The following is a 230,686-nucleotide window of genomic DNA, read 5'->3' as shown; positions in this document are numbered from 1 at the left end:
ATGTCCACGGCGAGGAGAGAAATTATCGTGCTCTTGTCAACGAATTGAAAACGAAGAACTATGATCTGGTGATCGATAACGGAGATTTCTTTTACGGCAGTCCGGAGGCGTTCTATTATGAAGAGAACGCCATTTGGCCACCGATTTTAGAATGTGCGAATGAGGTCGTGACAGTCGCCATTCCTGGCAATCATGACTTTACGCATTCGCTTGATGTGTTTGAGAAAGCACGTCGTGTTGCAAAGTTCGATTGGATCTGTGCGAACGTGGCCGGGTTCAAGCCCTATTTAGTGCATGTCGTCTCTGGTGTGAAGATTGCCATCCTCGGTCTCACGACTCCTATGGTACGAGAATGGGATGAGACCGGACGGCTTAATGACCTTGAGATTTCAAGTACATTAGACGCACTACAGAAATGGATGCCTATCATTCGCGAGCAGGAGCAACCCGACATCCTAATCGTCAGTTACCACGGCGGGTTCTCAAAGGACCCGGACACGGAAGTGCCGTTTCACGGGACCCCTACTGAGAACGAAGCGCATGCGATTGCCGAAGCGTTTCCAGACATCGATTTGTTAATCACGGGGCACCAGCACCTGCGAATGAACGGCGCGATAAACGGCGTGCGGGTCATCCAGCCAGGTTCTCATGCGACTGGATATATGGACGTGACAATCGAACCGTCGAGTGAAGGTTACAAAGTCGCAGCTGAGTTCGTCTCGCTATCTACTCAGCGTACCACAGAAACGACGCTTGCAGACACGTGGCTTGATGAAGTGATAGCAGAAGTTGCAGTCGATACCCGGTTTTCTGGGATGCTCGATGCACGTCTTCAGAAGCAGCCGTTTCATGCGCTCATTCATGACGTGTTTGTACAAGCGACAGGAGCCGAGCTCACGGTGTTTGAGATGCCGTACCTTGAGAACGGGGGCTTTTTCGGACCCGTGACACGCCGAGACGTGCTGCGGCATACGCCTCACAAAGCGCCGTTCCATGTCATTGAACTGACAGGACGTGACGTCCGGTCCCTCCTCGAACAAGGAGCGGCTGTTTTTGCGAAGCACTCCAAGACGGGAGCGGTCTGTTTTGCGACCGAGATTCCAGAACTGGCACCAGCACCTTATGTTTATGACATATGGGGCGGCGTCGACTACGAATTCGACTTCGGCCAGCCTGTGGGCAATCGATTGGTTTCGTGCCAAGTGAACGGCGTCGAGATTCAGCAAGGCCAGGTGTTCCGAGTCGCCGTCAATCGCTACCGGTTGACGGGGTATGATTTCCCTCTCTACAAAACAGCGAAGGTGCTCTCTGTGACAGAGCGCACCATCCCGCAAATCTTGCTTGATGCCTTAAGTGGCGTCTCCGTTACTTGAACAGCTCTGGATACACGGTCTTCGCCGCAAGCTCCACCGCTTCGCCGATACGCGTTGCAGGGCGGCTCATGATGTCGCTGTCGACTTGGAAGATCGCGTCTTCTTTAACCGCTGTGATGCTGTCGAATGCAGGACGCGATTTGATTTCACCGATTGGGTCTTCGACGTAGTTCACTGTCGTCAAGATGACTTCGGGGTTCTTCTCGATGATGCTTTCGGCAGAGACGTTGAACCAGCCTTGTTGGTCAGCAAACACGTTGTCGATACCAGCCGCTTTCAAGATCTCTTGTTGGAACGAGCCTTCACCAGCAGACCAGATGTCTGGAGCAGGGGAGATTTCAAAGTACGTAAGTTTCTTCGTTTCGAGTGACGCGACTTTTTCTGTCACCGCATCGATTTGTGCTTTGATCTCTTCGACGAGCTCGTCACCGCGGTCTTCTTCGCCAACGACTGTTGCGATTTGTTCGATGTCGCCGTAAACGTCTTCGAACGTAGCCGCTGTCTCGATGACAAATACCGGAATACCTGCTTCTTCAAGTGGGGCGATCTGGAGGTCTTCTCCGATCGTGTAGGCGATGACGACATCTGGGTCTAGCTCGATGATGCGCTCTGCATTGATGGTCATAGAGTCTGAGATGCGCTCGATATCCGCAGCTTCTGCTGGGTATGTATCAAATTCCGTAACGCCGACTACTTTGTCGCCGACACCTAAATCGAATAGGATTTCTGTGTTGCTAGGCTGCAAGGAGACGATTGTCTCCGGTACGTCCGGTAACGTCACGTCTTCGCCGCGGTCATCAGTCACCGTATATTCGGTCGATTCCGGTTGTTCTACTGCTTGTGAAGATTCTTGTTGTTGGCAGCCTGCTAAAAGTAGAGTGAGGGCAGCTGCTGCTGTGAGCCATTTTTTCATGAGTGAGTCATCCTTTTCCGTATGATTTTGAGTGAAAGACAATTTCTTCAGTACCTTGGTTGTCGTTGACGGCAACTGCGAGGACAAAGAACACGTTCGCAAGCAAGCCGAGGAAGGAGAACAGGATCTCGTCTATTTCGCGTTCAGTCGAGACGTGATGTAGCGCCCGGTATGATTTCTTCGCTTCGCTGCGGCAGACGTGTAGAAGTGTAGCACCTTTTGTACCTTGCGGCAGGTAAAAGTTCTTCCAGTCATCCCGGCGTGCGATGTAGCGATCATAGACATCATCGAGCCAGTCAAGGTCTTGCTGGGTGATCGCCATGCGACCGCGCACTGAGCCGTTCACGTGATAAGCAAGAGGCTGCAAATGCTCGAGGATGGCGACTTCTTCGTGCTGCTGTTCGTATCGCAGTACAGCAAGCGCTTCGCCAATCCGCGTCGTCAACGAATCTGTGCGAATCTCGTAATCGACGAGGCAACTCTTCTCGCGCATGAACGGGTAACATGTAAAGCGCGCCTTCGATTTCGTTTTTGTCATAAAGCTCCTTTCCATCTTGTGTCCACGTTTCTCAACAAAAAAAGCTGCCTCCGAAGAGACAGCTTGGAAATGGAAACGGTTCATCACAACGAAATGAAGAAAGTCTCCATTCCCTAATCCCCGAAGAAACGTAACAAACGGTTTTGCTCGGCAGGTCTTCTGGCTAGCGTCATCCTTGAGCTCCCTTCCCATGCGGCCTGCACAGTGGTTATCGAGCCTTCGTCAGCGTCACAGTTGCGGGGACAGCGTTAGATTCTCACTAACTTCCCTTTTAAACTACATGTTGTAGTACCTAAACAAAACATCCACAAAATATTGAATTCATAAAATCGAGATAAGTATAGCATTGTTGGATTATGTGGGGCAATGGGGATTTTCTTTTTCATGTACCTGTGCGTCGCTCTATTCACTACAATTCTATAAATATCCAGGCGACCTTGAATCATCAAGGTCATCTTCGAATATCCATGCAATTGTCGTTCATAATCAGAATAGTGTAGCGCACAGTGCACGCAAATGGAAACACCATCCATTTGTGTGCATTTGTAAACCTTCCCAATTCCAACTATAATGAAGGGATGCTAATTGCACGTAGAGGTAGACTAGCTGAATGAGGAGAGATAACGATGACTGAAAACCATACAGAACAAACGGTAACAGAACTGATCGGCAAAGCCCGCGACCGTTCGAGCTGGGAAACACGCCTGCAGGCTATCAAGGAGCTAGAGAACTACGACACTCCGAAAACGCGTGACGTCTTGATTAGCTTAGCGACGCATGACCGCGTGTATGCAGTGAAGGAAGAAGCGGCGAGTATCGCCAACCGCATGAACTATACGACGAACGAAGGCAAGAAAATCGTCGTGACGAAGAAAGACACGAAGTACAAGAACAGCGACTTCACGAAATTATTTCACCAAGTTAAACGCGAGCTTGAGATGGAAGAGTTCGACTTAGAAGCGTTCAAAGAAAAATTCAGTACGACGAATCCGGAGATGTACGATGTGATGCAGTACGAACACAAAGACAAGTTCGATCAGTGGATTGAAAACCGCTACATGAACTTGCCTAAGAAATAAATAGTATTTTTCTGACCGGCCTTTTTCACAGGTCGGTTTTTTTGTGGGAGAAGAATGGTTCCCACGTGTTTATCGCTAGTGATTAGTTCGTTGTCGGTTTTCTAAGGAGTAGCAGATACTTGAGGAACTGCAGCCGATAATTCGTGATTTTAGACCGATACTCGACCAGCTGCGGCAGATACTCAGCAATGTAGCAGATACTTGAAGAACTGCAGCCGATACTTCGTAATCTGAGACCGATACTCGACTAACTGAGGCGGATACTCCTTAACTTCCCATAGACAATGGATTGTCTTTCTCTATTTCTTGTGAAAGAAAGAAAGCCATAACCTGTCTCGACGATTCGGAGCAATCTGCAGACGAAAAACGACCATCTGCCGATGTAGAACAATCAACTGCCGACGATAATGCCGCATCGAAATCTGTCTCGACGATTCGGAGCAATCTGCCGACGTAAAACGACCATCTGCCGACGTAAAACAATCAACTGCCGCCGATAATCCCGCATCGAAATCTGTCACGACGATTCGAGACGAGCTGCCGACGTAAAACAATCAACTGCCGCCGATACTTTCAAAAAAATCATTTGCGCTGGCGCTTACAAAAAAACCTCTATATCTAAAGCCGTATTCTAACTTCCACCTCAAGTTCATGTTTCTTCGACGGATGAAATCTGTCCTACAGTCATAAAAGAATTATAGATGACAAAAAGCTTTCAAAACTCTCTAATTTATCTATACAATCCATCCTATTCCAGGTACACTATTCTAAGATAATAGAGGAAGGAGGAGTTTAGATGAGCTGGTTTATTCATGTTATGAAAAATACGTTCAACTTTAATGGCCGTGCACGACGTAAAGAGTATTGGATGTTTGCACTAATGACTTTTGTAATTTCATTCGTTCTGACTATGATTGATATTTTCGCGGGTCTTGAATTCGCACCAGAAGTAGGAATTTTAAGCACGATCTTCGGACTTATTATTTTAATCCCAAGTTTAGCTGTAACCGTTCGCCGTCTTCATGATACAGGACGCAGTGGCGCATGGATTCTAATCGGATTGATTCCATTGATTGGATGGATTGTTATGCTTGTATTCATGGTTCTCGATAGCCAACCAGAAACAAATCGCTTCGGTCCAAATCCAAAAGCGGCTAGCACGCAGTATAATTACAGCGTATAGTTCAATCTAAATAGTTTGCACCCAGTCTAAGAGGACTGGGTGTTTTTACGTTCAATCATTGATGATCTCCCCGCAATAATGCACACACATTTCCCGTAGCCGGTCCTCGTCATCCGAAACAAAATACCAGTTGTCGTCAATCTTCTTATAGCCGTAATAATACGAATTGAACTTCTTTGGTGACGGAAACTCGCCTGTCGACGAATAAACAAAGCCTTCTTCGAGTCCATCGAATTTAAACACCGGAACATCTGCAGACTGGAAGAAGACATAAAGTTCTTCATCTGAATGCTTGGCAGCTCGAATGGTGGCGGAACGCACCGCCGTTTCGTATCCTTCTGGTGTACGGTAATTGAAGAAGCCTTTATTGCCGTAGATGTCTGGCTCTTTTTGAATAGTATCGTTCTTGAGCATCTCCACGATTTCTTCGCGCTTTTCTTTATGCATATAAAAGTTCACGTCCGCTTGAAGGTGATCGGGGATGGCGGCCACAAGAAACAGCGCTGCGATATGAACGACGATCCCAATCCATTTTTTCTTGAACAAGAAATAGATTGAGGCGATGAACGTCACCGGAAAGAAGTAGTTCGAAAACAATCGAATCAGCTGGGACCCCTTATCGATAAAATCTAAACCATGATCTAGTAGATAGAAGCCGCTGCTAAATAGGGCAAGTAAAAGAATGTTTTTCTGCATGATGGCTCATCCTCAAATTGTATTTTTAGTCGTTTATAATGATGTCTCCGCAAAGGAACAGACAATTTTCTTCTAAATCGCTCGAGTAATCCGAGACATAGTACCAATTCGCATCGATCTGTTTGTATTCGTAGAAATACAGAGCGCTGTCGGTTGTGGGAAACTCCCCATTCGAAGAATACAAAAACCCTTCAAACGCTCCATTCGGATTGAAGATGGGCTCATCCACCCAAAATTTGACGTAAAATTCGTTTTCAGAATGGCTGACTACAGGGAGTTGATTCGAACCAACTGCGCGTTTATAGGCATCTGGCGTGAGATAGCTGACACTAGAACCATCATCAGAAGTCTTCTCGAGCTCCCCATTCTCAAGCATTTCGATAAGCTGCTCTCGATCATCTAAGAAATGATAGTAGTTCACTTCGATCTGAAAGAGAAGAGGGATGCTTACTGCGAAGACCAGGACACTGATTTGAATAGCGAAGGGTCTCCAGTTTTGCGAGATCAGAACATATAATGAAAGGAGCAAGGACAGTCCGAAACTTACAAAAACAACGACTGCGAACGGAAAAGTGCTGGCCTCTACAAGCTCTAAAATCATGTAAAGTAGTAACAATCCGCTATTGAAAAGAGCTAAGGGGACACTATATTTTTTCATATTTGAAATTCCTTCAACCGTAGTAGTACGAGCTTTTCCTATAAAACGAATAGTTGTGTTAAAAAGTTCCAATGATTCTCTGGTAAACTAAAATAAAGTTTTGTATCTTGTGGAGGCGCCTATGCAGACCTATATTCCACATCATTTTTATAGCTTGTTGTTGCGACAGTTACCTAGGGTTTCTAAAGATTCTGCGATTCTGGATGTCGGTTGTGGCGAAGGATGGATGACTCGGGAGTTTGCTAGTCGCTATCCAGAGGCATCTATTCTTGGAGTCGACAAACATTTCAAGGCCATCCAGAGGTGTCGCTATCTCGCATCGGTTGAAAATCTGTCAATCGACTATCACATTGCGAATATTGAGCACTACAAGTTTTCGAGTGATGAGAAATTCGATTTGATCACTTGCCACAATGTATTGGCTCACTGCGACCGGCCTCGACTTGTGTTGCAGAGATTAGTTGAGCAGCTGAGGCCGGGTGGTCAGCTTTCACTAGTTGTGGAAAACCCTGCTGCGAAAGCGATCGAGCAGTCGTTTCGCACGGAAGGGGTTGAGTGGTCCCGTTTTGCTGATGATCCGGAGCGGTTACTCGAACTGTTTGAGCCGTTTGACTCGCTCATAGGGCAAACTATAAAGAAGCAGGTGGATGACCGTGTTCTCCATCCTTTGACTGAAATTGAGTCATGGTTACGTGATGTGGAGATTCAGGTGCGGGGACTCAGCGTGTTTATGGATTACTGCGAAGGCGTTTCCGGAGAGGAAGGTCTTCAGATCCAATTGGAAGAAACCCTTTCTAGAAAAACCGAGTTTAAAAAGTTTGCGTATTTTTATCACGTACAGATTAAAGGATAGGGGGATTATAAATGTTTTGAATAACAACTAAATATTAAAAATGCTCCTGTAAAAAAATGAAGTATAGATAATAAAATTTTTATAATCATGATGTTATTTAACTCATTGTCCGTTTTGGATGTATTAATAATCTTGATTACAATAACCTATGAAGTTTAGTGAGAATATACTTTTAAAATAATTATTAGGAAGTCAATAGAAAAGATTATAAATCGTGTATATTATATTTGTATGGATAAGTTTACCTAAAAAGAAATTAGGAGTGACTACATGATAAAATCTGTAAAAATAAATAATTTCAAAGGTCTTCAAAACTTTGCTCTGAAAGATGTTGGTAGAATAAATTTATTAGGAGGTAAAAATAACGCTGGGAAAACTTCTATTCTAGAAGCTATTTTTCTTTTTTATGATAGATTAAATCCAAATATGATTATGAGGCAATATAGTTGGAGAGGTGTAGGAGAATTAGCATTAAAACCTGAAACTGTATTTGCACCAATATTTAAAGATTATACCTTAAGTAATGAAATTACTATTGAAGTACTAGATCAGAAAAGTTTCACAGAGACTATGTATATTAATTATAAAGATGAGGTTAATAAAGTAATATCTGTAAAAAGTAATGATGGTCAAATTAGGACAGACGATAATGTAAGCGCATCACATTCTTTAAATATCAAAATAAAAAGTAGCAACTTGAAAGAGCAAAAAATAGTTCTTAGATTAAATAATGCTGGGATTGAACTTGAAGCTATTGAAGCTCGTCCGTCTGATATCAGTGCGAATTTTTTAGCAGCAAAAGCTCATCCACACCCAAGTGAAAATGCAGTAAGGTTTGGAGAATTAGATATTAAAGGACAATCTGATGTGATAATAGACTTTTTAAAGATAATTGAACCTAGATTAAAATCTCTTTCGTCAATTACCTTATCAAACAATATCTCAATGATTTATGGTGATATAGGTATCGGGACTAAAATCCCACTTTCTTATATGGGGGATGGGATATCCAGACTTCTAACAATTCTTCTTGCAATCGTATCAAATAAAAATGGAGTAGTACTTATTGATGAAATTGAAAATGGAATACATTACTCAATACTAGATAAATTATGGGAAGTTATTAGTACAGCGGCAAAAGAATATAATTGCCAAATTTTTGCCACTACACATAGTTATGAGTGCTTGAGTGCTTCTATAAAAGGAATTAGTGATTCTGAATGCAAGCATGATTTTAGATATCATAGAGTGGAGAGAACAAAACAAGCTAGTGAAATTGTTTCTAATACTTTTAATTATGAAGAGCTTGAGTCAGCAATTGACAGTGGCTGGGAGGTAAGATGATGCCCCAAAAACTACCAGATAATCAAGGGGAAATTTTAAAAAGCAAACTGATTTTGGTTGAAGGTAACGATGAAGTTAATTTTTTTGAAGCGTTAATTAAATCTAAAGGAATTTCCGATGATTTACAGATTATTAATATTGAAGGTATTTCAAATTTAAAAACGAAATTGGCTGCACTAGTTAAAGTGACAGGCTTTTCGGAAAATGTAGAATCAGTGGCTATAGTAAGGGATGCTGATGAAAATTTTGATTCTGCATTTCAAAGTGTTTGTGGTATCTTGAAGTCTATTGATTTACCATATCCTACAATGCCCAATAATTACTCTATTGATGGAGATATCAAAGTAGGAGTATTCATAATGCCTGGTGACCCAAATTTTGGTGCAATGCTGGAAGATTTATGTATTGTTACTCAACAAGATAATGTTGTCATGGAGTGTGTAGATAATTTTTTCAGCTGTTTAGAAACCAAAAGTATTGAAACACCAAAAAACATTTCTAAAGCCAGATGTCAAGTCTATCTTGGTGCAATGCCAAATATAGTAAGTAGTGTTGGGGTTGGAGCAAAGAAGGGATACTGGAATTTTGAGCATCCTGCTATGGATATTCTTACAAATTTCATTTCTGATTTATAATAAATTATTGAGTTAGTAGACTTATAACCGTTCATACTTATGTGAAATTTACGAGACCTGGATAAAGTAGGTCTCTTTTTTTAAAAGAAAGAAAAATTTTTAGATGTGATATCCACCCACCCCAAATTGTTAGAAAAATCTCTATAATTTTACAGCCGTCCGTCGTATGATAGAAAGAAACCATTTAAAACACACGAACGGAGACCACGAATGACAACATCGACAGTAGAAAAAGCCCTCATCCAGACGGTAGAACGACTATGGGAGAAGAAATCCCTAACTCAACTTAAACAATTCCTCGGAACGCTACATACAGAAGACGACTTCAACGAGTTGATTCAACAAGCCTATGAAAACCATATGGCGCAGTACGCCGATTTCCTGAAACGCCAAGCCCATAAAAAGTTCAATTCACTACTGACGACATTGTGGCAAGCGGGAGTCGAAGCGAACTTTGGACGCTTTTTCAAAGCAGAAGAGCTGATCGTGAATCGCGTGTTCGTCGAAAGTCTCGACGGACCAATCCCTCACGAGCTTCAAGTGCAGGCGACGCAAATCCTTGCGCGTATTTATGGAGCACTCATGCGCTACGAAGAAGTGGAAGAGCAGCACCGCTTGCTTGAAAAACTTGGCAGTCTAACGCCGCTCTATAAAGCGCACTTCTTGATGGACAAGATGGAGCGCGAAGAAGCCATCGTTCTAATCGAATCGCTAGCAGAAGAAGAACGCGCGCAGAAGCAGCACCGTCTCGATTTAATGCTTGCGGACTTGTATCTGCAAGAAGGCCAGCCGGAGAAATCGCTCTACTACTTAACGACTCTTGTCGAACAGAATCCGGATTCGTTCGTTCTGAGAGCTGAACGCGTGTCACCACTTTATCTTGCTGGCCAGCTCGAGCAAGCTTTAGAAGAGCTTCGCCTAGTCAACGCCAATAATCCGTATCATCATTTGAAACATTCATTTGTCACGATTGAAGCACACATTCTCTACAAATTGGATTGTCTGGAAGAACTCGTTTCGCACGTAAAGAAATACCCAGATTATTTCAAAGGGCATCCTTATAAAGACGTCACTGCAGACGCAGAAGGGAAACGCGTGTTACTGGATCTCAAGCAACCAGTCCAGAAAGTGAACTACTGCGTTCCCGCATCGCTAGCCGTCATTCTGCAGGCGTTTGGTCAGAACGAAGAGCAAGAAGTCATCGCCCGTGCCGTGAAAGAAGACCAAGGGACACAGCTACATCACGCGCGTGAGTATATGGAGTCGATTGGATACGAGAGCCTGTTCTTCAAAGGAACCGTGGAGCTTTATAAGAAGCTTCTCGATGCCGGAGTTCCTGTCATGCTCAGCACGCTCGTCGAGATGAACGCACATGTTCAGGTCGTCGTTGGTTATGATGACCGATTGCAGACGCTAAAGATCCAAGATCCGAACGAAGTCCATCCGTTCAACTTGCGCTATGACCGTTTGAAAACGGCCTATCAACTGCGAGACAATCTGAGCCTCGTCTTCTTCCCGAAAGACAAAGCGTTTGTCCGGGATTGGGTTAATCTTGAAGAGCACGAGACGCTAGCCGAACTTCATAGTAATACGTCAGAAGACGAGGCGCAGTGCACACATATCGTGACCTATTTTGAGAAGCACCCGACAGACGTAGCGGCTGCCGTCATGGGGATCTTATCGCACTCGAACGATGTGCCAGATGAGATTTCAGAAAAGTGGTTGGCATTAGTAGAAGAAAGATTTGGAGCGGAGCACGTAAACGTCAAATTGCTGAAAGGCCACTACTACTACTGGAAAGATGAGTTCGATAAAGCCCTAGAAATGCTGAAGTTTAAAGGCCTTGGAGACAATTCAAATGCGCTGTTTATGAAAGCCGTCAGTCACTTGAAGCTCGGTGAGTTGAGCTACGCGGAGAAGGCCCTTTATAAATCGATAGAATCGAGTCCGTATCAGCCGATTGCCTACAGCTATCTCGCTCGAATCGATATGCAGTTGGATTCAGGAATGCGTGCTTACCGCCGGACGGACGTCGCTATGCGTATGGCGCCAAAAGATATGTTCGTTCGCGCAACAGAAGCACTGGTCTACTTCGACAACGGTGCGTATGAAGAAGCGTACAAACGCTTTGAATCGATTGCCAAGGAAGATGAGACCGATGCCTATGCAGTCTACGAAATGGCACGAGCTCGCCAGTTCCAGGAACGCACGGAGGAGGCCGAGAAGCTCTATCGCAAGTCGCTTGAACTCGATCCGAATGAACCGTTTGCGTATATTCGCATGGCCGAAATCTATTCGAGCGATTCAGACCGTAGCCGCAACGTGCTTCAAGAAGGAATTAAGAGCCTTCCTAAAGCCATTGCTCTCTATACAGTGCTTGCTGATCTAGAGGCGGAACAGGAGAATTATGAACTTGCGCTCGACCTGTACCGAAAGGCAAGCGAGCTGCAATCGGATGATGTCGACATTCAGTTGTCCATCGCTCGCATTCTACTCCTTCAGGAAGATACAGTAGCTGCAGTTGCAGTAGTAGAGGCTTGTTTAGCGAAAGAGGGTCGGTCGAACCTCTTCGAAGTGGCGCAGTTTGTCCATCAAAATCTTCATGATCTGGACATTAAACGTAGTGTCATGAGTCGACTGGAGCAGTTAATGGAGCAAGCGACTGGGGATGAGCTAGAAGACCTAGCGATTCATTACGTGGACTTCTCCAACGAACCGGCTCTATTCGCACGGACGCTTGATACGTTTGTTGCGATACGGTCTCGTGAGACGACACCAGAACTCCTGGCACTCGAGGGGCAGATTCATGAACAGATGGGAACACGCGATGTTGCGAGAGCGTTGTATGAACAGGCAGGAAACCACGTCGCGTTGAACCAACTCGCTAAAATGGTGGATCTGAACGAAGAGAATGAAGACGAGCTGCTGGCGCGACTGAAACGTTTGTTGCTTGTGATGCCGCATCACGAAGAAGGAATTCAGGCTCTCATCCAGTTGTTCATGGTACGTGAAGATTACGAAGCAGTTCTGCAGATCGGCTACTTCGGCTATCAAGACAGCTATCAACTGTTTAGACACGATGCGATCGTCATCGCGGCATTTGAGGAGAATAAAATCGAAGAATTTTCTCACTACATCGATTCGCTTAGAAACAAAGTGAATCCGGAGTGGTGGTATGTCGTGAAGGCAGCTCTTGCTCATGCGGCAGACGATGTCGAAGCGGCAGAAGAATTTTTGCTGAAAGCTCGCAACGAACCAGGAGCCTATGCTTCGCAGTTCGAATATGTACAGTTCCTGTTTGCTACGGGTCGTGCAAAACTGGCGCTAAACTACATCAGAGATTTGATGAAGAAAAACCCGGAAAATCCAGAGTATGCGGAGCATTTTGTAGAGGCCTTGAAGCAATCCAAAAAGATGATGTTCCTCGAGCATTATATGAGAAAGTTCCCAAGAGCCCAGTTAAATCACCATCTTCCGCACGTTGCCAAGGAACTGAGTGAGCATTTCCTTGCGATGATGGAAGAGGAAGAGACCGGCCTTGCTGCACTAAAACTGAGAGCCAAGATGTTCTTCTATAGTGGGCATGCCTTCGCGTTCTATGATACGGCCCTCAAGCGCAATCCAAAGAATGTCGCATTGGCTCTTCAGCTCGCGGAGTTCCACATGAACACGCACATGCCGGACGAAGCTGAAATCGTGTTGCTGCCTTATTCGAACGGGGAGAATCTAGATGTCGAGCGCATGCTGACATTTGCTTACGGCGAGAAAATCAAAGAGAAAGCGAAACCAAAAGATATCGCGGAATTTGAGAAACGCATCGTCTCGTTGGTCGAGCGCACGCCGGACGACCTCCCACTTTACGATATCTGGGCAGAATACTTGGCAGGACACGAAGACTTTAAAGGTGCCATCGAAGTGTTGGAGCGCGGACTGGCTGTGAATCCATATTATGTCGAATTCTACTCGATGATCTGGAAATCTCTCCAGTTTTGGCACGAAGAAAAATCAGGACCACATTTAAAAGCATTCACAGACCGCATGCCAGCCCTTGTCCTAGAACACGAAGACTTCCGCATTGAGCGCGCTGTTGCATTCGTCGATTTAGGAGACACCGATGCAGCAATTGCATTGCTTGATTCGTTTGGGCCGGATTCCAATCAATACGACGCGTCTCGTTTCGAACGAGCTCGAGTCGAAGTGCTACTTGGTAACAAGAACACTGCACGTAAGTTGCTCCGAAGCGTTTTGGCTAAGGATCACGACGGAATGTTTGAAGCGCTGGCGGAAGAGGATGAACTGTTGGTGGGGTTGTTGTAAGTTAATAGAAAGAGGAAGAACCTTGCTGCGGCAAGGTTCTTTTTTGTCTCTGAGGTATTTTTAGGAGGAGGAGCGAGGTTGTCGCGAATGATTGATGTTGGCACGATACATCCCGATGCTGGCACGATCCAATCCACCACCCCAGAATCCAACCCCTAATTCCACACCCCCCTTTCTAACGAAACCACACAAACGAAAAAATAAAAATTGTGAAAAAACTCTTGTAATTTGAAAGGGCTTTCATTTATACTGGCTACTAAGGAGTTACTAAACCGGTTTACTAAATCGGTACAGGAAGAAGCGGAGGACGGCAAGATGAAAAAAATTACCATGATGGATGTAGCAAATGAAGCTGGAGTTTCCAAAAGTACAGTTTCTCAGTACATCAATAACCGGTATGAATACATGTCCTTAGAGACAAAGAAAAAAATCGAACTTGCCATCAAAGAATTGAACTACCGACCAAATACCATTGCTAGATCTCTGAAACAAAAAACGACTTTTACGATAGGCGTAATTGTTTCGAACATACTTCATAATTTTTCGACGCAAGTCATTCGAGCCATTGAAGACGTGTGTCATGAACAAGATTTTCATGTCATCGTATGTAACGCGGATGATATGCCGGAAAAAGAAATGAAGTACATTCAGATGCTTCGAGACAAACAAGTGGACGGCCTTATCGTCTTCCCAACTGGAGGAAACCTAGATCTTTATAAAGAACTTGAGTCTACAGAGTTTCCCGTGGTCTTTCTAGATCGGCTTTTACCTGAAGTGACCATGCCGGCACTACTACTTGATAACAAAAAGGCTGTGCAACTCGCTGTAGATCATCTACGAGAGAGAGGCTATGAATCCGTACTTCTAGTCACAAATGCTATCAACCAAGTCTATCCTCGTAAAGTCCGAGTCGATGCTTTTGTTGACTATACCAAAGAGATTGGGATGGACGGTTCCCAGGTGCATGTGCTGAGCAGGCCATTAGAAGAAATTCAACTTGAGTTGAAATCACTTCTTCAACAACAAAAGATAGATGCCATTATTGCTGGGAATGATCTGGCGTTATTTGAAATTTTCCACGTCATTCAAAATGAACAGCTGATGATTCCGACTGACATTGCATTGATTAGTATTGATGATACAACGTTCAGCACGTTTATCAAACCTGAGCTTACCGCTATCGCGCAACCTGCTTTTCAAATGGGAACGCAAGCTGCAACAACGTTACTCGATTTGATCCATCAAAAAGAAGTGAAAAATGAAGTCATTTATTATGAGCCTCAATTGATTATTCGGGGAACGACCTAAGGGAGGGGATTCGATGACAAAAATACAGCTCGCATTAGACCGACTCACGAAAGCCCAATGTCACGAACTGGTCGAACAGACACGAGAGTGGATTGACATGGTGGAGATTGGAAGCGGTGTCATCAAGCAATACGGTATGGAGTTTGTGAAAGAGATGAAAGAAAGTTATCCCGGACTTTCAGTACTTGCAGACATGAAGACATGTGATGCGGGGAAGGCTGAAGCGGAGCAAGTGTTTGAGGCGGGAGCAGACTGGACGACAGTCATGAGTTTTGCATCGAATACGACCATAAAGGACGTAATCGATGTTTCTCGGCATTTTACTAAATCGGTTTACCTCGACATGATGAATTGTCACGATTCAAATAGAATTCAAGAATTATACGGATTAGGAGTTCGCTACTTTAACATTCACATTCCCATCGATCAACAGAAAGAAAGTCGTTGGTCAGATGAATTGTTCGCACCTTATCAGGATTTAAAAGACATTCATCTCGTTCTTTCAGGTGGGATTTCTAAAGAAGACATCTCAAGTCTAAGTCACTATCAACCTGCAATCATTATTGTAGGGAGTGCCATTACAAAGTCCGAACATCCAGCAGTAGCAGCACAAGAAATCCGAGAGGAAGTGAAGCGGCATGCCAAATGAATCTTTGGTAGTGATTGAAGAAATTCGTCAGGTGATCGAGTCAACAGACTGGTCAGCCTTTACTCAGATGGAGTCTTACATACAGAAGCAGCGGAGACTGTTCTTATACGGAGAGGGACGCTCGGGTCTGATGGTCAAGGCGTTTGGAATGCGTTTGATGCACGCTGGCTACACTGTCTTCATCGTAGGAGAGACGACAACGCCAAGTATAAGTAGGGACGACGTCTTACTCGTGTTATCAGGCTCAGGAGAATCCGTTGCTTCAAAGCATATTGTCGAGACGGCGAATGCTCTAGGGGCAATAAGCTTGCTCGTCACTGCGAATCCGGAGTTTCAAACAAATGAGCGCTATCGACATGTGGCGCTGATACCGGCTGCGACTAAAAAACGTCTTGCACATGAACCAACGACGATTCAGCCACTCGGGAATCAGTTTGATCAATCAGCACATCTGTTACTTGATAGCTTAGTCATTTACTTAAATCGTGAAAATAAAGAGTTCACTAATGAAGCACTGAAACAACAACATACAAACATCTAACTTACTGGGGAGGAAATACTAATGAAGACAATTACTTTTGGGAAGTTCGCTTTAACTGCATCTCTTGTTCTAACAATGGCCGCTTGTGGAAATGGAGCGGATGGCGACTCATCGGGTTCAGATACAAAAATCAAGCTATTAGTAGCTCACAATCAAACATCTCCTGACAACCCGTATCAAACAGGTCTTCTCAAATTTGAAGAAGAGCTTGAAAGTGCAAGTGAAGATTTTGATGTAGAAGTACATGCTGGAACGCTTGGAACTGAAGAGTCCGAGCTAGTAGAAAAGTTGAAACTCGGAGCTGCAGATGCAGTGGTTGTATCGCCAGGATTTATGACTCAAACGGGTGTAAAAGAAGTAGATTTGTTGGCACTTCCTTATCTGTTTGAAGATTATGAGCACTGGGAAGCAGTCGTAGACGGCGAAGTGGGTGAGCAACTAGCGGCTTTGATCAACGAGAAATCAAACAATGATTTTAAAGTAGTTGGTTACTGGTCAGCTGGAGTTCGCCATTACTACGGAAAACAACCATTGAACTCAATTGAGGACGCGAAGGGTCTAACAATTCGTACACAAACTTCTGGAGTTGTTTCAGACTTCTGGACACAAGTAGGTGCTATTCCGACTTCTGTTGCATGGGGCGAATTATACCAAGCCTTGCAACAAAATGTAGTGGATTCTTCTGAAAATGCATATCCGTACTATGTACAACAAAATCATCACAAAACAGACAACGGGAAGTTTACAACAGAAACGGCTCACGATTATACGACTCGATTGCTTCTAGTGAACGGCAACAAGTTTGATGAAATGACTGCGGAACAACAAGACGCCCTACTTGCTGCAGCTACTGCTGCTACAGAAGCAGAAAGAGAAGCTTTATATGCTCAAGAAGAGGAATACAAAGAGATTCTGCTTAATGACGGTGGAGAAGTTAATGAAATTGATACAACACCATTTAAAGAAATCGCAGTGCCGATTCAAGATGAGTTTGCAGCAAGTATTGGCGCTGAGAGTATTTTAGAATCAATTCGCGGTCTTGCGAAATAGGAGTGGGTTGCTTTGGTACAAAAGCTTGAAAAATTTCAGATGGCGCTTGGCGTCATCTTTCTTTCCATTTTCTTCATTGCTATCCTCGTGCAGATTGTCACGCGCTATATAGGAGTTTCTGTGATCTGGACGGAAGAGGTGGCCAACTATTCGTTCATCTGGGCTATCTTCATGGGAGCGGCTGTCATGGTGAATCGCAGAGAGCATTTTAGCTTTGATTTTTTGACGCAGAAGCTAAAAGGGAAAAAGCGTGCGAGCTTATTAACAGTGATTGATGCAATCGTTGCAATCTTTGCCTTCTTCATCACGCTCTATGGCTATGAAGCCGTGACAACGTTTTGGAATTACAACTGGCTCAGTCTCCCTGAACTGAAAATGGGCTACATCTGGATTGCAATCCCGGTAATGGGAGTGACAATGTTGATCTATTCACTAAATCACATTGTCAGTCATATTAAAGTGTTACTCAATAAGGAGGCTGTGTGATGGGAATTCTATTAGTCGCCTTGTTTTTGATCTTGATGCTAATCGGTGTGCCTATTGCTTTTGTAATTGGAATTATCGCATTGGTTGGAATTATGTCAGTACCGAATATTCCCGAAGTGACGATGCCGATGAAGATGCTGAATGGTATCGATTCCTTTGTACTTCTTGCAGTACCGCTGTTCATTTTGGCGGCTAACCTTATGAATCACGGGAAAATCTCTCAAAAGCTAATTGACCTTGCGATGACTATGGTCGGGCATATCCGAGGTGGTCTGGCTCAGTCGAACATTTTGGTCTCCATGATGTTTGCAGGTGTGTCGGGTGCTGCACAAGCGGATACGGCTGGTGTAGGGAAAATCCTCATCCCGAATATGAAGCAAAAGGGGTATGATGCAGAAACGGCTGTTGCTGTAACTGCTGCATCGTCTACAATCGGTGTCATTATCCCACCAAGTATTCCGATGATCATCTTTGCAGGAATGGCCAACGTTTCTGTAGGTGCACTGTTTCTAGCAGGTATCATACCAGGAATTCTAGTCGGTGTTGGAATGATGATCTTTGTTTACTTTTTAGCTAGAAAACGTAATTTTGAGAAGTCGGAGCGAGCTAAATTCTCTACTTTCTTAAAGCTCGCTTTTGAATCCTTGCCAGCCTTATTCACTCCAGTCATTATCATCGGAGGAATCATCACAGGCTTCTTTACTGCTACGGAAGCAGCGGCAGTGGCATCTCTATACACATTAATTATCGGTCTTTTCGTATACAAAACAATCAAGGTCAAAGATCTACCAGCAATCTTAAAGGACACGTTGGCGCTCTCTTCTCTGTCGTTGTTCGCTTTAGCAGCAGCAAGTGCTCTTGGGGAATTGCTCAGCTACTTCCGAGTTTCTGTCATGGCGCAACAGTTCTTTACAGACTACATAGGTAGTGAATGGATGTTCTTGTTGATCGTCATTTTATTCTTCTTATTTATCGGAACGTTCATGGATGCGATTCCTGCCATGATTCTATTTGTTCCAATTATTTTACCTTCTGCAATGATCTTTAATGTGGATCCAGTTCACTTAGGTTTAGTAGTAGTTATCACACTAGCAATCGGTTTAATCACGCCACCTTACGGACTATGTTTACTACTTGCCGCAAAGATTGGAAACTTGAGTATTGAACGGTCAGTCGTGGCTGTGCTTCCGTATTTGGCTATCGTATTGATTGTCCTTCTACTTGTGGCTTACATTCCATCGATTGCGCTATGGATTCCTAGTTTAGCTGGACAATAAAAAAACGAGGTGAACAACTTGCAACGAGAATTACTACAAGACGAAACGAATATGCAACTAGTGCGAGTCCAACTCCCAAAAGGTTTTAAAGGAGATGAGGATTGCCATGTTGCGGAACAAGTCACCTATATTGAATCAGGAGAAGCTCTGTTTCGTGTAGGGGAGACAGTCCACCATCTACATGCAGGCCACTCTGTTTATATGGGAAGCAATGTGCCACATCAAATAGAAGTACTAGAAGACACCATTTTACTAGATGTATTTACACCAAGAAAGTAGGGAAATCCATGGATATCGTAACAATAGGCGATGGAATGATTACATTTGATCCATCACATAGAGGGCCGATGCGTTTTGTATCTACTTTCGAACGAAAAATTGGAGGGGCTGAGCTGAATGTGATGCTTGGTTGTGCACGTTTAGGACTGCGCCCCGGTTGGATCAGTAAGCTAGGTAATGATGAATTCGGTCGCCACATTTTAAACACGGTCCGTGGGGAAGGCGTGGACGTCAGCGAAGTGCAACTAGAAGCAGATTATGCGACTTCATTAAACTTTAAAGAAATCCGGGAAGACGGCAGCAGTCGAACGTTTTACTACCGTCACCCATCGCCGACAGAGAAGTTTACAGTGGCGACGTTACCGTATGACTATGTCAAACAAGCCAAAGTACTTCATGTAACTGGAGTTTTCCCGGCTATCGTGCAGAAGAATCGTCAGTTGGTTGAAGAATTACTGAACTTTGCAAAAGCACAAGGCGTTACAATCTCATTCGATCCAAACATTCGCTTGCGCCTCTGGTCTGAAGAAGAGGCCAGAGCCACGCTAATGACCTACCTTCCATACGTGGATCACCTTTTAACTTCAAAAGAAGAATTAGAAATTCTATTTGAATCAAAAGATGACACTGTGATTCGACAGGCATTGCACCAGTACTCGTTCCAAACGGTCGTTATGAAAGATGGTAGCAATGGCTCGTACTACTTGGAACAAGGGGATTGGGTTCATGTGCCTGCCATTCCTGCCGAAAAAGTTGTAGATACGGTTGGAGCGGGTGACGGCTTTGATAGTGGATATCTATATGGATTATTACAGGGCTGGACAGTTCCAGAAAGACTACATTTTGCAAACGCTGTAGGGTCTATGGTGGTGCAAGTCCATGGAGACAATGAGGGATTGCCTTACTTAGACGAAGTGGAAGTTTTCCTTGGCAAACGCCAAGTGATTGAAAGGTAGTGAAACGATGATCGACCAACTAAAAAAATCACCACTCATACCTGTTTTGCGGAAACTTCCAGAGGAAAGTTTTCTCTCCATAGCAGGAGCGTTGATTGACGGCGGAGTAAAGTACCTCGAAATTACAATGGATGCGGAAGAGGCTCCTCGCCTTATCCGTTTGGCTAAACAACACTTTGGAGAACAAGCATCTATCGGGGCCGGTACAGTGATGTCCGTTGAGCAAGCTAGAGAAGCGATTGAAGCAGGAGCCGAGTATCTCATTTCTCCAGCTCTTGTAGATGAGGTATTACTGTATGCTGTGGAACAAGGCATTCCGATGATCCCTGGAGTTTACACACCATCTGAAATGGCTCACGCTTACTCCTTAGGCGCTGTTGGAGTCAAACTGTTCCCAGCGGCATCCCTAGGAAGTGGCTTCGTTAAAGACGTGCGAGGTCCACTCGGCCACATCCCGATCATCGTAACGGGCGGAATTACTGAAACTACAGCTCGAGATTACTTGGATGCAGGGGCCATTGGAGTGGGAGCAGGATCTGCTCTACTAGATAAAGACCTTATTGCCAAGCAAGATTGGTCGGGACTAACAGAACTGACGAAATCATGGATAGCGCGATTAAACTAGATTACAAGAGAGCGAGAAGACTCCGTAAGTGGAGTCTTTTTTGCTTTTAGAAGAAGTTAGGGAGGGACGTGAATCGCCCCGAGGTTGACGCGAATCGGATGGAGGTTGACGCGAATCGGATGGAGGTTGAGGTCTCCTTACATCTGTTATCCCCTTCATACTACGTAAAGCCCGTCGAGAAAACTAGACATATCTACGTACGAAAACCATATATTCACATCAAGGGTTCCTTGCTATACTAGGTGTAATTGGCAAAAAAGACAGTTTTACGGGGGACGATTCCGGCGGGGAGTAAGGGGGGAGCGAACAGCATGTATAACGTGAGACTGAATACTAGCAATATTGAAACACTGGATGACAAGTTTGATCAGAGAGCTAAGGCTGTAAAAGAGAATTGGAACATGGTTACGAAAAACTTTTTAGAAAAGGGGTTTCAAGTCCTATTCAAGTTTTGGGACGAAGATTCTGATTCCAGCATCCAACAAGTATTAGCTAAAGCAAAATCGCCGCGCTTTGAAACAGCTAGTGATGGACTGCAAGTAGTGACAATAGAATTGACTCCGAAAATAAAAGAAATGCTAGTACAGATAGTGCCCGAAGAATCTCAGTCAATCACACCATTCTTTCACTTCGATATTCTCGATGCGAAAGGTGAGTCGCTATTCTCTTCTCAGGATCATGGAGATAATACATTGTTCTATTTGAGTGAGGAAGAGAGAGCCGCACTAGTGCAGAGGGGCTTGGTCTACGAAGATTTAGAAAAAGCGCAATGGTTAGAATAGAATAGAATAAAATAAAAATGGCCCTGAATGCTCAGTGGCCATTTTTTAGTAGAGTTCATTTGATTTCGATGGATTTCTAGACTTTTTAAATCGTAGGCTATCTCGGATAACCAGAACCAAAATAATCACCCAAAAGACCAGGAAGCCGTAAAAATAATACGGGAAATTAATCAGCATGTAGTCCCATTGAAAGATCAAAATCGCAGATGCATACAGAAAAAGAATTAGAGTGTTCAGCAAATGAAAAAGCTCTTTTTTCTCGCGAAAAATCAATGATAAAATCAAAAGTGCGATTAGAATGCCCAACATAACGCTAGCAATGGTTAAATGAAATGTCGCAAATTCAAAATCAGAATTCATACTTCATCCCCTCCATGACACTTCTATATTACAAGAATATTCCAAAAATGTATATAGCGAAAACAAAAAGAGATTATTTCACCTTGATAGAGGCTTAACAATTTGAGGTATTCTTCAATTCACTTGAAAAACCCTATCAAATAGGTGAGTTGTATATAACAAAATGTCAGGACGTACTAATGAAAACTTACACAATTAAAGAATTGACAAGACCTTCGTTGAATTAGATAACTTTTTGAGTCTATGGAAAAACTACGGATTAGATATAGAACAAAGTGAAATCGTAATTTTATTAATTGCATATAGTAAAAATGAACAAGATAATTTGTCCGCTGCTGAGAAAGCACAGCTTAAAGTCTTGGTCGACCAATTGAAGCAACGTTATGGGAAGGATATAAATGGATAAATCACTTTTTGACTCATTAAAAACTAGTTTAAATAAGGCTCTTGAACATACGGAGGGGCAGCGAGAAGTAAGGTCTCGTAAACTATCTATAAAACCCATTCCGAAATATACTTCAGAAGATATAAAAGAAATTCGAAAAAGTAGAGCTTACACAACTTTTATTTGCACAAATGCTAGGTGTTTCAAAGAAAACTGTAGAAGCATGGGAAGCTGGCAGCAATGTCCCGAACGGCTCTGCTATGCGACTCTTACAATTACTCGAAGATAAACCTCAAGTAGTGAAAGAAGAATTTTATATGGAAGATAAACAGGAATATGTTCAGTCCTCTTAATTTTCTATCAAATTGATGGTACTTTAACGCCCCCACCAGGGCGTTTTTCTTATGTCCACGAATCTTCCCATTTGCTAAACTGGAAGGATTAAACTTTGGCAAGTTTTCATTGGGTCCTCCTAGATGTGCCGTGCTTCTAGCGAATCACGGATTGCTAGGAGGAGCCCAAGATTTACCGAATGCTTTTGCGGTTGCTGAAGAAATCGAGTTTTGCTGTGAGATTTACTGGCGAGCGAAGGCTGTCGGGAGAACCTGTGATTTTAGACGACGCTGAGATGGATTTGATGGCGGAGAAGTTTAAAAGTTACGGACAGAAGAAATAAAGTAGAAAAGAGAGAGACCTCTGCGACTGCAGAGGTCTCTTTTTGACATTATTATTAGTGGTTGTCGCGAATCCCAACCACCCTTCATTACTCCTGTAAAACACTACGCCCTGCAAAAGCAGAATTGTCTAGTTGCTCGCTATGAGAATAGAAGTGATACCCATTCTTGCCATTCTCCTTAACCCAATAGAGTGCCGCGTCTACATTTCGTACCAGTGTCTCAGCATCGTCGCCGTCACCAGAATACATGCTGATTCCAATGGATGGAGACACGGAGTGCTTTACTCCTTCGATGACGAAGGGGTCATCGAAGCAGCTTATGAGCCATTCGGCAAATTGAGAGGTCTGGATGTCATCTGTGTCCGTTAGCAAAAATAAGAACTCATCGCCTCCGATGCGAGACAACGTATCGTAGAAGCCAAGTTTTTTGTAAATACGCATGCTCACTTCTATCAGTAGTTTATCTCCTATGAAGTGTCCATAGGTATCATTCACCGATTTAAAATTATCAAGATCTAAGTAAAGAATTGCAAACTGAATCTCTCGTTCCTTCGCACGAACTAGCATAGATTGTAGGCGTTGAGAAAATAGGCGCCGGTTCGGTAACCCTGTCAGATCATCGAGATAAATCAAATCTTTCATCTGCGCTTCTTGCTGCTTCCGGTCGGTGATATCTCGCGCTATAAAGCTGATAAAGTGCTCATCTGCAATAGTCCACGAACCTATACTGACTTCAATAGGAATTTCAGATTTGTCTTGAGCGATTCCAGTTGTCTCCTTCATTCTCTGAAAATTGGAAGTGTCCTCTGATTGCAAGAATTCCGCCACATTTACTTGATAGCTAGCGTGAGTCTTCTTAGGCACTACTTTAAAAATAGAATCTCCCAAGATCTCTTTTTTCGAATAACCGAAAAGGCGCTCGGCTCCATTGTTCCACTGGACGATTTTCCCATCAGTAGTACAAACGATAATAGCGTCATGTGCAGACTCGATTAGAGCTTGAAATTTTAATTCGGATTCAATGGACTGAACTAATAACTTACGATCCATAGAGACACTTTTATACATGATGCTTAGTAGATAAAATGCGGCCAAGGATACGCCGTAACCCAGATAAGTGGAATTCACTACAGCGCCTGTAGTATGAGAATGTGTAGGATCCGAAACGAACATCGCGGCCGCCATACCTATATAATGAATGAGCACAACTCCGATTCCCATAATGACAGCACTACCTATTTTAGTTAACCGGTTTTTTGAAATCCTTTCAGAGTTCGCAAGGAGCGAGAGACCAATATAAGATGTTCCGTATCCCACGACAGCAGCGATTGTAAGCATCCACCAGCTATACTCAAGAAAAGCGGGCATTTCCATAGCTTCCATTCCCAGCAAATGCATGGCAAAGATACCCGCAGAAAAGATGAGCGCTCCTACAGGGATTCGCCATATTGGAGCATCGGGTAAACTGATTAAATAAAGCGTGATACCGCCTGCTACAAAAGCAGGAAATACAGAAATCAACACAAGTGGAACATTGTAAGAGACTTCAAGGGGAAGTTGTAAAGCGAGCATCCCGATAAAATGCATGGACCAAATACCGACGCCTAGCAAAATAGCTCCTGTCAGAATGAGTCTTCGCCTTCCGACTGAAGTTGTAATAGACAGCAGTCTTCCGAGGTCTAATGCAACCATAGCTGCAAAAATAGCTACCAGAATAGAAAGTAATACTAAACTCCAATTGTACTCATATGTTAAAAATTCCATTCGAGCCCCTCATTTCGCCAGAAAGTAGCCGCCTAAAATTTGTTTTTATTGGAAGCTAATTAGTTATATTTCTAATTACCTATGTCTAAAGAATTATACAATATAACTTGAGGTTAGGACAATTTAATTCTAAAAACAATTCCTCATTTGGAAATTTCTATTCATTCTCGTGATTTTAAAATCATATAGTCTAATTGCCACTAAATCGATTAGAAAGGATTTTTACATTCCGACTTTCAAAATTTTAGTTACAGGAGGCCTTGGCTTCATCGGATCTCAGACTGCCGTTGCACTTATTGCTGCAGGTCATGATGTTGTCATTGTCGACAATTTGTCCAATTCGAACTTAGGTGTACTCGATAAGTTGAAAACCATAACAGCGCATGCCTACATTCCATTCGAAATGATAGATGTTACCGACTTTGATGCTATGGATAGGCTATTTGCGAAGCACAATTTCGATGGGGTGATTCATTCGGTTGATGGCATGGGAGTGCGAGACTTTATTCATGTTATGGACCTGGCAGAAGGGCACGTCGCTGCATTCGAAAATCCGCAGAAGGGCATTTACACTTATATTCTAGGGAACGGGAAAAGAACTTCTGTGCTCGAATTGATTCAGAATTTTGAGCAAGTGAATCAAGTCGTAATCCCTTACGAAATTGTGGATCGCCGTCCTGGCGATTGCGCGGAGAGTGTTGCGGACGTCAGCAAGGCAGAAAGTGAGTTGGGATGGAAGTCGACTCGCTCTTTGGAGGACATGTGCCGGGATTCTTGGGGGTATATGGAGAAATCAAGGGATTATTCCTAGGTATTTCGCAATAAATAGGAGTTTGGAGATTGTGGAAGATAGGTGTGCATACTTATTAGGTCTGTAATTCAGCTGATTAGACCTCTATGGAATTTCATTCGACATCCGAAATTTCATTAGGCCTCAAATTAAGATGATTCGACCTAAACCTAGCATGATTAGGTCTTAAATCGATTTCATTAGACCAGCGAAATTTCAGTTAAGACTATTATTGAATACAAACTAAAAGGAAGTTTCTCGTATTTGGGGAAACTTCCTTTTTGTCTGTTGTTCATTCAATTTTTAGGCTTATTACGTTAAGAAAAATCAGTTGCTACTGGCTATTCGGACTACCTCTAAAATCTCCTCACCAAACTCCTCAAGCTTCCGAGGACCGATACCATTGATCTCTAGAAGTTCATCGATAGTTGTCGGTCTCTTTTTCGCAATCTCCGACATCGTTTGATTCGTGAAGACATGAAAAGCAGGACGTTCGATTTGTTTAGACGTTTCGTATCTATAAGCTCTTAAGGCTGCAAGTAGGAGTTCAGTTTGTAAATCTAGGGGCTGGTCTGGCATAGAGGGCGCTGTTGGAGTCCACTCAAATGTGATTCCCGTAATTCCAGAGTCTTCGTACTGTTTGAGAATGCTAAGAATTTCTTCACCGATCAGTTCAGCACGGTCGACGCCGATGCCTTTCATGCGAATCAGTTCGAAAATGGTTTTGGGACGCTTTTCAATTAAAGTTTCGATGAGTTTAATGGTTAGGACGTTGGCAGGATGGCGACCAGATTGTTTTGCGAATTGCGAACGGTAGGTGAGCAAGACAGTGCGGAGTTCTTGTGATTCGTGTGAAGTGAGAGATGCTTCAGTGGTTGATGACATCAAATTCCTTCCTTCTAGTGGAGTTTGGTTGGGGATAGGTGAATAACTTTTGGGGGAGATTGAAAGCTAATCAGTTATTCCGTTTTAGTGTAACTTAGTAAGAAGTAGTTTACAAATTTTAGGTTGAAAAGTGGTCGGGTAGATAAATTAACTATAAACTTCATCTGACCACCTAATTTAATTCAATACTGATACTTTTTACGATGTCAGATTCTATTAAACTAGTAAGTAGAAAACGAAATGGAGGCTGACATCATGAGTAATCAGATTACAGGAACAGATCGTGTCAAACGAGGAATGGCAGAAATGCAAAAGGGTGGCGTCATCATGGATGTCGTGAATGCAGAACAGGCGCGGATTGCAGAAGCAGCAGGAGCAGTGGCGGTTATGGCACTAGAACGCGTGCCATCGGATATCCGGGCAGCAGGTGGAGTGGCTCGCATGGCGGACCCACGTATCACAGAAGAAGTTCTCGCTTCAGTGACGATTCCAGTAATGGCGAAGGCTCGAATTGGGCACATCACGGAAGCACGAATGCTAGAGGCTATGGGAGTCGATTATATTGACGAATCGGAAGTACTGACGCCAGCTGATGAAGAGTTCCATCTGTTGAAGCACCAGTTCACAGTGCCTTTCGTTTGTGGGAACAAGGATCTTGGAGAAGCCGCACGTCGTATCGGTGAGGGAGCATCAATGCTTCGCACAAAAGGAGAGCCTGGAACAGGAAACATCGTAGAAGCCGTTCGTCACTTACGAAAATTGAATGCTCAAGTACGAAATGTGATTCATATGAGCGAAGATGAGTTGATGACAGAAGCGAAGAATCTTGGTGCACCGTACCATGTGCTACTTGAAATCAAAAATCTCGGCAGACTACCCGTGGTAAACTTTGCGGCGGGAGGCATTGCAACACCGGCGGATGCAGCGTTAATGATGGAGCTTGGTGCAGATGGGGTGTTTGTGGGATCCGGAATCTTCAAGTCGGACAACCCTGAAAAATTCGCACGTGCAATCGTCGAAGCGACAACTCATTACCGCGATTACAAATTGCTTGTTGAGATTTCGAAAGATTTAGGTGTGCCTATGAAAGGAATTGAAATCTCTCGACTCGAAGCAGCAGAACGCATGCAGGACCGAGTGCTGTAATGAAACGGATTGGTGTACTTGCCTTACAAGGAGCGGTTCGTGAACACATACTTGCGATTGAAGCGAGTGGCGCTGAAGGAGTACCTGTTAAAACAGTTGCAGAGCTTGAAGGCTTAGACGGGCTAGTGTTGCCAGGCGGCGAGAGCACGACGATGCGTCGCTTGTTAGATAGCTACGAATTGCTGGAACCGATTCGCAAGAAAGCACTCGATGGTCTTCCGGTGTTCGGCACTTGCGCAGGTTTGATTTTGCTAGCAGGTACTATCGTGGGTTACGAGGAGCCTCATCTTGGACTTATGGACATCACTGTCGAACGCAACTCATTCGGTCGACAGGTCGACAGTTTTGAAGTACCACTTGCAATTGAGGGAGTGGGAGTGGGAGTGGATTTTCCAGCAGTCTTTATTCGAGCGCCTCATATAGTGAGTGTTGGCCCGGATGTAGAAGTACTGGCAACGCATGGAGATCGAATCGTTTTGGCTCGTCAAGGAAGATTCCTAGGGTGTTCGTTTCATCCAGAGCTAACAGATGATCACCGAGTGATGCAGTATTTTATCGATATTTGTGTACATTCAAAGGAAAGTTCGGAAGTAGGAAGCGTCTGAGGAGACGCTTCGTTTTTATTTTCTTCCAGAACCATTAGAAGCTTCCGCGGACTTCAAAGGATCTCTCTAGTCCAAAATCACATTTTTCCCCTCATCCTTGAGCTTTTGCAAACCAGCTAGCATATTCTCAATTTGCTCGTCCGTATGGCGTTCCCAAGAACCTACCTCTGCTACAACTTTGAGAGGAGCAGTCGAGCGATAAGACCTAGTAGGGTTTCCTGGAAATCGTTTGTCAGTAAGATTCGGATCGTTTTCAAATTCGCCAGTAGGTTCTACGATATAAATCCGCTCTTGTTGATCAGAACGAGCTAGTTCAGCTCCCCATTTTGCAGCATCCAGTGTTGCCGTGAAGTAGATGTAATTGGATTGTTTGTCTTGATAGTTAGAGTTGAAATTCGGTTCTAGAAAGTCCCCAATTTGCAACTTTGCTTTCGTCCCATGGAAGAATGGACCTGCATCAAGTGGTAGCTTTAAATCTGACATTTACGACACTCCTTCTAAGCTTAGTATCGTTATTATAAGGCGGAAATTGGAGGAAATGTAGTCTGTTTGTGAGGAAGTAGCTATGATAAAATTAAAGTAGAGAGATGTCTGTGCCTTCACATTTGTGGGGGCACTTTTTGTTTTCTCAAAATTTAGGAGACAACATTTGCACGTGAATGGTAAAATTAACTAACTATAGTAGGGGCCAAGTAGAGAGGAAGAATTTAATGAATCGAGTCTTAAAGATTGCAGGGTGGGTGTTTCTAGGTCTTATAGGTCTTTATTTTCTAATTATTTTAGCCCCGGTATTCTTCATGATTGCATTAATAGCAAGTCTAATAGCTTATCGCGTCAAATATCCAGAATTCAAAGGAATGATGGGGGAGAGACAAGTCAATCATACTCTAACTGCTCTCAATGAAGATTACAAAGTATACCATGACCTGTATGTACCCGACGAAAAAGGTGGTACCGTACAAGTGGATCACGTCGTAACTTCACCTTATGGTATTTTTGTCATCGAAACTAAAAATTATAAAGGCTGGATTTTTGGCGAAGAAGACCGCAGATATTGGACACAAGTAATTTACAAGCGAAAGGAAAAACTCTACAATCCAATTTGGCAGAACCAAGGTCATGTTAAAGCTGTAAGAGACTATTTGTCGCACGGAGAGCCGAGTGATTTTCATTCGATTGTAGTATTCTCACCTCAATCATCGTTAAAATTTACTGATAACTTTAGAACGGCAAGAGTTATTCAAACTCCACAGTTAACAAAAGTAATTCGTGAACAGAGGTATTCAGTCTTATCTTATGAGCAACTTGCTTCTATCAATCGTTTGCTTGATCAGTTGGTTGTAACGGATAAGAAGGAGAAAAAAGCGGTTAAGAAAAGGCATGTAGAAGAACTCAAAGCTAAACTGAATGTACCAAAGGAGCAGCCTGTGTCACAAAAATCACAGCAAATCTGTCCTTCTTGTGGAAGTGCACTTTCATTAAAACGAGGGAAGTATGGAGATTTTTTTGGTTGTAGTAGTTTTCCTAAATGTAAGTTCACGAAAAAGGCATCTTGATTTACTAATATGAAGAACACAATCGAGATGGAAGCTGCCCCTTGTTTGGTGGCTTTTTTCTTTTGTAACGGTAAATTATTAAAAATACAGATAGTATTAGGCCTATAATTTAATTCATTAGGTCTCTAATTAAGATGATTGCACCTCTATCGGAGATGATTCGACATCCGAAATTTCACTTTGGCACTCACTCCATTTTTTTACTCATACCCACATTTTAGTGCTGAATAAATCCCGCGAATCAAAAAAACTCGATTCCATTTCTGGAATCGAGCCTTCAAATACGTGCTTAACGCACGCCACGCATAAACTTCTCAATGATCGGTGCTGTAAAGAACAACAAGAATCCTAAAGCAATCGAGATTCCGCCGATGACACCAAAGTAAATAATCTCATTTTCAGGTGAATACAATTTCACGACTTGCGCATTGATCGCTTGTGCCGATGCATTCGTTAAGAACCAGAGACTCATCGTCTGTGCAGCGAAGGCAGCCGGAGCTAGTTTCGTTGTTGCAGACAAGCCGACTGGAGATAAGAACAATTCCCCAAGTACAACTAGGAAGAAGCTAAGTACTAACCACCAAGGGCTTACTAGGCTTTCTGTTCCGCTCATGTAAGCAGGGATGATCATCACTAAGAACGATAGACCCGCAAACAAGAGACCCATTGAAAACTTCACTGGAGTCGATGGTTGGCGGTCTCCAAGCTTGATCCACATCCAAGCAAACACTGGTGCGAATGCAATGATGAATAATGGATTCAGTGATTGGAACCACGCTGGTGAAATATCGATGCTACCAAGTGCTAGATTCGTACGTTGGTCCGCATATTGAGCCAAGATGATAGAACCTTGCTCCTGGATAGCCCAGAACATCATTGCAGCGACGAACAATGGAATGTAAGCAAGCACACGAGACTTTTCGTCTGCGTTTGTCTTGTTGCTGCGGTACATCACGATGAAGTAAATCGTTGGAATTACGATACCTAAGATAGACACGATCATCGTGAAGACGTCGATGGTCATGATTCCCGCTGTGATCAAGATGTAACCAGCCACAGCGACGACTATAATTCCAATTCCGATTGTTGTAAAAATTTTCTTACGCTCTTCTTTAGTCAGCGGGTTCGGTACATAAGAACCGGCAAGTCCAAGATACTTCTTTTTCGTTGCCCAGAACACGACAAGACCTAAAGCCATACCGATAGCAGCTAGTCCAAATCCTAAGTGGAAGTTGTACTGAAGTCCAACTGTTCCGACAATTAAAGGCGCAATCAGGGCACCCATGTTGATTCCCATGTAGAAGATACTAAATCCAGAGTCGCGACGGTTGTCGTTCTCAGCATACAGGTCACCAACGATACTAGAGATGTTTGGTTTCAATAATCCCGTACCAATGACGATTAATGCCATCGAAGCGAACAGAGTCGTCAATCCGCCAGGTAAGGCTAAGACGATGTGACCGAGCATGATTAGTACGCCACCATATAATACCGTGCGAGTTGTACCGAGCAAGCGGTCGGCAATCCATCCACCGATGATTCCGGACATATAAACCAGTGAGCCGTAAACGGCCATGATGGAGTTCGCTGTCGATTGATCTAAGCCAAGTCCACCTTTATTTAATTCGTAGTACATGTAGTACAGCAATATAGCGCGCATTCCGTAGTAGGAAAAGCGTTCCCAAAACTCTGTGAAGAATAGGGATAGGAGTCCTTTTGGTTGGCCGAAAAAGCCTTTCTGAGGGACTGAGTTAACAATGTCTTGTTTTGTTACCATGGTCTTTCCTTCTTTCTCTTTTCAATTGTGAAAAAAATTAGACTTTTACAGTGTAACTATCCCTTTTTTTGATGTCAAAAAACAAATTGTTCTGAAAAGATAGTAATTTTTTGCGAGCCTTGCTCCCCATGGGATTTAACGTCACTACTCTATTTACCAATCATCAGAACTTTCTAAAACATAAGTTTCTACTTATTGAAATACTGATAGGTTTTTGTTATGAGGAATCATTAAAAGTATTAAATTTATTTATCAAGATAAGGGGCGTATAGTGAAGGCAAGAGAGGTGAGCGAGATGGAGTACATCATCATGTTTCTCATAGGAGTTTGTGCAACAACACTCGGCACACTAGCTGGAGGGGGAGGCTTGATCAGTTTACCTGCAATGTTGTTACTCGGAGTACCGGTTCATTCCGCCATCGGAGCGAACAAGGTATCAAACACAGTCAGTTCATTTTCAAGTTTTTACTACTTGATCAAAAAGAAAACCATCACTTTGAAAGAGTCCGTTTGGCTCGTTCCGGTCAGTTTAACAGGAGGAATCACAGGCGGATTGATCGCCTCGGCGATTCCTGAGGAGCAGATGTACTTAGTAGTCAGCGTACTCTTACTGTTCGCATTTGTGACATCATTCATTGGAAAGCAAGGATTCACAGGACAAGAACCTCTGCGAATCTCCAAAAAAAGTGTGGCAGGACTCTACAGCATCGGTATCTATGACGGGATGTTTGGTCCGGGACAGGGCACGTTAATGCTCTATCTATTCAGTTATCTCAACATTTCTTATATACGTGCGATTGGATTCGTGCGACTTGCCACGTTTTCAAGCTGCTTTGGTGCTGCTGCAACTTACATCCTTTCGGGAGACATCATTTGGCCACTAACCATTGCGCTCCTGCTCGGATCCGTGACAGGTGCGCAGACTGGAGTTCGGATCGCGGAGAAACTAAATCCGAAGTATGTAAAACCTATATTGCGAGGCGTGACCGTGTTGCTTCTTGTACAGATTTTGTGGAATCGATTCTTCAGTTAATCAAAAAATGCCGTTCCTGTAGGGACGGCATTTTTTCATAGTATAGAGAGTGGCTTTCAGGACTTCAGGCAGTGTTCCGCGGACTTCACAAGATGTTCCGAAGACTTCAAAGGGCCTTTCTAGGACTTCAGCGCTCTTGGTTTTCTTCTAGGGACTCCAGGCAGTGTTCCGCGGACTTCAGAACGTTTTCACAGGACTTCATTTCCTTCTCCGCGGACAACCCAACTCAACACCTCATCCCTAAGACTCCCGCTTATTCCGAGTCTTCTCAAGCACCGACGTGATCGACGTCGCGCCAGCCGAATCCACTGCCACCTCAGACCGCTTAAAGCGATGCTTCAAACGTCTCCACGACGGCAAGCCGAAGCGGCGAATCGTGATGTCGATGAAGAACAGCAACATGGCGAGCCAGACGAATGGCATGACAAAGCTCTGCTGATTCCAACTCGATGATTCAATAGCGCGCATAGCGTCTGCACCAGACTCAATTACTTTTCCGCCTGTCGTATTTGCTAAGGAAGTCAGCAATTCTTTGTTTGTACCGAGCTTCGAGTATTCTTGTGAATACGGAATTGATACGCCCGCGCGGAACGATTGTTGTTGCTCGTTTTGTACAGTGAAGAACACGATCCCAGGATCCGTGTCCAGCTTCACTCGGACTTTCCCAGGCTCAATCGGCTCAGTCTCAATAGTCAGTTCTTCGCCGCTATTTGATGTTGCGACGACATCGAAGAACTGCGAATTGCCACTAGGATCCGATAATACATAGACACCGTCTTCTTGACGTTCGACGTGGAATGGTTCCGTTTCAATCGAAGGCAAAAGACGCGTAATCGCTGTATTCCAGAATGTCGGCCATTTTTCGTAGCGAGCGAAGTCACCACTCCATGCACCGCGAGAATCAGATGTGTACGCAATCGTGCGACCGAGACCGTACATCCACTCAGCGAGTACCGGATCTTCTTTCGTGCTCTCCGCAACTAGTGTCGCCTGTGGTTTCAAGGTCGTCGCGATATACGCATTCAACTGTGGCACCCCGTCAGCAAACACCGCATCCCAGTCCTGTGCTTGATACACTGTTGGATAGAACGGTTCATCTTCGATGTAAGTCTTGGTAGTCATCGCGGTCTCACGTGACAAGATGGACGGAATCGAGTTTTCGTCTTCAACGTCATAGAAACGGCCAGTTCCGTATTGCGCGAGTTCCTCAAGAAGTGCTTTGTCGGCGTCTTGACCAATCGAAACGGTGGATAGTGTCACGTTCTTAGAGAGGGCATCCGTAATCAGCGATTCATAGTCATTCGAAGTCGACGACTGACCATCCGTCAGCAAGATGATATGTTTACGCTGCACGTTGACGTCTTCTAATTGAGTATAAGCCTCTTCAAGACTGCTATAGATTTCCGTTCCTCCACCCGGTGCTATGGAGAGGATGTCATTGACAGTTTCTTCAACGTCTTTGATAGGCCCCACAGGAATGATTTCCCACGGACGGTCATCAAAAGCAATCAAGCCGAACTGGTCGTCCGGACGGAGCATCTCGACAGAACGAGCCGCTGCTTCTTTGGCAAGCTCCATCTTCAGACCGCTCATACTGCCCGAGCGGTCGACAACGATCATCAAACCAAGTGACGGCAGTTGGTGCTTGCCTTTCACGTCCATCTCAACAGGGAGCATGCGCTCGACAGGAGACTGGAAGTAGCCCCCGAGTCCGAAGCTCATCTCGCCACCGACCATCATGAAGCCGGTCCCGAACTGCTTGACGGCCTGCTCAATGACGGTCATCTTTGCTTCGCCGACCTGATGACCTGGGACGTTATCAAAGATGATGGCGTTGTAGGTCGCGTAGGAAGCGAGGTCTGTTGGAAGTGAAGCCGAATCGATCGAGTCGACCGTCAGCCCTGAGGCGTCGACAAACGACGGAATCGGTGAATCGCCTTCAGGAGACACGATCAACACATGTGGTGAATCTTCGACCATCGTCAAGCTCGCGAGTTCATTGTTCTGGATGACCGCATCGTTTTCTCGCTGGATGGTCGCTTTGTAGACGAGAGGTCCTTTGGCATCCGTTTTGTTGGAGAAGGTGAAGACGTTCTCGCCTTGAGTCAATGTGACTGGTTCCGAGAGCACTTGCTGGTCGTTCAGTTGAATCGCAAGTGTGGCATCCGTCTCAATGGCCGACTGGACATGCACTTGAAGGGTATGCGATTCGCCTTCAAAAGCAGTCGTCGGTGTTTGGAAATCGATGAGCGCCACATCTTCGTCGTCTTGGCCAGACATCAACAGCGTATCGACTTCAATACCACGTTCTTTTAAATCCATCTCAAACGATTTAATGGAGCCGTTCGTCTCGTTGCCGTCGGACAACAACACGACGCGAGTCGCAAGTTCAGGGTCCGCTAGACCCAGTGCGAGCTTCATCGCATTTTCCATGTCGGTGTGCTCGACGTCAGCAAGTGGCGTCATCTCTGCGAGTTTGTCGACAGTAGGAGAGAGCTTCTGGTCGGTCTGGAAGCCGTCTGAAAACGAATAGATACCAACCGCTTGATGGCCTTTCTTCGCCTTGATAGCGTCTTGCAAAACATCTTGCTGCGCTGCCCATTCGTTCTTCATCGAAGCCGATTGGTCGACGAGGAAGAGGATCTGCTCGTCTTTTACTGGCCACACAAACTGGGGCGAGACGAGCGCGATGATCAGGGACGTAATCGCAGCGACACGTAAGATAAAAGCGGTACGACCAGCTTTAGTAGCTGGCATCCCTTTTCGAGCTGACCACAAAAAGTAGGCGAGTGGCAGGAGGGCTAATAGGAGCCACAGTGGGTTCTCAAGTTGTAAATCCACGACGTCGTTGCACCTCCCATTCCAGTAGTAACAGGACGAAGATGATCAACAGTCCAATTGGAAGCATGGATTGTTGAACTTCTTTTTCTCCGCCAGCTTGATACGAGCCGATTTCAAAGCTTTTTTCAGTTGGTAGTTGTTTTTCATGTTGTTCAAGGGAGACGGCAAAGACTTTGCTCGTCTCGCCATCGGTCACTTGGTAGAACCCAGGACGCGTAGGAACCGTCATCGAACCGTCTGGCGTGATGTCTCCGATAAACGATTCGTCGGCACTGTAGATGCTCCATTCGTTGTAGCGGCTCGCCAGTGTGACACGGTCATTCGGGAAGTAGCTGCCGATTGTCTCGGCATCTTCTGAGAATTGCTCCATCGCAGCCCACAAGAAGAGGGGGTACGACGGGTGGAGCGGCCAGTCTGTCTGATCGATATCTGCAAGCACCACCATATTGCCATTTGCGAGCTGCTGGATGAACGGCTTATCATCGATTGCTGCAATTGTCGTGGCTCCTTCAATGGAAGGGTAGACAGATTGCACATAGACATCCGACAGATCCACATAATTTGAGAAGTTCGCTTTTTGTGCAATCGAACCCGTGACGTCTTGGAGCTCTTTATCTTCGCGACCAATTAACAATACGGGATGGTCAGCGTCTTCTAGCAAACTCTCATCACTTGTCACCAAGAGTTCTCCTACGGGACGAAGGGTCAAATCTTCTGTCGGAACGGTCACGACGTCTGCGCCAATAGCGAGTAACGCCTTCTGAATCGTTGGGTGTACCGCGTCATCTACGGCAACTTGCATGACCGGTCGGTACAAGATGGCGGTCATCTCATTGTCGGTCTCGTAATCGTCCTTTTCCTTGAGTTTCGCTTTAAAAAACGAATCGTCTGAAGGAAGCACGGTCGACACGATCCCTCGCTCATTCGCTGCGACTTCGTAGTCAATCGTAGCCAAGACATCATCTTTCAGTGTGACAAAGTCGATGGAACCAGTGGCCACTTCGTCTGTATCGTTTTGAATCTCGACGATGGCGTTTGTCCCGTCTTCAGAAGGGGAGACGCCGAACTGCTTGATAGCGATATTTTGTGGTGTCTCTTTCCGGTTCTCAACACGCCACGACACATTTTCTTGATCGAACGTGACAAGATCTTTAGATGCAGCGTCAGTCAACACATAGACAGATGCACCTTCTTTAGGAAGTCCCGCTTTCACAAAATCAAACGTCTTCTTCAGCTGTTCTGCTTCATAGGTCACATCAAGCGAATCGATGGCGGAAGTGAGTTGCTGGCGGTTCGTCTCGTTTTGTACGACAAATGCCGGGGTCTCTCCGGTCGTCACAATCGTAAATGTTGCACCTTCATTCGAGTTCACGATGACTTGCATGCGCGCTTTCTGCTCTTCAAACCATGTCGTGTCACCACTCTTCGTCTCCATAGAAGCAGACGTGTCGATGACGAGCCAGATGTCTTCGTTTGAAGAAGAACTTGACGGGAAATACGGCTTCATCAATAGGAATACAAAAAGAAGTAGGGCTAAAAGCTGAAGCAGTAACAGCAAGTTCTTTTGTAGCTTTTCAAAATACGGTGACGCCTTCGTCTCGTTCATGAACGACTCCCAGAACAAGGTTGAAGAAATCGTCTTCGGTGTGTAGCGCTTGCGGAAGAAATAGTAGAGCAGCACGGCTACAGGGAAGATGAGCGTCCAAATGTTAGCAAATTGTAAAAAGTTCATGATGTCACCTCATCGTATCCACTGAAAACGAACAAATTGCTGTAGCGCTGCCGTCAGAAAATCAGGCTGGCTCGGCAAGAACAGGATATGGTGCCCGTAGCGATTTGCAAGCTGTTCCATTTGTTCAAAATGGCTCTTTCGTTTGGTTTCGTAGCGCTTGATCATATCGGGTGTCACGGTCACATTAAGGCTCGACGTGGACTCTTTGTCGACGAGTAGATAGTCGCCGTAATACTCCGGGTCTTGCTCTTCTTGAGACGACACCACGACAAAGCGAATGTCTTTCGGTCGGCGTGTCAATTGTTGGCACGTCTTTTCAAACTGTTCTATCGGCTCGAGGCCATCTGTGATGATGAATACACTTCCGGCATCTTTCGGGAGCTGTTGCACCAGGTCCTCTAGAAACGGTTCGTTTCTTGTAACCGGTGTGAGCTCCTCAACTTTCTGCTGGAACAGATGGCGGTACATCGAGCCTTTTTTGCGAAATGACTGGAGACGCTCATCTTGTTTTGCTGAAAACGACAATGCGTCGTCATGGGAAAGTACGAGGTAGCCGAACAGTGCCGCGACTTGGCGAGCATGGAGCCATTTGTCTTCTTCACCCATTGAAGGAGTCGTATCCAGAACGATATGAACACGCATCTCTTCTTCATCTAAAAACCGTTTGATAAATAATTTATCCGTGCGTGCATAAACGTTCCAGTCAATCTGGCGGACATCGTCTCCGGCTTCATAGACTCGGAAGTCCGAGAAGTCGAGGGAGGAACCGTAGCGTTTGGAAGCATGGGTCCCGCGACGGCCGCTGACGTGGCGTTTGCCGTTTACGAGTCGGTAATTTGCGAGCTTGTTCATGCTCGAGCTAGTCAACAGTGGGGACATCAGCTTTCCTCCTTACGACTTCGCGAGTTCATCGAGCATTTGATCGAGTACGAGGTCTGGTGTCAGCCCAGTTGCCTCTGCTTCGTAGTTTAAGCGGATGCGGTGACGCAGAACAGGTTTTACAGACTGTTTGATATCCGCAATCGAGACATGGACGCGTCCAGCTAAAAAGGCACGGGCTTTCGCAATTCGGATCAGGCTCTGCAAGCCACGTGGTCCGCTTCCGAACTGCACGTAGCGTTTGATTGATTCGACCGAAGACGTCTCTGGGTGAGTCGCTGTGATGACATCGATGGCGTAATCCATCAAGTCGTCTGCAAGTAGCACATGTTTCACCATCTGCTGCGCTGCGCGGATTTCAAAGGTCGTCAGGACTTGTTGCAGTTCTGTCTTCTCAGCACCTGTTGTGCGCATCATGATCTCTTTTAACTCTTGTTTTGAAGGGTACGGCAATACGACTTTACATAAGAATCGGTCAACTTGAGCTTCAGGAAGAGGGTATGTTCCTTCCATTTCAATCGGGTTCTGCGTCGCAAGGACGAAGAACGGATCTTCCATAGGACGTGTCTCACCAAGCACTGTCACCGTGTGCTCACCCATAGCTTCAAGAAGCGCACTTTGAGTTTTAGGAGTCGCCCGGTTGATCTCATCGGCGAGGACCAGTTGATGGAAAAGAGGCCCTTTTTTGAAGACGAAATCGGTCTTTCCGTCGTCGCTGCGTTCAATCATGCTTGTTCCGGTGATATCAGCAGGCATCAAGTCCGGTGTGAACTGGATACGGGAGAACGACAGGTCACAGACTTGACCAATTGTACGGATCAGCATCGTTTTCCCGAGACCCGGTAGACCTTCAAGTAATGTGTGACCACCTGCGACCATTGCTAAAACCGTATAATCGATGGCTTCAGACTGCCCGACGATGAACTTGCTGATCTCGTCTTTTGCTTGTGCAAACTTGTTGCTCATATCTTCGAATTGTTCTGGTGTGTATGTCATAGTTCCTCCATTAATCACTTGTTTGAATTGACGTAAAGTACGATTGCACATAGTTTTGCAGGTCCGCAGGGAGCTGCAGGCGTTCTGTTGATTGGCGGTAGTAAGGTGCGTAATCGCCTACAACTTCTTGATACGGACGGATCGAACCTTTCGTGACAGGGGACGGACCTTGTTGTTCGCCGACTGCTTGTCCGGCCCCTAGTTTTCCACCGTCTGTCGTTGTCTCGCCCGGTTGGCCAATACGTTTGGGAACAGCGACAAGAGAGCGGTCGCCTTGTCCAGTGCCGGCACCCTGCCCTTGACCAGAGCCTTGGCCTTGTCCAGAACCAGAACCTTGCCCTGAACCGGATCCAGAGCCAGAACCAGAACCAGAACCAGACCCTTGACCCTGACCCTGTCCTTGTCCTTGTCCAGAACCTTGCCCCTGCCCTTGACCTTCTCCTTCACCCTGACCTTCGCCCTCGCCTTCACCTTGCCCTTGACCCTCGCCAGGTTGACCTTCACCAGATTCAGTTGGTGTCTGGTTCTGTCCTTGCTGTTGCTCACCTGACTGGCTCGTCGTAGCGAGTTGACTAGGGGTAGAGAGGGGCTGACCGATCTTAGCCATCGCACTTTGAGCGGAATTCATCTCTTTAGCGAGTGCATCGATAGAAGCCGTCAGTTCTTCTAATTGTTTTTGTTCTTCTGCAGTCAGACTGTCACTGGATTTTCCGTCAGCTGCGTCTTGCTGTTTTTTCACAAGCTGCGCTTTCTTCAGCTCCAGCTCTTTTTTCGTTTTCGTGACTTTCTCCCAAGCGGCTTTGGCGGTCTCCGCTTTTTTCAGGTCTTTCTCGAGCTCCGCGACTTTTTTCTTGATCTCAGGAGTCGTCACTTTTTTATCGAGTTTTTCGGCTTCTTTCTCGAGCTTCTCGACAACCGTTTTCTCGACTTCTAAGTCTTTCGCAGCAAGCTGATCGTCAGAAGGAAGTAGCAGACTGACAAACCCTACTGCAAGGAAAAAGAAGGCCAGTAGCAAGTGACGTGGTTTCACAGTGTAACGGACCGCTTGTCTAAAGCGCTCTGTAGCAGTCGGTAGCTGCTTGTTCACGTGCGCTTCAATATGTTCAACTAGCGGACCGTCTTCTGTCGTCTGTGCGACCGTGATAAACTCGTTGTCTGAAAAACTCGCATCAAACGCGCGAAGCGACTCGAGTTTAGAAGGGCGACCGCGCATCAAGTAAGCGAAATACCCGCCACCGACAAGTAGTGCTGCTAGAATAGCAATCCATTCAAAATAGACAAGTACGAAGAAGCGCGACAACAGAAGAACCGTACACCACGTAATGGCTGCAGCGATAAGAGCCGATTGAACCTGTTCGAGCGCAAACACACGGACAAGACGCCCGTGTGCTTTTCGGATGAACGGTTCCCATTTTGGATTTGTCATGAGTCGACCTCTCCTTTAGCGCATTTTCCCCATGTTGACACGCAATTTTTTGATAGCAATGAATAGTGATACAAAGATGATCAGTAAATAGAACCCGACGTAAATGATCCAGCCAGGGAAGTTCACTTGTGTGATCTGCGTCAAGAATTGACTGCCTTCAGGGCTGACGAATGAGAAAATCATCATCGGCGGGTTAATGCTCGCCCAGAAATGAGCGAACAGGGATGGTGACTGTACAGCACTTGTAAATCCAGACTGAATAGCTAGAACGAAGAAGAACGCTGTGACACCAGTCAAGAAAAGCATCGAACCGTATGTCGCAATCATCGACACAATCGTCTTTTTCGTCACAGTGGAATACATGATTCCAAGACTTCCGATTGCGAGTACTGTTAACAAGAAGAACAAGAAAATCACTGCGAGCTGTCCTGGCGAGACGCCACCAAACAAGAACACCAAGCTATAGATCGGAAGTCCAGACACCAGCATCAGTAGTAAGAATGCGATAGATGCTGCAAGTTTACCGATGATGATTTGCCACGAACGTTGTGAGGTCGTAAGTAAAATCGTCAGCGTCTGTTTCTCTCGCTCCGTACTGATCGTGCCTGCAGTAAGTCCTGGTGTGATAAATAAAATCAGAGCGAGCTGAATGTATGTCAGCACGATGAACATAAAGTAACTCTCGTCCGGGCGGAAGAATCCAGAACCGGTCATATTTGTGGCTAAGAAAATCATCCCGAACACGAAGATACTCATGGCGAGTAGATAAAACGTCAGGCCGAGCGAGCTTTTGACGCTGCGAAAACGGAGCTTCAGCTCTTTGATGAGGACGGGATTGTAAAGTAGTTCCCTCATTTCATTTCCACTCCTTTCGTGATTTCCATGAAGACATCTTCAAGGTCCGTCTCTGCTTGAGAGAACGTGATGATCGGTAAGTCTTTTAATATTGCTGTTCTAAGAAGTGCCATCTGTTCTTCGTCAGAGCCTCGGTACGAGAACTTCACAAGCGAACGGCTCTCGTCAACAGTTACACCCGAAACGAATGGCTGCTCTTCGATAAAGGAGACAAAGCCAGACACGTCCCCAAGAAGATGCACAGAGACTGGTCGTTCGTTTTGGAGCTGTTCATGAATTTCCGCAACGCTTCCGTGCGCGACAAGTTGCCCTCCGTCAATGACACCAATCTCGTCACACATCTCCGCAAGTTCAGGAAGGATGTGAGAGGAAATCAAAATCGTCTTGCCCATACTTTTCAACTGCTTCAAAATGTCTCGCATCTCGACGCGAGCTCGAGGATCAAGACCCGAAGCTGGTTCATCGAGAATCAATACAGAAGGGTTGTGAATCAATGCGCGTGCTAGACACAAGCGCTGCTTCATCCCACGTGACAATAAGTCGACGTATTCATAGCGCTTATGCGTCAAGTTCACGAGTTCTAAAAGCTCCGGAATCAGCTTTTCGCGCTCTTTCGCCGGAATCCCGTAGCTTGCGCCGTAAAAGTCGAGGTATTCGTCAGCTTTCAGTTGGTCATAGACACCGAAAAAGTCCGGCATGTAGCCGATTTGTTTGCGCACTTCATGTGGCTCGTTGCGAACGCTCTTGCCGTTGATTAGCGCATCGCCTTTTGTAGGCTGCAGAAGTGTTGCTAGAATCGAGAACGTCGTCGATTTTCCCGCACCGTTGGCTCCAACAAACCCGAACACAACGCCTTCTTTAATGGAGAGGTTCAAGTCATTCAAGGCATAGAAATTGCCGTATTTTCTAGTCAGTCCTGTGATTTCAATCATGGTGCCACCTCGCCAATCAATTCGATAGTAGGAAGTTTCATCATATCGTTCATTGCGTTGCTTTGTTTAATTAGACGTAGCTTAATCATTCCCGTTTCATCAATATAATCCGCTACGTTTTCTTTGACGACTGTTGACGTCTCCGTCAATTCCGTGTACTCTTTCGTCTTTTGATTGTAGAGCTCTAGAGTCAGGACTGTACGGTTCTGATTGCGAATCTTCAGTTCTTTCCACGAGATGTCGCCTTCAACGATCTTTTCAGGTAGCGTCACGTCAAAATCAAACTCACCGTTTTCGATGTACCACATGTTGTTCATCGGGTCATCAAGACTTGCGTAAGCAGAATCTGAATAGAGCGAAACATCTAGCATTGCAGAAGGAAGTGTAAACGTACCCTGTACGAGAGTTTCGGATTCGAATGGTTGAATAATCAAGTTGATAGCGTCCATTTCAGCACGCTCATCTTGAATCTGAATCGGCACGATAGGCTCATTCGCTGTCGCCACAACAAGTGGCGTATTCTTTTCGTTCAAAGACATCATGTTGCTGTAGGCAGCTACTAAGGCTTTATGACGTTCTTCCGGAAGCTGAGCTGCTGACTGAACAGGACCACCGTAGCCGTACCCACCGCCATAGTTCTGACTTCCTTTGGCAGGGAGCATAATGCCACCTTTAAATTTCGCGTTGACGTCCATCGTCGCACCTGCATCGATGTCCCCAAGGTCAATTTTTTGTGCACCTGTCCAAATCTGCACATTTTTTAGAGCGAACGGGAAGGTGTTCTCGATTGTCCCGGAGATCGTGTCGGAGTTGTTCTCAATTTTAATATTGAGTTTTCCGAGTGAAGGGATCTTGGATTCTCCAACTACAGTCGAAGTCGACCAGTACCCGACATTACGCAAAGTTAGTGCTGGTTTGTCTGCTTCGTTTTCTAAAATAGATTCAGTACGTGTATTCGTTGAGATGCCGCTAAAGCTTGAGTTTTTCCAAGTCGACATCGTCGTGCCTTGATCCGCTTCGAGTGTGAACTCACCGCTACGGTTTGATAATAGCGTTTCAACGTAATAGCCGCTCATCGACCCGTCGTCCGCGACTTCGTAAAAGCTCAGTTGCTGCACCTGTGGTTTCAATAGACGGTCCCGTGCACCATATGCGAAGATCGCAATCGATGTGACAATCGCAATAGTTGGGATGATCCACCACGCATGTTCGCGTTTGTCTTTCCGTTTTAATAGGAAGTAAAGAAGTGGTCCCACTAATAAGAAATAGACAAAGATGATGAGTGCGATGCCGCCAGTAGAGACTTGGAACGACGGGAACAGTTCATTCATATAGACCGTATCGTACCCAAGTGTTTCGTATCCCGGGTTGCCATAATAGACATTCGTTGGCATGGAGACAAGTTTGGATTGATTGAATAGTACAGATAGAAGTTCGTCGTAACCTTTTTCAGAAGCAAGTGGCTGATCTCCGAGCGAGAACGCCGTCTGGATGATAGCTCCTTCGTTTACGCGCTTCATAGCGACAACTGGTGTTGATTCGACGTTCCAGACACTTGTAGAACCTTCTTGAATAGTGGCTTTTTGAATAGTGATAGGTTTTGTTAAATCTTCTGTCTTGGCAAAGCTTTTTGCAGCATCAACAGAAACGGTTGTTGTTTCGTTTGATACTTCGAGCGGTAAGAATTCACTCAGTGCCCCGAATTCCGCGACTCCTTTATCCGTAGCACCAGCGATGACAATCCCGCCATCTTTCACCCAGTCGAGAAGGGCTTGTTGCTGAGCTTCAGGCCAATCTGCAATCGAATATTCATCGATGAGTAGGACGTTCGCCATTTCCCAGTCTTCTTTTGTAGAAGGCAGCGGTTGATTGTTCTTCAGTTGGTTTAAAGCAATGATTTCATTGTTCATGCCTTGTTGGAGTTTGACACTGCGAAGCGAACCGAGGCGGTCAGCAGACTCTGTCAACGTGAACATAAAAAAGCTGTCATCGGCAAAGTAGCTTGGACGTAGTGTCTTGTCGCCTTTGAATGCGATTTCTTTACCGTCTTTCCAGCCGTCTTCATATAAGAAAAATAATTGCGTGTTTGTTCCGGTGTACATAAAGTCTTCAGCCAGTGAACTAAGGCTCAGATGAATCGTTTTCGTCTCGCCGGCTGCGAGAGTGATCGGTAGAGCCCGCGCTGTGCCTACTTCGTACGATTCTGGTGTATCAATGACCAGGTCACCTGTAAAATCGTCTCCTTGGTTTTCAAGGGTCAAAGTGATCGGTACACCTTTACCGTATTTAATTTTGTTGTCGTATCCGGCAGTTGCTTTGATTGTGATTTGAGCATCAGCAAATGCAATGGATGGACCGAGGAAGAGGCTCATCAATAAGACGAAGATGAGACCGAGTCCGGCCAGTGGTTTTCTCATGTAAATAGTCCCCCTTGGTATCTTTTTCTATGTCTATCTTAGTACATAACGATTTAGGAAGAATATAGTTTCAAGAAATTTCAATTTTTTTTGGTAATGGGGGCGGGGGTATTACGGCATGGATGGAGTCGGTAAAGTCCTAAAAAGGTCATTTGAAGTCTTCGGAAAGGTCGTTGAAGTCTTGGGAAGAGCCAGTGAAGTCCGATAAAAAGACAAAAAAGTGGCACCAAAATTTATGAGCCACTTCTTACATAAAGGTGCCTATCCCAAACACAATTCCAATATTCGTGGCTATTCAACAAATATACAAAACGACGCCGTATTGCTGTGTATGTTTGTAATTAAAAATAAATTGTGTCTGTCTATTTTATGGGACACCTTTTGGAAATGGGTGGGAAATATGAAAAAGGCCTCCCTAAGTGGATAGGGGGGCGATATTTGTAGAGTTATTATGGTTGGGCAAATAAAACGTCTTATTGAGTTGTCATTTTTCGAAAGAATAGATTACTGATTTTCATAAAATGTTTCCTTCCCATGAAGCAGGTCAAGTAAGGTCTGCCCGAACTCCTCAATCTTCTTAGGTCCGAGGCCCGGAACCTCCAGTAGCTGATCTGTGTCACGGGGCTGCATCTCTAAAAGTGAATCAAGCGTTTGATTATTGAAGATATGATAGGCTTTTCGATTGGTTTGTCTCGAGTAATGTAAGCGAAATGCAGTTAGGCTTGTCCTTTGATCCTCTCGAGACTTCAACTGGACTGGTTCTTGTTGTTGAGGTGCCACATCTTGAAGTCTGTAAACAGTAGGATCAAACACATGTGACTTTCGGTATTCCAAAATCTTGTCGGCAATCATGTAAATCTTTTGATCCGGCAAATTGACGGGAGAATTTAAAGAAAGCTTGGCTTTCAAATACTGTTTGATTTGATCATGGCGAATTACGTTTTGTTGAATGTCAGCAGGTGCTTTTTTTGCAATATCAATGATGGTCTTTGGATTTGCGAATGTTACAGCGTGATAGATTGGAGTACTTTGAATCAACTCTGTTTCCTTTAAAAGTTTCTCGAGAATGGCAACATGCCGTTCCACTTGGTTAATAGGGCTGTACATTCCTTCTTTAGAGATGATGCGATTGTTTCTCGTGATGACTCGCTGAAATTCTCCTTTATCAGTAATATGAATATTACCGAATAACTTTTTGACTTCGAGAACGAGAATGAATTTCCGAGTTAAAATAACGAAATCAAGTTGTGCTTTGAGTCCTTTGTATGCAATCGGGACGTCGTGAAGAATCACTAGTGGCAGAAGGGAATGTTCAAGCTCAAACAATACAGATTTTTCTCCAGAATCCCCAATTGTAAAAAGTTTTCGATGCTCTTCGACTTTTTTCTGATCTATAGAGGGATCATCTGAGGAAGCTAATTGAGTAAGTTCGGCAAGAAGAGAAGGCGTGTCTTTAGAAGCAAAATAAAGCTTTGGTTCTTTCAGTTCCCACTTGTCGGTTAAAGCCAAGTAGGCATTCTTAAAAAACGACATAATACTCCCACTTTCTGTAATTACTAGTTTGAGTATACCAGTTTGCATATGGTTGTCACATAAAGATTTCATGAAAAAGCCTCCCTAAGTGGATAGGGAGGCATTAATGGTTCATTTACTTGTATGGTTAGAGTTGTTTTACCTACTGCGAAGACAATAAAGTATGTTGCGCGGACCACGCATGGTTTTCCTCGGACTATACTATCTTTTCCACGGACAATCAGCTTACTGAGCCGTCAACCCACCATCAATCACAAACTCAGAGCCTGTCGAGTAGGTTGATTCATCAGACGCAAGGAAGAGCACCATGTTTGAAACTTCCTCAGGCTGAGCTACACGTTTCATTGGAATATGTTTCGCAAATTCTTCGACTGCCGCTTTCGTATCTTCTTGGACGACCATTGGAGTCGCAATGACACCTGGGTGAACAGAATTCACTCGGATTCCAAGTGGCGCCAGGTTAATTGCCGCTGCTTTTGTCATACCGCGAACTGCGAATTTCGTATCTGTATAGCCGATTGCTCCAGCTACAAGACCGTTCATAGATGAGATGTTGACGATAGAACCGCCGCCTGCTTTGATCATAGAAGGAGCAACAGCTTTCATTCCGATGAACACAGAAACTTGGTTGATGTCGACAATCCGCTTGTATTCTTCGACCGTGACGTCCAGCATGTTTTTAGCCATTGTGATACCGGCATTATTGACGAGAACTTGGATGGGACCAAAGGTAGCCTCGGTCTCTTCAACGACTCGCGTCCAGTCCACTTCATTTGTTACATTGTGAGAGATGAAATGAGCATTCTCTCCAAGCTCTTTCGCAAGAGCCTGTCCCTTTTCTTCGTTCAGATCGGTCATAACAACCTTTGCACCGTGTTCGATGAAAAGACGGGCGTGAGCCGCTCCCATACCTTGTGCTGCTCCGGTAATTAGTGCTACTTTCCCATTTAATCGATTCATTTCTAATTCGCTCCTTAAAACAGTGATTAGTGATAACTAGAGTATAGCTCAAAGTATTTTAATGTTAAACTATTTAGCTCTAAATGGTGTTTTGCCTAACCTCATCTAGTGAGATACACTGAAAAAAATACATAAGAGAAGTAAAGGAGTAGAGTAGATGGAGAAGTTTAGTCTGTTTGGAAAGTTTACAGTAGAGACGTCCAACCAAGAAAAATTAGCTGCAATTTTATTAGAAGCAGCTGAGTCAATGAAAGCCGTTGAAGGGTGCACCATTTATATAGTAAGCGTATCGCCTGAAGAACCAGATGCCGTATATGTTTATGAAGTTTGGGACGATGAAACAGCTCATAAGAACTCACTTACACTTGAAGTAACACAAACATTAATTTCGAAAGCACGACCTCTGATCAACGGCATGGAACGCATTAGAACACTGGAGGCATTAGGAGGAAAAGGCTTGTGAGTAATGTGGTTTTACGCGGACAACAAACGCACTTCCGCGCACCAGAAAAACCCTTCCAAGGACAACAATAAATACCCACAAGAAAAGCCCGCTCATCAAGAGCCGGCCTTTTCTATTTCTTAAACAAAAACTTTAAAATCTTCGATGTGAACTCATCATAAGAATTATGAGCCCCGTACTGGTTGTACCATTTCCGCACCGTCTCCACAATCCAAAAGGGTACCGAGCTGCCGTCAATTAAATGGTAGTACTGTTCATAGCCTCGCTTCAAATCTTCCCAGCGGTAGTCATTGCCTGGGAGCACATATTCCGAAACGTCGATAATCTTAGCACGCCCGTCTTGAAGTAAGACGTTTTTTAAATGAATGTCACGCGGATTAAGGCCTTTACTTCGAACGTAGTCACGAGCAGCTTCGACGTCTTCGACAGCTTGCTTTGGAATATGGACTCCTTGCAAAATGCAATCGAATAGCGTGGTGCCACCTTCATGACTCAGCACGAGCACATCTTCATGTGCTGCAAAACAAGTCGGAAAGAAGGGAGAGTCCCCGATTTGTGAGTAAACGTATGCTTCTATCTGGACTTTTTCAGTCTTACCTACTGCATATTTCTTGAAAGCAAATTGAGGAGTCTGGGCAGATTGAAAGACAGCTGCATCCGTACCTACACCAATGCATGTTAAAGTGTCGGTATCTCCACTGATTGTGACGGGTTCATTGTTTGGATGGGCCTCGACATGAATGTGTTTTAATGCTTCCAAGGCAGGTTGCCAAGCGTCAGTCATCGAGAACGCCTCCTTTAATTCGAATTTATGGATTAACTGTATCACAGAGTGCCACTTGTAAGGCGATAGATGACTTATAAGGGCCCAAGCCAAATACGAAGTATGGAATACACTAAACTTATGAACGAAGAAAGGATTTGATTCATGTATTATCTTCCGGTAGTCGCCCCTTGTCCGCATTGCATGGCTTCTCAACACCATCAGACGCAGGCAAGCCACCAAACATTCCATCCGTTCTCTTGGCCACCTGTTCATCACCAGCATCGCATGGTGCTTCGAGATCACGGTCCGAATCCTTACGTGGTCAATATTGAGGAAGCGACACTTCAAAACGAGACTTTTCGGACAGTTTTGTGGACAGGAGAGCATCTTCAATTAACTTTGATGAGCATTCCGGTCGGGGAGAGCATAGGACTGGAAGTACATCCAGAAGTTGATCCGTTCATTCGAATTGAACAAGGGCAGGGTGTAACGGAAATGGGACCTTGCGAAGACCAGGTCACGTTCCGAAGACGTGTTTATGATGATGACGATGCCATCTTTGTACCGGCAGGGTATTGGCACAATTTAATAAATACAGGAAACGTTCCATTAAAACTGTATTCCATTTATGCGCCACCTAATCATCCTTTTGGTACGGTTCATGTGACAAAAGAAGATGCAATGGAATCGTCTTGACTCTCTAAGTCTTATAAGTTTTCTATGCGACCTTGAAACTTCAAGGGCGTTTTTTGTATGCTTGGAAAATGAAGAGAACATGAGGAGAGGATGGAAATGAAGATTAACTATGAACTGTCAGGCGTAGGTTGGATGACCTGCGGCTTTGAGGCAGATGGAATATCGGTTGAGTTTACTGCAAGTTACCTGACAGATGTCCTTGCTGATTTCTTGAAGGCAATTGGGGACTTGAGAGATTTGTTTGGAGAAGGCGCCATTCCTACAAAAGGCACTGCCTGTACTTGGGAGGGAGAGCCAGAGCAGCTGCATTGGAATTTTAGATTAAAAGATGATGACCTTCTTTCTATTCAAGTGGACTATCAAGAGGATGAGGGGCTAGAAAACAGTAAAAAGTGTTTGGTAATTACAGAGGTTCCTTATGATGAATTCGTTGAACTCGTTATCAATGCGCTGGATAAGCTAATCAAACAACACGGTCTTACGGGATATGTGGAGATGTGGCATGAACATCAGTTTCCCCTAAGTTCATTTTTAAAGTTGAAGCACTATGTGCTCCACGAATGTCCATACCCTATTAAAGAAGGTCGAAGCACATTAGCCTGTGATTTGAGCTTGTTGATGAAAGAAATGGAATGAAGTTGAGAATTAAGAATGATTTTTTTGTTTATTCATCCTTACTAGATGAAAAGCGAAAAGACTTAAAAAGGATACACCATATAAACTCAGAAACATCATTACCAAAAACATAGTCTTTTCGAATGAAGTGAAACCTAGTGTATCTGATGTGAAGAAGTCCGTAAACTGATATGCACCAAGAGTGAGTGCAGCAGCAGCCACTATAGGGACGATAAGGAGTTGCTTTAAGGCTTCGGATTTCAATGAAAAAACCTCGCTTTCAATACCTTTTATTACCACTATACCATTAAGCAAATCATTTCTCCCTCACGACTCACTAGAGGTACACTCAAAGGGTAGTGATTTCGGATGAAGGAGGAAGAACAATGAGCAAAGTAGCGATCATCACAGGTGCAGGTAGTGGAATCGGGCAGGCAACAGTGTTTCGCTTGGCCAAAGAAGGCGTGAATATTTCGGTAGTGGATATCAACGAAGAACATGGGAACGCAACCGTCGAGAAGCTGAAAGAACACGGTGTAGACGCGATTTTTGTGAAAGCCGATGTGTCTAAAGTAGAAGACGTCAAAAACTACGTAGACAAAACGGTTGAGCATTTTGGTCAAATTGATTATTTCTACAACAATGCAGGAATCTCAGGGAGCGGGAAGTATTTTTTAGATACGGATATCAGTGAAATCGAACAAATTGTAGGCATCAACTTACTTGGTGCGTTATACGGCATTCGCTATGTGGCGGAAGTCATGGTGAAAAATGGCGGCGGTTCCATCGTCAACACGTCATCCAGTGCAGGTGTCATCGGGCAGAACACGGTTGTGACTTACTCAGCGACGAAACACGCTATCGTAGGAATCACGAAAAGTTTGGTGGCAGAGTATGGTGAGAAAGGGCTTCGCGTCAATGCGGTAGCACCAGGACCAACTGAAACACCAATGGTGAAAGCCTATTTTGATGCGAATCCAGCCATGAAAGAAGCAGCATCAAAAGGGATTCCACAACAGCGTCTTGGAACTTCTGAAGAAGTGGCAGAGCTTGTGACCTTCTTGCTGACATCCCCAGCACAATATGTGAACGGTGAAGTTATCGCAATTGATGGTGGCTTTACTAATACGAAGTTTTAAATTGTACTGATAATTGTCGACCTTACGAACTTTCGTGAGGTCTTTTTTGTATAGGAAAGATTTCTCCAGAGACTATACAAAAAATTTCCAGAAGGGTAGACTAGGGGAAAGCGAGTTAGGGGGAGAATTAGGCATGAAAACCGCAGTCATACAGATCAATTCTAAACAAGACAAGCAGCACAACTTACAAGTGATTGAATCCTATATACGAGAAGCAGCAGGTAAAGGAGCTGAGTTGATTGCGCTCCCAGAAAACTGCAACTTTTTAGGAACTAGTGAAGACAACATTCAGTTAGCTGAAGAAATTCCTGGTGGAGAAACGTCAACGCTGTTTTCGAATTTGGCGAAAGAACTAGGAGTCTATATTCATTCTGGAAGTATTGCGGAACGCTTTTCAGAAGATAAGTCTTATAATACGAGCTTTGTGGTGAATCCAGAAGGGGAAATCATCAGTACATACCGTAAGATTCATTTATTTGATATAGGTATTGAAGGACAGTCGACTTATAATGAGTCAGAATCAATTGAAGCTGGAAACAAGGGAGCTCTAGTCGATCTACCTTTTGGTAAGGCAGGGATGAGCATATGTTATGATCTACGCTTCCCGGAACTTTATCGTGACTATGCACTAAAAGGTGCAAAAGTATTGTTTGTACCTGCTGCATTTACTCGGTATACTGGCATGCTGCACTGGGAAGTCCTTCTCCGAGCTCGAGCCATTGAAAACCAGTGTTATGTGATTGCCGCAGGTCAATTTGGAACGTATTTACCAGGCAAAGAGTGTTACGGGAACAGTATGATCATCGATCCGTGGGGAACTGTGGTAGCGAGGGCTTCTGAAGGTACCGGAATTGCGTTGGCAGAGCTGGATATGAAGCTAGTGGAGAGCGCACGGTCGAGTATTCCTTGTTTGCAGCATCGTCGGGAGGACGTGTACGGTGGGTGAGCGGGAGTTCTTCTGCATGACGCGGGATTTCTTCTCCATCAAAGCTCGTTTCATCTGCATAAGACCTTACTAGAAAAATAGACCCTTGTCGCAATCGCGGCAAGGGTCTTTTAAGTATCAAGAATTTTGAGAAATCCGGTTCTGTATCGTATCATAGACGAACTTCATCGGATAAAATATGAAAATGACTGCTCCAAATTGAAGGGCAGTGCGTCCCCAACCTTATATATGTAAGACGTCGTTTATAAGATATCCCGCAAACTGTAAGCCTATTACGATCACGGCTACACAAAAAATAAAATTTCCTGCGATTAGAAGTACTCGTGTTAAGGAGGATTTTGAGACCATTGGAAACCCTTCTTTCTATATAGTGATACTTTACACGACAGAACAGCAAAAAAGATTCAAGGTCTATTAATTTCTTGATAGAACATATACTCTTAAAGAAACTATTCTAAAAACTAGGCGTCTTGACTACAAATGGAAATTAAAGGAGCTACGTTTATGAAAACATTCGCCTACTCGTCTTTAACTATCCTCCATCTCGTATATTTGCTAACCATCTTTGTTTGGTATGCAACGATAGGGAATGGCGTGGTTCAAGAACTTCTGGTATTTGATTTTAGAGGGTTCTGGGAGCAGTTCCAGGACTCAGGTATTAATACAACTCTGGTAATTCTTGCTGGAATTTATCCATTTTACGTTATCCCCTTGATGATAGCGGGTTGGTGGTTTATCGATAAACATCCTAAGAGTGTCCTATGGTTGACTGCTGTCCCGCTCTTTTTCGTACTTTTAGTACTAGGTGTTGTATTCTATTTTCTTATTTCCCTGTCGCAGATTTTTTAAGGAGGTCTTTTTGTGAAACGCCCATTTGCAATTTCGATTGCGATCTTTCAAGCAGTCTATTTGTCTTCAATTTATATTTGGTTCGTAGCTTTTAATGTGAAAGAAAAAGGCTATCCATTTGAGTTCTATTCACTGAGTTCAGGATCTGATTTACTTTTGAACTTATACACACATTATCCAGTCCTTCTAATTCTGTTCTGTGGATTCGTCTGGTATCTACTTCCACGTTTCCCGTTGACTGCATTCATAGTGAATTCATTACCCATCTTGATTGGGATCGGCTACGGACTTGTATTTTTATTTATGCTACTAACGTTTCCTGATATGTCTTGATACTTCGAGAGCACCCGCTGTGGTGCTCTTTTTATGTCAACTTACTAAACCGTCTAGTTTCTCCGGTCCATTCCACTTTAAACACTTCTGGATTTCGCATGGACTTCCAATCTTTAAACCCAAATTCGTTGGAAATATGTCCTAATAGCAATGCAATCAAATTTCCGTGCGAAACGATAGCGATACAGTCTCAGGTCCAGTAGCAAGTTCATTGAATACGACAACGATTCGAGACGTCGCCGCATCTCCAGACTCCCCGCCTTCAAAGGATATCTGGGAATCTTGAAAACTCATTTCAAGCTTTTCCATCCAATCAGGTAAATTCTCGGAACTCAGCACACGTTCCATCAACCGATTGTCTTGTTCTACTTTGATTTGTTGGTTTTGTGCGAAAGGAGTGATTGTTTCCATCGCACGCGTGTAGGGACTTGAAACGATGCGAGTGATCGGAAATTCCTTTAAAGTTTCAGCTAATTTGATGGCTTGCGATTCACCTGCGGGAGTGAGAGGGGCAGAAGGTTCTTGACCTGTAGCTGAACAGTGACGAATGAGTAAAAAAGTAGTCATAAAATCGATCCTTTCTATAAGTAGCTACTCTTTAGTATAGAGGAAGAAGTTGCAGATTTTATATTCTCCTAATATTTTCTCTCTTGACATCATGGTGTGAGGCATTTATTCTATGTGTAACCGGTTACACATAACTGATTTATGCTTAAGTGGACTTTAAAGAGAGTTCTGCGGACCACGAGACGTCTTACGAAGACCACACAAAACCACTAGAGGAGGCAATCGAATGGCGACCATACGAGATGTAGCAAAACACGCAGGCGTATCCGTCGCCACAGTTTCCCGTTACTTGAACGGCAAAGGATACGTTGGAGCAGACACTGCACAAGCTGTGCAGCGTGCTATCAACGACCTAAATTACGAGATGAATTCCGTTGCACGCAGTTTGACGACGAAGCAGTCCAACTTAATTGGACTCATCTTGCCTGACATCACGAACCCCTTCTTCCCGGAACTCGCACGAGCGGTTGAAGACGTGGCGCTTACTTATGGCTACACCGTCGTACTCTGTAATTCGGACGAAAATCCAGAAAAAGAGAAAAACTATATCGAAACACTTCAAAAGAAATACGTCGCTGGTTTTATCGTGACCTCAAGTCAACAGAACCGAGACGTCTACATGGAACTGAAAAAGCCGATGGTCGCACTTGACCGACCGATTGATGTGTCCATCCCATGTGTCATTTCAAGCAACCGTCAAGGTGTGAAAGACAGCACTTGTAGCTTGATCGAGTCAGGTTGCAAAGAATTGTTGTTCGTGGAAGGACCGAATCACATTCAGTCAGCTAGCGAGCGGAAGCAAGGTTTTGAAGAAGCGATGGCGGAAGTGACCAACGTGAATGAACACCATATTCAAGCCAACTTCCATTTTGATGAATCCTACGAAAAAGTGAAAGCGTATGTAACGGCTCATCCTGAAGTGGACGGTATAGTCACAAGCAGTGATGTGGCAGCGCTTGGTGCGATTCGAGCTTGTACGGAACTTGGACTTGTGATTCCACAAGACATCCAAATCATAGGTTTTGATGGAATTCAGTTAGGTGAGATGCTGTCACCGCCATTATCGACTGTGCGCCAGGATATCTATAAACTCGGAGCCATGGCAGCCCGTATCTTAATTAAACAAATCGAGAAAGAACCACTCGAGTCATTGTATTACGAAGTGCCCGTGGAACTTGTACACCGCGGCACAACAAGGAGTTGACCACATGATTACAGTCATCGGAAGTATTAATATGGATCTGGTCGTTCGTACGGATCATTTCCCGAAACAAGGAGAGACGCGTCTCGGCAACTTATTTGCGACCATCCCAGGTGGCAAAGGTGCGAACCAAGCAGTCGCTGCAGCGCGACTTGGTGCTGACGTCAAGTTGCTTGGAGTTGTAGGCAATGACGCTTTCGGTCACGAACTGACGCAGACATTGAAAAACGAAGGTATTCATACACAGGCAATCCAACAAGTCGAAGAACCAACAGGAATTGCAAATATCCTAGTCTCCAACAAAGACAATCGCATTATTGTCGTGCCCGGTGCCAATCACAAATGGGACGCACAAATGATTCAAGCAATGGAAGCTATTATTCCAAAGAGCAAAGTAGTCGTATTTCAGCTAGAGATTCCCGTCGATATGGTGAGAAGAGGGCTTGCGCTATGTAAAGAGCATGGTGTCCAAGCGATTTTAAATCCAGCACCAACGGATGCATTTACAGAAGAATTACTAGAATACGGTGCATTACTTACACCGAACGAATCCGAAGCGGAAACGATTTGGGGAGCAGATTGGAAGAACGCGATTGGCGAGTTTCCTAATCAAGTCGTAGTGACGCTCGGTGAGGATGGGGCCATGTATCCAGGAACGACTGATGCTGTATATGTAACCGGTTACCCAGTCGAAGTCGTAGACACGACGGGGGCAGGGGACACATTCAATGGGGCACTTGCATACGGCTTATCCCAAGACTGGGAGCTGTCAAAAGCTATCGAATTCGCCAACGCAGCTGCTTCATTATCTGTAGAAGCGCTTGGAGCACAAACGGGTATGCCAGCACTACAAGCTGTAATGGAAAGGATGACACGATGAAGAAACAAGGCATCTTGAATAGAGAGCTTGCAGGAATCCTTGCAAAGATGGGCCACACCGATCAGCTTGTTATCGCAGATTGTGGGTTACCGATTCCAGACGGAGTACGTTGCATCGACTTATCATACACACTTGGAAAGCCAACTTTTCTCGATATCGTGGAAGCGGTCACAACAGACTTCCAAGTTGAGAAAGCTATTGTTGCAACCGAGTTACCTAAACATAATCATTCCGTTCATCAAGAGCTTGATGACAAGTTTGAACTCACCTATATTTCGCACGAAGAATTAAAAGAAGTGTCTAAACAAGCCAAGGTCATTATTCGCACAGGAGAAGCAACACCTTACGCAAACATCGTGTTGCAATCAGGAGTCATTTTTTAAACGGAGGTGAAACGCATGTTACAGATGAAAGGGATCACCAAAGCATTCAGCGGCAACGTCGTCCTTCGAGACGTCCAATTTGACCTCGAACCGGGAGAAATCCACGCGCTAATGGGTGAGAACGGAGCCGGAAAGTCGACGATGATGAAAGTGTTGACTGGAATCCACCCAAAGGATGGCGGGACGATTCACTGGAAAGGTAAAGAGGTCACTTTCAAGTCGCCTCAACAAGCAGAAGAGGCTGGCATCGCTGTTATCCACCAAGAACTTAACATATTGCCGTACTTATCGATTGCGGAAAATTTGTTCCTTGGAAAAGAAGAAACGCTTGGCAAGACCGGAATCTTGAAGACGAAAAAGATGGAAACGGAAGCGAAAGAACGTCTCGCGGCACTTGGACTTCATGTTGATCCTGCAGCAGAGGCTGCAACTTTGTCAGTCGGGCAACAGCAAATCGTAGAGATTGCGAGAGCACTATCATCAAATGCAGAAGTCATTATTATGGATGAGCCGACTGCAGCGCTAACAGACCGTGAGATTGAACAACTCTTCAAAACGGTACGATCGCTGAAAGATCAAGGCGTAGCGTTCATTTACATTTCGCACCGTATGGAAGAAATCTTCGCCATCTGTGACCGAATCACCGTACTGCGTGACGGCGAATGGGTTGGCGTGAAACGCATAGCGGACACAAACTTCGATGAAATCGTTCAGATGATGGTAGGCCGCGCACTTGGAGACCGCTTCCCGAATCGCACTTGTGAAGTCGGTGAGACCGTTCTTGAAGTGACAGGACTCGCACGTGAACCTTATTTCCGAGACATCTCGTTCGATGTGAAAAAAGGTGAGATCGTTGCTTTAGCTGGTCTGATGGGAGCAGGTCGTACGGAAATCGTTCAGTCGCTCTTTGGATACCGCAAAGCATCAGCTGGTGAAGTGAAGATTAACGGGAAGGTCGTCAAGATTAGCTCGCCTTATGATGCTATTGGCCACGGATTAGGCTATGTTACGGAAGATCGTAAGAGTGAAGGGTTAATCCTCGACTTTAGCGTTGAAGAAAACATCAGCCTCACGAATTTTAAAGATCTTTCTGCTAACGGCTTGATGTCAGCAAAGAAAGAACGTGCGCTATTTGACCGCATGAAAGAGAGACTTGGCATTCGTACTTCGAGTCCAGAGCTGCCAGTGAAATCCCTCAGTGGAGGGAATCAGCAAAAAGTTGTCCTCTCGAAATGGCTCGGTACAAACCCGTCGATTCTGATTCTCGATGAACCGACTCGCGGTGTCGATGTCGGAGCGAAAAAAGAGATTTATTCCATCATGAACGAACTCGCTGAAAAAGGTGTCGCGATTGTCATGATTTCTTCAGAACTTCCGGAAGTACTCGGTATGGCGGATCGTGTTCTCGTCATGCATGAAGGAAAACTAACGGCGAACTTAGACAATCAAGACTTAACGCAAGAACAGATTATGCATTATGCCACAGGAGGTGGAGCGCGTGTCTAGTACAACAGCGAAATCAAAACAAGGTGTGCTTCAAAAGTTAGTGCCGTTCTTAGGCCTGTTTTTAATCATCACTATCATTACGATTCTAAATCCCGATTTCTTATCGGTGAACAACTTATTGAATGTCCTTCGACAAGTATCCATCAATGCCATCATCGCATTTGGAATGACTTTCGTTATTTTGACGGGTGGAATTGATCTATCTGTTGGTTCCATCTTGGCTCTTACAGGAGCAGTCACTGCCGGAATGATGGCAGGGGGCACAGACCCGATTCTTGCGATGTTACTTGGCTTGATTCTTGGAGCCCTACTTGGAGCCGTAAACGGTGTCTTGATTGCTAAAGGAAACGTGGCACCATTTATTGCGACACTAGCTACGATGACCATCTACCGCGGGTTAACTCTCGTTTATACAGAAGGCCGCCCGATTTCAGGACTTGGTGATTCCTTGACATTCCAGATGCTCGGGAAAGGGTATTTCTTCGGAATCCCAGTACCTGTTGTCACGATGCTCGTAAGCTTTGGTATTTTATACTTTATCTTGAAGAAGACGACGTTTGGCCGCCGCGTCTATGCGGTAGGTGGGAACGAAGAAGCTTCGAAGTTATCCGGTATTAAAACAGGTCGCATAAAGATTTATGTTTACGCATTAACAGGTTTCTTATCAGCACTCGCTGCCTTGATTTTAACGTCTCGTCTCAACTCGGCTCAACCGACAGCAGGTCAGATGTTCGAACTCGACGCTATCGCAGCAGTAGTTCTTGGTGGTACAAGTTTGACTGGCGGTCGTGGTTGGATCGTCGGAACGTTGATCGGTGCATTGATCATTGGAGTTCTTAACAATGGGTTAAATCTTATTGGGGTTTCGTCCTTTTTCCAGCAAGTTGTTAAAGGGCTTGTCATATTATTCGCGGTTCTAATCGACCGTAAAAAATTGATTTAAGGGGAGAGAGTCACATGAAAAAACTTTGGTTACTAGTTAGTCTTGCAGCAGTTTTGTTCCTAGCCGCTTGTTCTTTGGATTCACCTACATCAAATGAATCAGAAGGAACAGGTTCTGAAGGATCTTCTGAAGGAACACCAACAATCGGGTTCTCTGTTTCAACATTGAACAACCCATTCTTCGTAACGTTAACAGACGGAGCGAAAGCAAAAGCTGAAGAACTTGGCGCTGAACTTTCAGTAGTAGACGCACAAGATGACGCAGCGAAACAAGCCTCTGACGTAGAAGACTTGATTCAACAAGGCGTTGATTTCATTCTAATTAACCCAGTGGACTCTGCAGCAGTAGCAGCAGCAGTCGAATCTGCAAATGCAGCAGATATTCCGGTAATCACTTTAGATCGTTCTGCTGAAGGTGGCGAAGTCGTTGCACACGTCGCTTCTGATAACGTGGCAGGCGGGAAGATGGCTGGAGAATACTTAGTATCTCTTATCGGTGAAGGCGCACAAGTTGCTGAGCTTGAAGGAGTACCAGGTTCATCTGCAGCTCGCGAACGTGGCGAAGGCTTCAACTCTGTAGCGACAGAACAATTAGATGTAGTGGCGAAACAGACAGCTAACTTCAACCGTGCAGAAGGTCTTTCTGTAATGGAAAACATCCTTCAGTCGAACCCAGACATCAAAGGGGTATTTGCTCACAATGATGAAATGGCTCTAGGAGCTCTTGAAGCAATCGAAGCAGCTGGCAAAGATATCGTAGTTGTCGGATTCGATGCAACGGATGACGCAGTAGCTTCTGTAGAAGATGGTCGCTTAGCGGGAACTATCGCTCAGCAACCAGCGATGATCGGTGAAATCGGCATTGAAACAGCAATGAAAGTTCTTGCTGGCGAAGAAGTAGAAGCTAGTATTCCAGTTGAACTGGAGTTAGTAGGACAAGAATAATAGTTAGAGGAAGCGTCTGCTGCGGCAGGCGTTTTTTATTTTGACTGAGCTGAATTAAATTCATAAAAATATTCTATAAAACTGTTTAATCATGCTAAACTATTCAAAGAATTGTCCGATAACTTCTATGAATCAGTCTATCTATCAGGAGGAGCGTATGAACGTGTTCAAGATACGGGATGAAATCGAAGTTGAAAAGATTGCCGCTCCTCGTTATGGTGTGGCAGTAATTGACGCTGTGTTGTCCATGGCTGACCGCAAAGAATTGCTGACGTTTTTGTTGGTACTCTTTTCGCCGGTAGTATTTTGGATGGAACATACGGTCATACCCAACCATATCGGACCGGATCTCTATTATGTGTTGATTTTTGGGTATAGTTTATTGTTTGACCGAAGGATTTATATCTTCTTGTTGTCATTAATTTTTGTAGGATTGCGCTATTATACATACTCAGCCGCCTTCACATCCCATGATTGGTTGATGCTTGCGCTCTTTTTTATACTCTATACAGGCATTGGTATCTTTTCCGTATCTGCACTTAAGATTTTACAAGAGGCACGCAGTACGGAGATGAAAAGTATTTATTCACTTCTACAAACCATTCAAATGCGCGATCATTACACAGCGCAGCATTCACGTAATGTAGCTGAAAAGTCAGTTTGGATAGCACAGCAAATGAATCTTCATTCCGAGTTCCAGCAAAATCTCTACATAGCCGGACTGCTTCACGATATCGGGAAGATAGCGATACCGGATTCAATCTTAATTAAGCCCGATTCGCTGACGGTCCAAGAATATATTGAAATTAAAAAACATCCGCAGCTTGGGATGGATCTTTTGCAACATGCTCCTGTCATGCGCAATCAAATCATTCGAGATGCGATTCTTTATCACCACGAACGCTATGACGGCAATGGCTATCCTGTAGGACTTATCGGGGAGCAGATTCCACTATCGGCTCGTATCATGGCTATTGCGGATACATATGATGCGATGACCACAAACCGCGTCTATCAACGAAAACGTTCGCCGGAAGAAGCGATTCGCATTATCAAAGAAAACGCAGGAACTCAGTTCGACCCAAAAATCGTGGATGCGTTTACTGTTATGATGAAAAACAAATTACCTGAGATGCGCAAAGTCGTGTCCTTGTAAGCAAGGAGGCACTTCATGAATACAACATTTCAGCTGCCAGAAGGATTATTAGGATTTGAGGATATTCAGGAATTGACGCTCACCCCTGTCGACGTTCCATTTGATGCGACATTTTATGAGCTTCAATCGTCCGAAGTAGGAATCGGTTTTATAGCTGTTGATCCGTTCAAGATTGAATCAAGTTATAAGGTTGCCTTAGACGAAGATACGTTAGAGAAGTTAGAAGTTGAGGCTTCTGAAGATGTGATTGTGTTGTCGCTTGTCACACTGAAGAAATCGCTCGATACGTCTACCACTAATTTAAAAGCACCTTTAATATTTAATCTTCGCACGAAGAAAGCAATCCAGTGGGTCCACACTTCAACAGATTTTTCCGTGAAGCACCCGTTGAAGGGGGACGCTTAGATGTTAGTGCTTGGACGCAAAGTAGGCGAGACCATTCACATTGGGCAAGATATCGAAGTGACAATCACTGCCATCGAAGGCGATGTGGTGAAGCTTGGGATACGAGCTTCCAAAAGTGTCCCGGTTCATAGGCAAGAAGTCTTCGAAGAAATTCGTAAAGAAAATCAAGCTGCAAGTGCTTCTTTAGAACAATTGAAAAAGTTTACAAAATAATTTTTAAAAAACACTAAACTCTTTTTTCTACTCTCCGATATAAAGTATGTAGGGCATCAAGACACGGATGTCGCGCCCTAACATTACATCTACATGGAGGTAGAAATCATGATTATCAATAACAACTTAGCAGCACTAAACACGCACCGCCAAATGGGCCAAGTATCTGGCGCAGCACAAAACTCAATGGAGAAATTATCTTCTGGTCAACGCATCAACAAAGGTGCAGATGACGCAGCTGGTCTTTCGATCTCTGAGAAAATGCGTAACCAAATCCGTGGTCTTGAGCAAGCACAACGTAATGCGCAAGATGGCGTATCTTTGATCCAAACGGCCGACGGTGCTCTTGGTCAAGTTCACGATATCCTTCAACGTGTTCGTGAGTTAGTGGTTCAAGCTGGTAATGGAACAAATAACACAGAAGAGCTAGATGCAATTAACGGTGAAATCGGTGAGTTGATTGATGAAACAGACAGCATCACTTCTCGTACAAAATTCAATGGGATCAGCATTTTAACAACTTCTGATGGAACAGTAGCTGGTTCTACAGCAGCTATTACACTACAAGTTGGTGCAAACGGATCAGAATCTTTAGACTTAGCAGCAATTGATATGTCTACACATGGCCTAGGTTTAAAAACTGCAGGGGTATCAGATATTGATGTGACAGATTTTGCAACTACCGACTTTGATACTCAACTTCAAACTGTTGACGATGCAATTGCTGCAGTTTCTAAGCAACGTTCTTCATTCGGCGCTACTCAAAATCGTTTGGAGTTCACTACAAACAACTTGGCTTCAACTTCTGAGAACTTAACAGCAGCTGAATCACGTGTACGTGACGTGGACATGGCGAAAGAAATGATGGAGTTCACTAAGAACAACATCTTAACTCAAGCTTCTCAAGCGATGCTTGCACAAGCAAACCAACAGCCACAAGCAGTACTTCAATTACTTCGATAATTTTTACAACTAAGTCTCCTTCGGGGGGCTTTTTTTATTGGGAAAGTCAAAAAGTCCTCGCAACGATGAGCTAGATTCCGTATGATAAAAGAAACAATACGTGAAAGGAGTCTCCTATGACGTCGCTCATTGATTCCAACTGGTTCTATTTAAAGACCATGCAAACTTTATCTCAGCCGCAACTGTCACCTAATCAGTCCCAAACGGATTCAGCGAAATCTATGTTGTTTTCTAACATGCTCGAATCCGTGATGAGCGGCTCTTCCACCATGCACTGGGTACCGACTTCTCAAGTTACTCCGTCTCAAACGAGTCCAGTCTATTGGAGTTCAGTAGGTCCAGAAACCTCTCAAATCCAAACAGTGGTTCAGCAAGCAGTCACTAATACTGGTACAATTGATCAACTGTCGTTTCGTCCAGTCGGTCTTTTAGAAATGGAGAAGCATTTAAGTGGGAAGTTATCTGGTACTGCTAAAGATTTCATCACAGCAGGGCAAAAATACAATCTCAATCCGCTTTTTTTAGCCGCTATCGCGCAGCATGAAACAGGAAATGGTTCCTCTCGTGCCATCCTCGAAAAGAATAATGTCGCTGGAATGATGGGGCGCAATGGGCTTCGTACCTATTCGACACTGCAAGAAAGCATAGATGGCATGGCGAGTAACCTTCGTCGAAATTACTTGAATCAAGGATTGACAACCATTTCTCAAATTGGAGCAAAATATGCACCGGTTGGAGCATCTAACGACCCAACAGGTCTTAACAATCACTGGGTGACCGGTGTTACTAAAAAACTGAATGCTTTCGCTTAAACACTTGCCGATGCAAGTGTTTTTATTTTTTATCCGATCGTCTAACTAAACTCGCTCCCAGGAAAGATTTCAACAAAAAGACTTAACTTGTTTTATTGAAATCTTCCTTAGGAGCATCTTTTCTAGATTTCGTCTAAAGTTTCCTCAAAAGCTACCGATATAACATATAACGAGCGACGAAGGAGCGATATATGCCATGGACATCCAATCACTGACCTTTCCAGAACCAGCAAAAGTTGGGGAAGACGTAAAAATTGAGCCTACTATAAAGTTGAGTTTTAAGAAGCTACCAGATAAAAATCAAGAACCGCTTTCAAAACATGACGTCGAGGAAAGAATCAACCAGATGAATGACTGGATGGCTCCACATGCGACCGAAATTCGCTTTCAACTTCATGAAAAATTAAACGATTACTTCGTACAAGTGATTGATCCGCAAACTGAAGAAGTGCTGCGTGAGATTCCGAGTAGAAAAGTATTGGATTATTATGCGTCCGTTGCGCAGAAGCTAGGATTACTGGTCGACGAACGCTATTAAATGAGGTGATAAGATGAGAATCACAGGATTAGGGTCCGGAATGGACATTGATTATATGGTAAAAGAAATGATGACAGCAGAGCGAATTCCTTTAGACAAGCTCAGTCAAAAAAAGACTTGGACCGAGTGGCAAAAAGATGCCTACCGCTCCACAAATTTAGCATTAACTAGCTTCCGTTCGGCATTTGAAGGATTGCGTTTCAGCAGTGCTTTCAATGCTTATACAGCTTCGACTTCTGGTACTGCTGCGTCAGCTCGTGCAACAGGTGCTACGGTTCCGGGAAGCTATGAAATTACTGTTCAGTCGCTCGCTCAAGGTGCAAAAGTCCACTCTGCAACAGAAATCAAAGAGACCGATGGCACAAAGACAAAAGGCACTTCAGCAGTGGGGACGGCTGGAACCATTACTATTAAAGATGCTAGTGGCGCAGTTGTGGGTGCGGCAGTTGATATCACAGATACGATGACGATGGCAGAAGTGGCATCAAAGATTCAAACAGCCACTGCGGGTCAAACTACGGAGCTTCGAGCAGGCTTTGACGATACGACGTCTCGCTTTTTCTTCTCAACTAAGAACATGGGAGACAACCAAAACTTTACGATTGAGTTCAGTACGCCGGAGCTCGGAGAACGTGTGCTAGGAGAGCCTGGGATTCAGCAACTTTCCACTGCTACAGCAGGAACTACAAACGTCACGGCAGCAGCAAATGGCAGCTTTTTATACGACGGCATTCCCGTTACAGGTCTTACTACAAATACGGCAACTGTAAACGGATTGACAGTCGATCTCAAAGCAGTCGGCACCTCAACGGTGACCGTGTCATCCAACACCGATGCGCCGTTTGAATCCATCAAAAAAGCTATCACGGCTTATAACGAAATGATTGAGAAGTTCGAGAAGCAGGTGACGGAGACTCGCTACAGAGACTTCCCTCCACTTACTGACGAGCAACGGAAGGAAATGAGCGAGAGCGAAGTCAAATTGTGGGAAGAAAAAGCGAAGAGCGGCTTACTCCGTTCCGACCCCATTCTTCGTGACACATTAACAAGTCTCCGCCGGGCGTTCTCAGACTCAGTAGAAGGGTTACCTGCGGGTGCTCTGAACACGTTATCAGCGATTGGTATTTCAACAGGGAATTTCCGTGAAGGCGGAAAGCTCAATATTGACGAGACGAAGCTACGCCAAGCACTTGCTGAAAAACCAGATGAAGTGATGCAGTTATTCACGGCTAAAACAGGAGCAACAGGAGTTGCAGAGCGTGTGTACAAAGAAGTGAATGAGTCGGTACGAAAACTTTCTGCTCGAGCAGGAGCTCCCAATTCACTAACTGATAACAGTGCGCTTACACAACGACTCAAATCTATGGATCAACAAATCCGTACGTGGCAAGATCGTTTAGTAGGTATTGAAGACCGTTACTGGAAACAGTTTTCGGCTATGGAGAGCGCAATGAACCAAATGAACCAGCAAAGTTCTTGGATTCAGCAAAATATGATGGGTGGATTCTAAAATGGCAGCGACTGAACATCCATTAGTCACAGTGACATCACAATTGAACGCCATCTGTGACCAGACTTTAGCTAATTTAAACGCGGATTCATTAGACGTGGGAATCGAAAATCTACAACAAGTTCTACTACAACGTCAAGCACTGCTAGACAATTGGAATAGAGAGCCTATAAAAGGCTTTGTAGAACTAAATCAACAAGTTCAAAAGAAGATGGAACGTATTTTTGCCCATACTGCCGAGCAAGTTCGCTCGGTTCGAGAGAAGCAGGTAGCCTCAAAGGCATATCGGCAACAAGCAGATGTCCAAGGCTCATTTTTTGATTCAAGAGAGTAAAGGAGGATAAGCAACGTGCATAGTGCGTACCAAACATATCAGACTACAGCCGTCCAAACAGCTACGCCTCAAGAGCTTTCTTTGATGCTCTATAATGGTTGCTTGAAGTTTATCAAGCTTGCCAACAAGGCACTCGAAGAAGGGAAAATTGAACAGAAACATACTAATTTACTGAAAGCACAAGCTATCATTTCCCAATTCAGAATTACTTTAGATATGGACGTGCCGATTTCAGAAAATCTAGATGCACTCTATGAATTTATTAACCAGCAGTTAGTTGAAGCAAATACAACAAATGATCAAGCGAAGCTCGCAGTTGCGGAAGAACTTGTGACAGAACTTCGGGATACATGGAAGACGATGATGAAAACCGCTGCAAGCGTATAGGGAAGAGGTGTCAGCAATGGATCGTACATCATGGATAGGGTTTATATTTGCCTTTGTTGTGCTTGTCGGTGGTTTGATTTTGAAAGGTTCAAGTCCAACCGTTTTACTTAACGGAGCGGCACTTGTAATTATATTTGCGGGAACGCTTGCTTGTATTTTGATTGCGTTTCCGATGGAAGAATTCAAAAAGATTCCGAAACTATTTGGAATCATCTTTAAAGACTCTAAAAGCTACACAGTTCGTGATTTAATTCCGTTATTCTCTGCTTGGACTGTTCTTGCACGTCGTGAAGGGTTGCTTGCATTAGAAGATGCAAGTGAGCAGACCGATGATGAGTTTTTGCGACGTGGTCTGCGCATGGTAGTAGATGGGGAGTCTAAGGATATGATCCGAGATCTACTTGAAGAGGATATTGCGGCAATGGAAGAACGGCATGCAGTTGGAGCGAAGATTTTTACTCAAGCGGGTACCTATGCTCCTACACTAGGAGTACTAGGCGCGGTAATTGGTCTTGTAGCGGCACTAAGTCACTTAGAAGACGTAGCCCTTTTAGGGAAGTCCATTTCAGCTGCGTTCATCGCCACCTTGTTTGGGATTTTCTCCGGCTATGTCATGTGGCATCCATTTGCAAATAAATTGAAGCAAAAGACAGCTAATGAAGTGCAAATCAAGCAAATCATGATTGAAGGAATCTTGGCCGTGCAAGAAGGCTTACCGGCTCGAGTCGTGGAGGAGAAGTTGAAGACCTACTTGCCTTCAAAAGAACGTGATTTGACAGTACCTGTTGGTAAGAAAGGCACTGATAAAGTAGGTGACGAAGTTGAAGCGTAAAAAGAAACATGATGAACATATTGACGAGTCTTGGCTCATTCCCTACGCGGATATATTAACTTTACTTCTTGCCCTGTTCATCGTGTTGTTTGCTTCAAGTCAGATTGATCAAAAAAAGTTTGAGGCGGTTGCGGAATCTTTTGCCAGTGAACTGGATGGCGGAACCGGGATATTAGATTCCAACTCTCCAACAGACATGGAAGATGACGGGACGTCGAGTCAGATTCCATCCATCATTGATCAAGAAGTGGAGAAAGATGATACGGAAACAGAACCGGGTGCTGGAGGAGACTCTGATGTTGAAATCGATGCAACGGAGCTTTACACAGCCGCACAAGATCAAAAAGAGCTTGAACAGATGCAGCAAGCATTCCAAGAATTTGCAGAAGAGAATGGAATCGAAGCACGTGTCACTACGGAACTTGATAACAGAGGTCTAGTGGTCAAGCTACGAGAAGGTGTCTTATACGAGTCAGGTAGTGCTGACTTGAATGGAGATGCTGCTAAACTTGCCAGAGAAATCTCACAAATGTTCGAATCTGAAGTACCTCGGACGATTTATATTGAAGGACATACCGATAACGTCCCAACGAATCAGTCAGAATATCCTACGAACTGGGAACTCAGCTCTGCTCGAGCCATCAACTTTATGAAAATCATCTTGGAAAATTCCGAACTTGATCCAAGAAAGTTCAGTGCGACCGGTTACGGAGAATACCGCCCGATTGCTAGTAATGACACAGCACAGGGTAAAGCTGAGAATCGGCGCGTGGAAATTGTCATTTCGCGCTTTATAGAACAAGAGTTAGAGGAGTGAGCACCATGAAGCGCATACTGATCATTGTAGTCATAGCTTTGGCAATTCCTATTGGAGGGTACTTTGGCTACGGATATTACCAAGATAAAGCAGCTGCTGCAGAAGAAGCAAAAAAAATTGAAGAGATTGCGTTGAAGCGGTTCATGACCGACACCATTACTACAAATTTAGCTACTAACGAATTTTCTATCGTCCAGTTCGCAGTAGAGATGGAAGAAGTCGAGGGGCGAGAGCAACTTGATCATTACAGTCCAGAAGTACGAGCTGCAGTTATTTCAACGATGACGAGTCTAACTCGAGAAGACGTTCAAGGGCCAAAGGGACTTGAAACGCTCGAGACCATGATGCAGACGGCAGTACAAGACATCGTCCCGGATCACAAAGTAGTTCGTGTCATGGTGACGGAATTTAAAGTACAATAGGGACTAAACAAATAGGAAATTGATCCGATACTATAAGTAACAAGGTGGTGACAGAAATGAATGTGGATAAAACCGGGAACTCTCCCCATGTTCACACGTATCCGAAGACGGTGAAAGTCCAGCAAGTCAAACCCGCAACACCAGGTTCGAGTGAAGACCATGTTCAAATCTCAAACCAAGCACAGGAACTTTACAATAAATCGGCAAAAGATGCTATTCGACAAGAGAAAGTTCAAGCATTGAAGCAACAAATAGAGATGGGAACTTTCCAAGTGGATAGCAAACGAATTGCACAAGACCTCACCGATTTCTGGTTAGGAAAACAAGGAGACAACCAATGAGTGAACAAGGAACGACCATGCTACACTATATGAGCGAGCTACTAGATGTTGCTCAAAAGAAGCAGCAAGCCATCGTGAACCGTGAAGTCACTGAACTGGATCTATTAAACAAACAAGAAATTACGCTTCTGAAACAGCTTTCCCAATTTGAAAGACAAAGCTTAACTGAAGTATCTGAAGATGTGGGAAGCGAACTGGTTCGCTATCAACTTGCCCTCAGAGAGCAGCTCAAAGTGAATGAGGAATTGCTTCGAGATGCTTTGCAATTCACCCAACATATGTTGAGCCAGTTAACGGAACAGAACGATTCACCAGGCTATCAACCACGCCAAGCGCAGGTTCAGAGCCGCCCAATGGCATTCGATCATAAAGCATAACAGGAGGACTTTAGATGTCGACATTTCAAGGACTTGAAGTAGGGAAACGCGGAATTTCAACAGCCCAGACTCAACTGAATACTACTGGTCACAATATGACAAATGCCGCGACACCTGGGTACTCAAGACAAAATGTCCAGTCTTCTGCGACATCACCTAACAGGGTGTTTACTTCACAAAGTCCGAATGGACAGCTCGGCTCGGGTGTTCTGACGGACGCCATTGTCCGACTTCGTGATCAGTTCTTAGATACGAAGTTCTGGGGACAAGCTAGCAATGCTTCGGATTTGTCCGTTCAAGCTGATGCGTTAGGAGAGCTTGAGAAACTAGCGCAAGGCACAGAAGACGGAAACTTACAGCAAGCCATGCAAGACGTATGGAAGGCCTGGGAGACGGTCCAGATAAATCCAAACGATGAAGCTGCGAAGGCTGTTTTAAACGAACGAATGACGACCTTTACGACTACTTCACAAAATTTGAACCGAGAGATCGCGGGCATTACGAGTCGCTTAGAAACCCAACAGACAATGGAACGCAATCAGGCAAATGAGTTGCTGACGGCTATTGCGGGTCTGAACGATTTAATCTACCGCTCTGGTGGTCGCGACAACGATGCTATGGACCAACGAGATAGCTTGATTGATCAGTTGTCTGGTCTTGCGGGCATACAAGTGACGGCAACGGAAAAAGGCATGGTGAGCATTCGTCTTCAAGATGGGACGTCACTAGTTGCTGGCCGTGCCGTGGAATCTGCTTTGACGGACCAGTCAAATGTGACATCTGGATCCCTATCGGGTATTAAAAAAGCTTTAGGGGCCCTAGAGGATTTCCAATCGAAACTTCAGTCGGTAACTACCAATTTCGAACAAGAGCCCTCTTCAATTGATACACATTTAGCGTCATGGCAAAAGCTAGTCGGTGAGCTTGGGACAAAAGCTGAAGGCATCAATCGTGCAACAGAGACGGCCATACTTGCAAAGAATGGAACGGAGCGAGATCGCCAGTCAGTCATGGGTGTTTCACTCGATGAAGAGATGTCCAACTTGATTAAATACCAACATGCTTACAACGCAGCAGCTCGTCTTGTTTCGACGACAGATGGACTGCTCGATACGATTATCAATCGCATGGGTGTGTAAAAGGAGAGACCTACATGAGAATTAGTCACCAGATGTTACATAATCAATCGACTCAGCGGCTTCAACAGAGTTCGGTTAAAATGTCTGACACGTTTGAACAAGCCTCAAGTGGCAAAAAATTGTTACGTCCTTCCGATTCACCCCATGGCGCAGTTCATGCAATGAAGCTGAAACAGCAACTGGGAGAGATGGAACAGTATAAGGCCAATCAATCGCAAAGTGCCTTGTTCTTAGACGAAGTGGACAATAAGCTACAAAACATGTCACGCATCTTGCAACGTGTGCAAGAGCTTGGTGTCCAGTCGAATAACGATGTAATGTTCTCAGGTGAACGCGACATTATTCAAAATGAGTTAACGGAACTAACTAAAGAACTTCAAAGCCTTTCGTCATCAGAAATTAACGGAGAACTATTATTTCCGCAGGATGGAACTGAAAAACAGATTGTGGTAGGTAAAGGAACTGTGGTCTCCGTAACTCTTTCTGCTGAACTACCATTTGGAGGAGATGACGGGTTGTTTTCGACTCTTCAAGAAATGTCTAGTCGATTAGAAGCTAACGAACATGTGGATCTCGAAGCACTCCAAACGTCATATGACCGAGTAGCCGATGCAATGTCTGTTGTTGGAGCTCGAAAAAACCGTTTGGATTCGATTCAAGGTCGAATGGAAGACAGCAAGCTTGAGCATACGAAGATGCTCTCCAAGATTGAAGATGTGGATTATGCAGAGATTTTAACGAAATTGAAAAGTGAAGAAGCTGTTTATCAAGCGGGATTGTCGGCGACTAGCAAACTCTTTACCGCGTCACTTGTAGATTATTTGCGCTAAAGTAGCCTCAAAAATAGGAAGGACCGAATCGCTAGTTATGCGACTCGGTCCTTTTACTGTTACTTATTAATCGTATTAATTAAACCACGCATATCATCCGCAAAGGAAATCGCGCGACTTGTCGACTGAATCAACCGTTGCGTCGCAATCATTTCCGTTGTCTCCGTAGTAAGATCCACATTCGAAAGCTCAAGTGCGCCTTGTTGAACGAGTCCCGTGCGAGCCGTCCCGTTCAACCGTTCGAAGCTTCCATCTGCTATCATCTGCTGAACATTTCCAGTGAAAGCAAAACGACTTCCACCAGATTCGGTCAAAGTGCTTGGTCGATCAATTCGAGTCAAATCCAAATTAAAAACAGTGGCGGGTTTCGCTAAGTTTTTGTAGCGTCCAATAATTTGACCTTGATCAGTAATTTGAATGGAATCTAAATCCGTATCAAACCGAATTGGTTGTCCACTAGCATCAAGGACCCTATCTCCGTTGCTGGTTAGTAAATAATTTTGATCATCTGCTTGATTATATACAACGTCTAGACTTCCACTTCTTGTATAATACGTCTCCCCACCAGAAGCTACTGAGAAATACACCCCTTTTTGCATGAGTGCCATATCGTATTGGCGATTGGTGGTCTTCAAGCTGCCCTGTTCCGAAAGGGACGTAGTTCCCATATGGACCGCCCCGTTCCCGATTCGAATTCCGTTAGGAGTGACGCGTCCTGCTTCATAACGGCCGGCCTGCATAGTCATTGCATTGTTCAAAGCATCGGTGAAAAGGGCATCTTGCCTTTTATAAGCAGTCGTATCAAGGTTGGACATGTTGTGAGCAATGGTATCCATTTTCTGCGTCAATTGTTTCAGGGAAGAAGTTGCCGTATATAACTGTATCATCTTGTTTTCTCCTCCTAAATGCGTCCGATTTCAGTTACGGCTTTCTGCATACTTTGATCATAGGCTTGTAATACCTTTTGGTTGGATTCAAATCCACGATATGTGCGGAGCATATCCGTCATAACTCGTGTCATGTCGACGTTCGATTGTTCTAGATATCCCTGCGCCACTAAAGGTTCTTCACTCTCTGCAGCAGCGGGAGCATTGTCTCCTTCATAGCGAAGAAGTCCCGATCCTTCTTTTACAAGAGATAACGGATCCTCTGCTTCACCAATAAACAATTGCCCAGCGGCTTGTCCTTCTACTGTAATACGTCCCTGTGGGTCTACTTGAAAATCCATGGATGCTAGTTTTATCGGTTGACCCGCACTGTTCATTACTTCATCTCCTGCTGCAGTACGTAACACACCTTGTTGGTCCACAATAAACTGGCCATTTTGGGTATACCGGATCTCATCATTTGCAGTCCGTACTTGAAATACAAGTGTAGGGGATTGCAAAGCAAAATCTGTAGGATTTGAAGTTGCTTTCATCATTCCTTGTGTAAATTGTGGAATCGCTTCTTGAGCATATGTACCAAGACTAAGAGTTCCAGCTTGAGTAGCCAGAGAAGAAGGGCCTCCCATTTTTTCGATTAGTTGTTGTGGAAAAGATCGAAAAGCCGTAATGTCGTTTTTATAACCTGGTGTGATAGCATTCGACAAATTATTTGTTAACACTTGTTGTTGTCGGTTATAGGCCATCATTCCTGATGTAGCTGCATATAGACCTCTAAACATACTCTAATACCCTCCAAATCGTTCAAATCACTACCTCATATTAATAAAAAGAATAGCACATTCCCATGAAAAAATAGGATTTTTTTCACAATTTTAAAAATTTCACATCCATAGTCCTACACAAAATTACTTTTATTTATGGTACTATTCATTTTGCAATGTTACATAAAGATTAAATCTAAATGACGAAAAATTACGAAACGTGACATATGTTATGATTTTTAGGCGGAAGGATTGAAGGGAATGAATCTTTTTTCACCAGTTATCAGCCAATTGGAACATGGTTTACAGGCATCTGCTCTAAAACAAAAAACCTACGCGGCTAACATTGCCAATGTCGATACACCTAATTACAAAGCACAACGTGTATCGTTTCAATCAGTTTTAGAGAATCAACTTTCATCTGGATCTCTACCAACACATCGTACCGATCCACGACATATTTCGTTTTCCAAAAGTTCTGCTTCTGGAATCAAATTGGAAACCCTACATACAACGCAACGCCAACCAAATGGTAATAACGTAGATATCGACCTTGAGATGGCGGAGCTCGCAAAAAATCAGCTTTGGTACAATGCTATGACAGAAAGAATTAGTGGGAAGTTCTCAACTCTACGTTCTGTCATTAACGAAGGGAAGTAGTAGTAATGAGCTTATTTGGGGGAATGAATGCAAGTGCCTCGGGGCTAACAGTTAACCGGTTACGCATGGATGTCGTCTCGTCAAACATCGCAAATGCCGAGACGACTAGAGGAAGTTTAGTAGACGGAGAATGGGTTCCGTATCGCAGAAAAATTGTAGAGCTTGAAAGCTTTGAACAACGTTTACATACAGCTATGGGCACTCGGAGTGTAACTACTGGTGTTACTATAGACCGAATCAAAGGAGATGATACTCCTTTTCAACAAGTATTTGATCCTGAACATCCAGATGCAAATGAAGCAGGCTATGTGCTGATGCCGAACGTTGATCCTTTAAAAGAAATGGTGGATTTAATGTCTGCAACTCGTTCGTACGAAGCAAATGTAACGGCATTTAATGCTTCTAAAGGAATGTTTATGAAAGCTTTGGAAATTGGAAAGTAAGGAGACAACAACATGAATCCGATTCAAGGGATGGATCCATCATTTTTGCAACCAAATTTTATTAAACCACCTGATGTAAAAGTAGCCGGCACCGGCTTTCAGAATTTATTAACGCAATCGATTCAACAAGTGGACCAGGCTCAAAAATTATCCGACCAGATGACAGCTGGATTGGTTAACGGAAACGTAGAAAATGTTCATGACGTGATGATAGCCGCTCAAAAAGCGAGCCTATCTCTTGAACTGACCATGCAAGTAAGGAACAAGATGGTAGAAGCCTACCAAGAAGTAATGAGAATGCAAGTCTAGGTGAAGGTAGGTAGTGACAGCCATATGAAAGAGCAGATGCAACAACTTCTAACAAAATTTAAAAGTGCCTGGAGTGGCATTCCACCTAAAACTCGAAACATCGGCTTGATTGCTTTCTTTGGATCGTTACTCATCTTGTCGATTCTTTTATTTTTCATGACTCGTACACCGATGACTGTTTTGTATAACAATTTGACGCCTGCCGAAGCGGGAGAAGTGAAAGCGGCTATCGAAGAACGGGGCATTCCGGTAGATGTGGCAGCCGACGGAACATCCCTTAGTGTCCCTAAAGAACAAGTGAATGAATTGAAACTAGCTCTAGCGGCTGAAGGTATTCCGAGAAATGGTAGTGTCAGCTACAGCATCTTCAGTGAAAACATGGGGATGGGGATGACCGATAGGCACTTTGACGTCGTAGAACGAGACGCAATGCAGACAGAAATTTCGAATTTGATTCGTCAAATCGAAGGAGTCCAGGATGCGAATGTCATGATCACCCTTCCTAAAGAGTCCATTTGGATCAGTGAAGAGACTAAGACGGCAAGTGCATCCATTGTCCTTCGAAGTGACCCAGGCTTTTATCTCGAGCAAGGTCAAGTAAATGGTCTGTACCACTTGATTAGCAAGAGCGTCCCGAATCTGCCTCCTGAAGAAATCGTTATTATGGATCAGAACGGACAAGTTTACGAAGTGCAAAACGAAGGCGAAGCCAATACGACTTTATCGATTTACCAACAGCAACGAGAAGTTCGACAAGGGATTGAAACGGATATCCAGCGTGAAATTCAACAAATGCTGGGCATGCTATTAGGACAAGACAAAGTAATCGTGTCTGTGACAGCAAGTGTTGATTTTACGACCGAAAAGCGAGAAGAGAATTTAGTAGAAGCACCGATTGAAGAGACGAACGAAGGTCTTGATATCAGTGTCGAGAGAATCGTGGAGTCGTATAGCGGTGAAAGTGCTGCTGCAGAGGACGCAACAGGCACAGGCGAAGGAGAAATACCGAACTTCCCTGGTGTGGACGGCGCAGAAACAAGTGACTCAGAACGAACAGAAGAACGAATTAATCGTGAAATTAATCGAATCCAGCGTCAAATTGAAAAAAATCCATATATCATTGATGATTTGACCGTCAATATTGGAATTGAACCGCCTGTAGCGACAGACCCCACAAGTCTTTCTCCTGAACTGATAGGAGAGGTGAGAAGTCTGGTATCTAATATCGTAGCGGCTTCTTTAAGCTTAAATGATATTCCACAAGAAGAATTGAATGTAGATGATCGAGTTACTGTATTTGCTACAGAGTTTTTAGGGAAACAAGAAACCGTGCCGGATGAAAATCCATTTACAACTGCTAAGCTTTTACAAAATCCTTATGTATACATCGTCGGTGGCGTGCTTTTACTTATTCTGGTAATCATAGCCTTTATTGTAATTGGCCGGATCCGAAAACGGAAAGAAGAGGAATTCTTCGAAGAGATGGAGCAAGAAGCCATTCAACAGCTTGAGACCAAAGTGGCAGAAGAACTGGCAATCGAAGCACGGGCAAATCCTAAACGAGACACTATCGAGCGTTTGGCTAAAAATCAACCAGATGACTTTGCGAAATTATTACGTGCTTGGATGACGGATAAGTAAAAGGAGTGACATGATGGGAGCAGCAACTAGTGGAACGCAACAACTGAAGGGGATTCAGAAAGCCGCTATTTTGATGGTCGGCCTTGGTCCTGATTCATCCGCTGAAATTTTTAAGCATTTGAGTGAATCAGAAATTGATTTGTTGTCTATGGAGATTGCTAAAGTACGGCATCTAAAGAGCAGTCAGACTCGCTACGTCATTGATGAGTTTTATGACATCATGGTCGCTGAAGAGTACATCGATGAAGGTGGAATAGACTACGCACATGAAGTGCTTGAAAAAGCACTTGGAACTGACAAGGCGAAGGAAGTCATCACCCGAATTACAACGAAAGCAAAACCAAAGCCTTTCCAGTTTGCACGTTCAGTGGATACCCATAGTCTTTATTTATCTGTACGAGACGAGCATCCCCAAACAATTGCAGTGGTGTTGTCGCAGTTAGAGAGTCTGAAAGCCTCTGCAATTCTCTCACTTCTTGAACCGGCAAAACGTGTAGATGTTGCCAAGCGTATCGCAAAACTAACGCCGCCATCGTATGAAATCATGGGAGAAATTGAGAGAGTTATTGAAGCGAAGCTGTCGACTTCTAGTTCAGGCAAGATTCGTGATTATGACGGACTTGACTCTATTGTGACTTTATTGAATCAAGTGGATCGCTCTACGGAACGCTCTATTTTAGAAAGTCTGGAGCAACAAGATCCGTTACTTGTAACCAAGATCCGACAAAAGATGTTTGTGTTTGAAAATCTACCGTTACTAGATGCACGTTCGCTGCAACGTGTGATGCAGGAAGTGAATGACGAAGACCTTGTGAAGGCTCTCAAAGTGACTGATGAAGAGCTTCGTACATTGTTGTTGAAATCCATTTCAACTAGACGAGCGGAAACTGTGTTAGAAGAACTTGAGATGACAGGACCATTGAAACTGAAAGAAGTTGAAGAAGCTCAAGCTGCCATTGTATCCATCGTAAGACAGCTGGAGCAGCAAGGGGATATCGTCATTGCACGTCCAGATGCTGAAGGAGAGGATGTCATTGCGTAATGTCGTCCGTATCCATAATACACCTTTGGAAACAAAAGAGATTCCTATCGTCTGGTCTGGCGGGCAGCAAGCTTTGGATGTGGCTCATGCAGAAACTTTCAAATCACCTGAACAACTAAGAGATGAGCTCCTCCGAGAGATTGATCAGCTCCGCATGCAGCTTGTTGAGGATCGCGAGCAGGCACTTCAACAGACAGAAAGAGAAACACAAGAGCTTGCTGAAAAATTAAAGGATGCGGCTTGGGAACAAGGTTTTGCAAACGGGAAAGAACAAGCTGAACAGCAAGCACAAGCTATTTTAAGCGCTCAACTGACTCAAGTTCATAATGCTATGCAACAGCTGGTAGAAGAACGGAAGCGTTATGTCCTTCAAGCGGAACACCAGTTGATTGAGATGTCTACTGCTCTTGCACGAAAGCTAGTTGGAAAAGCCTTGCAAGTAGAGCCACACCTTGTAAAAGAACTTGTTAAAAAACACTTAAAACTAGTGGAAGATGCGCAAGAAGTCACGCTTCATGTGTCTCTCGAAGACTTTGAGTGGATCAAAGAACAACGAGAAGAATTAGAGAGTCTGCTGCCTGCCTTCACACCATTTGTCTTGTTGCCTGTGAAGGAACTGAACAGGGGAGACGTCATGATTCATACCCAGGCAAGTCGCTATGACGCTCGAATAGATAGTCAACTAAGTGAAATCAAAACGATTTTCATGACACTCGCCGAGGAGAATGTTGATGCCTACTTGGAATCCAACACCCTATCTTGATACGTTGCCAACAGTCCAGTCTGTGGCCAAACAGGGAAAAGTGATGCAAGTCATTGGACTGACAGTTGAATCGTTAGGGCCACATGCGACCATTGGAGAAATCTGTTTGATCTACCCAAATGACTTTTCTACACCTGTTGAAGCAGAAGTCGTAGGCTTTAGGGAAAATCGGTTGATGCTGATGCCATTTGGCGACTTATCTCAAATTGGGCCAGGGTCTCTTGTTGTTGCAACCCATCGTTCCTTAGAAATCCCAGTCGGCCAAGGATTGCTAGGGTCCATTGTAGACGGATTTGGTAGACCGCTTGATAGTACAAAGCTAGTTGCTGGCTTAGTTCCTGTGAAAACAGATCGTTCGCCTCCACCGCCTCTATCACGGCCAAGGATTCATGAACCTTTAGAACTCGGTGTCAAAGCAATCGATGGCTTGTTGACTGTCGGCAAGGGGCAACGAATTGGCCTTTTCGCAGGGAGTGGTGTCGGAAAGAGTACACTCCTTGGTATGATTGCGCGACAAACGGAAGCGGACATCGTAGTCATAGGTTTGATTGGAGAGCGAGGACGTGAGGTTCGAGAATTCATCGAGCGAGATTTGAGTCCCGAAATGCGTCAGAAATCGGTCGTTGTTGCAGTCACATCAGACCAGTCACCACTTCAACGCATCAAGGGGGCATCTACCGCCACTACCATTGCTGAGTATTTTAGAGATCAAGGTCACCAAGTGCTGTTGTTGATGGACAGCGTCACTCGATTTGCGATGGCTCAACGAGAACTTGGTTTAGCAATTGGTGAGCCTCCTACAACGAAAGGCTACACACCAAGCGTCTTTACCAAGTTGCCACAGCTACTGGAGCGTTCGGGAACAGCAAGTAAAGGAGCTATCACAGCCATCTATACAGTTCTAGTGGACGGTGATGACTTCAATGAACCTATTGCTGATGCTGTTCGAGGCATCTTAGATGGGCATATCGTGTTGAGTCGTCAAATCGCTCAAAAAGGATTGTTTCCTGCCATTGACGTCAGTGCTAGTGTCAGTCGTTTGATGGATGAACTGGTATTACCCGCTCATCGTCATAGCGCACGTCGCTTAAAGCGTTTGCTAGCTACTTATCAACAAGCGGAAGATTTACTCGCAATTGGTGCTTATAGGCCAGGAGGACAGCCGGAGCTGGATGAAGCGGTCCAACTCTACCCAGCCATCCGACAATTCCTAGTTCAAGAAAGAGATGCTCCAGCACCGTTTGATGAGACACGTGAAACTTTGATTCGAGAGTTTGGAGGAAATGCATCATGACATTTCACTACAAATACCAACGCATCTTAGATGTTCGAGAAGTTCAAAAGAAAGCCGTCGAAGGCGAATTGTCGACCATTCGAAAACGAGCGGACGAAGTCGATCACGAAACAAATCAGATTGATCTAACGCTACAAGAGTTAGAGTTGCAAAAACAGCAACAAGTGCAACAAGGGATTCGAGTCCAACAGTTGCAGCAGTACTATCAACACGAACTTTACATGTATCAGCAGCTCCAGCTTGCTAGATTCCAACAAGATCAGATGAATCAGCAAGTTACTCTTGCCGAACAAAAGGTACTTGAAGCATCAAGTGAGACAAAGAAATGGGACCGTTTAAAAGAAAAAGCGCAGCAGCTCTTTCATACCGAAAGGACTCAAGCAGAACAAAAAATTGCGGATGAGATGACCCTTCTCCGTTTAGGAGCTGACCGATGAAACTATCCAATTTAGATTTTTTATGTAGTGTGCCTCTAAAACATGCCACTTCAGCAAAGAGCTCCGATACGCTTGAAGGGACTTCTCTTTTTCAAGCATTATTTACGGAATTACAAGTACCAGCGTTCACAGAGAACGAGGTCAGCTCTGAGAATACGGAAGAGGCATTAGTGGATGAAGCGGTCGTAGAAGAAACTTCTGATGTGAAGCAGGAAGACATTCCAGTCGAACACTCTTTTTCCGACTTTGTAAAAACCGCGGAACCGGAACTTGATTTAAAACTAGTACCTAAACCTTTGCCACTACCACTTCCTGAATTCTTTGTTGAGTTGCCAAGACGTCCCGTCACAGTGGTGGACTTGCCGGAACCTACTGTTCCACTTCCTTCTGCACCTTTATTCGTTCGTTCCGAGCGATTTGAGGGGGAAGATTTAAAAAAAATAGAAAGCAATTTGATTCTTACCGAACAAGGGAAGCAGGCTGAAAAGATTTCCTCACAGAAAATTTACATAGAAGAGCACAAACTGGAATCTAATTCACCGCTCCGCACTTTACAACCCGAGCCAGTACAAGCACCACTAGTTATTCAGCAGAGCGAGCAAGTCAGTGAACCACAGGCTTTGCCTGTAATTGAACTGCGTCTCCCAGAAGAGGTACCGGATCTTCAGCAACAGCTCAGACAAGAAGTGCCTAGGGTTATTTTGACTCCTATCAAAGATGTAGCAGCTGCTTCAGGAGGGACATTCCGTATTCAAATCTTTCCTGAACATTTAGGACATATTGACTTAATGGTATCCGTTGAAGAAGGTCAAGTTACGGCCAAGATGATTACTTCATCACACCTTGCAAAAGATGTACTAGAGCTTCAGTTGCCTCAACTTCGTCAACAACTCCTAGACCAAGGAGTTGCCATAGAAGCATTTGAGATAGAATGGCGAGAAGAAAAAGAGGCCCCTCAACAACAGGCTCGAGAACAACAAGCAGAGGCTCGGAAACAGCACCCTAGAAACCATGGTTCGCTTGAACAGGATGAAACCGAAAGAGAACCTTTATCTGAAGAAGGCATTGATTACAGTGTGTAAGGAGGATGCAGATGAACATCACAACGGTTAATGGAGTGACAAGTTACCAAACTGGAGATACGAAGTCCGCAGGTTCTCAGGGACTTGGACAAGACGCTTTCATGAAGATTTTAATTGCGCAGCTTCGGAATCAAAACCCATTAGAGCCCATGAAAGACGCTGAGTTTATTGCACAGATGGCACAGTTTACGAGTCTCGAACAGCTCACATCTCTAAACCGGACGATGACTGCTTATACAGAGGCAATGGGCGGCAAATCGATGGCAGACTTTGCGGAGATGATTGGAAAAGAAATCTCTTGGAAGAATGAAGACACGGATGCCAATGAAAGTGGAATTGTCCAGTCCATCATTCATGAAGACGGAAAATTTTATGCACAACTTGCTGGAAGTGATCAGCGAATTGATTTATCAACCGTTACTTTATTACAAGCTGCGCCTGTCACGGACACTACAAAATAAAGGGGAAATGATTCATGATTCGTTCTATGTATTCAGGAGTTTCAGGTATGAAAGGCTTTCAAACAAAATTAGATGTTATCGGGAATAACATTGCCAACGTAAATACGGTTGGATTTAAAAAGAGCTCTGTTGTATTCCAAGATATGCTAAGCCAAACGGTTTCTAGCGTAGGAGTCAACCCAGCACAGGTCGGACTTGGTTCATCTGCTGCAAGTATTCAACAAAATCACAATCCAGGTTCTGGAATGATGACAGGAGTCGGAACAGACTTAGCCATTATGGGCGAAGGGTTCTTTATCGTTGGAGATCCAGCTACAGATGAAAATGGTGAGGCTACAGTAAACCCCCAAAGATATTTGACTCGTACAGGAAACTTTGTTGTGGATGAGGGGGGAAATCTCCGTACTTCACAAGGTCACTATTTACTCAATAAGAATCAAGAGAAAATTACAATCGACCCAGAAACTTATAGTTCTTTTGCAATTAAAGATAATGGCCAGGTATATGCTATGAGAATTTCTGATGGTAATGAAGAAGCTATTCCTGATCAAGTGATAGCTTTATTTGCTCCACCAAACCCAGCAGGACTTCGTAAAGTTGGGGGATCTTTATACGAGATGACAACTGCTGCTGGACCGGGCGGAATTATTGATTTTGGTGAAGCTGAGGAAGTAAATATCTCTAAAATTCAATCAGGAATGCTCGAGATGTCCAATGTAGAACTTACAGAAGAATTTACAGAGATGATTATTGCTCAACGCGGATTCCAAGCAAACTCGAAAATGATCACTACTTCTGATGAAATCTTGCAAGAACTGGTTAACTTAAAACGATAAGTAGGGTGAGAAATCAATGATTGAAGTCACCAAATTAAATCGCACACCACTTACGATCAACGCACTCCTCATTGAGCGAGTAGAAGAAACGCCGGATACGTACATAACATTCACAACCGGCAAAACCCTACATGTGCTTGAGTCGAAGGAACAAGTAGTGGAGAAAATCACTGCTTATTATCAACAAATTGGCCTATTTGCGGTCCATCATAAAGGGAGGGCATGAACATGCAGCGACAGCAACCTGTCAGCTATGATTTTAAACGTGCCAATAAGCTGTCGCACCTTCATATGCGTTCGTTACTGCGTATCAGTGAAAAAGTGTCACGGCAGCTTGGCAATCAGCTTACACAAAAGCTGGATACATACACGAATGGCTCACCAGGCACCATTCAACTCAAAACGTATGAAGATATCAGCCAACAACTTTGTCCGCTCGCTGTGGTCATCATCTGTTCCTTTCCGCCGCTCAAAGGCGAGTTCCAGTTAGTAGTCTCCAATTTATTAGTGCAAGGCTGCACGGAACGACTTCTTGGAGGAGATGAAATTCCTATAGAGGAAAAAGAGCTTACTGAGATTGACAAAGTATTGATTCGACAGCTAGCAGAAGAGTGGCTTGCTCTCTACGCAGATGCAATTGCCTTGATTACTCCATTAAAAGCCCAGTTTCAGGAAATCAATTTAGCACATGATTACAACTTTCCTGTTCACCAGCGAGAACGTGTCATGTTAGTTGAGACAAAAATTCAATTGGGTCAGATTGAAGGCTCTATGGAACTTGTCGTCCCATCAAGCGCAATCGAAGAGCTAGTGCCATTTTTGACAGCGCCAGAACAACAGCGACCTCAAACAGATGCCGATGCACGTGCTCGACAGCTGCTCGAGACGGGGATCTATGAAACTGATTTGACTGTTCAAGCGGTACTTGGCAGATGCGAACTGGATGTCCGAGATCTGCTTGCTCTGCAACAAGGGGATGTGTTGAGATTGTCGACTGCTATAGATGAACTGATTCCTGTATATGTTGACCAGAAACTTTTATATAAAGGACAGGTCGGCTTGCACCGCGGAAAACGAGCCGTCCAGGTCGTCGAACAGGAGGACCGCCGATGAAAGAGTTTGATGGACTTACGAAAGCGGAACTTACCCAACTATTAGAGTTGGTTCCAGATCAACCATTATTAGAGCGTTTCGAGCAACAACTTGTTACAGATCTGGCAGAGATGGAAGAGCAGATTCAAAGCAGTGGGATGAATATGTCTCTGCAACTAGTAGATCTATTCTATGTAAGCGAAGACAATCTCCTGATAGAAGAGCCAAGTCAACTGGTTCGATTGCAACCAGCGACAGGGGATAGAGAAGTAATTGTTGCAATCCCTGCTGCAATCGAACTTGGAGTTGGACGGGAAGCATTTGCCGAAATCTTGCTGCACCATATAGAAAAAGCGGCCGGATATAAAGTAGTGAGTAATGATTCAGTAGGTATAGAGTCGGTCGACTGGAAGTTGCTAAGCTCTACTCCATCCTGGCTCGAAGCACGTCTTGAGCTCGTACAGAACACTATGTATTCAACACTTCGCCTCTTCCTACCTAGCGGAGAGAACTCGAGAGGAGAACAGCCAGCTATGACTGAACACAATGAAAAACAGCCCACTATTGGCAAAGCCCAATTTACGAATCTGACACCTACATCTTCTGAGAGCGAGCAGACGACGAACTTAGATATGCTATTAGATATCCCTCTTCAAATCACTGTTGAGCTCGGTCGGACTCGAAAGACAGTGAAAGAAGTTTTAGAAATTACGCAAGGTTCCATCATTGAACTGGATAAGCTTGCTGGGGAACCTGTAGATATTTTAGTGAATCAAAAATTGATTGCGGTCGGAGAAGTTGTCGTCATCGATGAACAGTTCGGTATCCGAGTAACGGACATCAGCAGTCAAGCTGACCGATTGGCGAAGCTGCGGTAGAAATGAGGAACTTGTTGTGAAATTAGTAAAATGGATCCTGGTGCTGACTCTTTTTCTATTGGTCGGTGGTGTGCCTTCAATAGAAGCGGCAACGGATACAAGTGTCCTAGACGCTATCAAAAATGGTACAGAATCTGAAGAACAGCCGCTCAGTGAACCGGTAACTGAAGATCGTAGCCTTTTCTCAGTAATCGGGTCCTTGATTCTCTATACACTACTGATTGTGGGATTGATTTATGGTTTGATAAAATTCTTAGCTTCTCGTCAGCGTTCCCTATCCAACACCGGTGTAGTGAGAGTCTTAGGAGCAAGCTCCATGGGCGCTCAGAAATCGGTACAGGTCATTCAAGTAGGAGACCAAGTTCTAGTTGTCGGTGTTGGAGAAGACATCTCTTTACTGGCAGAAATTACAGATGAACAACAAAAGCAACGATTGCTTACAACTGAAGTTCCTGAGAAGCAACTTGCACCCTTTCAAGAGATGCTTCAAAAGAGTATGAAAGAGCAAACAGAGAAGCTCCAGCAGGCGAAAGAGCGGTGGTCTCAGCGATGATGACGTTACTGGCTATAACCATTCCAGGTATTTCCGTAGGAACAGAAGCCACTGGAGACGTTTCCACTACTTTGCAGCTTTTAGTTTTGTTAACGATTCTATCTTTAGCGCCAGCGATTTTGATCATGTTAACTAGTTTTACGCGCATCATCATTGTATTGTCTTTCGTCCGAACAGGACTTGGTACGCAGAGCATGCCGCCAAATCAAGTGTTGATTGGTCTAGCCTTGTTTTTGACTTTCTTTGTGATGAGTCCCGTGCTGACAGAAATTAATGAGGAAGCATTACAACCATACCTTGCAGAAGAAATCACACAACAAGAGGCTCTTGAGACTGCAGCAAGGCCAATCAAAACCTTTATGGCCGAACATACACGTGAAAAAGACTTGGCACTTTTCTATAGCTATCAAGGTCTTGATAGACCAAGCTCTGTCGATGAGATACCACTGACTTCGCTGATACCTGCTTTTGCTATCAGCGAGCTCAAGACTGCGTTTCAAATCGGATTTATCATTTTCATTCCATTTTTAATTATCGACATGGTTGTTGCCAGTACGCTTATGGCAATGGGGATGATGATGTTGCCACCGGTGATGATCTCATTACCTTTTAAAATTTTGTTATTCATATTAGTAGACGGCTGGAACTTGATTGTCGAGTCGTTGCTGATGAGCTTTTAGCGAGGAGAGGAACTTATGACGCCTGATACAGTCATCAAATTAGCTGAACAATCCGTATACACCGTCATTTTGCTTGCAGCCCCTCTTCTTCTCGTGGCACTAGGCGTTGGACTTCTTGTCAGTATCTTTCAAGCAATGACTCAGATCCAAGAACAGACCTTGTCGTTCATTCCGAAAATCCTTGCTGTGTTTTTATCGCTTGTGCTTTTTGGACCATGGATGTTGACGACCATCGTAGACTTCACTCGCAACTTGTTTCGTGAGTTGCCGACATTGATCGGATGACGTGGGATGAAGCGCTTGCAGGGCTGCCTTACTTTTTATTGACTCTTACTAGAATGACGGCATTCTTTTTAATTGCACCTATTTTCTCTCAGAGGAGTGTACCTAATCAGTTCAAAATAGGACTGGCTGCTTTCTTATCATTGATTGCGGCTACTGTTGTAGGGACGAATACGTCAATAGAACTCGATGCCTATTACAGTGTTTTGATTGTTAAAGAGTTAGTAATAGGACTGAGCTTTGGCTTCTTGGCAGCGATGATGCTGTACATGGTTCAAGTAGCCGGTGCTTTCATTGATTTTCAAATGGGCTTTGCGTTAGCAAGCGTCGTAGATCCTCAGACAGGTTCACAAGTGCCAATCATCGGTCAATTCAAATACATACTGGCTATTTTATTTTTACTAGCAATTAATGGCCATCACCTTTTGATTTCAGGGATGCTTCACAGTGTGGCTCTCGTTCCAGTAGGCGTCATTGAGTGGGGTTTCACAGCAGGTGAGCTGTCACAATTCTTTGTGACTGTATTCGCTGCCATGTTTGTAGTGGCGTTTCAGCTCGCACTACCCATTGTCGGATCACTGTTTTTAGTTGATGCAGCACTTGGTCTACTTGCAAAGACCGTTCCTCAAATGAACATCTTCGCTGTTGGATTTCCTTTGAAGATTGGGACGGGGTTTCTGTTGTTACTGATACTCATGCCCTCGTTTTTCTTTTTACTGCAAGGCATTGTTGAACGCATCGGTGTGCTCATGAACGATTTGATGCGAATTTTGGGAGGCTAGACACATGACGCGTCTTCAACTGGATCTTCAATTCTTTTCCGGCGAAAAGACCGAAAAAGCCACACCACAAAAACGGCAAGAGTCTCGTAAAAAAGGAGAAGTTGCTAAATCGCAAGAGGTCCCTTCTGCTTTCATATTATTTGGTGCTGTGCTTGCTCTCTATTTTTTGGGCGGCTGGTATTTAGAGCGTTTACTTAAGCTGTTTCAATTTGCATTTCAAGAATTGTTCTCTTCTACTTTGACCATTCAGAATGTACCCGAGCTCGTAAATCAGCTGTTACTGGAACTAGTAGTACTCGCCGCCCCCATATTTGTCATCGCTATCGTATTTGGTATCGGTGGAACGTTTGTACAGATTGGGTTCTTGTTTGCTCCAGAAGCTGTCCTTGCGAAGCTAAGTAGAATCAATCCGATCAGTGGAGCTAAGCGTATTTTTTCACTTCGAGCATTAGTCGAATTAGTTAAATCTATTTTGAAAGTAGTGGTAATTGGAGGAGCAGCTGGCCTGATTTTATGGTCCAACCGAGACACATTAATGGGACTCTCTCATTTGCCAATCCGTCAAGCGACGTCTGTCATTGGTCAGCTGACATTTCAGTTGGTAGTGATCGTTGCTATTATTCTAGTCGTGTTAGCCGTAGCGGATTACTTGTATCAGAAGTATGAGTTTGAAAAACAAATCCGTATGTCCAAACAAGACTTGAAAGATGAATACAAAAAGACAGAGGGAGATCCTCTGATCAAATCCAAAATTAAAGAAAAGCAAAGACAGATGAGTCTCAACCGGATGATTCAAGATCTACCTAGAGCAGATGTCTTAATCACCAACCCAACGCACTTTGCGGTAGCACTTGCTTATGACAGTGAGACGATGGATGCGCCGACTGTCATTGCGTTAGGCCAGGATTTTCAGGCTTTGAAACTGCGAGAAAAAGCCAAAGAATTTCGCATCACCATTGTTGAGAACAAGCCCCTGGCTCGAGCTCTTTATGCTCAGACAGAGATTGGCGACCCGGTTCCGGAAGAATTGTTCGGTGCTGTTGCAGAAATCTTGGCGTATGTGTACCGAATTAATGGAAAACTAAAGGGAGGAAGATAACATCATGAAAATACGCGATTTTGCCATCTTAGTTTCTGTCATCATGATTGTGGTCATGATGGTCATCCCACTCCCGCCGCTGTTACTCGACTTTTTAATCATGATCAACCTGAGCTTGTCGATTACGATTCTACTAGTCGCTATGAACACTAAAGAACCTCTACAGTTTTCGATTTTCCCGACCCTCTTACTACTAACAACACTTTTCCGCCTTGCACTCAATGTCTCGACGACACGTTCGATTTTAGCCGAACGGACAGGTGGTCAAGTCATTGAGACGTTCGGAAACTTTGTAGTTGGTGGAAGTGCCGTAATCGGAATTTTAGTATTTTTAATTCTTGTCATCATTCAGTTCTTGGTCATCACGAAAGGGTCGGAACGAGTAGCTGAGGTAGCAGCTCGTTTCACTCTCGACTCGATGCCAGGAAAACAGATGAGTATTGATGCAGATTTAGGTGCTGGAATGATTAGTGATCAAGAAGCCCGCAGCCGCCGTGAAAAAATCAGTCAAGAAGCTGACTTCTACGGAGCGATGGACGGGGCGAGTAAGTTCGTCAAAGGAGATGCTATTGCTGGTATCGTCATCACTTTGATCAACATTATTGGAGGCTTCGTCATCGGCATGCTCGTCCACGGGATGGGGGTTGCGGATGCTGCGAACACGTATACACTTCTGTCTATCGGAGACGGTCTAGTGAGTCAAATCCCTGCGCTTCTCATTTCTACAGCAATGGGGATTATCGTGACTCGTGCTGCCTCAGATGGCAATTTAGGCTCTGACATTACGAAGCAGTTATTCGCGTATCCGAAAATGCTCTATGTCGTAGCCGGGACACTCTTTATGATTGGTGTGTTCACGCCAATCAGCAAATGGCTCATCTTACCTGTTGCATTTGGAATGGCTGCACTGGGTTATGTAATGCAGCGAAATCTGACGCGTCAAGAGCAAGCAGAGATCCTAGAGACACCGGAGCAACAAGATATCGATGCGATGAAGAGTCCAGAAAGCGTACTTGACCTTCTGCATGTCGATGCCATTGAGTTTGAGTTCGGTTACGGACTCATCCCGCTAGCTGATAAAAAACAAGGGGGCGATTTGCTCGACCGTGTCATCATGATTCGTCGCCAATGTGCGCTAGAACTTGGTCTCGTTGTCCCCGTCATCCGCATTCGAGACAATGTTCAACTGGGGCCGCAAGAGTACTGCATCAAAATCAAAGGAAATGAAGTAGCTCGAGGTCAATTGATGATTGACCATTATCTTGCCTTGAAATCAGAAGAAGACGATTTTATAACAGGTATCGAGACCATTGAACCGGCGTTTGGAATGCCAGCATTGTGGATTGATGAATTGACGAAAGAAGAAGCGGAGCTCTACGGCTATGTCATTATTGATCCGCCTTCTGTCGTGTCAACGCATCTGACAGAAGTCATCAAGCGTCACGCTCATGAATTGATTGGCCGAGAAGAGGTAAAAGGGCTCATTGATCACTTGCGCGAGACCTCTCCAGCAGTAGTGGAGGAATTGATTCCGCAGCAGCTGACTCTAGGCGAAGTGCAAAAAGTACTTGCGAAGCTGTTGAAAGAGAAAGTGTCTATTCGTAATTTAGCGACTATCTTAGAAACACTTGCTGACTACGCAGTCGCTACAAAAGATACCGATGTCCTGACAGAGTATGTGCGTCAAGCCTTGTCTCGTCAAATCACACAACAGTTCTCTCCAGCAGGTGAAGCACTTCAAGTGATTACCGTTGGCGCATCTGTTGAAAAGCGATTTGCCAATGCGATACAACGTACCGAGCAAGGCAGTTTCTTGTCTCTCGATCCAGAATCCACTCAGCAGATTTATGAAGCTTTAGTTGAACAAGTTCAGCGTGTCCAGCAACAAGGGTTACAACCGGTCCTTCTAACAACACCAGGTATCCGTGTATACATGCGCCAGTTCTTAGAACGCTTTTCTGCAGATATCGCCGTATTGTCCTATAACGAATTAGAACCCCAGCTCGAAGTGCAGAGCATTGGTGTGATTCAGTGGAGTGGAGTGAATGTCTAAAATGAAAATGAAAACCTATCGTGCAGCGACACTCGATGATGCACTAGATCAAGTGCGCACAGAGTTGGGACCCCATGCCGTCATCATTCACACAAAACAACTAACCGTGCCCGCCATTTTGCGTCTCTTTAGAAAACCGCAGATGGAAGTCGTAGCGGCGTTGTCTCCGAAGCAAGAAGAAGAGCATCAGTCGGCGCCTGAAAATGTAAGTAGTGAAGAACCTTTACCTGCCCGTGATTTGCGCTATGACAAAGTGCTCGTTGAAATGCGGGAATTGAAGCAGCTTATTTATGAAGAGACCAAAGCGCCGAATCTGCCAAAGCTACTTGGAGAGTTTGATGCGGACTTAAAACAACAAGGTGTCCATACAGAAGCACGTCACAGTTTGACATCTGCTATCCAAAAAATACAAGGGAGCAAACGAGTGACAGCGAGTGCTCTAATGACTAGTGCAGCTCATGCATTTGATCAACTTGCTATTCCCGAACCGAAGTTAAGTCGGATACTTTGCTTTGCAGGACCGACGGGTGTTGGAAAGACAACAACCGTTGCTAAATGGGCCACAGATGAAATGATGAATGGCGAAAAAAAAGTAGGGTTTATCACAACCGATACATTTCGAATCGGAGCTGTAGAACAACTGCGGACTTATGCTTCAATATTAAAAGCTCCTTTTGAGGTGGTCACGCATTTGGATGAGATGGAACTCGCACTTGAGAAGTTGAAGGATTGTGACCGCATCTTCATTGACACAGCAGGGCGTAATTATCAGCAGCAGCAATTCGTCGAGGAAGTGACTCGCATCAGTGGACACGAGGAGTGTACGGTGCAGTTGGTGCTTTCGCTGTCGACAAGTTATGCTGACAGCCAGAGGCTTCTTGAGGCATTCGAGCAAGTAGGTATTGGGAATTTGGTGGTCACCAAGTTAGACGAGACGTCTCAAGCCGGAACCTTGCTTAATTTGCTACATGACTATTCGTATCCCATTGCTTATGTGACGACGGGGCAGCATGTCCCACAAGACATCAAACTATTCGATTCGGCACTTCTGCGCCAAGTTTTCTTAGGGGAGGCGCACTGAAATGGATCAAGCGCATCATCTTCGAGCATTGATGCAAGAAACGGAAGAATCACCCGCACGATTTTCTCGAATGGTCGCAGTAGCAAGTGGAAAAGGCGGTGTCGGGAAATCTACCTTGACGTTAAACTTAGGTATTGCGCTGTCCAAGTTAGGGAAGCGAGTCGCGATTTTAGACCTTGATTTTGGGTTCGGCAATTTAGAGACGCTTCTTGGTGCGAATGCCACATACTCCATTGCAGATGTCAAAGCAGGGACCGTGTCTATTGAACAAGCGATGATCCACGGACCACATGGTCTCCGAGTGTTGGCTGGAGGCAGTGGGTTTACTGAAATGTTACAGTGGCGACCACAAGAGTTAAGCCATTTCTTCGATGCGATGGATGAGCTTGAAGCTAGCTTTGACTGGATCTTCCTAGATACAGGAGCTGGATTGACGGAAGTCCAATTGGCTTTTTTAAAAGCCGCTAAAGATACACTTATTGTGACAACACCTGAACCGACAGCTCTCACTGACGCGTACTCAATCGTAAAAATGTTGCATCATCATCAACCGCAGTTTCCTTGTAGAGTAGTAATCAATCAGATTGCTTCACTTACTGAAGGTAAACAGACGGCACATCAATTCCAAAAGGTGTGTAAGGAATTTTTACAACGGGACTTACCAGTAGTAGGATTTGTCTACAAAGACAGTGACATCTCCCAAGCAATTAAATTACAAATCCCGTATTTGTTGTATGCACCGCGGAGCCAAACATCCCGCTCGATAGAAAGACTTGCTCATCAACTGGTAGGTGAGCCTGTCCAACAAACTACTGGGATTTCAGGTTTCTTCAAGAAATGGATGACAATGAAATAAGGAGGTGCACGACATGGCTGTACAAGAGGAAACTATACAATTGATCGATTGGCAAAAATCACAAGACCCGGAACTTGGCAATCTGCTCGTAGAACGGTACATGCCTCTTGTGGACTATGTCACGCACCGAATCAGTCTTCAAGTGCCTCCAACAGTGGACCGAGATGAAATTCGAAGTCTGGCGCTACTTGGTCTACTAGATGCTTTGAAAAAGTACGAGACTTCGTTTTCAACAAAGTTTGAAACTTATGCCACTTGGCGAATCAAGGGTGCTGTCTTAGATGGGTTGCGAAAACTTGACTGGTTGCCACGTGGTCTTCGAGATCAAGTGAAAAAGATTGACCGAGCCACCATCAAACTTCAACAAGTCCATCAGCGAGAAGTAACGGATGAAGAGGTCGCCGACTACCTTGAGATGCATGTTGCTGAAGTAAAGCGAGTCGTTCGCCATTCTTCTCTCGCCGTTGTAAGTAGTATTCACCAAGAAGCGTTTCAGGAAGCCGAGATTGATGTAGAGGTCGCCATCAACCAGCCGATCAATCCCGAGAAAAAATTAGTACGCAGTGCATTGTTTTCTCAAATAGAGGAGTCTATTCATCGGTTGCCGGAAAAAGAAAAACTCGTCGTAGCTCTGGCCTATCAAGAAGAGATGCGCTTTACAGAAATCGCAGAAATTTTAGGTGTTAGTGTGTCGCGAGTTTCCCAGCTTCACTCGAAAGCGATGGCACGACTTCGGCAATCAGTTTACGACGTACTCGAATATTAGGAGAGATCAGTTATGGAACCTATATGGATGCTCGTTATTATTGCTCTTTCCGCAACTACGGCTTATTTAGTTGTGCAACTTAAGAAGATGCAGCGCTATCAAATCGAGCTGGAACAGCAGTTGGCTATCTATATAGAAGCAATGGACGAAAAAAATGCAGAATTGTTGGCAACTGTGGAAGCATTGGTTGCACCTCGTAGTGAGTCAGAAGCGCCTGTCCGAAATTTTGAAGTTCAGGATGAGTCACTTACTTTGGAGAGCGACAGAGAAGCTGCACGAGTTGATACTGGTCCTATTGTGTCAACTTCTGAGCCTACAGATGCTATCATTGAACAGATTTTTACTATGGATCAGCAAGGTCTATCAGCAGCCGAAATATCGGAACAGTTAGGGAGACCACAAAGCGAAATCAATCTGCTTATCTATATGGCTCGAAAGGAACGACTTTTATGAAAGTACAACCATTCCAAGCCACTCGTCTAGTAGCTCCAGATCCTTCCCGAACCTCACAAGTAGCCAGTACTAAATTTGGTAGTCTTCTAGCCGTCAAACAGATGAAACAATCTGAAAACCTTCTTGACAGGTTGTTCGAGGAGTTGGATAATTGTGGTAGTCAATTTGCGGAATCCAAGAAGATGGAGTCCTTCTACCGCTATAAACAAGCTGTGAAACAAGTGGTAGAAGAGCTTTCACATCAAGCCTATGCGGTAGTGGAACAAAGCAGTCACCGAACAGGGAATCAGCAACAAATCGTACGCATTGTAGATGCTAAGCTTGTGGAGATGTATCAAAAGGTTTTGACGAACGAAGCGACACATCTAGAGATGCTTGCGTTAATTGGGGAACTAAAAGGGATTTTAGTGGATAGGAGAGGGTAGGCGTGCAATCAAGAGAGAATCGCCGAGAGTTATTTCGTGTTTCGTTTACCGAAACCGTTTGGGGGAAATTGACCCTGTTAGGACAAGGTGGGGTCACGGTGCGCTTGTTAGATATTAGTTCACAAGGAGCTCTAGTGGAGAGCGACTTGGAACTCTCAACCAAATCGAGACTTTTTTTAGATTTTAAATTAAATTCCGTACCATTTTCTGTACCGGGAACTGTGATCCGAAAAGTGGTTCATCCGGAGTTTACACACTACGGGATTCAGTTTTCAGAGAACCGAGAACAGTTCAATCAGCTATTTCGCGAGCTCAATCGCTATGCGATTCGAAAAGCGAAGCCTTATTTGGAGATGGAATGAGGAAATGTGGCCCTTGCGGATGCAAGGGCTGTTTTTTATGGGGATTTTCGGTGAGGTTGGGATGGATCGCGCCAACATTTGGGTGAATTGTGCCAAACTGGACTCTAAAACATCGGGGTGGATCGCGTCAAGCCAGGATAAATCATGCCAACCCAAAAATCTTCTCTTGAACCACTTGACCTTAACGCTACGTCAACGTTTACACTCTTCTTAAGGAGGTGAGGGAAGATGCACTACACTATTAAACAATTCGCAGACCTTTCAGGTGTCAGCACACGCACTCTTAGGCACTACGACGATATAGGTCTGCTCGCACCAAGCAAGTATACAGAAGCGGGGTATCGGCTTTATGGAGAGGCAGAGGTGGACCGCTTGCAACAAATCCTGTTCTATAAAGAATTAGATGTGCCTCTTCAGGAAATTGGGAAATTAGTAGAGGGGTCGCAACAGGATGTGAACCTACTTGAAACACACTTGCTCGCTTTGCAACAAAAGCAGCGTCGTTTAAAGATAGTAATCGGAACGCTCACCAAAACCATAGAAGAAAAGAAAGGTGGAAGAAAAATGAGCCATGCGGAAAAGTTTGAAGGATTGAAGAAAACTTGGATTGCAGAGAACGAACAAACTTATGGAAAAGAAGTGCGTGAAGCTTATGGGGATGAAGTAGTCGATTCAAGTAATGACAAAATGATGGGTCTAACAGAGACGCAATTTCAAAAAATGCAGGAAACAGAAACTCAACTTATCAAAGAGTTAGTGCTAGCTATGGAAGACAACAATGTTGAGGGAGGCCATGCAAAAGAAGCGGTTGAGTTGCACAAGCAGTGGTTATCTTACAGTTGGCCTTCTTACTCAGAACAAGCACATCAAGGACTTGCTGAAATGTATGTAGCGGATCCTCGCTTTACAGCCTATTATGATAAACACCGTGACGGTGCGACGCAGTTTTTACGAGATGCTATTCATTTTCATACAAAATAAAAAAGGCCAAATCGGCCTTTTTTTAAGCAGGCAAGCTGCTAGGATAGGAAATTTTTAAGAAGTCGTCTAGATCGTCGCCAGCAAGAGAATAAAGCGACTCGTACATGCCTACTTTTTTGTCGTTGTATGTAATGACTAAGGCACACGTTACAAGCTCGATTCGTTCTTCGTATTGGTAATTCATCGTAAACGAAACCGAACTTAAATGTGGTTCTAGTTGATCCATCTCCATTAAAGGATAACTGATTTCAAACTGAAGGGGCTCTTCGTTTTTAAACGAGTATAAGTAATTCCAAAAACCTGAAATCGTTCTATTGATAATACCGTGTGTGTCCATCCATTCTCTCAACTCATGTGAATTCATAAGCCGCTCCTTCCTCATGTGGAAATGATAGATTTCCGTGACATGGGCAACGTAGTAGGACACCGAGGCCGAGCAACTGTCTTTACATGTAATTTCAGTATAATGCTTTTGTCTAACTTTGTCACTTTAGTATAAGAAAGTCTTTCGTCATCAAATCGAAATGAAACTAACATGTCAGACCTCTTGAAAATCGAGTATACTAGAGAGTGGAGCAAGACATGAACGAATGAATTCGATAAAAGGATGAGAACTATGACTACACATGAAATGGATTTTACTTTAAATGAAATCTTAGCGACCGTAACGAAATATGATTTAGATAAGATTCGGAAATTTGCTGATATTAAAGGTGTCAGCAAACTGAACAAGCCGAAATTAATTGAAGTTTTAGTGGATGAACAACAACTGCTCTTTGACGGAGCTATGCAGTTGATGGACCGTGTCCGCTTCGACGAGCTAAAACGCATGGCAAAGTCAGGATATATGGAGTATGCGCAAGCCAATAGACTGCGAATCAGTTGGTACATGAAAACTTCTCTAGCATTCCCGAGCATACATGAAGGAAAACAAGTAGTAGTGATGCCGAGTGAGTATCGTTCACGAATTCTTGAAGCTGCGCAAGATTTGGACGCTCAGCGAATCATCAAAGAAAATGATGAATTAATCTTCGTCACAAAAGGACTTCTTGAAACCTTCGGTGTTCTAAGATGGACAGAGCTTTATGAGAAGTTAGAGGCACTAGGGATGATCAGTGCACGCCTTCAAGGCTCAACCGTTACTAAGCTTATAAACGAGTTCAATGACTTTGAGGATTACTTTGAAGTAACTGATAAATGGATTTCGGATTTAATGGTAGATGAGCCCGAAGAAATGCTTGCAGGAATAGACACTCGCCCTTCTATCCATCCAGTAGAAGCTACAAAAGAGCAGCTACTGGAACTTGGAAAACGAGGAGAACTCGCAAAGACGAAAGAGTACGAACGTTTCGAAAAGTACTTAATGAAAACGTTCCGAGTTGCTAAAGAGGACGTGCAAGATCTATTGGGTCTTACAGTCATCGATATTCGAAACGAATTAACCTTCCACGAAGTCATTCAGAACCTGGTAGAATCTTTTGAGTTCTCTTCGAAGGCGGAGGCGGCAGAGTTTACAAGCTATGTCACAAAACTTGCGAACTCAACTCCGCGTTGGCTATTAAAAGGTCATGCGCCTAATGACATCTCTCGTAATGAACCTGTTGCAGCTGCGACACCGGTAACGAAAGCTGTCGGACGAAACGAGCCATGCCCTTGTGGTAGCGGGAAAAAATATAAAAAATGTTGCGGTAAATAAACTTGCCCATTGTAAATCCAGCCACTATCGGCTGGATTTTTTTGGGTCTATTGTAGCGGTGATTTAAAGACGTATATTTAGTATGATTTGAGTAATACTAAATTTTGGGAGGTCTTCATGTACAAGCGTATAGTGGTATTTATTGTTGCATTGTTTTTCGTTTTAGCTCCAGTTGCCTCGGCTGATCATTTTAAAGATGTCAGCGGTTTTTCAGATGAGATTCACTTTTTGACCGATCGACAGATTATTGCGGGTTATCCAAATGGTACATACAAGCCGAAGCAATCCGTCAGTCGGTTGCATGCCGTGCAAATGCTCATTCGAGATATCGATGATTTCACTAGTACGGTTAAAAATCCAGGACTTACAGATATTACACCAGAGTCTAAAGGATATTATGAGATTGCTCGTGCAGTGGAACTGGGTATCATCAACGGAAAAGTAGCAAAAGACGGAACACGCTATTTCGATCCGAATGGTAAATTGACACGTGGGGAACTAGCTGTCATCCTTACAGAAACATACGATTTATCAAGTACGGGAGAAGAAGCAAATTATTTCCGCGATGTCAAAGCGACTAGCGTGTTCTATTCCTATGTATCAATTCTCGTCAATGAACGGATTACCTTGGGTTACGGTGACGGAACTTTTGGCCTTATAGCTCCGGTTTCTCGAGAACATTTTGCAGCTTTCCTGGCACGAGTTCTTGATGAGACGTTCCGTCCGGCTGAAGGAGTGGACGTACTTCCGCCAGAACCAGAGCCAGAACCAGAACCAGAACCAGAACCAAAGCCTCCGGCAGTAGATTACAGCTATGTGAAAAGTGCTGCAAGTAAAGAAGTGGGCACGTGGGCATTTGAATCTTCAAATACCTCAATCACTATTCGAGAAGCTGCGACGGGTCAAGTTGTCTACTCATACGGACGCTACAATCCAGTAACTCCAGCTTCTAATCAAAAATTGATGACTGGAGCGGCTGCGCTTGAATTATTAGGTGAAAACTACCGATTCACGACATCACTTTGGACGAACAGCACGATTAAAAGTGGCACGCTCGGAGGGCACATCTATTTGAAGGGTCAAGGAGATCCTACGCTACTGAAGAGTGATTTAGAATACCTTGCTCGTCAATTAAAAGCAAAAGGTGTTACGAAAATTAATGGGAATGTAGTCGGGGACAGTTCCTGGTATGACAGTGCTCGTTATGCAGACAAAATGCAGCCTGAAGATGAGCCTTACTATTATTCGGCACAAACCATGGCATTGACGCTTGCGCCGAACAAAGACTACGATGCAGGATCCGTTATCGTAGCGGCATCGCCGACTTCTTCCGGTTCTAAACCAAAGATCACACTTGAGCCTTATACGTCTGTCATGACTATTTCCAACTCAGCTAAGACCGTGTCTAGCGGTTCTGCGAACACTCTAAAAATTACTAGAAACCTTGGGACGAATACTATTGTGATTACAGGGAATATTCCAGTCGGCGCATCCACTAAAAAAGAATGGATATCTGTAGTGAATCCTGCTGGATATGCTCTTGATGTATTTAAGAAAGCCTTACAAGCTGAAGGGATTTCATTTGGCTCTGGTTACGGACAGTTGATTAGTTCTACTGTTCCCTCATCAGCAACAAAATTGGCTGAAACAAAATCAGATACGCTGAAATCACTAATGCCTGTCTATATGAAGCTCAGCAATAACTCCATGGCGGAGCATTTTACGAAACAAATCGGAGCTGTTAAAAAAGGGACGGGGAGCTGGCCAGCAGGCATCCAAGCTGTAAAAGAATACGGCAAGAGTATTGGACTCACTATGGATCACTGGACGTTGATCGATGGTTCAGGTATGTCCTACCGAAACCGACTAACTTCCGATCAAGTCAGCCTCTTGTTGTTAAAAGTTCGTAAGGAGCCCTGGTATCCAACGTTTGAATATTCGTTACCTGTAGCAGGGAATTCTGATCGTCTCATAGGCGGAACACTTCGTTATCGATTGACTGGTTCTGCTACCAGGGGAAGAGTACTTGCTAAAACAGGAAGCTTGGATCATGTGAAATCGTTGTCTGGGTATACGTTGACTGGTGAGAATGAAGAGTTGATTTTCTCGATTTTAACAGATCAAAATCCAACAGGAATGATTCCACATATCGACAGATTGGTCACGGCTATTTCTGCAGCGAAACGATAACAACTGGAAACTTTTTGTCTCCTTGTTCGTAAAAGAGCTAGACACGTTCAAGGAGATGGGATTATGGAAGCAACTTTAGTAGAAAAACAACTGCAGTTACGTGCGAATTACGATGAGAAGGCCCGGTTAGAAAGAACGCTTTATACGGTACAGCAACAGATCACAGAACACGAGAAAAGAAAAAATGAGTTAGAAAAAGAATTTTCTAAAGAGCAATTTGAGCTTCATCAGATGGATCGGTTTTCTTTCATCAATGTGATTCGGAAATGGCGGGGAAAACATGACGAGCTTCGAGAAAAAGAATTTGAAGATGCTGCTAAAGCAGAACTGAAGCTGAATGAACATGATGCTATGCTTCGCGATTTAAGAGAAGATGCGGCAGCACTCGAACTGAAATTACAGATGGTGCACCATGCTGAAGTTGAATGGAAAACCTTTTTGAAGGAAAAAGAACAGTGGGTTAAAACTCAAAATAGTGCTATATATGGAGAGTTAGAAAGCCGACTTGAGCGCATTTCTGAATACCAGTCATTGCTCACTGAACTTGATGAAGCGATTTTTGCTGGTAGAGCCGCAGAACGTTCATTGGGACAAGCTTTAAAGAAACTAAACGACGCACATGGGATGTCCACTTGGGATACGTTCTTAGGTGGGGGAATGATTGTGACGATGATGAAACATGACGACTTAGATAAGTCGGAAAGTGCGCTGCATGAAGCCCAATTAAATCTACAACGCTTTGAAGTTGAGCTGACAGATGTGCAGCAAGGAGTCACAGAAGGACTCTTTGTAGAACGCGGATCATTTGTTACATTTGCCGATTACTTCTTTGATGATATTTTTTCGGAATGGTCCATTCATAATCGAATTAATGATTCCATCACAAAGGTCGAGGAAACTCAAAGCAAGCTTGCTCGAGTTATCGGCAATCTGCAGATGCAACGGGGACAAGTGGAGCAGGGACTTGAAAAAGCAAAATTAGATTATGAGCAGGCAGTTGAGGCCTGTTAAAAAAGGGCAGCCACAAGTGGGCTGCCTTTTTGCTTTATTTAGATGAAACGGCGAGAAACCGAATCGGTTTGTCGGTATAGTTGTACCAATAATGCTCTTGATCCGCTGAATAAAAATAAGACTGCTGTTCTGTTAAGGTGAGTTCTTCAGCTCCAAGCTTAAGCGTCAAACTGCCTTCAAGTACAAAAACAAACTCATGTCCTGTATGACGGAACGGTTGCCCGTCACTTTGAGCTGGCTGCAATGTTACCAGAATTGGGTGAAACTCTGGATTTTGTACAGAAGTCGCTAAATCTTCATAGTAAAAGGCCACATCGGCCATGCGCTTTTCCGTTCCAGCGAAGAAGACACTTGGATTCACTCCAAGGACTTCCGAAATTTTACGTAAAGACTCGAGAGTTACACTAGATTTTCCTCGCTCCACTTGAGAGAGAAAGCTGATAGATACGCCAGCACCTTCTGCTAATTCTTTTAACGTCATTTTTTGTTGTTTGCGTAATTTTTTTAAACGAGATCCAATCAAAATAAATCCCCCTTCACATCTATTGTGAGTTGCATCTCCAAATGTTGTCAACAAAAACTGTATTGACAGAATATTATCTCTTGTCTAAACTTTAAATTGAAGTATTACTTCAATTTTAGGGGATGGAAGGGGAAACTGTATGATCAATAAAACAAACCGACGAGTACTCATCGCCAGTTTAGTAGGAAGTTCTATCGAATGGTTTGATTATTTTCTTTATGGAACGATGGCTGCACTTGTCTTTAATCAATTATTCTTTGTAAGTGAAGATCCGACAGTTGGTCTTATTTTAGCGTATGCTTCCTTTGCTTTGTCGTTTTTTATACGCCCATTTGGTGGCGTCGTCTTTAGTCATATCGGAGACCGTATTGGACGTAAAAAGACACTAGTGTTGACGCTCAGTTTAATGGGAGCTGCCACTTTTGCAATGGGGATCTTACCTACATACCAAGCGATTGGCGTCGCTGCCCCAATCCTTTTAATCACATTGCGCCTGATTCAAGGTCTTGGGATTGGTGGAGAATGGGGAGGAGCTCTTCTATTAGCTACGGAATATGCGCCTGCTGAACATCGCGGCTTGTTCGGTTCTATCCCGCAGATGGGTGTCACTATTGGGATGGTGATGGGAACATTGGCACTATGGATCATGAACTTGTTGCCAGAAGCAGCATTCATGTCATGGGGCTGGCGCGTACCATTCATCTTTAGTGCTTTATTAGTTATTTTCGGTCTATGGATTCGAAAAGGAATCGATGAAACACCTGAGTTTAAAGCCGTTCAAGAAAGTGGCGAGATGCCAAAACTTCCGATAGTAGACACACTTCGTTACTACTGGCGAGAAGTATTGATCACAATTGGTGCGAAAGTCGTTGAGACAGCGCCATTCTATATCTTCAGTACGTTTGTCGTATCGTATGCAACGACGAATCTTGGTTTCTCGCGTTCAGCGACACTTGGCGCAGTCATGATTGCTACAATCGTAACGACTATCTTGATTCCAATCATGGGAAGCTTATCTGACCGTGTCGGCCGTAAGAAAATGTACATAGCCGGAACTGTTGCGATGATGGCATTTGCCTTCCCGTATTTCTGGATGATTCACCAAGGAAGCGTAGCTTTATTGGTCATTGCGACAGTAATTGGGCTTGGAATCATTTGGGCTCCTATTACAGCAGTGCTTGGTACAATGTTCTCTGAAATTTTCGATGCGAAAGTGCGTTATACGGGTGTTACTCTCGGGTACCAAGTCGGGGCAGCAGTGGCTGGAGGAACGGCGCCATTAGTAGCAACAGCTCTATTAGCGACATTTGAAAATTCCTACGTACCAGTCGCTCTATATATCATGTTCACAGCGGCTATTTCATTAGTTGCGATTTGGGCAGTCAAAGGCCGTATTCAACAACCGGCTGAAAACTAATAAAGGAAGTGACGTATGCGTATCATTCAAGATAGTACCATTCAAAAATTTTACACCATGAAAGATGCCTTGCGTGACGTTGAGCAGATGTTACTTCGCATCAACAAAGGACAATCGGTGAATCCGCACCGAACTGTCATCGATGTGAAGAAAAAGAGCGGGTCTGTGCTGTATATGCCTAGTTCAAATGGAGACGAGATGGCGGCAGTGAAAATTGTCTCCATCTTTCCAGAAAACCCGGGAAGTGGATTGCCTACTACTCAAGGCGCCATCTTACTTACTGAACTTCGCTCCGGTCGACATGTAGGATTGGTAGCAGGATCCTATCTGACACGCCTTCGAACGGGTGCCTTGAGTGCTCTTTCCGCAAAGCACTTAGCTCGACCTGATAGCCGTGTCTTAACGGTCATAGGAACTGGCGCTATGGCATTTGAACAAGTTGTGGGCCTTGTTGAAGTATTGCCGATCGATGAGATCATTCTCGTAAACCGGACTCCGGAGAAAGCTGTAGCATTTGCAGAGCGATTAATGCAATTTGGAGTCCGAGCAAAGATTGTCGTTGAGACAGATGTCCGAAAAGCGGTAGAACAAGCAGACGTTGTGTGTTGTGCGACTCGTTCTACAGAGGATGTTTTTGAAGCAGATATGGTAAAACCGGGAACTCACATTATTGGTGTCGGTAGTTATTTACCTGAAATGCGAGAAATTCCTGTAGAGTTGATTCCTCAAGTGGATGCACTTTATGTAGATGATTTAGACGGTGTCCGAGTTGAAGCTGGAGAATTGATAGCTGCTCAAGAAGCAGGAACTTGGTCTTTCGAACAAGTGACTGGGACATTGGATCAACTAGTCGTTGAAGGATTTGAGCGAGACCCAGATGCTATAACGGTATTTAAATGCGTTGGAGCTGCTCATTTTGACTTGGCAGTGGCTAAAGGTGTTTACGAAAAAGCGGTTGTTGAAGACATTGGTGAAGAAGTTGCGTTTTAGATAGGAGAGGAGGCCGGAATCTAAATTTGATTCGGCCTCTATTTTGTTTTATTAGACCTCTAATTGGAATGATTCGCCCTCAATTTTTGGTCATTCGACTTTCGAAACAAACTCCACTCATACTCCAAAAGTTTTTCAATCTCCCTGGAATACCAATCATCCATCAAACTTCCAAAATCTCAGGAACTAGCTCTCCGATTCCAGTCCGCATTTTACACAACCTAGCCTAAGAAAACCATTCCGATTTCACTTTCCCCTGTCTTCTTCCGTATTTTTGCCAACCTTTATTTCTTCTTTACAAATCCTCGGTATACTGAAGTCAAATCGCGATTTTACTTGCAAGGCCATTATAGTTTGCCAGGGGAGGCAGCGGGAGAATGAAACGCAGTACATGGATAAAAAAATGGATGAAACGCAGTGTTTTGACACTAGCGGCAGCAACACTAGTATTTCCAGGAGTTCAATCAGGAGAGCAAGTTTCTGCTCAGACGACCGATCTTTTAATTTCGGAATACATCGAAGGGTCAGGAAATAACAAAGCCCTTGAACTTTATAATGGAACAGGCCAATCAATCAACTTATCAGGGTATCAACTTGCCTATCATCAAAATGGTTCGACTGCAGTTTCTGCAACACTGAATTTATCAGGAACGGTAGCAGCTGGGGATGTCTTTGTTGTTTACAATCCTTCATCAGTGACAGGAATCTCCACTAAAGGAGATTTTGCATCTACAACGATTCAACATAACGGAGACGACACAATTGTTCTGAAAAAGAATGGAACGGTCATCGATTCGTTTGGACAAGTCGGAGTGGATCCAGGGACTGCGTGGTCAGCGAATGGAGTCTCTAAAGCAGACAAAACATTGGTACGTAAATCTTCTATTACTACTGGAGATACGACAACAACGAATGCATTCGACCCATCCTCACAATGGGTTGCTTATTCTGTCGATACATTCACTTATCTGGGAGCTCACCAGCAAGACGGCGGTACAACGACACCACCACCTACAGGAGATCCAGGTACTACTGACGATGCAAATGGGTACTATACAGGAGTTTCGGGGTTGACAGGTAACGCTTTGAAAACGCGCTTGAATGATATTATCGACAACCATACAAAGCTTTCGTATGATGCGGTTTGGGAAGCACTGAAATATACAGATGAAGACCCAAACAACACGTCGAACGTCTTATTGTTCTATAGTGGTGTCTCTCGTTCAAAATCATTGAATGGGGGCAACCTCGGGGACTGGAACCGTGAACACGTTTGGGCAAAATCACACGGAGATTTTGGTACGACGACTGGTGCAGGAACAGATCTTCATCATCTGCGTGCAACCGATGTCCAAGTGAACGGTGCACGTGGCAATCTTGACTTCGACTGGGGAGGAACGAGCGTTATCAACTGTTCAGATTGTCAAAAAGATGGAGATTCCTTTGAACCGTCTGACCGTGTAAAAGGCGACGTTGCACGTATTCTCTTTTATATGGCAACGCGTTATGAAACTGGCGATCAGCTCGACCTGGAGTTGAATGAATTGGTGAATAACGGAACAGCTCCTTACCACGGAAAGCGTTCTGTGTTGCTTGAGTGGCACGCAATGGATCCGGTAGATGCAGCAGAAGAACGCCGCAACCAGCGAATCTTTGAAAAACAAGGAAACCGCAATCCATTTATCGATAACCCGCAGTGGGCAACTATGATTTTCGGGAACTAAACCAAAAGGAGTCTATCCATCGATAGGCTCCTTTTCTGTTACTTGACTATACAAAATGGGCTATCTTCATTATGCTTGCTATAGAACTCAAAGCCGAAAGGAAGATACCTATATGCAACAATGGCAGACACCAGAAAGCTTGCAGGCTCTGCTTGAAGAGCTCGTCAGCTGGGACAGCCGCAGCACGACTGCCGGAGAAATCGAATTCGCCCATCAAGTTTCAGAAAAGCTAAAGAAACTGGACTATTTTCAAAAACATCCGGAGCAACTAGTTTTAGGAGATTCAGGAGAAGGGCGACACTTTGTAGCTGCGCTTACTGTTCATCCAAAAGCAACAAAGACCATCGTACTAATCAGCCACTTTGATACGGTTGGAATCGAAGAATATGGAGAACTGGCTCCACTTGCGTATCAACCTGAGCAATTAGGAGAAGCACTACATCATCATTTAGAATCTTTATCGGAAGATGCAAAGCAAGATCTTCAGTCAGGTGACTATCTGTGGGGCCGAGGCACGATGGATATGAAAGCAGGTCTCGCAATCCATATGGCAACGGTTGAAAAAGCACTTCTAGAAGAGTGGCCAATCAACTTGGTGCTGTTGACTGTACCCGATGAAGAAGTAAACTCTGCTGGTATGCGTGCGGCAGTAACACATCTTGCAAAATGGCAAGAAGAGAAGAACCTTGATTATGGTTTGTTCCTTAACGGCGAACCGGTCTTTTCGATGAATCCAACAGACACAGCTTACAAAGTCTATTCCGGATCTATTGGTAAAATCATGCCGTCTGCGTTGTTTTTCGGCAAAGAGACACATGTTGGGGAACCGATGAGTGGGATGACCTCCAGTCTCCTCGCAGCGATGATGACACGTCGCATGGAAATGAATCCGATGTTTAAAGAGACAGTTTATGGTGAGAACACACCGCTACCGGTCACACTTCATTTGAAGGATTTACGAGAAGCATATTCGACCCAGACGCCATTCCTAACTTCTGCGCTATACAATGTATTCACCATGAATCAAAGTGCAGCGGATGTGATGGACCAGTTCGAAAAGGTTGCAATTACAGCAGCAGACGAAATCAATGAGTGGATTGCTATGGTAAGTGAGAGAGAAGCGGTCACTCCCATAGGTAACGTTCGAGTCATGCGGTATTCGGGATTACTGGACTATGCAACGGAAAAGTTAGGTGAAGAGGTCGTTCAAGAAATCAAAACTCATTGCATTTCTGTAAAAGACCATGATGATCGTGAAATATCTATTCAAATTGCAAAAGCTTTGTTAACTCGCTGTCCAGAACTTGCGCCAGCGATTGTTCTGATGTTTACACCACCTTACTATCCAGCCGTGAATTCGACAGAAGAAGAGCTAGTAAAAGCTTGTATCGCTAGTGTGCAAGAAGTGGCGAAAGAGGAGTTTGATTTGAAGGTAGATCAAGTCCATTACTTCAATGGTATTTCGGATCTTAGCTATGTCAATTACACGGGGGACGCAATTGGATGGAACGCTTATGAAGCGAACACACCTGTTTGGAATGAGACGTACTCGATTCCATTCAAGGATATGGAACGCCTCCAAGCACCTGTGTTAAATGTAGGCCCATTCGGGAAAGATGCACACAAACGAACGGAACGCCTCCACATTCGCAGTGCATTTGTTGAGACGCCTCGACTTGTCGAGCAAGTGATTCGTACCGTGATGGAGTCAGAGTTCGCCTCGCATTCCTCCCATTGACCGAGTTTAATCCTTGCTCTTTCCCCAATACTTTTTAGGGAAAGTGAAAGAGGAAATGGAATGTGGAATAATGAATTACAAGTGGTCCAGGTCCGTATAGCACGACCAACGGATCAACTAGATAAAGTAAAAGAGTTTTACATGGAAGGTCTTGGACTTGAAGTGGTAGGACATTTTGAAAATCATCAAGGGTATGATGGTCTGATGATTGGATTGCCCGTCAAAGACTATCATTTAGAGTTCACCCAATTTGTAGAGGGAAGTCCGTGTCCGGAACCGACTCATGACAATCTTTTGGTGTTCTTTATACCAGACGAGAAACAAATAGAGGTTGTTGTAACTCGTCTTACAGGGACGGGGTATCCAGTGGTGGAGCCGGAGAACCCTTACTGGGCTGAACGAGGTAAGATGATTGAAGATCCTGACGGTTGGCGAATCGTCCTGATGAATACAAACGGTATTTAATAGTGAGAGGTTACGGCATGACATCATGGTATGCAGATGGGCAGCAAGGGCCACGCTTGGTGATGAAAGTATTGGCCAAGCGAAATAAAGAGAATAAGTTGCGTCACATTATTCTGGAGAAGGTGCCTAAAGCATTTTTGATCTCGTATGAACCCACTCATTTTAATGGCGGTTTTTTCTTGAAACGATAAAAAGGCTGCGCTTAGTGCGCGGCCTTTTTAAATTGCTTAGTTCTTACGTCGGAATTTTCTAAAAACAATTGTGGACTCCTTGATAATTCGGTATCATTTTATGTAGAGGTTTGTGCAAGCGTTTGCGCAAATTGATATTGAAAGCGATTACAATATGAGGGGATGGATGAGAGTGAAAGGATCTAAAAAGCTATCGTGGCTTTCGGTCATCGCACTATTTTTTAGCATCTGGGTGCCATTCGTGCAACCAGTCAGCGCAGAAACACAAACGGAAGTCACAAACACACAACAAACTGACCGGGAGGTGCGCTTCACTTATATTCGTGAAGACGGTCAGTTCGGAGACTGGAACATTTGGGCTTGGAATACCGGTGTGAAAGACGATCAAATTGATTTCACAACTAAGGATGGTACCAAAGCGGTCGTGGACATCGCAGTAAGTGAGACAACGACCCAGTTTGGTTTTGTACTCCGTAGCACCTATGACTGGGATACAGCAAAAAAAGAATTTGGTGACCGGTTCATTCCAGTAAATAAAAATGACCGAATCACAAAAGCGTTTGTCACAAGCGATGTGGAACAAATTAGAATTGTGCCAGATGGTTCTGCTCCTGTGATCAATCAAGGAGAAGCGACTTTTTACTATCGTGACAAGACATTGTTCGAGCAAGATGCTATGGATTCCATTGAACGCGTGCAACTAAAGTTTGCGGGTGAGACGTACGATATGGCCTACGAAGTAGAAAACGAACGCTTTGTAGCAAATGTACCGTCGATTCCAAACGGGGTTACAACGTATACCTATTTAGTAACAACTGATGGAGTCACTACAGAAGTGACAGATCCTTACAACACAGTGAACGGAGTCTCTGCAATTGACTTCAGACAAGCGGACCTGCAAGTATCAGGAACGGTTTTGCCAAAAGTGGTTGATTCCAACGAAAATGCAGTTCTGACGGTTTCTGTAGAAGGGCAAACTGAAGGCGTAACAGTTTCTTCTATAGTAATAGACGATTCACAACTTGGTGGAACTGGATCGTTACAAGTTGACCCGAGCGTTTCAAAAATTGCTCTCGCAGTGAAAGATGATGTTTCATCAGGTGTCAAAGAACTTCCGATCACCGTGAAAGATTCTTATGGAAATAGCTATCAAGGAACGGCTCAAGTAGAAGTGACGGAGCGCATTTCAACAGGCTCTGGCGACTTCGATTGGGATGAATCCGTAATTTATTTCATGCTGACGGATCGTTTCTTCGATGGCGATTCTACTAACAACGACCCTTACGGACTCAACTACGACACAACAAAACGTGGTACCTATCAAGGTGGAGATTTAAAAGGGATCACTGAAAAATTAGATTATCTAGAGGACCTCGGCGTGAATACGGTTTGGATCAGTCCAATTGTAGATAACGTGAAATACGACGTGCGATTTGGAGAAGAAGGACAACCTTACTTTGGCTATCACGGCTACTGGGCAAGTGATTTCTCCAAGCTTAATCCTCATTTTGGCACGATAGAAGAACTGCATGAACTGATTGATAAGCTTCATGCACGTGACATGAAATTGATGGTGGATGTAGTAGTGAACCATGCAGGATATGGATTGAAAGACGTTGATGGAGAACGCGTGAATCCACCAGCTGGTTATCCGACGGACGAAGAACGGGCTCCATTTAGCGACTTGCTTCGTCAAGGCATGAATGTCGGAACAGACGAAGTAGTAGGTGAACTAGCAGGACTTCCTGACTTTAAGACAGAAGACCCTAAAGTACGTCAGCAGATCATTGACTGGCAGACCCAGTGGATTGACCTTGCGACAACACCAAATGGCAATACAATCGATTATTTCCGAGTCGACACGGTCAAGCATGTAGAAGATGCTACATGGACAGCTTTCAAAGCAGCACTAGCTGAAAAGAAAGCGGATTTCAAATTGATTGGAGAAGCGTGGGGAGCAAGCAGTACCAACACGCTTGGATACCTAGATACAGGAATGATGGACTCATTACTCGACTTTGAATTCAAATCGACCGCTCGAAGCCTAGTAGATGGCAACATCAAGGCGGCGAATGATGCAATTCAATCGCGCCATGACAAGCTCTCGAATACGGCAACGCTTGGCCAGTTCCTTGGTAGCCATGACGAAGACGGGTTCTTACACACACTTGGTGGCGACAAAGGTAAATTGAAAGTCGCAGCCTCCCTACAAGCAACAGTCAAAGGGCAACCGGTCATCTATTACGGGGAAGAGCTAGGACAGACTGGTGCGAACAATTACCCGTACTATGACAACCGGTACGATATCGCTTGGGATCAAGTCGAAGGAAACGACGTCTTGAGTCATTATCAAAAGGTACTGAATTTCCGTCAAGACCACTCCAAAGCGTTTGCAAAAGGCGAGCGGAAAACACTTGGTGGCCGGGACGCGGACAAGTTCCTAGTTTACGGACACAGCACAAAAGAAGATACAGTGTATGTTGGTTTGAACGTAGCAACTGAAGAGACGGTAGTCACTGTAACAACAGACACGCCAAATACAACTCTTACAGATCACTATTCAGGTGAGAGTTATATGACGGATTCGAATGGTAAAGCAGTAGTTGCTCTTCCTGCTATGAAAGACGGCGGAACAGTGTTGTTGACACTAGAATCAGGGACTATTACAGCGGTCACAAAAGGCGGCACGCCTACAGTGGAGCCGGTTCCAGATAACCACATTCGCATCCACTACAACCGCACAGATGCCACCTACGACAACTTCGGTGCTTGGTTGTGGAACGATGTGAAAAATCCGTCTGCTAATTGGCCGGTGGGTGCTACGATGTTCACGAATCAAGATGCATACGGTGCTTATATTGACGTGGAACTAAAAGAAGGAGCTAAAAACATTGGGTTCCTCGTGATGGATGTCACTAAAGGTGATGCAGGAAAAGAAGGTGGCGACAAAGGCTTTACCATCACCTCTTCTGAACAAAATGAAATTTGGATCAAACAAGGCGACGATACGGTGTATACGTACGAGCCGGTTGATTTACCAGATAACACGGTACGTATCCATTACACACGTGACCAAGGGGATTACGACAACTTTGGCGTGTGGAACTGGGGAGACGTGGCGAACCCGTCCGCTAATTGGCCGACGGATGCAGCAAACTTCACTGGAACCGACCAGTACGGAGCCTATGTGGATGTTTCTTTAAAAGAGGGCGCGAAACAACTCGGTTTCCTGATTGTCAATGAAGTCTCGCAAGAAAAAGACGGAGGAGATAAGTCCTTCAATCTGCTCGATAAATACAACCGCCTGTGGATCAAACAAGGTGACGACACAGTGTACATTAGTCCTTATGGCGATGTAGCAACTGGTCTAGTCACTGGAGAAGTCGTTTCCGAAACGAAAATTCGTCTCGGATTCACCATGACGGACGGGCTTGAAGCAGAGAAACTGAAATCGGAACTAGCAATCGTCGATGCAGATGGTCAACCTGTTGCTGTTGAAACGGTCACGATTGTAGATGCGAAGACGGTTGAAGTCACAGCAGATTTCGACTTAGAGAAACTCCCCTTATCGATTACCTATGCGGGTAGAACCGTTTCAGCGAAAGCGGGATGGCGTTTAATTGATGCGCTTTATGCTTACGAAGGAGACGATTTAGGAGCGACGTATAAAAACAAAGGTGTGACATTGAAATTCTGGGCACCAACAGCTTCTAAAGTAGTAGCGAACTTCTACGACAAGAAAGATGCAGCCAATCAGATTGGTTCAGTGCCGCTCACACTGGGTGAAGACGGTGTCTGGTCTATTGAAGTAGCAGCTAAAACACTTGGACTTAGAGATCTTCGCGGTTACTACTATCAGTACGACGTGACGCATGATGGGGTAACGAAGCAAGTATTAGATCCTTACGCGAAGTCTTTAGCTGCCTTCACAGTTAATACGGAAGGTCAGCCTGGAGCAGACGGTGACACAGTCGGAAAAGCAGCAATCGTCGACTTGTCTGGAACGGATCCTAAAGGATTTGACCATGCAGACATCGAAGGTTATGAAAAACGCGAAGATGCCATCATTTACGAGGCACACGTTCGAGATTTCACTTCAGATCCTTCGATTTCTAAGGACTTAAAGTCTCGCTGGGGCTCTTATACAGCTTTCATCGATAAGCTAGATTACATCAAATCCCTCGGAGTGACTCATGTGCAGTTGCTACCTGTAATGGCGTGGTATTACGGAGATGAGACGCAGATGGGTGAGCGCGAGCTTGAGTATTCAGCTGGCGGCAACGAATACAACTGGGGCTACGATCCACATGGCTACTTCTCGCCAGATGGTGCCTATTCTGAAGACCCGATGGACCCGGAACTCCGAGTAAAAGAATTGAAGCAATTGATTGATGCGATCCATGACCGTGAGATGGGTGTCGTGTTAGATGTCGTCTACACGCACATGGCGAAAACTTCACAGCTCAATGACGCGCAGCCGGATTATTATTTTTACCAAGATGCAAATGGCAATTTCTTAGGTGGCTTTGGAAACAACTTGGCGACCAACCATGCGATGGCTGAAAAGCTGATGGTCGACTCGGTGAAGTACTGGTTTGACGAGTACAAGATTGATGGCATGCGTTTCGATATGATGGGAGATGCAACGTATCCATCTATTCAAAATGCGTACGACGCAGCAGCGGAAATCAATCCAAATGCTCTATTCATTGGAGAAGGCTGGCGGACATTTGCAGGGCATGTTGCAGACCCGTCGCTTGCAGGTATGGGAGCAGACCAAGACTGGATGGATAAGACGGATGACGTCGGAGTGTTCTCTGATGAGATTCGCAACGAGTTGAAATCTGGATTTGGCTCAGAAGGAGAACCACGCTTCTTGACAGGTGGTGCTCGTTCGATTGATACGATTTTCAACAACATTAAAGGACAACCATCTAACACGGCACAAGACGATCCAGGTGACATGGTCCAGTACATCGAAGCACATGACAACATGACGCTCTATGATGTCATTGCCCAATCTATCAAGAAAGACCCGTCGATTCCTGAAAATAATTTGGAAATCCATAAACGGATTCGACTAGGAAATACGATGATTCTGACTTCCCAGGGAACGGCGTTCTTACATGCCGGTCAAGAATACGGACGAACGAAACAATGGTTCGGAGAAGGGGTTCCGGAACAGAAATATCATGAACTCGAAGATGCAGAAGGCAAGCCGTTCGGCTACTTCATCCATGATTCTTACGATTCCTCGGACGCTATCAACATGTTCGATTGGGAAAAAGCTACGAACAAAAAGAAATACGACATCAACACGACAACTCGTGAGTTTACTGAAGGATTGATCAAACTGCGCCGCTCTACAGATGCATTCCGACTGGGAGAGCAAGCACTTGTGAACGAAAATGTACAACTACTTGATATCCCCGAAGTGCAAGGTACGGATCTGGTACTCGCTTACGAAAGTAAGTCGACAGACGGCACGGGAACGTATTATGTATTCGTCAATGCGGATTCAAAAGCACGAACCTTGTCACTTGGAGACTTGGACTTAACGAAAGGCGACGTGTTAGTGGATAGTGACGAAGCTGGAGTGAAAAAGGTGAAGAAAGCGTCTGGCTTCACTCTCGGGATGTCTTCATTGAAACTGGATCCATTGACGGCAGTTGTGGTGAAAGTGGAGGAGAAGAAAGGCAAAGGGAAGGCAAAAGGGAAAAACTGATTTGTGCAGGGCCAGCATCCGCTGGTCCTGTTTTTTGCTTCCCAGGGAATATTCATTCCGTATTTAAGTTAACTTGTTTATTGAAATATTCTCTGGGAACATAAAATAAACTAGGTCTCTGGTTCGTTATATTAGATATATCCACTCAATATTCAGAAAACTATCTTGCCAGCTGTAACAAAACTGTGCTACAGTACTAACAACAAAATGAAGTGTAAACTTCATAAAGGGAAATAAAGAAGGAGGAGCTTCGCGTCGTGGAGAATCAATGGGTCCACCAAATTGAAGAAAAATTTTCCGGTCTCTCGAAGTCGCAACAACGTGTCGCCAAACTAGTACTAGACGATCCGCAGTACATTTCGTTGCACTCCGCTACAGAAGTGGGGAAGCGCGCGGAGACGAGTGAGACGACAGTCATTCGATTTTGTTATGCCATTGGGATGTCAGGGTACACCGAGCTTCAAAATGCGATCATGTCTTCTTTAGTTACCAATCGTCCGCTTAGTTCGCTCGGAGCTTACATGTCGTCAAAAGAACCCTATATTGAAAAAGATCACTTAGCTGCAGACATGATGTGGGAGTTCGGCCAACAAATTTCAGTGCTTGGTCAATCAGTAGATAAAAAACTCTTTGAACAAGCGTCAGAAGAGCTTCACAAAGCTAAGCAAATCATTTTAATTGGTGAAGGAGCTTCCTATATAGCCGCACAGTGGTTCGGTTTTACTCTGTCGATGCTGCGTCCGCAAGTTCGTGTGGCAACCAAAGATACCACTACTCTGATTCAGCTTTACCAACAAGTTGAACCGGAGACAGTTGTAGTGCTGATATCTTTGCACCGTTATTACCAAGAGTCGTTAGAAGTCACGCAACACTTAAAATCTTTAGGAGCTAACGTAGTGGCAATAACCGATTCCAAAGTCGCTCCTGCCACAAGGTTTGCTGACTATTGTTTTACATTGACCGGACAACAACAGTCGACGATTGACTTGATTCCAGGAATTCTCGCTTTCTTGAACACATTAGCAGCAGGCATGATGAAGCAAGACATGCCGTATTATAAACAACAAAGAGAACAGTATGAGCAGATGCATCTGCAGTACTTACAAAAGAGATGGAGTTGACTGTAATGAAGGAATCCCTTTCAACATCTATGGAACGTCAATTTGATTATTTGCATGCGAATCCAGAGGTCAGTTGGTCTGAAATCGAAACGACAAACTACCTAATACAAGAGTTAGAAGCAATGGGACTCGCACCGCAACGCTTTCCCAAAATGACTGGTTTGTACGTAGATATAGGTGATGGAACGCCTCGAGTTGGAATTCGAACGGATATCGATGCTTTATGGCAAGAAGTAAACGGCGAGTTCCAGGCGAACCATTCCTGTGGTCACGATGGTCATATGACGATGGCACTTGGAGCTGCAAAAATTTTAGCGGAACGAGAACAAGAACTGCCAGGAGCCGTCCGGATTTTATTTCAACCAGCAGAAGAGAAAGGGAATGGAGCGCTTGCGCTTCTTGATGCAGGAGTAATTGATCCGCTTGAGTATTTGTTTGGAGTTCATGTCCGGTCCCTCGTTGAATTACCAGAAGGTACGCACAGTCCTGCCCTTCACCACGGAGCAGCTCGTATGATTCGAGGGACGATTACCGGAATTGAAGCACACGGGGCTCGTCCAGAAGAAGGCATCAATGCGATTGAAGCGGCAACGGCTCTAGTCGATGCACTCAAGCGTATTTGGATTCAACCTGGTAAATCCGGGTCTATCAAAATGACGCAAATTCAAGCGGGTGGGACGGCTGTCAATATCATCCCAGGTACGGCTACATTTTCACTTGATTGCCGAGCGCAACAAAACGACACGATGGACAAACTGATGGAAGGTTTAGAGCGTGCCATTAAATCCGTTGAAGAACTATACACTGTCAAAATCGATACCCATGTTGGAGCCGCCATTGTGGCAGCTCAAGTAGACCAAGATGCCGCAAGTTTACTTAAACAAGCCATCATCGATGTGGTTGGAGAAGAGCACTGTGGCGATGAAATCGTATCCCCGGGCGGAGAAGATTTTCATTACTACAGCTTCCACAAGCCGGGCCTCAAAACTACGATGCTCGGATTAGGATGCGGTGTTACACCTGGTTTACATCATCCTCAGATGACATTTACTAGCTCATATTTAGTAGAAGGAGCTCATATCCTAGCGCGAGCTGCAGAACATGCAGTACGTGAAGTGGAGGCTGGACGATGATTGAACTAAAAGAATTAACACAACGAGATGAACTACTCGAAGTTCAACAACTAGAACAGCTTGTGTGGGATATGCCACCGATTCCTTTGCACCAAACCATGACGGCTGTGAAGCATGGTGGTTTGATTATCGGAGCATATTCACAAGAGCAACTGGTCGGCTTCAGTTACGGTTTTGCAGGTTATTCAGAAGGCGAAGCCTATTTGTGCTCTCATATGCTCGGTATTCATCCTAACTTTCGCTCTCAAAAGATAGGCGAACGCTTGAAAGAGCATCAGCGCAAGGTAGCACTCGAGAAAGGGTACCGCCGAATCATTTGGACGTATGACCCTCTGGAGTCTCGCAATGCGTACTTGAACTTGACTAAGCTTCGTGGTATCTGCTCTACGTATATTGAAAACTGTTACGGGGAGATGGAGGACGGTCTGAACAAAGGCCTTCCTTCCGATCGCTTTGAAATTCACTGGTATATTGATGCACCTCATATGACATCGAAACCTACACAAAGTGAAGGGGAAACTATCTCACTAGGCTCGATTTCTTGGGAAGGTGACCATCCGGTATTTCATCCGCTAGGTGAAGTGGGAGACGCAACTAGCTATACCTTACCGATTCCCAAGGATTTTCAAGCGCTCAAACAACAGAACCCGGAACTTGCCTATTCTTGGCGCATTCAAACGAGAGCTGTCTTCCAGGAGCTCTTTGCGAGAGGCTACTGCGCGACAGAACTGATTCAATTGCAAGATGAAAATCGATATGTATTCCAAAAACAATCCACGCTGTCTTTAGGAGGAACCCCACTATGAAATTAGTTGAAGTTACATTGCGTCATTTACAGATGGAAATGAAGAGCCCGTTCTCGACAAGCTTCGGAACATTTCAAACAAAAGATTTTATTCTACTTGAAGCTAGAGACGAACAAGGTACTGTTGGATACGGAGAATCTGTTGCGTTTTCTTCTCCTTGGTACAACGAAGAGACGTTTAAAACGAACTGGCATATGCTTGAAGACTTTTTGATTCCCATGTTGTTAGGCAAAGAACTGCAACATCCAGATGAAGTGAACCAATTGTTTTCTGCAATTCGAAAAAACAATATGGCTAAGTCGACTATTGAAGGAGCTGTGTGGGACATCTATGCGCAACAGACCAACCAGTCGCTTGCTCAAGCACTTGGTGGTACCAAAGATCAAATCGACGTAGGAATCAGTATCGGAATTCAAGACTCTGTTGAAGAATTGATTGAAGTTGTGCGTGGCTATGTAGAAGAAGGCTACAAGCGAATCAAAGTAAAGATCAAGCCAGGCTGGGACGTGGATGTGATGCGTCGTCTGCGCGAAGCCTTTCCGGATGTTGCCATTATGGCAGATGCCAACTCTGCATATCGTCTTGAAGATGTGGAACTTTTAAAACAACTGGATGCTTTTGATTTAACGATGGTTGAACAACCTCTAGCATCTGACGACATCATTGACCACGCGACACTTCAAAAACAGCTGTCCACACCGATTTGTCTAGATGAAAGTATCCATTCATTAGAAGATGCCCGTAAAGCAGTCGAGCTGGGTTCGACGAAAATCATCAACATTAAAATTGGACGTGTAGGCGGACTTACAGAAGCGAAGAGAATTCATGACTACTGCATGGAAAAAGGAATTCCTGTATGGTGCGGTGGAATGTTAGAAGCAGGAATTGGACGTGCGCATAACGTAGCACTCACAACACTTCCTAACTTCATTTTACCTGGAGACACAGCCGGTTCATCTCGCTACTGGGAAAAAGACATCATCACGCCTGAAGTGACAGTCGATCACGGTGTGATTCACGTACCACAGCAAGCAGGTATTGGCTATGCGATTGACTTAGAAGCTGTTGAACAGTATACGGTAATGAAAAAAACATACAACTTAGAGTGACTACAAAAGGAGTGTTTCTATGAAGAGAAGTATCCAGATGGCCGGCGCATTCGTCGGGCTGATTGTGGGAGCAGGATTTGCTTCTGGTCAAGAGATTTTACAGTATTTCACGAGTTTCGGTTACTGGGGGATTGCGGGAGGCGTACTCGCAACAGCACTTTTCGCATTTTTAGGAATGACATTAGCGCAACTTGGATCCCAGCTGAAGACGACTTCACATAAAGGCGTTATCTACCATATTGGGGGGCGATACATCGGAGCTATTTTGGACGTCTTGATTACCTTCTTCTTATTCGGGGTAGCGGTCGTGATGTTTGCTGGAGCGGGTTCTACGTTTGAACAGATGTTTGGACTGGATGCTCGAATCGGTAGCATTATCATGGTTGTACTGACCATCCTGACATTACTTTTGAATCTGCAAAGCATTTTGAATTTGATTGCCTCAATTACGCCTTATTTATTGCTAGTAATCTTGATTATCCTTGGCTATTCATTAGCCACAATGGATTTGTCATTTGGACAAGCACATGAGTTAGCGACTCAGCAGCCTGCTGCTGCAGGCAACTGGTTCTTAGGAGCACTTCTTTATGTATCGTATAATATTGCTTGCGGAGCAGCGCTATTAATTGTGATGGGTGGAGCTGAAAAAGATCGCCGCATTGCAGGAATCGGTGGGGCTTTAGGTGGAATGCTACTCGGTTTAATGATTATTCTGGTGAACATTACACTCTTCGTAAAAGTCGATACGATTGCAGGAGTAGATCTTCCAACACTTGAACTGGCTACTCAGATACATCCGGTTGTCGGTCTATTAATGGCGATTGCACTTCTTGGTATGATCTACAATACGGCAGTTGGTATGTTCTATTCGTTCACAGTTCGATTTGTAGCACCTGACCACAAGTCATTCAAATTCGTAATTGTGCTAGTAGGTATTGCAGGTTATGTAGCAAGTTTAGTTGGATTTACTACACTTGTTGGTAAAGTCTACTCTACAGTCGGCTACTTAGGATTTGCTTTGATGGCGACGATTATTGTAGCCTGGTTTAAAGGAAGAAAAACGGTTCATTAAAAAAGTCCAGGGCATGCGCCCTGGGCTTTTTAAGTGAGTAGTTATTCGTATTTTGGAACCCCAACATGGCTTGTCCATCGATTGGCATCTGTATCTGTCATCGGGTTGACTACAACTCGCTCCGGTGTAAAAGTCACTTCTGTAGGATAAAACGAAGGAGTAGCTGACAACACTTGCTTTCCATCTGAAGTGAACCTCATAACGGCAATACCTCCGTAATTTGTGTTTTCAATGGTTTGCCCACTGAAGAAGTTTCCAAGCGAGTAAAAGATATGCGTTTGTTGGTCACCTGTCTCAAGAAGTTCATACGGTTGCAAAACATGAGGGTGGCCACCAAAGATAATATCTGCACCTCCTTGATGCGCAATCGTTGCCACGTAACGCTGTTCATCATTTGCATCAAGTTCGTACTCCGTTCCCCAGTGCATCAAAGCGATTGTCAAATCAACCTGATCCTCTAGTTCGCGAATGTCTTTTTGAATCTTTGCGACATCAATTAAATTAACTAAGTAAGATTGATCACTTGGAACTCTGTGGCCATTCAAACCATAAGTATAGGAAACAACACCAATTTTAACAGAACCTACAGAGAAGATTCGTGGTTGATCAGCATCTTCTTTAGAACTGTAGGCTCCTACATAAGGAAGTTCTCGCTCTTTAAGATTGGCAAGGGAAGCCTGGAGACCTGCTGGTCGTTTATCTAAAGTATGATTGTTCGACACCATCACGAGGTCGCTTCCTAAATCCTTGATCCCATCTAGGATGGTTTCCGTGCTATTGAAATTCGGATATCCTGACAAACCAAAAGCTTCTCCTGCAGCAAGAGATTCCAAGTTGACGATAAAAAAATCAAGTTCGTTTGTCATCTCACGTACTCCTTCGAAAGAAGGACGGTAATCAACATAATTGTTTAGCGTATCATGTAAAAGTACATCGCCAGCCATCCCAATTGTAATCGTTTCAACAGGCAATTCGAACTTTTGAGCAGTGCGAGAAACACCATCAAATGCGGCTATAGGTGGTGGAGCGGATCTCAGTAAAGTGTGGACCACTCCATAAAGTTGCGTATAGCCGACGACAGAAACAACGAGAATTAAAATTGCCCATGACAGCCACGTAACCCACTTCATACAATCCACCCCTTTTTATAGTCTCTATTACTTTTATCATAGACGGTAAGACGAAGGTTGTATAGCTGCAACTAGTTCTTCAAGGAAACTGGTTGACACGAATCGGTCGGAAGTTGACGCGAATCACCCAACCTTTGTCGCAATTCCCACTTGAGCAACTCCACCCGTTCGCGTATGCTAAAAGTAGACTGAAAAGGGAGAGATGACCATGTTAAAAAAGTTTGCATCAGACGCATTAGGAATCTCAGATATCGGAAAAATCATTGACCCACAGGATTACGACAAAACGCAATCAGATGACTACGTCCGCCATGAAGACCAAGAAGAAATCTACTTTTTAATCAAGACGAAAATGGATGAGTACTGCTTCACGAATTTAGCATTGATCCATGTAGATGGTGATAGTGCAGTCTCATCTAAACGAACTTTGAAACGGTATAGCTACCACCGTCACCCGATCTCTCACGTCATGCTTGAGACAGCAGGAACTGTGGACTTAGATGTAGAAATCAAGTTCCAGATGGGCAATGTTCCTTTCGATATCGATGTGGATAAAAAGCAGTTGGAACGTTTGAAAGACCTTTATAAATCGTTGCTGCATATTTCTGAAGAAGTTCACGAAAATGAAAAGTACCTGAACATGTCTGCAAAGAGCATTGATGTTGCAGCTACTGTAATGAACAACTCTCGCCCGTCAGAAAGCCGTATGGCAGAGGATTTCTCTCGTATCAATGAGTACGCATTTGAGTGGATGAAAAAGAATCAAGAGACGTATGTGAGAAAAGATTTCGGAGACGTCTTCAAAAAATACATTTTAAACTAAGCACGAATTTGATATAGTAAAAAAGCAAATAAATCTGCTGAGGCAGGAGAGGTTCATAGCGGACACCCTCTATAAAAAACTATGGATTCATGTCATTTCGCCATGTCCATCGCCGGACATGGCTTTTTGTATGCATTCGTATGTTTTTCCTCTCTTGAAGCAGCAGGCATTCAAGGAGGATTTTTTTCATGTCAGGAAGAACACACGAACAAGGATTAGATGAGTTAACGTTATTAGGGAATCAAGGAACGAAGTATCCACAGGACTACGCACCGGAAGTGTTGGAAGCTGTAGATAGCTTACACTCCAATCGTGATTATTTCGTAAAATTCAATGCACCGGAATTCACAAGTCTATGCCCGATTACAGGACAACCGGACTTCGCGACGATGTATATTTCGTACATTCCGGATCAGAAAATTGTGGAGAGCAAATCACTCAAACTGTATCTCTTCAGCTTCCGCAACCACGGAGATTTTCATGAAGACTGCGTCAACATCATCATGAACGACTTGATCAAGCTACTAGACCCACGCTACATCGAAGTTTGGGGCAAGTTCACACCACGTGGTGGAATCTCTATTGATCCATGGTGCAACTACGGGAAGCCAGGCACTAAATATGAAGAGATGGCGTTCCACCGTCTGATGAATCATGATTTATATCCTGAAAAAGTAGATAACCGATAGGAGGAAGGCGCATGTTACTTTATTTAAATGGTTTATTTGTCGGCCTTCTGATCCTTGCCAACATTGTTGCGGTAAAACTAGTTTCAATTGGCGAATTCGCAGTTTTACCTGCCGCTGTCGTGATTTATATCTTCACGTATCCGATTATCGATGTCATCGTCGAAGTTTACGGGAAAGAACAAGCGAAACAAACAGTTCGTGCAGGCTTGATCACACAAGTCATCGCTCTCGTTTTTATTAGTATTACTGTCGCTCTACCGTCCGCATCGTTTTGGCAAGGACAAGCTTCTTTCGAGACGATCCTTAATGGTAGCCTTCGAGTCATCGCAGCTAGCTTGATTTCGTATTTCATCAGTCAAAACCTAGATGTCTATGTATTCGACCGTCTGAAGAAAAAGCATGGCACTAAAAAACTATGGCTTCGCAACAATGCTTCTACGATGGCGAGTCAATTAGTAGATACATCCATTTTCATCACTATCGCATTTGCTGGGACGGTTCCAACAGCTGTATTGCTCGGAATGATTGCTACTCAATATGTCGTGAAGTTCTTTGCGACTATTGCTACTACTCCACTTGTTTACGGAGCAGTGTACGGAATACGCAAACAGCAAAAAGAACTTGTTGTGCAAACGACATGATTTGGTAAGGTATGACAATTTACACTAGTACTTCACCCAGCTCTTTTTATATACTGTGAGTAGTGAGTGAAAAGGGAGTGCGGATAATGAAAAAGACAACAGTGGCAGCTGCCGTTGCAGGATTTCTTCTAGCAGGAGGAGTTGCTCTTCAAGCTGAAGCAGCAGAGCAGTCGGAAACCGTCGTAGTCAAGATGAAGCAGCAAAATACAGATCGGTTGGAACAGAGCTTTAAAGTGCAATCGGCAACTGTCCAGCAAAATCAATCCGTTGTCACGGTAGAGGTTCCAGAAGGTAAATCTGCGACTCAGTTGATTCAAGAACTTGAAAAACGAAGTGACGTGGAACTTGCAGAACCGAACTACCGCTACAAAAAAATGGTGACGCCGACTGATCAGTATTTCTCAACACAGTACCATCATGGATTGATTGGTACGGCACAGGCCTGGGATATCACAATGGGATCGCCAGATGTACATGTAGCTATATTAGATGATGGGTTTGATACAAAACACCCTGAACTAGTTGGTCGCTTCACCGCAGCTATGAATACTGCACCCCAATTTTCTATCGAAGAACATGGAACTCATGTCGCTGGAATTGTCGGAGCTACTGCAAACAATGGACTGATGGGTGCAGGTGTAGCTCCTAAAACCGGAATGTATTTGGTGGACGTGTTTAATGGAGACGATGCGTATCTTAGCGATATCGTCGCGGGTGTTGAGTATGCAGTTGCTAACGACGCAGATATTATTTCGATGAGTCTAGGTGGTCCTTTTTACAGCGAAATCTTGGATGACGCTGTACAAACCGCACATAATGAAGGGCTAGTGATTCTTGCGGCATCAGGAAATGAATCGACATCCCTAATCAGTTATCCAGCTGGTTTTGATAACGTATTGTCTGTCGGGTCGACCAATCGGTCAGATGCAGTCTCTACATATTCTAACTGGGGAGAAACGCTTGATCTTGTCGCTCCGGGGGAAAGCATTTATTCAACCACACCAAATAATGGGTTCCTTCGTATGTCGGGTACTTCGATGGCGACTCCTGTTGTAGCCGGAGTCGCTGCGCTCATTAAAGCGCAGAACCCACATTTTACAAATACGGATATCGAAAATCAGTTGCTTGCTACTACTAAAGATTTGGGGGCAACTGGTTGGGATTCAAAATCTGGGTACGGTCGTGTAGATGCCTATGCAGCATTGACTCAATTTGACCTAGAGGCTCCTGTCCTTGCTCCGGTTTCGTCTTCTCAAGGGCAAGTGACAGGCACGGTAACAGGTGTGCTCCCTAAATCAACTATAGTTGTTCGCAACAATTTAGGGCAAATCGCTAAAAAATCAGGCTTCACGGGAAAAGGGACCTTTACAGTTGAAATACCGAAACAGCCTGCTGGAACTGAGTTGACGGTTCAGCTAGTTGATAGTCTAGGGAATGAGAGCCCTCTATCGACGGTTATCGTAGCCGCTTCCTCACAAATGGAAGTCTGGACAGGGCAAATTGTAACAAATTATTCAACACATCTAATAGGATACACAGCTCCCGGGAGTGAAGTAACAGTTTACAAAGGAGCTACAGAACTAGGAACTGCCAAAGCAGACTGGTTTGGAAAGTTTGATGTGTACGTTACACCTCAATCAGTAGGAACTTCTCTCCGTATCTCTGCAGTGAATGAACAAACGCGTCTAACTGCAGAGAAAACAATTACTGTACAAAATGGAGCCTATCCTGATTTTAGTGCTTCACACTGGGCGCATGATGCCGTAGCCTATTTACGAGATTATTCAATTATCGGCGGCTATCCAGATGGGACGTTCCGACCAGATCGTTACACGACACGCGCTGAGGCTGCTCGAATGATTTCACAAGCTTTGGAACTCCCTTATAAGCAGGGGATGCCGGGCTTTAAGGATGTCCCTAGTTCCCATTGGGCATCAGATTTTATTGCAGCAGCAACAGCCGCAGGAATATTTACAGGAAACCCGGACGGAACGTTTAATCCGAATGGTCAATTGACTCGTGCACAAATGGCTGTAATTTTGAGTAAGTCTTATGAATTGAATTCTAGCGACACACTCCCATTTAAAGACGTGAATGAAAGCCATTGGGCATCTAAAGCCATTGGGTCTTTAGCTGAAGCGGGAATCACAGCAGGTTATCCAGACGGTTCATTTAAACCTTCTAACCCTACTAAACGTTCCGAGTTCTCTCAGTTCTTGATGAAAGCTATGAAATAGAAAAGAGCTTCTTCTCCGTTTTTGGGGAAGAGGCTCTTTTTGTTACTACTCTTGTTGCATCGTTCTAGCTAAAAACGCTGCGAAATGAGCGCGAGTAGCGAGAGTTGTTGGCTGGAATGTACCGTCTTCATAACCAGAAGCTAGCTTGTTTTCGTAAACTTTCTGGATGTCTTCGTATGCCCAGTAGTTCTCACTTACATCTCCGAATGGGAGTGGTTGATCCGTATGTTGTAACCCATACGCGCGGCTTAGGACTGCCGCGACTTCCGCACGAGTGATTCCCGCTGCCGGTCTAAAGTTGCCATTCCCATTACCAACAAACAAACCCGCCTTGGTGGCTGTATAGATGTACGGCTTTGCCCAATGATCATCGGAAACATCTGGATAGGAAAGAGAACCCGTTTCAAGAGGTAGCTTCAAAGCTTTTACTAACATGATAGCTGCCTCTGTTCGTGTCGTTTTCTTATTAGGTTGGAAGCTGCCATCTTTAAAACCGGTAATAATCTTTTGGTCAGACAGATAGACGATATCTTTGTAAGCCCAGTGTGTCTGTGGTGTATCGGTATAGATTCCCGGCGGAACGGGAGGTTTTACTGGATAAAGGCCTAAATATTCTTCCAAAGTCTTCCCGCTAGTATAAACAGCAGTTGCGGTTTTGACTCCAAGATAGCGGTAATGCCAAGGCTCATACATGTACCCTGTGATGTGTTCCTTATTTTGAGGGTAGCGTAAGATGAAGCCGTATTTATACGCATTCTTAGCTAGCCATCGAGTGGCAGCGGATTCTGCGTAGACATCGGATGCGCCACTTTGTGAAATATCAAATGCTAATCCTGTCTGATGTTCAGAATGACCTGGCTTTGCACTGAAACGATCCGCTTCTTTTTGACCATATTTTTTCACATAATTGTCGTACAGTTCCTTTTGTCGGCTATAAGACCGGTATGTACTAAATGCATACATCCCGATTCCATCCTTTTTAGCTGCAGCGGCCATTTGATCGAATGCCGCTCGTGCTGTCTTGCTTTCACCCGGGGCGTAAGTCGAAGGGAGACTGTACGTTTTATTAACAATTAGAATGCCGTCGATATAAGTCGGTCCTGTAGTAGCTGCGTCAGCAGATTGAGGTGTTGCCGTTCCTAAAAACAGAAAGATAAGTAGTACTACCAACCACTTTTTCATAAAATCACTCCTTCGCTTCAAGAGTGGAAGCAGGTAAATAAACATCTAGGAAATAGACAGGGCGCTTCTTCGTCTCAAAAAAGATTTTTCCTAAGTATTCGCCGATAATCCCGAGAGACAATAGTTGAACGCCTCCTAGAAACAGGATGACGGCCATCATGGAAGGATAACCTGCCACAGGATCTCCGTATAGTAGCGTACGAACAATGATGAAAATGATATAGATAAAGGCTAACAATGAAATCGCAATACCACTCCATGATGCAAAACGTAGTGGAGCAATTGTGGCGGAAGTAATTCCATCTAATGCTAAATTGACTAACTTCAAATAATTCCACTTTGTATCACCAGCGGCTCGGGCATCTCGGTCAAACAAAATTTCTTTCTTGCGAAAACCAATCCAGCTGAACATGCCCTTTGTGTAGCGTTTAGATTCACGAATAGACTGAAGGGCAGTAATACATTTTCTATCTAATAAACGAAAATCTCCAGTATCTTTTTGAACCGGAACATCTGAAAGTTTCTCTAAGATGCGATAATACCGCTCAGATGACCATTTTTTGAAGAAAGATTCACCTTCACGACTTTTTCGTTTTGCATAGACGTCTTCATACCCTTGCTCCCAGTACTCGATCATCTCAGGAATCAGTTCCGGCGGATCCTGCAAATCAGCATCTAAGATGACTACCGCATCGCCCTTTATGTAATCAAATCCTGCAAGCATAGCAGATTCTTTGCCAAAATTACGTGATAGATTTACCACAGAAACAAGAGGGTGAGCTGCATGGAATTCACAGAGTAGTTCATACGTACGGTCTGTGCTTCCATCATTCACAAATAAATATTCAAATGCATAGTTCGGTAACTTAGAAGTCACTTCATCTAATCTTCGGATTAGGAGGGGGAGAACTTCTTCTTCATTGTAAGCGGGGATTAACAGTGTAATTCGTTTCATTCAACTAGCTCCTTTAAACAATACCGTTCCTTTTTGTATCTTTCTTTCTCAGTATACGTCAAATGAAGGAGGAATGGGAAAAAGCACAGGAGATTTCCAATTTCTTTCCTGAATGTCTTGCTAATCATGCTATACTTAGTGGATGAAAACAGAGAAAAAAGCTTGAATGGGTGGGTCAAAAAGAATGCCAGAAGAATTGTTAGGAAAATTTAAGAAGAAAATTACACCGGAATGGAAAAAAGGATTTATAGCCACTTGGATCATCGGACTACTTACACATCTCATTATTTTCACGCAGTACATTCCCAATCATGATGGATTAGTGAATACGTATGCAGATCAATTGAACTTTGGATTAGGGCGGTTCTTTTTAGGACCTGTCAGTTGGATAGGCTCTTACTTTGATCTCTCTATGATCAATGGGTTATTATCAATTTTTTATATGAGCCTTTTAGTCATTGTTTTAATTGAATTGTTAAATTTAAAAAAATCATTTTCTATTTACATGCTTGCGGGAGTGCTCGTCACATTCCCAGTTATCACTTCAACGTTTGCTTATATGTTCACTGCAGATGCTTATATCTTTGGTTACTTCATGGTGGCGCTTGCCTTACTTGTCACACTGAAATGGCGTTTTGGGTTTCTACTAGGTTCGGTCTTTTTTTATGTGGCAGTAGGAATTTATCAAGCCAATTTACCTTTTGCTATGGCTCTTGCAACTGTCGTTATTATCCATCGATTACTTGATTCTGAAAGATCACTTAAAGAGATTTTACTTGATCTGGGTCGAATGATTGCAACCGTAGTAGGTGGAATGGGACTGTATGCCGTTACTTTTTTCTTGTATCAACGCCTTTCAACATCCATCCGAAACTACCAAGGTTTAAATGAAATCGGAGAACGTTCAGACAGTATTCGTGCTTTGCTCACTGAAAGTAAAGATGATTTCTTAGACTTCTTTGTTGGGGGAATCGTTTCAGACGGAACCATTACCATGTTCCATATTGCAAATGCTATCGTCTTAGTGTTACTTATTGCTTTTGTAGTCGCATTTGCATTCAAACGTCCGGTACACAGAATACTTCTAGTAGCTGGTGGAATTGTTATCATCCCATTCTTTACTTACAGCTTATACTTTGTGTCACCAGGCGTAGTCTATCATGTGTTAATGATCATGGGGCTCGTCACACTTTATATGACATTGATTGTATTTTATGAATATGCAACAACTCAAAAAGTGTTGGCATGGTTCTCTGTTCTAGCTTTGTCACTAACTATTTTTAACTCAGCAATTATTGCAAATATCTCGTATTTGCACCTTCAACTGCGTTTTGAGAAAACCACACAATTTGCGAATCGTGTCATTGCTCGAATCGAAAGTCAACCGGAGTACACACGAGAGACAAAAGTAGCAATCGTAGGGCGATATGCTGTGCGCAGTAGTGTGGGGGCAGGCCCTGTGAAAGAGCAGCTTCCTGCATTGACGGGAATTGTGGGAGAGCGCATTTTGATTGTCCCGTATCAGTTCAACTATTTCTTCGATACGGTTCTTGGTACACCAGTGAAATACGCGAAGTCTGATGAAATAGAGGCTCTAAAAGAAACAGAAGAATTCCAACAAATGCCCACTTGGCCACGTGAAGGTGCGGTAGACACGATCAACGGAATTGTAGTTGTAAAGTTTCAAGAGAAGTAGGAAGGGGGAAGTGTAATGAGCAGACTTAATGGAATACTGCCAAAGTGGATTTTGTCTGTAATCACTTTGTCGACTGTCTTTATTGTTCCCCTCGTCCTGCTGCTAATCAATGAATGGTTAGTTCGGGGTATGTTGAACATGCCTGTACCTGAGTGGATTACATCTTTTGATAAACGCTTCTTATTAAACTATGTCATGTACGTTTCTTTATTTGGAGTGCTCCATATTTTACCAAGAAAGCTCTATTACACGATGAGTTTCTTGTTGACACTTTTGTTACTACTATTTGGAGTAGCCAATCGATTTAAACTTGAACTACGAAGTGCACCAGTAACACTGGATGATTTTAGATTGTTTCGTGAAGTGACAGGGTTTGAGTTTCCTGTAGAAATTAATTTAGGGGTACTTGCAGCTGGAGTAGTCTTTAGTATCGTAGTGTTTGCATTCATTCTATACATGCTTCCTAAGAAGCGAGAATGGTGGGCAATTAAGCTTCTTGTATTTGCAGCTTCTGCATTCTTCTTTTTCGCCCTTTGGACGGATCGTCCTTTCTCACCATCGCAATATGCGGGGTTACAAAAGACGCTATGGAAGCTTGAAGTAGGAATGAAGAATAACGGAATGCTAGCAAACTTTGTTGTGCTTGCAAAAGAATCGGAAGTAAAGCCACCTGAAGGGTACTCGGAACAAGCAATCGACCAAGTAGTTAAGCGGTACCCAGTGTCTGCTTCTACGAACGAGACCAAACCAAATGTTATCTATATCATGAGTGAATCATTTATCGATCCGTATACATTTGGAGAACAGCATTTTCAAAAAGACCCTGTTCCCAACTTTAGAAACTATGCAACTGAATCCATTCATGGAACCATGTATAGTTCTGAGTTCGGAGGGGGGACAGCCAATGTTGAATTTGAGGCGTTAACTGGTTTTAGCATGCAGTTCATGCGACCAGATTATGTGCCTTATCAACTCTTCCTCTATCAACCTGTCCCAGCTTTACCTTCTTTATTTACGCGGGCTGGATATGAGGCTACTGCCATCCACGGGTACTTTGCTTGGTTTTATCAACGAAATTCAGTGTATAAAAACCTGGGATTTCATCAGTACATCTCTGGTGAATTTATGAATCTTGAGAAGCCAAATACTCCAGGCGGAGCCTTTCCAACGGATCAACATATGACGGACGCTATTTTGGAAACGTTAGAGTTTACTAAAGCTCCTGACTTTATTCACGCAGTGTCAACAGAAGCGCACATGCCATATGGACGTCAGCAAGAATCCGAATTCGTAAAACCAGATGCCTTAACGGATGAAGTGCGACCTTATTTAAACGATTATGTTGATAAAGTTCATGAGGCCGATAGAGAGCTTGGTCGTTTACTAGAGACGTTGGAGTCTCAAGAAGAAGAAACGATTGTTGTATTTTGGGGAGATCATCTCCCAAGTTTTCCAAATGGGAATGAACTTTACGGACCTTTAGGAACAGACCTTGCAGAAGACTGGAACGGGAACTATCAAGATTTCTTGACGATGCACAGTGTTCCTTACTTCATTTGGAGTTCAAAAGGAATCGAGTCGAAACAGCAAAACATCTCACCGAACTTTTTACCAGCTATTATGACTGAACTTACTGGTATTGAGGGTAATACCATCACATCAATCGGCCAAACTGTTATGAATGAAGGCAACGAACGGATCCCGTTTGCTCAGTGGCCAGACCAAGAGGAACCTAGAACATCTGCAATGGAAGATTTACAACTCATTCAACATGATTGGTTACACGGAGACCGCTATATGGAAGAGCAAGTGGGAGAGGTCCCTATTCAAGAAGATTTTCATCTAGGTCTTTACGATTCTCTAGAAATTGTAGAATCAACTGTAACTGAAATAAATTACGAATGGACACTACATGGCGCACCTAAATATACAAAAGTTGTTGTAAATGGTGAGCCTACAGAATCCTTTGGATGGCAACGACTTGAACCCGGACTTTCCAAGTTCACGGTACCAGTTGATAAAGTATCCTAAGGGGATCAAATTCAATTCATCGTTTACAATTCTCGTGGCGGTGAATTGATGAAATCCAAAACGGTAGAACTAGAGAAATAGGAGAGGTCATATGAAACCAATCAAAAAAGCCATCATTCCAGCAGCGGGGCTTGGCACTCGTTTTTTACCAGCGACTAAAGCTACGCCAAAAGAAATGCTACCTATCATCGACAAACCGATGATTCAATATATCGTAGAAGAGGCCATTGCTTCTGGAATTGAAGATATTCTAATTGTAACGGGTAAAAACAAGCGAGCGATTGAAGACCACTTTGACCATTCGTTTGAACTCGAAAGTCATTTAGAAGAAAAACAAAAGCTTCAAGAGTTATTTGACGTGCGTCAATCAGGAAATGTAGAAATTCATTACATTCGTCAAAAAGAGCCAAAGGGACTTGGACATGCTGTCTGGTGTGCTCGAAAGTTTATCGGGGATGAACCCTTCGCTGTATTACTAGGTGATGACATCATCGATGCCGAGACACCAGGTTTGAAACAATTGATCAATCACTATGATCAAACAGGAGCCTCAGTTGTAGCAGTTCAAGAAGTTCCTGCAAACGAAACAAATCGTTATGGAATTATTGAATATAAAGAACAGCAAGGTAAGGTCTATAAGGTAGAGGGAATGATTGAGAAACCACAACCTGGAACTACGGATTCTCGTATGGCCATTATGGGACGCTATATATTAACTCCTGAAATCTTCACGATTTTAGATCAACAAAAAGTGGGGGCTGGAGGAGAAGTCCAATTGACCGATGCAATCGAGCAACTACTCCATTCGCAGGAAGTCTTTGGCTACGCGTTTGAAGGACAACGTTATGATGTTGGAGAAAAACTAGGATTTGTAAAAACTACGATTGATTTGGCGTTGAAGCGTCCTGATTTGAAAGACGATGTCCTTGCCTACCTTCTTGAAATTTTACAAGATAAGAAGGCTCGCACATGAACAAAGAATTATTACGATTTATAGCTGTAGGGGTTTTTAATACACTGCATTATTTTGGATGGTTTGTGCTGTTTACTGAAGTGGTAGAGCTTCACTATGTTCCTTCACACTGGATCGCCTTTGTCATCAGTATGATAGGCTCGTACTTTTTAAATACATTATTTACTTATAGAGCCCGCGTTTCGTGGCGCTCTTTCTTTCAGTTTCCACTTGTTTATGTGGTACAAATCATCATCTCAACGGGACTCATCATCGTCTTTACCGACTGGTTAGGCGTCAATGAGAAAATTAGTTCGTTACTAGCTTCCGTTGGAACAATTCCATTTACATTTGTATTGTCTCGTAAAATTATTAAAAGTAACTAGAACGAGGGGAACTTTATGCATTTCAGTGACAATCAGCAGCTCAATGAAGAAAAGCGTCAAACACTCTACAAGCGAACCCTTTGGATTGTTGTATTTTCTCAATTCTTTGGTGGGGCAGGGCTTGCCGCAGGAATAACAGTAGGAGCTTTAATTGCTCGTGATTTATTCGGTTTGACGGCACTTACTGGTTTACCAGCTGCCTTATTTACTTTAGGTTCAGCTGCAACAGCATTTACAATCGGTCGTCTGACACAAAAAATCGGTAGACGAATTGGACTGGGAAGTGGCTTTTTGCTTGGTGGAGTTGGCGCCATTGGAGTGATTATCGGAACTACAATGGAGTGGGTACCTTTATTCTTTGCAGCGCTCTTTGTATATGGAGCAGGGACGGCGACAAATCTTCAAGCCCGTTACGCGGGCACAGATCTTGCCAAACCAAATCAACGAGGGAAAGCGGTTAGTACTGCTTTAGTAGCTACTACTGTAGGAGCGGTAGCGGGGCCAAATCTCGTTGAACCGATGGGACAAGTGGCTTTAGCAATTGGGCTCCCTGCGCTGACAGGTCCGTTTATACTTGCTGCAGTTGCATACATACTAGCGGGCGTAGTATTGTTTATAGGCTTGCGACCAGATCCTTTTTTAGTTGCTCAAGAACTTTCTGCTGCGACACATGTCGTGAAAGATGCAATCGAAGAACGGACTTCTATGGCTGGAGTCTATTTAGCAGGAGCGGTACTGGTTGTTACACAGTTCGTAATGGTTGCCATTATGACGATGACGCCTATTCACATGGAAGGACATGGAGCGGCATTAAAGGCAGTCGGACTTGTCATAAGTCTTCATGTTGCTGCTATGTATCTTCCATCTCTAGTTACAGGAGTCGTTGTTGACCGTGTAGGACGAATTCCTATGATCCTCGCCTCGAGTGTGACCTTAGGTACTGCAGGTCTGATGACACTTCAAGCCTCAGGTGACAATCTTGTAGAGATGATCATTCCTCTCGTACTCCTCGGAATAGGGTGGAACTTCGGGTTGATTGCAGGAACCTCTTTACTGATTGATTCTACAAGTTTAAGTGTAAGAGCTCGTTACCAAGGAACATTGGATGTGTTGGTCGCTATCTCAGGTACATTAGGAAGTTTGACCTCAGGAATCGTAGTAGGCTTATTCAGTTACGGAGATTTAGGTCTTGTCGGAATGTGTCTAGCATTGCTTCTTGTGCCAGCACTTTGGATTTATAAACAGAAGCGATGATTCCCGTATGCCACTAGATGGTGTATGATAGAGAAAGTGAATTTAACTGCTCGGAGGCACGTCCATGTTATTCAATTCGTTTGAATTTATATTTGTTTTTTTACCAATCGTCTTTATTCTTTATTTTGCATTAACTAAAATTCACCCAACTGGAGGGATGCTGCTGCTTTTAGCAGCATCTTTGTTTTTCTATGCATGGTGGAATCCAGCGTACCTTGGCCTCTTAGTTTCTTCTATTCTCGTTAACTATTCGGTAGGAACGGGGATGATGAAAGGGACGCGTCATCGCAAGCTTTTATTAGTCTTAGGAATCCTATTTAATGTAGGCTTACTTGGCTATTTTAAATACACGGATTTCTTTATAGAAAATTTGAATGCTCTTGTAGGAACAAACTTTCAACTGTTGCACCTCTTACTGCCGCTAGCTATAAGCTTTTATACATTCCAACAAATTGCTTATCTCGTCGATATCTATAAAGGAAAGGTTGAAGACAACCGGTTTATCAACTATGCGGTGTTCATTTCTTTCTTTCCTCAGTTGATTGCGGGCCCGATCGTCCACCACAGTGAGGTAATGGGACAATTTGCGGACTCCAGCAAAAAGCGTATGCATGCAGAGAACATCGCAAAAGGGTTGTTCATTTTCTCCCTCGGCTTATTTAAGAAAGTGGCCATTGCGGACACCTTTGCGGTATGGGCTAATGAGGGGTATGCAAATGTCGATGCACTGACCACATCTGAAGCTTGGATGACATCTCTTGCGTACACATTCCAGTTGTACTTCGACTTTAGTGGGTATAGTGACATGGCAATTGGACTAGCTTTGCTATTTAATATCGCGTTACCGATTAATTTCAATTCACCCTATAAGGCTGTCTCCATCCAAGATTTCTGGAGACGTTGGCATATCACTTTGTCGCGATTCTTAACTGCCTACTTGTATATACCGTTAGGGGGAAGTCGGAAATCGATTCCTAGAACCTATGTCAATATCTTCATTATTTTTTTTGTCAGTGGAATCTGGCACGGCGCGGGTTGGACATTTGTGATCTGGGGCACATTACACGGACTCGCAATGATAGTGCACCGGTTTTGGTCTCAAAAAGGGTTTAGACTTCCGATGCTTATTGCTTGGTTCATCACATTCCAGTTTGTCAATGCGACTTGGGTGTTCTTCCGGGCGTTAACCGTTGAAGATGCTCTCATTGTATTGAATAAGATGGCGGATATTTCGGCAATCACTGAACCACTGGCCGTCTTTTCAGCTCAACCATCTGAGCTAGCGATCTATACACTTGGAGCAGCAGTTCTTGCATTCTTTGTTAAAAACTCATTTGCATGGATGCAAGACCTAAAGCCGAATCCGGCATATGCACTACTTGCTGGAGGAATGTTCTTGTACGTAGCACTAAAGCTCCAACAAGTGTCGGAGTTCTTATATTTCAATTTCTAGAAAAGGAGAGGTTTCATGAATTACCGATTTTTTATAGGCATCTTCATGATCATGGCGCTGGTTCCACTACTCGTCATTGGTTCCTTTTCTTACTGGATTGATCCACTTTGGAGTTTTTCTCATAAACATGCCTATAATGACGTGCAAGCCGTTATAGATGAACGCCAACAAAAAGTGAATGAACTCTATTTTGGAAAACCTGATTACGACACGCTGTTAATTGGGAGTAGTAGAACGACCTATGTACCGGCGGATCAGTTTAAAGATATGAAAGTATACAACTTCTCAGCAAGCGATTTATCCTTCCTAGAGTATCGTCCAATGATTGAATTTGCGCAGCAGCAAAATGACAGACCGTTTGAGCGGATTATTTTAGGTGTCGACTTCTTTAAAAGCAGTATCTATCAAAGTGAGAATGCGGTGGATCTAGCTCCTTATATCCAAACCGCTGAAGAGCCTTTTTACCGCTGGAAAAACTTGATTTCACTTGACGTTTTGGATTATTCTAAACGCAATTATGAGTGGTCGAAAGAAAATGCTAGAAAAGCGTTACGCCAGTATAATCGCGAAAATATTGCAGAGGCGAAAGTATTTGAACAAGCCACTATTGAAAAAGAGACTAAAGCAAAAATCCAGAAGTTCCGCACCGAATTTTACGGTGAGCACTATAAATACGATCCACGTTTGAAAGAGGAATTGCTAGCTATTCAAGAGGCATATCCCAATGCGGAATTGATTGTTTTCACGACACCTATTTCAACGCCTCTTTACGAAGCGTTGATTGAAGAAGGCAACTTTGATGATTACAAACGGTGGCTTGCCAGATATTGAAAGTGCATCTGACACCGTATATCACTTCATGTATCCGAATTCGGTGACAAACGATTTGTCCAATTATTTTGATGGACATCATTTTTATCCGAAAATCGGTGCTAAAATCGCGCACACGATAAGTACAGGTGAAGTTGAAGGGGACTTTGGAGAAGTGCTTTTGAAAGAGACCTCACGAGGAACTAATTAAATCTTGCGCTTCGAAGCCATACAAAAAATCGCTCCCTAAATCAAAAGGGAGCGATTTTTTTATGGTTGCTCTTCAGTTTCAGCTTCGGAATCAGGTATTCCATCTCCATTTAAATCTTCAGTCTCGCTTGGTCGCGTATAGGTATAACCCGGGAGCTCTAAGTGACTTTTGAGCATTTCTTTAGTAGTCTCTAATTCGGCCTCATCTAATTGCCAATAGTAAGTTCCAGTTGACATGTCATCGTATCCAGCGATAGAGATCGTCTCGATATCAGGTGTGCCGTTGTTGAGATACTTTAAAAAAGACATCATATCATCGAATGTAAGGTCTGTCCGGATATTGTTTCCAAGTGCTTCGATTACATCTCCGTACTTCCCAAAGGATTGAACAGATGCAGCACGTCGAATCAGGGATTCCAGAATCTTTTGTTGTCGTTTACCACGCTCAATGTCATTATCGAGTTTACGAGTACGGGCAAGAGCTAGAGCTTCTCGGCCATCTAACAGCTGACGTCCTTCTTCTAATTGAATCGTATACTCGTCATTTTCATCCAATTCTAAGTGGTCATAAGGAACATCCACGACCACGCCATCTAAGGCATCTACTACATCTATGAACGCTTCAAAGTTCATACGAACATAGTAATCAATGGGGATATCAAGTAAATTTTCTACAGATTCAATTGCGGCAACAGTTCCGCCATAAGCATGAGCATGTGTGATTTTATCGTTATATCCCACTTCTGGAATGTACGTATAAGTATCACGTGGAATGCTGACTAACTTCACTGATTTATCTTTATTATTTAGAGTTGCGACCATTAAGGAGTCGGAACGGCTATTGCCATCTCCAAAATCACGTTTCTCACTGTCGTCAATACCGATTAGCAAGATGGAAACATTGTCCTCAAGCGGTTCTACATCTTCTTCACGAAGATCTGACCCAGACTCTCGATTTTCCAGTTGCTCAAAGCTTTGATTAGCAGCGATTTCAGCTTTTTTGCCAAGATACACTGCATACGTGGCAGATAGTATTAGAAAGGATCCCAAAATAATTAGGATACTATATAGGATTTTGCGTTTTTTTGATTTTTTAGTTTTCCGAAGTTCGGAGCGCTGCATAGGACATTCCCTCTTTATATAAAATTTATTGGGATACAATCATCAATTATACTACTCAGGTGTACTGATGAACAGAATAGAATCTCATTTTCCTATGTTTTTTTATTAAATTTTTAAATATTGAAACATTTGTATAATTTCCAAGTATAATGAAGGGAATGAATCGTTGGAGGGGAGTCTTGAATGAAAGCGTTTAAAATTGGAATTGTTATGGTTTTATTCATTACCTTGTTTAGTCCACTCGAACCCACTCAGGCTGCTGCACCTACAGCTCATACTGAAGAATGGTCATTTCTATGGGAACAGGGAGTTGTACTTGATAGTGAAATGAATCGTGATTGGAAACAGGCCATTACTCGTATGGACGCGGTGATCTATCTAGCACGAGCACTTAAATTAGAGAAACCTGTTGTTTCTACTCAGGAAGCTCCATCGACCGAAGAAGAGGTCTCGGAAGAAGTCTCGGAAGAGGTACCAGGAGAAGTTGGGGAAGAAGCCTCTACTGAAGAAGAGTCGGTTCCTCAGGAAGAGCAGTCTACAGAAGAAGCTGTAGAGCAAGATGAAACAGCATCTGAAGAAACTGTAGGAGAATCAGAAGAGACTAGCGAAATCTCTGACGGTACCGAAGAACAAAGTGTTGAAGAAGACATAGTGGCTGAACCACAAGAACAACAAACGGTTTCACAAGAAACGATTGCTGCCATTCAAGCAGAAACATCCCTATTTTCGGATATCTCTGTCGATGACGAAAATTATTGGATGATTGTTGAATTTCATAAGCGTGGAATTATTAGTGGCTATCCAGATGGAACATTTCGTCCAAATAAGGAATTAAATCGTGCAGACATGGCACGGGTCATTACATTGACATTTAATTTAAATGGGACAGCAGGTACGGTGTTTAGTGATGTATCTACAAAAGCATACTACTATGACGCTGTTCAAAGTATGGTCGCTAATGAAATTACGGTCGGGTACCCAGATCATACATATCGACCTAAAGTTGCGACGACTCATGAGCATGTTCTTTTGTTTATTGCACGGACGATGGAACCCCTGTTCCGAGTGAAAGCAGAACCTTTGCCACCACCTCCGCCACCAAAGCCAGAAGTGTGTGAAAAGAAAATGTCCATTCCACATCGGAAAATTGGAGTCCAGGCAGCGAACTTCTGGAAAAAACCGTACCAGTCTAGGCCGGTTGATGCACCAGCCTCTACGAATCCAACGGACTTGCGGAGATGGTCTGCTTCTTTGACTGAAAATCAGAGTTGGTGGCTTGTGAACTATACAGATACTCAGGCACTTTACGGAGACACTGTTACGGTTTCTGCTGTGAATGGCGATTGGTATAAAGTGGCCACAAAAGATCAGTGGGTTCCTTATAACGCAGCGGGATATCCAGGATGGGTTCCTGCTTCTCAAATTGTGAAATCCTATTACGATTACAGCGATTGCCGAATTGCCATTGTGCATGCCAAGACAACTTGGTTGAAAGATGCAGGGACAAACAAAAATACTGTAGAAATCAGTTATTCGACGATTCTTCCTGTTGTAGGAGAAGAAACGAACAACTGGATTGTAGCAGCGCCAAATGATAAAAAAATGCGGGTTGCCAAGACAGATGTCAAAGTCCATAAAAATTATGCATCGGTTCCTAAGCCTTCTGCAACAACAGTTATTAACGAAGCAAAACGCTTTTTAGGACTACGTTATATCTGGTCTGGAACGTCTGCTTATGGATTTGACTGCTCCGGTATCCTGTATGCTATTATGCGCACGCATGGTGTCTTGATTCCACGTGACTCGTTCTATCAAGCAACGAAAGGTACCTGGATCTCTAAATCAAATCTGAGAGCAGGGGACTTTGTGTTCTTTGCTGGTAATTCAGGGGCAGGAAAGGTCTATCATGTGGGACTTTATTTAGGAAGCGGTATGATGCTTCATGCTCCAAACGCTAGTAGCTCCGTAAGGATTGAGCGTTACGATAACGGAGCGTATGATCGCAACTACCATTCTGCAAGACGCTATATCCAATAATATACTAAAGCCCTCACATCATTTGCTGTGAGGGCTTCTTGTATGGAGCCAATGCTTAATTTCTTCTGTAGGCAATGGTTTTGCATAATAATAGCCTTGAATCGTCTCGCACCCTATCGTTTGGAGTAGCTGTAATTGCGTTTCGGTTTCGACGCCTTCTACGACTACTCGAAGGTCTAAAAGACTTGCCAAATCCACGATGGTCTTCACGATTCCTAAGCTCTTTCGATTTGACTCGATATCTAATATAAACTGACGGTCTATTTTGACTTCGTCTATAGCCAAATGCTGCAAGTAGATGAAAGCAGAAAATCCAGTTCCAAAATCATCCACACTAATTTTGAATCCAAGTTCGTGAAGCTCACCAATCCGTTTTTGAGCTGCTAAATAGTCGCCCATGGCCACATTTTCTGTAATTTCAATAACAAACTGCTGAGGCGCAACTTCATAAGTTCGTAAACATTTCTTTAAAAAAGGAACAAGTTTTTCATGCAAGAAATGCCGAGGAGAGATATTAATAGATATCGTACATCCACTTATTCCTTGTAGAGACCAAGTTTCTAATTGCTGAAAGGCTTGCTCGATGACCCATTCTCCGATAGGAAGGATGAGCCCAGTTGATTCCGCATGCTGAATAAACTCGATTGGGGGAATGATCCCTTTTTCAGGATGACGCCAACAAATCAATGCCTCAAAACCTTCTACTTCTCCTGTAGAACTGTTCACTTGTGGTTGGTAATACAGGCTAAACTCATTCATATCGAGCCCTTTACGTAAGTTGAACTCGGTGTGTAAGATGTCCTTTGTCTGCTCTTTCATAAAGGGATTGAAAATGGAGCTGATACTTTGCGACCCCATTTTCTTGCCGTGACTGAGTGCAATTTGGGCGCTCTGCAAACAGTGTTGTGTAGTTTCACCATGCACTGGATAATCAGCACGACCAAAGCTGTAGCTGACGTAAACTTCTTGACCCTTGATAACAAGGGGCTTTTTGATTTCCATTAGTTTATCTTCGTATAGCGCGCGTTCTGGTAATTCCAGGTACAGAATAAAATGATCCATTGCTAGACGTGCCACGCAGTTTGGCTCAGTAAATAGTCTGTCGAGGCGTTTTGCAATCTCGCGTAACACCTCTTCACCTCCATCAAATCCGAGGACTTCTTGAATGGTGGCAAATTGATCGATGATAAGATAAATGAATGTTCCATGCTGGGTCAGGGAAAGGCGATTCGAAACAGTTTCGAGGAAAGCATTTTGATTGGGAAGCCCCGTAATCTGATCTACGAAAGCAAGCTCTTTAATACGGTCCTCTGCTTCTATTCGATAGATGCGTTCATACAAAAACGCCACCATATCTGCTAATGTCCCGACTAATGTCTGATCAAGCTCGGTCCACACTCGTTTTGTAAACGATTCACAGCAAAGAACGCCGCCAATTCCAGAACTCATCATGATGGGTGCATCTAGCATAGAACGTATGCCCCCCATCCCTTCAAAGTAAGATGGGTACATCTCGGCAACTCTAGGATCCGTCGCTACATCATGAATAGCTAATGACCGCGCACTTTGAACCGCTTCAAAATAAGTAGGGTAGTGGATGTCATCGACTTTGTCTCCGACTAGATGTTCCGCATAACGTGCATCGTAAATATTTTGTGCTTAAAGAATCGATTGAGATGTATTGAATAACCAAATACCAACTCGCTCCACTTGAATTAATTGAGCGATGGTTTCACAAGCACTCTCTATTGTTTCTTTTAACGATTCTTTAGTGATTGTTCTTGATTTCGCGAGCTCGAATAATTTCATCTGTTGGTTTCGCATTGTAGATTCAATCTCAAACAAAGAACGAAGAGCTTTTTCCTCGTGTGCTGTAAACACGGCAAAATGGTTTCCACTTGGTGTAGTCCCCATCACAATTTCATATAGCCCTTGGTTAACAACAAGTTGAAAGGGAGTGAAATCTGATGTGTTACTTTTATCCCAAATGATAGATTCTTCATCTTCTGTTAGGTGTGAAAATAGTGCAGATCGATCTAGGAGAGGACTGAGTAGCTTTTTGGACCGATCAATATGCAATACGGCAATCGTTTGCCCCATTTTGCCCCTCCTTCGATTATTATTTGTATCATAAAGATACCATATTCACGAATTACAAGCATGAGCTTTTTTCAAACAAATGTAAAAAAAACCAGCCACAAAATGTGACTGGATAACTTTTAAGCTTCTTCGCTAATAATTACATTTTTTCCTCGCATACGAAGAACTAAAGGGACTACCAACCAAAGCAACGTAACAATCAAGAAAGTTAAAGATAACGGATTTGTAATGAAAATACTAAAATCTCCATTTGAAATTGTCAAAGCACGGCGCATATTGTTTTCAATCATTGGTCCTAGTACTAATGCAAGCACTAATGGAGCTAGCGGATAATCATGTTTCGCCAGTAAGTAACCAAAGACACCACAGCCAATAAGTAGCAGCAGGTCAAACGTAGTGTACTGTACGGCATAGACACCGAATACAGAAATCGCAATGATTAAAGGTAACAGGTACTTTTTCGGTGTTTCGATGATTTTCGCGAAAATTCGCACCATCGGCATGTTCAAGATCAATAGCATCAAGTTCCCTAGGAACATACTTGCAATCAAGCCCCAAGCGACTTGAGGGTGTTCTTCAAATAACAATGGGCCTGGCTGAATGTTGTACATAATGAATGCACCCATCAAGATGGCTGTTGTACCTGAACCCGGAATCCCTAGTGTCAAGAGAGGAATCATGGCCCCGCCAGAAGCGGCATTGTTGGCTGATTCTGGACCGGCAACTCCAGCGATATTTCCTTTACCAAACGAGTCAGGATCCTTACTTAATTTCTTCTCGGAAATATATGAGAAGAAGGAAGCGAGCGTCGCTCCTGCGCCAGGGAGAACACCAAGGAAAAATCCTAAAATTGAAGAACGTCCGATTGGTCCCGCACTTTGTTTCAAGTCTGATTTTGTTGGGAGAATTCGCGTGATCTTAGCTACAGGTTCATCGTGAGTCTCTTTTTCAAAGATCGTCTTGAATACTTCACCAAGTGCAAAGAGTCCTACTGCAATAGTTAAAAATTCAATTCCACTAAATAGGATAGGGGAGTCATATGTAAAACGAGCGATTCCAGAGACTGCATCGATTCCAATCGTTCCAAGCATTAAACCGACCACCGTCATAATCAAAGCTTTCGTCACAGATTTTCCAGCGAGCCCACTTACAGCCGCCAAACCCAAAAGCATCAGTGAAAAGTAATCAGCTGGACCAAAGTCGATGGCAATTTTTGAAAGGGGTTGCGCTAGAAGGACTAAGCCAATTAAAGACACGATACCGGCAACAAATGAGCCGATTGCGGCAATGGCAAGGGCAGCTCCAGCACGTCCCTGGCGAGCCATCTGATACCCATCTAATGTAGTCACAACAGAAGACGATTCACCTGGTGTATTTAGTAAGATAGATGTAGTAGATCCTCCATACATTGCTCCGTAGTACACACCTGCAAGCAGAATGATCGAGCTTGTAGCTGCCATTTCAACTGGTAGACCAGATGTTAGAGTAGCTGTGATAGGAATGAGTAGTGCAACGCCACTCATCGGTCCAATACCAGGGAGGACGCCAACAGCTGTTCCGATTATTACACCGAGAAGTGCAAAAAGAATATTGTGCCACTGAAAAGCAACTAAAAATCCATTGAGTAAGTAATCAATTGTTCCCATCTTGTTTCACCGTCCTAAATCGGGAATCCTGGTAAAGATCCACCTAAAATGTTTACATAGCCGTAATATATGATTCCTGAAAAAGCCGCTGCTATTAGTAAAGAGGGGAGCCATTTTCCTCGCTCCAACGTTTGAAATGCAATAACTAAAAAGACAAAAGTTGTGATTACATAGCCAAGCGGTTCTAATAAAAGGACGTAGCCAATGGCTGCCCCTAAAATGATCAAGAAACGTTTGTATTGAGGAGAGTCAGATTCGTCTCCAGTTGTTTTGACAGATTTTGCTTTAAAACTTTGAACTATAAGTAGTGCACTTAAAACTATGAGTGAAGCACCCAATCCCATAGGGAAGATTTTTGGTCCAACTGAAGACCCGTAAGCACTGTCCGAGATTTTAAGGGCTTCTGTAAAGAACAGAACACCGATGATAAAAAATACGATGCTTGCTATTCGGTCAAAACGTAGCGTCATAGCGTAATACCTCCATAAATGACGGGTGCGAGCATTTTCATGCCCGCACCGTGTCTTATTTCTGCATATCTAATGCTGTTAAAATTTCAGTGATGACTTGTTCTTGTTCTTCTAAGAAAGCAGTGAAGTCTTCTCCAGCACGGTATTCATCAGCCCAGCCGTTGCGCTCAAGCTCGGCTTTCCATTCTTCGCTTTTCACCATTTCATCCAGTTTTTCTTCCCAATAGGCTTTAGCGGTTTCCGACATGTTCTTCGGTCCGAACAAACCACGCCAGATTGTGAATTCTGCATCAATTCCTAAGTCATAAAGTGTTGGAACATCTTCAAGTCCTTCAAGATCCAATTTTTCAGGAGATGTGACAGCTAGGACGCGAACGTCACCGCTCTTCACATATGAAGTGACAGTTGATACGTCTGTCCCAATAGCATCTGCATTCGATCCAAGTAGGGCTGCCATCGCTTCGCCGCCACCATCATAAGAAACATACTTTGCAGATTTTGGATCAATGCCATATTCATAGGCGGGTAAGATGGTTAGTAAGTGGTCCATAGAACCTGGAGCAGAACCACCTGCTAAAGTGATGGATGTTGGATCTTCTTTAATAGCATCGAGTAGGTCCGTCAATGTCTCGTAAGGTGAATCTTCCTTTACAACGATGGCTCCGAAATCTTTAGTTAACTGAGCTAGTGGTGTTGTATCTTTATAGCCATAAGGGCTGTTTCCTTCAGCTTTTAAGTTGTTGATTAAAATAGGTGGTGATTTCACCATTAACATGTGGTCGTTTTCCGCTTCTTTTGTAGCATATGTTGCCATGAAGACGGCACCTCCGCCACCCGGTTGGTTTTCAACTGTGATGGCTTTATCGATCAGTTTCGTTTCGTTCATGACTTTACTGATGGCACGAGCAGTTAAATCCCATCCGCCACCTGCACCAGAAGGCGCAACAATTGTTAAATTATTCTTAGGATAGTCAGCTGGTTCTTTACCAGAAGCTGCGTTCTCCCCATTTGAACAGGCTGCTAAGCTGACAAGTAGTGCGGCACTCGCCGCTAGTGTTGCAAGTTTTTTTCCAAGTTTCATTGTCATTTCCCCCTTTTTGTAAAGCGCTTTCATTTGCTTTAGGTAAGAGTAAATGATTTTTAGAAAATTGAATATATTTGAAACATACTCTCCATTTTTTTCGTTTTGTGCATTTTGTTCAATTGTGTTCATGAAAAAACAGTTTCTCAATTTTTGAGAAACTGCTTGTCTTTGTAATCTTACGTGTAGGGGATGCGTTCCGCGGGCGCGGGCTGAGCCTCGGTCTCAGCTTCCGCTTATAATCCCGCTGGAGTCACCCCTACACTCTTTATAGTAAATTTCAGGCCTGAAATTTTAGTATAAGTCATTCTAAATTTTAGTTTTGGAGAGTAACTATTTTAGAAAGTAGCGACGTTCTGGTCGGCCGACAGAGCCATAGACTTGTTCGACAAGAAGAGTGTTTTCAGTCACTAGGTGCTCTAAATAGCGTCTTGCAGTAGAGCGGCTCATGCCTAGTTCCGCACCTAATCGTTCTGCCGTAATGCCGTCAGGATGTTTTGAGATGACGCTAGACACTTTTTCACGAGTCAGGCGATCAATACCTTTAGGAGCGGCTTCCATATCGGGTTGTGAGGTCTTCTTAAACAACTGTCGGATTTGAGATTCCGTAAATTCCGTTGTCGAGGTTAGCAACTGCTTTTTTTCTTTATAGCTGGTTATACTATCGGTGAACGACTGCATGGTGACGGGTTTCAGTAGATAATCTTCTATGCCAGCAGCGTAAGCTTTGCGAACTACATCTACTTCAGTTGCAGCTGTTATCAAAATTACATCAGTATAAGGGTACAACTGCTTCACATAATCTACAAACTGAGTTCCTAGGTCATCAGGTAGATAAACATCGACTAAAACGAGTTGCGGTTGCAACTCATCCATCCACATCTTCGCTTCTTCAACAGTGTGAGCGATTCCTACTGCAGTAAAGCCATCGACTGAAGCTACAAACTTTTCATGAATCCGTGCAATTCGTGGATCATCTTCCACAATCAGCACTTCAATGGGACGTGTCATCAGGTACATCCTCCTTTGGAATGGCAAGTACAAATAGTGCACCACCAAGATCTCCGTTTTCTAAAGAGAGGGTGGCATTTAATAAGGCTACATTTTCCTGCACGATCGCTAAGCCGTAGCCACGTGTCTTCGCATCTTTTGTAGATTGTTTCCCTTTTAATAGTTCGGGAAGTCTAGCTACATCGATTCCTTCCCCTGAATCTTCTATCTCTACAACCAATTCTTTCTCTGTATCTTTCACATATATTCGTACTTTACGGTCTTTGAGAGGGAGTTTTTCAACCGCTTCAAACGCATTGGTTATTAAATTACTGATAACCGGAAGCAGGAGATGCTTTTCAATTGTCGAAGGGAGCACGCCGCAGGAACTATCTTCATCTAATTCTAAGTCAACCTTAAGTTCTCTCGCACGGTTATAAAATCCAATTACCATAGCACTGATGTAAGGTTCTTGGATGTGACGAGAAATGAATGTGATCAATGATGCATTTTCTGTCTGTTGTTGGTGGATAAGGTCAACTGCTTCCTCATATTCTTGAAGCTGGAGTAATCCTGAAATCATATACAAGAAGTTTTGATGTTCATGTGTCTGTGCGCGTAAAGACTCCGAATACTGCTTGGTTTGTGCAAGTTCTTCTGCAATCGTGTCAATATCCTCTATTTTGCGGAAGCTAGCAATCGCTCCAGTTACTTCTCCGTTTCGTACTATAGGAATTCGGTTGACCAATGTCTCATTGCCACCAACCACCATGACTTTATCTAGTTCCGTTTGTCCAGATTTCATAATATCGAGAAGTCTTGTATTAGGAATGATTTCTTGGATTTCTAGACCTTGAATCGAAGTCTTTCCAGGAAAGAAGGCATCGGCCGCTGGATTACTCAAGACAATTTGGCCAGATGTGTCTGTAACGATGATGGCTTCTCGAATCGAAGCAAGTAGAGCATTCCTCTGAGTTAACAAGGACACAATTTCTTCTGGTTCATAATCAAGCAATTGATGTTTGATGCGACGAGTCAAAAATTGTGAAATTCCCATTGCTACAAGAGCTGCAATCGCAAATATTAAGACTAAATATTTGGCGTACTGAAGATTAGTCTGAAAGACCGTGTCTTGTAAAAACCCCACGGAAACTACCCCGATGATGGTCCCGTTGTCATCAATAACAGGTGCTTTTCCTCGTATAGCTCTACCGAGTGTTCCAGTGGCTTCAGAAATATAAGATTGCCCTTCTAGAAGTGCCTTGTCGTTATCTTCACCGACCATCTTCTGGCCGATTCGCTCTGTGATAGGATGTGCGTAGCGGATCTCATTTTCATCTCCAATGACGACATACTGGGCCTTGACCTCTTGTTGGATGTCGAGAGCAAGTTGTTGTATTTCAGGGGTGGATTCGGGTAGTTGTAAAGCTCGAATGACGTCTGGGTGTTGGGCTGTGGTTTCTGCAATATTTAACGCGCGTTCTCCAATTTCTTGTTTCACACTATGGGCCATGACGAAGTAGGATGCTGTAATAACAAGGATAACTACAGTGATGGTGAGAGCGAGCATATACTTCATGATTCGAAACTGTAAAGTAGTGTTTTTCATAATTTAATATAACTCCTTCATTATTCATGACACATGTCACTAACAACTACTAACGAAATCGCTTACACTGATTAGAACTGCAAAAAAGGTGGTACCTAACTATGATGAAATTACTAGCTGACTCTACATGTGATATTTCTCAAGATGTGCTGACATCTTATTCTATTGATCTTATCCCTTTAACAGTAACCATAGAAGGAACAGATTATCAAGACCGGATTGATATTACGACAGACAGTTATTTTCAAAAACTACAAGCGGGAAGCGAGCAGGCGTCTACTGGTGCACCAAGTCCAAGACTGTATGCTGACGTGTTTCAAAAAGCAGTAGATGACGGACACAAAGAAATTTTATGTATCTGTATGTCCAGTGGAACGAGTGCTTCGTATCAATCTGGAGAATTAGGGAAATCACAATTTTTAGAGGAGCATCCTGAATCGGATGTGAAAATCCATATTCTAGACTCTAAGTCTATGAGCCATGGAAGTGGTTGGTTGCTCATGAAGAGCGCTCAGATGAGAGACAATGGCTACTCATTTGAAGATATTGTCCACTTCGTAGAGACTCATAAAACAAAAGTGAACCATTATCTTTCTGTAGATGATCTGAGTCATTTGATTCGTAGTGGTCGGATCTCAGGAGCGAGCGCAGTTATAGGCAAACTGCTGAATATTAAGCCAATCATGTCCATGAAAGATGGAAAAGGTGCGGTCGTTGCCAAAGAACGGGGACGCAACCGTGTTTTCAAACATTATATCGAAGAGTTTTCAAAGCGAATTGACACAGAGCAAACAAACTTCGTGTTAATAGGGTATACGACGGACCGTCAAGTAGCCCTTGATTTGCAAGACAAATTGCGGTCGGAAACGACATTTACTGGCGATATTTATATTATGCAGATGGGCGTGGCCGTTGCAACACATGTTGGACCAGGCGGTTTGTCGTTGTTCTTTATGGAAAAGTAAAGTTGAGGTAGGCAGGGGGAGGACTGAGCGGTCGTTCTTCGACAAGATTGGGGTTTTCTTCTTCAAATTTTGTTTTTTCTTCGGCATATTCCGAAGTTTCTTCTACAATACAAAAACTCGCGTTCCCAAAAAGGGCGCGAGTTTTTTCAATTAGCCAAGATGATGCCACATACGCTCCAGTGCTAGTTTGGCGTTATGTTGCGTGTCTTGGTCCACTTTAATAGGATTCACTATACGCTCTTCCACCAATTCTTCTAATACCCACGTTAAGTGAGGCAAGTCAATTCGGTTCATCGTCAGACACGGACACATAAATGGATTCAGTGACACAATGTCGAGATGTGGATTGTCGGCAATCAAGCGGTTCACGAGATTCATCTCCGTACCGATTGCCCATTTAGAACCAGCTGGCGCTTTTTGGATTTGCTGGATGATATAGCTTGTCGAACCGTTGTCGTCAGAAGCCGTTACAACTTCATGCGTGCACTCCGGGTGAACTAAGATTCTTCTTGTGGGATCATTTTGACGGAGGTTCTCAATGTGCTTTGGTAAAAAGTTCATATGGACGGAGCAGTGCCCTTTCCACAAGATGACGCGAACATCCTCTGTGGCACAGTTTAGTTCCAAGCGATTGCGGATCGGGTCCCAAATGGCCATCTGTTCAAGAGGAATGCCTAAATCAGAGGCAGTGTTACGTCCTAAGTGTTGATCAGGCAAGAACAATAGGCGTGGTTTCTGGGTGAAAGCCCACTCGACCATCTGATGCGCATTCGATGAAGTAACTGTTGCACCTCCGTGACTACCAACGAACGATTTAATTGCCGCTGTTGAATTGACATAAGTCAAAGGCAAAATCGTATCGCCAAATACTTCTTGTAACTCTTCCCAAGCGCGTTCTGTTTGCGAGAATGTCGCCATGTCTGCCATGGAACAGCCCGCTCGCATATCAGGCAAAATGACGTTCTGTTCGGGAGTCGTTAAAATATCTGCCGTCTCCGCCATGAAGTGAACGCCACAGAAAATAATGGTCTCAGCCGTTTGTTGTGCTGCGATTTGAGATAACTGCAAAGAATCTCCCGTAGCATCCGCGTAGCGAATCACCTCATCTTTTTGATAATGGTGACCAAGGATGTAGACACGATTTCCGAGTTTTTGACGGGCCACTTCGGCACGTTTATGCAATTCTTCAGTAGGTAACGTTAAATACATTTCTGGCAAAGCAGAAGTTTGTTCAAGAACATCTAGAAAACTCATACTAAACTCTCCTTTCGGGAGGACGTGACATTTAAAGACAAGTCCAGTTGTTTTACGCTATGCGTAAGGGCCCCCATCGAGATGAAATCGACTCCGCTTGCAGCATATGCAGCTAATGTTTCTTCTGTGATTCCACCAGACGCTTCTAGTAAGATGCTAGAAGGAACTAGCTCTCGCCACGCACGAATAGTAGTAGGGGACTGGTTATCAATCATGATGACATCGGGGCTTGCGCTGATTGCTTCTCGTAATTGCGCTTCCGTCTCGACCTCCACTTCAATTTTTACTAAAGGTCCTACAGCAAGACGCGCCTCTGCAACTGCTGAAGTGATCGAGCCGCATGCTGCAATGTGATTGTCTTTCAACATCACAGCATCATAGAGACCGTTGCGATGGTTGAAACCTCCACCCACACGGACTGCATATTTTTCGAACATGCGAAGTCCGGCAGTCGTCTTCCGAGTGTCGACTAACTGTGCCTTTGTGCCATCTATAAGCTTCACACAAGCTTGTGTATATGTAGCAATTGAGCACATCCGCTGTACTAGATTCAATAACACACGCTCACCTGTCAGCACGGAACGGGTTGGCCCTTTGATTTCTAATAAAGTATCTCCTGTTAAAAAGGGTTGTCCTTCTGACAATTTGAGTGTCACTTGTACACGAGGGTCAAGTAAGCGGTAACCTATCTCAAAAATAAACAGTCCTGCTGCAATACCGCTTTCTTTGGCTTTAACGGTTGCGGTGGATTGATGGTCACTTGGAAAGACGCGGCTAGACAAGTCGTCTTCACCAATATCCTCTAAAAAGAAAGATTTAAGTTTTTCTTCGATTAAAATAGAGTTCATTGAGAAATCCTCACTTTCGGAGTCTCTAGTTGGCGTTTCACAAGAGAGAGTTCATTTTCTCTCCTAGTTAGTACGGATCCCAGCCACTCATCAGACGGATTAGGATAGTCTGACCTCGAGTGCGCTCCTCGACTCTCTGTTCGTCTAGAAGCAGCCTGTGCTATAAGGCTTGCTGCAGTATAGCGGTGAATAGCTGAAATCTCATCCACTGCTACATGTTGTAAGTTCCATCTGGAAAGAGGGAGAGTTGATGAGAACTGTTCGAGTTTTCTTGAGCGAGCAACTCCTACATAACGTGTCATCTCTTGTTGCGTCGGGACCTGCAATTGTTTTGGAGGACATACCAGTGAATCTGATGCGAAACCTAATGAAGTGTCTGTCCCGCATGCGATAGACTCGGCGACACGTTTTCCCATGACAATACATTCAAGCAATGAATTACTAGCAAGACGGTTGGCACCATGTAGACCAGTGCATGCGACTTCACCTACAGCATAGAGGCCGGGAATCGAAGTTCTTCCCTCAAGGTCGGTCTCAATGCCTCCCATATGGAAGTGTGCGCCAGGGCGTACAGGAATCCTTTTGGTCTGACGAACTTCTTGGGACTTGAAGGTATTCAAAGTATTAAAAATCGTTGGAAAGGAAACTTGCAAGTCCTTTATTCCCGAAACGTCCAAATAAACAGAATCGCCGACCTGCCAGTAAGATTCGACTTGTCGAGCCACTTGGTCTCGGGGAGCTAATGGATCAATTGGTAGCGGTGTTCCTTCTGCTGTTGTAAAGTAGGCTCCAGCTCCGCGAACCGCTTCTGTAATGAGTCCAAGTACGCTGTCTCCTTCAACCGCAACCGTCGGATGGAACTGAATGAATTCCAGGTCTACAAGGTTGGCACCTGCATGAAAAGCTGCGGAGAGCCCCGTTCCTATTGCAGATTCACAGTTTGAGGAAATCTCAAATAGACCGCCGACACCTCCTGTAGCGAGAACGACTTGTTTTGCGTAAATTTCTTGTATCTCTCCCGAAGCCGTTGTGATCCGAACCCCTAGGCATCGCCCGTTTTCTATTACAAGGGAATGCAAAGAACTGTTCATGATTTTTGGAAGGTGACTAGTATGTTTAGTAATGTGCTTCATCCAAAGACGACCGGTCTGGTCTCCGCCTGCATGTAAAATTCGATTATGAGAATGTGCTGCTTCTCTTCCATACAAAGGAACGCCAGATGATGTTCGATCAACTGGGAACCCTATTTCAAGAAGATGTTTTAGAATCGATGAGCCTTCAGACAAGATACTTTGAGCTGCATGAAAGTCAACATGGGAAGCACCTGCGAATAACGTATCTTCTAGGTGAGACACAACTGAATCTTTCGGATCTAGAACGCCAGCAATACCACCTTGAGCGAGCCAACTATTTCCTTTAGTAGCTGATTCCATGACGACAACAGTGGTTAGCGATGGAGGGAGACGGTAGGCAACGCTCAAACCTGCGAGTCCGGCTCCGACTATACAAACATCAATCATTCTTTACACCAACTTTACAAGTGTCTTGACACCTATTATGAACCGAGAGAAAATGAAAGACAAGCTACAATCGAAGGTTGTGAAAAAGTTGAACTATTTTGATTATGCGGCGACAGCTCCAATGAGAGACGAAGCGCTTGAAGTTTATAGTGAATTTGCCAAGATGAATTTTGGAAATACGCAGAGTTTACACGATGTTGGTACTCGAGCTGCACAAGTGGTTGCTGCATGCCAACAGTTCTGGGGACGTCAGCTTGGAGGTGATTCGTCAGGTGTATTTTTTACTGGTAATGCAAGTGAAGCGAATCAACTCGCCATTCGTGGATTCGTAAAAGGGAAGAGTGGGAAGATCCTTGCATGTCCTTTAGAGCATGCAAGTGTTTTGACGGTGTTGGGGGAACTTCAAACAGAAGGTTTTGAAATCGAATGGATGAAGCTTGCGCCTTCAGGTGAAGTCGATCTAGAAGCAGTGGCACGTCAAATAGATTCTTCATACTTACTAATGATTTGTCAGTGGGTCAATTCAGAAACAGGGATCATTCAGCCGGTTGAACAACTAGTAAAGTTAGCAGCAACTTATAAAATCCCTTTCCATTGTGATGCGGTTCAAGGGTTTGGAAAATGTTCTTTAGAGAAGTGGACTTCTGAAGTGGCTAGCTTTGTCGTTTCCGGACATAAGTTTGGAGGGCCCAAAGGATGTGGCGTGGTATGGATGAATCCTGCCTATCACTGGCAGTCGGTTTACTCTGGCACTACTCATCAACAAGGGTTTCGTGCAGGAACTTTGGACGTAGCAGCAATAGCAGCGACAACAAGAGCGGCAGAACTTGCTTTACTTGAACAAAAGGCGCTTTATCAAAGGGTTAAAGAGCTACATGATGTTATTCACAAGTCGCTACCTGATGAGATAGAGGTAGTGGGAAGTCGTACGAAGAAATCACCGTTTATTTTAGGGGTTTTAGGCTTCGGAGTAGATGGTCAGCACACTATGTTAGAGGGGAACCGAAGAGGATTTGCGTTCTCTACAGGCAGTGCTTGTAAAGTAGGACATGGAGAGGCTATGTCTACATTAACCTCTCTTAAGTATTCTCAAGACGAAGCAAAGCAGTTCGTTCGTTTTTCTTTCGGACGCCAAACAACCCAAGAGCAAGTCAATCAGTTAACCCAGTGGTTGCAACAAAGAAGAACTCCGTAGAATCAGCTTCTACGGAGTTTTTTTGCTGTTACTTTATTCTTTTTTTAATGGATTCTAAAGCATAAATGGAATTACGTTTCGCTAGCTCATCTTCCCAACTGTAGAATGAAAACACGTCAAACGTTTCCATCATGACACAATACTCCTTCAATGCGTGTTTGGTAGCAGAGTGTGAATCGTAAAAAGACTTCGGCACATAATTGGCTATAGATTGGAGAATTTCTCCTTCTACCAGACCGCCAGCGACAGGGTTTTCATAAAGCCGGTGGATACCTTCTAATATCAGCGAATCGGTAAACAAACGATGACGAATCACCTTAAGTAAATCTTGATTGGACAACTTGTAAATGGGTTCATGTTCAATGGTGCGGTACCAAACCTCAGTATCTAATGAAAAAAGAGAAGAAGGGGTCGTACTGAGATGCTGCTGAAGATCATACAAAGTGTGCGTTCGATGCATCGTACATTCCTCCTTTACAGTATTCAGTTTAGAATTTGGCTCCATGATGTCTGTTTACCCATATACTTTAAAACAAAACTGCTTTGAAAATCAAATATTTTTGATAAAAAGTTGTTTCATAGTAAAATAGAAAAGTAAGGGGAAATTAAAAACCGTAATTATTTAGTCCTATATATTTTCATTTGGAATCATAGTTTAATTAATGATATAAGAACTATTTTGAGGGGGTGGCTTCATGGAGCGAGTGAAATCAGAGAATGGCTATACTTTACTAATTACATTAGGGTTAATCATGATGATGATGCTCTTTATGTTCGCCTTCACACGCATTGCCGTCTCTCAAAAAGCCCAAGTTGAAAAAACGGATACTTCTATAGTTACTACGGCTCTTGCTGAGATGGGAGCAGAGTATTATAAAGAGCAAATCGTTTCGGATATTAATACTATGATTTTAACAACTACTCAAGAGATGCAAGCAATCAAAGATCAAGGTCTTGGATATTCCGCACTCACTGCTGAAATGCAAGATTTAGCAGTTGAAAAAAATAATGCCTTGTCTCTTTATTATGCATCCAATTATTACGTGGAGCAGCCAACTACACCAACGGAAATTAAAACAGGTTATACCACTATAGTGGAGCCTCCAAGTCGAGGTTATCGTTTAATTGAACGTTCTTCTTTTGACCCTACAACTGAGACGTTGTCTTTGAAAGTAGTAGGATTTACTGAGGATGAGGAAAGCGAACCTATTCAAGTGGATTTAAAATTACCTTCACAATTGATGTGGCAAGGAGATAAAACGGAAACGTTCACTCTGAATCTATCATTTGAACAGTATGCTCAAATGAGCACAGGTTTAACTACAACAAACGTTTTTACCAATGATAAACAAACAGCAAATAATGAAGTGTTTTTATTCGACAGTGGGGACTTTTACCATTTTCAAGGGAACGCAATTTTTCAAAGTCACCAAGTAGATGAAGGAAGTTTAAATAAAGTGAAAGTCCTTTCAAATAAATTACTTGAATTCCAAAAACATTTTGCGGTCTATAATTCAATTATTTATGGAGATATTATTTCAATTAATTTTGATTCACTTTCTAAAACGGTGATTCATAACTCTCAATTGAGAGCTTATCGAATTTTAATTACTAAAGGTGAAGTAGTCCCAGATCCAAACGCGGATATCCCGATTGTTCCAGCACCAAATAGTAATCAACAAAAAGTAGAGTTTACTGGAACATCTTCTATATGTTTGTTAGCACGAGATCAAGTTATCAACACAAACTATATCAATAATATTCAAAATCTAAAAAATATCTTATTAATGGATGCTACTTCTCATTTGATATATAAAAAGAGTGATGGAGATTACATCTATCAAAACGGATCTGAGCGAAAGCTAACCTCGAGTGCTAGTGATAATGAAATAGTAAACAAAGCTTGCAATACACAGTTGACATTTAATGAAGATCTAAAAGTATACGAAGCATTTGATCCGGAAAATATGAAAATCAGCGACGTTATCTATCAATAAAAAAAAGCCAATTTCTTCGGTAGTGAAGAAATTGGCTTTTCATTATGTGGTTTCAGGAGTGGCTGGAACCGTTACCGATTCATGCTGTTGTTTTGCGATTTCCATCTCTGTCAATTTCAACGTGCGAGCCGTCGAATTCAACAAGTCACAGAACATGTCGCGGTTGTTCGAAAGAGAAACTCCATAAGATGGTACCATCTCTTTAACAAGAGGCTGCCATTCTTCAATGAACTCAGGGAAGCAACGTTCTAGTACTTCAAGCATAACGTGCACAGCTGTTGAAGCACCTGGTGATGCACCAAGAAGTGCAGCAACCGATCCATCAGTTGCACTCACTACTTCCGTACCGAATTGGAGTGTTCCTTTTCCGCCAACTTCTGTATCTTTAATTACTTGAACACGTTGACCGGCTACAACTGTATCCCAGTCCTCTAATTTGGCGTCAGGAATGAACTCACGAAGTTCTTCCACACGTTTCTCATTAGACAATAAGACTTGTTCGATCAAATACTTCGTTAACGACATTTCTTTTGCTCCAGCCGCCAACATTGTAAAGACGTTGTTTGGTGTGACGGATTTAATTAAGTCGAGGTTTGAACCTGTTTTAAGGAACTTTGGTGAGAATCCTGCAAACGGTCCGAACAATAAACATTTCTTGCCATCAATATAACGAGTATCTAAGTGAGGGACTGACATCGGAGGAGCTCCTACTTTTGCCTTTCCATATACCTTAGCGTGGTGTTTCTCGACGACTTCTGGATTGTTACAAACTAGGAAGAGTCCACTTACAGGGAAGCCTCCAATATTTTTAGACTCGTGGATACCTGATTTTTGTAACAAGTGTAAGCTTCCGCCACCTGCGCCGATAAATACGAAATCAGCTTGATGGTATTCCCATGCGTTGTTTTCGAGATTGGTTACTTTTAATTCCCAACGGCGATCTTCTAAACGAGTTAAATTGTCGACGCGATGTTTGTAGTTCATTTCTACATCTTGCTGCTCTAAATACTCGAACAACATGCGAGTGAGTGCGCCGAAGTTTACGTCTGTTCCCGAATCAATCTTCGTTGCTGCAATTGGTTCATTATTTTTACGGTTGTTCATGATTAGTGGAATCCACTCTGACAATTTCTTTGGATCCTCTGAGAATTCCATTCCTTCGAACAGAGGGTTTGTTGATAGGGCTTCAAAGCGTTTGCGTAAGAAGTCTACATCTGCCTCTCCTTGCACCATACTCATATGAGGAATTGGCATTATGAAATCTTCTGGTTTTTTTAGAAGTCCTTTTTCAACTAGGAACGACCAAAACTGACGGGACAACTGGAACTGCTCATTGACCTTAATCGCCTTTGTGATATCGATCGAACCGTCTTTCATCTGTGGCGTGTAGTTCAGTTCACATAAAGCAGCATGTCCTGTACCGGCATTGTTCCATTCGTTTGAACTTTCAATGCCTGCTGCATCTAATTTTTCAAAAACTTTGATATTCCAATGAGGGGCCAATTCTTTTAAAAGGGCACCTAAAGTTGCGCTCATTACGCCGGCACCGATTAGAATGACGTCCATCTGTTTATCCTGACTGTTCATGATTGCGTTCCACATCCTTGAGTTTATCCTGATTTATATACGTACATTCCCTATTATACGCCTCTCCATTGACAAAATTCTACTATTATTTACTAGATAGCACGCATGTAAAAATTAGGATAAAATAGAGAAAAACTTGTGTGGAGGACATCTTATGCCGTTTTACATCATTCGAGATGACGTTACCAATTTAAAAGTAGACGCTATAGTAAATGCTGCCAATACTGAGCTTCGGGAAGGTGGAGGAGTGTGTGGTGCTATATTTGAGAAAGCAGGAAGAGAAAAACTAGCTAAAGCCTGCGAACTAGTAAGCCCAATCGAAACTGGACAGGCTGTAGTGACACCAGCTTTTGATTTGCCAGCTGCTTTTGTGATTCATACTGCGGGGCCGAGATGGCAGGGAGGTTCTCAAGGAGAGGTAGAGCTTTTAAAAGCTAGCTACAGGAACTCTTTGAAACTTGCTGAGCAGCATCAACTGAACCGAGTTGCCTTTCCACTGATTTCTTCGGGTATCTATGGATTTCCAAAAGAGCTAGCCTTTCAGATTGCTCGTGACACGATAGAGGATTTTATCGAAACGAGTGAACTGACAGTCTACCTCGTATTGTTTGATCGCCAAGCTGTAAAAATTAGTGAAGATTTAAAACTGGATATTGAGCGCTTCATTGATGAACAAGCTGTTCATCACATTGAGAAACGATTTAAACGGTCGGTTCAAGAAACACGTGAGGAATCAACTATTTCATTCAATGATTTGCCTAACCTAGAATCTGCTAGACGTTCCACGCTAGACGATTTATTAAATGAAGTTGAGGAGCCTTTTGCGGAAAAGCTATTCCGTCTGATAGATGAAAGTGGCCTCACAGACCCTGAAGTATACAAGAAAGCCAATCTAGACCGGCGCTTGTTTTCTAAAATACGCTCCAATCCAAACTATCAACCGAAGAAATCGACTGCGCTTGCTTTGGCTATTGCGCTAGAATTATCTTTAGTAGAGACGCAGGAACTTCTAGGTGCGGCTGGTTTTACCTTGTCAAAGAGCACAAAGATGGACTTGATTGTGGAGTATTTCATCCGAGAGAGCCGTTACGATATCTATACGGTGAATGAAGTGTTGTTTGCATACCATCAACCTCTGTTAGGGACTTTTTAAATGTCGCTTTGGAAGCGACCAGTGAAAAGCTAAATCAAGGTATCCTTTAGATACAATTCTGAAGGAGGGGTTTCAATGAAAACGGAACTAATATTTATTTTAGATCGAAGCGGTTCAATGGGTGGATTGGAATCAGACACTATTGGTGGATTTAATAGCTTACTTGAAAAGCAACGCAAGCTAGAAGGGGATGCAACTGTCACGACGATACTATTTGATCATGAAATAGAAGTGTTGCATGACCGTTTGTCTTTGGAAGAAGTTGCACCTATTACTGAAGCCGACTATTTTGTTCGAGGAACGACGGCTTTGTTAGATGCGATTGGGTATGGTATTCATAAAATAAGAAATGTGAAGAAGAATAAAATGTATGTAGAAACTAAAGTGCTCGTTGTGATTACTACTGACGGGATGGAGAATGCAAGTATTGAGTTTAAACGTCATCAAATTCGTTCTTTAATAGAAGAACAGAAATCATTGGGCTGGGAATTTCTATTTTTAGGTGCCAATATCGATGCAATTGCAACTGCAGAACAATTTGGGATTCACCGAGATTACGCGGTAAATTATCATGCAGATAAGCAAGGGACTGAACTTAATTTCGCTTCTATAAATGAAGCTGTTTCTTCTGTGAGAAGCGGGAGAAAAGTATCACGAGATTGGAAAGAGGCGGTAGAACAAGACTTTCAATCGAGAAACTAATAAAACCGGACGAAGCTCACTAGCTCGTCCGGTTCCTTTTTATGCCTTTACGATTTTATTTCCAGTTAAGCGATTGACAAGAACCGTCAATGCGCCGTCACCTGTTACATTTGTTGCTGTTCCGAAGCTATCTTGCGCCAAGTACAAAGCAATCATAAGAGATAACATCGTTTGATCAAAACCAAGCATCGTCTCTAACAAGCCAAGTGCTGCCATAACAGCTCCACCAGGAACTCCTGGTGCTGCAATCATCATAACACCAAGCATCAAGATAAATGGGAACATACTTAAGAAATCAGGAGTTTGACCTGTTAAGAACAACACTCCCATTGCACAGCTAACTAGTGTAATTGTACTTCCAGACAAGTGGATAGTAGCAAACAACGGAATAGAGAATTCGGCGATTTTTTCATTGACTCCAGTTTTCTTGGCAGACTGCATCGTTACTGGAATAGTAGCTGCAGACGATTGTGTGCCAAGAGCTGTAAAATAAGCTGGCATCATTGAGCGTAATAAACGGAATGGATTAACCCCTGCTGTTGTTCCAGCGATTGTATATTGAATCAGCAACATCACAATGTGAAGCCCAATAATTACAAGGAAAACTTTAGAGAAAACGACTAAGATGGATTGCACTTGACCGCCATATGTCATATTCATGAAAATCCCAAGAATATGAATAGGTAATAACGGGATGATGATTACGGTAATTACTTTTTCAATGATCTTTTGGAATTCATCTAGAATTGTTCTTAGGTTGAAACTATCTGTGGCAGAGATTCCGATACCCAAAATGAAAGATAAGATTAACGCACTCATCACTCCCATAATAGGAGCCATCTCAATAGTGAAAAATCCAGATTGTAAAAATTCTTCAGGATTCTCTAAATCAATTACTGCATTGTTCTCGACAAAACCAGGTAATAGGAAACTTCCGACAATAAATGCTATAAGACCAGCAACAATTGTAGAAATATAGGCAGTAGAAGCTGTTAACCCTAAAAGCTTTCCAGCACCCTTCCCCATATGAGCAATACCTGGAGTAATGAACCCAATAATAATGAGTGGAATCGCAAAGCCCAAAAAGGCACCGAAGATTCCGTTAAATGTAGCAAAAGTTCTAACGACTTCAACAGGAACAAATGAACCGAGTACGACACCAAGTATAATCGCAACAATAATACGAGGTAGTAATCCAAACTTAATTTTCACCTATAATCGTCCTCCCTAAAAATACAATTGTTTTTTTCATGAACGTATCATATCACGGAATAGTAAAAATACTTATTTTTTGAATAGAAAGAATAATTAAATACTCTACTGTATCACAAAATGTAACCGATTTCAAAATAATGACGCTTTCTTTACAATTTTCAGATATAATAGAAAGGCATGACACTAAAAAGGGGAAGGATGAAAAACTTGAATAGTGCAAACTTGTTCAAACAGGCATGGACAAAAAGCTTTTTAGCTCTAGTTCTAGTCGTTTCGCTTGTATTACCTTACATACCACAAGCAGCCTACGCGATCACGACACCTAATGCCACAGATTTAATCATTAGTGAGTATATCGAGGGTTCTTCAAGCAATAAAGCCGTGGAGATATACAATGGTACCGGAGCTGACATTAATTTGTCAGGATACAAAATGGAACTTTATTCTAACGGTGCCACAACTGCTACAAATACTTTTAATTTCGAAGGTATGTTAGCAGATGGAGCAACTTATGTTCTCTATAACTCAAGTGCAACAGATACTTTCAAATCTTCTAATGGCGCACCAAGTGCTGTAGCCAACTTTAATGGAGATGACGCACTAGTACTAAAAAATGGAGATGCGGTAATTGACTCATTAGGTCAAGTTGGCGTGGATCCAGGTACAGAGTGGGCAGCCAATGAAGTGACTACCCTTAATTCAACATTAGTTCGTAAAGCTTCAATAAAAGCTGGGGATACAAATCCTACAGATGCATTCGACCCTTCAGTTGAGTGGGATGGCTTTGCGATTGATACTGCTGAGTATTTAGGGACTCATACAATGGAAACTGCTGCACCAGTTGCAACAGACCTTTTGTTCAGTGAATATATTGAAGGTAATTCGAATAACAAAGCACTAGAAATTTTCAACGGAACTGGTAAAGATGTTGACATGACCGGATACAAAGTTGAGCTTTATTCAAACGGGACTACTAGCCCGGGGAACACATTAGATCTTGTGGGCACATTAGCAGATGGAGAAACTTTCGTCATCTATAACTCAGGTGCCACAGATGCATTTAAGCCTGTAAATGGCGTTTCCAGTACAGTTACTTACTATAACGGAGATGACGCTTTAGTCTTGAAAAATGGCGATACTGTCATCGACTCGATTGGTCAAGTTGGGGTAGACCCAGGAACTGAATGGAAAGCAAACGGTGTTTCTACGGCAAACATGACATTAGTGCGTAAAGCTTCTGTACTAACGGGAGATACAAATCCTACGGATGCATTTGATCCTTCTGTAGAATGGGATGGATACCCAGTAGATACTGCAGAATATTTAGGTTCGCATTCTATTGGAGAAACGACTCCGCCAGAAGAGCCAACTCAAGTTGCCGCAGTAACGGTGTCACCAGCTCCTGGAGCAGTAGTAGCAGGGACGCAAGTAACGCTTACTACAGCTACTGAAGGTGCTGAAATTCGTTATACAACAGATGGTTCTACACCTACTATCGAGAGTACGCTTTATGCAACTCCAATTGAAATCACAACGGATACAACGATTAAAGCTATTGCTTTCAAAGACGGATTAGATGCAAGCGAAGTTAGCACATTTGACTATACAGTGCTTGTATCAAAAACGGTCGCTGAAGTTCGTGCTTCTGCTCAAGGAGCGCAAGTGATTACTGAAGCCATCGTAACGACGGACAAACAAAAGTTTGGAAACAATGGATTCTACATTCAAGATGCAACAGCTGGAATTTATGTATATACGGGTTCCGATCTTGGAGTTGTAGAAGGTGACCGTATTCAGATTCAAGGTACTTTAGGTATCTATTCTGGAGATTTACAAATCACGAATCCAACAATTACAAAATTAGATACGAACAATACGCTTCCTGAAGTACAAGTCGTACCAGCTTCTGGTGTTAACGAAGAAACACAAGGTGAGCGTGTCATCGTGGAAAAAGCAACAATTTCTAATATCCGTGACGCTGGATTCGGAACTGTTGAGTTGACAGCTACTACTGAAGATGGTTCTTCTGTATTAGTTCGAAATGATAATCGTAATGGATTTACGTATGAAGATTTCATTCGTCAGTATAAAAATGGCGATGTTTTGGACATCTACGGAATTCCAGGCGTATTCAATGGAACATTCCAATTAAAAACAGTTGGAGAAAAGAGCTTTGAGCTTTCTGTAAAACCTGCTGTGTTCACTAACATCTTCCCAGGTACAGTCAATGAAGGAACTGCTATTGAATTATTGACAGAATGGGAAAATGCAACAATCTATTACACATTGGATGGTACAACACCTTCAATAGAAAGTGCAGTTTATAGCTCTCCACTTGTTTTAAATGAAACAACGACAATCAAAGCAATTGCTGAAACAGCATCTGAAACTTCAGAAGTGTTTACATTTAAGTTCACAGTTCTGAAAACAGAAAATGTAACGATTCAAGAAATTCAAGGTGAAGATCACTACTCACCATATACAGGGGCTGCAGTTGGTGGAGTGACAGGAGTTATTACGCACTTCTATAACTCAGCAAACTTCTTCATTCAAACGCAAACTCCTGATGATAACTTAGCAACATCTGAAGGTATAGCAGTTAACTTGCCTAATGCAGCTACTCAGTTCTCTGTAGGCGATGTTGTCACGGTGGGTGGTACTGTACAAGAGCATTATTACGAGGGCTACTCAGATAACCGTGAAACAGATCTTCCAATTACTCGTATTGGAAATGCAACGGTTTCTAAAACGGGGACAGCAGCGCTTCCAGAACCAATTAAAATTGGTGAGGATCGCATGCCTCCAACAAAGAACATCGATAACGATGGATTAACTTCATTCGATGTAGAAGAAGATGGAATTGATTTCTGGGAATCTTTAGAGGGAATGCGCATCTCGGTTCCAAATGCACAGATTCTTGGTCCGCAAAAATATGGTGAAGTCATTGTAGTAAACACAGAAGCAACAAACAACGATTTCAACTTATTAGGCGGAATCAACATTTCAGCCGATGATTACAACCCAGAGCGAGTCATTTTTGATATTGACGACGAAGACTATGTTGCAAAGTCGGGTGATCGTTATGCTACAGCACCTATCGGCGTTGTAGGTTACGGATTTGGGAATTACAAAGTATTTACATCAGTGGATCAACTTCCAGAATTACTTGCATCTGAGCACCCAGATGAAACTACTAAAATTGAAGCAGCAGAAGAAAAACTGACTGTAGCTACTTACAATGTAGAAAACTTCTCAGCGAACAGCGAGCAGACACCTGACGAGAAAGTAACTAAAATTGCAGATTCGTTTGTGAAGAAAATGAAATCGCCAGACATCATCGGTCTTGTAGAAGTGCAAGACAACGACGGAGGTACAGCATCTGGTACTGCTGATGCAACTCAATCGTATGAACGTCTAATTGCTGCTATTGAAGCTGCGGGTGGTCCAAGTTATGCATTTACTGATATCGCACCAGAGTACAATAAAGATGGTGGCCAGCCAGGTGGTAATATCCGTGTTGGGTATCTTTATAACACGGATCGTGTAGAGTTAGTTGCAGGTACTAAAGGAACGGCTATTGAAGGGACACAGTGGACAGATTCAGGTTCACTTACTTTGAACCCAGGACGTATTCTTGACTTACCACAAGACAATACACGGAAACCATTAGCCGCGGAATTTATGTTCAATGGTGAAAAAGTAGTCGTAATCACAGCTCACTTGAACTCTAAATCAGGAGACCAAGGACTGTTCGGTAAAAATCAACCTCCAGTTTTAGGTTCAGAAGCGGAACGTATTCAACTTGCTACAATGATTAATGACTTCATTGACCGTGGTTTAGCAAAAGATCCAAACTTAAATGTGGTAGTTGCGGGAGATATGAATGACTTTGAATTCACACCTGCACTGACTGCATTAAAAGGGGATTCACTGGTCAACATGATTGAACAAGTTCCAGTAGAAGATCGTTTTACGTATTACTACCAAGGGAATAACCAAGTGCTTGATCACATCTTGGTAACGAAAAACCTATTGTCAAAAACAGTAGTGGATATCTTGCATGTGAATGCTAATAAGATGGAACAGCATGGACGTGCGTCGGATCATGATCCAGTAATGGTTCAGATTGATTTCACTAAAGAAGTCGTTCCACCACCACCGCCAGTCAAACCAATCACATACTCTCGTTATGTGACTTATGAAAATCAAAAAGTTAATAAAATCAACATCACAGATAGCAATGTCCATGTGACAATCGGTGAAAATGTAGTTTCTAAGTTTGGTGTAAACGTCCTTTCACAAGTAGCGGGAGTGTCTGGACCAGGTCTTGTTGATAAGACCGTTTCATTGAAACCAAACAAACCGGGAGCTCTCTATGACTTTGAGGGTGCTGAAATCCAAGAAGTCATCATCATGAGCCGTTACAAGATGGAAATTCGCAATGCACACAATGTAAAGAAATTTACGTATGTGAAGACTGCAAAAGCAGAGAATATCGACTTTGTTACTACGATGGAAATTCCTACTGAAGAAGAACCAGAAACTCCTGAAGAGCCAGTGGATCCTGAAGAACCACCAACTCATACAGGGTATGATTCAGTAAATGGTTATTACACAGGTCTTGAAAATTTAACAGGTGAAGAGCTGAAAGACGCTCTTCACGACATTATTGATGAGCAGATTGTGCTTTCTTACTCACAAGTATGGGATGCACTGAAGTACACGGATGAAGATCCAAATAACACAAACAATGTGAAATTGTTCTATTCAGGTGTGTCTCGCTCTAAGTCACTAAACGGTGGAGATGTAGGGGACTGGAACAGGGAACACGTGTGGGCAAAGTCACATGGTGACTTTGGTACATCTATGGGCCCAGGAACAGATATTCACCATTTACGAGCAACAGATGTACAAGTAAATAGTTCTCGTGGAAACCTTGATTTTGATTGGGGTGGAAGTGCAGTTACAAATTGTGCAGATTGTAAACGTGATGGAGATTCGTTTGAGCCTCCAACACGAGTCAAAGGAGATGTCGCACGTATGTTGTTCTATATGGCAACTCGCTATGACGAAACGGATAGTGTGGATCTTGAGTTGAACGAAATCGTAGGAAATGGCTCTGCTCCTTATCACGGCAAACTATCTGTATTATTAGAGTGGCACGAACTAGATCCAGTAGATGCAACGGAAATCGAACGCAACAATCGTATTTTTGGAGCACAAGAAAACCGAAATCCATTTATCGATAACCCGCAATGGGCAGAAATGATTTTTGGGGTTAATTAAAAAATTGTTTTGAATTCGTGAAACTTATCTAGACATGAAACGTACTACTTAGTGCCAACCATTGTCTGGCATGAAAAAGAGCGCTGTCCAACCAGCGCTCTTTTTTTGTTTTTTAAGAATGGCAGCATTCTTAAATTCTATTCACTTGTTGTTAGTAAGGTCTTCTTCCGAATTCTCGGTCTGCGTATAATAAATGTTTTCCATTGTTGACATCATCATAATACTGTTTGCGTTCACTTTCTTCAAAACTCATCCGGTTGAAGTGTTCGTCCGTGTCATCTCCGGTAACAAACTCTTTGAACTTTTCCCAGAGTCCTTCTTTTTCGTGTCCTTCATGTTCGTTATGACCTCTATAAATGCTCATCCGGTCATCCCGTTTTGACATCAGGTACATATCTTCATCTGTATATCCTTCTGCACGTAGTCGGTCCATTTCAGTCTGAAGGTCTTGCTCATTGTCAAACGTTCTGTAATAACGATTTTCCATAAATGAATTGCCTCCTTAAATGTTTTGAAATGCGAAATACTGTGCTGCCACTCCTACATTTCCACAATTAGAGCTTTGTAAAACGTCTTTGTCTAAAATAGGTAGTTTTTTACTAGTCTCTCTCCTTGCAACTTGGCTTTCTCTACTGATAGACTAGACGGAGCATCTTGATAGAAAAGGACGTGAGACTATGCTAGACGCACTCATCATTTTCATTGCTCAACTCATCTATGTGCCGATTTTGACACTTCGGACGATTATGATGGTAAAAGGCATGAAAGCGAAGGCGGCAGGCTTTGGAATATTAGAAGGTATCATTTATGTGGTAGCACTGGGGATTGTGTTTAGCGATCTTTCAAATTACATGAATATGATTTCGTACGCACTAGGATTCGGGATTGGACTTTACTTAGGGCAAATACTAGAGCAGCGATTAGCTATCGGATATGTATCACTTGAAGTCAATGTTATGAATAAGAATGAAGAGATGATTGATCGTTTACGAAATGAAGGATTCAGTGTCTCGACTTCGGAAGTAGAAGGTATGAATGAGGCGCGCAGGTACCGACTTGATTGCACGGCTCGACGCGATAGGGAGCAGGAGTTCATCAGGATAGTAAGCCACTATGAACCGAATGCCTTTATCGTTTCTTATGAACCTCGAAATTTTAAAGGCGGCTATATTACAAAATCTATGAAGCGAAATCGGAAAAAACAGGGGGTACCAAATGGATAGTATCATTTTCGACTTAGACGGCACTTTATGGGATTCCAGACAAACGATTGCCGATGCTTGGACTCAAGCGATTCAACAAGAGATTGATGGCCATCCAGGTTACACAAAAGATGACATTGGTAGCTTGATGGGGCTTCAGATTCCTCAAATTGCAGAAAAATTGTTCCCGAATGCTTCCCTCGAACAAAGACAAGCTTATATGGATGCTTGCGCACGAGTGGATCAGCAATTAATTCGTAAGCAGGGTGGAATCCTATTTGATGGGTTAGAGGAAACACTTGAAGAACTTAAAAAAACATATCGTCTGTTTATTGTCTCTAATTGTGAAGATGGTTATATAGAAGCTTTTTATGAAGCACATGGGTTGGAACATTACTTTGAAGACTTTGAAAATCCAGGGCGTACAGGCTTGTCAAAAGGAGAAAATATTGCACTAGTGCAGAATCGTAATGGATTAAAACAATCGGTGTATGTCGGTGACACGCAAGGGGATTTGGATGCGGCACGATTTGCAGAAATTCCATTCATTTACGCAGCTTATGGTTTTGGGCATCCTAGTGAAGTGGATTATACTTTAAATGCTATTCAAGACCTTCCTGAATTAATGAGAACAATTGAAGCGAAATGAAACTTTTTGAAGACGTATCCGTATAACTACTATACAAGTTAAAAGGAGCGATTTTTCATGAGTACACTTAAAGTTGCAAAAGTCGTTGCGTTGATTTATCAAGCGGTATTAGCTATTCCCGTAGTTGGTGGATCTATCGTAATTGGTTCTGGTTGGGGAGCCCTAGGACTCGGTTTTGTAATCCATGCAATTGTCTTTATCCTTGCATTAAAATCAGGAGGAGCAAAAGTAGCATCTATCATCGGTATGGTGACGAATGCACTAGCTTGGATTCCGTTCTTAGGTTGGTTCCTGCATCTTTTGACAGCAGTTGCGTATGCAATTGAACTCTTAACCCGAAAAGAATAGAAAAAATGCCAGTCGATTCATTGATCGATTGGCATTTTTTTATATAGTTGAAATCCAACACCCGAAGCTTCTTTGATTTCATAAAGCGCATAATCTGCTTCTTTAAGCAATTGGTTTTTGTTTTTTGCAGTTCCTGGGAAGTAGGCGCCACCCATTCCAATTCGGATAGGGATGGAGTAGTCTTGATAAGAGAAAGGCTCTTCAAACTGAATAAGTATGCGCCTTGCTACTTCTTCGATTGTCTCAATGTCTTTTATTTGAGGGATAATGACGGCAAATTCGTCTCCACCAAAACGCGCTACAATATCATGGTCACGAAGAACACGTTGTATACGCTTAGCAGTTTCTTGAATGACGGCGTCACCTGCATCGTGTCCAAATGTATCATTAATATCTTTGAAGCGGTACCCATCTATTAAAAAGATAGCGAGTAAATCTCCAGTGCCTGCAGTCTGTTGGAGTAGATAGTCCATCTTATCATCGAAAGCACGGCGGTTAGGGAGTCCAGACAAATGATCGATAAAAGCCATCCGCTGTAGTTCATGTTGCAGATTTGTCTCCGCTGTAGCATCACGTACTAATAGATACCAACCTTGTTGTTGTTCAGCGATAAAAATAGGAATGAATTTCACTTTGATATAGTGTGCTTCTTCTTGGTGGACTCGAGTCACCCATAATTCATGCCGTGACGTCTTTTTAGGTTTTGGCTCGGTTGTAAACCATTCTTCAAAGAACGACTCTCGAAACCAATCCGACAGGTTGCTGCCTTCAAGTTCCCCAGCTGTAGCTTTGAGAAAAGATTTAGCTTCAGGGTTGCATTTAATGATGTGCCCGTGTGTATCTACTTGAAAAATCGCTTCGTTATTCAATTCAATGAGAGACTCAAGTCGAAGCCGTTCCTCATCAATTTGACGCTGGGCTTCTTTTAAATGCTGAAGTGAGTGCTCATGTTCAGTGATATCTCGAACGATGGCCATGATAAAATGTATATCCAATTTTTCCATATAAATAGGAGTTAGCAAACTTTCTCCGATATAATGTTGTCCTTTATGCTCAATGGGCATTTTAAAGCGAGTTTTTTCCATGGAGAGCCTTGCCTGGTCATAGTGTTTTCTGAGAGAAATATAGGCATGTTCAGATACCATAGACCTCATAGTGACATGGTTTGATAAGTCTGGAAGCCGAACAGTTTCTTTGGCCGCTTTATTGGCGTAAATGTATTCGTAATCGTTTCCATTGAAACTCATTACAAAAACGAGGTCATCAATCTGATCGAAAGTTTGCATTACCAGTGACAGAAAATCACTACCCAGTTCATCAAATAATTGTTTGATCCGCATGTGACCCGCCTCCAGCACCTTTTTTCTTATTATGCCATATTTATTGAGGTTGAATGTAGATTTTTGAGGTTTATACTAAATGTATATGCACTTTTAGTGGAAAGGAATTCAACTATGATTTCAAAACGAACTAAAATTTCTATAGCTGTGGTCACAGCTATACTAGTCTTTGCATCTATCACACAGCCTTTTCTTTTCTTGTTTATAACGTTGCCCCTATTACTCATCATTATTGGATACAGTGTAGCGAAAAAAATCCAAAATAAAATGCCTACGGGGTGGCTATCTTTATTGATTGCAGTTATAGGCGGAGGTGTTGCCGTCTTTTTAGCGGCCATCATTCTGTATACTATTGTTGAAATGGGATACAATGGAAAGAGTAATGCAGAACTGGATCGATTTTATGTGTTGGAATCGGCAGCAAGAACTGCTCAAAATGTGACCGTGTTTTTAGCATTTTTAATAAGTTACCTTAACTTTATCGCATTTTTGGATCGTCGCCGTGAAGTGAAGAAAAAGGAGAAACAGGTATCGTGAAATTTCGTTTTTGGTGGGGAGTTGCAGTACTTTATATGGCTGTTATTTTTTACTTATCTCATCAACCCGCAGTCCATTCAAATGAACTAAGTACCAGTGTCACAGAAGTCGTTATCGAATTAGTAGGGGAAGAGGCTTTCCAACCTCCCTCAACACTTGATCAATTGAATCACTTGTTACGAAAGTCCACTCATTTTATTGCCTATTTTGGACTTGCGATAGTATTTTGGATGGCATTAGCGAAGAAAGGATTCACTAGATATTTTTTGGCATGGGGACTAGCTACTTTCTATGCCTGTACGGATGAGTTTCATCAATTATTTGTCGAAGGTAGAGGCGGTCAATTGCGAGACGTCGGGATTGACAGCTCTGGCGCAGCTTTAGCGATGCTAGTACTATTCGGAATTCAAATGACCCGAAGACTCCTGTCTCCGGGCCGCAAATCTTCTTAATTGGTTTGTACTGTTAATAAACGCGCTGCTTTCAAACGATTGCGCACTGCAATCCCACCAGCTGCTGCTAGCACTGCTTTTAAGATTCCTAGTGGAATAAATGGCGTAGCTCCTCCAGTAATTGCTGCAGTCCAAGGCAACTCAGCTGCAAACTTCAGCCAAGCAGTTCCGAATGCCAAAGTGACGAACATTCCAATAAGGTTTGCTACAATGGCTTGTTTTACAGTGAAGCTCGTTTTTTCAAGATAATACCCAATGATAAATGCAGTTGGTAAGAACCCAACCAAATAGCCCCCTGTTGGACCGATTAATGCACCGAGACCACCACTCATTCCTGCAAATACAGGAGCTCCAACAGCTCCAAGAAGCAAGTAAATGGCAACGGATAGTGTGCCATAACGGCTTCCTAAAATCGTAGCTGCGAGTCCAATTGCTAGTGTCTGACCTGTAATAGGTACAGCTGTGAAGGGAAGCGGAATCGTGATTTGGGCAAACACTGCAATGATAGCAGCAAATAGTGCGCTGACGATCATCATTTTCAAACGTTCATTTCTCATGTTGTCATCCACCTTTATGTAAAATGAGTTAACCTAAATATAATTATGGTTAACACATATTTAGGATACTGATAATTAATTCATGCGTCAAGAAATTTTTAGCGGGAGTGATGCGTATGTGGAGGTCATTAACTCAAATGATTTTTATGGGGGTACTTAGTGTTCTTTTAACAGGTTGTGTCATAGCTCCTATAGAAGTCGAATTATCCCCCCAAGAGAAAGTGCGAATTGTATTACCGAATTCAGTAGAGCCAGTGGATCTCTCAAGTTATGAAGAAGAACTCCTTACTAAAGTGAATGAAGCTCGTGCTGAAGAAGGAGTTGAACCATTAGTCTATGACCCACAAGTTGCAAAAGTGGCACAGCTCAAAGCACAAGATTTGTTGACAAACAATTATTTTGAACATGAATCTCCAACATATGGGGCACCTAGTGAGATGTTGACGCAGTTCGGGATTGATTGGATTGCATCTGGTGAAAACATTGCTGCAGGACAATTGTCGGTCGATGAAGTTCATCAAGGGTGGATGGATAGTCCTGGGCATCGCGAGAACATCCTAAACCCTATGTTCACTCATATAGGTTTTGGATTTACTGAAGGCGGAGGCGATTACGGAACCTACTGGGTTCAAATGTTCACGGCTTACTGACCTCGCGTTTAAAGCTCTAGAGGAAGGGAATACTGGCTGTAACTCAGACTGAAGGAGTGTGACATTGATGGAGGCAAAAGAAACTGCATTGCGTATTTTGGATGAAAGTCGTTTAGGGACGATGGCTACTGTAAGTGAGGGAAAACCTCATAGTCGCTATATGACATTTTTGAATGATGGCTTTACATTATTTACTCCGACTAGTAAAGGTTCTGAAAAAGTAGATGAACTGGAATCTAACCCGTATACACATATTTTGATCGGATATGAAGGGGAAGGTTTTGGAGATGCCTATTTGGAAATTTTGGGGCGTGTCTCGATTTCTGATGATGAGAGTTTAAAAGAAAAGATTTGGAATGACCGAATGAAAAATTGGTTTGAAGGACCACATGATCCAAAGCTGGTTATTTTAAAAGTAACGCCTGAGTCGGCTCGATTGATGAACAAAAGTGGAGAGCCTCCGCAAGATATTCAGTTTTAATTTAGATACTAGGTCAAAACCAAAAAGGGAGTTTCTCGTAATTATGAGAGACTCCCTTTAGTATGTTCTATTGTGTGCAGGGGAAGCGTTCCGCGGGCGCGGGCTGAGCCAAGGTCTCAGCTTCCGCTTTTAATCCCGCTGGAGTCACCCCTGCACACTTTTCATGAATGTTGGTGAAATTAAATTTGTGCAAATAAATCAGTTATGACTCATTTTCTTTTCATTCATCACGTTTTTCGAGATTCATAGGACGTATGGTTCCCCATGGACTCACATAAATCGTCGCTTTTAAATCTACTGCTTCCTCTAAAGCTAAACCTTGTCCTTGTTCCACATAAAATTGCTCCAAATTAGAGACACTGACTTGACCACCCCAATACTGACCGTGTAAAGCACCTAGAAAATCGGAAGTTTCCATTCGGTCAACTGCTGCATAGCCGTCTTCCCCTTGAGTCAAAGAGAAGTAGACGGTCTCCCCATCTTTGATTTTAGAGTCTTTAGCAGCTTGATTGATGTCTGGATATTGAAGCAGCACATACTCTCCGTAGAACGGATCCCATGGATCGAATGGTTCTGCTCGCAACACAAACTCATCACCAAACCAACTTGTTGCAAAGTAACTTAACAAAATCCCGACAACAGCTACCGTTTGAAGGATAGGTAGAAGCCACTTCTTCATGTTGCAGCACCTTCTTTCTTACGATTCAGCCACCAACCGATTCCCGCAAGGACAAATAACAGAATGGCACCTAGCAAGAAGAACAAAGCCATATCGAGTCGTTGCCATGCGTAGATAAAGTAGATGACAAACTGAATGAGAATGAAGAACAAGAAGCCTCCGCGTAGTGAGCGACCTTCTCGTTGAGCCAAAATCAAGTACCCAAATGCAACGATTTCTGCCAAGATAGCTAGTCCTATTGCTGTTTCATCGTAGAGTAAGAAACCGATGAGTCCTAAAATACTGATCCATGCAACTGGACGATGCCACTTCCATAGTATTACTGCTAGGGCAATTCCAACTGCAAGTAAGAATCCGGATTCTAAATAAGTTAAGTCGACCAAGTCTAAATTGGTTTCACCTCTTGCAATCAAATAACCGATACCGGTGATTGCTGCCACTAATTGCAGTAGGGGTTGAACAACAACTTTCTTCTGTTCACTCAAGAACAATAAACCAGTTAGAGCGAACACTGTCCAAATCGGCCACAACGCACTCTCATACTCCACCAGAACCCAAAGAATCAACCCAGCTCCAAATAGGTGGATAAAACTAAAGGCGTTTGCTTCGGATCTTTGAGAATAATAGAAGTGAGCGAGAGTAATCAAGACAAAGGCACCCCACTCAATCCAACCTACGTCAGGTAAGAAAGAGAGTAAAAGTAATGTGCCTGCAATAAAGCTTGCAATTGAAAAAACAGGATGCTTAATCAGATAAACATGTGCCAAAGCTGCTAAATAAGCGAGCCACGGTAAAACGGAATTGGCTACTGGTAAATGAAAAGTTTGTAACGTGACGAGCACTGCAGCAATGAAAAAGGCATATCCCGCTACATAAAAGAGGACTGGCTGTCCCATCTTTCTCTTTTCAGAGAAGACAGCAATGCCATAAGCCACCCACATGAATGCAAGGAAAGTAACGGTCTTCAATACATCAGGAATGGCGCCCCAGTTGGCAGCGATGAAACTAAACACAGCAAGAGTTAAAAAGATAAGTCCAATGGTCAAAAGCAGCGGAATTTTACGTTTTTGCGGTTGTTTCTGTTCATAAGTGGTGATTGCGTCAACTGTTGCCTGGTCAACTAATCCCGCTTGTTGCCACTCACGAACCTTGTGTTGCCAATCGTTCATTTGTCCCACCTCCTAAGCTTAGTATACTGCTAGAATTTCCCTGTAGCTATCTGATTTTTTTATCACTTTCCTGTATACTAAAAGGGAACCTTTAGGGAGGAATACGATGAAAAAAATCTTACTTACGGGCTTTGAGCCTTTTTTATCATTTTCACTTAATCCGACGATGCAGATCGTCAAAGAGTTGCATGGGGAAACACTAAATAATTACGTAATCGAAGGACATATTTTACCTGTTGATTTTAACAAGTCGGAAGTAGAGTTAGTTAAACTACTGGACACAGTGAAACCAGATATTCATATCTCTTTAGGACTTGCGGGCGGTCGTTCGAAAGTAACTCCAGAGCGCATTGCTATCAACGTAAAAGATGGAGATGCAGATAACGAAGGCAACAAGCCCCAGGATGAAGCCATAGATCCGAACGGACGAGAAGGCTATTTTTCTACGCTTCCCATCCGAGCTATGGTGGATGCTATGAATGAGGCAGGTTACCCTGCATCGATTTCTAACACAGCAGGTACTTATTTGTGCAACAACATCATGTATGTCGGACGCAAATATGCAGAAGAGCATGGGGGAACAATGCCGTCTGGTTTTATCCACATTCCTGCATCTCATGAACTCGCAATCGAACATGGGCGAATCCCAAGTTGGTCTCATCAAGATTTAGTAGCGGCTATCCGCATTTGTTTGGAAACTACAGTGAACTTTGGAGGAATGAAACATGACTGATCCGTATACATCTTGGAGTACCTCTCCATTTGTAGACGATGACATGAAGCAGCAATTGCTAGCGATGTCAGTTGAAGAACGAGAAGATGCGTTCTATCAGAATTTAGAATTTGGTACCGGGGGGATGCGCGGAGTACTTGGCCCTGGTACCAATAGATTGAATTTATTGACTGTGCGTAGAGCGGCAAAAGGAATAGCTCAGTACATAGAAAAGCAAGGGGAATCGGCTAAGGAACGTGGTTTCGTGATTGCCTTTGACAACCGACGGATGTCTAAAGAATTCTCTCGTGAGGTAGCCTCTGTAGTTGCCGACGCAGGTATTCAGGTCTATTTATACGAAGAACCCCGTACAACGCCACAACTGTCTTATTCTGTTCGAGCTCTGAACACTTTCATGGGGATGATGATCACAGCCAGTCACAATCCCCCAGAATATAATGGGTTAAAAGTTTATGGAGAGGATGGGGCACAACTGAATTTGGAAGATGCTGAACAAGTCGTTGGTACAATTAATCAACTAGATGGGCCTGAGACTTTAGAGCCTGCCTCTCTCCAAACTTTTTTAAACTCAGGACGAATCCAGTTCATCGGAGAGAAACTTGATCAAGATTACAAGCAACAAGTGAAATCGGTAGTGTTTGATAAAGAGCTCTTTCAATCTACAGATTTAAGAGTTATTTTTACCCCACTTCATGGCGCTTCAGGAGGTACAGTCCGTTCATTATTCGAAGACTTGGGAATTACCAATCGCTATTTTGTGGAATCACAGATGGAACCGGATCCGGAATTTCCAACAGTCGCATCTGCCAACCCAGAAGACCACAGTGCTTTTGAGAAGGCGATGGAACTTGGATTCACTAAAAAAGCCGATTTATTAGTCGCGGTGGATCCAGATGGAGACCGTGTAGGATTAGCTGTTTGGGACGGAGACGACTACAAACTATTAAATGGAAATGAGACAGGGGCACTCGCCCTTCATTTTATTCTTTCCCAACATCTTCAGCGTGGGACGCTTCCTTCAGGTGGCGTTACTTATAAAACCATTGTGACATCTGAATTAGGACGAGTGATTGCGAAGTCCTTTGGAGTAGCAATGGAAGATGTCTTAACAGGATTTAAGTTCATTGGAGAAAAAATTCGTGAAAATGAGTCGGATCCTGATTATGCGTTTTTATTTGGGTATGAAGAGAGCTATGGATATCTTGCAAAACCGTTTGCTAGGGATAAAGATGCTGTGCAACTAGTCGTCTTGCTCGTGGAGATGGCTGCTTCTTATAAAGAACAAGGGATGACTTTGTTAGATGCACTAGATGCACTTTACTCAAAGTATGGAGCATTTAAAGAGAAGTTGATTTCAGTCACTGTAAAAGGTGCTAGTGGTGCCAAGCAAATTAAGAGTGCTCTTACAGATGTGAGGAAAAATGTGCCTGAAACGATAGCCGGGATTCCAGTGGACGTCATAGAAGATTATCTTTCCCAAGTCCGAAAGTCCCAAGTAGGTTCTGAAAAGATTGAGCTACCTCAAGCGGATGTTATCAAATTCGTGTTAGCAGATGGTACTTGGGTATGTTTACGCCCAAGTGGGACGGAACCAAAGATCAAATACTATATTGGAGTTTGTAAAGACACTAAAAAGCAAGCGGTAGAGCATGTCGAATACGTGTCGCGTTGGGTAGAAAGTTGGATGAAATCCAAACTCCATCTTTAAACTTTCCCAACCCCAGAGACCTATCTATTTAAAAACTCGGTTGTTATAATTAGGGTAACGAAATGACCGAGGAGGAACTTATCGTGAATGCAAACTCAATCTTAACAACAAGACCGATGGATCAACTCTACGTAACTGGATTAAAGAAACGTTTTCTGGAAACGTTAAAAGAAGAATCAATGATTTTTGCAAGCCATGCACCTAATCGAGTTCATGCGGTGATTCAAGCAGTGTTTGACTTAATGAACCAAGAACGTGTGGTGGAGGCTTCCAAAAGTGAGATTGCTGAGCGTGCAGGACTCACTCTATATTTCGCTTCACAAATCTTAAAGCAACTTGAAAAAGAAGGTTATGTGTTATTGCGCCGAGGTATTATGGTGCTTCAATTCAAATAAGACCCCCAATTGACCTGCTCGATATTCTACGAGCAGGTCGTTTTTTGTTTAGAAGGCGTGCTGATTTAGAAGATGGATAAATCTACTTAAAAAAAACACTCTTATTTTGTAGAGGTAGTCTCACCTGAGAAGCCCTTTTCCTGGGGGAGAACCTCGAAGCCTCCTCGTCGTGCCCAAAGCTACGCTTTACTCCTGCGGGGTCTTCGAGAACCTCTTGATACCCTAGGAAAAAGGCATCTCAGGTTCAAGCACAATCGCATCTAATCACCTAAGCTCTTACATTGGGAAGTGTGAAAGAAAAGACACGCGTTCCGTGGTATCAGAGTGGTTTGAAGAACCCGCAGTCGGAGGCCAAAGCGCAAGCTTTGGTATGCCGCGAGGATTCTGATGGCCGCTCCCACAGATAAGCGTGTCTTTTCCGAACACTTCCAACTTTTCTTATTCTGAATCACTCTTGTAGAATTCCCGAAGCTTTATTAGGGCAGATTTCTTGCGCTTCTTAACTCCAGGGACCGACAATCCAATCCTTTCAGAAATCTCTTCAGCAGTGTAGCCCTCATAATAACTCAATAGTAAAATCTCCTGAAGTAGGGGAGGTAGTTCTATAATTAGCTCTTGAAACTTGTGTGTTTGGACGTCAATACTCGCATTTGCAAAGAAATCGTCTTGCATAGGCACATCCTTAGACGATTTTTTCAATTCATCTAAAACTGCACCGTACATGGACCGGTAAGCATAACCCGCGAACGAGCCTTTTGACTCCTCGTAGTTTCCCCATGCTTTCCATAGAGCAATTAATGCGGCTTGTCGAAAAAGTTCGTGATCTCTGTAAATGGATGTCTTTCGCAGTATACTCGAAATCATCGGTTGGTAGGCTTCAGCTATTAATTCGAACTGCATCTTATAGTTCCTCAATCGTTTGCGCAAACGGAAATTCCTAGGTAGCTTTAGTTTAGGGGAGCATTCACAATATGGCTAAGTTGGAAAGACATCGTAAGAAGAGAGGAACAAATACGTTTGGTACACAAAACTAAGCTTTTACAAAATGAAACTTTCATAAAATGAGGAAAATTCAGATAAAACTATTTACTGGCTAAAAATGGAACGTTATACTGATACTAGTTGATTATAGAGGAGCCATGTGAATGGAATTAGATAAACATTTAGTGCTTTGGAGTTTGGACAAACGGTCCATATATGCAGTTGCAGGATGGTACATAAAACCTTTTAGATCTATAATACTTACTTCTGATGGACCCATTTATTCGGAGTTGAAACCAAGTGAAGTCATGCAATTGTTCTGTGTGTTGCACGGAGCGTCTTACAAGGGAAGAGAAGAGGCAACTCGAATTTTAAGTAACTTTCGATTCAATAAAAAGGTTCCCGTAATGATTGCTTCGCCGGATGTTGCCGCTTTTCCTACATGTTCTCCCTCGCATCTAGATTGTGTGTGGATCTTTAATCAACCTATGTCTTTTGTAGAGATTTCGGAAACTAGAACTCTCATTGTATTTGGCGATGGTCAGAAGTTGGAAGTGTCCGTTTCTGTTTCCCTATTAGAAAAACAATGCAGTCGAATGTATAGTGTGATCGGCTACCAAATGAAGCAAAAATAGATTGGTATAGTTACACAAATTAAGTTAAAGACAACAGTATGAAAAGTGTGTAGGGGTGACTCCAGCGGGATTAAAAGCGGAAGCTGAGACCTTGGCTCAGCCCGCGCCCGCGGAACGCTTCCCCTGCACACAATACAACATACAAAAAGGAGTTTCTCATGACGAGAAACTCCCTTTTCTGGGTTTTGGCCCAGTCTTTTTATTTCTTATTGTACACGAGCAAATCCGAAACCAGATGCATAGTCATCGCCAACTGCTGCACCGCGACCACCTAAGATGTCGTTCGCTTTTGCACGGTTTTGTAAGTTTGTACGCAATTGAGCTGCAGTCCAAGATGGATTTTGAGCCCATACTTTTGCTGCTAAACCAGCCACGTGAGGAGAAGCCATAGATGTACCACTGATTGTGTTGTATCCACCGTTGTTCCAAGTAGAGTAGATTGCTGCGCCTGGAGCCGAGATTTCTACGTCACCTACACCAATCACATAGTCCCCATCAGTTGCCGTATATCCACGGGAAGAGAAGTCTGCTACACGTAATGTGCCATTTTCAAGACGGTTTTCTAAAGCTGCAACTGCAATGGCATTTTTAAGAGCACCAGGGTAACCGATCGTACCAACACGGTAACCAGAGTTTCCAGCTGCTGCAACAACTAAAACACCTTTGCCGTATGCATAATCAACTGCGCTAGAGATCAAGCTGTTGTTTGCTGAAGAACCTAAAGACATATTGATAACAGTTTTTGTTCCAGTAGCAGAAGCTTGGTCTGCTGCATGGCGAATTGCTGCTGCGATATCATCTGAGTAACCTGAGCCGTCATCGCCTAATACTTTGTAAGCCCATAGATCTGAATCAGGAGCTACTCCGTAGACACCAGCACCGTCGCTACCACCATCCGCAAGTGCAGAACCTGCAACGTGCGTTCCGTGACCGTTCGCATCGTTACACTGACCATTTGTTAATCCAGCAGAAGTAGTGAAATCTTTACATTGCTCTACTGTGTTTACAAGGTCTAAGTGATTGACGTTTACGCCTGTGTCCAGAACAGCGACGTTAATTCCTGCTCCACCAGAAGTGGATGTCAAGCTGCTGTTGTTGTAAATCGCTTTGATACCCCATGGCACTTGTTGAGTAGGATATTCAGCAGTAGGTTGAACTGTTCCAGGTTTCTTAGCTGCACGTACATCCGCTGCTACAGTCACTTCATCAACTAGAGAAACTTTTAAGTTCTTATTTTTCTGAAGAGCCGCAAATTGTTTCTCAGTCATTTCTGTAGTAAATGCATTGCCGTTTGAGAACTCCCAACGTTTACCGTATTGTGCTTTAGCAGCATTTAATTGAGACTTCGACTGGCTCATTGTAGAAACTCCTTGAGTAGAAGATGCTTCAATAAGAACACGAACCTTATCTCCAACGTTTGCATTTGCGTTTAGTTCTGCAGCCGAAGCTCCACCGACAGTTCCTACCATAGAAATTGCTAACAATCCACTCATTACCAATGCTTTTGCTTTGTTCATTTTCATCGATTTCTTCTCCTCCACCATTGTCTGATTGTTTGAGGTTTATGAGACTTTCGAAAATTTAGGATTAGACTTGTAACCATTTAAGTGATGTCCAACCATCATTTAAGTAAAGTCCAATCGGCTTTTCTGAGTGCCATCCGATCCTCAAGTCGGTTGCGGTAAGCTGGACTATGTATTGATAAGAATTATGTTTTGCGCAGAACATAAAACACTCATCAAATCCAACTGCTTACACAATGTTTCCCATTTCCCTTTGCAAAGGTTTTCGCTGGGGTGTTGCTGAATTGACTATACCATGGACAGAATATTTTGTTTATTGGGAAAAAATAAAAGGGAATACACGTTCTCTTTTCCCAACATTTTCTACTTATTCCCTGTCTATACATTCCATTATTTGTTTTGTTAATTCCGAAAATTTGTTCTAAAATAGAAAGGAGCCGAGAGGAGGTAGAAGCAAGTTGAAGATAGGATCACTAATTAAGTTCCACCGAACGAAGCAAGGATTGACACAACAAACCCTTGCAGATGGAATCTGTTCCGTTCCTCATTTGAGCAAAATCGAGAACAACAGCAAAGAGGCCAATGAAGAAACAATTCGCCTACTCTTAGAGCGCCTAAGCATTGACTTGCAAGATGTGGAGAAGTTGGAAGAAGAGATTAAAGAACTAATAATTCAGTTCGCAGATCAAATGTATTATCTGGAGAAAGATGAAGCCAATTATTCTTATTCAATATTGAAGGGGAAAGAAGAATTGATTCCTTTCACCGAGTACCTATATTTGTATGAACTATATAAAACCCGATATTACTTAATGATAAATAATATAGAAAAAGTAGAAAATCAATTAAAATGGTTGAATGCACATAAAACTAATTTTTCCCAACTAGAGGTCTATTTACATAAATACATTAGTGCATTAGTTTTAATGTTAAGGGGGAAAATGGAAGAAGCAGATACAGAGATTGCAGACTTATTAGATAATGCTTTACTCTCTTCTGAAAATTTAGGTGAAATCAGTTATAACTACTCAATATTGAAGTCAAATTTAAATCAATATAGTCCAGCAATATATTATGGTAAGAATGCTTTACACCAATTTAAAGAAGATTTTAACTTTTACAGAATCTTTAATGTTCAAATGTTATTAGCTGTAAATTATTCAAGAGCTAAAATGTTTAATGAGGCTATTGAAATATATAAGCATTTACTGCGTAATACGAGAATCTTAAAAATTAAAGAAAATCTTCCTCAAATTTATCATAATTTAGGCGACCTATATCATACAATGGGATCATACAATGATGCTAAACAGTATTTTAATAAGGCTATGGAGATAGTTGATTCCAAATCAGAGTTTTATATGTTATGCCTATATAATAGAGCCATTTCAGAAAAATGGTCTGGTGATGAAGAGACAAGTGAACAGAGCTTCGAAGAATTATATAATGCAGCAAATGAGTCTAAAATTGTACATTATCAACTTTTCTCCAAATTCTATTCCTTGCAGTTAAAAGATGAAAAAGCAGCGATGGATTATCTTGAAAGCAAAATTCTTCCTTATACTAAACGTCATAGTGAAATGAAAGAGTCTCATAAACATTTCACGAAAGTTCTTGCAGACTATTATAAGGAAAATGGACAATATGACAAAGCATTAGAACTATTAAACTGATAGGGGATGTTTGTATGAAAAAACGTATAGCTGTAACAATGATTTTAACTATTGCTTTAGCAATTGCAATGTCTACTGATGTTTCAATTTTAGCAGGACCAGATTTTATCTCACCATTTAAAGCAGGTCCAGCTCCAACAATTCCAATCTTACCACCAATTGGTTGATGTATTTAAAGCGAAGGGATATTAGTTCCTTCGCTTTTTTTAGTCCAATTAAATTCTCATATGGAAAATATTGCTTTGTGTCCAAGACTTTTTTCTACTATTATTAAAAATAATAATAAGATAAAGAAGGTTATTGGATGAATTATAAACAATTTATAATAGATCAACTGGAGACCCAAAACTTGTTTTATGATCCATCTAGCTCTCCCTACGAAAAATTAATTGATGATAGGGACTTTACTGATAAAGAGTTGGAGGCATTATTAAAACGTATTGGAATTTCCAACTTTATGATTGAGCAGAAACTGGCACACATTAAGAACCTTCTTCAGTTATTTAAGAAACATTTAATTTATACAGATTATGATAAAGCAGAATTTGTTTACTTTGAAGTAGCAACCTATGATGATTTTCTACCTTATACAGAATATAGTCGGTTGGCTTCATTATTAAAAATAAGGTTCTTTCAAGTTAAAAAAAATCACTCTAAAATAAATACTTTATTGCGTGCTCTAAAAAAAGAAAGAAAGTATTTTAGTCCTCTTGAAGAATTATTATACGAATATCTGCAGGGCATCAATGAAATGAATAGTGGAGATTATGAAGCAGCTAATAGACGTATGGATCATGTAATAAGAAGTACATCTTCTCTATTTGGATTTGAAGGAGAAGTTTATTATCACTTGAGTCTTATTAAATCATATCTAGAGGAACCGAGTCGTGCCATCTATTATGGAAAAAAAGCGTTAGATTACTTGAGCCAGCAATATAATTACCGCCGTATCCTTCATGCTCAAATGTCATTAGCAATAAACTGTGCCTATGCAAAAATTTATGAAGACGCCATTGAGTACTATGAACACCTGCTTCGTAATGCGGAGCTTCTAAATCAAAAAGAACTTATTCCTCACATTTATCATAATATGGGGGATCTCTACTTTAAAATGAAAAACTATTCTCTCTCAATTGCATACTTCAATATGGCTGTGAGTCATTACGGGGTAGAGGATGTGAATTTCGGTAGTGTTCTGTTCAACCTAGGTCTTACAGAGATTGAGATGGGGAAAACAGAAGATGCAATTCGTACGTTTTCAAGACTGTATGAGATAAGTGAGAGAAAGTCTTTTGAAAATTATAAATTGTTTGCTGAATATTATCTGCAGTTCTTAAATGGAGATATAGAAGACGCATATCATTTTTTAGAAACAGTCGTAATTCCTTATACACGCTCTGTTCCTAATGAACATAATTTTGAAATCATCTTCTCCGACATGCTCGTCCGCTATTATAAAGAAAAGGGCGACTTTGAAAAAGCCTTCTCTTTTATCACAGACGAAAAATATCAATAGAAAAAAGCCTCCTCTGATGTCAGATTTGACTTATCAGGGGAGGCTTTATTGAATGGCTTGGAGTGCAGTGGCTAATTTTGCATAGAACCGCATTGATCCTGCTCGGATTTGAAGAGAGTTCAGTGCTTTTACCTGAGAAGGATGAAGTCCTGAAACGATGATTTCCACTCCCATTATGGAAGCTGCTTTAACAAATTCATCGACACCTTGCCAGTGCATTAAGTCAAAGTCAGCAGATGCGGTAAAGTCGATAATCGCAATTTCAGTTTTCTCTTCTAAGAAATGAGTCAACAATCGGTTAAATATTTGTGTCATCTGACCAGAGTCAATGGCTCCGAAAATGGGAACAAGGGATACACCGTCTTTAACCACAATGGCAGGAGCAGAAAGATTTTGCATCTCTAATAGGAGTGACTGGACGCGATCTTTTTCTTCCAGGAGCTCATTATTTCGAATAGATAGTTCTGCTTGGAGTAAACCCAATTTAGAACTTACTAAGGAGTATTGAGAAGATTTGGGAACCACAGTAACCGTTCCTTCCCCTCTACTCCATGTGATGAACAAGTCTACAAAATCGAGGTCTCCCTTTTTGTTTATTAGGCTAACTTCAAGTGGAGAGCCTGCCAAAAGAGTAGGGAGAAACTTGGCTGCCTTGGATTGACTCCCACTGTCTACGATGGAAAGGAAAGTTCGTGCCCAGCCATACTTATCTAAAAATGTCTCGGAAGCGTCGACCATTTCCAATTCCTCATTGATGACGACAGCTGGTAAAGAAAAATCACGAAATCTTTTTCCCATTCGGTCCTCCTTGTGTAATCCATTCCTCAAGCGCTGGCAATGATGGCATGATATACACGTTTGATGGCAGGAGCGTATGTAAATCAAGCAATTCTGTAATTCTTCCACCGATAACTACCGGAAGAGCAGGGTACTCTTCTTTTAATTTAAGCACTAAGCTTTGGATGGCCATGATTCTATGAACTAAAGCCGCTGAAATAGCGATGACATCGGGATTCCACCGTTCAATGGCTTTTAATGCATGCGTTTCCGGCATGTTAGGGCCTAAGTAACGAACGCGCCATCCATGTTGTTTAAATACACTGCTAACCATTTTCAATCCAATGTAGTGTTCTTCATCTTGAACTCCCATTAACAGAACCGTTTTTTCTTGTCGTTTTTCAGGTCGAATCTGAATGTCGAGTTTAGATAAAATGAAGTCGCAGATAGCTGTTGCTAAATGTTCATCTGCAACGGTTATTTCATTGTTTTCCCAAAGCTGGCCGATTCGTTGCATCGCAGGTGTCAACAAATCGTTCATCATCTGGTGAGTTGAGGTTTTAGCGATTGCTTCTTGAATGAGTTGCATAGCTTGTTCTTCGTCTCCTTCAAGTAGCAAAGAGGCGAGTTGATCTATTTTGTTCAATTGACCGAACTCCTTTCTCGTACCAAATGGATTCGATTTCTGTATCCTAAAGTGTACCACTGTATAATTCGAATGTCGAAGGTTTAGGGGATGCTGCTACCTGGTATTTCAAGTTTTCTGATACGATAGATAAAAAACGAGCGGAGTGGGAAACGTCTATGAGTGAAACAATACTAATAGTAGAAGATGAGTTGAAAATCGCTCGATTGCTTCAGTTGGAGCTTGAATACGAAGGCTACCGGACGCAGCTCGCACATACGGGAATAGATGGATTGCTCGCATTCCGAGATGGGCAAGTAGATCTCGTGTTACTGGATGTGAATTTGCCAGAGATGTCCGGTTTCGAAGTGCTGAAACGAATCCGGGCAACTGATGATTTGACACCAGTCCTGATGCTGACAGCTAAAAGTGCTGTGAAGGATAAAGTAGAAGGTCTGGATCTTGGAGCAAATGATTACATTACCAAGCCATTTGAGATGGAAGAAGTATTTGCACGAATTCGTTCTGCATTACGGCGAGCAAGCCTTGAGAAACAGCAAGGAGTTCGTGTCGGCACCATTCTCCTTGACGAAGTGCGTCATGAGGTAAAGGTCCATGATCAATCCGTGCAGTTGACTCCTCGAGAATTTGAGTTGCTCGCATTCTTCGTGAAAAATCCGGAGCAAGTCCTTACCCGCGAGCAGATTTTGGATGCGGTCTGGGGCTATGACTACTACGGAGATACGAATGTGGTAGACGTCTATATCCGATACGTCAGAAAGAAGATTGAAACGTCTGAGTTTCGTTATATTCAAACGGTACGAGGAGTCGGATATATGTTGAAGGAGAGCTCTCATGAAACTGAAAGCTAAGATTCATCTGTATTCCACACTCCTTGCCATCCTGACATTACTTGCAGTCAACGGGCTGTCGTACTATTTGTTTGAAAACTACTCGTATTCTAGTGCCGCGAATCCGCTACGCGCGGATGTCCAACAAGTAGCTACTGCGCTTTCCCAAGTTCAAAATCAAACAGAGATCCCTACGATACTTCGTGCTTATGCACCTGAAAATGGAGCGCTTCGGGTAATGGGAGAAGGCTCGATTTCGTATGCCGTAGAAACAGAACCTTTATTACGGAGCTATGAAGCAGATGTGAACTTGAACGAGGCATTTACTAAAACCGATACGAAGGATGGCACGGTTTTAAGTGTGGCGACCACTGCTTTACTTGGGTCCGGTGAGATTGTGACCATAACACTCCACCAGTTGACGACTTCACTTGATGCAACACTCGCTTTATTATTTCGTACATTTGTCATCGCAACATTGTTAGGAGCGGTTTTGCTCTTTAGTTCGAACTTTTTACTAGGTCGCCAAGTGACAGCTCCAATTGAACAGTTGATTCGGCATATCCAAGGCAATCGAGAGCGAGGGTCTTACCGAGTGATTTCGGTAGATGGTCGTAAAAAGGAAGAGACAGCAGTATTAGCTCGTGAGTTTAACTCGATGATGGAAAAGCTCGGAGAGAACTACAACAAACAAGAACAGTTTGTGGCAAATGCCGCCCACGAACTAAAAACACCCCTGACCATTATTGAAAGTTACGCTAATTTATTAAAGCGACGTGGCACTAGTGACGTAGAGGTCACGGCAGAAGCTATAGAGGCCATCACTTCCGAAACCGAGAGAATGAAGTGGATGGTAGAACAGTTTTTAGAGCTTGCAAGGAGTCAGCAGGCAATTGAAATTGAACGTCAATCTTTGAATGTAGTAACGCTAACGCAAGACTTGGCACATCAACTTGAACGACTTTATTCTCGGGAGATTGTAGTGGAGGCTACAGGAGAAGTTTGGAAGTCCACAGATAGCGCTCGACTTCGTCAATTGCTGACGGTGCTCATCGACAATGCCAAAAAATATAGTGAAACTCCTATATATGTGTCTATAGATTCGAGTCGAATTGAAGTGAAAGACCAGGGTGTTGGAATTCCAGAAAAAGATCTTCCCCATGTGTTTGATCGCTTTTATAGAGTAGATGAGGCACGTGCACGTGGGACTGGAGGAAGTGGTGTCGGTCTAGCCATAGCCAAAGAGTTGGCCAACCAGCTTCACTTAGATATTTCTATTTCTAGTGAGTTAGGGAAGGGAACCGCTGTGAAACTTCAATTTTTAGAGGACCGTTCTCAGTAAATTTTAATGTTTCCATTATATACTGAAGAAAATTCACGAAAGGGCTGAAGACCATGGAAGCCAAAACTTCAAGACCTTGGTTTATTCCTTTGATTGTTGCAGCCATCGTTGCCATAGGGAGCCTACTCTATTTTCAACTCCAAGTGACGGGGGAAGAGAAGCAGACTCCTGCTGAAATTCAAGCACAGCTTGAACGAGTCTACGGAGGAAAAGTGCTTTCTATGAAACAGCAACAAGACTCCTTCCTCGTCGAGCTTGAAAAAGAAGATGGGATTTACGAGATTGAAGCGAATGCGACCTACGGCAATGTCACACAGATTACTAGGCTGACAACTACGGAGATATCAGAACCAACTACTACTCCTACAGAGCCTGAAAAACCAGAAGAACCACAACAACCTGAGTCTCGATTATCGGAAGAGCAAGCAGTAGAACTCGCACTAAAAGAAGTATCAGGAACTATTGAAGATATTGATTTTGAGGATTCTGAGCAAGGTGGCTTTTATTTAATTGAAGTGGAGCAGCCCGGACAAGGTGATGAAGACGGTCAAGAAGCGACGGTTCAAATTCAAGCCATTACCGGTGAAATTCTATCTATAGTTTGGGACGACTAAGAGCCGATGAGGCTCTTTTTTTTATTCCAATGCTTTCTCATGAAATTCTAATGTAGCTCACAGAAAACTCTCATCTTGGGGGGATATGATAAGAGTAACTTAAAAAACAGGAGGCGTTACACATGAAAACAGTTAAATTCAACAAATGGTTCTTACTTCCCGTAGCCGCTGGAGCACTTGTAATCGGAGGAGTTGCACTTGCTGACGATCGAGACGATGTGATGGAGTACCTTCCAGTAAATCAACAGCCTGCTAATGCAGAATTCATCACGGAAGAAGAAGCCACTAAAATTGCCAATGAAAAAGTCGATGGTGAGATTGTCGAATTGTATCTATATACAGATAGCCGCCGTGCCCATTTCGATGTGGAGATGAGAGATGCTTCACATGAGTACGATTTTGATATCGATGCTGTAACAGGAGACGTCTATGACTTTGATAAAGAGCGTTTAGATGACGACGATGACCGAGATGATCAAGATGACGATTCCGCATCTTCTACTGTAGAAGGTCCGATTTTAACGAAAGAAGAAGTCCTTGCAATTGCTAGAAAAGAAGTGGCTTCTGGAGAAGTGACAAAATTTGAACAAGACGACGATCACTTTGAGGTGGAAATTCGTGACGGGAATAAAGAGTATGATTTTGAGATTCATAAAGTTACTGGAGACGTTTTAGAGTTTGATCAAGATGACGACGACCATGACGACGAGTAACAAAGAAATAGGGCGCTTATGCGTCCTTTTTTGCTTTTGTCGTTTAATCGTAAGGAATCTGAGGGTATAGTAGAGAAAATCTCATTTACATAGGAGGCTATTTCATGAAACGACCTACACCGGATTATAAAATGAACCGAGGAATCTTGACGGCCATAGGAGCTATTGGTCTTGCGCAAGGTTTGAAAATCCTAACTCATAAAAAAGTAACAGGAGATTGGGATGTCCAAAAGGCCATCTCTACAGGTGGGATGCCTAGTTCTCACTCAGCAGGAGTAACAGCTTTAGCATCTTACGTGGCAGCCAATAAAGGATTTCGGCACACAGAAACAGCCTTAGCTGTAACATTCGGTATCATTGTAATGTATGATGCACAAGGAATCCGCCGTCATACAGGTGAAATCGCGCAATTAGTAAATGATTTAGAAGATCAATTTGCAAAAATTAGCGGAGAGTTCCCAAGTTATGAATACATTGAACGTGAAAAAGAATTAAAAGAGTTACTGGGCCATCAACCTGTTGAAGTAGTGGCTGGAGCATTACTCGGAACTGTTTTCGGCATTATCTCAGCAAAACTTGAAGGTAAATAACTAGTAAAAGGCTATAACATAAGTCAGCAAAGGGAGTTTCTCGTAATGAGAGACTCCCTTTAGTGTGTTTAATTGTGTGCAGGGGAAGCGTTCCGCGGGCGCGGGCTGAGCCTCGGTCTCAGCTTCCGCTTTTTATCCCGCTGGAGTCACCCCTACACACTTTTATATTGTTATTGTACTTTTTGTTATGATTTCATCAGGATGCGACTAATTGTAGAAGTCACAAGCTCTTGATCAAGGGGCTCCAGACAGGCCTCGTTAAAGTGGGCCATTAAATAATGAGCTAGTTCTTCTCGCAACACCTGATCAGGGATTCGTTCAAGTGCATCTAGACTTGCCACTAATACATTGACATCTTCACGTCCATAGTGAGCAATTCCTGAAAACGTTTGATGCAAAAGGTAACGAGCCGGATGACCAGGAATCACCACACGACCTTCATCGCAAGAGAGCTGTGTATAGGAACTACTTATTCTAAGTGCGCCAGGTAATAAAGCACCAATATGACGTATACAAAGAATTGCCGTATTCGGATCGTTGATTCCAGGTGAGATAGCTCGCAATGCAATTTCCACTAACTTTTGGATACTATATGCGATATCTTGATCTGCTGAAGGCTCTGGCCCAATGGCAAAATAATCTTTAATGTCAAGCTGACACTCTTTATCGGAGTAAAGACTCACCAGTCTGTCTGATGGAGTGACAAATCCGCCAATTGGAAAGTGAATATCCACATGAGCCTGATTCTTTTTAGTAAAGTCGAGTAATTTTTCAAATTCAACAAATTGAATATAGCCATAAGCTGGCGAAGCTATGTATTGAACAGATTGTTCAAGTGCAGTTGGGCGCTCTCCTAAAAGTGCATGTGAATAGTTCGTGTAAAGCTTCTGATAACGTTCTAAGACTTCTTCTGCATCACCAGTTAAATCAGCGACTAGATTACTAACTTGAATAGAGGTCGCAACGTTGTGAATGAAATATGCAAAAAACGCCAAGCAGACTACTGCAAATACGACTCCTACAACTGCAGAGATAACATTATGGTCAATGGATGCCTCTCTCATAAATAACAGCGATAAAATGGAATAAACAAACCCACCCATAAAGATTCCTAAAACGCGCATAGTTACTTTATCTGAAATGAAGTTCTTTAATACTCGAGGTGAGAATTGACTCGAGTAAGTCGTTAACACGACCATGATAGTGGAGAAGGTAATCGTGGTCATCGTTAATAGAGCTCCAGCAATGGTACCGAGAATGGTTTGTGCCAGATCGACTGTGGTCAACATGAAATAGGGGAGAGTATCGACGAGTTCTCCAATGTAAAGCGTATCGAGTAATACGGTCGCAATAGCGAGTACTGCAGAAAATATAGTGAAAATGGTTGGTGTGAACCAAATGCTTTCATTTAACCGAAATAAAAATTTTTTCAATGGACAACCCCCTTTCTTGTAGTATAGCAGGTTTCTAAACAATTCAAGTCAGGGAATAGAAGGACAAAACCTAGTTAGGGGGAAGCGCAATGGAAGACACAAAACCATGGGTACGGAGGTTCAGTCGAGTCGGCTATATGACCAAGGGACTTGTCTACATGATTATTGGGATTTTGGCTCTACTAGCCGCATTTGGTACAGGTGGCGAGACGACAGGAACTACAGGTGCAGTTGAGAGCATCTCCACAATGCCTTTCGGCAAACTATTACTTTGGATTATTGGAATCGGTTTATTTGGCTATATCATTTGGAATTTGATTAAAGCCATCAAAGACCCTCAAGGCGAAGGGAGCGATGCCAAAGGGTGGATCAAACGAATCGGCTATTTTGTTAGTGCCATTGTTTATGGGAATTTAGCCATTGCAGCTATTTTGCTCGCGCTCCGTCAGAAATCTTCTTCAGGTGGAGAGTCTGAAAAAGAAATCTCGGCCCGTCTTATGGAACAACCCTTCGGAGTATGGCTTGTTGGGCTTTTAGGACTTATCATTTTAATTTATGGAATTTATGAGCTGCAGAGCGGTACTCGCTTAAAGTTTATGGAACAATTAAAGACTCATGAGATGAGTGCAAAAGAGAAAGATGCAGCAGAAAAAGCCGGTCGTGTCGGATTGATTGCACGAGGTGTTGTCCTCGGTATGATTGGCTTTTTCTTTATTCGTACAGCTTGGACCCATAACCCTGAGGAGTCAAAAGGAGTGGAGGGAGCGCTAGATGAATTGGCATCCCAACCTTACGGAATGGTCATTCTAGGTATCGTAGCTGCGGGATTCATTCTTTACGGAACCTACCAAATCATTCGAGGTCGTTACGAACGCATGAACTACGGTCGACAATCTTAATATTTTAAGAAAATTTAAAAAATAGCTTCCATTTTTTTCGATTCGGCGTATAATTGCATATAATATATTGCAATAAGCTGCAAATCGAGAAAGGTGGAATTTTTTTATGACTGTTCAAGTGGAAACTTCAATCTGCCAAGATAGAAAAGCGAAAGTACCAGATCAACAGCTCGTTTTCGGTCGTACTTTTACAGACCACATGTTTGTGGCTGATTATTCAGAAGGCGCTGGGTGGCACGATTTTCGCATTCAACCCTATCAACCTCTAACGTTGGACCCTTCTGCTATTGTGCTACATTATGGTCAAACTGTATTTGAAGGTTTGAAAGCTTATAAATCGCCTACAGGTAAAGTTCGTCTATTCCGCCCTCGATTAAATTTTGAGCGATTGAATGAATCGTGTGCTCGGATGTGCATGCCTACCATTGATCCAGATGCGATGCTTGATTCGCTAGTTGAATTATTGCGACTGGAGAAAGACTGGATTCCTACCGCTCCAGGTACAAGCCTATACATTCGTCCTTTCATGATTGCTACAGAAGCTTATTTAGGAGTAGCACCTTCACAGAAATATCAATTTATAATCATTTTGTCTCCGGTCGGTTCTTATTACAAAGAAGGCATTGCGCCTGTGAAAATTTTAGTGGAAAGTCAATATGTACGCGCAGTAGCTGGCGGTACGGGAACTGCTAAGACTGCTGGGAACTATGCAGCAAGCTTAAAAGCGCAGCAAGCAGCAGGTTCTGAAGGCTATGCACAAGTTATGTGGCTTGACGGTGTCGAAAGAAAGTATATTGAAGAAGTGGGAAGTATGAATGTGTTCTTTAAGATTGATGGGAAAGTATACACGCCTGCACTTAATGGAAGTATTCTAGATGGCATCACTCGTCGCTCTATCATCGACATACTTCGTTATTGGGAAGTCCCTGTCATTGAACGTCGTATTTCTATGGAAGAGATTCGCGAAGCACATCGTACAGGAAAGCTTGAAGAAGCATGGGGGACAGGGACTGCAGCTGTCATTTCTCCGATTGGAGAATTTAAGTGGCAGAATGAACTGTTTTATGTCAACAATGGCCAGACTGGTGAGTTATCTGCTCGTCTATACGATACAATCACGGGTTTACAAACTGGAGAAATGCCGGATCCATTCGGTTGGACAATTGAGTTTGAATAATCCAGCTTCCCCTACTCACAATAGAACATACAAAAGGGAGTCTCTCACTACGAGAAACTCCCTTTATTGGGTTTTATCCCAATTTCAATTGTTACTTGCGTTTGTTACGTTTTGATAGACGGCCGACTGCAAAAGCAGCTGCAGCTAATCCGATCATTTTGTTCGTATCTTTCGTAAACACTTGTTTCACTACAAGGTTCATGTTTTGTGGACGCTCTGCAAGACGACGCATGAAGTAGCCATACCAGTCTTGACCGAAAGGCACATACACACAGAAGTTGTAGCCTTCGTCAGCTAATTCTTTCTGCATATCTGTACGGAATCCATAAAGCATTTGGAACTCGAACTTGTCAGTTGAGATATCATTTTCTTTCACGAATTGCTTCACATGATTGATGACATTATGGTCGTGAGTCGCGATAGAAGTGAACTTCCCGTTCAATAGATGGTATTCGATCAACTGGATGTAGTTTGCATCGATTTCTTCTTTTGATTGGTATGCGACTTCAGCAGGCTCTTTGTAAGCACCTTTTACAATGCGAAGACGGAAGTTTTTGTACTTCTGGATATCTTCTTCAGCGCGGAAGAAATAAGCTTGGATTACAGTCCCTACATTGTCATAGTCTTTTGATAGTTCGTCTAGAATATCAAATGATGGTTGTAAGTGTTTGTTTGATTCCATATCAATGTTGATAATGATATCTGTTTTGCTAGCGTGTGCTACGATGTCACGTAGGTTCTCTAAAGCAAAATCATAATCGATATCAAGACCAAGTTGAGAAGGCTTCAATGAAATGTGAGCATCTACTTGGTGCTCGTTGATCGCATCGATAACAGCTAAGATTTGTTCTTTAGCCGCAAGAGCTTCCTCGCGTTCAAATACAAATTCACCTAGGTTATCCACTGTAGCGGAAATCCCCATAGCATTTAATTTCTTGATGCTTTCAATGGTTTCTTCGACAGTAGTTCCAGCAACAACGTGTTGTGCGCCCATTTTCAGACCGTAACGTTTAGCCGCAGCATTCAACGCTTGGTTTTCAGATAACGCGATAAAAAAATCTCTTAACATGGCGATTCCCCTATCTATTCAAATTACTGAAAGTATATCATATATCGCTTCTGAAAACGATGATTCTGAAAATTAGGAAGATGTCTATTTAATGGCTTTAATTTCTATGACTGTGGGTATACTTTTAGAAATAGGTCGTCCGTCTTTTGACAATTAAATAGGCATCCTATATACTTTCCTAGAGTTTCAGTGTTTTAGCTGAAACTTCTTGTATGTAAGCAACGTCTAGTTATAGAACCAGAGTTCTATGAAAAATTATAGTTTTAATTAGAAAGAGGAGGAGAGACATGCTAGCCTATGCATTGGTCTTGGCATTTGTCGCATCCATCGTATTTACTCCGCTCGTAAAGCGTCTTGCTTACCGAATCGGAGCTGTGGATCGTCCCAATTATCGTAAAGTTCATGCGCGCATCATGCCGCGCCTTGGTGGCCTTGCCATCTATCTATCTTTTATCGTAACTTATTTAATCTATCGTCCAGACGGCGACTTTGATAAAGCGTTATTAATAGGAGCTACTATTATCATCATCACGGGAGTCCTTGATGATATGTTAGAAATTACTGCAAAAGCAAAAATGCTTGGTCAACTTGCTGCAGCTGTTGTCATTGTAGTTTACGGCGAAATTCAAATTGAATTTATCAATCTTCCGTTTGGTGGAGACTTGGAATTTGGGTACTTTGCCATTCCACTCACTATCATTTGGATCGTAGGAATCACCAATGCGGTGAATCTGATTGATGGATTGGATGGCTTGGCAGCTGGTGTTTCTACTATTGCACTAGTCACCCTATCCGCTATGGCGATTTTAATGGGGAACCCATTTGTAGCTACTGTAACAGCTATATTAGCAGCTAGTACACTTGGTTTCTTAGTATTTAACTTCTACCCGGCCCGTATTTTTATGGGAGACACGGGAGCCTTGTTCCTTGGATTTATGATATCCGTGTTTGCGTTACTTGGCTTTAAAGGAGTTACGATGTTTGCTTTAATCATTCCAGTCATCATGTTAGGTGTTCCTGTTTCCGATACGTTCTTTGCTATCGTGAGACGACTGCGTGAGAAGCAACCGTTGTCCGCAGCGGATAAATCGCATTTGCATCACTGTCTGTTAAATGTCGGCTTTACACACCGTCAAACGGTTTTGATTATTTATGCGATTGCCGCTCTATTTGGTATCACAGCTTTGATTTTCTCTCAAGCTACAGTATGGGGGGCACTTCTCCTTGTAGCGGTGATGCTAGTCATCATTGAATTGTTCGTAGAGATGATCGGCTTAGCGGGTAAGAATTATCGCCCACTACTTAATTTCTTGAAATTCACAAAATAAGCAAAAGCAACTTCCGAAGAAATTGGAAGTTGCTTTTTTTATTGTTCGATGTACAATAATAGATATAGAACGTTTGTTCGATTAAGGAGTGAGGGAAATGCCTGTTTTGTCAGAAGAGATGTTGGATGCTCTTGAAAAACTCATTTATTTGCCAATGGTTATGACAGTGCTGGCAAAAGACCGCGAGTTGTTTAGCAAAGCTGGCTTTAAATTGCCAAGACCTTATTTAGAGTTATTGGATCAAGCAGACAGAGCAGTGCAGCAGGAATTGAAAAACGTGCATCAAGTGATTCGGAGTCAGGGACTTAAAGTCGTGAGAGGGGAAGGCGATGAGTTGTTTACAGAATATATCTTCTTCCATCAAGGATACGAAGAGCATCGTCGTTATTTAAACGTACGTCTTCGTAACCAAGTAGAAGAGTATTTACAACTTTATTTAGGCAAAAGAGGAGATGCGAACGACAAAAACTGATGTCTGTCTTCTACGTTTTTTAAATAGGCAGCACGTAGAGCATTAGCAAGTACAATTTGTCTGTTCAAAGTCGTGAAAGAAGAATTGACTGTGACAATCTCTCCGTTAGTCAAATGGATATCCGTAAAGCCGTTGGCAACAGCTGATTTCTTGTGAAGGGCAATGGCATGGAGTGCCACCCAAGTGTTCAAAGGAGAGCGGGGAGACAGTAAAGGGACTAACACAAACAACTGCCCAGCCACATTTTCTACCACAATGGGAATTTTATGATACGGACCAAGTAATTCATTTGCTTCTTTAATTGCATAACCTATAGATTTTCCGCAAAACTCAAATGTGTTTTTTACTAGCGTGAAACAGTCTGCGGCATAAATCGTTTTTGTTCCAGATAAGGTGATCACTTCTGCCTGTAAACGTAAATCGCTGAAGACCGGTCTTACGATGGCGGTGTCTAGCGTTAAGTATGTATCTTTATCTACTCGTTTTCCGTTCAAATAACATAGCCCCTTCGTCTTATATTACTTCCTATTATACCGATAAATGGAAGTGAGACAACTATTATTATTGGATTATTTAAAAAACAAACTCTAGTTCATTTAGTTTGAATTTTCTAAAAAGTTATTGCAAATAAAGAAAGTGTTGCTATAATAGAAATCAAAAGAGGTGAATATTATGGATAAGTACTATTCATACACAGATTTTCTAAAAGCTATGTCAGACACGGGAACAGAGAACACCTCGGCCGCGCTGCTACAAGAAATCTATCTGGATATGTTCTTAGACCATATTCACCGAGAGCAGCTCATCGAGAGATTAGAGAAGCGCATCGATGAAGCATTGGACTTGGGGGATCAAGAGAAGTTCATGCTATATACAGGTCAGCTCAAAGAGCTACATAAAAACGATTAAAAACTGCCGATGTGCAGTTTTTTTTCGTTTATAAAAGGTTATCAATTGCGAAAATAAGCAGGAAGGACTACTATAAAAACATACGTTCGTTTTTAACTGCCGGTTAAAAAGGGTATAGCATACCAACGACAAACAGAACGACTTATTAATAGAAGGAAGTGTGACACATGGCCGAAGAAACCCTCTTTGATCTGCAAGCTCCCTATGAACCTGCAGGCGATCAAATCAATGCGATTCAAGAACTGATTGAAGGTGTCCAGCAGGGCAAACGTCATCAGACACTTCTCGGTGCAACGGGTACAGGAAAGACGTTCACCGTTTCAAACGTGATAAAAGAAATTAATCGTCCTACTCTTGTCATGGCCCACAACAAGACACTTGCAGGACAGCTATATAGTGAGTTCAAAGAATTTTTCCCCAATAACGCAGTTGAATACTTCGTTAGTTATTACGACTACTATCAACCGGAAGCTTACGTTCCTCAGACGGACACTTATATAGAAAAGGATTCCAGTATCAACGATGAAATTGACAAGCTACGTCACTCTGCGACGTCGGCTTTATTTGAACGTAAAGACGTCATCATCATCGCTTCCGTTTCTTGTATCTATGGTTTAGGGAATCCGGAAGAATATAAAGAGATGGTCGTTTCCTTGCGTACAGGAATGGAGATTGAACGCAATCAATTGCTTCGTCGCCTTGTAGATGTCCAATACGAACGCAATGATATCAATTTTATCCGGGGGACTTTCCGTGTTCGAGGAGATGTTGTCGAGATCTTTCCAGCTTCTCGAGATGAAAAATGTATTCGAGTCGAGTTTTTTGGAGACGAGATTGATCGAATTCGTGAAGTGGATGCATTGACTGGTGAGATTGTTGCTGAGCGCGACCACGTCGCTATTTTCCCAGCATCCCACTTCGTTACTCGAGAAGAAAAGATGCAAATTGCCATCGGAAATATCGAGAGAGAACTGGAAGAACAACTGGAAAAGTTACGTGCAGCAGACAAGTTACTTGAAGCGCAACGTCTAGAGCAAAGAACCAATTATGACCTTGAGATGATGAGAGAGATGGGCTTCTGTTCTGGTATTGAAAACTACTCTCGACATTTGACATTACGTGAAGCAGGTGCCACTCCTTATACGTTACTTGACTATTTCCCGGATGACTTTTTACTTGTTGTGGATGAGAGCCATGTCTCTTTACCACAGGTTCGCGGCATGTATAACGGAGACCAAGCGCGTAAATCGGTTCTAGTAGAACATGGCTTCCGTTTGCCGTCAGCACTAGACAACCGTCCTTTGAAGTTTGAAGAGTTCGAAGACCGAATCCATCAAGCCATCTATGTATCGGCAACTCCAGGTCCATATGAGCTCGAACACTCGCCAGAAATGGTCGAACAAATCATTCGTCCAACAGGGCTTCTGGATCCGGTCATTACTATTCGACCAATTCATGGACAGATTGATGATTTGATTCACGAAATCAATCTTCGAGCGGAACGTAATGAACGTGTGTTGATTACGACTTTGACCAAGAAGATGTCGGAAGATTTAGCTGATTATTTGAAGGAACTGCAAATTAAAGTGCAGTACTTACATTCGGAAATTAAAACGCTTGAGCGGATTGAAATCATTCGAGAATTGCGTCTTGGTACTTACGACGTATTGATTGGAATTAACTTATTACGAGAAGGTTTAGATATTCCTGAAGTCTCTCTTGTGGCAATTTTGGATGCAGACAAAGAAGGATTTTTACGCTCGGAGCGTTCGTTGATTCAGACAATCGGTCGCGCGGCGCGAAACTCAAATGGTGAAGTCATCATGTATGCCGATAAAATCACAGATTCCATGCAAAAGGCCATCGATGAGACGAAACGTCGTCGCACCATTCAAATGGAATACAATGAGAAACATGGTATTACACCGACAACTATTGCCAAGAAAGTGCCCGAAGTCATACGAGCTACGCAAACTGCAGAAGAGACGGAAACTTATGCTCAGCAATTGGTGTCCGGAAAGCAGCTTTCAAAAGAAGAGCGAGCTACTCTTATTACCAGCTTAGAAAAGGAAATGAAAGATGCTGCACGTGCTCTGAACTTCGAGCGAGCGGCTGAACTGCGAGATGCACTTCTAGAATTGAAGCTGGAGGGAGGAAACTAAATGAAACACCAAGAGATTCGAATTGAAGGGGCTCGTGCCCATAACTTAAAAAATGTGAGTGTGACAATTCCACGTGACAAGCTCGTCGTCATGACGGGACTTTCAGGGTCAGGGAAATCCTCACTTGCTTTCGATACAATTTACGCAGAAGGGCAACGCCGCTATGTAGAGTCACTCTCCGCTTATGCTCGCCAATTTTTAGGGCAGATGGATAAACCGGATGTAGATACCATCGAAGGGTTATCTCCGGCCATCTCGATCGACCAAAAAACGACGAGTCGAAATCCTCGTTCTACAGTAGGGACAGTGACAGAAATCAATGATTACCTGCGTCTTTTATATGCGCGAGTAGGGAAGCCGATCTGTCCAAATCATGGGATTGAAATCACATCTCAAACCATTGAACAGATGGTAGACCGCATCATGGAATATCCGGAACGCACGAAGCTGCAAGTATTGGCTCCAGTAGTGTCAGGGCGTAAAGGGACCCATGTGAAGTTACTTGATGACTTACGTAAACAAGGATATGTCCGCGTACGCGTTAACGAAGACCTGATTGACTTAGACGACAATATTGAATTAGAGAAAAACAAAAAGCATACCATTTCTGTTGTCATTGACCGAATTGTCATTAAAGAAGGCGTGGAAGCGCGCTTGAGTGATTCATTAGAAGCCGCTCTTCGTCTAGCAGAAGGAAATGTCATCATCGATGTCATTGGGGAAGAAGAATTGTTGTTCTCTGAACATCATGCCTGCCCTTACTGTGGGTTCTCTATCGGAGAGTTAGAGCCTCGGATGTTCTCATTCAACAGTCCGTTTGGTGCTTGTCCGGACTGTGACGGTCTTGGAGTGAAGCTTGAAGTAGACCCAGAGCTGGTAGTTCCAGATATGACATTATCTCTTGAACAGGGAGCTATCGTAGCTTGGCAACCTACAAGTTCCAATTACTATCCGAAACTTTTAGAGGCTGTAGCGAAACATTATAAGATTTCAATGAAAAAGCCGGTTAAAGATTTGCCTAAAGACCAGTGGGATAAGATCATGAAAGGGTCGGGCAAAGAAAAACTCCGATTCCGCTATGTGAATGAATTTGGTCAAGTTCGAGACAATATGATTTATTTTGAAGGAGTACTTGCGAACGTCGAGCGCCGCTATAAAGATACGTCTTCGGATTACATTCGTGAACAGATGGAAAAATACATGGCGGAGCACGCCTGCCCTACATGTAGCGGCTACCGTCTGAAAGAAGAGTCTCGTGCCGTGAAAGTGCGCGACCTTCATATCGGAGAAGTGAGTGAGTTTTCTATTGAAGAAGCTCAGGCATTCTTTGATTCACTCTCTTTGTCAGAAAAAGACATGCAAATCGCACGTCTGATCTTACGAGAAATCGAAGAGCGACTTGGTTTCCTCGTCAATGTGGGATTAGACTACCTGACATTAAGCCGTGCAGCAGGAACTCTTTCAGGAGGAGAAGCACAACGTATTCGACTGGCCACACAAATCGGCTCACGCTTGACTGGAGTGTTGTACATTCTGGATGAGCCTTCGATTGGGCTTCATCAACGAGATAACGACCGTTTGATTGGGACGCTCCAGAGTATGCGCGATATTGGGAATACGCTGATTGTTGTAGAACATGACGAAGATACCATGATGGCAGCGGATTACTTGATTGACATCGGTCCTGGAGCGGGTGTACACGGTGGAGAAATTGTAGCAGCAGGTACTCCGAAACAAGTAATGAAGAACAAGGCATCGCTCACTGGTCACTACTTGAGCGGTAAGAAATTCATTCCAGTTCCTACAGAGCGTAGAGTATCAGACGGAAGAAAATTGACAATCAAAGATGCGACTGAAAACAACTTAAAAGGAGTCAGTGTCGACATTCCTTTAGGCGTGTTCACCGCAGTAACTGGTGTGTCTGGTTCAGGGAAAAGTACATTGATCAATGAAATCTTGTACAAGTCGTTGGCGCAAAAGATCAACCGTGCTAAAACGAAACCTGGAGCCAGTAAAGGTGTTACAGGTATCGAGCAACTCGAAAAAATTATCGATATTGACCAGTCTCCAATCGGAAGAACTCCAAGGTCCAATCCGGCAACCTATACAGGCGTATTCGATGATATCCGTGATGTCTATGCAGCTACCAATGAAGCGAAAGTGCGTGGGTATAAAAAAGGTCGATTCAGCTTCAATGTTAAAGGGGGCCGCTGTGAAGCCTGCCGCGGAGACGGGATTTTAAAGATTGAGATGCACTTCTTACCGGATGTCTACGTTCCGTGTGAAGTTTGTCACGGGAAGCGCTACAACCGAGAGACGCTTGAAGTGAAATACAAAGGGAAGAACATTTCCGACATTTTAGAGATGACGATTGAAGATGCCGTAGTGTTCTTCGAAAACCATCCGAAGATTGCACGCAAGCTGCAGACGATTGTTGATGTCGGTTTAGGCTATATGACACTAGGTCAGCCAGCCACGACACTTTCTGGTGGTGAGGCGCAACGCGTCAAGCTAGCGAGTGAACTCCACAAACGTTCTAACGGAAAGAGCTTTTATATTTTAGATGAACCGACGACTGGATTGCATGTAGATGATATTGCCCGATTGTTAGTCGTCTTGCAGCGCTTAGTAGACAATGGGGACAGTGTACTTGTCATTGAGCACAATCTGGATGTGATCAAGACGGCTGACTACATGATTGATCTTGGCCCTGAAGGCGGGGACAAGGGAGGAACTCTTGTCGCAACGGGAACTCCGGAAGAAGTTTGTGAAGTGTCTGAGTCCTATACAGGTCGCTATTTGAAACCAGTACTAGAACGGGACAAGGCTCGTATGGAAGAAGCGTTGAAGAAGGCGACAAAAGTAAAAGCGTGACGATTGCTTGAAACTTTTTCGTTTGAAATACGTATGAGATACTGTAAGAGAAAGACTACCAGTAGAAAGAGGAGGCCACACCATGCAAGATGAACGTAAACGTATATTGGATATGCTAGAAAACGGACAAATTACTGCACAAGAGGCAATGGGACTGCTGGACGCTTTATCAAAAGAACAAGAACAGACACATACGACATTCACGGATCACCAACATTCAACCAATCAGTCAACGAATCGCAATCGTGACTTCATTGAAGATGCCAAGAGAGATTTTACAGTGATCGGAGAACGTGTCATGCAGATGATGCAAGGGACGGTCGATAAGCTTCGCCAATTCGATTTTGAAAATCCTTTTGGAGATGCGGTCACAATTAAAGATAGCTATACGCTACAGCCAGAACACCTACGTTCTATTACTGTAGACATTGCAAACGGTAAAGCCGAGATCTATCCTTCAGAAGATGGGCACGTAACGGCAGATGTAACGGTGAAATCTTACCGCGGGATGGCAGAAGAAGAACTTCGCCAAAAATTGCATTCGGATTTTGTATTTAAAGAAGAGGATGGCCGTTTGCGTGTCTTCAGTGATATGAAGACAATTGCCGTCCACATGACATTGAAAGTGCCGAAAGAACACTATGAGCAATTGACAGTCCGGTTGTTCAACGGAGACTTTACGGCAGGGTCATTCGACGCAAAACATATCAAAGTGAAGACGACGAATGGAAAAGTATCTTTGCACCATATGGAAATTGAAGAAGTTGACGTGGAAACGGTCAACGGTGCTGTGCAATTGAAAGATGTGAACGGAGAAGCGGTGGATGTAGAAGCGGTGAACGGACGCATTTACGTGGAAGGGAAGATTCGGGATCTTGAGGCGAGTTCAGTTAACGGTAACTTGATCTTGACGACGAAACATCAGGCGCCTCGAAAATTAGAAGGCTCTGCACTTTCTGGAAATGTAGAATTGTACGTGCCACGTCATATTCCTTTAAAAGGGGAAGCAACGACACAACTTGGACAACTTGATGTGCAGCTTGCGGATGTGACACAGAGCAATCACTCTGAGCAGTTCATGAATAAGAAAGTATCGTTCACGAAAGCATTAGAGGACGGACAAGCGCCTTTATATGTATCAGGTGAAGCGAAGACGGGGACGGTGATTGTGCGTTATACGACGACGGATGAACCGGCGTCTCAGACGGCATCAGTGGATCCTGAATTAAATAGCTAAACCAACAAAAACCTTGGGAGTCCTATGACTTCCAAGGTTTTTTATAGACATCAAGGTATACAATTTTCAATTTAAATAGCTCGTAATCTATTTTCGACAGAACGGCCTCTTCTCTCTCGAGACGATGAAACTTCTCTAAGAACAATAAACCAAAGGTGCAGGACTCGCTTTGCGAGCGAGTCCTGCACCATTCTTCATCGTACGGGAGAAGATCCACATCTAGTGATAGTAGAAGACCGCTCTGTAACTGCTTTGCCGGAAGTTGTGGAAATTCAGATTTGTATGGTCGGCGCTGCCTCTGAATAGTAGTGCAAAACTCAAGGGTATTCTCTAAGAAACTAGGTAGATGCGGGGCTGTGCTGGGGCAAGACCCGATGCTTAGAGCTCGAACACACAGTCTTGAACAGCTAGTAAGCGAAAATGATAACAGAATTTTAACCCCACGGGTTATATCGATTACAAGTACATTGAAAATGAACCTGTATGTTGCGACTACTATCTCGCTGACTGGACTATGACTTCCTAACTTTTCGTGACGGGCCCGCCCCAGCGTAGCCCGACTACTATCGGATCACTATTCAGCAAGTAAGCTATAACTAAAGAACGAGTAAAGGCGAAGACGTCGCAGATTTGGGTCAGTTCCACAACTTCTCAACAAAGCTCTAAGAATATAGGTCTTTTCTACAAGCTTGGATTGATTTGTTAAAGAATTAAGAAGAACAGTGGCCGATTCGCTCAATAAGCGAATCGGCCACTGTTGGTTCTTACTTTTTTCTCAAAATCTTTCCTTGGCAAGTAGAAATGACCGGCATTTAATGGCTAATTAACCCATAGATTTTTTGATAGCTGTGGCGATGGCCACGGCGCAGCGTTTTTGGTACGCAGGTGACAGCAGCAAGTCACATTCTAACCGATTTGTCATGAACCCCACTTCTACTAATATAGCAGGCATTTTTGTTCGGACGAGTACATGGAAGTTGCCTCTTTTTACACCTCGGTCGAGCCTTCCGGTTTTACTAACCAGCTCCTTCTGCACTGCAGCAGCCACTTTCTCCGACTGCCGACTCGCATGTGGAGAGATGTACGTCTCGATTCCCGAAACCGCGTTCCAGTTAGAACCGTATGCATTGGCATGTATGGAAACAAACAAATCGGCCTGGGCGGTATTGGCCAGCTGCGACCGTTCCCATAACGGGACGTCTCGTAATCCTGTAGTCGTGACGTGAAGGGTGGCGACATCTTGCAATTCCTTGATCAAGTAGCGAACAATGGCGGCATTCGCTGTGTATTCTCGCAATCTGCCGTCTGGTGAGCGTTTTCCTGCCGTATGAGGCCCGTGTCCTGCATCTAAAACTAGTATCATGGTGTTCCCTCCTTTTCTGAATAAATAGAGAAAAACAGGTCACAAGGATACATTTCGCTTTGGTAGTCATGTTACAATAAGAGATATGTTTTGAGAGGGGGAACCTTATGGCCCACGTCACCGCAAAAGATTTGCTTGATCAGTTTCCACTCACACTTGTTGGGGGAGAGGAAGGGATTGGCAGACATATTTCCATCATCGATATTTCACGTCCAGGACTTGAAATGGCCGGCTATTTCACGCATTATCCTTCTTCACGAATTCAACTTCTTGGAAAGACGGAGCTGTCTTTCTTTGAACTTTTAGAACCAAACGAGAAACGAGAACGAATGCTGAAACTGTGTGCATCCGATACTCCTGCTATCATCGTAGCTCACAATCATGAAGTGCCAGCAGAATTAGTAGCCGCTTCAAATGAAAAATCGGTTCCCGTGTTTACGACACATGTTCCTACGACACGATTCTATAGCCAATTGACCAATTTCTTGGAACGTGAGTTGGCACCGACGACTGCAGTACACGGAGTACTAGTAGATATTCATGGAGTCGGCGTTTTGATCATCGGGAAATCGGGAGTCGGGAAAAGTGAGACGGCCCTCGAACTTGTAAAAAGGGGTCATCGTCTTGTCGCGGATGACTGTGTAGAAATTCGTCAAGAAGGGGAAGGTGTCTTGATTGGTTCGGCACCGAAACTAATTGAGCATTTACTCGAAATCCGTGGTCTCGGAATTATCGACATCATGACGTTGTTTGGAGCTTCCGCTATTCGGAGTCAAAAACGGATTACTCTCGTCATCGAACTTGAATTATGGGATGGGCAAAAAAATTACGACCGTCTCGGAATTGAAGAAGAAAAGATGCCGATCATCGATTCGGAAATCACAAAACTGACAGTACCAGTTCGTCCAGGTCGAAACTTGGCCGTCATCATCGAAGTAGCTGCTATGAACCACCGCCTTAAAAAGATGGGAATGAACGCAGCAGAAGATTTTGCGAATCGTTTAGATTCCGTCATCAACTCTAAATAGAAAGCAGGAACTTAGAATGTGGGATAGTGTACTACTGGCCATTGATCCGATTGCCTTCCAACTAGGACCTTTAGCTGTTCGTTGGTATGGTGTGATCATTGCGTTAGGAATTGTGGTAGCGTTTATCGTAGCGCAGAAAGAAATGGTGAAACGAGGATTTCATCAAGAATACTTGACTGATTTATTACTATGGGCGATTCCGCTCGCCATCATTGGAGCTCGTATCTACTACGTCATCTTCCAATGGGAAAATTATGCCGATAATCCTATAGATGCGTTTAAAATCTGGGAAGGCGGCATTGCCATTCACGGAGCATTGATTGCTTCATTCCTGACGGCTTACTTCTTTACAAAACGTCGTAACGACTCTTTCTTAAAAGTAGCTGATATCACGGCACCGAGTATTTTAATAGGACAAACTGTGGGTCGCTGGGGGAACTTCATTAACCAAGAAGCACATGGTGGAGAAGTTACTCGAAGCTTCCTAGAAAACTTATTCATTCCAAACTGGATCATTGAGCAGATGAATATCGACGGGAAATACTACCATCCGACATTTTTATACGAATCTATCTGGAATTTGACAGGCGTCATTCTCTTGATCTTGCTTCGTAAAGTGAACTTATTGCGTGGAGAGATGTTGTTGTTCTATGTAACCTGGTATTCAGTAGGTCGTTTCTTTATTGAAGGCCTTCGAACGGACAGTCTCTACATAGTAGGAGACCTTCGTGCTGCCCAAGTGGTCTCTCTTGTAACAATTGTAGTAGCCATTATCGTATTCGTTTACCGTCGTTTCATTTTAAAAGTGAAAGTTCGCTATCAAGATTAAGAAAGAAGGCAATTTCGTGGGAATTTTAAAGCGTGGAGTACAGGCGGGATTAAAAACAGCATGGACATTAGGGAAAATTATCTTTCCCATCACACTGCTTTTGACGATTCTGCAGTTTACTCCAGTCCTTCCATGGGTGACTAAAGCAATTGCCCCACTCATGCAACTGATCGGTCTTCCCGGAGAAGCAGCCATTCCGCTCGTCTTAGGGAATGCCTTGAATTTATACGCAGGGATTGCGGGCATCTTATCGCTCGAGATGACCGTCAAAGAAGTGTTTATTTTAGCTGTCATGCTCTCTTTCTCGCACAACATTTTCATCGAGACGGGCGTGGCTCTTCGAGTAGGTGTCCGTCTTTGGGTCGTACTCGTCGTGCGTTTTGGACTAGCCATTCTTTCCGCTGTCCTTATCAATTGGTTATGGAAAGGTGGAGGCGAGATTGCACAGTACGGCGTCATTCAGTCGTCAGCAGCTACTCCAGAAGGTTGGGGAGAGATACTAGTTCTTGGCCTGCAAAAAGCAAGTAGTGGTGTCTTGCAACTTGCCCTTATTGTCATTCCACTCATGATCATCATTCAGTATTTACGTGAAAAAGGCTATATGGCGAAGCTAAGTGACCGAATGGGTCCTCTCACACGGGTGATTGGAGTTCAACAAAATGCGGCGTCCACTTTAGTTGCTGGGTTGGTCATTGGACTCGCTTATGGTGCAGGTGTGATGATTCAAGCCGTACAGGAAGACGGAGTAAGCAAGAAAGACGCGACACTAGTCTTCATCTTTTTAGTGGCATGTCACGCAGTAGTTGAAGATACATTGATCTTTATTCCCCTCGGTATTCCGATTTTACCGCTACTCATCATTCGTCTAGTGACCGCATTTGTTCTGACGATAGCAGTAGCATATGTCTGGAGACGAGCGGAACGAACACAACAGAACGAGGTGACCCAACAAGGATGACACAACATATACAAGCGGTTTTATTTGATTTAGATGGAACATTGATTGATACAAATGAGCTTATTATCCAGACATTCCAGACGGTCTTAGATGAAAGATTTCCTGGGAAATATTCTCGTGAAACCATCCTACCTTTCTTAGGTCCTCCTCTATATGAGACGTTTCAACAAGTCGATCCTACGCAAGTTGACGATTTAATCGAAGCGTACCGAAAATGGAACATGGAGAATCATGATGCAATGGTTCAAGCGTTTCCTGGTGTTGTAGAAACGCTCGAGCACTTGCACGCTCGTGGAATCAAGCTGGCCATTGTTTCCACAAAACGAAATGAAATGATAGAACGGGCTTTAAATCTGATGAATGTGCGACAGTATTTCACTGCAGTCATCGGGTTGGATGATGTCAAAAACGCTAAGCCAGATCCTGAACCTGTGCAGCTTGCACTATCAAAGCTGGAAGTTAAACCTGAACATGCGCTGATGGTCGGAGACAATTTCCATGATATCGTAGCTGCACGAGCTGCAGGCGTGGATTCAGTAGCTGTAGCGTGGTCAATCAAAGGTCTTGATTATCTGATGGCGTTTGAACCGGTCTATGCAATTCATGATATGTCAGAGCTCGTGAATATCACTTTTGGTGAAGAAGCATGAGAAACACCGAACGCTATCCGGTGAAAGAAAGCAACTCGCTTTGGCAGATTTACAAGACAGTCCCTTTTTGGAAAGTGATGAAGAATTTTATTGTGATTCAATTGGCTCGGTACAGTCCGTCTCTAAGTATGAAAAATTGGCTTTACCGCAAACTTTTGAAGATGGAAGTGGGTGAACAGACTGCATTTGCACTGATGGTGATGGTCGACGTCATGTTCCCTGAACGAATCAAAGTCGGTAAAAATGCAATCATTGGCTACAATACGACGATTCTGGCTCACGAATATCTGATTGATGAATACCGATTAGGAGATGTGATCATTGGTGATAATGTGCTGATCGGCGCGAACACAACGATCCTTCCTGGTGTCACGATTGGAGACGGTGCCACGGTTTCTGCTGCGACTCTTGTCCATAAAGACGTACCAGCGGGTGCCTTCGTTGGTGGTAACCCAATGCAAATAATACGCCCGTAAGAACTAATACAAAATCTAGTAAAGGCAGTTTCTCAGAAGAGAGGCTGCCTTTTTGTATGTTTTATCGCGTGCAGGGGAAGCGTTCCGCGGGCGCGGGCTGAGCCAAGGTCTCAGCTTCCGCTTTTAATCCCGCTGGAGTCACCCCTGCACTCTTTGCAAAGTATCCGTCTTCAAATCAGGCAGACCTGATTCTTCAGGAAACAGCCCCAAGATCTAAGGCATGCTTCTTGCAACATTCTTTGTAGCACATACTATGGGAGAGTGTGAAAGAAAAGATACGCGTTCCGTGGTATCAGAGTGGTTTGAAGAACCCGCAGTCGGAGGCCAAAGCGCAAGCTTTGGTATGCCGCGAGGATTCTGATGGCCGCTCCCACAGATAAGCGGATCTTTTCCGAGCACTCTAAGCCTACCCTTTTCGAAACAATGGACTTAGCCAAAAAGCTTCGTGGTTCTCCCCTTGGAAAAAGGCTTCTCAGGTGAAATTAGCTTCACAAAGATAGAATTCTGATGGCCGCTCCCACAGATAAGCGGATCTTTTCCGAGCACTTTCAGCTCATTTTGAGCCTTAACTAAACAGGGTATGGAAGGAAAAGACGGCAAGGTTGACGAATAGTACAGCATACCGTAAACTAAAACAATAATTCATTTCTCTACTACTCTAGCAGACTAAAGCATTTAAAGTGAGGCGAACAACATGTCGACCATCCAACCTTTCGAAAAACCACTGGGCATGCGAGATACCCTTCCGCGCTTATATGCCCAACAACATACAATTCGTGCCGAAGCCATGGACTATATGCGCAAGCATGGTTATGAATTCATCCAAACACCTTCTCTCGAATACTTCGAGACCATCGGAAAAATCAGCTCGTTAGATGAAGCGGCTCTATTTAAATTAGTCGATAACCAAGGGGAGATGCTGGTGTTGCGTCCCGATCTGACAACACCAATTGCTCGAATTGCGGCTGCTAAACTTTTAAAAGAGAAAAATCCGCTTCGCTTAGCGTACAGCTCGACCGTGTTCCGTGCGCAGCAACGAGAAGGCGGACGGCCAGCAGAATTCGAACAACTCGGTCTAGAACTTCTTGGAGACACAAGTGCTCTAGCCGATAGTGAGATGCTGCAGATGGCAGCAGGACTCTTAAAATCGCTCGGACTTCAAAACTTCACCATCACAGTCGGTCATGCAGGATTGATCAATCATGCGATTGATAATTTGATTCCAGATTCGACGGAAAGAGATCGTGTCCGACACTTTTTAGTAGATAAAAACTTTGTAGGAATTGACCGCTGGGCAGCAACTTATGCCGACTCGGAACAATTCTTCGCATTCTTCCAACAGTCGATTCGCGGGACGACGCTAAAAGAATTATTAGAGCAGTTCCCAGTCCTCCAGACAGAAGCGGCAGAACAGTTCTTATCCGTCAGCAACTGGATTGACGACTTACCTGAACTGAAAGAGCATTTCCAGCTAGACCCTCTTGTAGTCAGCCACATGCACTACTACACTGGAATGGTATTCGAAGTGTATGCAGAAGGAAGCGGCTTCGCATTAGGAAATGGCGGACGCTATGACGATTTACTCGAGCAGTTCGGAATGAAAGTCGGAGCAACCGGCTTCAGTATTCGTTTAGATTATTTACTAGAAATTTTGCCGACTGCTGTCGATGCCCCAACTCGAACTTTGATTTATACAGACCAAGAGTCGACTAGAGACGCGAATCAACAAGCTGCTGCATTACGAGTGCAAGGAAATTATGTGACGGTGCAGTACAAAGAAAGCGTCCTTGATAAAACAGCATTTGAACGAAACTTCGATGATGTGATTGATTTGACGAAGGAGGCTCGCTAATGGAGTACTTGACGATTGCGATGCCAAAGGGCCGTATTTTTGAAGAAGCCTTAGAGTTACTAAAAACAGCTGGATATGATCTTCCGAATGAAATGGAAGACTCTCGCAAACTGATTGTTGAAGTACCCTCAGAACAATTGCGCTTCATCTTAGCGAAACCGATGGACGTTCCTGTTTATGTCGAACACGGCGTTGCGGACTTAGGCGTAGCGGGTAAAGACGTGTTGCTCGAGCAGCAGCGAAGTGTGATGGAGCTTGTCGATCTTCAGATCAGCTATTGCTACATGGCAACGGCAGGGCTTCCAGATACCGTGATGAATGATGTGGCACCACGCGTTGCGACAAAATACCCGACGATTGCAACGACATTCTTCAAAGAAAAAGGCGAACAAGTCGAAATCATCGAGCTGAACGGCTCAATCGAGCTGGCGCCAATGATTGGTCTTGCGGACCGAATCGTCGATATCGTCTCTACAGGACGGACGCTAAAAGAGAACGGGCTCGTTGAATACGAAAAGATTGCGGATATCACATCTCGACTAGTCGCAAATCCTGTAAGTTACCGTGTCAAACAAGCACGAATTCGAGATATGGCGAAACGACTACAACAAGCAGTAGGAGAGATGCAACGATGAAAATCACAGAATGGAACAACACCATGACCATCCAGCGTTCTGTGGACCAAGGGTCGGAGCAAGACCGTCAGACCGTCCAAAACATCATTCGAGATGTTCAGGAGAATGGGGATGCGGCACTCTTCAGCTATACAAAGAAGTGGGACCGAGCAGAGCTCACGACACTACGAGTTAGCAAGCAGGAAATCGAACAGGCATTGCAAGAGATTGATCCGCAGCTGAAGCAAGATTTGCAAGAAGCGGCTGATAATATTCGCGCGTTTCATGAACTTCAATTGCGTGACGAATTGACACTCCCTCTTGATCACGACAGCTATCTCGCCTACCGTTTCTTACCGATGGATGCTGCTGGACTCTACGTTCCAGGTGGGACCGCTGCGTATCCTTCTTCCGTGTTGATGAATGCCATTCCTGCCAAAGTTGCAGGTGTAGGAAAGCTTGTCATCACAACGCCTCCAAAATCGGATGGGTCTATTCCTATCGGAGTATTGGTTGCGGCTTCAATTGCTGGAGTTGATGAAATCTATAAAGTGGGTGGGGCACAAGCCATCGCAGCTCTTGCGTACGGCACAGAATCCATTCCAAAGGTCGACAAAATCACTGGACCAGGAAATCGCTTTGTAGCACTTGCGAAGCGCGAAGTATTTGGTACTGTGTCGATTGATAGTATTGCAGGACCAAGTGAAATCGCAGTTCTTGCAGATGACACGGCACGGCCTGCTGATGTCGCCGCGGACTTGATTGCACAAGCGGAGCATGATGTGTTGGCGTGCTCGATCTTGATCACAACGAGCCATAAGCTAGCGGAGCAAGTAAAGACAGAAGTCGAGCGACAACTCTCAACGTTACCACGGCAAGAGATTGCGCGAGCTTCTATTGAAAATTACGGCATGATCTATGTGACGGAGTCCATGGAGCAAGCAGTGGAAGCAGTCAATCAGCTAGCACCTGAGCACTTAGAAATTTTGTCGGAAAACGCAGAAGCGCTCAGCCGACAGATTCGCCACGCAGGTGCCATCTTCCTCGGACGCTACTCGTCAGAGCCGATCGGCGACTATTTTGCAGGCACCAATCACGTCTTACCGACTAACAGTACAGCCCGTTTCTCGAGCGGACTGAGTGTGGAAGACTTCCAAAAGAAAACAAGTGTCATCAACTATACAAAAGAGTTATGGAATCAAAACTATCCGAAGATTGCTCGTCTTGCCCGAATGGAACAACTTGAAGGGCATGCTCGCGCAGTAGAGATTCGCAAGGACCAGGAGGAAATCAATCATGACTGAACGTAAAGCGCATCAAAAACGAGAAACGAGTGAAACGTTTGTAGAAGTAGAGCTTGCTTTAGACGGTTCTGGAAAAGCAACTGTAGATACAGGAGTTCCGTTCCTTGACCATATGCTCGACTTGTTTGTCCGTCACGGATTGTTTGATGGGACGATTACCGCAAAAGGCGACACGCAGATCGACGATCACCATACGACTGAAGATGTCGGCATTGTGTTAGGGCAAGTCGTTCAGCAAGCGCTTGGGGACAAAAAAGGAATTAAACGCTATGGCAGTGCGTTCATCCCAATGGATGATGCGCTCGCTCAAGTAGTCGTAGATGTTTCAAACCGTCCGCATCTCGAGTTTCGTGCAGAGTTCCCGAAAGAAAAAGTGGGAACATTTGATGTCGAGCTGGTTCATGAATTTCTTTGGAAATTCGCTTTAGAGTCTCGAATGAATGTGCATGTCATCGTTCATTATGGACACAATACGCACCACATGATTGAAGCTATCTTCAAAGGCCTCGCACGTGCGTTAGACGAAGCAACTCAGATTGACCCTCGCGTAACAGGAGTGCCTTCTACAAAAGGGTCATTATCATAAGGAGGAACAGCTATGGTTCAGCTTTACCCAGCCATTGATATGAAAGATGGCAAGTGTGTCCGTCTTTATCAAGGCGATTACAATCAACAGACTGTTTATGGAGATTCTCCATTCGATATGGCGAAGTCTTTTGTCGATCAAGGTGCCGACTGGATCCATTTGGTCGACTTGGACGGAGCTAAAGACGGTACGAAACCACACGCCGAGTATGTATTTCGAATCAAAGATGAGCTTGGAGTTTCCGTACAGATAGGTGGCGGGATTCGTTCTCTTGAAGACGCTGCGTTCTATTTAGACCGAGGGGTGGACCGAGTGATTATCGGGAGCCTCGCTGTCAAACAGCCTGAGCTTGTAGAAGAGATGCTGAAACGCTACGGTGGCGACCGCATCGTTTTGGGACTTGACGCAAAAGATGGATTTGTAGCGACTCACGGCTGGCTGGAGACTTCTGAACTGACAGCAAGTGAAGTTGGAAAACGCTTTGCAGCAGTTGGTGCTAAACATATCGTATTCACTGATATTGCGATGGACGGAACTTTATCAGGGCCGAACCTACAGGCGACACGTGAACTTGCAGATGCCACTGGTCTTCAAGTCATCGTCTCTGGAGGGATCAGTTCTCTTGATGATATTCGTGCAGTTAAATTACAAGCTGAGGACTCGACGATTGCTGGAGTCATTGTTGGAAAAGCGATTTATAGTGGGCGCTTTACAGTAGAGGAAGCCAAGGAGGTAGTGGGATGACAATTCGATTTGATGACAACGGACTGGTTCCTGCCATCGTCCAAGACGCGCGAACAAAAGAAGTACTGACTCTTGCCTACATGAATGAAGAGTCTTTAGAAAAAACAAAACAAACGGGAGAGACGTGGTTTTACAGCCGCAGCCGTCAAGAGCTTTGGCACAAAGGAGCGACTTCTGGAAATACGCAACGAGTGATGTCGATTACGGCAGATTGTGATCAAGATACACTTGTCGTTTCTGTCATTCCGAATGGCCCAGCTTGCCATACCGGTGCTCGTTCTTGTTTCAATGAAACGGTAGTTGAAAATGAAAAGGTGGCGAGTGTGGAAGCCATCACTCGTTTAGAGCAAGTGATCAAAACACGATTCGTAGAAAAACCTGACGGCGCGTATACGACGTACCTGTTTGAAAAAGGTGTCGATAAGATCGGTAAGAAGATTGGAGAAGAGGCAACAGAAGTGGTCATTGCAGCTAAAAACAATGACGCAGAAGAGCTTTCCATGGAAGCAGCAGACCTCATCTATCACTTGATGGTCATGCTTGAAAATCAAAAAGTACCGTTTGCCAACGTGCTCGAGATTTTGGAACAACGAGCTTCCAAGTAAAGTCATTCATAGGGACAAATTCATACTTAGGTATGCTATACTGAAGAATAAACGAAACAGGAACGTGTACGCCGCGTTCCTGTTCTTTCTTGATGAATACGACCCGGCAACTGGAGGATACTTTGAAAAAATCACGTAAATCCAAACAAGAAAATGTCGTCACGTTTATCCCAACGGGCGAATACTATTATCAGAAAGCGCTTGGCGAGTTGAAGAAAGAGCAATTCACTAAAGCGCAAAAATATTTGAAACGAGCCGTTGAATTAAGCCCAGACGATCCGATGATCTTAATGCAGTACGGCATTTTACAGATGGAAGCGGAGAACTTTGATGAAGCGTATGAGCTGCTCCAGAGTGCGCACTCGATGGATCCCAATGATTCCGATATCGTTTTTTTCTTAGCAGAAATCAACGCCCATCTCGGTCATTTTGCAGAAGCAAACCGTTTCGCAACAAAATACATGCAAATGGACGAGGAAGGCATGTATTATGAAGAGGCATTAGAGATCTTAGACTTTACGGAAGTGGAAGGTGCACTCGACTTTCAAGAAGATGTGCCGTCTTCTGATGTCGTCTATTTGCAAGAGAAAGCTCGGAAGATGATGGAACGGGGACGTTTTGATGAAGCAGTGGCGTTACTCGAGACGATTGTAGCTGAAAATGATACATTCTGGCCGGCCTTTAACAATTTAGCGCTCGCTTATTTCTACATCGGTGAAGAAGAGCAGGCAACAGCGCTGTTACATGAAGTGTTGCGCAACGACCAGGGAAATCTTCATGCTCTCTGTAATCTTGCTGTTCTAGCTCATTACAAACAGTCCTACCGCGAACTTCAAGAAATCCTGGCTGTTCTAGAAAAAATCAAGCCGATTGCTATCGACCAGCGCTTCAAACTTGGTGCGACGTTAGCTCTTCTTGGTAGACATGAAGAAGGGTATCGCACACTACGACAGCTTCAGAAAATGGGGTTCGGTGACGATCCAAGCTTTTACTTCTGGCTTGCACACTCTGCGTACTTCTCAGGCAAGAAAGATCGCGCGCATAGTGCGTGGCTTGAACTGATCCGTCTCGACCCCACGAAAGAAGGGTTTGAGCCTTGGAAGCTACAAGAAGAGGAAGAACCTGCTGGAGTAGAAAACGATGCGGACTTTTTGAAAGAGAAGATTCAGAGCGATTCCGCACCGTCTCGAGCAGTAGCGCTCTACTTGATGGGAAAATCCGTGCACTTGCACGACTTGGTGGCACACCCGAAATTAATTCAAGTAGAAAGTCTGACAGCAATTGAAAAACTCATCGTAGGCTATTCTTTGAACCATGAGTTTTCAATGAAAGTTCCTGCTGAGAAACATTTTGTCCAAGCGATGAAAGTGGCTGATCTCTTTTATGAGTTGCACCATCCACTAACTTACCAGCATGCCTACATGTATGAGATGTGGTTTGTTATGATGGAACGCGGACTTCAGCAGGGCTATCCGTTTAAAAACACAAAGGCGCTAGCAGCAGCTACAGCTTATATGTATGCCTCGTCTCGTTCAAAGGAAGCTACTAAAAAGCAATTCGCTGAGCATTATGAAGTGTCCGTTCCGACATTGACGAAATATGTGAACGAATTAATGGCGTTTTTCCCTTTCTTTGATGCTTGATGGGCAGATATGTTGAACGCTTGTGTCAAATCCGCTAGATTATAGTGAGAATGAAACGATTTAGGAGGAACTCCCATGTCTGAAACAACCAATCAATTTGACGTAATTATTATCGGTGCCGGACCAGCAGGTATGACGGCGGCTGTCTATACATCACGCGCAAACTTATCTACTTTGATGCTTGAGCGAGGAATCCCAGGTGGTCAAATGGCCAACACGGAAGAAGTAGAGAACTACCCAGGATTTGAAACGATCTTAGGCCCTGAACTATCCACTAAAATGTTTGAACACGCGAAGAAATTCGGTGCTCAATACGCTTATGGAGATGTTGAGTCGATTATCGATGAAGGCGACTGGAAACTTGTGAAAGCAGGTGGAAAAGAGTATCGTGCAAAAGCAGTGATCATCTCTTCTGGTGCTGAATATAAGAAAATGGGTATTCCAGGCGAAGCAGAACTTGGCGGACGCGGTGTCAGCTACTGTGCTGTATGTGATGGTGCTTTCTTCAAAGGAAAAGAACTAGTTGTAGTAGGTGGAGGAGACTCTGCTGTTGAAGAAGGTGTGTTCTTGACGCGCTTTGCAGATAAAGTAACCATCGTTCACCGACGCGACCAATTACGTGCACAGAAAATCTTACAAGACCGTGCATTCGCTAATGACAAAATCGACTTTATCTGGAATACGACAGTGAAAGAAATTCATGATGAGAACGGAAAAGTAGGCGGTGTAACACTCGTTTCTACTGACAGCGCAGAAGAACGTGAGTTTAAAGCAGACGGTGTATTCATTTACATCGGAATGCTGCCTCTAACGAAACCATTTGAAAACCTAGGGATTTTAAATAGCGACGGTTACATTGTGACTGACGACAAAATGCAGACAAAAATTCCTGGAATTTTTGCAGCTGGAGATGTCCGTGAAAAGATGCTTCGTCAAATTGTCACAGCTACTGGTGATGGTTCGATTGCAGCTCAATCTGCACAACATTACATTGAGAAATTAGAAGATCAACTTTCTTAATCATTTCTTAACGTGGTTGTAACCAGAATGCAACAAAGGTCGTGTATAGTAAGAACTATAAATTGACCCCCTTTTTATATAGGTTTTCTTTGAAAGGCTGTTTTCTCGCTTATTAAGTCGAGGAGGCAGCCTCTTTTTTTATGTAGATTCCCGAAGTATAGTATACTTAAAGATATTATAAAAGAGATGGAGAGAATCGATGCAACGGATCGTCAATTTACTAGTAATAAAGGATGGCAAAGTCCTTCTACTTAAAAAACCTCGAAGAAATTGGTACGTCGCACCAGGCGGTAAGACAGAAAGTGGGGAATCTGTTTACGAAGCGGGCATCCGCGAATTTTCCGAAGAAACAGCCACAACGCCATGTGCTCCTCATTTAAAAGGAAGCTACACAATTGTTATCAAACGAGACGGTCACGTTGTATCGGAGTGGCTGCTCTCTACATTGGTTGCTCATGACTTTATTGGGACACCTCTTGAAGAAAACCATGAAGGTGTTCTTGAATGGCACCCTATTGAAGCGCTTCACGACTTGCCGATGGCGGAAGGGGATCGCATGAACTTAGTATTTGCGGCTACACAACCGGGTATCCAGTACGGAACCTTTGTCTATACAGAAGACTTTGAGCTGTTAGAATATCGTTTGCAATCATCTCAGGAGGTGCATTCATCATGAATCTAGAAACGCCGCAACCCCAAACGGACATTGTGATTATCACAGGAATGTCGGGAGCAGGAAAGTCTGTTGCCATTCAAAGCTTTGAAGACATGGGCTATTATTGCATTGACAATCTGCCTCCAGATCTTCTTGCTACGTTCGTAGACTTACTTGTGGATTCAGATAAGCAACTGCAGAAAATTGCGCTCGTTATGGACGTACGAGGTGGAGAAGTGTTTGGTCCGATTTCTGAGACTCTTAATCAACTTCAAGAAAGCCGCAATATTAGTCCTCGTATCTTGTTTTTAGAAGCGGATAATCAGACACTGGTCAGTCGCTACAAAGAGTCCCGCCGGTCTCACCCCCTTGCAAAACTAGGACTACCTCTTGAAGGCATTAATAAAGAACGTTTAATGCTTGAAGAACTCAAAGGTCGTGCGCAACACATTATCGATACATCGAACTTAAAGCCAAAACAACTTCGGGAAGAGATTGAGAATATCTTCTCTACAGATCTGCATTCGCCATTTATCATCAACGTTATGTCGTTTGGCTTCAAGCATGGCATGCCGATTGACGCAGATTTAGTTTTTGATGTTCGTTTCTTACCGAACCCATTTTATATAGAAGAACTTCGTCCGATGTCAGGAAGAGACCATGAAGTATCCAGTTACGTGATGAAATGGTCTGAAACGAAGAAGTTAGTTGAAAAGCTGACCGATCTTTTCGAATTCATGATTCCTCATTATAAGCGTGAAGGGAAGAGCCAGTTGGTCATTGCCTTTGGTTGTACAGGTGGTCAGCACCGTTCGGTAACGCTTGCTGAATATTTTGGTGACTACCTAAAGAAAGAAGCGCCGACGGTCATTCGGCACCGAGATGTAAAATAGAACGATGGGAGGGCCCTGCGTGCCTAAGCCAAGTGAGCGTATAAAAGTTGTCGTCCTCGGCGGTGGGACTGGGTTATCCACATTACTGCGAGGGCTAAAGAAATTACCGGTCGATATTACAGCGATTGTAACTGTGGCTGACGATGGAGGAAGCTCGGGTCGCTTGCGTGAAGACTACGATATTCCTCCTCCAGGTGATGTCCGCAATGTGATTGCGGCACTTTCAGATGTCGAGCCGTTAGTTGAAGCGATGTTCCAGTACCGTTTCAACCATTCTAAAGATTTAGAAGGGCATTCTCTCGGGAATCTGATGTTAGCTGCGTTGACTGCTATAACGGGCGATTTTGGACATGCGGTCAGTGAAATGAGCCGTGTGCTTAATATCAATGGCAAAGTATTACCCGCAGCTAACCAAGTGGTCACTCTTCACGCCGTCTATGAAGACGGGTCGATTGTAACGGGAGAATCCAAGATTCCTCTTGTCGACAAACCGATTCGAAGCGTAATGATCACTCCGGAAGACGTGCAGCCTTTGCCAGAAGCTATCCAGGCTATCAAAAAAGCGGATTTAATTGTCATTGGTCCTGGTTCTCTGTACACTAGTATTTTGCCAAACTTACTTGTGCCCGAGATTCAACAGGCCATTCGAGAATCGGATGCGCTCCGAGTCTATATGTGCAATTTAATGACTCAGGCAGGCGAGACGGAAGCGTACAAAGCATCTCATCATCTGCAAGCGATTATCAATCATACTGGCCCTGACATTATCGATGTCGTGCTAGCTTCAGACTATGATTTACCCGATCAGATAGTGGATATGTATTCAGAAGAACATGCGGCACCTGTTGTAGTGGATGTCGAGAAAATTGAAACGCTAGGCATTGAAGTAATTCAAAAGGACATCGCGGTCATTCGTGATGGTAGTGTTCGACATAACGCAGAAAAAGTAGCGCTGTGGCTTGTCTACGAAGCGCTTTCCAATAAAAAATAAAATGACAACTTCTGAGGAAAGGGGGAGTGAAGATGTCATTTGCTTCAGAAACAAAAAAAGAAATGACGCAAGCCGAAGTCGATGCCTGTTGTGCTCGTGCTGAATTGTCTGCCATTATTCGGATGAATGGAACTCTTGGATTTAGCAATAAAAACTTGAGTCTCGATATTCAGACAGAGAATGCAGCTATCGCTCGCCGCATCTATACATTGATCAAACGTGTCTATGCGATTCAAGTAGAACTGCTCGTTCGGAAGAAGATGAAGTTAAAGAAAAACAATGTCTATATTACGCGTATCCGTGAAGGGACTCGTGAAATCTTAGGCGACCTTCACATCATGAATGATGGCTATGAGTTCTCTAACGAAATCCATCATGAGTTGATCTCGAATGAATGCTGTAAGCGTTCTTACTTGAGAGGAGCTTTCCTTGCTGGAGGTTCTGTTAACAATCCAGAGACATCTTCCTATCATTTAGAAATCTATACTTTATATAAAGAACACAGTGATGCACTTGTCCAATTGATGAATGGCTACGAGTTAAATGCAAAAACCATTGAACGTAAAAAAGGATTTGTGGCATACTTAAAGGAAGCAGAGAAAATCGCTGACTTTTTAAGTCTAGTGGGTGCACACCAAGCACTATTAAAATTTGAAGATGTCCGGATTATTCGCGACATGCGCAATAGCGTCAATCGCTTAGTGAACTGTGAGACGGCCAATCTGAACAAAACGATTGGAGCCGCTCTCAGACAAGTGGAGAATATCCGGTTTATTGAAAACGCTATCGGTCTCGATCAGCTTCCAGAGAAGCTTCGGGAGATTGCAAGATTGCGTGTAGAATACCAAGATGTGACGCTTAAGGAACTCGGTGAGATGGTCTCGGCTGGCTCTGTAAGTAAATCTGGAGTCAATCACCGGTTACGGAAATTGGATGAAATCGCTGAAGCACTCCGTAGAGGCGAAACGATTTGATAGAGAGGATTGGTTTGCGATGGAAAAGACGATGGATGTAGGATTATCGAACGGCTTGCAAGCACGTCAAGCGGCTTTATTTGTACAAGAAGCTAACCGTTTTGCGAGTGAGATCTTTTTAGAAAAAGACGGCAAGAAAGTCAATGCGAAAAGTATCATGGGAATCATGAGCTTGGCTGTAGGTCGTGGTGAAGAAGTTGTGTTGTATGCAGAAGGTTCTGATGAAGAAGCGGCTATCGATACACTAACAAAATTCATTACTGAAAATTAATGGGAAAGCATCCGAATCGACTCCGGATGCTTTTTTGTTTGGTGGGTCGAAGCTAGTTTCACCTGAGAAGCCTCTTTCCAAGGGGAGAACCTCTTGATATCCTAGGAAAAGGGCTTCTCAGGTTCAAAAACAAGTATCTAACAGATTTTAAATTTCAAGAAGCACAAGAGCGGCGCTCTTTACTTTTCCAGCTATATCGAGTTGCAGGCGTTAGAAATACACGCAAAAACCATTCACCCCAACCGAGGCAAAGAGCGCCTCAATTGGGGCGCCTGGTTTTCGCGAGATTTCTGAGCGAACGCCTTCCACATCTAAAGACAAAAACACCTGATAGCATAAGCTATCAGGTGTTAGGTACGCCCCCGGAGAGAATCGAACTCCCATCTCAAGAACCGGAATCTTGCGTCATATCCATTAAACTACGGGGGCAAGCGACTTTATTATTATAGCTTTGCCCTAATCAAAATACAACCTCAAAAAAATCAATGCATCAGATTTGACCTTTCTTGACCTTCATGTGTATCATTAACATACAGACAGCAGGTTACACATAACCTAATACAAAAAATGGAGGAATGAACGATGAATTTAATTCCAACAGTTATTGAACAAACAAACCGTGGCGAACGTGCCTACGATATTTATTCGCGTCTATTGAAAGACCGCATTATCATGCTGGGAAGCGGAATTGATGATAATGTAGCGAACTCTATCGTTGCTCAGTTGCTCTTCTTAGAAGCAGAAGATCCAGAAAAAGATATCTCGATCTATATCAACAGCCCAGGTGGTAGCATCACAGCTGGTATGGCGATCTACGATACAATGCAGTTTATCAAACCAGACGTTCAAACAATCTGTATCGGTATGGCAGCATCTATGGGTGCTTTCTTATTAGCTGCAGGTACTAAAGGAAAGCGTTATGCTCTTCCAAATGCAGAAGTTATGATTCACCAACCACTTGGTGGTGCACAAGGTCAAGCAACTGAGATCGAAATTGCTGCTAAACGTATCTTATTCTTGCGCGAGAAATTAAATCAAATTCTTGCTGATCGTACAGGTCAGCCGATTGATGTTATCGCAAAAGATACAGACCGCGACAACTTCATGACAGCAGAACGTGCTAAAGAATACGGCTTAGTCGATCACATCATTGATCGCAGCGACAAAAAAGAAATCTAAGAATTTACAAGACACCGCAACCGCGGTGTTTTTTCTTGTCTAAATGTTTCAATCAGACCCCAATCAGGGGAAAGTATGATATAGAACCAGAAAGGTGGAGTCCCATGAAAAAAGCATTAGTACCTATACTTATTGTAGTCGGCATCATTGTTTTGATTGCAGCACTACTTATCCCAAGTTATAACGGATTCGTCGACTCAAGCGAAAACGTCAACCAAGCGTATGCTCAAGTAGAGACGCAACTGCAACGCCGCGTTGATTTAATTCCGAACTTAGTCGAAACAGTCAAAGGATTTGCGGAGCAAGAGCGTGAAATCTTAACTGAGATCGCAGACGCACGTGCGAGACTTGCTGGAGCGGATTCTCCGACAGAGCAAGCAGAAGCAAATAATGAACTGGGCGGAGCGTTATCTCGACTGTTGGTCATTGTAGAAAATTACCCAGACCTTAAGTCAGATGCCAACTTCCGTCAATTGATGGACGAGCTTGCAGGAACAGAGAACCGATTATCTGTCGCTCGCCAAGACTATAATGAAGCCGTGTCTTTGCATAATCGCAAAGTCAATCGTATGCCTGGTGCTTTGATTGCTGGTGTCTTTGGATTTGATGAAAGAGAATACTTTGAAGCGGAAGATGGTGCAGAGGAAGCTCCAGAGGTCGACTTTGGAAGTGATGGAGAATGATCCGTTCTCTTCTAGTATTACTTTTCCTTCTCCTGATACCTTTATCAGTAGCAGCAGAAGTACCAGAACCATTACCGGGTGAATCCTACGTACACGACTTTTACAATGTCATTCCTGAAGACGTAGAACAGCATATCGAAGAACTAGGTCTTGGGCTCGATCAAGCTACAGGAGCTCAAATTGTAGTCGTCACAGTAGAATCACTAGAAGGTCAAGATCCAAATAGCTATTCCGTAGAATTGATTCGAGAATGGGGAATCGGGAGTGCGGAAGAAAATAACGGCCTCGTTTTTCTTCTTGAGATGGATCCTAACAAAGCAGGTGACCGAGATATCTATATCGGAGTAGGCCAAGGACTTGAAGGACGTTTACCTGATGGGAAAATTGGACGTATACTCGATGAATACACACTACCTTTCTTACGATCGGGAGATGTAGCTGGTGCCGTTCAATCTACTTATGAAATGCTTTATCAAGAAGTTTCGGCAGAGTATAATTACACAGGTGAACAAGTTGCACCGGCACGTCCTTCATCTAGTGATGGAGGAATCTCACCACTAACTATTATCATGATCGTCATTATCTTCTATGTTATTGTGACGATGTTCAGCAATAATGGAAGAGGCGGAGGACGTGGAGGCCGAGGAGGGCCATTCATCTTCGGACCAGGAATGGGCGGAGGTCGCTCATCTGGTGGCGGAATGGGTGGCGGCTTTGGTGGATTCGGTGGTGGTAGTTCCGGTGGAGGAGGTGCAGGACGCGGGTGGTAAAAGAAGTTCAATTTTATACACGTCAAGGATGTCCATTATGTGACGAAGGGAAGCGGATGCTTGAACTCGTGGCTGAGGATATCCCGCTTCACATTCAAGAACTGAATATTGAAGACGATGAACAGATCCATGAAAAATATATGTTGATGATTCCTGTTATTGAATATAAGGGAAGCATCATTCAATATGGAAACATTGATTATGCTACACTTTACGAAGCATTAGAGGGGTCCCTCTGATGCTTTTTTTTGCGTTTCAAGAGTTTAGGATTGATTGTTCCGGGGTAATCTATTATTATGAACGAGAAGGAATTATTTTTTTGCCCTAGTGGGAACGAAAATTCTTAATAGGGACAAAAACGTTCCCAGTAGAAGTTGTCAGGAGGTGTCCTATGGAAGTTCTACAGGCACAGCTAGCTCTGATGCCGGAGTGGAAAGACATGCTTCAGCAACGCTATCACATTTTATACACCATCGCTTTGTCAAAAGGGATTGGTCGCAGGACACTCGCTGAGAATTTACAACTCTCAGAACGCGAAGTTCGCAAAGAGTTCGATCAACTTAGAGGCCAAGGCTTAATTCAGATTTCACGCGATGGCGCAGAAATCACAGAATCGGGTCACCTCGTATTAACCTCTCTAAAAGCTTTGGTCGATGAGTGGTCAGGTAGACACGAAAAAGAACGCAAGCTGCAACAACGTTTTGGGATTGCAGAAGTGCACATTGTTCCAGGGAACTGTGACGATTCTACTCAAAGTCAGACGCTCTTAGCAGATGAAGCAGCCAAATGGATTGTGGCTCATTTAGAGTCGCGAATGATTACGGCAGTTACGGGTGGAACAACGATCGCGAAGATCGCAGATCAGTTACCACTCACGACAAAGTATCAACAGCTTCAATTTATTGCAGCTCGTGGTGGAATTGGGAAAGATGTTCAATTACAAGCCAATACCATCGCTGCTATGTTTGCAGAAAAGATGAATGGCTCGTATAAGACACTCTATATTCCGGACAGACTAAGTGAATCCGCTTATGACGCCATGCTACAAGAGCCTTTCGTTCAAGAGATGATGGATCTGTATGAACAGATGTCCATCCTCGTTCACGGAATTGGTGACGCAGCAGAAATGGCAAGGCGCCGGAGTTCGAGTACAGAAGAACTCAATCTTTTAAAGTCCCAGCAAGCAGTCAGTGAAGCGTTTGGCTATTATTTCAATGCCAAAGGCGAAGTGGTTCACCGCATTCGCACGATAGGAGTTCAACTCGAGCAACTGGAACAGACTCCATTTATTGTGGCAGTGGCAGGTGGCGCTCAAAAGGCACAAGCATTAGACTCATATTTTCAACAGGCACCTAAACAGACTGTATTGATTACAGACGAAGGGGCAGCCGATCATCTTATAGATTCTACAAATTATTAGGAGGAAATTATAATGACAATCAAATTAGCAATCAACGGTTTTGGACGTATTGGACGTAAAGTATTCCGCGAGGCATTAACAAATGATCAAGTAGAAGTAGTAGCAGTTAACGATTTAACTAATGCTGCAATGCTAGCTCACCTATTAAAATTCGATACAGTACACGGAACATTGAATGCAGAAGTAACTGCTGAAGAAGATGGATTCGTTGTAGACGGTCGTAAAATCAAAGTATACGCAGAAAAAGATCCTTCAGCTCTTCCATGGGGCGAGCTTGGTGTAGATATCGTCATCGAATCTACAGGTATCTTCCGTTCACCTGAGAAAGCACAAGCTCACATCGACGCTGGTGCTAAAAAAGTTATCGTATCGGCTCCTGGTGAAGGCGGCATGCCAACATACGTAATGGGTGTTAACCACGAAGAGTACGATGCAGCGAACGAAAACATCGTTTCAAATGCATCATGTACTACAAACTGTTTATCACCTGTAGCAAAAGTATTGAACGACAAGTTCGGTATCAAACGCGGAATGATGACAACAATTCACTCGTACACAAATGACCAACGCATTCTTGACTTGCCACACAGTGACTACCGTCGTGCACGTGCAGCAGCTGAGAACATGATTCCAACATCAACTGGTGCAGCTGCAGCAGTAGGTAAAGTACTTCCAATGCTTAAAGGCAAAATCGACGGCATGGCAGTTCGTGTTCCAACTCCAAACGTGTCACTAGTTGACTTTGTTGCGGAACTCGACAAAAACGTAACAATCGAAGAAGTCAATGCAGCTCTTAAAGAAGCGGCAGCTGGCGACTTGAAAGGTATCTTAGAGTACCAAGAACTTGAGTTAGTCTCTACTGACTACAATGGAAACACGCACTCTTCAATCGTAGATGCAGCTTCTACAATGGCTATCGGAGACAACTTGGTGAAAGTTCTTTCTTGGTACGACAACGAGTCAGGCTACTCTGCACGTTGTATCGACCTAGCTGTATACATGGCTTCAAAAGGTCTTTAATATCCGTGCATCCATGCACATGAACCTCTATAATAAGAGCAGAGGGTAAACAAGAGTAAGGGCTACCCTTACTCTTTTTATTTGCCCACATTAAAAAGTGACCATATCCTGGGAGGTTTTTACATGCTAGCAAAGAAGACAATGAAAGACGTAGAACTGAATGGAAAGCGCGTATTTTGTCGCGTCGACTTCAACGTGCCAATGAAAGACGGAAAGATCACGGATGACACACGTATTCGTGCTGCACTACCAACAATCAAGCACTTGATCGAACAAGGAGCTAAAGTCATTTTAGCAAGTCACCTTGGCCGTCCAAAAGGCGAAGTGAATGAAGACCTGCGCTTAACGGCTGCAGGAGAGCGTCTAAGTGAGCTGTTGAACCAACCGGTAACTAAATTAGATGAATCTGTAGGAGCAGACGTAGAAGCGAAGATTTCCGAGATGCAAGACGGAGATGTCGTCCTTCTAGAAAACGTTCGTTTCCATGCAGGTGAAGAAAAAAATGACCCTGAACTTGCGGAGCAATTTGCAAAGCTTGCGGACGTCTTCGTCAATGACGCATTCGGAGCAGCGCACCGTGCGCATGCGACAACAGCAGGAATCGCGAAGCATCTTCCAGCTGTATCAGGACTACTCCTTGAAAAAGAATTAGATGTATTAGGAAAAGCTCTATCCGAGCCAGACCGACCGTTCACTGCCATCATTGGCGGAGCGAAAGTAAAAGACAAAATCGGTGTCATTGAGAACTTACTTGAAAAAGTAGATCACTTGATCATCGGTGGAGGTCTGTCGTACACGTTCTTGAAAGCTCAAGGCCATGAAATCGGAACGTCTCTTTTAGAAGAAGACAAGATTGAACTTGCAAAGTCGTTCATCGACAAAGCAAAAGAAAAAGGCGTCAAGCTACACTTGCCACAAGACGCTGTGATTGCAAAAGAATTTTCAGCAGACACGGAAACACAAGTCGTTTCTTCTGATGCTATTCCTTCTGACTGGATGGGCTTAGACATCGGTCCGAAAACGGCAGAACATTATGCGTCTATAATCAAAGACAGCAAGTTGATCATCTGGAACGGCCCAATGGGTGTGTTCGAGATGGAGCCGTACTCTAAAGGTACTCGTGCAGTCGCAGATGCAATGGCAGCAACTGAAGGCTACACAGTCATCGGTGGTGGAGATTCAGCAGCAGCAGTAGAACTTTTCAATGTCGCTGACAAGATGGATCACATCTCAACTGGTGGGGGCGCGTCCCTTGAGTTCATGGAAGGGAAAGAACTTCCTGGCGTTGCAGCACTTCACGATAAAGAATAGGAGGCATTCACTATGCGTAAACCCGTTATTGCAGGAAACTGGAAAATGTTCAAAACAGTTGGAGAGGCGCATGATTTTTGGAATACTGCTTCTTCAGCAACCATCGATGCATCAAAAGTAGACGCAGTTATCTGCGCACCTTTCTTACAACTGCCTGCTCTCGTTGAGGCGGCGAAAGGGTCGTCCATTCATATTGGCGCACAAAACATGCACCAAGAAAAAGAAGGCGCATTTACAGGTGAAATCAGTGGAGACATGTTGAAAGACTTAGGTGTTACACACGTTGTCATCGGACACTCCGAGCGCCGTCAATATTTCAACGAAACGGACGAGACAGTCAATTTAAAGACAAAAGCAGCACTCGATCTTGGGTTAACACCGATTGTTTGTGTCGGAGAAAGCTTAGAGCAGCGTGAAGCTGGGGAAACAGAATCGGTTGTATCGAAGCAAGTGGCAGAAGCATTTGAAGGATTGACAGAATCAGAAGTCGAAAAAACAGTAGTTGCTTACGAGCCGATCTGGGCAATCGGAACTGGCAAGACCGCAACAGCGGATGATGCCAACCAAGTATGTCAGGCCATCCGTGAAACAATCTTAGACCTTCACGGGGAAGAAGCGGCAAGTGCGACGCGTATCCTATACGGTGGAAGTGTGAAGCCTGCTAACATTAAAGAACTGCTTGGAAAAGACGATATCGACGGTGCTTTAGTAGGTGGCGCAAGTCTAGAAGCAGACTCGTTCCTACAACTGGTGGAGGCGGCTCAGAAATGACAAGGCCCACTGCTCTAATTATTTTAGACGGCTTTGCTTGCCGGAATGAAACGATAGGTAACGCCGTTGCACAAGCCAACAAACCGAACTTTGATCGCTACTGGAACCAGTTTCCTCACAGCCAACTGACGGCTTCAGGGGAAGCGGTAGGTCTTCCAGAAGGCCAGATGGGGAACTCAGAAGTCGGTCACTTAAATATTGGTGCCGGCCGAGTCGTTTACCAAAGCCTGACACGGATCAACAAGTCGATTCGAGAAGGCGACTTTTTCACGAACCCTACGTTTCTTGCGCTACTTGAGAAAGTGAAAGCAGCAGGCGGACGCCTTCATGTTATGGGCCTTCTATCAGATGGCGGCGTACACAGTCATTACGAACACTTACACGCGTTACTTCGCTTGGCAAAAGACAGCGGTGTAGGTGAGACGTTTGTCCACGGCTTCTTAGATGGACGTGATGTTGGACCGACGACTGCCATACCTTACGTACAAGAAACCGAACGTGTCATGGCAGAGCTTGCTTACGGAAAGTTTGCGACAATTAGTGGGCGTTACTATGCGATGGACCGCGACAAGCGCTGGGAACGTGTGCAGCTCGCTTTTGATGCAATCGTCAATGGGCAAGCACCACATTATCCAGATGCTGTAACAGGAATTCAAGCTTCGTACGAAGGCAATATTGTCGATGAATTTGTGATCCCGTTTACAGTAGGCACTATTGAAGGGCCAACAGCCGTATTCGAACAAGGTGACGGTGTCATCTTCTTTAATTTCCGTCCGGACCGTGCGATACAACTCGCAACGGCTCTGACCAATTCGCATTTTGCAGAATTTGATCGTGGAGCGCATTTCTTTGAGAACTTGCCGTTTGTATCCTTTACAGAATACAGCGATACGGTCATCGGAGAGATCGCTTACGAGAAGCAAGATTTGAAAAATACGATTGGTGAAGTGTTGTCGGCTCACGGCAAGACGCAGCTCCGTATTGCGGAGACCGAGAAGTACCCACACGTCACGTTCTTTATGAGCGGTGGCCGCCACGAAGAATTCCCAGGCGAAGGGCGTATTTTGATCAACTCGCCAAAAGTGGCGACGTATGATTTGCAGCCTGAGATGAGCGCGTATGAAGTGACAGATGCATTAGTCGAAGCTATCGAAAACGACCGCTTTGACGCGATTCTGTTGAACTTTGCGAATCCGGACATGGTCGGTCATAGTGGGATGCTTGAGCCTACTATCAAAGCCATTGAAGCGGTAGACGAGTGCTTAGGTCGTGTTGTTGATGCAATACTCGCTAAGGGTGGAGAAGCAATCATTACAGCAGACCACGGGAATGCCGACGAAGTCATTACGATAGAAGGTAATCCGATGACGGCACATACGACAAATCCGGTTCCTGTCATTGTTACGCGTAACGAAATAGCGCTTCGCAATGATGGAATTTTAGCCGATTTGGCCCCAACTATGCTAGACTTAATGGGGATTGAACAACCTGTCGATATGACGGGAAAAACCTTACTTGAAATGGAGAGACGATAATGCCAATTATTACAGACGTATTTGCTCGTGAAGTTCTTGATTCACGCGGTAACCCAACAATTGAAGTAGAAGTATTCACGGAAAGCGGCGCATTCGGCCGTGCTATCGTTCCTTCTGGCGCATCTACTGGAGAATACGAAGCAGTAGAATTGCGTGATGGCGACAAAAGCCGTTATTTAGGTAAAGGTGTTCAAAAAGCAGTAGAACACGTGAACACAGTCATTGCAGATGAATTGGAAGAAAACTATACAGTGCTAGATCAAGTAGCAATCGACCAAGCGTTGATCGAACTTGATGGCACAGAAAACAAAGGAAACTTAGGTGCCAACGCAATCCTAGGTGTTTCTATGGCCGTTGCACACGCAGCTGCTGACTACTTAGATATGCCTCTTTATCAGTACCTTGGTGGTTTCAACGCGAAGCAATTGCCAGTACCGATGATGAACATCTTAAACGGTGGAGAGCACGCAGACAACAACGTGGATATCCAAGAATTCATGGTCATGCCTGTTGGAGCAGAATCGTTCCGCCAAGCACTTCGCATGGGTGCTGAAATCTTCCACAGCTTAAAATCAGTATTAAAAGAGCGCGGATTGAACACAGCAGTTGGTGACGAGGGCGGTTTCGCACCGAACTTGAAATCGAACGAAGAAGCTCTTGTAACAATCATGGAAGCAATTGAAAAAGCTGGCTACAAACCAGGCGAAGAAGTTCTACTAGCTATGGACGTTGCAGCTTCTGAGCTATTCAACAAAGAAGACGGCAAGTACCACTTATCTGGTGAAGGCGTTGTAAAAACGTCTGAAGAGATGGTGGACTTCTACGAAGAGCTTTGCAACAAGTACCCAATCGTCTCTATCGAAGACGGTCTAGACGAGAACGACTGGGACGGCTTCAAGCTGTTGACTGATCGTATCGGTGGAAAAGTACAGCTTGTTGGTGACGATCTATTCGTTACAAACACGAAAAAGCTAAAAGACGGTATTGAAAAAGGAATTGCAAACTCGATCTTGATCAAAGTAAACCAAATCGGTACATTGACGGAGACGTTTGATGCAATCGAAATGGCGAAACGCGCTGGCTACACAGCAGTCATCTCTCACCGCTCTGGTGAATCAGAAGACGTAACAATCGCAGATATCGCGGTTGCTACAAATGCTGGTCAAATCAAAACGGGTGCACCATCACGTTCTGACCGTGTGGCAAAATACAACCAGTTGCTTCGTATCGAAGATATGCTCGATTCAACAGCTGAGTATTTAGGCCGCGAAACTTTCTATAATTTGAAAAAATAATACGGGTCAGCTTGTCACTACCTGAGAAGTCTGATAAAATTAACTCTGTTGTCTATGTTCTGATCAGGAGGTGGAGTGAATGCACGCGTTTCTATTGACATTACTTGTCATCGTATCGCTAGCATTAATCGTAGTTGTGTTATTGCAATCAGGGAAAAGTGCCGGGTTATCTGGAGCCATCTCTGGTGGAGCAGAGCAACTGTTTGGTAAACAAAAAGCACGTGGAATGGAACTGGTTCTACACCGTGCCACAATCGTACTTTCTGTACTATTCTTTGTTCTCACAATTGCTGTTATGAAACTATAATTTTACTTTAATCGCCTGACCGCATGTTATGTGGTTGGGCGTTTTTTTCAAGTTTGAACCAAAGTGGAGGGAAGCTTATGCGAATTTCTACACCCAAGCCGTTTTTCTTTGAAGCGGGAAAACGCGCTGTGTTATTGCTTCACGGATTTACAGGAAACTCGTCCGATGTCCGGATGCTTGGCCGCTTTCTAGAAAAGAACGGATATACATCAATTGCACCTCACTACAAAGGCCATGGTGTTCCTCCTGAGGAACTGATTGCGACGGGTCCTGAAGATTGGTGGCAAGATGTAGTCGGAGCGTATCAAGAGCTGAAAGACAAGGGCTACGAGGAGATCGCTGTCGCTGGCTTATCGCTAGGTGGCGTCTTTTCATTAAAAGTCGCTTCTGAGATGCCGGTCAAAGGCGTCGTCACAATGTGCGCACCGATGACAATGAAGACGACAGAGCTGATGTTTGAAGGAGTTTTAGGATACGCTCGCGAATATAAAAAGTATGAGGGCAAGTCGCAAGAAGTCATTGATGCAGAAGTCGAAGCCATCAGACAAACACCGATGCAGACACTGCCTGAGCTGCAACAGCTCATTCAAGATGTCCGAGGCATCGTGGATCACGTCTATGCCCCGTTATTTGTTGTTCAAGGTCGTCTTGATGATGTCATCGACACCAACTCAGCCAACATCATTCATGACACAGCCGAGTCGACGGATAAACAGATCAAATGGTATGAAAAATCAGGACACGTCATCACGCTGGACCAAGAAAAGGAACAGCTGCACGAAGACATCTTGGCATTTTTAAATAAATTGGATTGGAGCGAGTAATGCTGCTCCTTTTAGGAAATAGTAAGACAAGGGAGGGATCGAGATGGAACTAGAACAATTGGAAACCACATTGCTTGAGTTGATGCGACAAGACGACTACAAGCCGATGACTACAAAAGAATTAGAAGCGCATCTTCAACTAGATGATGCCGATGATTTTAAAGAATTCGTCAAAACGCTCGTGCGTCTCGAAGAAAACGGCAAAATCGTGCGTTCACGCTCAAACCGTTATGGTGTGCCAGAACGCATGAACTTGATCGCTGGTAAATTCATCGGGCATGCCCGTGGATTCGGATTCGTAGCACCTGAAGAAGAAGGCATGGATGATATTTTCATCCCACCTACGGAAATCAATGGAGCATTCAACGGGGACATGGTCCTTGTGCGCGTGTCGTCGTCTTCATCAGGAGACCGCCGCGAAGGCGCAATCATTAAAATCACAAAACGTGGACTCGACCGCATTGTCGGAACGTTCCAGGACAACAAAGGATTTGGTTTCGTTATTCCAGATGACAAGAAGCTGCCAATGGATATCTTTGTTGCTAAAGGCGACACATTAGGCGCTGCTGAAGGGCACAAGGTCATCGTTGAAATCACGGACTGGCCATCTGGACGCAACTCGGCTGCCGGAAAGATTTCACAAATCCTTGGGCATAAAAATGACCCGGGTGTCGATATTCTTTCTATCATCCACAAACACGGGATTCCAACAGAATTCCCTGAAGACGTCCTCGAGCAAGCAGAAGCAACTGGAGATACAGTAGATCCTGCAGACATCGAAGGTCGCCGTGATTTACGTGAAGAAGTCATCGTCACAATCGATGGCGCCGACGCAAAAGACTTGGATGATGCCGTAGCTGTCAAGAAACTCGATAACGGCAACTACGAGCTCTCTGTTCATATTGCAGACGTTAGCCACTATGTGACGGAACATTCGCCAATCGACTTAGAGGCATTAGAGCGCGGAACGAGTGTGTACTTAGCTGACCGCGTGATTCCGATGTTACCTCACCGTCTATCTAACGGGATCTGTTCATTGAACCCACAAGTGGACCGTTTGACATTATCTTGTGTGATGGAGATCGACGCACAAGGACAAGTCGTAAAACACGAAATCTTTGAGAGTGTCATCAACACGACGGAACGCATGACGTACCGTGATGTCTACTTGATTTTAGAAGAAAACGATCAAGAACTGCGTACTCGTTACGAGTCGCTTGTACCGATGTTTGAACTGATGGCGGAGCTAGCTGCAGTGCTACGTAATAAACGAGAACAGCGCGGAGCTATCGACTTTGACTTCCCAGAAGCGAAGATTTTAGTCAATGAAGACGGCTGGCCAACAGAAATCGTCAACCGTGACCGCACAGTAGCTGAAAAGCTGATCGAAGAGTTCATGCTCGCTGCGAACGAAACGGTTGCTCAGCACTTCAAGTGGATGGACGTACCATTCATGTACCGTATTCACGAGGATCCAAAACCTGAGAAGCTGCAACGTTTCTTCGAGTTCTTGACGTCATTCGGTTTGGTTGTCAAAGGCTCAAGCAATGACATCCATCCAAAAGCACTTCAAGAGATCATTGAGTCGATTGAAGGGTTACCAGAAGAGCCGGTCATCTCGACGATGCTTCTTCGTTCTCTGCAACAAGCGAAGTACGACCCAGAATGCTTAGGTCACTTTGGTTTGTCGACTGAATACTACACGCATTTCACGTCACCAATCCGTCGTTACCCAGATTTGATCGTGCATCGTCTGATTCGCACGTATTTGATCAAAGGGGATCTATCTGAATCGACAAACCGTCACTGGCAAGCCAACCTTGGAGACATCGCAGAACATGCCTCTAAGATGGAACGCCGTGCGGTTGACGCAGAACGTGATGTGGAAGCACTGAAGAAAGCGCAGTTTATGGTCGATAAGATCGGGGAAGAGTTTGAAGGAATCGTCAGCTCTGTCACAAACTTCGGTATCTTTGTAGAGCTTCCGAACACCATCGAAGGCTTGATCCACGTGACGAACCTTTCGGATGATTACTACAACTATGACGAGCGTCAAATGATGATGCGCGGAGAACGAACAGGACGCGAGTTCCGTCTTGGAGATGAAGTGAAAGTCAAAGTCACCAATGTCACGGTAGAAGAGTCGTCCATCGACTTTGAAATCGTCGGCATGGTAAAAGCAGCGGGTCGCGAACGTCGTCAAACACCAAAAGTTATCATTGCGAGCCGTTCGGCGAAGCAGCCTGACCGCGGTGGGAAACGCGGCGACAAAGACGCAAAAGGCAAACCGAAAGCAAAAGGCAAGCCATCTCAAAAGAAACGCTTCTTTGAAGATGTTGCCAAAAAGAAGAAAAAGAAACGAAAAAAATAGGGAGGCTCGTGCCTCCCTCTACTGTAGGTGAGTTCAATGGCAAAAAAACACGATGACAAGGTACTCGCACAAAACAAAAAAGCCTCTCACGACTATTTCATCGAAGACACGATGGAAGCAGGCATCGTCTTGCAAGGGACTGAAATCAAATCCATTCGGAACGGCCGTGTGCAACTGAAAGATTCATTCGTGCGCATTCGCAACAACGAAGCTTGGATCTCCAACATGCACATCAGCCCGTACGAACAAGGAAACCGATTCAATCACGATCCGCTACGTGTCCGCAAACTATTGCTGCACAAGAAGCAGATCAGTGAATTAATCGGCAAGACGAAGCGAGACGGCTACACAATTGTGCCTCTGAAGATGTATGTGAAAAATGGTTATGCGAAACTATTGATTGGTTTAGGGAAAGGGAAGAAGGACTACGACAAGCGCAGCGACATGAAGAAAAAAGAAGCGAAGCGTGAAATCGAACGTGCTTTCAAAGCCCGCAATCAGTAAATCAGTTGAAGTTTGACCTTCTTTGATGTATAATAACTCTAGAACAACCAAGTTCACTTTTTCCATATCGGGGACGTTATGGATTCGACAGGAATGGTTCAAGCTTGGGTGGCGCGTCAGAGGCTCGGCTCTGTAAAAACGGAACTTATAATAACAGGCAAAACAAACAACAACTTAGCATTCGCTGCTTAATAGCGTGAATCTGCTCTATGTACCCATCGCCCATGTGGCTATGTAGAGCTCACTCTCAGTGGGATACGGTAGCTGGTGCAGTCTGAGTCAGCTACAAGAGATTTCCGGACTAGTCCATCGGACGCCTGCTTATCGGCAGAAGATCGGATGAATTTCAATAGGTAAGCTACACGCGTAGAAGCTCAAGTGTTGGAGTTTCTGGACGCGGGTTCAAATCCCGCCGTCTCCATTTTTCAGCAGTCCGGTGGGGCTGTGATGAATGGTTTATAACCGGAAGTACCAACTTCCAAGTAAGCCTTCTAATCTCATTGAGATTGGGAGGCTTTTTCTTTGGTTTGAAAACTCCTCCAGAAGAAAAGACCTCGGATGAGGTGCCTGTCTTAGACTCAATTCTGGCAGTTGATGAGACTCAGTTCGAGACAGAGTCGAAGAAGTGTGGCTCTTCAACTGCCGATCTAGAATTGTGGCTGTGCCAGGCTCCGTATGGATACATCAGAATCGAGGGGCAACAAAATCTTCATCCCTTACAAAACTATGGATTTTCTCTAAGAACAATAAACTAGAGGTGCTGGACTCGCTTTTTGAGCGAGTCCAGCACCTTTCTTCATCGTACGGGAGAAAATCCATACTAAATCAGGAAAGAAGACAATTTTGCCAGTGCTTTGCCGGAAGTTGTGGAAAGTCACGGTGTAAGCGTCAAATAGTGAACATATTCTAACAGAAGAAGTTTCATGAAATACTCCTCCCACAATGAGTGAATTTGGAAGGCTTTTTCTTTGAAAAGAAAAGAGAAAGAAACAACACAGTGGTTAGCGAAGATCGAAGGATAACGTACATGAGCTTTTTCTTTGTAAACCACTAGCCTAAAGTGTATTTTTTTGGTTCATCACCATAAGTCGTGGTTGCTATTTCGAACTTCCTAGTTCAAGTTTTAACCTTGTGAAGAAGTTATTCAGATTACGATACCTGAAAGCTCTTCGTTTGATTAGCTTGATTTTATTGTTTGTACCTTCTATTTTTCCGTTAGAGAAAGGCGAGAGTATTGTGTTTTCCATCTCACGTTGACGCACTATAACAGCTTTCGCAATCTTGGCCAGCGGCCCACATGGATGAAACATGAAACGGTCGATCCACTCTTTCAGACGACGAGAGGCTTGTCCAGATGTAGTCGACTTCAATACAAATCGCATATGTTGTAATCCGTAATAGATGTCCTTTATGAACTCGTCTTCACGGAGGCATGCCCGTGCGACCT

Annotated in this window: 226 protein-coding genes, 1 tRNA gene, 1 other RNA gene, 2 pseudogenes and 1 riboswitch (1 of these 231 cut by a window edge); of the genes and pseudogenes, 174 read left to right on the top strand and 56 right to left on the bottom strand. The window is 43.6% G+C overall.

Annotated features, from left to right (window positions below; genetic code table 11):
- A protein-coding gene (locus CF394_RS06885) for a bifunctional metallophosphatase/5'-nucleotidase (protein ID WP_094942502.1) crosses the window boundary here: on the top strand, window positions 1-1,373 show its 3' portion. 25 nt of this gene lie to the left of the window's left edge; only the last 1,373 of its 1,398 coding nucleotides appear in the window; its start codon lies off the left edge, out of view; the stop codon is at window positions 1,371-1,373.
- Here the strand turns inward: CF394_RS06885 and CF394_RS06880 are convergent.
- Both CF394_RS06880 and CF394_RS06875 read right to left on the bottom strand, forming a co-directional pair.
- Complete coding sequence (locus tag CF394_RS06880; RefSeq protein WP_094942501.1) at window positions 1,366-2,286, bottom strand: ABC transporter substrate-binding protein; 921 nt, start codon at window positions 2,284-2,286, stop codon at window positions 1,366-1,368. The genes CF394_RS06885 and CF394_RS06880 overlap by 8 nt on opposite strands.
- A gap of 7 nt (window positions 2,287-2,293) precedes the next feature.
- Complete coding sequence (locus CF394_RS06875; RefSeq protein ID WP_243370713.1) at window positions 2,294-2,824, bottom strand: cobalamin adenosyltransferase family protein; 531 nt, start codon at window positions 2,822-2,824, stop codon at window positions 2,294-2,296.
- Between the two features lie 132 nt (window positions 2,825-2,956).
- A riboswitch (cobalamin riboswitch) is annotated at window positions 2,957-3,136 on the bottom strand.
- A 314-nt stretch (window positions 3,137-3,450) separates the two neighbouring features.
- On the opposite strand from CF394_RS06875, the gene CF394_RS06870 reads away from it, so the two are divergent.
- Both CF394_RS06870 and CF394_RS06865 read left to right on the top strand, forming a co-directional pair.
- The gene (locus tag CF394_RS06870; protein WP_094942500.1) at window positions 3,451-3,903 is read left to right on the top strand and encodes a HEAT repeat domain-containing protein; all 453 of its coding nucleotides are present in this window, start codon (window positions 3,451-3,453) and stop codon (window positions 3,901-3,903) included.
- Window positions 3,904-4,699: 796 nt separating this feature from the next.
- Window positions 4,700-5,086 carry a DUF805 domain-containing protein gene (locus CF394_RS06865; protein WP_094942499.1) on the top strand — a complete coding sequence of 129 codons (387 nt, stop codon included), beginning with the start codon at window positions 4,700-4,702 and terminating at the stop codon, window positions 5,084-5,086.
- A 51-nt stretch (window positions 5,087-5,137) separates the two neighbouring features.
- Here the strand turns inward: CF394_RS06865 and CF394_RS06860 are convergent, their stop codons facing one another.
- Together CF394_RS06860 and CF394_RS06855 are read right to left on the bottom strand one after the other, a co-directional pair.
- On the bottom strand, window positions 5,138-5,782 hold the full coding sequence (locus CF394_RS06860) for a hypothetical protein (protein ID WP_094942498.1): 645 nt from the start codon (window positions 5,780-5,782) through the stop codon (window positions 5,138-5,140).
- Window positions 5,783-5,807: 25 nt separating this feature from the next.
- Complete coding sequence (locus tag CF394_RS06855) at window positions 5,808-6,440, bottom strand: hypothetical protein (RefSeq protein ID WP_094942497.1); 633 nt, start codon at window positions 6,438-6,440, stop codon at window positions 5,808-5,810.
- 121 nt (window positions 6,441-6,561) lie between these two features.
- Between CF394_RS06855 and CF394_RS06850 the strand changes: the two genes are divergently transcribed.
- The 16 genes and pseudogenes from CF394_RS06850 to CF394_RS16275 all read left to right on the top strand — a co-directional run bounded on the left by CF394_RS06850 (window position 6,562) and on the right by CF394_RS16275 (window position 22,914).
- On the top strand, window positions 6,562-7,293 hold the full coding sequence (locus CF394_RS06850; RefSeq protein ID WP_094942495.1) for a class I SAM-dependent methyltransferase: 732 nt from the start codon (window positions 6,562-6,564) through the stop codon (window positions 7,291-7,293).
- 270 nt (window positions 7,294-7,563) lie between these two features.
- Entirely contained in the window at window positions 7,564-8,637 is a 1,074-nt protein-coding gene (locus CF394_RS06845; protein ID WP_094942494.1) for an AAA family ATPase, read from the top strand.
- Complete coding sequence (locus tag CF394_RS06840; RefSeq protein ID WP_094942493.1) at window positions 8,637-9,272, top strand: DUF3226 domain-containing protein; 636 nt, start codon at window positions 8,637-8,639, stop codon at window positions 9,270-9,272. Before CF394_RS06845 ends, CF394_RS06840 begins: the two co-directional genes overlap by 1 nt.
- 210 nt (window positions 9,273-9,482) lie before the next feature.
- On the top strand, window positions 9,483-13,589 hold the full coding sequence (locus CF394_RS06835) for a tetratricopeptide repeat protein (RefSeq protein ID WP_094942492.1): 4,107 nt from the start codon (window positions 9,483-9,485) through the stop codon (window positions 13,587-13,589).
- Between the two features lie 315 nt (window positions 13,590-13,904).
- Window positions 13,905-14,897, top strand: a complete 993-nt coding sequence (locus tag CF394_RS06830; RefSeq protein WP_094942491.1) for a LacI family DNA-binding transcriptional regulator — start codon at window positions 13,905-13,907, stop codon at window positions 14,895-14,897.
- A 13-nt stretch (window positions 14,898-14,910) separates the two neighbouring features.
- Entirely contained in the window at window positions 14,911-15,546 is a 636-nt protein-coding gene (gene hxlA / locus CF394_RS06825) for a 3-hexulose-6-phosphate synthase (protein ID WP_094942489.1), read from the top strand.
- A complete protein-coding gene (hxlB, locus tag CF394_RS06820; RefSeq protein ID WP_094942488.1) occupies window positions 15,536-16,087 on the top strand; it encodes a 6-phospho-3-hexuloisomerase in 552 nt (183 codons plus the stop codon). The genes hxlA and hxlB overlap by 11 nt, the downstream gene beginning before the upstream one ends.
- Window positions 16,088-16,108: 21 nt before the next feature.
- A complete protein-coding gene (locus tag CF394_RS06815) occupies window positions 16,109-17,137 on the top strand; it encodes a TRAP transporter substrate-binding protein (protein ID WP_439332861.1) in 1,029 nt (342 codons plus the stop codon).
- Window positions 17,138-17,149: 12 nt separating this feature from the next.
- Window positions 17,150-17,623: a TRAP transporter small permease gene (locus CF394_RS06810; RefSeq protein ID WP_094942487.1), complete on the top strand. Its 474-nt coding sequence runs from the start codon at window positions 17,150-17,152 to the stop codon at window positions 17,621-17,623.
- Window positions 17,623-18,900, top strand: coding sequence for a TRAP transporter large permease (locus tag CF394_RS06805; protein ID WP_094942486.1), 1,278 nt, complete (start codon window positions 17,623-17,625; stop codon window positions 18,898-18,900). Before CF394_RS06810 ends, CF394_RS06805 begins: the two co-directional genes overlap by 1 nt.
- 18 nt (window positions 18,901-18,918) lie before the next feature.
- Entirely contained in the window at window positions 18,919-19,179 is a 261-nt protein-coding gene (locus CF394_RS06800; protein WP_094942485.1) for a cupin domain-containing protein, read from the top strand.
- A gap of 8 nt (window positions 19,180-19,187) precedes the next feature.
- Window positions 19,188-20,135, top strand: coding sequence for a sugar kinase (locus CF394_RS06795; RefSeq protein ID WP_094942484.1), 948 nt, complete (start codon window positions 19,188-19,190; stop codon window positions 20,133-20,135).
- Between the two features lie 7 nt (window positions 20,136-20,142).
- Window positions 20,143-20,760 (top strand): bifunctional 4-hydroxy-2-oxoglutarate aldolase/2-dehydro-3-deoxy-phosphogluconate aldolase, encoded by a 618-nt coding sequence (locus CF394_RS06790; protein ID WP_094942482.1) that lies wholly within the window; start codon window positions 20,143-20,145, stop codon window positions 20,758-20,760.
- Between the two features lie 311 nt (window positions 20,761-21,071).
- Window positions 21,072-21,542: a hypothetical protein gene (locus tag CF394_RS06785; RefSeq protein WP_094942481.1), complete on the top strand. Its 471-nt coding sequence runs from the start codon at window positions 21,072-21,074 to the stop codon at window positions 21,540-21,542.
- Between the two features lie 912 nt (window positions 21,543-22,454).
- Window positions 22,455-22,640, top strand: a pseudogene (locus CF394_RS16280) (helix-turn-helix domain-containing protein); the annotation flags it as partial.
- A 130-nt stretch (window positions 22,641-22,770) separates the two neighbouring features.
- Window positions 22,771-22,914: a class II aldolase/adducin family protein gene (locus CF394_RS16275; RefSeq protein WP_369333187.1), complete on the top strand. Its 144-nt coding sequence runs from the start codon at window positions 22,771-22,773 to the stop codon at window positions 22,912-22,914.
- A 136-nt stretch (window positions 22,915-23,050) separates the two neighbouring features.
- Here CF394_RS16275 and CF394_RS06770 read toward each other — a convergent pair whose 3' ends face one another.
- Window positions 23,051-24,727: a diguanylate cyclase domain-containing protein gene (locus CF394_RS06770; RefSeq protein WP_094942479.1), complete on the bottom strand. Its 1,677-nt coding sequence runs from the start codon at window positions 24,725-24,727 to the stop codon at window positions 23,051-23,053.
- 169 nt (window positions 24,728-24,896) lie between these two features.
- On the opposite strand from CF394_RS06770, the gene CF394_RS06765 reads away from it, so the two are divergent.
- Complete coding sequence (locus CF394_RS06765) at window positions 24,897-25,538, top strand: GDP-mannose 4,6-dehydratase (RefSeq protein WP_243370710.1); 642 nt, start codon at window positions 24,897-24,899, stop codon at window positions 25,536-25,538.
- Between the two features lie 306 nt (window positions 25,539-25,844).
- Here the strand turns inward: CF394_RS06765 and CF394_RS06760 are convergent, their stop codons facing one another.
- Complete coding sequence (locus CF394_RS06760) at window positions 25,845-26,402, bottom strand: HRDC domain-containing protein (RefSeq protein WP_094942478.1); 558 nt, start codon at window positions 26,400-26,402, stop codon at window positions 25,845-25,847.
- Window positions 26,403-26,657: 255 nt separating this feature from the next.
- Between CF394_RS06760 and pdxS the strand changes: the two genes are divergently transcribed.
- Both pdxS and pdxT read left to right on the top strand, forming a co-directional pair.
- Window positions 26,658-27,548 (top strand): pyridoxal 5'-phosphate synthase lyase subunit PdxS, encoded by an 891-nt coding sequence (gene pdxS, locus CF394_RS06755; RefSeq protein WP_094942476.1) that lies wholly within the window; start codon window positions 26,658-26,660, stop codon window positions 27,546-27,548.
- On the top strand, window positions 27,548-28,153 hold the full coding sequence (gene pdxT, locus CF394_RS06750) for a pyridoxal 5'-phosphate synthase glutaminase subunit PdxT (protein WP_094942474.1): 606 nt from the start codon (window positions 27,548-27,550) through the stop codon (window positions 28,151-28,153). The genes pdxS and pdxT overlap by 1 nt, the downstream gene beginning before the upstream one ends.
- A gap of 66 nt (window positions 28,154-28,219) precedes the next feature.
- Here the strand turns inward: pdxT and arr are convergent, their stop codons facing one another.
- Window positions 28,220-28,636 (bottom strand): NAD(+)--rifampin ADP-ribosyltransferase, encoded by a 417-nt coding sequence (arr, locus tag CF394_RS06745; RefSeq protein WP_094942473.1) that lies wholly within the window; start codon window positions 28,634-28,636, stop codon window positions 28,220-28,222.
- A gap of 227 nt (window positions 28,637-28,863) precedes the next feature.
- On the opposite strand from arr, the gene CF394_RS06740 reads away from it, so the two are divergent.
- Window positions 28,864-29,709, top strand: coding sequence for an NERD domain-containing protein (locus CF394_RS06740; RefSeq protein WP_165767482.1), 846 nt, complete (start codon window positions 28,864-28,866; stop codon window positions 29,707-29,709).
- Window positions 29,710-29,998: 289 nt separating this feature from the next.
- Here CF394_RS06740 and CF394_RS06735 read toward each other — a convergent pair whose 3' ends face one another.
- Window positions 29,999-31,486, bottom strand: a complete 1,488-nt coding sequence (locus CF394_RS06735; protein WP_094942471.1) for a peptide MFS transporter — start codon at window positions 31,484-31,486, stop codon at window positions 29,999-30,001.
- Between the two features lie 295 nt (window positions 31,487-31,781).
- On the opposite strand from CF394_RS06735, the gene CF394_RS06730 reads away from it, so the two are divergent.
- Window positions 31,782-32,519, top strand: a complete 738-nt coding sequence (locus CF394_RS06730; protein ID WP_094942469.1) for a sulfite exporter TauE/SafE family protein — start codon at window positions 31,782-31,784, stop codon at window positions 32,517-32,519.
- Window positions 32,520-32,759: 240 nt separating this feature from the next.
- Here the strand turns inward: CF394_RS06730 and CF394_RS06725 are convergent, their stop codons facing one another.
- The 10 genes from CF394_RS06725 to CF394_RS06680 all read right to left on the bottom strand — a co-directional run bounded on the left by CF394_RS06725 (window position 32,760) and on the right by CF394_RS06680 (window position 47,090).
- A complete protein-coding gene (locus tag CF394_RS06725) occupies window positions 32,760-35,360 on the bottom strand; it encodes a vWA domain-containing protein (protein ID WP_094942468.1) in 2,601 nt (866 codons plus the stop codon).
- Window positions 35,344-37,092, bottom strand: coding sequence for a vWA domain-containing protein (locus CF394_RS06720; RefSeq protein ID WP_094942466.1), 1,749 nt, complete (start codon window positions 37,090-37,092; stop codon window positions 35,344-35,346). Before CF394_RS06720 ends, CF394_RS06725 begins: the two co-directional genes overlap by 17 nt.
- A 9-nt stretch (window positions 37,093-37,101) precedes the next feature.
- Window positions 37,102-37,971 carry a DUF58 domain-containing protein gene (locus tag CF394_RS06715; RefSeq protein WP_094942465.1) on the bottom strand — a complete coding sequence of 290 codons (870 nt, stop codon included), beginning with the start codon at window positions 37,969-37,971 and terminating at the stop codon, window positions 37,102-37,104.
- A gap of 12 nt (window positions 37,972-37,983) precedes the next feature.
- On the bottom strand, window positions 37,984-38,967 hold the full coding sequence (locus tag CF394_RS06710; protein WP_094942463.1) for an AAA family ATPase: 984 nt from the start codon (window positions 38,965-38,967) through the stop codon (window positions 37,984-37,986).
- A gap of 10 nt (window positions 38,968-38,977) precedes the next feature.
- Window positions 38,978-40,393, bottom strand: a complete 1,416-nt coding sequence (locus tag CF394_RS15765; protein ID WP_106408204.1) for a DUF8809 domain-containing protein — start codon at window positions 40,391-40,393, stop codon at window positions 38,978-38,980.
- Window positions 40,394-40,408: 15 nt separating this feature from the next.
- Complete coding sequence (locus CF394_RS06700) at window positions 40,409-41,248, bottom strand: ABC transporter permease (RefSeq protein WP_094942462.1); 840 nt, start codon at window positions 41,246-41,248, stop codon at window positions 40,409-40,411.
- Entirely contained in the window at window positions 41,245-42,180 is a 936-nt protein-coding gene (locus CF394_RS06695) for an ABC transporter ATP-binding protein (protein WP_094942460.1), read from the bottom strand. The genes CF394_RS06700 and CF394_RS06695 overlap by 4 nt, the downstream gene beginning before the upstream one ends.
- Entirely contained in the window at window positions 42,177-44,597 is a 2,421-nt protein-coding gene (locus CF394_RS06690) for a DUF8725 domain-containing protein (RefSeq protein WP_094942459.1), read from the bottom strand. Before CF394_RS06690 ends, CF394_RS06695 begins: the two co-directional genes overlap by 4 nt.
- Window positions 44,598-45,101: 504 nt before the next feature.
- Window positions 45,102-46,202, bottom strand: coding sequence for an NERD domain-containing protein (locus CF394_RS06685; RefSeq protein WP_094942457.1), 1,101 nt, complete (start codon window positions 46,200-46,202; stop codon window positions 45,102-45,104).
- 153 nt (window positions 46,203-46,355) lie between these two features.
- Window positions 46,356-47,090 (bottom strand): glucose 1-dehydrogenase, encoded by a 735-nt coding sequence (locus tag CF394_RS06680; RefSeq protein WP_094942456.1) that lies wholly within the window; start codon window positions 47,088-47,090, stop codon window positions 46,356-46,358.
- Between the two features lie 157 nt (window positions 47,091-47,247).
- Here CF394_RS06680 and CF394_RS06675 point away from each other — a divergent pair, with 157 nt between their 5' ends.
- Entirely contained in the window at window positions 47,248-47,553 is a 306-nt protein-coding gene (locus tag CF394_RS06675) for a putative quinol monooxygenase (RefSeq protein WP_094942454.1), read from the top strand.
- Window positions 47,554-47,665: 112 nt separating this feature from the next.
- Here the strand turns inward: CF394_RS06675 and CF394_RS06670 are convergent, their stop codons facing one another.
- The gene (locus CF394_RS06670; protein WP_094942453.1) at window positions 47,666-48,337 is read right to left on the bottom strand and encodes a serine/threonine protein kinase; all 672 of its coding nucleotides are present in this window, start codon (window positions 48,335-48,337) and stop codon (window positions 47,666-47,668) included.
- A gap of 144 nt (window positions 48,338-48,481) precedes the next feature.
- Between CF394_RS06670 and CF394_RS06665 the strand changes: the two genes are divergently transcribed.
- The 6 genes from CF394_RS06665 (at window position 48,482) to CF394_RS06635 (ending at window position 52,897) form a co-directional block, all read left to right on the top strand.
- The gene (locus tag CF394_RS06665) at window positions 48,482-49,015 is read left to right on the top strand and encodes a cupin domain-containing protein (RefSeq protein WP_094942452.1); all 534 of its coding nucleotides are present in this window, start codon (window positions 48,482-48,484) and stop codon (window positions 49,013-49,015) included.
- Between the two features lie 96 nt (window positions 49,016-49,111).
- The gene (locus tag CF394_RS06660) at window positions 49,112-49,651 is read left to right on the top strand and encodes a hypothetical protein (RefSeq protein ID WP_094942451.1); all 540 of its coding nucleotides are present in this window, start codon (window positions 49,112-49,114) and stop codon (window positions 49,649-49,651) included.
- Between the two features lie 365 nt (window positions 49,652-50,016).
- On the top strand, window positions 50,017-50,769 hold the full coding sequence (locus CF394_RS06650; protein WP_094942449.1) for an SDR family NAD(P)-dependent oxidoreductase: 753 nt from the start codon (window positions 50,017-50,019) through the stop codon (window positions 50,767-50,769).
- Window positions 50,770-50,902: 133 nt separating this feature from the next.
- A complete protein-coding gene (locus CF394_RS06645) occupies window positions 50,903-51,715 on the top strand; it encodes a carbon-nitrogen hydrolase family protein (RefSeq protein ID WP_094942448.1) in 813 nt (270 codons plus the stop codon).
- Between the two features lie 504 nt (window positions 51,716-52,219).
- Entirely contained in the window at window positions 52,220-52,564 is a 345-nt protein-coding gene (locus tag CF394_RS06640) for a hypothetical protein (protein WP_094942447.1), read from the top strand.
- Window positions 52,565-52,576: 12 nt separating this feature from the next.
- Window positions 52,577-52,897 carry a hypothetical protein gene (locus CF394_RS06635; protein WP_094942446.1) on the top strand — a complete coding sequence of 107 codons (321 nt, stop codon included), beginning with the start codon at window positions 52,577-52,579 and terminating at the stop codon, window positions 52,895-52,897.
- 156 nt (window positions 52,898-53,053) lie between these two features.
- Here the strand turns inward: CF394_RS06635 and CF394_RS06630 are convergent, their stop codons facing one another.
- Window positions 53,054-53,464 carry a histidine phosphatase family protein gene (locus CF394_RS06630; protein ID WP_094942445.1) on the bottom strand — a complete coding sequence of 137 codons (411 nt, stop codon included), beginning with the start codon at window positions 53,462-53,464 and terminating at the stop codon, window positions 53,054-53,056.
- Between the two features lie 226 nt (window positions 53,465-53,690).
- Here CF394_RS06630 and CF394_RS06625 point away from each other — a divergent pair, with 226 nt between their 5' ends.
- The 22 genes from CF394_RS06625 (at window position 53,691) to CF394_RS06520 (ending at window position 70,397) form a co-directional block, all read left to right on the top strand.
- Window positions 53,691-54,668, top strand: a complete 978-nt coding sequence (locus CF394_RS06625) for a LacI family DNA-binding transcriptional regulator (protein ID WP_094942444.1) — start codon at window positions 53,691-53,693, stop codon at window positions 54,666-54,668.
- Window positions 54,669-54,672: 4 nt separating this feature from the next.
- Window positions 54,673-55,545: a ribokinase gene (gene rbsK / locus CF394_RS06620; RefSeq protein ID WP_094942443.1), complete on the top strand. Its 873-nt coding sequence runs from the start codon at window positions 54,673-54,675 to the stop codon at window positions 55,543-55,545.
- Window positions 55,542-55,928 carry a D-ribose pyranase gene (gene rbsD / locus CF394_RS06615; protein ID WP_094942442.1) on the top strand — a complete coding sequence of 129 codons (387 nt, stop codon included), beginning with the start codon at window positions 55,542-55,544 and terminating at the stop codon, window positions 55,926-55,928. The genes rbsK and rbsD overlap by 4 nt, the downstream gene beginning before the upstream one ends.
- A 15-nt stretch (window positions 55,929-55,943) precedes the next feature.
- On the top strand, window positions 55,944-57,434 hold the full coding sequence (locus CF394_RS06610; protein ID WP_094942441.1) for a sugar ABC transporter ATP-binding protein: 1,491 nt from the start codon (window positions 55,944-55,946) through the stop codon (window positions 57,432-57,434).
- Complete coding sequence (locus tag CF394_RS06605; protein WP_243370707.1) at window positions 57,427-58,377, top strand: ABC transporter permease subunit; 951 nt, start codon at window positions 57,427-57,429, stop codon at window positions 58,375-58,377. The genes CF394_RS06610 and CF394_RS06605 overlap by 8 nt, the downstream gene beginning before the upstream one ends.
- A 14-nt stretch (window positions 58,378-58,391) precedes the next feature.
- Window positions 58,392-59,321 (top strand): ribose ABC transporter substrate-binding protein RbsB, encoded by a 930-nt coding sequence (gene rbsB, locus CF394_RS06600; protein ID WP_094942439.1) that lies wholly within the window; start codon window positions 58,392-58,394, stop codon window positions 59,319-59,321.
- A gap of 157 nt (window positions 59,322-59,478) precedes the next feature.
- Window positions 59,479-60,477 (top strand): HD-GYP domain-containing protein, encoded by a 999-nt coding sequence (locus tag CF394_RS06595; protein ID WP_165767481.1) that lies wholly within the window; start codon window positions 59,479-59,481, stop codon window positions 60,475-60,477.
- A 15-nt stretch (window positions 60,478-60,492) separates the two neighbouring features.
- Complete coding sequence (locus CF394_RS06590) at window positions 60,493-60,882, top strand: flagellar assembly protein FliW (protein ID WP_094942437.1); 390 nt, start codon at window positions 60,493-60,495, stop codon at window positions 60,880-60,882.
- Window positions 60,883-61,095 (top strand): carbon storage regulator CsrA, encoded by a 213-nt coding sequence (csrA, locus tag CF394_RS06585; RefSeq protein ID WP_094942436.1) that lies wholly within the window; start codon window positions 60,883-60,885, stop codon window positions 61,093-61,095.
- Window positions 61,096-61,203: 108 nt separating this feature from the next.
- Complete coding sequence (gene hag, locus CF394_RS06580; protein WP_094942435.1) at window positions 61,204-62,058, top strand: flagellin Hag; 855 nt, start codon at window positions 61,204-61,206, stop codon at window positions 62,056-62,058.
- Between the two features lie 116 nt (window positions 62,059-62,174).
- On the top strand, window positions 62,175-62,870 hold the full coding sequence (locus CF394_RS06575; protein WP_094942434.1) for a glucosaminidase domain-containing protein: 696 nt from the start codon (window positions 62,175-62,177) through the stop codon (window positions 62,868-62,870).
- 196 nt (window positions 62,871-63,066) lie between these two features.
- On the top strand, window positions 63,067-63,408 hold the full coding sequence (locus tag CF394_RS06570; RefSeq protein WP_094942433.1) for a flagellar protein FlaG: 342 nt from the start codon (window positions 63,067-63,069) through the stop codon (window positions 63,406-63,408).
- A gap of 13 nt (window positions 63,409-63,421) precedes the next feature.
- Complete coding sequence (gene fliD, locus CF394_RS06565) at window positions 63,422-64,918, top strand: flagellar filament capping protein FliD (protein WP_094942432.1); 1,497 nt, start codon at window positions 63,422-63,424, stop codon at window positions 64,916-64,918.
- A 1-nt stretch (window position 64,919) separates the two neighbouring features.
- Window positions 64,920-65,252 (top strand): hypothetical protein, encoded by a 333-nt coding sequence (locus tag CF394_RS06560; RefSeq protein WP_094942431.1) that lies wholly within the window; start codon window positions 64,920-64,922, stop codon window positions 65,250-65,252.
- Window positions 65,253-65,267: 15 nt separating this feature from the next.
- Window positions 65,268-65,639, top strand: coding sequence for a flagellar export chaperone FliS (gene fliS, locus CF394_RS06555; protein ID WP_243370705.1), 372 nt, complete (start codon window positions 65,268-65,270; stop codon window positions 65,637-65,639).
- Window positions 65,640-65,655: 16 nt separating this feature from the next.
- Window positions 65,656-66,471, top strand: coding sequence for a flagellar motor stator protein MotA (motA, locus tag CF394_RS06550; RefSeq protein WP_094942429.1), 816 nt, complete (start codon window positions 65,656-65,658; stop codon window positions 66,469-66,471).
- Window positions 66,452-67,288: a flagellar motor protein MotB gene (locus tag CF394_RS06545; RefSeq protein WP_341476728.1), complete on the top strand. Its 837-nt coding sequence runs from the start codon at window positions 66,452-66,454 to the stop codon at window positions 67,286-67,288. Before motA ends, CF394_RS06545 begins: the two co-directional genes overlap by 20 nt.
- Window positions 67,289-67,293: 5 nt before the next feature.
- On the top strand, window positions 67,294-67,710 hold the full coding sequence (locus tag CF394_RS06540; protein WP_094942427.1) for a flagellar basal body-associated FliL family protein: 417 nt from the start codon (window positions 67,294-67,296) through the stop codon (window positions 67,708-67,710).
- A 56-nt stretch (window positions 67,711-67,766) separates the two neighbouring features.
- Entirely contained in the window at window positions 67,767-68,051 is a 285-nt protein-coding gene (gene flgM, locus CF394_RS06535) for a flagellar biosynthesis anti-sigma factor FlgM (protein WP_094942426.1), read from the top strand.
- The gene (locus tag CF394_RS06530) at window positions 68,048-68,428 is read left to right on the top strand and encodes a hypothetical protein (RefSeq protein WP_094942425.1); all 381 of its coding nucleotides are present in this window, start codon (window positions 68,048-68,050) and stop codon (window positions 68,426-68,428) included. Before flgM ends, CF394_RS06530 begins: the two co-directional genes overlap by 4 nt.
- Window positions 68,429-68,442: 14 nt before the next feature.
- Window positions 68,443-69,567 carry a flagellar hook-associated protein FlgK gene (flgK, locus tag CF394_RS16055; protein ID WP_094942424.1) on the top strand — a complete coding sequence of 375 codons (1,125 nt, stop codon included), beginning with the start codon at window positions 68,443-68,445 and terminating at the stop codon, window positions 69,565-69,567.
- Between the two features lie 14 nt (window positions 69,568-69,581).
- Window positions 69,582-70,397, top strand: a complete 816-nt coding sequence (locus CF394_RS06520) for a flagellin N-terminal helical domain-containing protein (protein WP_094942423.1) — start codon at window positions 69,582-69,584, stop codon at window positions 70,395-70,397.
- Window positions 70,398-70,456: 59 nt separating this feature from the next.
- Here the strand turns inward: CF394_RS06520 and CF394_RS06515 are convergent, their stop codons facing one another.
- Both CF394_RS06515 and CF394_RS06510 read right to left on the bottom strand, forming a co-directional pair.
- On the bottom strand, window positions 70,457-71,284 hold the full coding sequence (locus CF394_RS06515) for a flagellar hook-basal body protein (RefSeq protein ID WP_094942422.1): 828 nt from the start codon (window positions 71,282-71,284) through the stop codon (window positions 70,457-70,459).
- A gap of 14 nt (window positions 71,285-71,298) precedes the next feature.
- Window positions 71,299-72,063, bottom strand: a complete 765-nt coding sequence (locus CF394_RS06510; protein WP_094942421.1) for a flagellar hook-basal body protein — start codon at window positions 72,061-72,063, stop codon at window positions 71,299-71,301.
- Between the two features lie 243 nt (window positions 72,064-72,306).
- Here CF394_RS06510 and flgB point away from each other — a divergent pair, with 243 nt between their 5' ends.
- The 27 genes and pseudogenes from flgB to CF394_RS06375 all read left to right on the top strand — a co-directional run bounded on the left by flgB (window position 72,307) and on the right by CF394_RS06375 (window position 93,356).
- Window positions 72,307-72,705, top strand: coding sequence for a flagellar basal body rod protein FlgB (gene flgB, locus CF394_RS06505; protein WP_094942420.1), 399 nt, complete (start codon window positions 72,307-72,309; stop codon window positions 72,703-72,705).
- A gap of 5 nt (window positions 72,706-72,710) precedes the next feature.
- Window positions 72,711-73,148: a flagellar basal body rod protein FlgC gene (flgC, locus tag CF394_RS06500; protein WP_094942419.1), complete on the top strand. Its 438-nt coding sequence runs from the start codon at window positions 72,711-72,713 to the stop codon at window positions 73,146-73,148.
- Window positions 73,149-73,160: 12 nt separating this feature from the next.
- Window positions 73,161-73,457 carry a flagellar hook-basal body complex protein FliE gene (gene fliE, locus CF394_RS06495; RefSeq protein WP_094942418.1) on the top strand — a complete coding sequence of 99 codons (297 nt, stop codon included), beginning with the start codon at window positions 73,161-73,163 and terminating at the stop codon, window positions 73,455-73,457.
- Window positions 73,458-75,098: a flagellar basal-body MS-ring/collar protein FliF gene (gene fliF / locus CF394_RS06490; RefSeq protein WP_243370702.1), complete on the top strand. Its 1,641-nt coding sequence runs from the start codon at window positions 73,458-73,460 to the stop codon at window positions 75,096-75,098.
- Between the two features lie 13 nt (window positions 75,099-75,111).
- Window positions 75,112-76,140 carry a flagellar motor switch protein FliG gene (gene fliG / locus CF394_RS06485; protein WP_165767480.1) on the top strand — a complete coding sequence of 343 codons (1,029 nt, stop codon included), beginning with the start codon at window positions 75,112-75,114 and terminating at the stop codon, window positions 76,138-76,140.
- A complete protein-coding gene (locus CF394_RS06480; protein WP_165767479.1) occupies window positions 76,133-76,903 on the top strand; it encodes a FliH/SctL family protein in 771 nt (256 codons plus the stop codon). Before fliG ends, CF394_RS06480 begins: the two co-directional genes overlap by 8 nt.
- Window positions 76,872-78,197: a FliI/YscN family ATPase gene (locus CF394_RS06475; RefSeq protein ID WP_094942414.1), complete on the top strand. Its 1,326-nt coding sequence runs from the start codon at window positions 76,872-76,874 to the stop codon at window positions 78,195-78,197. The genes CF394_RS06480 and CF394_RS06475 overlap by 32 nt, the downstream gene beginning before the upstream one ends.
- Window positions 78,194-78,634, top strand: coding sequence for a flagellar FliJ family protein (locus CF394_RS06470; protein ID WP_094942413.1), 441 nt, complete (start codon window positions 78,194-78,196; stop codon window positions 78,632-78,634). The genes CF394_RS06475 and CF394_RS06470 overlap by 4 nt, the downstream gene beginning before the upstream one ends.
- Window positions 78,631-79,716, top strand: a complete 1,086-nt coding sequence (locus CF394_RS06465) for a flagellar hook-length control protein FliK (protein ID WP_094942412.1) — start codon at window positions 78,631-78,633, stop codon at window positions 79,714-79,716. The genes CF394_RS06470 and CF394_RS06465 overlap by 4 nt, the downstream gene beginning before the upstream one ends.
- A gap of 11 nt (window positions 79,717-79,727) precedes the next feature.
- The gene (locus CF394_RS06460) at window positions 79,728-80,177 is read left to right on the top strand and encodes a flagellar hook capping FlgD N-terminal domain-containing protein (RefSeq protein WP_165767478.1); all 450 of its coding nucleotides are present in this window, start codon (window positions 79,728-79,730) and stop codon (window positions 80,175-80,177) included.
- Window positions 80,178-80,191: 14 nt separating this feature from the next.
- Window positions 80,192-81,013 (top strand): flagellar hook-basal body complex protein, encoded by an 822-nt coding sequence (locus CF394_RS06455; protein ID WP_094942410.1) that lies wholly within the window; start codon window positions 80,192-80,194, stop codon window positions 81,011-81,013.
- A gap of 16 nt (window positions 81,014-81,029) precedes the next feature.
- Window positions 81,030-81,239 (top strand): flagellar FlbD family protein, encoded by a 210-nt coding sequence (locus CF394_RS06450; protein WP_094942409.1) that lies wholly within the window; start codon window positions 81,030-81,032, stop codon window positions 81,237-81,239.
- 2 nt (window positions 81,240-81,241) lie between these two features.
- The gene (locus CF394_RS06445; RefSeq protein ID WP_165767477.1) at window positions 81,242-82,126 is read left to right on the top strand and encodes a flagellar motor switch protein FliM; all 885 of its coding nucleotides are present in this window, start codon (window positions 81,242-81,244) and stop codon (window positions 82,124-82,126) included.
- 596 nt (window positions 82,127-82,722) lie between these two features.
- Window positions 82,723-82,983, top strand: a pseudogene (gene fliN / locus CF394_RS06440) (flagellar motor switch protein FliN); the annotation flags it as partial.
- A 16-nt stretch (window positions 82,984-82,999) separates the two neighbouring features.
- Window positions 83,000-83,536, top strand: coding sequence for a flagellar biosynthetic protein FliO (locus CF394_RS06435; protein ID WP_165767476.1), 537 nt, complete (start codon window positions 83,000-83,002; stop codon window positions 83,534-83,536).
- A complete protein-coding gene (gene fliP, locus CF394_RS06430; protein WP_439332863.1) occupies window positions 83,536-84,216 on the top strand; it encodes a flagellar type III secretion system pore protein FliP in 681 nt (226 codons plus the stop codon). The genes CF394_RS06435 and fliP overlap by 1 nt, the downstream gene beginning before the upstream one ends.
- A gap of 15 nt (window positions 84,217-84,231) precedes the next feature.
- A complete protein-coding gene (fliQ, locus tag CF394_RS06425; protein ID WP_094942405.1) occupies window positions 84,232-84,501 on the top strand; it encodes a flagellar biosynthesis protein FliQ in 270 nt (89 codons plus the stop codon).
- On the top strand, window positions 84,498-85,280 hold the full coding sequence (gene fliR, locus CF394_RS06420) for a flagellar biosynthetic protein FliR (protein ID WP_094942404.1): 783 nt from the start codon (window positions 84,498-84,500) through the stop codon (window positions 85,278-85,280). Before fliQ ends, fliR begins: the two co-directional genes overlap by 4 nt.
- A gap of 4 nt (window positions 85,281-85,284) precedes the next feature.
- A complete protein-coding gene (gene flhB, locus CF394_RS06415) occupies window positions 85,285-86,379 on the top strand; it encodes a flagellar biosynthesis protein FlhB (protein WP_094942403.1) in 1,095 nt (364 codons plus the stop codon).
- A 4-nt stretch (window positions 86,380-86,383) separates the two neighbouring features.
- Complete coding sequence (gene flhA / locus CF394_RS06410) at window positions 86,384-88,432, top strand: flagellar biosynthesis protein FlhA (protein ID WP_094942402.1); 2,049 nt, start codon at window positions 86,384-86,386, stop codon at window positions 88,430-88,432.
- Entirely contained in the window at window positions 88,425-89,513 is a 1,089-nt protein-coding gene (gene flhF, locus CF394_RS06405; RefSeq protein WP_094942401.1) for a flagellar biosynthesis GTPase FlhF, read from the top strand. Before flhA ends, flhF begins: the two co-directional genes overlap by 8 nt.
- 1 nt (window position 89,514) lies before the next feature.
- Window positions 89,515-90,369 (top strand): MinD/ParA family protein, encoded by an 855-nt coding sequence (locus CF394_RS06400; protein WP_094942400.1) that lies wholly within the window; start codon window positions 89,515-89,517, stop codon window positions 90,367-90,369.
- A 13-nt stretch (window positions 90,370-90,382) separates the two neighbouring features.
- Window positions 90,383-91,135, top strand: coding sequence for a FliA/WhiG family RNA polymerase sigma factor (locus tag CF394_RS06395; RefSeq protein ID WP_094942399.1), 753 nt, complete (start codon window positions 90,383-90,385; stop codon window positions 91,133-91,135).
- A 12-nt stretch (window positions 91,136-91,147) separates the two neighbouring features.
- The gene (locus tag CF394_RS06390) at window positions 91,148-91,588 is read left to right on the top strand and encodes a hypothetical protein (RefSeq protein ID WP_094942398.1); all 441 of its coding nucleotides are present in this window, start codon (window positions 91,148-91,150) and stop codon (window positions 91,586-91,588) included.
- Window positions 91,585-92,013, top strand: coding sequence for a YaaR family protein (locus CF394_RS06385; RefSeq protein WP_094942397.1), 429 nt, complete (start codon window positions 91,585-91,587; stop codon window positions 92,011-92,013). Before CF394_RS06390 ends, CF394_RS06385 begins: the two co-directional genes overlap by 4 nt.
- A gap of 2 nt (window positions 92,014-92,015) precedes the next feature.
- Window positions 92,016-92,375, top strand: coding sequence for a PilZ domain-containing protein (locus CF394_RS06380; protein WP_094942396.1), 360 nt, complete (start codon window positions 92,016-92,018; stop codon window positions 92,373-92,375).
- 228 nt (window positions 92,376-92,603) lie between these two features.
- Window positions 92,604-93,356, top strand: coding sequence for a MerR family transcriptional regulator (locus CF394_RS06375; protein WP_094942395.1), 753 nt, complete (start codon window positions 92,604-92,606; stop codon window positions 93,354-93,356).
- A 22-nt stretch (window positions 93,357-93,378) separates the two neighbouring features.
- On the opposite strand, the gene CF394_RS06370 is transcribed toward CF394_RS06375, so the two are convergent.
- Window positions 93,379-93,720, bottom strand: coding sequence for a hypothetical protein (locus tag CF394_RS06370; RefSeq protein ID WP_094942394.1), 342 nt, complete (start codon window positions 93,718-93,720; stop codon window positions 93,379-93,381).
- A 252-nt stretch (window positions 93,721-93,972) separates the two neighbouring features.
- Here CF394_RS06370 and CF394_RS06365 point away from each other — a divergent pair, with 252 nt between their 5' ends.
- The 3 genes from CF394_RS06365 (at window position 93,973) to CF394_RS06355 (ending at window position 98,253) form a co-directional block, all read left to right on the top strand.
- Window positions 93,973-95,052: a YecA family protein gene (locus CF394_RS06365; protein WP_165767475.1), complete on the top strand. Its 1,080-nt coding sequence runs from the start codon at window positions 93,973-93,975 to the stop codon at window positions 95,050-95,052.
- Window positions 95,053-95,169: 117 nt separating this feature from the next.
- Window positions 95,170-97,242: a D-alanyl-D-alanine carboxypeptidase/D-alanyl-D-alanine endopeptidase gene (gene dacB / locus CF394_RS06360; protein WP_094942392.1), complete on the top strand. Its 2,073-nt coding sequence runs from the start codon at window positions 95,170-95,172 to the stop codon at window positions 97,240-97,242.
- 63 nt (window positions 97,243-97,305) lie between these two features.
- Entirely contained in the window at window positions 97,306-98,253 is a 948-nt protein-coding gene (locus tag CF394_RS06355) for a hypothetical protein (protein WP_094942391.1), read from the top strand.
- 34 nt (window positions 98,254-98,287) lie between these two features.
- Here CF394_RS06355 and CF394_RS06350 read toward each other — a convergent pair whose 3' ends face one another.
- Complete coding sequence (locus tag CF394_RS06350; RefSeq protein WP_094942558.1) at window positions 98,288-98,779, bottom strand: helix-turn-helix domain-containing protein; 492 nt, start codon at window positions 98,777-98,779, stop codon at window positions 98,288-98,290.
- A gap of 136 nt (window positions 98,780-98,915) precedes the next feature.
- Here CF394_RS06350 and CF394_RS06345 point away from each other — a divergent pair, with 136 nt between their 5' ends.
- From CF394_RS06345 to CF394_RS06290, 12 genes are all read left to right on the top strand, one after another.
- Complete coding sequence (locus CF394_RS06345) at window positions 98,916-100,193, top strand: MFS transporter (protein ID WP_094942390.1); 1,278 nt, start codon at window positions 98,916-98,918, stop codon at window positions 100,191-100,193.
- A 15-nt stretch (window positions 100,194-100,208) separates the two neighbouring features.
- A complete protein-coding gene (locus tag CF394_RS06340; protein WP_094942389.1) occupies window positions 100,209-101,183 on the top strand; it encodes an ornithine cyclodeaminase family protein in 975 nt (324 codons plus the stop codon).
- A 377-nt stretch (window positions 101,184-101,560) separates the two neighbouring features.
- Entirely contained in the window at window positions 101,561-102,907 is a 1,347-nt protein-coding gene (locus CF394_RS06335) for an endonuclease (RefSeq protein WP_243370698.1), read from the top strand.
- Window positions 102,908-103,019: 112 nt separating this feature from the next.
- On the top strand, window positions 103,020-104,645 hold the full coding sequence (locus CF394_RS06330) for a M20/M25/M40 family metallo-hydrolase (protein ID WP_094942388.1): 1,626 nt from the start codon (window positions 103,020-103,022) through the stop codon (window positions 104,643-104,645).
- Between the two features lie 60 nt (window positions 104,646-104,705).
- Entirely contained in the window at window positions 104,706-105,110 is a 405-nt protein-coding gene (locus CF394_RS06325) for a VOC family protein (RefSeq protein ID WP_094942387.1), read from the top strand.
- Between the two features lie 17 nt (window positions 105,111-105,127).
- A complete protein-coding gene (locus tag CF394_RS06320; RefSeq protein ID WP_094942386.1) occupies window positions 105,128-105,301 on the top strand; it encodes a DUF2179 domain-containing protein in 174 nt (57 codons plus the stop codon).
- Between the two features lie 166 nt (window positions 105,302-105,467).
- Window positions 105,468-111,026 carry a pullulanase gene (locus tag CF394_RS06315; protein ID WP_094942385.1) on the top strand — a complete coding sequence of 1,853 codons (5,559 nt, stop codon included), beginning with the start codon at window positions 105,468-105,470 and terminating at the stop codon, window positions 111,024-111,026.
- Between the two features lie 257 nt (window positions 111,027-111,283).
- Window positions 111,284-112,147: a MurR/RpiR family transcriptional regulator gene (locus CF394_RS06310; protein WP_094942384.1), complete on the top strand. Its 864-nt coding sequence runs from the start codon at window positions 111,284-111,286 to the stop codon at window positions 112,145-112,147.
- Between the two features lie 5 nt (window positions 112,148-112,152).
- Entirely contained in the window at window positions 112,153-113,280 is a 1,128-nt protein-coding gene (locus tag CF394_RS06305) for an amidohydrolase (protein WP_243370696.1), read from the top strand.
- Entirely contained in the window at window positions 113,277-114,086 is an 810-nt protein-coding gene (locus CF394_RS06300; RefSeq protein ID WP_094942383.1) for a GNAT family N-acetyltransferase, read from the top strand. Before CF394_RS06305 ends, CF394_RS06300 begins: the two co-directional genes overlap by 4 nt.
- Complete coding sequence (gene menC, locus CF394_RS06295; protein WP_094942382.1) at window positions 114,083-115,195, top strand: o-succinylbenzoate synthase; 1,113 nt, start codon at window positions 114,083-114,085, stop codon at window positions 115,193-115,195. Before CF394_RS06300 ends, menC begins: the two co-directional genes overlap by 4 nt.
- A 19-nt stretch (window positions 115,196-115,214) precedes the next feature.
- A complete protein-coding gene (locus CF394_RS06290; RefSeq protein ID WP_094942381.1) occupies window positions 115,215-116,267 on the top strand; it encodes a YkvI family membrane protein in 1,053 nt (350 codons plus the stop codon).
- A 41-nt stretch (window positions 116,268-116,308) separates the two neighbouring features.
- Here the strand turns inward: CF394_RS06290 and CF394_RS06285 are convergent, their stop codons facing one another.
- Complete coding sequence (locus tag CF394_RS06285) at window positions 116,309-117,397, bottom strand: CapA family protein (RefSeq protein WP_094942380.1); 1,089 nt, start codon at window positions 117,395-117,397, stop codon at window positions 116,309-116,311.
- Between the two features lie 208 nt (window positions 117,398-117,605).
- On the opposite strand from CF394_RS06285, the gene CF394_RS06280 reads away from it, so the two are divergent.
- From CF394_RS06280 to CF394_RS06265, 4 genes are all read left to right on the top strand, one after another.
- Window positions 117,606-118,220, top strand: a complete 615-nt coding sequence (locus tag CF394_RS06280; protein ID WP_094942379.1) for a PH domain-containing protein — start codon at window positions 117,606-117,608, stop codon at window positions 118,218-118,220.
- A 188-nt stretch (window positions 118,221-118,408) separates the two neighbouring features.
- Window positions 118,409-118,909: a preQ(1) synthase gene (queF, locus tag CF394_RS06275; protein WP_094942378.1), complete on the top strand. Its 501-nt coding sequence runs from the start codon at window positions 118,409-118,411 to the stop codon at window positions 118,907-118,909.
- Between the two features lie 11 nt (window positions 118,910-118,920).
- Window positions 118,921-119,550, top strand: coding sequence for a queuosine precursor transporter (locus CF394_RS06270; RefSeq protein ID WP_094942377.1), 630 nt, complete (start codon window positions 118,921-118,923; stop codon window positions 119,548-119,550).
- An 86-nt stretch (window positions 119,551-119,636) separates the two neighbouring features.
- Window positions 119,637-121,787: a S8 family serine peptidase gene (locus CF394_RS06265; RefSeq protein WP_094942376.1), complete on the top strand. Its 2,151-nt coding sequence runs from the start codon at window positions 119,637-119,639 to the stop codon at window positions 121,785-121,787.
- Window positions 121,788-121,832: 45 nt separating this feature from the next.
- On the opposite strand, the gene CF394_RS16210 is transcribed toward CF394_RS06265, so the two are convergent.
- On the bottom strand, window positions 121,833-122,969 hold the full coding sequence (locus CF394_RS16210) for a D-alanyl-D-alanine carboxypeptidase family protein (protein WP_094942375.1): 1,137 nt from the start codon (window positions 122,967-122,969) through the stop codon (window positions 121,833-121,835).
- A gap of 4 nt (window positions 122,970-122,973) precedes the next feature.
- Window positions 122,974-123,924, bottom strand: a complete 951-nt coding sequence (locus tag CF394_RS06255; RefSeq protein ID WP_094942374.1) for a glycosyltransferase family 2 protein — start codon at window positions 123,922-123,924, stop codon at window positions 122,974-122,976.
- Window positions 123,925-124,108: 184 nt separating this feature from the next.
- Between CF394_RS06255 and CF394_RS06250 the strand changes: the two genes are divergently transcribed.
- The 8 genes from CF394_RS06250 to CF394_RS06215 all read left to right on the top strand — a co-directional run bounded on the left by CF394_RS06250 (window position 124,109) and on the right by CF394_RS06215 (window position 132,717).
- Window positions 124,109-125,620, top strand: a complete 1,512-nt coding sequence (locus CF394_RS06250) for a glucosyltransferase domain-containing protein (RefSeq protein WP_165767474.1) — start codon at window positions 124,109-124,111, stop codon at window positions 125,618-125,620.
- Window positions 125,621-125,635: 15 nt separating this feature from the next.
- The gene (locus CF394_RS06245; protein WP_094942372.1) at window positions 125,636-127,651 is read left to right on the top strand and encodes an LTA synthase family protein; all 2,016 of its coding nucleotides are present in this window, start codon (window positions 125,636-125,638) and stop codon (window positions 127,649-127,651) included.
- A gap of 91 nt (window positions 127,652-127,742) precedes the next feature.
- Window positions 127,743-128,624, top strand: coding sequence for a UTP--glucose-1-phosphate uridylyltransferase GalU (gene galU / locus CF394_RS06240; RefSeq protein WP_094942371.1), 882 nt, complete (start codon window positions 127,743-127,745; stop codon window positions 128,622-128,624).
- Window positions 128,621-128,989, top strand: coding sequence for a GtrA family protein (locus CF394_RS06235; RefSeq protein WP_094942370.1), 369 nt, complete (start codon window positions 128,621-128,623; stop codon window positions 128,987-128,989). The genes galU and CF394_RS06235 overlap by 4 nt, the downstream gene beginning before the upstream one ends.
- Before the next feature lie 15 nt (window positions 128,990-129,004).
- Window positions 129,005-130,243 (top strand): MFS transporter, encoded by a 1,239-nt coding sequence (locus CF394_RS06230; RefSeq protein WP_094942369.1) that lies wholly within the window; start codon window positions 129,005-129,007, stop codon window positions 130,241-130,243.
- Window positions 130,244-130,307: 64 nt separating this feature from the next.
- The gene (locus tag CF394_RS06225) at window positions 130,308-131,696 is read left to right on the top strand and encodes an MBOAT family O-acyltransferase (RefSeq protein WP_094942368.1); all 1,389 of its coding nucleotides are present in this window, start codon (window positions 130,308-130,310) and stop codon (window positions 131,694-131,696) included.
- 15 nt (window positions 131,697-131,711) lie between these two features.
- Window positions 131,712-132,527 (top strand): hypothetical protein, encoded by an 816-nt coding sequence (locus CF394_RS06220; protein ID WP_094942367.1) that lies wholly within the window; start codon window positions 131,712-131,714, stop codon window positions 132,525-132,527.
- Window positions 132,496-132,717, top strand: a complete 222-nt coding sequence (locus tag CF394_RS06215) for a hypothetical protein (RefSeq protein ID WP_094942366.1) — start codon at window positions 132,496-132,498, stop codon at window positions 132,715-132,717. Before CF394_RS06220 ends, CF394_RS06215 begins: the two co-directional genes overlap by 32 nt.
- 59 nt (window positions 132,718-132,776) lie before the next feature.
- On the opposite strand, the gene CF394_RS06210 is transcribed toward CF394_RS06215, so the two are convergent.
- On the bottom strand, window positions 132,777-133,838 hold the full coding sequence (locus CF394_RS06210; RefSeq protein WP_094942365.1) for an LCP family protein: 1,062 nt from the start codon (window positions 133,836-133,838) through the stop codon (window positions 132,777-132,779).
- 183 nt (window positions 133,839-134,021) lie between these two features.
- Here CF394_RS06210 and CF394_RS06205 point away from each other — a divergent pair, with 183 nt between their 5' ends.
- Entirely contained in the window at window positions 134,022-135,875 is a 1,854-nt protein-coding gene (locus tag CF394_RS06205) for an NlpC/P60 family protein (protein ID WP_094942364.1), read from the top strand.
- 18 nt (window positions 135,876-135,893) lie between these two features.
- On the opposite strand, the gene CF394_RS06200 is transcribed toward CF394_RS06205, so the two are convergent.
- The 7 genes from CF394_RS06200 to CF394_RS06170 all read right to left on the bottom strand — a co-directional run bounded on the left by CF394_RS06200 (window position 135,894) and on the right by CF394_RS06170 (window position 143,771).
- Window positions 135,894-137,474, bottom strand: coding sequence for a sensor domain-containing phosphodiesterase (locus tag CF394_RS06200; RefSeq protein ID WP_279327648.1), 1,581 nt, complete (start codon window positions 137,472-137,474; stop codon window positions 135,894-135,896).
- Between the two features lie 60 nt (window positions 137,475-137,534).
- Window positions 137,535-137,975, bottom strand: coding sequence for a hypothetical protein (locus CF394_RS06195; protein ID WP_094942362.1), 441 nt, complete (start codon window positions 137,973-137,975; stop codon window positions 137,535-137,537).
- A 119-nt stretch (window positions 137,976-138,094) separates the two neighbouring features.
- Entirely contained in the window at window positions 138,095-139,621 is a 1,527-nt protein-coding gene (locus CF394_RS06190; RefSeq protein ID WP_094942361.1) for a tripartite tricarboxylate transporter permease, read from the bottom strand.
- 14 nt (window positions 139,622-139,635) lie between these two features.
- Window positions 139,636-140,091 (bottom strand): tripartite tricarboxylate transporter TctB family protein, encoded by a 456-nt coding sequence (locus CF394_RS06185; protein ID WP_094942360.1) that lies wholly within the window; start codon window positions 140,089-140,091, stop codon window positions 139,636-139,638.
- Window positions 140,092-140,146: 55 nt separating this feature from the next.
- Window positions 140,147-141,178: a tripartite tricarboxylate transporter substrate binding protein gene (locus CF394_RS06180; protein ID WP_094942552.1), complete on the bottom strand. Its 1,032-nt coding sequence runs from the start codon at window positions 141,176-141,178 to the stop codon at window positions 140,147-140,149.
- 327 nt (window positions 141,179-141,505) lie between these two features.
- Complete coding sequence (locus CF394_RS06175; RefSeq protein ID WP_094942359.1) at window positions 141,506-142,183, bottom strand: response regulator; 678 nt, start codon at window positions 142,181-142,183, stop codon at window positions 141,506-141,508.
- The gene (locus CF394_RS06170; protein ID WP_094942358.1) at window positions 142,167-143,771 is read right to left on the bottom strand and encodes an ATP-binding protein; all 1,605 of its coding nucleotides are present in this window, start codon (window positions 143,769-143,771) and stop codon (window positions 142,167-142,169) included. The genes CF394_RS06175 and CF394_RS06170 overlap by 17 nt, the downstream gene beginning before the upstream one ends.
- Window positions 143,772-143,872: 101 nt before the next feature.
- Here CF394_RS06170 and CF394_RS06165 point away from each other — a divergent pair, with 101 nt between their 5' ends.
- The gene (locus CF394_RS06165) at window positions 143,873-144,736 is read left to right on the top strand and encodes a DegV family protein (RefSeq protein ID WP_094942357.1); all 864 of its coding nucleotides are present in this window, start codon (window positions 143,873-143,875) and stop codon (window positions 144,734-144,736) included.
- Window positions 144,737-144,886: 150 nt separating this feature from the next.
- Here CF394_RS06165 and nadA read toward each other — a convergent pair whose 3' ends face one another.
- Genes nadA through CF394_RS06145 form a run of 3 tightly spaced genes read right to left on the bottom strand, consistent with a single transcriptional unit; the run spans window position 144,887 to window position 148,358 of the window.
- On the bottom strand, window positions 144,887-145,990 hold the full coding sequence (nadA, locus tag CF394_RS06155; protein WP_094942355.1) for a quinolinate synthase NadA: 1,104 nt from the start codon (window positions 145,988-145,990) through the stop codon (window positions 144,887-144,889).
- The gene (nadC, locus tag CF394_RS06150; RefSeq protein WP_094942354.1) at window positions 145,987-146,838 is read right to left on the bottom strand and encodes a carboxylating nicotinate-nucleotide diphosphorylase; all 852 of its coding nucleotides are present in this window, start codon (window positions 146,836-146,838) and stop codon (window positions 145,987-145,989) included. The genes nadA and nadC overlap by 4 nt, the downstream gene beginning before the upstream one ends.
- Window positions 146,835-148,358, bottom strand: coding sequence for an L-aspartate oxidase (locus CF394_RS06145; RefSeq protein WP_094942353.1), 1,524 nt, complete (start codon window positions 148,356-148,358; stop codon window positions 146,835-146,837). The genes nadC and CF394_RS06145 overlap by 4 nt, the downstream gene beginning before the upstream one ends.
- An 88-nt stretch (window positions 148,359-148,446) precedes the next feature.
- Between CF394_RS06145 and CF394_RS06140 the strand changes: the two genes are divergently transcribed.
- Window positions 148,447-149,553 (top strand): IscS subfamily cysteine desulfurase, encoded by a 1,107-nt coding sequence (locus CF394_RS06140; protein ID WP_165767473.1) that lies wholly within the window; start codon window positions 148,447-148,449, stop codon window positions 149,551-149,553.
- Between the two features lie 28 nt (window positions 149,554-149,581).
- Here CF394_RS06140 and CF394_RS06135 read toward each other — a convergent pair whose 3' ends face one another.
- Entirely contained in the window at window positions 149,582-150,013 is a 432-nt protein-coding gene (locus tag CF394_RS06135; RefSeq protein WP_094942351.1) for a contact-dependent growth inhibition system immunity protein, read from the bottom strand.
- A gap of 235 nt (window positions 150,014-150,248) precedes the next feature.
- On the opposite strand from CF394_RS06135, the gene CF394_RS06130 reads away from it, so the two are divergent.
- Complete coding sequence (locus CF394_RS06130) at window positions 150,249-151,550, top strand: hypothetical protein (RefSeq protein ID WP_094942350.1); 1,302 nt, start codon at window positions 150,249-150,251, stop codon at window positions 151,548-151,550.
- A 42-nt stretch (window positions 151,551-151,592) separates the two neighbouring features.
- Here CF394_RS06130 and CF394_RS06125 read toward each other — a convergent pair whose 3' ends face one another.
- Window positions 151,593-153,137 (bottom strand): malate:quinone oxidoreductase, encoded by a 1,545-nt coding sequence (locus CF394_RS06125; RefSeq protein WP_094942550.1) that lies wholly within the window; start codon window positions 153,135-153,137, stop codon window positions 151,593-151,595.
- A 154-nt stretch (window positions 153,138-153,291) separates the two neighbouring features.
- Here CF394_RS06125 and CF394_RS06120 point away from each other — a divergent pair, with 154 nt between their 5' ends.
- Window positions 153,292-154,290, top strand: a complete 999-nt coding sequence (locus tag CF394_RS06120; RefSeq protein WP_094942349.1) for a macro domain-containing protein — start codon at window positions 153,292-153,294, stop codon at window positions 154,288-154,290.
- 75 nt (window positions 154,291-154,365) lie between these two features.
- Entirely contained in the window at window positions 154,366-154,992 is a 627-nt protein-coding gene (locus tag CF394_RS06115; protein ID WP_094942348.1) for a vWA domain-containing protein, read from the top strand.
- 39 nt (window positions 154,993-155,031) lie between these two features.
- On the opposite strand, the gene CF394_RS06110 is transcribed toward CF394_RS06115, so the two are convergent.
- Window positions 155,032-156,198, bottom strand: coding sequence for a dicarboxylate/amino acid:cation symporter (locus tag CF394_RS06110; RefSeq protein WP_207761695.1), 1,167 nt, complete (start codon window positions 156,196-156,198; stop codon window positions 155,032-155,034).
- A gap of 216 nt (window positions 156,199-156,414) precedes the next feature.
- Here CF394_RS06110 and CF394_RS15925 point away from each other — a divergent pair, with 216 nt between their 5' ends.
- On the top strand, window positions 156,415-161,493 hold the full coding sequence (locus CF394_RS15925) for an endonuclease (RefSeq protein ID WP_207761693.1): 5,079 nt from the start codon (window positions 156,415-156,417) through the stop codon (window positions 161,491-161,493).
- A gap of 151 nt (window positions 161,494-161,644) precedes the next feature.
- Here CF394_RS15925 and CF394_RS06100 read toward each other — a convergent pair whose 3' ends face one another.
- Window positions 161,645-161,980 (bottom strand): YflT domain-containing protein, encoded by a 336-nt coding sequence (locus tag CF394_RS06100; RefSeq protein ID WP_094942345.1) that lies wholly within the window; start codon window positions 161,978-161,980, stop codon window positions 161,645-161,647.
- A 190-nt stretch (window positions 161,981-162,170) separates the two neighbouring features.
- On the opposite strand from CF394_RS06100, the gene CF394_RS06095 reads away from it, so the two are divergent.
- The 3 genes from CF394_RS06095 to CF394_RS06085 are packed head-to-tail and all read left to right on the top strand — an operon-like array spanning window position 162,171 to window position 163,692.
- A complete protein-coding gene (locus CF394_RS06095; RefSeq protein WP_094942344.1) occupies window positions 162,171-162,716 on the top strand; it encodes a DUF2179 domain-containing protein in 546 nt (181 codons plus the stop codon).
- Window positions 162,709-163,344: an HAD family hydrolase gene (locus CF394_RS06090; protein WP_094942343.1), complete on the top strand. Its 636-nt coding sequence runs from the start codon at window positions 162,709-162,711 to the stop codon at window positions 163,342-163,344. Before CF394_RS06095 ends, CF394_RS06090 begins: the two co-directional genes overlap by 8 nt.
- Window positions 163,345-163,401: 57 nt before the next feature.
- A complete protein-coding gene (locus CF394_RS06085; RefSeq protein WP_094942342.1) occupies window positions 163,402-163,692 on the top strand; it encodes a hypothetical protein in 291 nt (96 codons plus the stop codon).
- Window positions 163,693-163,709: 17 nt separating this feature from the next.
- Here the strand turns inward: CF394_RS06085 and CF394_RS06080 are convergent, their stop codons facing one another.
- The gene (locus tag CF394_RS06080; protein ID WP_094942341.1) at window positions 163,710-165,032 is read right to left on the bottom strand and encodes a diguanylate cyclase domain-containing protein; all 1,323 of its coding nucleotides are present in this window, start codon (window positions 165,030-165,032) and stop codon (window positions 163,710-163,712) included.
- A gap of 114 nt (window positions 165,033-165,146) precedes the next feature.
- Between CF394_RS06080 and CF394_RS06075 the strand changes: the two genes are divergently transcribed.
- Window positions 165,147-165,569: a hypothetical protein gene (locus CF394_RS06075; protein ID WP_094942340.1), complete on the top strand. Its 423-nt coding sequence runs from the start codon at window positions 165,147-165,149 to the stop codon at window positions 165,567-165,569.
- A complete protein-coding gene (locus CF394_RS06070; RefSeq protein ID WP_094942339.1) occupies window positions 165,566-166,021 on the top strand; it encodes a VanZ family protein in 456 nt (151 codons plus the stop codon). Before CF394_RS06075 ends, CF394_RS06070 begins: the two co-directional genes overlap by 4 nt.
- On the opposite strand, the gene CF394_RS06065 is transcribed toward CF394_RS06070, so the two are convergent.
- Window positions 166,018-166,578: a biotin transporter BioY gene (locus tag CF394_RS06065; RefSeq protein WP_094942338.1), complete on the bottom strand. Its 561-nt coding sequence runs from the start codon at window positions 166,576-166,578 to the stop codon at window positions 166,018-166,020. The two genes, CF394_RS06070 and CF394_RS06065, sit on opposite strands and share 4 nt — an antisense overlap.
- 116 nt (window positions 166,579-166,694) lie before the next feature.
- On the opposite strand from CF394_RS06065, the gene CF394_RS06060 reads away from it, so the two are divergent.
- Together CF394_RS06060 and CF394_RS06055 are read left to right on the top strand one after the other, a co-directional pair.
- Window positions 166,695-167,228 carry a CAP domain-containing protein gene (locus CF394_RS06060; protein WP_165767472.1) on the top strand — a complete coding sequence of 178 codons (534 nt, stop codon included), beginning with the start codon at window positions 166,695-166,697 and terminating at the stop codon, window positions 167,226-167,228.
- A 67-nt stretch (window positions 167,229-167,295) separates the two neighbouring features.
- Window positions 167,296-167,709, top strand: a complete 414-nt coding sequence (locus CF394_RS06055) for a pyridoxamine 5'-phosphate oxidase family protein (protein WP_094942336.1) — start codon at window positions 167,296-167,298, stop codon at window positions 167,707-167,709.
- Window positions 167,710-167,929: 220 nt separating this feature from the next.
- On the opposite strand, the gene CF394_RS06050 is transcribed toward CF394_RS06055, so the two are convergent.
- Complete coding sequence (locus tag CF394_RS06050; RefSeq protein WP_094942335.1) at window positions 167,930-168,388, bottom strand: GDYXXLXY domain-containing protein; 459 nt, start codon at window positions 168,386-168,388, stop codon at window positions 167,930-167,932.
- The gene (locus CF394_RS06045) at window positions 168,385-169,557 is read right to left on the bottom strand and encodes a DUF2157 domain-containing protein (protein ID WP_094942334.1); all 1,173 of its coding nucleotides are present in this window, start codon (window positions 169,555-169,557) and stop codon (window positions 168,385-168,387) included. Before CF394_RS06045 ends, CF394_RS06050 begins: the two co-directional genes overlap by 4 nt.
- Before the next feature lie 106 nt (window positions 169,558-169,663).
- Between CF394_RS06045 and pcp the strand changes: the two genes are divergently transcribed.
- The 3 genes from pcp to CF394_RS06030 all read left to right on the top strand — a co-directional run bounded on the left by pcp (window position 169,664) and on the right by CF394_RS06030 (window position 172,393).
- Window positions 169,664-170,290 (top strand): pyroglutamyl-peptidase I, encoded by a 627-nt coding sequence (gene pcp, locus CF394_RS06040; protein ID WP_094942333.1) that lies wholly within the window; start codon window positions 169,664-169,666, stop codon window positions 170,288-170,290.
- Window positions 170,283-171,998 (top strand): phospho-sugar mutase, encoded by a 1,716-nt coding sequence (locus tag CF394_RS06035; RefSeq protein ID WP_094942332.1) that lies wholly within the window; start codon window positions 170,283-170,285, stop codon window positions 171,996-171,998. The genes pcp and CF394_RS06035 overlap by 8 nt, the downstream gene beginning before the upstream one ends.
- A gap of 83 nt (window positions 171,999-172,081) precedes the next feature.
- Entirely contained in the window at window positions 172,082-172,393 is a 312-nt protein-coding gene (locus CF394_RS06030; RefSeq protein WP_165767471.1) for a cyclic nucleotide-binding domain-containing protein, read from the top strand.
- 438 nt (window positions 172,394-172,831) lie between these two features.
- Here CF394_RS06030 and CF394_RS06025 read toward each other — a convergent pair whose 3' ends face one another.
- Entirely contained in the window at window positions 172,832-173,293 is a 462-nt protein-coding gene (locus CF394_RS06025; protein ID WP_094942330.1) for an RNA polymerase sigma factor, read from the bottom strand.
- A 245-nt stretch (window positions 173,294-173,538) separates the two neighbouring features.
- Between CF394_RS06025 and CF394_RS06020 the strand changes: the two genes are divergently transcribed.
- A complete protein-coding gene (locus CF394_RS06020; RefSeq protein ID WP_094942329.1) occupies window positions 173,539-174,009 on the top strand; it encodes a competence protein ComK in 471 nt (156 codons plus the stop codon).
- Between the two features lie 206 nt (window positions 174,010-174,215).
- Here the strand turns inward: CF394_RS06020 and CF394_RS06015 are convergent, their stop codons facing one another.
- Window positions 174,216-175,526: a S8 family peptidase gene (locus CF394_RS06015; RefSeq protein ID WP_094942548.1), complete on the bottom strand. Its 1,311-nt coding sequence runs from the start codon at window positions 175,524-175,526 to the stop codon at window positions 174,216-174,218.
- 464 nt (window positions 175,527-175,990) lie between these two features.
- Here CF394_RS06015 and CF394_RS06010 point away from each other — a divergent pair, with 464 nt between their 5' ends.
- The 3 genes from CF394_RS06010 (at window position 175,991) to CF394_RS06005 (ending at window position 178,721) form a co-directional block, all read left to right on the top strand.
- Window positions 175,991-177,205, top strand: coding sequence for a helix-turn-helix domain-containing protein (locus CF394_RS06010; RefSeq protein WP_094942328.1), 1,215 nt, complete (start codon window positions 175,991-175,993; stop codon window positions 177,203-177,205).
- 14 nt (window positions 177,206-177,219) lie between these two features.
- Window positions 177,220-177,372, top strand: coding sequence for a hypothetical protein (locus CF394_RS15740; protein ID WP_165767470.1), 153 nt, complete (start codon window positions 177,220-177,222; stop codon window positions 177,370-177,372).
- Between the two features lie 137 nt (window positions 177,373-177,509).
- Entirely contained in the window at window positions 177,510-178,721 is a 1,212-nt protein-coding gene (locus CF394_RS06005; protein WP_094942327.1) for a tetratricopeptide repeat protein, read from the top strand.
- Window positions 178,722-178,766: 45 nt separating this feature from the next.
- Here CF394_RS06005 and CF394_RS06000 read toward each other — a convergent pair whose 3' ends face one another.
- The gene (locus CF394_RS06000; protein ID WP_094942326.1) at window positions 178,767-179,519 is read right to left on the bottom strand and encodes an STAS domain-containing protein; all 753 of its coding nucleotides are present in this window, start codon (window positions 179,517-179,519) and stop codon (window positions 178,767-178,769) included.
- Window positions 179,500-180,144 carry a cobalamin B12-binding domain-containing protein gene (locus CF394_RS05995; protein WP_094942325.1) on the bottom strand — a complete coding sequence of 215 codons (645 nt, stop codon included), beginning with the start codon at window positions 180,142-180,144 and terminating at the stop codon, window positions 179,500-179,502. Before CF394_RS05995 ends, CF394_RS06000 begins: the two co-directional genes overlap by 20 nt.
- Window positions 180,145-180,302: 158 nt before the next feature.
- On the opposite strand from CF394_RS05995, the gene CF394_RS05990 reads away from it, so the two are divergent.
- The 5 genes from CF394_RS05990 to CF394_RS05970 all read left to right on the top strand — a co-directional run bounded on the left by CF394_RS05990 (window position 180,303) and on the right by CF394_RS05970 (window position 184,233).
- The gene (locus CF394_RS05990) at window positions 180,303-180,995 is read left to right on the top strand and encodes a response regulator transcription factor (protein ID WP_094942324.1); all 693 of its coding nucleotides are present in this window, start codon (window positions 180,303-180,305) and stop codon (window positions 180,993-180,995) included.
- Window positions 180,979-182,316, top strand: coding sequence for a sensor histidine kinase (locus CF394_RS05985; RefSeq protein ID WP_094942323.1), 1,338 nt, complete (start codon window positions 180,979-180,981; stop codon window positions 182,314-182,316). Before CF394_RS05990 ends, CF394_RS05985 begins: the two co-directional genes overlap by 17 nt.
- Before the next feature lie 53 nt (window positions 182,317-182,369).
- Window positions 182,370-182,930, top strand: coding sequence for a PepSY domain-containing protein (locus tag CF394_RS05980; protein WP_094942322.1), 561 nt, complete (start codon window positions 182,370-182,372; stop codon window positions 182,928-182,930).
- A gap of 122 nt (window positions 182,931-183,052) precedes the next feature.
- Window positions 183,053-183,643: a PepSY domain-containing protein gene (locus CF394_RS05975; RefSeq protein ID WP_094942321.1), complete on the top strand. Its 591-nt coding sequence runs from the start codon at window positions 183,053-183,055 to the stop codon at window positions 183,641-183,643.
- A 104-nt stretch (window positions 183,644-183,747) separates the two neighbouring features.
- Window positions 183,748-184,233, top strand: coding sequence for a divergent PAP2 family protein (locus CF394_RS05970; protein ID WP_243370694.1), 486 nt, complete (start codon window positions 183,748-183,750; stop codon window positions 184,231-184,233).
- Window positions 184,234-184,418: 185 nt separating this feature from the next.
- Here the strand turns inward: CF394_RS05970 and CF394_RS05965 are convergent, their stop codons facing one another.
- On the bottom strand, window positions 184,419-185,666 hold the full coding sequence (locus CF394_RS05965) for a DUF2254 domain-containing protein (RefSeq protein ID WP_165767469.1): 1,248 nt from the start codon (window positions 185,664-185,666) through the stop codon (window positions 184,419-184,421).
- A gap of 89 nt (window positions 185,667-185,755) precedes the next feature.
- Here CF394_RS05965 and CF394_RS05960 point away from each other — a divergent pair, with 89 nt between their 5' ends.
- Both CF394_RS05960 and CF394_RS05955 read left to right on the top strand, forming a co-directional pair.
- Entirely contained in the window at window positions 185,756-186,565 is an 810-nt protein-coding gene (locus tag CF394_RS05960) for a DUF1206 domain-containing protein (RefSeq protein ID WP_094942319.1), read from the top strand.
- Between the two features lie 106 nt (window positions 186,566-186,671).
- Window positions 186,672-187,742 (top strand): branched-chain amino acid aminotransferase, encoded by a 1,071-nt coding sequence (locus CF394_RS05955; protein ID WP_094942318.1) that lies wholly within the window; start codon window positions 186,672-186,674, stop codon window positions 187,740-187,742.
- Window positions 187,743-187,833: 91 nt separating this feature from the next.
- On the opposite strand, the gene CF394_RS05950 is transcribed toward CF394_RS05955, so the two are convergent.
- Window positions 187,834-188,811: a proline dehydrogenase family protein gene (locus CF394_RS05950; protein WP_094942317.1), complete on the bottom strand. Its 978-nt coding sequence runs from the start codon at window positions 188,809-188,811 to the stop codon at window positions 187,834-187,836.
- A gap of 287 nt (window positions 188,812-189,098) precedes the next feature.
- On the opposite strand from CF394_RS05950, the gene CF394_RS05945 reads away from it, so the two are divergent.
- Window positions 189,099-190,139, top strand: a complete 1,041-nt coding sequence (locus tag CF394_RS05945; RefSeq protein WP_094942316.1) for a glycosyltransferase family 4 protein — start codon at window positions 189,099-189,101, stop codon at window positions 190,137-190,139.
- Between the two features lie 97 nt (window positions 190,140-190,236).
- A complete protein-coding gene (locus CF394_RS05940; RefSeq protein ID WP_094942315.1) occupies window positions 190,237-190,611 on the top strand; it encodes a YhjD family protein in 375 nt (124 codons plus the stop codon).
- Here CF394_RS05940 and CF394_RS05935 read toward each other — a convergent pair.
- Window positions 190,572-191,105, bottom strand: a complete 534-nt coding sequence (locus CF394_RS05935) for a competence protein ComK (RefSeq protein ID WP_094942314.1) — start codon at window positions 191,103-191,105, stop codon at window positions 190,572-190,574. The genes CF394_RS05940 and CF394_RS05935 overlap by 40 nt on opposite strands.
- 178 nt (window positions 191,106-191,283) lie before the next feature.
- On the opposite strand from CF394_RS05935, the gene CF394_RS05930 reads away from it, so the two are divergent.
- From CF394_RS05930 to CF394_RS05915, 4 genes are all read left to right on the top strand, one after another.
- A complete protein-coding gene (locus CF394_RS05930; protein ID WP_094942313.1) occupies window positions 191,284-191,520 on the top strand; it encodes an IDEAL domain-containing protein in 237 nt (78 codons plus the stop codon).
- Window positions 191,521-191,687: 167 nt separating this feature from the next.
- On the top strand, window positions 191,688-193,682 hold the full coding sequence (uvrB, locus tag CF394_RS05925) for an excinuclease ABC subunit UvrB (protein ID WP_094942312.1): 1,995 nt from the start codon (window positions 191,688-191,690) through the stop codon (window positions 193,680-193,682).
- Window positions 193,683-196,556 (top strand): excinuclease ABC subunit UvrA, encoded by a 2,874-nt coding sequence (uvrA, locus tag CF394_RS05920; RefSeq protein ID WP_094942311.1) that lies wholly within the window; start codon window positions 193,683-193,685, stop codon window positions 196,554-196,556.
- Window positions 196,557-196,638: 82 nt separating this feature from the next.
- On the top strand, window positions 196,639-197,793 hold the full coding sequence (locus CF394_RS05915) for a DUF4097 family beta strand repeat-containing protein (protein ID WP_094942310.1): 1,155 nt from the start codon (window positions 196,639-196,641) through the stop codon (window positions 197,791-197,793).
- Between the two features lie 823 nt (window positions 197,794-198,616).
- Here the strand turns inward: CF394_RS05915 and CF394_RS05910 are convergent.
- A complete protein-coding gene (locus CF394_RS05910; protein WP_094942309.1) occupies window positions 198,617-199,156 on the bottom strand; it encodes an N-acetylmuramoyl-L-alanine amidase in 540 nt (179 codons plus the stop codon).
- 107 nt (window positions 199,157-199,263) lie between these two features.
- Here CF394_RS05910 and hprK point away from each other — a divergent pair, with 107 nt between their 5' ends.
- The 18 genes from hprK to CF394_RS05820 all read left to right on the top strand — a co-directional run bounded on the left by hprK (window position 199,264) and on the right by CF394_RS05820 (window position 215,249).
- Window positions 199,264-200,184, top strand: a complete 921-nt coding sequence (gene hprK / locus CF394_RS05905) for an HPr(Ser) kinase/phosphatase (protein ID WP_094942308.1) — start codon at window positions 199,264-199,266, stop codon at window positions 200,182-200,184.
- Window positions 200,185-200,200: 16 nt separating this feature from the next.
- Window positions 200,201-201,013, top strand: coding sequence for a prolipoprotein diacylglyceryl transferase (gene lgt / locus CF394_RS05900; protein ID WP_094942307.1), 813 nt, complete (start codon window positions 200,201-200,203; stop codon window positions 201,011-201,013).
- Between the two features lie 16 nt (window positions 201,014-201,029).
- The gene (locus CF394_RS05895) at window positions 201,030-201,971 is read left to right on the top strand and encodes a nucleoside recognition domain-containing protein (RefSeq protein WP_094942306.1); all 942 of its coding nucleotides are present in this window, start codon (window positions 201,030-201,032) and stop codon (window positions 201,969-201,971) included.
- Complete coding sequence (gene ppaX / locus CF394_RS05890) at window positions 201,968-202,621, top strand: pyrophosphatase PpaX (protein ID WP_094942305.1); 654 nt, start codon at window positions 201,968-201,970, stop codon at window positions 202,619-202,621. Before CF394_RS05895 ends, ppaX begins: the two co-directional genes overlap by 4 nt.
- Window positions 202,618-203,097, top strand: coding sequence for an acyltransferase (locus CF394_RS05885; RefSeq protein ID WP_094942304.1), 480 nt, complete (start codon window positions 202,618-202,620; stop codon window positions 203,095-203,097). Before ppaX ends, CF394_RS05885 begins: the two co-directional genes overlap by 4 nt.
- 694 nt (window positions 203,098-203,791) lie before the next feature.
- Window positions 203,792-204,949 carry an ATP phosphoribosyltransferase regulatory subunit gene (locus tag CF394_RS05880; protein ID WP_094942303.1) on the top strand — a complete coding sequence of 386 codons (1,158 nt, stop codon included), beginning with the start codon at window positions 203,792-203,794 and terminating at the stop codon, window positions 204,947-204,949.
- Window positions 204,949-205,584, top strand: coding sequence for an ATP phosphoribosyltransferase (hisG, locus tag CF394_RS05875; RefSeq protein WP_094942302.1), 636 nt, complete (start codon window positions 204,949-204,951; stop codon window positions 205,582-205,584). The genes CF394_RS05880 and hisG overlap by 1 nt, the downstream gene beginning before the upstream one ends.
- On the top strand, window positions 205,581-206,867 hold the full coding sequence (hisD, locus tag CF394_RS05870; RefSeq protein WP_094942301.1) for a histidinol dehydrogenase: 1,287 nt from the start codon (window positions 205,581-205,583) through the stop codon (window positions 206,865-206,867). The genes hisG and hisD overlap by 4 nt, the downstream gene beginning before the upstream one ends.
- A complete protein-coding gene (gene hisB, locus CF394_RS05865) occupies window positions 206,860-207,453 on the top strand; it encodes an imidazoleglycerol-phosphate dehydratase HisB (protein ID WP_094942300.1) in 594 nt (197 codons plus the stop codon). Before hisD ends, hisB begins: the two co-directional genes overlap by 8 nt.
- A gap of 12 nt (window positions 207,454-207,465) precedes the next feature.
- Window positions 207,466-208,197, top strand: coding sequence for a 1-(5-phosphoribosyl)-5-[(5-phosphoribosylamino)methylideneamino]imidazole-4-carboxamide isomerase (hisA, locus tag CF394_RS05860; protein ID WP_094942299.1), 732 nt, complete (start codon window positions 207,466-207,468; stop codon window positions 208,195-208,197).
- Window positions 208,194-208,802, top strand: a complete 609-nt coding sequence (gene hisIE, locus CF394_RS05855) for a bifunctional phosphoribosyl-AMP cyclohydrolase/phosphoribosyl-ATP diphosphatase HisIE (protein WP_094942298.1) — start codon at window positions 208,194-208,196, stop codon at window positions 208,800-208,802. Before hisA ends, hisIE begins: the two co-directional genes overlap by 4 nt.
- Window positions 208,803-208,924: 122 nt before the next feature.
- Complete coding sequence (locus tag CF394_RS05850; RefSeq protein WP_243370691.1) at window positions 208,925-210,445, top strand: tetratricopeptide repeat protein; 1,521 nt, start codon at window positions 208,925-208,927, stop codon at window positions 210,443-210,445.
- A gap of 75 nt (window positions 210,446-210,520) precedes the next feature.
- On the top strand, window positions 210,521-211,465 hold the full coding sequence (gene trxB / locus CF394_RS05845; protein ID WP_094942296.1) for a thioredoxin-disulfide reductase: 945 nt from the start codon (window positions 210,521-210,523) through the stop codon (window positions 211,463-211,465).
- A 199-nt stretch (window positions 211,466-211,664) separates the two neighbouring features.
- Window positions 211,665-212,141 (top strand): NUDIX domain-containing protein, encoded by a 477-nt coding sequence (locus CF394_RS05840; RefSeq protein ID WP_094942295.1) that lies wholly within the window; start codon window positions 211,665-211,667, stop codon window positions 212,139-212,141.
- Window positions 212,138-213,013: an RNase adapter RapZ gene (rapZ, locus tag CF394_RS05835; protein WP_094942294.1), complete on the top strand. Its 876-nt coding sequence runs from the start codon at window positions 212,138-212,140 to the stop codon at window positions 213,011-213,013. The genes CF394_RS05840 and rapZ overlap by 4 nt, the downstream gene beginning before the upstream one ends.
- 19 nt (window positions 213,014-213,032) lie before the next feature.
- Window positions 213,033-214,004, top strand: coding sequence for a gluconeogenesis morphogenetic factor MgfK (gene mgfK / locus CF394_RS05830; RefSeq protein ID WP_243370687.1), 972 nt, complete (start codon window positions 213,033-213,035; stop codon window positions 214,002-214,004).
- 32 nt (window positions 214,005-214,036) lie between these two features.
- A complete protein-coding gene (gene whiA / locus CF394_RS05825) occupies window positions 214,037-214,978 on the top strand; it encodes a DNA-binding protein WhiA (RefSeq protein ID WP_094942292.1) in 942 nt (313 codons plus the stop codon).
- Between the two features lie 19 nt (window positions 214,979-214,997).
- Window positions 214,998-215,249: an HPr family phosphocarrier protein gene (locus CF394_RS05820; RefSeq protein ID WP_094942291.1), complete on the top strand. Its 252-nt coding sequence runs from the start codon at window positions 214,998-215,000 to the stop codon at window positions 215,247-215,249.
- 357 nt (window positions 215,250-215,606) lie between these two features.
- Here the strand turns inward: CF394_RS05820 and CF394_RS05815 are convergent.
- Window positions 215,607-215,678 (bottom strand) — tRNA-Arg (locus CF394_RS05815).
- A 153-nt stretch (window positions 215,679-215,831) separates the two neighbouring features.
- Between CF394_RS05815 and clpP the strand changes: the two genes are divergently transcribed.
- The 15 genes from clpP (at window position 215,832) to ssrA (ending at window position 229,663) form a co-directional block, all read left to right on the top strand.
- Complete coding sequence (gene clpP / locus CF394_RS05810; protein WP_094942290.1) at window positions 215,832-216,428, top strand: ATP-dependent Clp endopeptidase proteolytic subunit ClpP; 597 nt, start codon at window positions 215,832-215,834, stop codon at window positions 216,426-216,428.
- A 104-nt stretch (window positions 216,429-216,532) separates the two neighbouring features.
- Window positions 216,533-217,111 (top strand): LemA family protein, encoded by a 579-nt coding sequence (locus CF394_RS05805; RefSeq protein WP_094942289.1) that lies wholly within the window; start codon window positions 216,533-216,535, stop codon window positions 217,109-217,111.
- Window positions 217,108-217,881 (top strand): TPM domain-containing protein, encoded by a 774-nt coding sequence (locus CF394_RS05800; protein ID WP_094942288.1) that lies wholly within the window; start codon window positions 217,108-217,110, stop codon window positions 217,879-217,881. The genes CF394_RS05805 and CF394_RS05800 overlap by 4 nt, the downstream gene beginning before the upstream one ends.
- Window positions 217,875-218,120 (top strand): glutaredoxin family protein, encoded by a 246-nt coding sequence (locus tag CF394_RS05795; protein WP_094942287.1) that lies wholly within the window; start codon window positions 217,875-217,877, stop codon window positions 218,118-218,120. Before CF394_RS05800 ends, CF394_RS05795 begins: the two co-directional genes overlap by 7 nt.
- A 152-nt stretch (window positions 218,121-218,272) precedes the next feature.
- Complete coding sequence (locus CF394_RS05790; RefSeq protein WP_094942286.1) at window positions 218,273-219,301, top strand: sugar-binding transcriptional regulator; 1,029 nt, start codon at window positions 218,273-218,275, stop codon at window positions 219,299-219,301.
- A gap of 12 nt (window positions 219,302-219,313) precedes the next feature.
- The gene (gene gap / locus CF394_RS05785; protein WP_094942285.1) at window positions 219,314-220,321 is read left to right on the top strand and encodes a type I glyceraldehyde-3-phosphate dehydrogenase; all 1,008 of its coding nucleotides are present in this window, start codon (window positions 219,314-219,316) and stop codon (window positions 220,319-220,321) included.
- A gap of 123 nt (window positions 220,322-220,444) precedes the next feature.
- Complete coding sequence (locus CF394_RS05780; protein ID WP_094942284.1) at window positions 220,445-221,632, top strand: phosphoglycerate kinase; 1,188 nt, start codon at window positions 220,445-220,447, stop codon at window positions 221,630-221,632.
- Window positions 221,633-221,644: 12 nt separating this feature from the next.
- A complete protein-coding gene (gene tpiA, locus CF394_RS05775; RefSeq protein ID WP_094942283.1) occupies window positions 221,645-222,403 on the top strand; it encodes a triose-phosphate isomerase in 759 nt (252 codons plus the stop codon).
- On the top strand, window positions 222,400-223,938 hold the full coding sequence (gene gpmI, locus CF394_RS05770; protein WP_094942282.1) for a 2,3-bisphosphoglycerate-independent phosphoglycerate mutase: 1,539 nt from the start codon (window positions 222,400-222,402) through the stop codon (window positions 223,936-223,938). Before tpiA ends, gpmI begins: the two co-directional genes overlap by 4 nt.
- A complete protein-coding gene (eno, locus tag CF394_RS05765; RefSeq protein WP_094942281.1) occupies window positions 223,938-225,233 on the top strand; it encodes a phosphopyruvate hydratase in 1,296 nt (431 codons plus the stop codon). The genes gpmI and eno overlap by 1 nt, the downstream gene beginning before the upstream one ends.
- A gap of 79 nt (window positions 225,234-225,312) precedes the next feature.
- On the top strand, window positions 225,313-225,540 hold the full coding sequence (secG, locus tag CF394_RS05760; RefSeq protein ID WP_094942280.1) for a preprotein translocase subunit SecG: 228 nt from the start codon (window positions 225,313-225,315) through the stop codon (window positions 225,538-225,540).
- A 77-nt stretch (window positions 225,541-225,617) separates the two neighbouring features.
- On the top strand, window positions 225,618-226,364 hold the full coding sequence (locus CF394_RS05755; RefSeq protein ID WP_094942279.1) for an alpha/beta hydrolase: 747 nt from the start codon (window positions 225,618-225,620) through the stop codon (window positions 226,362-226,364).
- Between the two features lie 43 nt (window positions 226,365-226,407).
- The gene (rnr, locus tag CF394_RS05750) at window positions 226,408-228,735 is read left to right on the top strand and encodes a ribonuclease R (protein ID WP_094942278.1); all 2,328 of its coding nucleotides are present in this window, start codon (window positions 226,408-226,410) and stop codon (window positions 228,733-228,735) included.
- A gap of 36 nt (window positions 228,736-228,771) precedes the next feature.
- The gene (gene smpB / locus CF394_RS05745; protein ID WP_094942277.1) at window positions 228,772-229,239 is read left to right on the top strand and encodes an SsrA-binding protein SmpB; all 468 of its coding nucleotides are present in this window, start codon (window positions 228,772-228,774) and stop codon (window positions 229,237-229,239) included.
- A gap of 69 nt (window positions 229,240-229,308) precedes the next feature.
- Window positions 229,309-229,663: a transfer-messenger RNA gene (ssrA, locus tag CF394_RS05740) on the top strand.
- A 673-nt stretch (window positions 229,664-230,336) separates the two neighbouring features.
- Here ssrA and CF394_RS05735 read toward each other — a convergent pair.
- Window positions 230,337-230,686: transposase (locus CF394_RS05735; RefSeq protein WP_165767468.1), on the bottom strand; the 350-nt coding region annotated here is incomplete at its 5' end.

The organism is Tetzosporium hominis, assembly GCF_002265435.1.
In the GTDB taxonomy this organism is placed as follows: Bacteria; Bacillota; Bacilli; order Bacillales_A; family Planococcaceae; genus Chryseomicrobium; species Chryseomicrobium hominis.
The sequence above is the reverse complement of the archived record's forward strand: the minus strand, read 5'-3'. Positions and strand labels throughout refer to the sequence as shown.

Excerpts from the sequence above, each read along its gene's own strand:
- CF394_RS06880 (WP_094942501.1), bottom strand. The coding sequence starts at position 2,286 with ATGAAAAAATGGCTCACAGCAGCAGCTGCCCTCACTCTACTTTTAGCA.
- CF394_RS06875 (WP_243370713.1), bottom strand. The coding sequence starts at position 2,824 with ATGACAAAAACGAAATCGAAGGCGCGCTTTACATGTTACCCGTTCATG.
- CF394_RS06870 (WP_094942500.1), top strand. The coding sequence starts at position 3,451 with ATGACTGAAAACCATACAGAACAAACGGTAACAGAACTGATCGGCAAA.
- CF394_RS06865 (WP_094942499.1), top strand. The coding sequence starts at position 4,700 with ATGAGCTGGTTTATTCATGTTATGAAAAATACGTTCAACTTTAATGGC.
- CF394_RS06860 (WP_094942498.1), bottom strand. The coding sequence starts at position 5,782 with ATGCAGAAAAACATTCTTTTACTTGCCCTATTTAGCAGCGGCTTCTAT.
- CF394_RS06855 (WP_094942497.1), bottom strand. The coding sequence starts at position 6,440 with ATGAAAAAATATAGTGTCCCCTTAGCTCTTTTCAATAGCGGATTGTTA.
- CF394_RS06850 (WP_094942495.1), top strand. The coding sequence starts at position 6,562 with ATGCAGACCTATATTCCACATCATTTTTATAGCTTGTTGTTGCGACAG.
- CF394_RS06845 (WP_094942494.1), top strand. The coding sequence starts at position 7,564 with ATGATAAAATCTGTAAAAATAAATAATTTCAAAGGTCTTCAAAACTTT.
- CF394_RS06840 (WP_094942493.1), top strand. The coding sequence starts at position 8,637 with ATGCCCCAAAAACTACCAGATAATCAAGGGGAAATTTTAAAAAGCAAA.
- CF394_RS06835 (WP_094942492.1), top strand. The coding sequence starts at position 9,483 with ATGACAACATCGACAGTAGAAAAAGCCCTCATCCAGACGGTAGAACGA.
- CF394_RS06830 (WP_094942491.1), top strand. The coding sequence starts at position 13,905 with ATGAAAAAAATTACCATGATGGATGTAGCAAATGAAGCTGGAGTTTCC.
- hxlA (WP_094942489.1), top strand. The coding sequence starts at position 14,911 with ATGACAAAAATACAGCTCGCATTAGACCGACTCACGAAAGCCCAATGT.
- hxlB (WP_094942488.1), top strand. The coding sequence starts at position 15,536 with ATGCCAAATGAATCTTTGGTAGTGATTGAAGAAATTCGTCAGGTGATC.
- CF394_RS06815 (WP_439332861.1), top strand. The coding sequence starts at position 16,109 with ATGAAGACAATTACTTTTGGGAAGTTCGCTTTAACTGCATCTCTTGTT.
- CF394_RS06805 (WP_094942486.1), top strand. The coding sequence starts at position 17,623 with ATGGGAATTCTATTAGTCGCCTTGTTTTTGATCTTGATGCTAATCGGT.
- CF394_RS06795 (WP_094942484.1), top strand. The coding sequence starts at position 19,188 with ATGGATATCGTAACAATAGGCGATGGAATGATTACATTTGATCCATCA.
- CF394_RS06790 (WP_094942482.1), top strand. The coding sequence starts at position 20,143 with ATGATCGACCAACTAAAAAAATCACCACTCATACCTGTTTTGCGGAAA.
- CF394_RS06785 (WP_094942481.1), top strand. The coding sequence starts at position 21,072 with ATGTATAACGTGAGACTGAATACTAGCAATATTGAAACACTGGATGAC.
- CF394_RS06770 (WP_094942479.1), bottom strand. The coding sequence starts at position 24,727 with ATGGAATTTTTAACATATGAGTACAATTGGAGTTTAGTATTACTTTCT.
- CF394_RS06760 (WP_094942478.1), bottom strand. The coding sequence starts at position 26,402 with ATGTCATCAACCACTGAAGCATCTCTCACTTCACACGAATCACAAGAA.
- pdxS (WP_094942476.1), top strand. The coding sequence starts at position 26,658 with ATGAGTAATCAGATTACAGGAACAGATCGTGTCAAACGAGGAATGGCA.
- pdxT (WP_094942474.1), top strand. The coding sequence starts at position 27,548 with ATGAAACGGATTGGTGTACTTGCCTTACAAGGAGCGGTTCGTGAACAC.
- arr (WP_094942473.1), bottom strand. The coding sequence starts at position 28,636 with ATGTCAGATTTAAAGCTACCACTTGATGCAGGTCCATTCTTCCATGGG.
- CF394_RS06740 (WP_165767482.1), top strand. The coding sequence starts at position 28,864 with ATGAATCGAGTCTTAAAGATTGCAGGGTGGGTGTTTCTAGGTCTTATA.
- CF394_RS06735 (WP_094942471.1), bottom strand. The coding sequence starts at position 31,486 with ATGGTAACAAAACAAGACATTGTTAACTCAGTCCCTCAGAAAGGCTTT.
- CF394_RS06730 (WP_094942469.1), top strand. The coding sequence starts at position 31,782 with ATGGAGTACATCATCATGTTTCTCATAGGAGTTTGTGCAACAACACTC.
- CF394_RS06720 (WP_094942466.1), bottom strand. The coding sequence starts at position 37,092 with ATGAACTTTTTACAATTTGCTAACATTTGGACGCTCATCTTCCCTGTA.
- CF394_RS06715 (WP_094942465.1), bottom strand. The coding sequence starts at position 37,971 with ATGTCCCCACTGTTGACTAGCTCGAGCATGAACAAGCTCGCAAATTAC.
- CF394_RS06710 (WP_094942463.1), bottom strand. The coding sequence starts at position 38,967 with ATGACATACACACCAGAACAATTCGAAGATATGAGCAACAAGTTTGCA.
- CF394_RS15765 (WP_106408204.1), bottom strand. The coding sequence starts at position 40,393 with ATGACAAATCCAAAATGGGAACCGTTCATCCGAAAAGCACACGGGCGT.
- CF394_RS06700 (WP_094942462.1), bottom strand. The coding sequence starts at position 41,248 with ATGAGGGAACTACTTTACAATCCCGTCCTCATCAAAGAGCTGAAGCTC.
- CF394_RS06695 (WP_094942460.1), bottom strand. The coding sequence starts at position 42,180 with ATGATTGAAATCACAGGACTGACTAGAAAATACGGCAATTTCTATGCC.
- CF394_RS06690 (WP_094942459.1), bottom strand. The coding sequence starts at position 44,597 with ATGAGAAAACCACTGGCCGGACTCGGTCTCATCTTCGTCTTATTGATG.
- CF394_RS06685 (WP_094942457.1), bottom strand. The coding sequence starts at position 46,202 with ATGAAATCTTTATGTGACAACCATATGCAAACTGGTATACTCAAACTA.
- CF394_RS06680 (WP_094942456.1), bottom strand. The coding sequence starts at position 47,090 with ATGAATCGATTAAATGGGAAAGTAGCACTAATTACCGGAGCAGCACAA.
- CF394_RS06675 (WP_094942454.1), top strand. The coding sequence starts at position 47,248 with ATGGAGAAGTTTAGTCTGTTTGGAAAGTTTACAGTAGAGACGTCCAAC.
- CF394_RS06670 (WP_094942453.1), bottom strand. The coding sequence starts at position 48,337 with ATGACTGACGCTTGGCAACCTGCCTTGGAAGCATTAAAACACATTCAT.
- CF394_RS06665 (WP_094942452.1), top strand. The coding sequence starts at position 48,482 with ATGTATTATCTTCCGGTAGTCGCCCCTTGTCCGCATTGCATGGCTTCT.
- CF394_RS06660 (WP_094942451.1), top strand. The coding sequence starts at position 49,112 with ATGAAGATTAACTATGAACTGTCAGGCGTAGGTTGGATGACCTGCGGC.
- CF394_RS06650 (WP_094942449.1), top strand. The coding sequence starts at position 50,017 with ATGAGCAAAGTAGCGATCATCACAGGTGCAGGTAGTGGAATCGGGCAG.
- CF394_RS06645 (WP_094942448.1), top strand. The coding sequence starts at position 50,903 with ATGAAAACCGCAGTCATACAGATCAATTCTAAACAAGACAAGCAGCAC.
- CF394_RS06640 (WP_094942447.1), top strand. The coding sequence starts at position 52,220 with ATGAAAACATTCGCCTACTCGTCTTTAACTATCCTCCATCTCGTATAT.
- CF394_RS06630 (WP_094942445.1), bottom strand. The coding sequence starts at position 53,464 with ATGACTACTTTTTTACTCATTCGTCACTGTTCAGCTACAGGTCAAGAA.
- CF394_RS06625 (WP_094942444.1), top strand. The coding sequence starts at position 53,691 with ATGGCGACCATACGAGATGTAGCAAAACACGCAGGCGTATCCGTCGCC.
- rbsK (WP_094942443.1), top strand. The coding sequence starts at position 54,673 with ATGATTACAGTCATCGGAAGTATTAATATGGATCTGGTCGTTCGTACG.
- rbsD (WP_094942442.1), top strand. The coding sequence starts at position 55,542 with ATGAAGAAACAAGGCATCTTGAATAGAGAGCTTGCAGGAATCCTTGCA.
- CF394_RS06610 (WP_094942441.1), top strand. The coding sequence starts at position 55,944 with ATGTTACAGATGAAAGGGATCACCAAAGCATTCAGCGGCAACGTCGTC.
- rbsB (WP_094942439.1), top strand. The coding sequence starts at position 58,392 with ATGAAAAAACTTTGGTTACTAGTTAGTCTTGCAGCAGTTTTGTTCCTA.
- CF394_RS06595 (WP_165767481.1), top strand. The coding sequence starts at position 59,479 with ATGAACGTGTTCAAGATACGGGATGAAATCGAAGTTGAAAAGATTGCC.
- CF394_RS06590 (WP_094942437.1), top strand. The coding sequence starts at position 60,493 with ATGAATACAACATTTCAGCTGCCAGAAGGATTATTAGGATTTGAGGAT.
- csrA (WP_094942436.1), top strand. The coding sequence starts at position 60,883 with ATGTTAGTGCTTGGACGCAAAGTAGGCGAGACCATTCACATTGGGCAA.
- hag (WP_094942435.1), top strand. The coding sequence starts at position 61,204 with ATGATTATCAATAACAACTTAGCAGCACTAAACACGCACCGCCAAATG.
- CF394_RS06575 (WP_094942434.1), top strand. The coding sequence starts at position 62,175 with ATGACGTCGCTCATTGATTCCAACTGGTTCTATTTAAAGACCATGCAA.
- CF394_RS06570 (WP_094942433.1), top strand. The coding sequence starts at position 63,067 with ATGGACATCCAATCACTGACCTTTCCAGAACCAGCAAAAGTTGGGGAA.
- fliD (WP_094942432.1), top strand. The coding sequence starts at position 63,422 with ATGAGAATCACAGGATTAGGGTCCGGAATGGACATTGATTATATGGTA.
- CF394_RS06560 (WP_094942431.1), top strand. The coding sequence starts at position 64,920 with ATGGCAGCGACTGAACATCCATTAGTCACAGTGACATCACAATTGAAC.
- motA (WP_094942429.1), top strand. The coding sequence starts at position 65,656 with ATGGATCGTACATCATGGATAGGGTTTATATTTGCCTTTGTTGTGCTT.
- CF394_RS06540 (WP_094942427.1), top strand. The coding sequence starts at position 67,294 with ATGAAGCGCATACTGATCATTGTAGTCATAGCTTTGGCAATTCCTATT.
- flgM (WP_094942426.1), top strand. The coding sequence starts at position 67,767 with ATGAATGTGGATAAAACCGGGAACTCTCCCCATGTTCACACGTATCCG.
- CF394_RS06530 (WP_094942425.1), top strand. The coding sequence starts at position 68,048 with ATGAGTGAACAAGGAACGACCATGCTACACTATATGAGCGAGCTACTA.
- flgK (WP_094942424.1), top strand. The coding sequence starts at position 68,443 with ATGTCGACATTTCAAGGACTTGAAGTAGGGAAACGCGGAATTTCAACA.
- CF394_RS06520 (WP_094942423.1), top strand. The coding sequence starts at position 69,582 with ATGAGAATTAGTCACCAGATGTTACATAATCAATCGACTCAGCGGCTT.
- CF394_RS06515 (WP_094942422.1), bottom strand. The coding sequence starts at position 71,284 with ATGATACAGTTATATACGGCAACTTCTTCCCTGAAACAATTGACGCAG.
- CF394_RS06510 (WP_094942421.1), bottom strand. The coding sequence starts at position 72,063 with ATGTTTAGAGGTCTATATGCAGCTACATCAGGAATGATGGCCTATAAC.
- flgB (WP_094942420.1), top strand. The coding sequence starts at position 72,307 with ATGAATCTTTTTTCACCAGTTATCAGCCAATTGGAACATGGTTTACAG.
- flgC (WP_094942419.1), top strand. The coding sequence starts at position 72,711 with ATGAGCTTATTTGGGGGAATGAATGCAAGTGCCTCGGGGCTAACAGTT.
- fliE (WP_094942418.1), top strand. The coding sequence starts at position 73,161 with ATGAATCCGATTCAAGGGATGGATCCATCATTTTTGCAACCAAATTTT.
- fliG (WP_165767480.1), top strand. The coding sequence starts at position 75,112 with ATGGGAGCAGCAACTAGTGGAACGCAACAACTGAAGGGGATTCAGAAA.
- CF394_RS06475 (WP_094942414.1), top strand. The coding sequence starts at position 76,872 with ATGCCTACTTGGAATCCAACACCCTATCTTGATACGTTGCCAACAGTC.
- CF394_RS06470 (WP_094942413.1), top strand. The coding sequence starts at position 78,194 with ATGACATTTCACTACAAATACCAACGCATCTTAGATGTTCGAGAAGTT.
- CF394_RS06465 (WP_094942412.1), top strand. The coding sequence starts at position 78,631 with ATGAAACTATCCAATTTAGATTTTTTATGTAGTGTGCCTCTAAAACAT.
- CF394_RS06460 (WP_165767478.1), top strand. The coding sequence starts at position 79,728 with ATGAACATCACAACGGTTAATGGAGTGACAAGTTACCAAACTGGAGAT.
- CF394_RS06455 (WP_094942410.1), top strand. The coding sequence starts at position 80,192 with ATGATTCGTTCTATGTATTCAGGAGTTTCAGGTATGAAAGGCTTTCAA.
- CF394_RS06450 (WP_094942409.1), top strand. The coding sequence starts at position 81,030 with ATGATTGAAGTCACCAAATTAAATCGCACACCACTTACGATCAACGCA.
- CF394_RS06445 (WP_165767477.1), top strand. The coding sequence starts at position 81,242 with ATGCAGCGACAGCAACCTGTCAGCTATGATTTTAAACGTGCCAATAAG.
- fliP (WP_439332863.1), top strand. The coding sequence starts at position 83,536 with ATGACGTTACTGGCTATAACCATTCCAGGTATTTCCGTAGGAACAGAA.
- fliQ (WP_094942405.1), top strand. The coding sequence starts at position 84,232 with ATGACGCCTGATACAGTCATCAAATTAGCTGAACAATCCGTATACACC.
- fliR (WP_094942404.1), top strand. The coding sequence starts at position 84,498 with ATGACGTGGGATGAAGCGCTTGCAGGGCTGCCTTACTTTTTATTGACT.
- flhB (WP_094942403.1), top strand. The coding sequence starts at position 85,285 with ATGACGCGTCTTCAACTGGATCTTCAATTCTTTTCCGGCGAAAAGACC.
- flhA (WP_094942402.1), top strand. The coding sequence starts at position 86,384 with ATGAAAATACGCGATTTTGCCATCTTAGTTTCTGTCATCATGATTGTG.
- flhF (WP_094942401.1), top strand. The coding sequence starts at position 88,425 with ATGTCTAAAATGAAAATGAAAACCTATCGTGCAGCGACACTCGATGAT.
- CF394_RS06400 (WP_094942400.1), top strand. The coding sequence starts at position 89,515 with ATGGATCAAGCGCATCATCTTCGAGCATTGATGCAAGAAACGGAAGAA.
- CF394_RS06395 (WP_094942399.1), top strand. The coding sequence starts at position 90,383 with ATGGCTGTACAAGAGGAAACTATACAATTGATCGATTGGCAAAAATCA.
- CF394_RS06390 (WP_094942398.1), top strand. The coding sequence starts at position 91,148 with ATGGAACCTATATGGATGCTCGTTATTATTGCTCTTTCCGCAACTACG.
- CF394_RS06385 (WP_094942397.1), top strand. The coding sequence starts at position 91,585 with ATGAAAGTACAACCATTCCAAGCCACTCGTCTAGTAGCTCCAGATCCT.
- CF394_RS06375 (WP_094942395.1), top strand. The coding sequence starts at position 92,604 with ATGCACTACACTATTAAACAATTCGCAGACCTTTCAGGTGTCAGCACA.
- CF394_RS06370 (WP_094942394.1), bottom strand. The coding sequence starts at position 93,720 with ATGAATTCACATGAGTTGAGAGAATGGATGGACACACACGGTATTATC.
- CF394_RS06365 (WP_165767475.1), top strand. The coding sequence starts at position 93,973 with ATGACTACACATGAAATGGATTTTACTTTAAATGAAATCTTAGCGACC.
- dacB (WP_094942392.1), top strand. The coding sequence starts at position 95,170 with ATGTACAAGCGTATAGTGGTATTTATTGTTGCATTGTTTTTCGTTTTA.
- CF394_RS06355 (WP_094942391.1), top strand. The coding sequence starts at position 97,306 with ATGGAAGCAACTTTAGTAGAAAAACAACTGCAGTTACGTGCGAATTAC.
- CF394_RS06345 (WP_094942390.1), top strand. The coding sequence starts at position 98,916 with ATGATCAATAAAACAAACCGACGAGTACTCATCGCCAGTTTAGTAGGA.
- CF394_RS06340 (WP_094942389.1), top strand. The coding sequence starts at position 100,209 with ATGCGTATCATTCAAGATAGTACCATTCAAAAATTTTACACCATGAAA.
- CF394_RS06335 (WP_243370698.1), top strand. The coding sequence starts at position 101,561 with ATGAAACGCAGTACATGGATAAAAAAATGGATGAAACGCAGTGTTTTG.
- CF394_RS06330 (WP_094942388.1), top strand. The coding sequence starts at position 103,020 with ATGCAACAATGGCAGACACCAGAAAGCTTGCAGGCTCTGCTTGAAGAG.
- CF394_RS06325 (WP_094942387.1), top strand. The coding sequence starts at position 104,706 with ATGTGGAATAATGAATTACAAGTGGTCCAGGTCCGTATAGCACGACCA.
- CF394_RS06320 (WP_094942386.1), top strand. The coding sequence starts at position 105,128 with ATGACATCATGGTATGCAGATGGGCAGCAAGGGCCACGCTTGGTGATG.
- CF394_RS06315 (WP_094942385.1), top strand. The coding sequence starts at position 105,468 with ATGAGAGTGAAAGGATCTAAAAAGCTATCGTGGCTTTCGGTCATCGCA.
- CF394_RS06305 (WP_243370696.1), top strand. The coding sequence starts at position 112,153 with ATGAAGGAATCCCTTTCAACATCTATGGAACGTCAATTTGATTATTTG.
- CF394_RS06300 (WP_094942383.1), top strand. The coding sequence starts at position 113,277 with ATGATTGAACTAAAAGAATTAACACAACGAGATGAACTACTCGAAGTT.
- menC (WP_094942382.1), top strand. The coding sequence starts at position 114,083 with ATGAAATTAGTTGAAGTTACATTGCGTCATTTACAGATGGAAATGAAG.
- CF394_RS06290 (WP_094942381.1), top strand. The coding sequence starts at position 115,215 with ATGAAGAGAAGTATCCAGATGGCCGGCGCATTCGTCGGGCTGATTGTG.
- CF394_RS06285 (WP_094942380.1), bottom strand. The coding sequence starts at position 117,397 with ATGAAGTGGGTTACGTGGCTGTCATGGGCAATTTTAATTCTCGTTGTT.
- CF394_RS06280 (WP_094942379.1), top strand. The coding sequence starts at position 117,606 with ATGTTAAAAAAGTTTGCATCAGACGCATTAGGAATCTCAGATATCGGA.
- queF (WP_094942378.1), top strand. The coding sequence starts at position 118,409 with ATGTCAGGAAGAACACACGAACAAGGATTAGATGAGTTAACGTTATTA.
- CF394_RS06270 (WP_094942377.1), top strand. The coding sequence starts at position 118,921 with ATGTTACTTTATTTAAATGGTTTATTTGTCGGCCTTCTGATCCTTGCC.
- CF394_RS06265 (WP_094942376.1), top strand. The coding sequence starts at position 119,637 with ATGAAAAAGACAACAGTGGCAGCTGCCGTTGCAGGATTTCTTCTAGCA.
- CF394_RS16210 (WP_094942375.1), bottom strand. The coding sequence starts at position 122,969 with ATGAAAAAGTGGTTGGTAGTACTACTTATCTTTCTGTTTTTAGGAACG.
- CF394_RS06255 (WP_094942374.1), bottom strand. The coding sequence starts at position 123,924 with ATGAAACGAATTACACTGTTAATCCCCGCTTACAATGAAGAAGAAGTT.
- CF394_RS06250 (WP_165767474.1), top strand. The coding sequence starts at position 124,109 with ATGCCAGAAGAATTGTTAGGAAAATTTAAGAAGAAAATTACACCGGAA.
- CF394_RS06245 (WP_094942372.1), top strand. The coding sequence starts at position 125,636 with ATGAGCAGACTTAATGGAATACTGCCAAAGTGGATTTTGTCTGTAATC.
- galU (WP_094942371.1), top strand. The coding sequence starts at position 127,743 with ATGAAACCAATCAAAAAAGCCATCATTCCAGCAGCGGGGCTTGGCACT.
- CF394_RS06235 (WP_094942370.1), top strand. The coding sequence starts at position 128,621 with ATGAACAAAGAATTATTACGATTTATAGCTGTAGGGGTTTTTAATACA.
- CF394_RS06230 (WP_094942369.1), top strand. The coding sequence starts at position 129,005 with ATGCATTTCAGTGACAATCAGCAGCTCAATGAAGAAAAGCGTCAAACA.
- CF394_RS06225 (WP_094942368.1), top strand. The coding sequence starts at position 130,308 with ATGTTATTCAATTCGTTTGAATTTATATTTGTTTTTTTACCAATCGTC.
- CF394_RS06220 (WP_094942367.1), top strand. The coding sequence starts at position 131,712 with ATGAATTACCGATTTTTTATAGGCATCTTCATGATCATGGCGCTGGTT.
- CF394_RS06215 (WP_094942366.1), top strand. The coding sequence starts at position 132,496 with ATGATTACAAACGGTGGCTTGCCAGATATTGAAAGTGCATCTGACACC.
- CF394_RS06210 (WP_094942365.1), bottom strand. The coding sequence starts at position 133,838 with ATGCAGCGCTCCGAACTTCGGAAAACTAAAAAATCAAAAAAACGCAAA.
- CF394_RS06205 (WP_094942364.1), top strand. The coding sequence starts at position 134,022 with ATGAAAGCGTTTAAAATTGGAATTGTTATGGTTTTATTCATTACCTTG.
- CF394_RS06195 (WP_094942362.1), bottom strand. The coding sequence starts at position 137,975 with ATGGGGCAAACGATTGCCGTATTGCATATTGATCGGTCCAAAAAGCTA.
- CF394_RS06190 (WP_094942361.1), bottom strand. The coding sequence starts at position 139,621 with ATGGGAACAATTGATTACTTACTCAATGGATTTTTAGTTGCTTTTCAG.
- CF394_RS06185 (WP_094942360.1), bottom strand. The coding sequence starts at position 140,091 with ATGACGCTACGTTTTGACCGAATAGCAAGCATCGTATTTTTTATCATC.
- CF394_RS06180 (WP_094942552.1), bottom strand. The coding sequence starts at position 141,178 with ATGACAATGAAACTTGGAAAAAAACTTGCAACACTAGCGGCGAGTGCC.
- CF394_RS06175 (WP_094942359.1), bottom strand. The coding sequence starts at position 142,183 with ATGACACGTCCCATTGAAGTGCTGATTGTGGAAGATGATCCACGAATT.
- CF394_RS06170 (WP_094942358.1), bottom strand. The coding sequence starts at position 143,771 with ATGAAAAACACTACTTTACAGTTTCGAATCATGAAGTATATGCTCGCT.
- CF394_RS06165 (WP_094942357.1), top strand. The coding sequence starts at position 143,873 with ATGATGAAATTACTAGCTGACTCTACATGTGATATTTCTCAAGATGTG.
- nadA (WP_094942355.1), bottom strand. The coding sequence starts at position 145,990 with ATGAGTTTTCTAGATGTTCTTGAACAAACTTCTGCTTTGCCAGAAATG.
- nadC (WP_094942354.1), bottom strand. The coding sequence starts at position 146,838 with ATGAACTCTATTTTAATCGAAGAAAAACTTAAATCTTTCTTTTTAGAG.
- CF394_RS06145 (WP_094942353.1), bottom strand. The coding sequence starts at position 148,358 with ATGATTGATGTTTGTATAGTCGGAGCCGGACTCGCAGGTTTGAGCGTT.
- CF394_RS06135 (WP_094942351.1), bottom strand. The coding sequence starts at position 150,013 with ATGCATCGAACGCACACTTTGTATGATCTTCAGCAGCATCTCAGTACG.
- CF394_RS06130 (WP_094942350.1), top strand. The coding sequence starts at position 150,249 with ATGGAGCGAGTGAAATCAGAGAATGGCTATACTTTACTAATTACATTA.
- CF394_RS06125 (WP_094942550.1), bottom strand. The coding sequence starts at position 153,137 with ATGAACAGTCAGGATAAACAGATGGACGTCATTCTAATCGGTGCCGGC.
- CF394_RS06120 (WP_094942349.1), top strand. The coding sequence starts at position 153,292 with ATGCCGTTTTACATCATTCGAGATGACGTTACCAATTTAAAAGTAGAC.
- CF394_RS06115 (WP_094942348.1), top strand. The coding sequence starts at position 154,366 with ATGAAAACGGAACTAATATTTATTTTAGATCGAAGCGGTTCAATGGGT.
- CF394_RS06100 (WP_094942345.1), bottom strand. The coding sequence starts at position 161,980 with ATGGAAAATCGTTATTACAGAACGTTTGACAATGAGCAAGACCTTCAG.
- CF394_RS06095 (WP_094942344.1), top strand. The coding sequence starts at position 162,171 with ATGCTAGACGCACTCATCATTTTCATTGCTCAACTCATCTATGTGCCG.
- CF394_RS06090 (WP_094942343.1), top strand. The coding sequence starts at position 162,709 with ATGGATAGTATCATTTTCGACTTAGACGGCACTTTATGGGATTCCAGA.
- CF394_RS06085 (WP_094942342.1), top strand. The coding sequence starts at position 163,402 with ATGAGTACACTTAAAGTTGCAAAAGTCGTTGCGTTGATTTATCAAGCG.
- CF394_RS06080 (WP_094942341.1), bottom strand. The coding sequence starts at position 165,032 with ATGCGGATCAAACAATTATTTGATGAACTGGGTAGTGATTTTCTGTCA.
- CF394_RS06075 (WP_094942340.1), top strand. The coding sequence starts at position 165,147 with ATGATTTCAAAACGAACTAAAATTTCTATAGCTGTGGTCACAGCTATA.
- CF394_RS06065 (WP_094942338.1), bottom strand. The coding sequence starts at position 166,578 with ATGAGAAATGAACGTTTGAAAATGATGATCGTCAGCGCACTATTTGCT.
- CF394_RS06060 (WP_165767472.1), top strand. The coding sequence starts at position 166,695 with ATGTGGAGGTCATTAACTCAAATGATTTTTATGGGGGTACTTAGTGTT.
- CF394_RS06055 (WP_094942336.1), top strand. The coding sequence starts at position 167,296 with ATGGAGGCAAAAGAAACTGCATTGCGTATTTTGGATGAAAGTCGTTTA.
- CF394_RS06050 (WP_094942335.1), bottom strand. The coding sequence starts at position 168,388 with ATGAAGAAGTGGCTTCTACCTATCCTTCAAACGGTAGCTGTTGTCGGG.
- CF394_RS06045 (WP_094942334.1), bottom strand. The coding sequence starts at position 169,557 with ATGAACGATTGGCAACACAAGGTTCGTGAGTGGCAACAAGCGGGATTA.
- pcp (WP_094942333.1), top strand. The coding sequence starts at position 169,664 with ATGAAAAAAATCTTACTTACGGGCTTTGAGCCTTTTTTATCATTTTCA.
- CF394_RS06035 (WP_094942332.1), top strand. The coding sequence starts at position 170,283 with ATGACTGATCCGTATACATCTTGGAGTACCTCTCCATTTGTAGACGAT.
- CF394_RS06025 (WP_094942330.1), bottom strand. The coding sequence starts at position 173,293 with ATGCAGTTCGAATTAATAGCTGAAGCCTACCAACCGATGATTTCGAGT.
- CF394_RS06020 (WP_094942329.1), top strand. The coding sequence starts at position 173,539 with ATGGAATTAGATAAACATTTAGTGCTTTGGAGTTTGGACAAACGGTCC.
- CF394_RS06015 (WP_094942548.1), bottom strand. The coding sequence starts at position 175,526 with ATGAACAAAGCAAAAGCATTGGTAATGAGTGGATTGTTAGCAATTTCT.
- CF394_RS15740 (WP_165767470.1), top strand. The coding sequence starts at position 177,220 with ATGAAAAAACGTATAGCTGTAACAATGATTTTAACTATTGCTTTAGCA.
- CF394_RS06005 (WP_094942327.1), top strand. The coding sequence starts at position 177,510 with ATGAATTATAAACAATTTATAATAGATCAACTGGAGACCCAAAACTTG.
- CF394_RS06000 (WP_094942326.1), bottom strand. The coding sequence starts at position 179,519 with ATGGGAAAAAGATTTCGTGATTTTTCTTTACCAGCTGTCGTCATCAAT.
- CF394_RS05990 (WP_094942324.1), top strand. The coding sequence starts at position 180,303 with ATGAGTGAAACAATACTAATAGTAGAAGATGAGTTGAAAATCGCTCGA.
- CF394_RS05985 (WP_094942323.1), top strand. The coding sequence starts at position 180,979 with ATGAAACTGAAAGCTAAGATTCATCTGTATTCCACACTCCTTGCCATC.
- CF394_RS05980 (WP_094942322.1), top strand. The coding sequence starts at position 182,370 with ATGGAAGCCAAAACTTCAAGACCTTGGTTTATTCCTTTGATTGTTGCA.
- CF394_RS05975 (WP_094942321.1), top strand. The coding sequence starts at position 183,053 with ATGAAAACAGTTAAATTCAACAAATGGTTCTTACTTCCCGTAGCCGCT.
- CF394_RS05970 (WP_243370694.1), top strand. The coding sequence starts at position 183,748 with ATGAAACGACCTACACCGGATTATAAAATGAACCGAGGAATCTTGACG.
- CF394_RS05960 (WP_094942319.1), top strand. The coding sequence starts at position 185,756 with ATGGAAGACACAAAACCATGGGTACGGAGGTTCAGTCGAGTCGGCTAT.
- CF394_RS05955 (WP_094942318.1), top strand. The coding sequence starts at position 186,672 with ATGACTGTTCAAGTGGAAACTTCAATCTGCCAAGATAGAAAAGCGAAA.
- CF394_RS05950 (WP_094942317.1), bottom strand. The coding sequence starts at position 188,811 with ATGTTAAGAGATTTTTTTATCGCGTTATCTGAAAACCAAGCGTTGAAT.
- CF394_RS05945 (WP_094942316.1), top strand. The coding sequence starts at position 189,099 with ATGCTAGCCTATGCATTGGTCTTGGCATTTGTCGCATCCATCGTATTT.
- CF394_RS05940 (WP_094942315.1), top strand. The coding sequence starts at position 190,237 with ATGCCTGTTTTGTCAGAAGAGATGTTGGATGCTCTTGAAAAACTCATT.
- CF394_RS05930 (WP_094942313.1), top strand. The coding sequence starts at position 191,284 with ATGGATAAGTACTATTCATACACAGATTTTCTAAAAGCTATGTCAGAC.
- uvrB (WP_094942312.1), top strand. The coding sequence starts at position 191,688 with ATGGCCGAAGAAACCCTCTTTGATCTGCAAGCTCCCTATGAACCTGCA.
- uvrA (WP_094942311.1), top strand. The coding sequence starts at position 193,683 with ATGAAACACCAAGAGATTCGAATTGAAGGGGCTCGTGCCCATAACTTA.
- CF394_RS05915 (WP_094942310.1), top strand. The coding sequence starts at position 196,639 with ATGCAAGATGAACGTAAACGTATATTGGATATGCTAGAAAACGGACAA.
- CF394_RS05910 (WP_094942309.1), bottom strand. The coding sequence starts at position 199,156 with ATGATACTAGTTTTAGATGCAGGACACGGGCCTCATACGGCAGGAAAA.
- hprK (WP_094942308.1), top strand. The coding sequence starts at position 199,264 with ATGGCCCACGTCACCGCAAAAGATTTGCTTGATCAGTTTCCACTCACA.
- lgt (WP_094942307.1), top strand. The coding sequence starts at position 200,201 with ATGTGGGATAGTGTACTACTGGCCATTGATCCGATTGCCTTCCAACTA.
- ppaX (WP_094942305.1), top strand. The coding sequence starts at position 201,968 with ATGACACAACATATACAAGCGGTTTTATTTGATTTAGATGGAACATTG.
- CF394_RS05885 (WP_094942304.1), top strand. The coding sequence starts at position 202,618 with ATGAGAAACACCGAACGCTATCCGGTGAAAGAAAGCAACTCGCTTTGG.
- CF394_RS05880 (WP_094942303.1), top strand. The coding sequence starts at position 203,792 with ATGTCGACCATCCAACCTTTCGAAAAACCACTGGGCATGCGAGATACC.
- hisG (WP_094942302.1), top strand. The coding sequence starts at position 204,949 with ATGGAGTACTTGACGATTGCGATGCCAAAGGGCCGTATTTTTGAAGAA.
- hisD (WP_094942301.1), top strand. The coding sequence starts at position 205,581 with ATGAAAATCACAGAATGGAACAACACCATGACCATCCAGCGTTCTGTG.
- hisB (WP_094942300.1), top strand. The coding sequence starts at position 206,860 with ATGACTGAACGTAAAGCGCATCAAAAACGAGAAACGAGTGAAACGTTT.
- hisA (WP_094942299.1), top strand. The coding sequence starts at position 207,466 with ATGGTTCAGCTTTACCCAGCCATTGATATGAAAGATGGCAAGTGTGTC.
- hisIE (WP_094942298.1), top strand. The coding sequence starts at position 208,194 with ATGACAATTCGATTTGATGACAACGGACTGGTTCCTGCCATCGTCCAA.
- trxB (WP_094942296.1), top strand. The coding sequence starts at position 210,521 with ATGTCTGAAACAACCAATCAATTTGACGTAATTATTATCGGTGCCGGA.
- CF394_RS05840 (WP_094942295.1), top strand. The coding sequence starts at position 211,665 with ATGCAACGGATCGTCAATTTACTAGTAATAAAGGATGGCAAAGTCCTT.
- rapZ (WP_094942294.1), top strand. The coding sequence starts at position 212,138 with ATGAATCTAGAAACGCCGCAACCCCAAACGGACATTGTGATTATCACA.
- whiA (WP_094942292.1), top strand. The coding sequence starts at position 214,037 with ATGTCATTTGCTTCAGAAACAAAAAAAGAAATGACGCAAGCCGAAGTC.
- CF394_RS05820 (WP_094942291.1), top strand. The coding sequence starts at position 214,998 with ATGGAAAAGACGATGGATGTAGGATTATCGAACGGCTTGCAAGCACGT.
- clpP (WP_094942290.1), top strand. The coding sequence starts at position 215,832 with ATGAATTTAATTCCAACAGTTATTGAACAAACAAACCGTGGCGAACGT.
- CF394_RS05805 (WP_094942289.1), top strand. The coding sequence starts at position 216,533 with ATGAAAAAAGCATTAGTACCTATACTTATTGTAGTCGGCATCATTGTT.
- CF394_RS05800 (WP_094942288.1), top strand. The coding sequence starts at position 217,108 with ATGATCCGTTCTCTTCTAGTATTACTTTTCCTTCTCCTGATACCTTTA.
- CF394_RS05790 (WP_094942286.1), top strand. The coding sequence starts at position 218,273 with ATGGAAGTTCTACAGGCACAGCTAGCTCTGATGCCGGAGTGGAAAGAC.
- gap (WP_094942285.1), top strand. The coding sequence starts at position 219,314 with ATGACAATCAAATTAGCAATCAACGGTTTTGGACGTATTGGACGTAAA.
- CF394_RS05780 (WP_094942284.1), top strand. The coding sequence starts at position 220,445 with ATGCTAGCAAAGAAGACAATGAAAGACGTAGAACTGAATGGAAAGCGC.
- tpiA (WP_094942283.1), top strand. The coding sequence starts at position 221,645 with ATGCGTAAACCCGTTATTGCAGGAAACTGGAAAATGTTCAAAACAGTT.
- gpmI (WP_094942282.1), top strand. The coding sequence starts at position 222,400 with ATGACAAGGCCCACTGCTCTAATTATTTTAGACGGCTTTGCTTGCCGG.
- eno (WP_094942281.1), top strand. The coding sequence starts at position 223,938 with ATGCCAATTATTACAGACGTATTTGCTCGTGAAGTTCTTGATTCACGC.
- secG (WP_094942280.1), top strand. The coding sequence starts at position 225,313 with ATGCACGCGTTTCTATTGACATTACTTGTCATCGTATCGCTAGCATTA.
- CF394_RS05755 (WP_094942279.1), top strand. The coding sequence starts at position 225,618 with ATGCGAATTTCTACACCCAAGCCGTTTTTCTTTGAAGCGGGAAAACGC.
- rnr (WP_094942278.1), top strand. The coding sequence starts at position 226,408 with ATGGAACTAGAACAATTGGAAACCACATTGCTTGAGTTGATGCGACAA.
- smpB (WP_094942277.1), top strand. The coding sequence starts at position 228,772 with ATGGCAAAAAAACACGATGACAAGGTACTCGCACAAAACAAAAAAGCC.